221 protein-coding genes (2 of these 221 only partly in view) are annotated in these 226,339 nt (G+C 67.9%); 106 read left to right on the top strand and 115 right to left on the bottom strand.

Going from position 1 to position 226,339, the window contains the following annotated elements; translation table 11 throughout:
• On the top strand, window positions 1–653 hold the 3' portion of the coding sequence (locus tag ABD260_RS12250; RefSeq protein WP_344233559.1) for an SDR family oxidoreductase. The gene continues 94 nt to the left of window position 1, outside the view; 653 of the gene's 747 nt are visible here — the last part of the coding sequence; the start codon falls outside the window, past its left edge; the stop codon is at window positions 651–653.
• A gap of 22 nt (window positions 654–675) precedes the next feature.
• The gene (locus ABD260_RS12245; protein WP_344233558.1) at window positions 676–1,452 is read left to right on the top strand and encodes a TioE family transcriptional regulator; all 777 of its coding nucleotides are present in this window, start codon (window positions 676–678) and stop codon (window positions 1,450–1,452) included.
• Here the strand turns inward: ABD260_RS12245 and ABD260_RS12240 are convergent.
• Window positions 1,400–2,959, bottom strand: coding sequence for an adenylate/guanylate cyclase domain-containing protein (locus ABD260_RS12240; RefSeq protein WP_344233557.1), 1,560 nt, complete (start codon window positions 2,957–2,959; stop codon window positions 1,400–1,402). The two genes, ABD260_RS12245 and ABD260_RS12240, sit on opposite strands and share 53 nt — an antisense overlap.
• Before the next feature lie 83 nt (window positions 2,960–3,042).
• On the opposite strand from ABD260_RS12240, the gene ABD260_RS12235 reads away from it, so the two are divergent.
• The 3 genes from ABD260_RS12235 (at window position 3,043) to ABD260_RS12225 (ending at window position 6,710) form a co-directional block, all read left to right on the top strand.
• Window positions 3,043–4,053 (top strand): hypothetical protein, encoded by a 1,011-nt coding sequence (locus ABD260_RS12235; protein WP_344233556.1) that lies wholly within the window; start codon window positions 3,043–3,045, stop codon window positions 4,051–4,053.
• A gap of 119 nt (window positions 4,054–4,172) precedes the next feature.
• Window positions 4,173–5,939: a M1 family metallopeptidase gene (locus tag ABD260_RS12230; RefSeq protein ID WP_344233555.1), complete on the top strand. Its 1,767-nt coding sequence runs from the start codon at window positions 4,173–4,175 to the stop codon at window positions 5,937–5,939.
• A 33-nt stretch (window positions 5,940–5,972) separates the two neighbouring features.
• Window positions 5,973–6,710 carry a GntR family transcriptional regulator gene (locus ABD260_RS12225; RefSeq protein ID WP_344233554.1) on the top strand — a complete coding sequence of 246 codons (738 nt, stop codon included), beginning with the start codon at window positions 5,973–5,975 and terminating at the stop codon, window positions 6,708–6,710.
• Here the strand turns inward: ABD260_RS12225 and ABD260_RS12220 are convergent.
• The 10 genes from ABD260_RS12220 to ABD260_RS12175 all read right to left on the bottom strand — a co-directional run bounded on the left by ABD260_RS12220 (window position 6,692) and on the right by ABD260_RS12175 (window position 20,765).
• Window positions 6,692–8,449: a gamma-glutamyltransferase family protein gene (locus ABD260_RS12220; RefSeq protein ID WP_344233553.1), complete on the bottom strand. Its 1,758-nt coding sequence runs from the start codon at window positions 8,447–8,449 to the stop codon at window positions 6,692–6,694. The genes ABD260_RS12225 and ABD260_RS12220 overlap by 19 nt on opposite strands.
• On the bottom strand, window positions 8,446–9,429 hold the full coding sequence (locus ABD260_RS12215) for an ABC transporter ATP-binding protein (RefSeq protein ID WP_344233552.1): 984 nt from the start codon (window positions 9,427–9,429) through the stop codon (window positions 8,446–8,448). The genes ABD260_RS12220 and ABD260_RS12215 overlap by 4 nt, the downstream gene beginning before the upstream one ends.
• Entirely contained in the window at window positions 9,426–10,406 is a 981-nt protein-coding gene (locus tag ABD260_RS12210) for an ABC transporter ATP-binding protein (RefSeq protein WP_344233551.1), read from the bottom strand. The genes ABD260_RS12215 and ABD260_RS12210 overlap by 4 nt, the downstream gene beginning before the upstream one ends.
• Window positions 10,403–11,257, bottom strand: a complete 855-nt coding sequence (locus tag ABD260_RS12205) for an ABC transporter permease (protein ID WP_344233550.1) — start codon at window positions 11,255–11,257, stop codon at window positions 10,403–10,405. The genes ABD260_RS12210 and ABD260_RS12205 overlap by 4 nt, the downstream gene beginning before the upstream one ends.
• The gene (locus ABD260_RS12200; protein WP_344233549.1) at window positions 11,257–12,210 is read right to left on the bottom strand and encodes an ABC transporter permease; all 954 of its coding nucleotides are present in this window, start codon (window positions 12,208–12,210) and stop codon (window positions 11,257–11,259) included. The genes ABD260_RS12205 and ABD260_RS12200 overlap by 1 nt, the downstream gene beginning before the upstream one ends.
• Window positions 12,207–13,898: an ABC transporter substrate-binding protein gene (locus ABD260_RS12195; RefSeq protein ID WP_344233548.1), complete on the bottom strand. Its 1,692-nt coding sequence runs from the start codon at window positions 13,896–13,898 to the stop codon at window positions 12,207–12,209. Before ABD260_RS12195 ends, ABD260_RS12200 begins: the two co-directional genes overlap by 4 nt.
• A 156-nt stretch (window positions 13,899–14,054) precedes the next feature.
• On the bottom strand, window positions 14,055–14,558 hold the full coding sequence (locus ABD260_RS12190; RefSeq protein WP_344233547.1) for a GNAT family N-acetyltransferase: 504 nt from the start codon (window positions 14,556–14,558) through the stop codon (window positions 14,055–14,057).
• Window positions 14,559–14,762: 204 nt separating this feature from the next.
• The gene (locus ABD260_RS12185; protein WP_344233546.1) at window positions 14,763–15,989 is read right to left on the bottom strand and encodes an SWIM zinc finger family protein; all 1,227 of its coding nucleotides are present in this window, start codon (window positions 15,987–15,989) and stop codon (window positions 14,763–14,765) included.
• Window positions 15,986–18,823, bottom strand: a complete 2,838-nt coding sequence (locus ABD260_RS12180) for a DEAD/DEAH box helicase (protein ID WP_344233545.1) — start codon at window positions 18,821–18,823, stop codon at window positions 15,986–15,988. Before ABD260_RS12180 ends, ABD260_RS12185 begins: the two co-directional genes overlap by 4 nt.
• 64 nt (window positions 18,824–18,887) lie before the next feature.
• Window positions 18,888–20,765, bottom strand: a complete 1,878-nt coding sequence (locus ABD260_RS12175; RefSeq protein ID WP_344233576.1) for an ABC transporter ATP-binding protein — start codon at window positions 20,763–20,765, stop codon at window positions 18,888–18,890.
• 635 nt (window positions 20,766–21,400) lie between these two features.
• On the opposite strand from ABD260_RS12175, the gene ABD260_RS12170 reads away from it, so the two are divergent.
• Genes ABD260_RS12170 through ABD260_RS12160 form a run of 3 tightly spaced genes read left to right on the top strand, consistent with a single transcriptional unit; the run spans window position 21,401 to window position 25,826 of the window.
• Window positions 21,401–22,069: a TetR/AcrR family transcriptional regulator gene (locus ABD260_RS12170; RefSeq protein ID WP_344233544.1), complete on the top strand. Its 669-nt coding sequence runs from the start codon at window positions 21,401–21,403 to the stop codon at window positions 22,067–22,069.
• Window positions 22,069–23,802: an ABC transporter ATP-binding protein gene (locus ABD260_RS12165; RefSeq protein WP_344233543.1), complete on the top strand. Its 1,734-nt coding sequence runs from the start codon at window positions 22,069–22,071 to the stop codon at window positions 23,800–23,802. Before ABD260_RS12170 ends, ABD260_RS12165 begins: the two co-directional genes overlap by 1 nt.
• Window positions 23,799–25,826: an ABC transporter ATP-binding protein gene (locus ABD260_RS12160; RefSeq protein WP_344233542.1), complete on the top strand. Its 2,028-nt coding sequence runs from the start codon at window positions 23,799–23,801 to the stop codon at window positions 25,824–25,826. Before ABD260_RS12165 ends, ABD260_RS12160 begins: the two co-directional genes overlap by 4 nt.
• Before the next feature lie 50 nt (window positions 25,827–25,876).
• Here ABD260_RS12160 and ABD260_RS12155 read toward each other — a convergent pair whose 3' ends face one another.
• Window positions 25,877–26,461, bottom strand: coding sequence for a CGNR zinc finger domain-containing protein (locus tag ABD260_RS12155; RefSeq protein ID WP_344233541.1), 585 nt, complete (start codon window positions 26,459–26,461; stop codon window positions 25,877–25,879).
• A gap of 86 nt (window positions 26,462–26,547) precedes the next feature.
• Between ABD260_RS12155 and ABD260_RS12150 the strand changes: the two genes are divergently transcribed.
• A complete protein-coding gene (locus tag ABD260_RS12150) occupies window positions 26,548–27,714 on the top strand; it encodes an MFS transporter (protein WP_344233540.1) in 1,167 nt (388 codons plus the stop codon).
• Here ABD260_RS12150 and ABD260_RS12145 read toward each other — a convergent pair.
• Both ABD260_RS12145 and ABD260_RS12140 read right to left on the bottom strand, forming a co-directional pair.
• Window positions 27,644–28,834 (bottom strand): M20 metallopeptidase family protein, encoded by a 1,191-nt coding sequence (locus ABD260_RS12145; protein ID WP_344233539.1) that lies wholly within the window; start codon window positions 28,832–28,834, stop codon window positions 27,644–27,646. The genes ABD260_RS12150 and ABD260_RS12145 overlap by 71 nt on opposite strands.
• Window positions 28,831–29,751: a 5'-3' exonuclease gene (locus ABD260_RS12140; protein WP_344233575.1), complete on the bottom strand. Its 921-nt coding sequence runs from the start codon at window positions 29,749–29,751 to the stop codon at window positions 28,831–28,833. Before ABD260_RS12140 ends, ABD260_RS12145 begins: the two co-directional genes overlap by 4 nt.
• Window positions 29,752–29,899: 148 nt before the next feature.
• On the opposite strand from ABD260_RS12140, the gene ABD260_RS12135 reads away from it, so the two are divergent.
• A complete protein-coding gene (locus ABD260_RS12135) occupies window positions 29,900–30,340 on the top strand; it encodes an Lrp/AsnC family transcriptional regulator (RefSeq protein ID WP_344233538.1) in 441 nt (146 codons plus the stop codon).
• 3 nt (window positions 30,341–30,343) lie between these two features.
• Here the strand turns inward: ABD260_RS12135 and ABD260_RS12130 are convergent, their stop codons facing one another.
• Entirely contained in the window at window positions 30,344–31,810 is a 1,467-nt protein-coding gene (locus tag ABD260_RS12130) for a KamA family radical SAM protein (RefSeq protein ID WP_344233537.1), read from the bottom strand.
• Between the two features lie 157 nt (window positions 31,811–31,967).
• On the opposite strand from ABD260_RS12130, the gene kdd reads away from it, so the two are divergent.
• Genes kdd through kal form a run of 5 tightly spaced genes read left to right on the top strand, consistent with a single transcriptional unit; the run spans window position 31,968 to window position 37,321 of the window.
• Entirely contained in the window at window positions 31,968–33,011 is a 1,044-nt protein-coding gene (gene kdd / locus ABD260_RS12125; RefSeq protein ID WP_344233536.1) for an L-erythro-3,5-diaminohexanoate dehydrogenase, read from the top strand.
• A gap of 3 nt (window positions 33,012–33,014) precedes the next feature.
• A complete protein-coding gene (locus ABD260_RS12120) occupies window positions 33,015–34,598 on the top strand; it encodes an amidohydrolase (RefSeq protein ID WP_344233535.1) in 1,584 nt (527 codons plus the stop codon).
• A 15-nt stretch (window positions 34,599–34,613) separates the two neighbouring features.
• Window positions 34,614–36,179: a lysine 5,6-aminomutase subunit alpha gene (gene kamD, locus ABD260_RS12115; protein ID WP_344233534.1), complete on the top strand. Its 1,566-nt coding sequence runs from the start codon at window positions 34,614–34,616 to the stop codon at window positions 36,177–36,179.
• Window positions 36,179–36,931 (top strand): lysine 5,6-aminomutase subunit beta, encoded by a 753-nt coding sequence (gene kamE, locus ABD260_RS12110; protein ID WP_344233533.1) that lies wholly within the window; start codon window positions 36,179–36,181, stop codon window positions 36,929–36,931. The genes kamD and kamE overlap by 1 nt, the downstream gene beginning before the upstream one ends.
• A complete protein-coding gene (gene kal, locus ABD260_RS12105) occupies window positions 36,932–37,321 on the top strand; it encodes a 3-aminobutyryl-CoA ammonia lyase (RefSeq protein WP_344233532.1) in 390 nt (129 codons plus the stop codon).
• Window positions 37,322–37,758: 437 nt separating this feature from the next.
• On the opposite strand, the gene ABD260_RS12100 is transcribed toward kal, so the two are convergent.
• Entirely contained in the window at window positions 37,759–39,468 is a 1,710-nt protein-coding gene (locus tag ABD260_RS12100; RefSeq protein ID WP_344233531.1) for a bifunctional metallophosphatase/5'-nucleotidase, read from the bottom strand.
• A gap of 181 nt (window positions 39,469–39,649) precedes the next feature.
• On the opposite strand from ABD260_RS12100, the gene ABD260_RS12095 reads away from it, so the two are divergent.
• The 7 genes from ABD260_RS12095 (at window position 39,650) to ABD260_RS12065 (ending at window position 46,677) form a co-directional block, all read left to right on the top strand.
• Window positions 39,650–40,549 carry a MurR/RpiR family transcriptional regulator gene (locus tag ABD260_RS12095; protein ID WP_344233530.1) on the top strand — a complete coding sequence of 300 codons (900 nt, stop codon included), beginning with the start codon at window positions 39,650–39,652 and terminating at the stop codon, window positions 40,547–40,549.
• Between the two features lie 38 nt (window positions 40,550–40,587).
• Window positions 40,588–41,844 (top strand): extracellular solute-binding protein, encoded by a 1,257-nt coding sequence (locus tag ABD260_RS12090; RefSeq protein WP_344233529.1) that lies wholly within the window; start codon window positions 40,588–40,590, stop codon window positions 41,842–41,844.
• A complete protein-coding gene (locus ABD260_RS12085) occupies window positions 41,835–42,731 on the top strand; it encodes a carbohydrate ABC transporter permease (protein WP_344233528.1) in 897 nt (298 codons plus the stop codon). The genes ABD260_RS12090 and ABD260_RS12085 overlap by 10 nt, the downstream gene beginning before the upstream one ends.
• Entirely contained in the window at window positions 42,728–43,546 is an 819-nt protein-coding gene (locus tag ABD260_RS12080; RefSeq protein ID WP_344233527.1) for a carbohydrate ABC transporter permease, read from the top strand. The genes ABD260_RS12085 and ABD260_RS12080 overlap by 4 nt, the downstream gene beginning before the upstream one ends.
• An 8-nt stretch (window positions 43,547–43,554) precedes the next feature.
• Window positions 43,555–44,610 (top strand): hypothetical protein, encoded by a 1,056-nt coding sequence (locus ABD260_RS12075; RefSeq protein ID WP_344233526.1) that lies wholly within the window; start codon window positions 43,555–43,557, stop codon window positions 44,608–44,610.
• An 81-nt stretch (window positions 44,611–44,691) separates the two neighbouring features.
• Entirely contained in the window at window positions 44,692–46,206 is a 1,515-nt protein-coding gene (lnt, locus tag ABD260_RS12070) for an apolipoprotein N-acyltransferase (RefSeq protein WP_344233525.1), read from the top strand.
• A 3-nt stretch (window positions 46,207–46,209) separates the two neighbouring features.
• Window positions 46,210–46,677, top strand: coding sequence for an FxsA family protein (locus tag ABD260_RS12065; RefSeq protein WP_344233524.1), 468 nt, complete (start codon window positions 46,210–46,212; stop codon window positions 46,675–46,677).
• Here ABD260_RS12065 and ABD260_RS12060 read toward each other — a convergent pair.
• The 17 genes from ABD260_RS12060 to ABD260_RS11980 form a co-directional block, all read right to left on the bottom strand.
• On the bottom strand, window positions 46,661–47,044 hold the full coding sequence (locus ABD260_RS12060; protein ID WP_344233523.1) for an OsmC family protein: 384 nt from the start codon (window positions 47,042–47,044) through the stop codon (window positions 46,661–46,663). The genes ABD260_RS12065 and ABD260_RS12060 overlap by 17 nt on opposite strands.
• Window positions 47,045–47,101: 57 nt before the next feature.
• The gene (locus tag ABD260_RS12055; RefSeq protein ID WP_344233522.1) at window positions 47,102–47,605 is read right to left on the bottom strand and encodes an SRPBCC domain-containing protein; all 504 of its coding nucleotides are present in this window, start codon (window positions 47,603–47,605) and stop codon (window positions 47,102–47,104) included.
• 62 nt (window positions 47,606–47,667) lie between these two features.
• Entirely contained in the window at window positions 47,668–47,961 is a 294-nt protein-coding gene (locus ABD260_RS12050; protein WP_344233521.1) for a gas vesicle protein K, read from the bottom strand.
• A complete protein-coding gene (locus ABD260_RS12045) occupies window positions 47,958–48,137 on the bottom strand; it encodes a gas vesicle protein (RefSeq protein WP_344233520.1) in 180 nt (59 codons plus the stop codon). Before ABD260_RS12045 ends, ABD260_RS12050 begins: the two co-directional genes overlap by 4 nt.
• Window positions 48,134–48,892 (bottom strand): GvpL/GvpF family gas vesicle protein, encoded by a 759-nt coding sequence (locus tag ABD260_RS12040; protein WP_344233519.1) that lies wholly within the window; start codon window positions 48,890–48,892, stop codon window positions 48,134–48,136. The genes ABD260_RS12045 and ABD260_RS12040 overlap by 4 nt, the downstream gene beginning before the upstream one ends.
• Window positions 48,885–49,217: a gas vesicle protein gene (locus ABD260_RS12035; RefSeq protein ID WP_344233518.1), complete on the bottom strand. Its 333-nt coding sequence runs from the start codon at window positions 49,215–49,217 to the stop codon at window positions 48,885–48,887. Before ABD260_RS12035 ends, ABD260_RS12040 begins: the two co-directional genes overlap by 8 nt.
• Before the next feature lie 6 nt (window positions 49,218–49,223).
• Window positions 49,224–49,613, bottom strand: coding sequence for a gas vesicle protein GvpO (locus tag ABD260_RS12030; RefSeq protein WP_344233516.1), 390 nt, complete (start codon window positions 49,611–49,613; stop codon window positions 49,224–49,226).
• A 6-nt stretch (window positions 49,614–49,619) separates the two neighbouring features.
• Window positions 49,620–49,853, bottom strand: a complete 234-nt coding sequence (locus ABD260_RS12025) for a gas vesicle protein GvpG (protein WP_344233515.1) — start codon at window positions 49,851–49,853, stop codon at window positions 49,620–49,622.
• A 2-nt stretch (window positions 49,854–49,855) separates the two neighbouring features.
• Entirely contained in the window at window positions 49,856–50,614 is a 759-nt protein-coding gene (locus tag ABD260_RS12020) for a GvpL/GvpF family gas vesicle protein (RefSeq protein WP_344233514.1), read from the bottom strand.
• Window positions 50,611–51,105: a gas vesicle protein GvpJ gene (gvpJ, locus tag ABD260_RS12015; protein ID WP_344233513.1), complete on the bottom strand. Its 495-nt coding sequence runs from the start codon at window positions 51,103–51,105 to the stop codon at window positions 50,611–50,613. Before gvpJ ends, ABD260_RS12020 begins: the two co-directional genes overlap by 4 nt.
• Before the next feature lie 57 nt (window positions 51,106–51,162).
• A complete protein-coding gene (locus ABD260_RS12010; RefSeq protein ID WP_344233512.1) occupies window positions 51,163–52,740 on the bottom strand; it encodes an SRPBCC family protein in 1,578 nt (525 codons plus the stop codon).
• A gap of 6 nt (window positions 52,741–52,746) precedes the next feature.
• Window positions 52,747–53,955 carry a hypothetical protein gene (locus ABD260_RS12005; protein ID WP_344233511.1) on the bottom strand — a complete coding sequence of 403 codons (1,209 nt, stop codon included), beginning with the start codon at window positions 53,953–53,955 and terminating at the stop codon, window positions 52,747–52,749.
• Between the two features lie 224 nt (window positions 53,956–54,179).
• Window positions 54,180–54,965 (bottom strand): GAF and ANTAR domain-containing protein, encoded by a 786-nt coding sequence (locus ABD260_RS12000; protein WP_344233510.1) that lies wholly within the window; start codon window positions 54,963–54,965, stop codon window positions 54,180–54,182.
• Window positions 54,966–55,010: 45 nt separating this feature from the next.
• Window positions 55,011–55,805 carry a sigma-70 family RNA polymerase sigma factor gene (locus ABD260_RS11995; protein ID WP_344233509.1) on the bottom strand — a complete coding sequence of 265 codons (795 nt, stop codon included), beginning with the start codon at window positions 55,803–55,805 and terminating at the stop codon, window positions 55,011–55,013.
• Window positions 55,806–55,908: 103 nt separating this feature from the next.
• Window positions 55,909–56,400, bottom strand: a complete 492-nt coding sequence (locus ABD260_RS11990; RefSeq protein ID WP_344233508.1) for a DUF6328 family protein — start codon at window positions 56,398–56,400, stop codon at window positions 55,909–55,911.
• Between the two features lie 65 nt (window positions 56,401–56,465).
• The gene (locus ABD260_RS11985; RefSeq protein WP_344233507.1) at window positions 56,466–57,614 is read right to left on the bottom strand and encodes a GDSL-type esterase/lipase family protein; all 1,149 of its coding nucleotides are present in this window, start codon (window positions 57,612–57,614) and stop codon (window positions 56,466–56,468) included.
• Between the two features lie 85 nt (window positions 57,615–57,699).
• Window positions 57,700–58,071, bottom strand: coding sequence for an RNA polymerase-binding protein RbpA (locus ABD260_RS11980; RefSeq protein WP_130448290.1), 372 nt, complete (start codon window positions 58,069–58,071; stop codon window positions 57,700–57,702).
• A gap of 256 nt (window positions 58,072–58,327) precedes the next feature.
• Here ABD260_RS11980 and ABD260_RS11975 point away from each other — a divergent pair, with 256 nt between their 5' ends.
• The 4 genes from ABD260_RS11975 to ABD260_RS11960 are packed head-to-tail and all read left to right on the top strand — an operon-like array spanning window position 58,328 to window position 62,144.
• The gene (locus tag ABD260_RS11975; RefSeq protein ID WP_344233506.1) at window positions 58,328–59,692 is read left to right on the top strand and encodes an efflux RND transporter periplasmic adaptor subunit; all 1,365 of its coding nucleotides are present in this window, start codon (window positions 58,328–58,330) and stop codon (window positions 59,690–59,692) included.
• Window positions 59,682–60,374: an ABC transporter ATP-binding protein gene (locus ABD260_RS11970; RefSeq protein ID WP_344233505.1), complete on the top strand. Its 693-nt coding sequence runs from the start codon at window positions 59,682–59,684 to the stop codon at window positions 60,372–60,374. The genes ABD260_RS11975 and ABD260_RS11970 overlap by 11 nt, the downstream gene beginning before the upstream one ends.
• Window positions 60,374–61,603: an ABC transporter permease gene (locus tag ABD260_RS11965; RefSeq protein ID WP_344233504.1), complete on the top strand. Its 1,230-nt coding sequence runs from the start codon at window positions 60,374–60,376 to the stop codon at window positions 61,601–61,603. The genes ABD260_RS11970 and ABD260_RS11965 overlap by 1 nt, the downstream gene beginning before the upstream one ends.
• Window positions 61,604–61,613: 10 nt before the next feature.
• The gene (locus ABD260_RS11960) at window positions 61,614–62,144 is read left to right on the top strand and encodes a hypothetical protein (RefSeq protein WP_344233503.1); all 531 of its coding nucleotides are present in this window, start codon (window positions 61,614–61,616) and stop codon (window positions 62,142–62,144) included.
• A gap of 100 nt (window positions 62,145–62,244) precedes the next feature.
• Here the strand turns inward: ABD260_RS11960 and ABD260_RS11955 are convergent, their stop codons facing one another.
• The gene (locus tag ABD260_RS11955) at window positions 62,245–62,592 is read right to left on the bottom strand and encodes a hypothetical protein (RefSeq protein ID WP_344233502.1); all 348 of its coding nucleotides are present in this window, start codon (window positions 62,590–62,592) and stop codon (window positions 62,245–62,247) included.
• Between ABD260_RS11955 and ABD260_RS11950 the strand changes: the two genes are divergently transcribed.
• From ABD260_RS11950 to ABD260_RS11925, 6 genes are all read left to right on the top strand, one after another.
• Window positions 62,585–63,061 carry a TetR/AcrR family transcriptional regulator gene (locus ABD260_RS11950; protein WP_344233501.1) on the top strand — a complete coding sequence of 159 codons (477 nt, stop codon included), beginning with the start codon at window positions 62,585–62,587 and terminating at the stop codon, window positions 63,059–63,061. The genes ABD260_RS11955 and ABD260_RS11950 overlap by 8 nt on opposite strands.
• 221 nt (window positions 63,062–63,282) lie before the next feature.
• Window positions 63,283–64,617: an ABC transporter substrate-binding protein gene (locus tag ABD260_RS11945; RefSeq protein ID WP_344233500.1), complete on the top strand. Its 1,335-nt coding sequence runs from the start codon at window positions 63,283–63,285 to the stop codon at window positions 64,615–64,617.
• Window positions 64,614–65,552 (top strand): carbohydrate ABC transporter permease, encoded by a 939-nt coding sequence (locus ABD260_RS11940; protein WP_344233499.1) that lies wholly within the window; start codon window positions 64,614–64,616, stop codon window positions 65,550–65,552. Before ABD260_RS11945 ends, ABD260_RS11940 begins: the two co-directional genes overlap by 4 nt.
• Window positions 65,549–66,415 carry a carbohydrate ABC transporter permease gene (locus ABD260_RS11935; protein ID WP_344233498.1) on the top strand — a complete coding sequence of 289 codons (867 nt, stop codon included), beginning with the start codon at window positions 65,549–65,551 and terminating at the stop codon, window positions 66,413–66,415. The genes ABD260_RS11940 and ABD260_RS11935 overlap by 4 nt, the downstream gene beginning before the upstream one ends.
• 3 nt (window positions 66,416–66,418) lie before the next feature.
• Complete coding sequence (locus ABD260_RS11930) at window positions 66,419–67,852, top strand: chondroitinase-B domain-containing protein (protein ID WP_344233497.1); 1,434 nt, start codon at window positions 66,419–66,421, stop codon at window positions 67,850–67,852.
• The gene (locus ABD260_RS11925; RefSeq protein ID WP_344233496.1) at window positions 67,849–68,715 is read left to right on the top strand and encodes an AraC family transcriptional regulator; all 867 of its coding nucleotides are present in this window, start codon (window positions 67,849–67,851) and stop codon (window positions 68,713–68,715) included. The genes ABD260_RS11930 and ABD260_RS11925 overlap by 4 nt, the downstream gene beginning before the upstream one ends.
• Here the strand turns inward: ABD260_RS11925 and ABD260_RS11920 are convergent.
• On the bottom strand, window positions 68,712–70,085 hold the full coding sequence (locus ABD260_RS11920) for an MFS transporter (protein ID WP_344233495.1): 1,374 nt from the start codon (window positions 70,083–70,085) through the stop codon (window positions 68,712–68,714). The two genes, ABD260_RS11925 and ABD260_RS11920, sit on opposite strands and share 4 nt — an antisense overlap.
• A gap of 54 nt (window positions 70,086–70,139) precedes the next feature.
• Complete coding sequence (locus ABD260_RS11915) at window positions 70,140–70,892, bottom strand: glycerophosphodiester phosphodiesterase family protein (RefSeq protein WP_344233494.1); 753 nt, start codon at window positions 70,890–70,892, stop codon at window positions 70,140–70,142.
• 26 nt (window positions 70,893–70,918) lie between these two features.
• On the opposite strand from ABD260_RS11915, the gene ABD260_RS11910 reads away from it, so the two are divergent.
• Window positions 70,919–72,052, top strand: coding sequence for an aminotransferase class V-fold PLP-dependent enzyme (locus ABD260_RS11910; protein ID WP_344233493.1), 1,134 nt, complete (start codon window positions 70,919–70,921; stop codon window positions 72,050–72,052).
• Window positions 72,049–72,672, top strand: coding sequence for a class I SAM-dependent methyltransferase (locus tag ABD260_RS11905; RefSeq protein WP_344233492.1), 624 nt, complete (start codon window positions 72,049–72,051; stop codon window positions 72,670–72,672). The genes ABD260_RS11910 and ABD260_RS11905 overlap by 4 nt, the downstream gene beginning before the upstream one ends.
• A 14-nt stretch (window positions 72,673–72,686) precedes the next feature.
• Here the strand turns inward: ABD260_RS11905 and ABD260_RS11900 are convergent, their stop codons facing one another.
• The 5 genes from ABD260_RS11900 to ABD260_RS11880 are packed head-to-tail and all read right to left on the bottom strand — an operon-like array spanning window position 72,687 to window position 79,791.
• Window positions 72,687–73,787: a GDSL-type esterase/lipase family protein gene (locus ABD260_RS11900; RefSeq protein WP_344233491.1), complete on the bottom strand. Its 1,101-nt coding sequence runs from the start codon at window positions 73,785–73,787 to the stop codon at window positions 72,687–72,689.
• A 60-nt stretch (window positions 73,788–73,847) separates the two neighbouring features.
• Window positions 73,848–74,699, bottom strand: coding sequence for a carbohydrate ABC transporter permease (locus ABD260_RS11895; protein WP_344233490.1), 852 nt, complete (start codon window positions 74,697–74,699; stop codon window positions 73,848–73,850).
• Window positions 74,696–75,622 carry a carbohydrate ABC transporter permease gene (locus ABD260_RS11890; RefSeq protein WP_344233489.1) on the bottom strand — a complete coding sequence of 309 codons (927 nt, stop codon included), beginning with the start codon at window positions 75,620–75,622 and terminating at the stop codon, window positions 74,696–74,698. Before ABD260_RS11890 ends, ABD260_RS11895 begins: the two co-directional genes overlap by 4 nt.
• A 4-nt stretch (window positions 75,623–75,626) precedes the next feature.
• Window positions 75,627–76,955 (bottom strand): ABC transporter substrate-binding protein, encoded by a 1,329-nt coding sequence (locus ABD260_RS11885; RefSeq protein WP_344233488.1) that lies wholly within the window; start codon window positions 76,953–76,955, stop codon window positions 75,627–75,629.
• 58 nt (window positions 76,956–77,013) lie between these two features.
• Entirely contained in the window at window positions 77,014–79,791 is a 2,778-nt protein-coding gene (locus ABD260_RS11880; protein ID WP_344233487.1) for an alpha-L-rhamnosidase, read from the bottom strand.
• Window positions 79,792–80,024: 233 nt separating this feature from the next.
• Here ABD260_RS11880 and ABD260_RS11875 point away from each other — a divergent pair, with 233 nt between their 5' ends.
• A complete protein-coding gene (locus ABD260_RS11875) occupies window positions 80,025–80,921 on the top strand; it encodes a helix-turn-helix transcriptional regulator (protein WP_344233574.1) in 897 nt (298 codons plus the stop codon).
• A 16-nt stretch (window positions 80,922–80,937) separates the two neighbouring features.
• Here ABD260_RS11875 and ABD260_RS11870 read toward each other — a convergent pair whose 3' ends face one another.
• Window positions 80,938–81,633 carry a TetR/AcrR family transcriptional regulator gene (locus tag ABD260_RS11870; RefSeq protein WP_344233486.1) on the bottom strand — a complete coding sequence of 232 codons (696 nt, stop codon included), beginning with the start codon at window positions 81,631–81,633 and terminating at the stop codon, window positions 80,938–80,940.
• An 88-nt stretch (window positions 81,634–81,721) separates the two neighbouring features.
• On the opposite strand from ABD260_RS11870, the gene ABD260_RS11865 reads away from it, so the two are divergent.
• Window positions 81,722–82,909: an FAD-dependent monooxygenase gene (locus ABD260_RS11865; RefSeq protein ID WP_344233485.1), complete on the top strand. Its 1,188-nt coding sequence runs from the start codon at window positions 81,722–81,724 to the stop codon at window positions 82,907–82,909.
• On the opposite strand, the gene ABD260_RS11860 is transcribed toward ABD260_RS11865, so the two are convergent.
• Window positions 82,880–83,335, bottom strand: a complete 456-nt coding sequence (locus ABD260_RS11860; RefSeq protein ID WP_344233484.1) for a PGPGW domain-containing protein — start codon at window positions 83,333–83,335, stop codon at window positions 82,880–82,882. The two genes, ABD260_RS11865 and ABD260_RS11860, sit on opposite strands and share 30 nt — an antisense overlap.
• Before the next feature lie 40 nt (window positions 83,336–83,375).
• On the bottom strand, window positions 83,376–85,508 hold the full coding sequence (locus ABD260_RS11855) for a peptidoglycan DD-metalloendopeptidase family protein (protein WP_344233483.1): 2,133 nt from the start codon (window positions 85,506–85,508) through the stop codon (window positions 83,376–83,378).
• Between the two features lie 97 nt (window positions 85,509–85,605).
• Between ABD260_RS11855 and lpdA the strand changes: the two genes are divergently transcribed.
• Together lpdA and aac(3) are read left to right on the top strand one after the other, a co-directional pair.
• Window positions 85,606–87,003: a dihydrolipoyl dehydrogenase gene (lpdA, locus tag ABD260_RS11850; RefSeq protein ID WP_344233482.1), complete on the top strand. Its 1,398-nt coding sequence runs from the start codon at window positions 85,606–85,608 to the stop codon at window positions 87,001–87,003.
• A gap of 152 nt (window positions 87,004–87,155) precedes the next feature.
• Window positions 87,156–87,983 carry an aminoglycoside 3-N-acetyltransferase gene (gene aac(3) / locus ABD260_RS11845; RefSeq protein ID WP_425553329.1) on the top strand — a complete coding sequence of 276 codons (828 nt, stop codon included), beginning with the start codon at window positions 87,156–87,158 and terminating at the stop codon, window positions 87,981–87,983.
• A 66-nt stretch (window positions 87,984–88,049) separates the two neighbouring features.
• Here aac(3) and ABD260_RS11840 read toward each other — a convergent pair whose 3' ends face one another.
• The gene (locus ABD260_RS11840; RefSeq protein ID WP_344233480.1) at window positions 88,050–88,847 is read right to left on the bottom strand and encodes a hypothetical protein; all 798 of its coding nucleotides are present in this window, start codon (window positions 88,845–88,847) and stop codon (window positions 88,050–88,052) included.
• Window positions 88,848–89,065: 218 nt separating this feature from the next.
• Here ABD260_RS11840 and ABD260_RS11835 point away from each other — a divergent pair, with 218 nt between their 5' ends.
• The gene (locus ABD260_RS11835) at window positions 89,066–89,731 is read left to right on the top strand and encodes a class I SAM-dependent methyltransferase (RefSeq protein WP_344233479.1); all 666 of its coding nucleotides are present in this window, start codon (window positions 89,066–89,068) and stop codon (window positions 89,729–89,731) included.
• A gap of 6 nt (window positions 89,732–89,737) precedes the next feature.
• Here ABD260_RS11835 and ABD260_RS11830 read toward each other — a convergent pair whose 3' ends face one another.
• Complete coding sequence (locus ABD260_RS11830; protein WP_344233478.1) at window positions 89,738–90,490, bottom strand: metallophosphoesterase; 753 nt, start codon at window positions 90,488–90,490, stop codon at window positions 89,738–89,740.
• Window positions 90,491–90,666: 176 nt separating this feature from the next.
• Between ABD260_RS11830 and ABD260_RS11825 the strand changes: the two genes are divergently transcribed.
• The 6 genes from ABD260_RS11825 (at window position 90,667) to ABD260_RS11800 (ending at window position 96,540) form a co-directional block, all read left to right on the top strand.
• The gene (locus ABD260_RS11825; protein ID WP_344233477.1) at window positions 90,667–92,025 is read left to right on the top strand and encodes a dihydrolipoyl dehydrogenase family protein; all 1,359 of its coding nucleotides are present in this window, start codon (window positions 90,667–90,669) and stop codon (window positions 92,023–92,025) included.
• A gap of 45 nt (window positions 92,026–92,070) precedes the next feature.
• A complete protein-coding gene (locus ABD260_RS11820) occupies window positions 92,071–93,093 on the top strand; it encodes an energy-coupling factor ABC transporter permease (RefSeq protein WP_344233476.1) in 1,023 nt (340 codons plus the stop codon).
• Window positions 93,090–93,848, top strand: a complete 759-nt coding sequence (gene cbiQ / locus ABD260_RS11815) for a cobalt ECF transporter T component CbiQ (protein ID WP_344233475.1) — start codon at window positions 93,090–93,092, stop codon at window positions 93,846–93,848. The genes ABD260_RS11820 and cbiQ overlap by 4 nt, the downstream gene beginning before the upstream one ends.
• Window positions 93,845–94,615: an energy-coupling factor ABC transporter ATP-binding protein gene (locus ABD260_RS11810; RefSeq protein ID WP_344233474.1), complete on the top strand. Its 771-nt coding sequence runs from the start codon at window positions 93,845–93,847 to the stop codon at window positions 94,613–94,615. Before cbiQ ends, ABD260_RS11810 begins: the two co-directional genes overlap by 4 nt.
• A 126-nt stretch (window positions 94,616–94,741) precedes the next feature.
• Entirely contained in the window at window positions 94,742–95,527 is a 786-nt protein-coding gene (locus ABD260_RS11805; protein WP_344233473.1) for an SGNH/GDSL hydrolase family protein, read from the top strand.
• Between the two features lie 185 nt (window positions 95,528–95,712).
• Entirely contained in the window at window positions 95,713–96,540 is an 828-nt protein-coding gene (locus ABD260_RS11800) for an SRPBCC family protein (protein WP_344233472.1), read from the top strand.
• On the opposite strand, the gene ABD260_RS11795 is transcribed toward ABD260_RS11800, so the two are convergent.
• Window positions 96,487–98,790 carry an ATP-binding cassette domain-containing protein gene (locus ABD260_RS11795; RefSeq protein ID WP_344233471.1) on the bottom strand — a complete coding sequence of 768 codons (2,304 nt, stop codon included), beginning with the start codon at window positions 98,788–98,790 and terminating at the stop codon, window positions 96,487–96,489. The genes ABD260_RS11800 and ABD260_RS11795 overlap by 54 nt on opposite strands.
• A 73-nt stretch (window positions 98,791–98,863) precedes the next feature.
• Entirely contained in the window at window positions 98,864–99,409 is a 546-nt protein-coding gene (locus ABD260_RS11790) for a MarR family winged helix-turn-helix transcriptional regulator (RefSeq protein WP_344233470.1), read from the bottom strand.
• 49 nt (window positions 99,410–99,458) lie between these two features.
• Between ABD260_RS11790 and ABD260_RS11785 the strand changes: the two genes are divergently transcribed.
• The 5 genes from ABD260_RS11785 (at window position 99,459) to ABD260_RS11765 (ending at window position 104,567) form a co-directional block, all read left to right on the top strand.
• Window positions 99,459–100,196, top strand: a complete 738-nt coding sequence (locus ABD260_RS11785; protein WP_344233469.1) for an SDR family NAD(P)-dependent oxidoreductase — start codon at window positions 99,459–99,461, stop codon at window positions 100,194–100,196.
• 135 nt (window positions 100,197–100,331) lie between these two features.
• Complete coding sequence (locus tag ABD260_RS11780) at window positions 100,332–101,384, top strand: LacI family DNA-binding transcriptional regulator (RefSeq protein ID WP_344233468.1); 1,053 nt, start codon at window positions 100,332–100,334, stop codon at window positions 101,382–101,384.
• 89 nt (window positions 101,385–101,473) lie between these two features.
• Window positions 101,474–102,763 (top strand): extracellular solute-binding protein, encoded by a 1,290-nt coding sequence (locus ABD260_RS11775; RefSeq protein ID WP_344233467.1) that lies wholly within the window; start codon window positions 101,474–101,476, stop codon window positions 102,761–102,763.
• 14 nt (window positions 102,764–102,777) lie between these two features.
• On the top strand, window positions 102,778–103,674 hold the full coding sequence (locus tag ABD260_RS11770; RefSeq protein WP_344233466.1) for a carbohydrate ABC transporter permease: 897 nt from the start codon (window positions 102,778–102,780) through the stop codon (window positions 103,672–103,674).
• Window positions 103,671–104,567, top strand: coding sequence for a carbohydrate ABC transporter permease (locus ABD260_RS11765; protein ID WP_344233465.1), 897 nt, complete (start codon window positions 103,671–103,673; stop codon window positions 104,565–104,567). Before ABD260_RS11770 ends, ABD260_RS11765 begins: the two co-directional genes overlap by 4 nt.
• 179 nt (window positions 104,568–104,746) lie before the next feature.
• Here ABD260_RS11765 and ABD260_RS11760 read toward each other — a convergent pair whose 3' ends face one another.
• The 10 genes from ABD260_RS11760 to ABD260_RS11715 all read right to left on the bottom strand — a co-directional run bounded on the left by ABD260_RS11760 (window position 104,747) and on the right by ABD260_RS11715 (window position 113,518).
• Window positions 104,747–104,875: a hypothetical protein gene (locus ABD260_RS11760; protein WP_272956405.1), complete on the bottom strand. Its 129-nt coding sequence runs from the start codon at window positions 104,873–104,875 to the stop codon at window positions 104,747–104,749.
• 224 nt (window positions 104,876–105,099) lie between these two features.
• A complete protein-coding gene (locus ABD260_RS11755) occupies window positions 105,100–106,338 on the bottom strand; it encodes an amidohydrolase (protein ID WP_344233464.1) in 1,239 nt (412 codons plus the stop codon).
• A 70-nt stretch (window positions 106,339–106,408) separates the two neighbouring features.
• Window positions 106,409–106,762, bottom strand: coding sequence for a YciI family protein (locus ABD260_RS11750; protein ID WP_344233463.1), 354 nt, complete (start codon window positions 106,760–106,762; stop codon window positions 106,409–106,411).
• Window positions 106,763–106,836: 74 nt separating this feature from the next.
• Window positions 106,837–107,292 (bottom strand): carboxymuconolactone decarboxylase family protein, encoded by a 456-nt coding sequence (locus tag ABD260_RS11745; RefSeq protein ID WP_344233462.1) that lies wholly within the window; start codon window positions 107,290–107,292, stop codon window positions 106,837–106,839.
• 33 nt (window positions 107,293–107,325) lie between these two features.
• Window positions 107,326–108,108, bottom strand: a complete 783-nt coding sequence (locus ABD260_RS11740) for a sugar phosphate isomerase/epimerase family protein (RefSeq protein WP_344233461.1) — start codon at window positions 108,106–108,108, stop codon at window positions 107,326–107,328.
• Complete coding sequence (locus ABD260_RS11735; protein ID WP_344233460.1) at window positions 108,109–108,933, bottom strand: carbohydrate ABC transporter permease; 825 nt, start codon at window positions 108,931–108,933, stop codon at window positions 108,109–108,111.
• Window positions 108,923–109,855, bottom strand: a complete 933-nt coding sequence (locus ABD260_RS11730; protein ID WP_344233459.1) for a carbohydrate ABC transporter permease — start codon at window positions 109,853–109,855, stop codon at window positions 108,923–108,925. The genes ABD260_RS11735 and ABD260_RS11730 overlap by 11 nt, the downstream gene beginning before the upstream one ends.
• Before the next feature lie 4 nt (window positions 109,856–109,859).
• On the bottom strand, window positions 109,860–111,164 hold the full coding sequence (locus tag ABD260_RS11725) for an ABC transporter substrate-binding protein (protein ID WP_344233458.1): 1,305 nt from the start codon (window positions 111,162–111,164) through the stop codon (window positions 109,860–109,862).
• 9 nt (window positions 111,165–111,173) lie between these two features.
• Window positions 111,174–112,325 (bottom strand): mandelate racemase/muconate lactonizing enzyme family protein, encoded by a 1,152-nt coding sequence (locus tag ABD260_RS11720; protein ID WP_344233457.1) that lies wholly within the window; start codon window positions 112,323–112,325, stop codon window positions 111,174–111,176.
• Between the two features lie 11 nt (window positions 112,326–112,336).
• Window positions 112,337–113,518, bottom strand: coding sequence for a hydroxyacid dehydrogenase (locus ABD260_RS11715; protein WP_344233456.1), 1,182 nt, complete (start codon window positions 113,516–113,518; stop codon window positions 112,337–112,339).
• A 95-nt stretch (window positions 113,519–113,613) separates the two neighbouring features.
• On the opposite strand from ABD260_RS11715, the gene ABD260_RS11710 reads away from it, so the two are divergent.
• The 3 genes from ABD260_RS11710 (at window position 113,614) to ABD260_RS11700 (ending at window position 116,781) form a co-directional block, all read left to right on the top strand.
• Window positions 113,614–114,501, top strand: a complete 888-nt coding sequence (locus ABD260_RS11710) for a LysR substrate-binding domain-containing protein (protein ID WP_344233455.1) — start codon at window positions 113,614–113,616, stop codon at window positions 114,499–114,501.
• A 29-nt stretch (window positions 114,502–114,530) separates the two neighbouring features.
• Window positions 114,531–115,475 (top strand): SDR family NAD(P)-dependent oxidoreductase, encoded by a 945-nt coding sequence (locus ABD260_RS11705; RefSeq protein ID WP_344233454.1) that lies wholly within the window; start codon window positions 114,531–114,533, stop codon window positions 115,473–115,475.
• A gap of 469 nt (window positions 115,476–115,944) precedes the next feature.
• Window positions 115,945–116,781 (top strand): putative protein N(5)-glutamine methyltransferase, encoded by an 837-nt coding sequence (locus tag ABD260_RS11700; RefSeq protein WP_344233453.1) that lies wholly within the window; start codon window positions 115,945–115,947, stop codon window positions 116,779–116,781.
• Here ABD260_RS11700 and ABD260_RS11695 read toward each other — a convergent pair.
• Window positions 116,738–118,750, bottom strand: coding sequence for a GTP-binding protein (locus ABD260_RS11695; protein ID WP_344233452.1), 2,013 nt, complete (start codon window positions 118,748–118,750; stop codon window positions 116,738–116,740). The two genes, ABD260_RS11700 and ABD260_RS11695, sit on opposite strands and share 44 nt — an antisense overlap.
• A gap of 174 nt (window positions 118,751–118,924) precedes the next feature.
• Here ABD260_RS11695 and ABD260_RS11690 point away from each other — a divergent pair, with 174 nt between their 5' ends.
• Entirely contained in the window at window positions 118,925–119,809 is an 885-nt protein-coding gene (locus ABD260_RS11690; protein ID WP_344233451.1) for a phosphotransferase family protein, read from the top strand.
• 226 nt (window positions 119,810–120,035) lie between these two features.
• On the opposite strand, the gene pyrH is transcribed toward ABD260_RS11690, so the two are convergent.
• A complete protein-coding gene (pyrH, locus tag ABD260_RS11685; protein WP_344233450.1) occupies window positions 120,036–120,743 on the bottom strand; it encodes a UMP kinase in 708 nt (235 codons plus the stop codon).
• Between the two features lie 129 nt (window positions 120,744–120,872).
• On the opposite strand from pyrH, the gene ABD260_RS11680 reads away from it, so the two are divergent.
• A complete protein-coding gene (locus ABD260_RS11680; protein WP_344233449.1) occupies window positions 120,873–121,457 on the top strand; it encodes a VOC family protein in 585 nt (194 codons plus the stop codon).
• Between the two features lie 245 nt (window positions 121,458–121,702).
• The gene (locus tag ABD260_RS11675) at window positions 121,703–122,659 is read left to right on the top strand and encodes a small ribosomal subunit Rsm22 family protein (protein WP_344233448.1); all 957 of its coding nucleotides are present in this window, start codon (window positions 121,703–121,705) and stop codon (window positions 122,657–122,659) included.
• Here ABD260_RS11675 and ABD260_RS11670 read toward each other — a convergent pair.
• Complete coding sequence (locus ABD260_RS11670) at window positions 122,656–123,108, bottom strand: GNAT family N-acetyltransferase (protein WP_344233447.1); 453 nt, start codon at window positions 123,106–123,108, stop codon at window positions 122,656–122,658. The two genes, ABD260_RS11675 and ABD260_RS11670, sit on opposite strands and share 4 nt — an antisense overlap.
• 11 nt (window positions 123,109–123,119) lie before the next feature.
• Complete coding sequence (locus ABD260_RS11665) at window positions 123,120–124,055, bottom strand: helix-turn-helix domain-containing protein (protein WP_344233446.1); 936 nt, start codon at window positions 124,053–124,055, stop codon at window positions 123,120–123,122.
• 71 nt (window positions 124,056–124,126) lie between these two features.
• Between ABD260_RS11665 and ABD260_RS11660 the strand changes: the two genes are divergently transcribed.
• The 8 genes from ABD260_RS11660 (at window position 124,127) to ABD260_RS11625 (ending at window position 132,744) form a co-directional block, all read left to right on the top strand.
• Window positions 124,127–125,497, top strand: a complete 1,371-nt coding sequence (locus tag ABD260_RS11660) for a saccharopine dehydrogenase NADP-binding domain-containing protein (protein ID WP_344233445.1) — start codon at window positions 124,127–124,129, stop codon at window positions 125,495–125,497.
• Window positions 125,498–126,170: 673 nt separating this feature from the next.
• Entirely contained in the window at window positions 126,171–127,742 is a 1,572-nt protein-coding gene (locus ABD260_RS11655; protein ID WP_344233444.1) for a hypothetical protein, read from the top strand.
• Entirely contained in the window at window positions 127,739–128,272 is a 534-nt protein-coding gene (locus ABD260_RS11650; RefSeq protein ID WP_344233443.1) for a dihydrofolate reductase family protein, read from the top strand. Before ABD260_RS11655 ends, ABD260_RS11650 begins: the two co-directional genes overlap by 4 nt.
• A gap of 66 nt (window positions 128,273–128,338) precedes the next feature.
• A complete protein-coding gene (locus ABD260_RS11645) occupies window positions 128,339–128,782 on the top strand; it encodes a helix-turn-helix transcriptional regulator (protein ID WP_344233442.1) in 444 nt (147 codons plus the stop codon).
• Between the two features lie 10 nt (window positions 128,783–128,792).
• Window positions 128,793–129,203, top strand: a complete 411-nt coding sequence (locus tag ABD260_RS11640; RefSeq protein WP_184832447.1) for a VOC family protein — start codon at window positions 128,793–128,795, stop codon at window positions 129,201–129,203.
• A gap of 52 nt (window positions 129,204–129,255) precedes the next feature.
• A complete protein-coding gene (locus tag ABD260_RS11635) occupies window positions 129,256–131,616 on the top strand; it encodes an ATP-binding cassette domain-containing protein (RefSeq protein WP_344233441.1) in 2,361 nt (786 codons plus the stop codon).
• Between the two features lie 98 nt (window positions 131,617–131,714).
• Window positions 131,715–132,059, top strand: a complete 345-nt coding sequence (locus ABD260_RS11630; RefSeq protein WP_344233440.1) for a VOC family protein — start codon at window positions 131,715–131,717, stop codon at window positions 132,057–132,059.
• A 70-nt stretch (window positions 132,060–132,129) separates the two neighbouring features.
• Window positions 132,130–132,744 carry an HAD family hydrolase gene (locus ABD260_RS11625; protein ID WP_344233439.1) on the top strand — a complete coding sequence of 205 codons (615 nt, stop codon included), beginning with the start codon at window positions 132,130–132,132 and terminating at the stop codon, window positions 132,742–132,744.
• 27 nt (window positions 132,745–132,771) lie between these two features.
• On the opposite strand, the gene ABD260_RS11620 is transcribed toward ABD260_RS11625, so the two are convergent.
• Window positions 132,772–133,656, bottom strand: coding sequence for an NmrA/HSCARG family protein (locus ABD260_RS11620; protein WP_344233438.1), 885 nt, complete (start codon window positions 133,654–133,656; stop codon window positions 132,772–132,774).
• Between the two features lie 37 nt (window positions 133,657–133,693).
• Window positions 133,694–134,440 (bottom strand): enoyl-CoA hydratase/isomerase family protein, encoded by a 747-nt coding sequence (locus ABD260_RS11615; protein WP_344233437.1) that lies wholly within the window; start codon window positions 134,438–134,440, stop codon window positions 133,694–133,696.
• Between the two features lie 85 nt (window positions 134,441–134,525).
• On the opposite strand from ABD260_RS11615, the gene ABD260_RS11610 reads away from it, so the two are divergent.
• A complete protein-coding gene (locus ABD260_RS11610; protein WP_344233436.1) occupies window positions 134,526–135,086 on the top strand; it encodes a TetR/AcrR family transcriptional regulator in 561 nt (186 codons plus the stop codon).
• Here the strand turns inward: ABD260_RS11610 and ABD260_RS11605 are convergent.
• The 3 genes from ABD260_RS11605 to ABD260_RS11595 form a co-directional block, all read right to left on the bottom strand.
• Window positions 135,075–136,895 carry an ABC transporter ATP-binding protein gene (locus tag ABD260_RS11605; RefSeq protein WP_344233435.1) on the bottom strand — a complete coding sequence of 607 codons (1,821 nt, stop codon included), beginning with the start codon at window positions 136,893–136,895 and terminating at the stop codon, window positions 135,075–135,077. The genes ABD260_RS11610 and ABD260_RS11605 overlap by 12 nt on opposite strands.
• Window positions 136,892–138,682: an ABC transporter transmembrane domain-containing protein gene (locus tag ABD260_RS11600; RefSeq protein ID WP_344233434.1), complete on the bottom strand. Its 1,791-nt coding sequence runs from the start codon at window positions 138,680–138,682 to the stop codon at window positions 136,892–136,894. The genes ABD260_RS11605 and ABD260_RS11600 overlap by 4 nt, the downstream gene beginning before the upstream one ends.
• 67 nt (window positions 138,683–138,749) lie before the next feature.
• Window positions 138,750–139,394, bottom strand: a complete 645-nt coding sequence (locus tag ABD260_RS11595) for a GNAT family N-acetyltransferase (protein ID WP_344233433.1) — start codon at window positions 139,392–139,394, stop codon at window positions 138,750–138,752.
• Window positions 139,395–139,511: 117 nt separating this feature from the next.
• On the opposite strand from ABD260_RS11595, the gene ABD260_RS11590 reads away from it, so the two are divergent.
• On the top strand, window positions 139,512–140,018 hold the full coding sequence (locus ABD260_RS11590; RefSeq protein ID WP_344233432.1) for a GNAT family N-acetyltransferase: 507 nt from the start codon (window positions 139,512–139,514) through the stop codon (window positions 140,016–140,018).
• A gap of 15 nt (window positions 140,019–140,033) precedes the next feature.
• Here ABD260_RS11590 and ABD260_RS11585 read toward each other — a convergent pair whose 3' ends face one another.
• Both ABD260_RS11585 and ABD260_RS11580 read right to left on the bottom strand, forming a co-directional pair.
• The gene (locus ABD260_RS11585) at window positions 140,034–140,426 is read right to left on the bottom strand and encodes a RidA family protein (RefSeq protein WP_344233431.1); all 393 of its coding nucleotides are present in this window, start codon (window positions 140,424–140,426) and stop codon (window positions 140,034–140,036) included.
• Between the two features lie 36 nt (window positions 140,427–140,462).
• On the bottom strand, window positions 140,463–141,218 hold the full coding sequence (locus tag ABD260_RS11580) for a DinB family protein (protein ID WP_344233430.1): 756 nt from the start codon (window positions 141,216–141,218) through the stop codon (window positions 140,463–140,465).
• Window positions 141,219–141,292: 74 nt separating this feature from the next.
• On the opposite strand from ABD260_RS11580, the gene ABD260_RS11575 reads away from it, so the two are divergent.
• Genes ABD260_RS11575 through ABD260_RS11565 form a run of 3 tightly spaced genes read left to right on the top strand, consistent with a single transcriptional unit; the run spans window position 141,293 to window position 143,132 of the window.
• Window positions 141,293–141,919, top strand: a complete 627-nt coding sequence (locus tag ABD260_RS11575) for a LysE family translocator (RefSeq protein WP_344233429.1) — start codon at window positions 141,293–141,295, stop codon at window positions 141,917–141,919.
• Between the two features lie 27 nt (window positions 141,920–141,946).
• Window positions 141,947–142,567, top strand: coding sequence for an SAM-dependent methyltransferase (locus ABD260_RS11570; protein WP_344233428.1), 621 nt, complete (start codon window positions 141,947–141,949; stop codon window positions 142,565–142,567).
• 55 nt (window positions 142,568–142,622) lie between these two features.
• Complete coding sequence (locus ABD260_RS11565; protein ID WP_344233427.1) at window positions 142,623–143,132, top strand: GNAT family N-acetyltransferase; 510 nt, start codon at window positions 142,623–142,625, stop codon at window positions 143,130–143,132.
• Window positions 143,133–143,166: 34 nt separating this feature from the next.
• Here ABD260_RS11565 and ABD260_RS11560 read toward each other — a convergent pair whose 3' ends face one another.
• On the bottom strand, window positions 143,167–143,673 hold the full coding sequence (locus tag ABD260_RS11560) for an ATP-binding protein (RefSeq protein ID WP_344233426.1): 507 nt from the start codon (window positions 143,671–143,673) through the stop codon (window positions 143,167–143,169).
• A gap of 103 nt (window positions 143,674–143,776) precedes the next feature.
• Between ABD260_RS11560 and ABD260_RS11555 the strand changes: the two genes are divergently transcribed.
• A complete protein-coding gene (locus ABD260_RS11555; RefSeq protein ID WP_344233425.1) occupies window positions 143,777–144,478 on the top strand; it encodes a tyrosine-protein phosphatase in 702 nt (233 codons plus the stop codon).
• A gap of 332 nt (window positions 144,479–144,810) precedes the next feature.
• On the opposite strand, the gene ABD260_RS11550 is transcribed toward ABD260_RS11555, so the two are convergent.
• Complete coding sequence (locus ABD260_RS11550) at window positions 144,811–145,167, bottom strand: hypothetical protein (RefSeq protein WP_344233424.1); 357 nt, start codon at window positions 145,165–145,167, stop codon at window positions 144,811–144,813.
• Between the two features lie 187 nt (window positions 145,168–145,354).
• On the opposite strand from ABD260_RS11550, the gene ABD260_RS11545 reads away from it, so the two are divergent.
• The 4 genes from ABD260_RS11545 (at window position 145,355) to ABD260_RS11530 (ending at window position 147,917) form a co-directional block, all read left to right on the top strand.
• A complete protein-coding gene (locus tag ABD260_RS11545) occupies window positions 145,355–145,621 on the top strand; it encodes a hypothetical protein (protein WP_344233423.1) in 267 nt (88 codons plus the stop codon).
• 221 nt (window positions 145,622–145,842) lie between these two features.
• A complete protein-coding gene (locus ABD260_RS11540) occupies window positions 145,843–146,619 on the top strand; it encodes a 2-phosphosulfolactate phosphatase (protein WP_344233422.1) in 777 nt (258 codons plus the stop codon).
• 336 nt (window positions 146,620–146,955) lie between these two features.
• On the top strand, window positions 146,956–147,219 hold the full coding sequence (locus ABD260_RS11535) for an RNA polymerase sigma factor (protein WP_344233421.1): 264 nt from the start codon (window positions 146,956–146,958) through the stop codon (window positions 147,217–147,219).
• Window positions 147,216–147,917 carry a hypothetical protein gene (locus tag ABD260_RS11530; RefSeq protein ID WP_344233420.1) on the top strand — a complete coding sequence of 234 codons (702 nt, stop codon included), beginning with the start codon at window positions 147,216–147,218 and terminating at the stop codon, window positions 147,915–147,917. The genes ABD260_RS11535 and ABD260_RS11530 overlap by 4 nt, the downstream gene beginning before the upstream one ends.
• Window positions 147,918–148,617: 700 nt before the next feature.
• On the opposite strand, the gene ABD260_RS11525 is transcribed toward ABD260_RS11530, so the two are convergent.
• The gene (locus tag ABD260_RS11525) at window positions 148,618–149,352 is read right to left on the bottom strand and encodes a class I SAM-dependent methyltransferase (protein WP_344233419.1); all 735 of its coding nucleotides are present in this window, start codon (window positions 149,350–149,352) and stop codon (window positions 148,618–148,620) included.
• Window positions 149,353–149,467: 115 nt separating this feature from the next.
• On the opposite strand from ABD260_RS11525, the gene ABD260_RS11520 reads away from it, so the two are divergent.
• Complete coding sequence (locus ABD260_RS11520; RefSeq protein ID WP_344233418.1) at window positions 149,468–150,061, top strand: DinB family protein; 594 nt, start codon at window positions 149,468–149,470, stop codon at window positions 150,059–150,061.
• Window positions 150,062–150,093: 32 nt separating this feature from the next.
• Here the strand turns inward: ABD260_RS11520 and ABD260_RS11515 are convergent, their stop codons facing one another.
• From ABD260_RS11515 to pdxR, 3 genes are read right to left on the bottom strand one after another with little or no spacing between them, the layout of a single operon-like run.
• A complete protein-coding gene (locus ABD260_RS11515) occupies window positions 150,094–150,822 on the bottom strand; it encodes a class I SAM-dependent methyltransferase (protein WP_344233417.1) in 729 nt (242 codons plus the stop codon).
• Window positions 150,823–150,860: 38 nt separating this feature from the next.
• Entirely contained in the window at window positions 150,861–151,625 is a 765-nt protein-coding gene (locus ABD260_RS11510; protein ID WP_344233416.1) for a class I SAM-dependent methyltransferase, read from the bottom strand.
• 41 nt (window positions 151,626–151,666) lie between these two features.
• Window positions 151,667–153,166, bottom strand: coding sequence for a MocR-like pyridoxine biosynthesis transcription factor PdxR (gene pdxR, locus ABD260_RS11505; RefSeq protein ID WP_344233415.1), 1,500 nt, complete (start codon window positions 153,164–153,166; stop codon window positions 151,667–151,669).
• A gap of 46 nt (window positions 153,167–153,212) precedes the next feature.
• Between pdxR and ABD260_RS11500 the strand changes: the two genes are divergently transcribed.
• From ABD260_RS11500 to ABD260_RS11490, 3 genes are all read left to right on the top strand, one after another.
• A complete protein-coding gene (locus ABD260_RS11500; RefSeq protein WP_344233414.1) occupies window positions 153,213–154,004 on the top strand; it encodes an isocitrate lyase/PEP mutase family protein in 792 nt (263 codons plus the stop codon).
• A gap of 65 nt (window positions 154,005–154,069) precedes the next feature.
• Window positions 154,070–154,756 (top strand): hypothetical protein, encoded by a 687-nt coding sequence (locus ABD260_RS11495; RefSeq protein ID WP_344233413.1) that lies wholly within the window; start codon window positions 154,070–154,072, stop codon window positions 154,754–154,756.
• A 291-nt stretch (window positions 154,757–155,047) separates the two neighbouring features.
• Entirely contained in the window at window positions 155,048–158,551 is a 3,504-nt protein-coding gene (locus tag ABD260_RS11490; protein ID WP_344233412.1) for an ATP-binding cassette domain-containing protein, read from the top strand.
• A 1-nt stretch (window position 158,552) separates the two neighbouring features.
• On the opposite strand, the gene ABD260_RS11485 is transcribed toward ABD260_RS11490, so the two are convergent.
• From ABD260_RS11485 to ABD260_RS11475, 3 genes are all read right to left on the bottom strand, one after another.
• Window positions 158,553–159,002: a hypothetical protein gene (locus tag ABD260_RS11485; protein WP_344233411.1), complete on the bottom strand. Its 450-nt coding sequence runs from the start codon at window positions 159,000–159,002 to the stop codon at window positions 158,553–158,555.
• 305 nt (window positions 159,003–159,307) lie between these two features.
• On the bottom strand, window positions 159,308–159,991 hold the full coding sequence (locus ABD260_RS11480) for a hypothetical protein (RefSeq protein ID WP_344233410.1): 684 nt from the start codon (window positions 159,989–159,991) through the stop codon (window positions 159,308–159,310).
• An 81-nt stretch (window positions 159,992–160,072) separates the two neighbouring features.
• Window positions 160,073–160,834, bottom strand: coding sequence for a class I SAM-dependent methyltransferase (locus tag ABD260_RS11475; RefSeq protein WP_344233409.1), 762 nt, complete (start codon window positions 160,832–160,834; stop codon window positions 160,073–160,075).
• A 54-nt stretch (window positions 160,835–160,888) separates the two neighbouring features.
• Between ABD260_RS11475 and ABD260_RS11470 the strand changes: the two genes are divergently transcribed.
• Complete coding sequence (locus ABD260_RS11470; protein WP_344233408.1) at window positions 160,889–161,689, top strand: phosphotransferase; 801 nt, start codon at window positions 160,889–160,891, stop codon at window positions 161,687–161,689.
• Here ABD260_RS11470 and ABD260_RS11465 read toward each other — a convergent pair.
• The 4 genes from ABD260_RS11465 to ABD260_RS11450 are packed head-to-tail and all read right to left on the bottom strand — an operon-like array spanning window position 161,686 to window position 164,519.
• Window positions 161,686–162,864, bottom strand: coding sequence for a serine hydrolase domain-containing protein (locus ABD260_RS11465; RefSeq protein ID WP_344233407.1), 1,179 nt, complete (start codon window positions 162,862–162,864; stop codon window positions 161,686–161,688). The genes ABD260_RS11470 and ABD260_RS11465 overlap by 4 nt on opposite strands.
• Before the next feature lie 40 nt (window positions 162,865–162,904).
• The gene (locus tag ABD260_RS11460) at window positions 162,905–163,639 is read right to left on the bottom strand and encodes a DUF3626 domain-containing protein (protein ID WP_344233406.1); all 735 of its coding nucleotides are present in this window, start codon (window positions 163,637–163,639) and stop codon (window positions 162,905–162,907) included.
• Window positions 163,639–164,124, bottom strand: a complete 486-nt coding sequence (locus ABD260_RS11455) for an NUDIX domain-containing protein (RefSeq protein ID WP_344233405.1) — start codon at window positions 164,122–164,124, stop codon at window positions 163,639–163,641. The genes ABD260_RS11460 and ABD260_RS11455 overlap by 1 nt, the downstream gene beginning before the upstream one ends.
• Complete coding sequence (locus ABD260_RS11450) at window positions 164,124–164,519, bottom strand: tautomerase family protein (RefSeq protein WP_344233404.1); 396 nt, start codon at window positions 164,517–164,519, stop codon at window positions 164,124–164,126. The genes ABD260_RS11455 and ABD260_RS11450 overlap by 1 nt, the downstream gene beginning before the upstream one ends.
• A gap of 138 nt (window positions 164,520–164,657) precedes the next feature.
• Here ABD260_RS11450 and ABD260_RS11445 point away from each other — a divergent pair, with 138 nt between their 5' ends.
• Window positions 164,658–165,137 carry an NUDIX hydrolase gene (locus ABD260_RS11445; RefSeq protein WP_344233403.1) on the top strand — a complete coding sequence of 160 codons (480 nt, stop codon included), beginning with the start codon at window positions 164,658–164,660 and terminating at the stop codon, window positions 165,135–165,137.
• Window positions 165,138–165,159: 22 nt separating this feature from the next.
• On the opposite strand, the gene ABD260_RS11440 is transcribed toward ABD260_RS11445, so the two are convergent.
• Window positions 165,160–165,999: a phosphotransferase gene (locus ABD260_RS11440; RefSeq protein WP_344233402.1), complete on the bottom strand. Its 840-nt coding sequence runs from the start codon at window positions 165,997–165,999 to the stop codon at window positions 165,160–165,162.
• Window positions 166,000–166,072: 73 nt separating this feature from the next.
• On the opposite strand from ABD260_RS11440, the gene ABD260_RS11435 reads away from it, so the two are divergent.
• Window positions 166,073–166,999 (top strand): aldo/keto reductase, encoded by a 927-nt coding sequence (locus ABD260_RS11435; RefSeq protein WP_344233401.1) that lies wholly within the window; start codon window positions 166,073–166,075, stop codon window positions 166,997–166,999.
• Here the strand turns inward: ABD260_RS11435 and ABD260_RS11430 are convergent.
• The 4 genes from ABD260_RS11430 to ABD260_RS11415 all read right to left on the bottom strand — a co-directional run bounded on the left by ABD260_RS11430 (window position 166,996) and on the right by ABD260_RS11415 (window position 169,645).
• Window positions 166,996–167,544 carry an isochorismatase family protein gene (locus tag ABD260_RS11430; protein WP_344233400.1) on the bottom strand — a complete coding sequence of 183 codons (549 nt, stop codon included), beginning with the start codon at window positions 167,542–167,544 and terminating at the stop codon, window positions 166,996–166,998. The two genes, ABD260_RS11435 and ABD260_RS11430, sit on opposite strands and share 4 nt — an antisense overlap.
• Before the next feature lie 132 nt (window positions 167,545–167,676).
• The gene (locus ABD260_RS11425; RefSeq protein ID WP_344233399.1) at window positions 167,677–167,967 is read right to left on the bottom strand and encodes a DUF1905 domain-containing protein; all 291 of its coding nucleotides are present in this window, start codon (window positions 167,965–167,967) and stop codon (window positions 167,677–167,679) included.
• Window positions 167,964–168,698, bottom strand: a complete 735-nt coding sequence (locus tag ABD260_RS11420; RefSeq protein ID WP_344233398.1) for an alpha/beta fold hydrolase — start codon at window positions 168,696–168,698, stop codon at window positions 167,964–167,966. Before ABD260_RS11420 ends, ABD260_RS11425 begins: the two co-directional genes overlap by 4 nt.
• Window positions 168,698–169,645 (bottom strand): helix-turn-helix transcriptional regulator, encoded by a 948-nt coding sequence (locus ABD260_RS11415; protein ID WP_344233397.1) that lies wholly within the window; start codon window positions 169,643–169,645, stop codon window positions 168,698–168,700. The genes ABD260_RS11420 and ABD260_RS11415 overlap by 1 nt, the downstream gene beginning before the upstream one ends.
• A 52-nt stretch (window positions 169,646–169,697) precedes the next feature.
• Here ABD260_RS11415 and ABD260_RS11410 point away from each other — a divergent pair, with 52 nt between their 5' ends.
• From ABD260_RS11410 to ABD260_RS11390, 5 genes are all read left to right on the top strand, one after another.
• Window positions 169,698–170,243: a DinB family protein gene (locus ABD260_RS11410; RefSeq protein ID WP_344233396.1), complete on the top strand. Its 546-nt coding sequence runs from the start codon at window positions 169,698–169,700 to the stop codon at window positions 170,241–170,243.
• 51 nt (window positions 170,244–170,294) lie between these two features.
• The gene (locus ABD260_RS11405; RefSeq protein WP_344233395.1) at window positions 170,295–171,239 is read left to right on the top strand and encodes a helix-turn-helix transcriptional regulator; all 945 of its coding nucleotides are present in this window, start codon (window positions 170,295–170,297) and stop codon (window positions 171,237–171,239) included.
• A 107-nt stretch (window positions 171,240–171,346) separates the two neighbouring features.
• Entirely contained in the window at window positions 171,347–172,255 is a 909-nt protein-coding gene (locus ABD260_RS11400) for an LppU/SCO3897 family protein (RefSeq protein WP_344233394.1), read from the top strand.
• Window positions 172,256–172,358: 103 nt separating this feature from the next.
• Complete coding sequence (locus ABD260_RS11395; RefSeq protein WP_344233393.1) at window positions 172,359–173,198, top strand: hypothetical protein; 840 nt, start codon at window positions 172,359–172,361, stop codon at window positions 173,196–173,198.
• Window positions 173,195–174,022 (top strand): SDR family oxidoreductase, encoded by an 828-nt coding sequence (locus tag ABD260_RS11390; protein WP_344233392.1) that lies wholly within the window; start codon window positions 173,195–173,197, stop codon window positions 174,020–174,022. Before ABD260_RS11395 ends, ABD260_RS11390 begins: the two co-directional genes overlap by 4 nt.
• A gap of 109 nt (window positions 174,023–174,131) precedes the next feature.
• On the opposite strand, the gene ABD260_RS11385 is transcribed toward ABD260_RS11390, so the two are convergent.
• The 3 genes from ABD260_RS11385 to ABD260_RS11375 form a co-directional block, all read right to left on the bottom strand.
• Window positions 174,132–174,560, bottom strand: a complete 429-nt coding sequence (locus tag ABD260_RS11385) for an OsmC family protein (protein WP_344233391.1) — start codon at window positions 174,558–174,560, stop codon at window positions 174,132–174,134.
• A gap of 34 nt (window positions 174,561–174,594) precedes the next feature.
• Window positions 174,595–175,245, bottom strand: coding sequence for an SDR family oxidoreductase (locus tag ABD260_RS11380; protein WP_344233390.1), 651 nt, complete (start codon window positions 175,243–175,245; stop codon window positions 174,595–174,597).
• 89 nt (window positions 175,246–175,334) lie between these two features.
• Window positions 175,335–177,248, bottom strand: coding sequence for a propionyl-CoA synthetase (locus ABD260_RS11375; protein ID WP_344233389.1), 1,914 nt, complete (start codon window positions 177,246–177,248; stop codon window positions 175,335–175,337).
• Between the two features lie 17 nt (window positions 177,249–177,265).
• Here ABD260_RS11375 and ABD260_RS11370 point away from each other — a divergent pair, with 17 nt between their 5' ends.
• The gene (locus ABD260_RS11370) at window positions 177,266–178,186 is read left to right on the top strand and encodes a threonine/serine dehydratase (RefSeq protein WP_344233388.1); all 921 of its coding nucleotides are present in this window, start codon (window positions 177,266–177,268) and stop codon (window positions 178,184–178,186) included.
• A 47-nt stretch (window positions 178,187–178,233) separates the two neighbouring features.
• Here the strand turns inward: ABD260_RS11370 and ABD260_RS11365 are convergent, their stop codons facing one another.
• The gene (locus tag ABD260_RS11365; protein ID WP_344233387.1) at window positions 178,234–178,872 is read right to left on the bottom strand and encodes a rhomboid family intramembrane serine protease; all 639 of its coding nucleotides are present in this window, start codon (window positions 178,870–178,872) and stop codon (window positions 178,234–178,236) included.
• Window positions 178,873–178,981: 109 nt separating this feature from the next.
• Between ABD260_RS11365 and ABD260_RS11360 the strand changes: the two genes are divergently transcribed.
• Window positions 178,982–180,181 carry a Cmx/CmrA family chloramphenicol efflux MFS transporter gene (locus tag ABD260_RS11360; protein ID WP_344233386.1) on the top strand — a complete coding sequence of 400 codons (1,200 nt, stop codon included), beginning with the start codon at window positions 178,982–178,984 and terminating at the stop codon, window positions 180,179–180,181.
• Here the strand turns inward: ABD260_RS11360 and ABD260_RS11355 are convergent.
• Entirely contained in the window at window positions 180,123–181,529 is a 1,407-nt protein-coding gene (locus ABD260_RS11355) for an APC family permease (RefSeq protein ID WP_344233385.1), read from the bottom strand. The two genes, ABD260_RS11360 and ABD260_RS11355, sit on opposite strands and share 59 nt — an antisense overlap.
• Window positions 181,530–181,653: 124 nt before the next feature.
• On the opposite strand from ABD260_RS11355, the gene ABD260_RS11350 reads away from it, so the two are divergent.
• Window positions 181,654–182,613 carry a DUF389 domain-containing protein gene (locus ABD260_RS11350; protein WP_344233573.1) on the top strand — a complete coding sequence of 320 codons (960 nt, stop codon included), beginning with the start codon at window positions 181,654–181,656 and terminating at the stop codon, window positions 182,611–182,613.
• Window positions 182,614–182,778: 165 nt separating this feature from the next.
• Entirely contained in the window at window positions 182,779–183,729 is a 951-nt protein-coding gene (locus tag ABD260_RS11345) for a LuxR C-terminal-related transcriptional regulator (RefSeq protein ID WP_344233384.1), read from the top strand.
• A gap of 40 nt (window positions 183,730–183,769) precedes the next feature.
• On the opposite strand, the gene ABD260_RS11340 is transcribed toward ABD260_RS11345, so the two are convergent.
• The 3 genes from ABD260_RS11340 to ABD260_RS11330 form a co-directional block, all read right to left on the bottom strand.
• Window positions 183,770–184,447, bottom strand: a complete 678-nt coding sequence (locus tag ABD260_RS11340; RefSeq protein ID WP_344233383.1) for an HNH endonuclease family protein — start codon at window positions 184,445–184,447, stop codon at window positions 183,770–183,772.
• A 105-nt stretch (window positions 184,448–184,552) separates the two neighbouring features.
• Window positions 184,553–185,314, bottom strand: a complete 762-nt coding sequence (locus ABD260_RS11335) for a YaaA family protein (RefSeq protein WP_344233382.1) — start codon at window positions 185,312–185,314, stop codon at window positions 184,553–184,555.
• Complete coding sequence (locus ABD260_RS11330) at window positions 185,311–186,255, bottom strand: aldo/keto reductase (protein WP_344233381.1); 945 nt, start codon at window positions 186,253–186,255, stop codon at window positions 185,311–185,313. Before ABD260_RS11330 ends, ABD260_RS11335 begins: the two co-directional genes overlap by 4 nt.
• 34 nt (window positions 186,256–186,289) lie before the next feature.
• Between ABD260_RS11330 and pepN the strand changes: the two genes are divergently transcribed.
• The 3 genes from pepN (at window position 186,290) to ABD260_RS11315 (ending at window position 191,365) form a co-directional block, all read left to right on the top strand.
• Window positions 186,290–188,746, top strand: coding sequence for an aminopeptidase N (gene pepN / locus ABD260_RS11325; protein WP_344233380.1), 2,457 nt, complete (start codon window positions 186,290–186,292; stop codon window positions 188,744–188,746).
• Window positions 188,747–188,956: 210 nt separating this feature from the next.
• On the top strand, window positions 188,957–190,672 hold the full coding sequence (gene sepH / locus ABD260_RS11320; protein WP_344233379.1) for a septation protein SepH: 1,716 nt from the start codon (window positions 188,957–188,959) through the stop codon (window positions 190,670–190,672).
• A gap of 288 nt (window positions 190,673–190,960) precedes the next feature.
• Window positions 190,961–191,365 (top strand): hypothetical protein, encoded by a 405-nt coding sequence (locus ABD260_RS11315; protein WP_344233378.1) that lies wholly within the window; start codon window positions 190,961–190,963, stop codon window positions 191,363–191,365.
• An 848-nt stretch (window positions 191,366–192,213) separates the two neighbouring features.
• Here ABD260_RS11315 and ABD260_RS11310 read toward each other — a convergent pair.
• Window positions 192,214–192,687: a winged helix-turn-helix transcriptional regulator gene (locus tag ABD260_RS11310; protein ID WP_344233377.1), complete on the bottom strand. Its 474-nt coding sequence runs from the start codon at window positions 192,685–192,687 to the stop codon at window positions 192,214–192,216.
• A gap of 56 nt (window positions 192,688–192,743) precedes the next feature.
• Between ABD260_RS11310 and ABD260_RS11305 the strand changes: the two genes are divergently transcribed.
• Together ABD260_RS11305 and ABD260_RS11300 are read left to right on the top strand one after the other, a co-directional pair.
• Entirely contained in the window at window positions 192,744–193,544 is an 801-nt protein-coding gene (locus tag ABD260_RS11305) for an NAD(P)H-binding protein (RefSeq protein ID WP_344233376.1), read from the top strand.
• A 144-nt stretch (window positions 193,545–193,688) separates the two neighbouring features.
• A complete protein-coding gene (locus ABD260_RS11300; protein ID WP_344233375.1) occupies window positions 193,689–194,780 on the top strand; it encodes a Gfo/Idh/MocA family protein in 1,092 nt (363 codons plus the stop codon).
• Here the strand turns inward: ABD260_RS11300 and ABD260_RS11295 are convergent.
• From ABD260_RS11295 to ABD260_RS11265, 7 genes are read right to left on the bottom strand one after another with little or no spacing between them, the layout of a single operon-like run.
• Complete coding sequence (locus ABD260_RS11295) at window positions 194,755–195,312, bottom strand: GNAT family N-acetyltransferase (protein ID WP_344233374.1); 558 nt, start codon at window positions 195,310–195,312, stop codon at window positions 194,755–194,757. The genes ABD260_RS11300 and ABD260_RS11295 overlap by 26 nt on opposite strands.
• Window positions 195,309–196,577, bottom strand: coding sequence for an ROK family transcriptional regulator (locus tag ABD260_RS11290; RefSeq protein WP_344233373.1), 1,269 nt, complete (start codon window positions 196,575–196,577; stop codon window positions 195,309–195,311). The genes ABD260_RS11295 and ABD260_RS11290 overlap by 4 nt, the downstream gene beginning before the upstream one ends.
• 47 nt (window positions 196,578–196,624) lie before the next feature.
• On the bottom strand, window positions 196,625–197,878 hold the full coding sequence (locus tag ABD260_RS11285) for an enolase C-terminal domain-like protein (RefSeq protein WP_344233372.1): 1,254 nt from the start codon (window positions 197,876–197,878) through the stop codon (window positions 196,625–196,627).
• A gap of 1 nt (window position 197,879) precedes the next feature.
• On the bottom strand, window positions 197,880–198,755 hold the full coding sequence (locus ABD260_RS11280) for an NAD-dependent epimerase/dehydratase family protein (protein WP_344233371.1): 876 nt from the start codon (window positions 198,753–198,755) through the stop codon (window positions 197,880–197,882).
• Window positions 198,752–199,633 (bottom strand): carbohydrate ABC transporter permease, encoded by an 882-nt coding sequence (locus tag ABD260_RS11275; protein WP_344233370.1) that lies wholly within the window; start codon window positions 199,631–199,633, stop codon window positions 198,752–198,754. Before ABD260_RS11275 ends, ABD260_RS11280 begins: the two co-directional genes overlap by 4 nt.
• Entirely contained in the window at window positions 199,630–200,505 is an 876-nt protein-coding gene (locus ABD260_RS11270; protein WP_344233369.1) for a carbohydrate ABC transporter permease, read from the bottom strand. The genes ABD260_RS11275 and ABD260_RS11270 overlap by 4 nt, the downstream gene beginning before the upstream one ends.
• Window positions 200,506–200,561: 56 nt before the next feature.
• Complete coding sequence (locus tag ABD260_RS11265; protein WP_344233368.1) at window positions 200,562–201,959, bottom strand: ABC transporter substrate-binding protein; 1,398 nt, start codon at window positions 201,957–201,959, stop codon at window positions 200,562–200,564.
• 318 nt (window positions 201,960–202,277) lie between these two features.
• Here ABD260_RS11265 and ABD260_RS11260 point away from each other — a divergent pair, with 318 nt between their 5' ends.
• Together ABD260_RS11260 and ABD260_RS11255 are read left to right on the top strand one after the other, a co-directional pair.
• Window positions 202,278–202,649, top strand: a complete 372-nt coding sequence (locus ABD260_RS11260) for a VOC family protein (protein ID WP_344233367.1) — start codon at window positions 202,278–202,280, stop codon at window positions 202,647–202,649.
• A gap of 40 nt (window positions 202,650–202,689) precedes the next feature.
• Window positions 202,690–203,166, top strand: coding sequence for a GNAT family N-acetyltransferase (locus ABD260_RS11255; RefSeq protein WP_344233366.1), 477 nt, complete (start codon window positions 202,690–202,692; stop codon window positions 203,164–203,166).
• Here ABD260_RS11255 and ABD260_RS11250 read toward each other — a convergent pair.
• From ABD260_RS11250 to ABD260_RS11240, 3 genes are all read right to left on the bottom strand, one after another.
• Window positions 203,163–204,269 carry a glycoside hydrolase family 183 protein gene (locus ABD260_RS11250; protein ID WP_344233365.1) on the bottom strand — a complete coding sequence of 369 codons (1,107 nt, stop codon included), beginning with the start codon at window positions 204,267–204,269 and terminating at the stop codon, window positions 203,163–203,165. The two genes, ABD260_RS11255 and ABD260_RS11250, sit on opposite strands and share 4 nt — an antisense overlap.
• A 118-nt stretch (window positions 204,270–204,387) precedes the next feature.
• Complete coding sequence (locus ABD260_RS11245; protein ID WP_344233364.1) at window positions 204,388–205,206, bottom strand: sulfurtransferase; 819 nt, start codon at window positions 205,204–205,206, stop codon at window positions 204,388–204,390.
• Window positions 205,203–205,856, bottom strand: a complete 654-nt coding sequence (locus ABD260_RS11240) for a thymidine kinase (RefSeq protein ID WP_344233363.1) — start codon at window positions 205,854–205,856, stop codon at window positions 205,203–205,205. The genes ABD260_RS11245 and ABD260_RS11240 overlap by 4 nt, the downstream gene beginning before the upstream one ends.
• 100 nt (window positions 205,857–205,956) lie before the next feature.
• Here ABD260_RS11240 and ABD260_RS11235 point away from each other — a divergent pair, with 100 nt between their 5' ends.
• A complete protein-coding gene (locus ABD260_RS11235; protein ID WP_344233362.1) occupies window positions 205,957–207,600 on the top strand; it encodes a S8 family peptidase in 1,644 nt (547 codons plus the stop codon).
• A gap of 116 nt (window positions 207,601–207,716) precedes the next feature.
• On the opposite strand, the gene ABD260_RS11230 is transcribed toward ABD260_RS11235, so the two are convergent.
• The 5 genes from ABD260_RS11230 to ABD260_RS11210 form a co-directional block, all read right to left on the bottom strand.
• Window positions 207,717–208,841, bottom strand: a complete 1,125-nt coding sequence (locus ABD260_RS11230; protein ID WP_344233361.1) for an alkaline phosphatase family protein — start codon at window positions 208,839–208,841, stop codon at window positions 207,717–207,719.
• A gap of 4 nt (window positions 208,842–208,845) precedes the next feature.
• Window positions 208,846–209,457, bottom strand: coding sequence for a DUF5998 family protein (locus ABD260_RS11225; RefSeq protein ID WP_344233360.1), 612 nt, complete (start codon window positions 209,455–209,457; stop codon window positions 208,846–208,848).
• Window positions 209,458–209,524: 67 nt separating this feature from the next.
• Window positions 209,525–211,165 (bottom strand): FtsX-like permease family protein, encoded by a 1,641-nt coding sequence (locus ABD260_RS11220; protein ID WP_344233359.1) that lies wholly within the window; start codon window positions 211,163–211,165, stop codon window positions 209,525–209,527.
• Window positions 211,166–211,170: 5 nt separating this feature from the next.
• A complete protein-coding gene (locus ABD260_RS11215) occupies window positions 211,171–211,893 on the bottom strand; it encodes an ABC transporter ATP-binding protein (protein WP_344233357.1) in 723 nt (240 codons plus the stop codon).
• A gap of 108 nt (window positions 211,894–212,001) precedes the next feature.
• Window positions 212,002–213,063 (bottom strand): P1 family peptidase, encoded by a 1,062-nt coding sequence (locus tag ABD260_RS11210; protein ID WP_344233356.1) that lies wholly within the window; start codon window positions 213,061–213,063, stop codon window positions 212,002–212,004.
• A 65-nt stretch (window positions 213,064–213,128) separates the two neighbouring features.
• Between ABD260_RS11210 and ABD260_RS11205 the strand changes: the two genes are divergently transcribed.
• On the top strand, window positions 213,129–213,641 hold the full coding sequence (locus ABD260_RS11205; protein ID WP_344233355.1) for a DUF2087 domain-containing protein: 513 nt from the start codon (window positions 213,129–213,131) through the stop codon (window positions 213,639–213,641).
• Here the strand turns inward: ABD260_RS11205 and ABD260_RS11200 are convergent.
• The gene (locus ABD260_RS11200) at window positions 213,634–216,336 is read right to left on the bottom strand and encodes a bifunctional acetate--CoA ligase family protein/GNAT family N-acetyltransferase (RefSeq protein WP_344233354.1); all 2,703 of its coding nucleotides are present in this window, start codon (window positions 216,334–216,336) and stop codon (window positions 213,634–213,636) included. The two genes, ABD260_RS11205 and ABD260_RS11200, sit on opposite strands and share 8 nt — an antisense overlap.
• A 41-nt stretch (window positions 216,337–216,377) precedes the next feature.
• Here ABD260_RS11200 and ABD260_RS11195 point away from each other — a divergent pair, with 41 nt between their 5' ends.
• The 4 genes from ABD260_RS11195 to ABD260_RS11180 are packed head-to-tail and all read left to right on the top strand — an operon-like array spanning window position 216,378 to window position 220,165.
• Window positions 216,378–217,424 carry an ArsB/NhaD family transporter gene (locus ABD260_RS11195; RefSeq protein WP_344233353.1) on the top strand — a complete coding sequence of 349 codons (1,047 nt, stop codon included), beginning with the start codon at window positions 216,378–216,380 and terminating at the stop codon, window positions 217,422–217,424.
• Window positions 217,425–217,445: 21 nt separating this feature from the next.
• A complete protein-coding gene (locus ABD260_RS11190; protein ID WP_344233352.1) occupies window positions 217,446–219,146 on the top strand; it encodes an AMP-binding protein in 1,701 nt (566 codons plus the stop codon).
• A 6-nt stretch (window positions 219,147–219,152) separates the two neighbouring features.
• Entirely contained in the window at window positions 219,153–219,920 is a 768-nt protein-coding gene (locus ABD260_RS11185) for an ABC transporter permease (protein WP_344233351.1), read from the top strand.
• A complete protein-coding gene (locus ABD260_RS11180) occupies window positions 219,917–220,165 on the top strand; it encodes a DUF2630 family protein (RefSeq protein ID WP_344233349.1) in 249 nt (82 codons plus the stop codon). Before ABD260_RS11185 ends, ABD260_RS11180 begins: the two co-directional genes overlap by 4 nt.
• Window positions 220,166–220,236: 71 nt before the next feature.
• Here ABD260_RS11180 and ABD260_RS11175 read toward each other — a convergent pair whose 3' ends face one another.
• From ABD260_RS11175 to ABD260_RS11165, 3 genes are read right to left on the bottom strand one after another with little or no spacing between them, the layout of a single operon-like run.
• Window positions 220,237–220,467 (bottom strand): nitroreductase/quinone reductase family protein, encoded by a 231-nt coding sequence (locus ABD260_RS11175; protein WP_344233348.1) that lies wholly within the window; start codon window positions 220,465–220,467, stop codon window positions 220,237–220,239.
• Window positions 220,468–220,471: 4 nt separating this feature from the next.
• Window positions 220,472–221,125, bottom strand: coding sequence for a response regulator transcription factor (locus ABD260_RS11170; RefSeq protein ID WP_344233347.1), 654 nt, complete (start codon window positions 221,123–221,125; stop codon window positions 220,472–220,474).
• The gene (locus ABD260_RS11165; protein WP_344233346.1) at window positions 221,107–222,378 is read right to left on the bottom strand and encodes a sensor histidine kinase; all 1,272 of its coding nucleotides are present in this window, start codon (window positions 222,376–222,378) and stop codon (window positions 221,107–221,109) included. The genes ABD260_RS11170 and ABD260_RS11165 overlap by 19 nt, the downstream gene beginning before the upstream one ends.
• Before the next feature lie 109 nt (window positions 222,379–222,487).
• Here ABD260_RS11165 and ABD260_RS11160 point away from each other — a divergent pair, with 109 nt between their 5' ends.
• The 3 genes from ABD260_RS11160 to ABD260_RS11150 form a co-directional block, all read left to right on the top strand.
• On the top strand, window positions 222,488–223,255 hold the full coding sequence (locus ABD260_RS11160) for an ABC transporter ATP-binding protein (protein ID WP_344233345.1): 768 nt from the start codon (window positions 222,488–222,490) through the stop codon (window positions 223,253–223,255).
• On the top strand, window positions 223,255–225,189 hold the full coding sequence (locus ABD260_RS11155; protein WP_344233344.1) for an FtsX-like permease family protein: 1,935 nt from the start codon (window positions 223,255–223,257) through the stop codon (window positions 225,187–225,189). Before ABD260_RS11160 ends, ABD260_RS11155 begins: the two co-directional genes overlap by 1 nt.
• A 142-nt stretch (window positions 225,190–225,331) precedes the next feature.
• Window positions 225,332–226,339 carry the 5' portion of a DNA gyrase/topoisomerase IV subunit A gene (locus ABD260_RS11150; protein ID WP_344233343.1) on the top strand. The gene runs 1,440 nt beyond the window's last position, so 1,008 of the gene's 2,448 nt are visible here — the first part of the coding sequence; the start codon lies at window positions 225,332–225,334; its stop codon lies beyond the right edge, outside the window.

Genomic DNA, 226,339 nt, shown 5'->3' with positions numbered 1-226,339 from the left:
ACGTCGGAGTGAACTACCGGACCCGCGCTGATGACGCGGCGCAGGTCGTGAAGGCGTGCGAGCAGCTCGGCCGGCGCGCGATCGCGGTCCAGGCCGACGTGGTCGAGGCGGACCAGATCGAGCGCCTCTTCGACACCGTGACCGCCGAGCTCGGGCCGATCGGTGCCGTGATCAACAATGCCGGCATCGTTACGCCCTCCGCCAAGGTCGCCGAGTACGACGCGGCGCGCCTCGAGCAGGTGTTCCGGATCAACTCGGTCAGCGCGTTCCTGGTCGCGGGCGCGGCGGTGCGCCGGATGTCGACCGCGTCCGGCGGTGCCGGTGGCGTGATCGTGAACATCTCGTCCCGCGCCGCGGTGCTCGGCTCTGCGGGGGAGTACGTCGACTATGCCGCGAGCAAGGCAGCCGTCGACGCGCTCACGGTCGGCCTGGCGAACGAGGTCGCCAAGGAGGGCATCCGCGTGCTCGGCGTACGCCCCGGACTGATCGAAACCGAGATCCACGCGCCCGGACGCCTGGACCGCATCGGCACGACGCCGCCGCTGGGCCGGCCGGGCCGCGCGGAGGAGGTCGCCGAGGTGATCGCGTTCCTGGCCTCGGACCGCTCGTCGTACATGACGGGCTCCAGCGTCGACGTGGCCGGCGGACGCTAGTGCCCCGAAAGCGCTGACTGCGATGGGACTGCGGCCGGTCGACCTGGCCCGGCGGGCCGGGGTGTCGACCCAGCTGGTCCGGAACTACGAGGCCGCCGGGATCCTGCCCCCGGCGCCGCGGTCGGACACGGGCTATCGGCAGTACGGCCCGGAGCACTTGTCGGCGTTGCTGACCTACCGTGCGCTCGCGCCTGGTTTTGGCGCGGAGATCTCGACCGACATCATGCGCGCTGTCCACAACGGCGATGAAGCGCTCGCGTACCGGTTGGTGGACGCCGCGCACGCTGCACTGCACGAACAGCGATTGGCGACCGATGCGGCGAATGACGCGCTCGCAGCGTTGGCGGCCGAGTACGTGGATGATCAGCCGATCACCGGACCGTCCTTGCTGGTGGGGGAGTTGGCGCACCGGCTCGGCGTGCGTACGTCGGCGCTGCGGGTCTGGGAGGCGGCCGGCCTGCTCGCACCGTCACGCGAGCCGGGTACGAAGTACCGCCGCTACGGTCCCGAAGCGGTGCGTGACGCGCGGATCATCTACATGCTCCGGCAGGGCCACTACTACTTCGAGCAGATCAAACCAGTCCTGGACGGGCTGCGCCGCGCGGGCAGCACCGATGCTCTGCGTACGGCGATCGCCGAACGCCGCGCGGCCCACGACCGCCAGACCAAGGCGATGCTGTACGGCGCCGCGCTCCTGCACCAACTGATCAACGAGACAGCACCGCAAACCAACGAGCCCGCGCAACTCAAAGAGCAGGCACCGCCAGGCGCGTCGGTACCGAGCGCCCCCGTACCGTGACCAGCTCGCTCTCCCGCCACTGACCAGCCTCCGCCGACCCAGCCTCCGAGACCGCAGCCATCGAGGCAATCAACCGCCCCGGCGCCGTCTTCGCCAGCTCACTCAACCGCGCCGCCTCGTTCACCGGGTCCCCGATCACGGTGTACTCATGCCGCCGCACATCCCCAACCGTCCCAGCCACCACGATCCCGGCCGTCACCCCAAGCCCAGCCGTTGCCTCGGGCAACTCCGCACCCAGCCGCCGCGCCAGCTCCCGCCCCGCGCTCAACGCGCTCCCCGCCGGATCCGCCAGCTCAGCCGGCGCACCGAAGATCGCCAGCGCCGCATCCCCAGCGAACTTGTTCACAAACCCGCCGTTCCGATCCACCTCGTCGACCACGATCGCGAAGAACCGATTGAGCAGCTTCACCACCTCGGTCGGCGGCCGGTTCGACGCCAGCTCGGTCGACCCGACCAGATCGACGAACAGTACCGCGACGTACCGCTCCTCGCCCCCGAGCCGGTCGCTGCTCAAAGCCTCCTTGACCACCCCCGGGCCCACGTACCGGCCGAACACGTCCCGAATCCGCTCCCGTTCGCGCAGCCCGGCCGCCATCCGGTTGAACCCGGCCTGCAACGACCCGAGCTCGGTCCCGTCGAAGACCGGAATGCTCACGTCCAGCCGCCCGTCGCCGATCAGCGTCAGCGCGTCCCGCACCGACCGCACCGGCGCGACCACCGACTTCGCCGACAACCAGGTGAGCAGGCAACCGTTGCCGAGGGCCACGAGGCCGAGCGCAAGGATCACGATCGACAACCGGGTCGTACTGACGTCGCCCTCGATCAGCGACAGCACCGCCGCCAGCATCAACCCAGCCACCGGTACGCCGGAACCGACCGCCCAGAAGAACACCGTGCGCGCTTTCAGCCCGGCCGCCAGCAGCCGGCGCGGCGGTGGTGAGTCGACCAGCGCCCGCGCCGCCACCGGCCGCAGCGCGAACTCGGTCAGCAGGTACGACACCGCGCAGGTGATGATCATGCCGTCGAACACCGTCAGCGCGACCCGCAGCGCGTTCTCCGGCTGCAGCATCACGGTCATCACGGTGAAAAGCGCGGTGGCGACGAACCACAGCAGTACCTCGATCAGCGTCAGCCGGAGCGGGAGTTGCAGCGTGGCGATCTGCTCCTGGCGCGTCGCGGGGCGATCCAGGTCGATCCAGCGGGTGACGCGGCGGGTCAGCCGGGTACTCCATACGCAGCCGATCGCCATCGCGACCAGGAAGTACAGCGGGACGGTGATCGCGTCGACGAGCTGGAGCTGGTCGATCAGCGACGGCCCGGGCAGGACGAAGACCGCGAGCACGAACACGACCAGCGCGCCGATCAGGTTGGTCCCGATCGAGAAGGTGGTCATCAGCAACTGCAGCCGCACCCGGAGCCGCCGCGGGCTCTGGTCGGCGGGGCCGAGCAGCCACGAACCGAACGGCCGCCGCTTCAGTACCAGCTCCGGGCCACGCATACCGGTCATGGTCACAGTCTGCCAAAACGCCGCCCTGACCCGAACGGGTGATATTCGTTGGGCGAACCTCTCCGGACAAGACAGGAACGACGATGACCGAGGCGTCTTTCGAAAGCTCTGGGCCGTACTACGAGAGTCGCACCTCATGGCCGAGCATGTACGGGAGCTGGACGTACGCCGCCTTGTGGCGCGACGAGTCCGGTGCGTACAACCTGACGCCGGTCGGACCGTCCGTGCGCTCACACGACAACGTGCCACGCTTCGACGGCGACCTGCGGTCGATCGGGCAGAGCAGGCCCGACCCGGCGACCATCTTCGACCCGGACACGCGACCGGACCCCGACGTACGGCCGTCCGACCGGCTGCCGGAGGGCACTTGGGTTCTGGCGGTGATGTCACAGAACCCCGGCGAGGTTCCGTTCCACCGGTTCACCGCGTGCGGGCCGGTGCGTTCGGGCGACCCGCTACCGCTCGTCCAGCGGCTGCACGCCGAACGCGCCGAAGGCCCCCTGCGCGCGATGGACAACGGGCTCGGCCGGGCCTACCTCCAGGACGAGGTGGCAGCCGATGGCACGACGTTCACTCCGCGGAGCGCGTGGGAGCGAACGGCCGGGCAGGACTCGTTGACGAAGTGGCGCTACGCGGCGGTCTGGACCGACTCGTCCGAACAGGCAGGCGGTGAGGTGCTCCGGTACACGCCACTTGGTGAGCCGCAGCAGACCCGCGACGTACGGCCGGTGTGGGACGGCGAGGTGCACCCGGTGGTGCCGGCACCCGCCGGGATGGACCACCTTGCCCAGCAGGCGTGGTCGTCCGACCGGCTGCCGCCGGACGAGTGGGTGCTGGGCGTCGTGTCCCAGACGCCGGGACAGACACCTGGCGTCACCTTCGCCGTGGCGGGCGGAACCCGGGAGGGCGACCCACGCCCGGTGGTGCGCGCGCTGCTCCACGAGGCAACCACCGCCAGATCAGACGCGGATGCCGGCAGAGGGCTGACCGGCCTCGCCTCCCCGGCCGCCATCGGCCGCCCCGGGACGACGCCGGCGGCAGCACAGGACCGGACGGCCGGACAGAGCAAGGAGCCCCGGACGCCCGGTCTCTAGTGTTCTACGCCTGAAATAACCGGGGTTTTGGCACGGTGGTGCGGGTGGCCCAGAATGGCCGTCCGATCGGGCCTGGACGTGGGTACTGTTCCCCGGACGCCTCACTCGGGGAGCATCCCTTGACGCACGATCGCCACTCCTACGCCGAGCCCGCCCTGGTTCGGACCACTCACCTCGAACTCGACCTCGGGCTCGACTTCGAGGCGAAGGTACTGTCCGGCAGTGCCACCCATACCCTGGCCTGGACCGGTGCGGGTGACCGCCTGATCCTGGACACCCGCGACCTGACCGTGCTGGGGGTGGAAGGGCAGACGCCCGGCGGTTGGGAGCCGCTCGAGTACAGCCTCGGCGTGCCGGACAAGGAGCTCGGTTCCGCGCTCACGATCCGGACCGCGAGCCATCCGCGGGTGAAGGTCAGCTATCGGACCGCGCCGACCGCGACCGGCCTGCAGTGGCTGGAGCCGTCGATGACGGCCGGTGGCGTGCTGCCGTTCATGTTCAGCCAGTCGCAGGCGATCCACGCGCGCAGCTGGGTGCCCACGCAGGACACCCCGAGCGTACGGTTCAGCTACGCCGCGCATGTCACCGCGCCGGCCGAGCTGATGGTCCTGATGAGCGCCGACAACGGCACGACTTCCCGGCGTACGGGTTCGTACGACGTGGTGATGCCCGAGCCGATCCCGTCGTACTTGCTGGCCATCGCCGCGGGTGACCTGGTGTTCGAGCCGCTCGGTGACCGGTCCGGCGTGTGGGCCGAGCCGGCGACCGTACGAAAGGCTGCGACCGAGTTCGCTGACACCGAAGAGATGATGCGGGTCACCGAGGAACTGTTCGGCCCGTACCGCTGGGGCCGCTACGACCTGCTTGTGCTGCCGCCGTCCTTCCCGTACGGCGGGATGGAGAATCCGCGGATGACCTTCGCGACGCCGACCGTGGTGATCGGCGACAAGTCGCTGGTCAGCGTGATCGCGCACGAACTCGCGCACAGCTGGTCCGGCAACCTGGTCACCCAGGACAGCTGGGACGACATCTGGCTGAACGAGGGCTTCACGTCGTACGTCGAGAACCGGATCGTCGAGGCGGTGTACGGGACCGAGTTCGCCGCGATGGAAACGGCGATCAAGCAGCACGCGACCGTGGTGAAGCTCGACCCGCTGACTCCGGCCGAGCTGGCGACCGAGCTGCCCGGCCTGCACCACCGGTCCGAGTACCACGGCAGCTCGGGCACCGGTCCGCTGAAGGGCTCGTGGTTCCTGTCCTGGCTGGAGGAGCGGTTCACGCGCGCGGTGTTCGACCCGTTCCTGCGCGGGTACTTCGACCAGTTCGCCTTCCGCAGCATCAACACCGACAACTTCGTCGAGCACTTCCGGGAGCACCTGCTGGCGGCGCACCCGGGTGTCGTGACCGAGGCGGAAGTGGCCGCGTGGCTGTACGAGCCGGGCATTCCGGCGTTCGCGGAGCGCGCGGTGTCGGCCCGCTTCCAGGACGTGGACGAGGCGCGTACGCGCTGGCTGACCACAGGTGAGTTGCCGCTCGGCGCGGAGCAGTGGACTACGCAGGAATGGCTGCGGATGCTGGACGCCGCGCCTGACGTACTCAGTCCGGTGCTGTTGCGTCAGCTCGACCGTGCGTTCGGGCTCACTGGTACGGCGAACGGGGAGATCGCTCGTCGTTGGTACCAGATCGTCGCGGCGAGCAGTTACGAGGCGTCGTACGCGGAAATGGCCGAATTCCTCACCAAGGTCGGCCGGATGAAGCTGATCCTGCCGGTGTACCAGGCGTTGGCCGGTACGGATCGCGCGTTCGCCGCCGAGGTGTTCGAAAAGGCGCGCCCGGGCTACCACCCGATCACCACGGCCGCGGTGCAGAAGATCCTCGGCCAGTAACCTGGGGCCTCCGACCGGGGAGAGGAGCCAGGGGTGGAGGCCAACGGCATGGTGGACGGCACGGTGGACGGTTTGGTGGCAGGCGCGGCGGGCGATGTGGTCGATGGCGGCCTGAGCGTGCGCACGATCGGGGCCGATCACGTGGCGCTCCGGGAGCAGGTGCTCGCGGAGCTGCGGCGGCGGATCGTCGACGGTGAGTACGAGCAGGGTGAGCGGCTGACCGAAACCCGGCTGGCGGACGACTTCGGAGTGTCACGGAACCCCGTCCGCGAAGCGCTGCGGGTGGTCGAGGCCGAGGGCTTCGTGCAGATCCTGCCGCGCCGTGGTGCGGTCGTCGCGACCCTCGACGAGACCGCGGTGCGCGACCTGTTCGCCGTCCGGCAGCAGCTCGAAACGCTCGCCGCCGGGCTGGCGGCGGAGCGGGCCACGGCCGAGGGGATCGCCCAGCTGCGGCGCCTGATCGAGGAAGCGAACGTCGCGACCGAGGCCGCCGACTTCGACCGGGTCGCCGAGCTGAACAGCGCGTTCCACCGGGCCGTGATCGAGATCAGCGGGAACCGCTGGCTGCACTCGATCTCGGCCGCGATGTACCACCACGTGCACTGGGTCTTCCGGGTCGGCGCCGCGCAGCGCGCACCGCACTCGTCCGGCGAACACGTCCGCCTGGTCGACGCGATCGAGGCCGGCGACGCCACCGCCGCGAGCACCGCCGCCCGCCTGCACGTCGAAGCCGCCGCGCAGGCGGCCCTCGGTCAGCGACCGACCGCGTAGCCCTGCATACCGCGCGGGTTCGCGGCCGCGGCCAGGACGCCGTCCGCTTCCTTGCGTACGGCGCACAACCGGCCAAGGCTCCACGGATCGGACTCGGTGACGACATGCCCGCGGCGTACGAGCTCGTCGCGGATGTGCTTCGCGACGCGGCTCTCGATCACCAAGCCACCCGGTTCGCTTGCCCGCGGATAGAACGACGACGGGAACCCGGTGGTGTGCCAGGCCGGTGCGTCGATCGCCTCCTGGAGGTCCATCCCGGCGCCGAGGTGGCGAAGCAGGAAAAGCAGTTGCCATTGATCCTGCTGGTCCCCGCCGGGTGATCCGCACGCCATCACGGGCTCGCCGTCACGCAGTACGAGCGTCGGGGTGAGCGTGGTGCGCGGTCGTTTGCCGGGAACAAGCGAGGCCGGCAGTCCGTCCTCCAGCCAGAACATCTGCGCCCGGCTGCCGAGACAGAACCCCAGCTCGGGGATCGTCGGCGACGACTGCAGCCACCCACCGCTCGGCGTCGCCGAGATCAGGTTGCCCCACTGGTCGATCACATCGACATGGCAGGTGTCGCCACGAGTGACTCCGGTCGCGGACACGGTCGGCTCGCCGGTCGTCGCGTCGCCGGATTCGTTGCTGGTGGCAATTGACGGCAAGCGCGGTTCACGACCGTCGGGGCGGCCGGGGCGAAGGTCGAAAGCGGCCTCAGATCCGATCAGCTTCGCGCGTTCGGCGGCGTACGCGGGGGAGAGGAGCGTGTCCAGCGGTACGTCGGCGCCGTCGCCGTACCAGGCCTCGCGGTCGGCGTACGACAGCTTCATCGCCTCGACGGTGGCGTGTACACCGTCCGCGCTGTCCAGATCGACGTCGCCAAGTGCCGCGAGTACGGCCAGCGACTGCAGCAGCGCAGGACCTTGACCCCATGGACCGGTCTTGGCGACCGTGTAGCCGTTCCAGTCGTACGTTGCCGCGTCCTCCCAAGTCGCCTCGAACGCGGCCAGATCTGCGCCGGTCACCAGCCCGGCATGATCGGCCCCACTCGAATCCCGATGCGGCAACCGGGAGAACTTGTCGATCGCCTCCGCGACAAACCCCTCCCGCCAAGCCTTCCGCGCCCCTTCGAGCTGGGCCACCCGATCGGTCCCGGCGGCTTCGCCTTCGGTCACCAGCCGTTCGAGCGTCGCGGCGTACGCCTCGTTGCGGAACCGTCCGGTCGCCGGTCGCCCGTCCCGCAACCAGAGCGCCGCGGAAGTCGGCCAGTGCTCCTCGAACAGCTGCTGCACGGTCGCGATCGTCTCCGCGACGCGCGGTACGAGCGGGTGGCCGTTGCGCGCGTACTCAATGGCCGGCTCCAGTACGACGCGCAGCGGCAGCGTCCCGCGATCACGCAGCAGCAGCAACCACGCATCGACCGCACCAGGCACCGTCGCGGCGAGCGGACCGGAACCGGGAACCAGCGTCAGCCCAAGCGACCGGTAGTGCTCGATCGTGGCACCCGCCGGAGCGACGCCCTGGCCGCACAACACCCGCGGCGTGGGATCGTCCGCGGTCGCAATGATCGCTGGAACCTCGCCACCAGGCCCGTTGAGGTGCGGCTCGACCACATGCAGCACGAACCCGGCGGCCGCGCCCGCGTCGAACGCGTTCCCGCCGAGCTCCAGGATGCGCATCGCCGACTGCGACGCCAGCCAATGCGTGGACGAGACCATCCCGAACGTGCCCCGCAGCGTGGGCCGGGTGGTGAACGTCATCGGGCGACTCCTTCGGTTGGTCGTACGTCTGGTCCGCTGCCGTCGGCCTCGACGAGATGACAGGCGACTTGATGTCCACCTTCGCCGATCGTGCGAGGTTCCGGCACGACTGTCCGGCAGGTGTCGATCGCGACCGGGCAACGGGTGTGGAAACGGCAGCCGGGCGGCGGATCGATCGCCGACGGCAGATCGTCGCCGAGCAGGACCGGCCGGCGGGCGCGCTGCTCGGCCGGATCGGGTACGGGCGCCGCGGACAGCAGCGCCTGCGTGTACGGGTGGGCCGGCCGCGCGAAGATCTGTTCCCGCGGTCCTTGCTCGACCAGTTGCCCGAGGTACATCACCGCGACCACATCCGCCAGGTACTCCACCGCGGACAAGTCGTGCGTGATGAACAAACACGCGAACCCGAGGTCCCGCTGCAGGTCAGCGAGCAGATTGAGTACGGCAGCCTGCACCGACACGTCCAACGCACTCGTCGGCTCGTCGGCCACCAAAAGCCGCGGTTCGGAGATCAGCGCGCGGGCAATACTGACCCGCTGACGCTGCCCGCCGGACAACTCATGCGGCGCGCGCTGCGCAACCTCAGGACGCAGCCCGACCCGCCGCAGCGCCTCGGCGACCTTGGTGCCAGTGTCCTTCTGCCGCGTCAGCCGGAGCGGTTCGCCGACGATGTCCCCGACCGAGAACCGCGGGTCCAGCGAGCCCGCCGGGTCCTGGAACACGATGGAGACGTTGCGCCGATGCGCCCGGAGCTGGCGCCGGTTGAGATGGGTGATCTCCGCCCCGGCTACCCGGACCGTTCCGCCGGTCGGCTCGAGCAACCGGACGATGCACCGACCGACCGTCGACTTTCCGGACCCGCTCTCGCCAACCAGTGCAACCACTGAACCCGGGCGAATCCGCAGCGTCACCCCATCCACCGCGCGGACCGGTCCGAAGTGCATCACCAGGTCCTCTACTTCGAGCGCGAGGTCGGTCATAGCGCCTCCACCTCTTCTCGTACCGGATTCCAGCACGCGACCCGGTGCGTACCAGAAGTCAGTTGCGGCTGGGACGACCCACACGTGTCGATCGCCCGGTCGCAGCGGTCGGCGAACGTACACGCGTCGGGCTGCTCGGTCAGCACCGGGACGAGGCCGGGGATCTCGTTCAGCCGGTGCGATCCCGCGTGCCGCCCGGCCGCGGGCGATGCGCCGAGCAGACCGGTCGTGTACGGGTGCCTGGGCCGCGCGAACAGGTCATGCACTTCGGCAGTCTCGACCACGCGGCCCGCGTACATCACCGCGACCCGGTCGGCGAGATCAGCGACGACGCCGAGGTCGTGAGTGATCAGCACAATGCTCGTCCCGAGGCGCTCGCGCAGACCGCGGAGTACGTCCAGAATCCCGGCCTGGATGGTCACGTCGAGGGCGGTCGTCGGTTCGTCGGCGATCAGCACTTTCGGGTCGCACGCGACGGCCATCGCGATCATCACCCGCTGCCGCATCCCGCCCGAAAGCTGGTGCGGGTAGTCGCTGACGCGGCGCTCGGCGGAGGGGATGCCGACGAGCTTGAGCAGCTCGATCGCGCGGGCCCGCGCGGCCTGACGACCGAGGCCGATATGCGTACGAAGGACCTCGGTGATCTGGTGGCCGACGGTGAACACCGGATTCAGCGAGGTCATCGGCTCCTGGAAGATGTACGCCACTTCGCGCCCGCGCACCGAGCGGAGCGTCCGTTTGCCGGCGCCGATCAGCTCGGTGTCACCGAGGCGTACTGAACCACCGACGGTCGCGGTGCGGGGGAGGAGACCGGCGATGCTCATCGCGGTGACGCTCTTCCCGCAGCCGGACTCGCCGACGACCGCAAGCACCTCGCCGTCACCGACCTCGAGACTGACCCGGTCGACCGCCGACAGCGGTCCGTCCTCGGTGCGGAAGGTGACGGACAAGTCGGACACGGTGAGGACGGCGTTCATCGGCGGCTCGCCTTCGGGTCGAGGGCGTCACGGAGGCTGTCGCCGACGATGTTGAACGCCAGCGTGAGCAGCATGATCGCGACGCCGGGCATCACCGCCGCCCACGGGGCGCGGGCCGCGAACTGCTGCGCGTCGGCGAGCATGGTGCCGAGGCTCGGCGCCGGCGGCTGGATGCCGAGCCCGAGGAAGGACAGCACCGCCTCGCCGAGGATCGCGGCCGGGATGCCGACGGTCGCCTGGACGATGATCGCCGAGCCGGCGTTCGGCAGGATGTGCCGGGCCAGCACCCAGGCGTCGCTCGCGCCCTCGACCACCGCGGCCGCGACGAAGTCCAGCGACTTCAGCCGGAGCGTCTCCGAGCGGACGATCCGGATCATGCCGGGGATCTGTGCGATCCCGATCGCGATTGCCGCGTTGCCCAGACTCGCGCCGCGGATCGCGGCCAGCCCGACCGCGAGGATCAGGAACGGGAACGCCAGCACGAGATCGGTCAGCCGGGAGATCAGCGCGTCGATCGGCCGGAAGTACCCGGCGATGAGTCCGAGCGGCACGCCGATCACCAGCGAGAACGCGACCGCGAGCAGACCGACGTGCAGCGAAGCGCGGAGGCCGAACATGATCCTGGACAGCACATCGCGGCCGAGGTCATCCGTACCGAGGAGGTAGCCGGCGGTGCCTGGCGGCTGGAAGGCGCGGTTGAGCTGGGTCTGGGTGGGTTCGTGTGGTGCCAGCCAGTTCGCGAACAGCGCGAGCACGATTGCGAGGACCAGGACCGCGAGACCGGTGAGCGCCAGTGGGTTGCGCCGGATTCGGCGGACGACGCGGCGTCGGTTGCTGACGGCAATAGTCATCACGCTTCACCTCGTACGCGGATTCTTGGGTCGATGACCGAGTACAGGAGATCGACCAGGAGGTTGATGACGATGTACGCGGTCGCGGTGACCAGGACGACGGCCTGGATGACCGGATAGTCGCGCTGGAAGACGGCGTCGACGGTGAGCTTGCCGAAGCCGGGCAGCGCGAAGATCCGTTCGGTCACGACCGCACCGGAGATCAGTGCGCCGAGCTGCAAACCGACGACGGTGACCACGACGATCAGGCTGTTCCGCAGTGCATGCTTGCCGATCACCGCGGCCGGCCGGAGGCCCTTGGCTTCCGCGGTCCGGATGTAGTCGGCCGACAGTGCGTCCAGCATCGATGACCGGGTCTGCCGCATGATGACGGCGGCCAGCCCGGTGCCGAGGATCAGCGAAGGCAGGATCAGGTGGTGCAGGTTCGCGATCGGGTTGGTGAAGAACGGGACGAAGCCGGAAGCCGGAAAGAGACCGAGGGCGACGGACAGGTACAGGATCGCCATCAGGCCGAGCCAGAAGTGCGGCACCGACAGGCCGAGCAGCGCGAGCGCGTTGGCGGCCCACTCCGCCGGGCGGCCGCGCCGTACCGCGGCGACCACGCCGGCGCCGACCCCGACGATGCCCGCGATCAGGATCGCGAGGACGGACAGCTCGATCGTCACCGGTAGCGCGCTGACGATCATCGAGCGTACCGGCGCCCCGGTGCGAATCGACTGCCCGAGATCGCCCCGCGCCGCATGGCTGACGAACTGCCAGAACTGCACGAGCCACGACTGATCGAGCCCGTACTGCTCCCGGATCGCGCGCAACGACTCCGGATCCCGATCCTCCCCGGCAAGCGCCAGCGCGGGATCGCCCGGCAGCGCGCGCACCCCGGCGAAGACGACGATCGTCGCGAGGACGAGCGTCACCGCCGACTGCCACAACCGGTTGAGGAGGTAGCGCCTCACTTGGCGAACCCGGCGAAGGCGGTGCGGATGACGCCGTCGGGGTACACCTGGATGCCGAGGAGCTTCTTGGAGACGCCGGTCAGATTGCGCTGCCGGTACAGGTAGATGATCGGGTCGTCCTGCTGCAGCTTGGTGACCACGTCGCCGTACAGCTTCACGCGTTGCGCCTGGTCAGTGGCCTGCCGGGCGTCGGTGAGCAGTTTGTCGAGATCGGGGTTGCTGTACCCGGAGACGTTCTGGCTGCCGGTCGTACCGACGAAGTTGTAGATGTTGGCGTCGGGGTCGACCCGGCCGGACCAGCCGAGTTGGAGCAGTTGGAAGTCACCGCGGTCTTGCTGATCGAGCAGCGCGGCGTACTCGACCGGCTTGATGACGAGGTCGAAACCACCTTCCTTCACCATGCCCTGCAGGGCTTGCGCGAGCCGCAGGCTGTCCGGGTTGTTCGACGTGATCATCTCGATCTTGTACGGCGTGCTCGCGCCCGCGTCCGCCAGCAACTGCTTCGCCTTGGCCGGATCGTGCGCCGGGCAGACCTGCGCCGCCTCGGAGCTGAACTCGCTCTTCGGTGACACCGGCGAACAGGCGACCGTGTTCAGGCCGTTGAAGATCGACTTCACCAGCGCCTCGCGGTCGATCGACAACGCCAGCGCCTGCCGTACTCGAGGGTCCTTGGCGATCGGGGTGTCGAGCTGGTTCAGCGGGTTGCCGACGCCGTTGGCGTTCCCGATGTTGACGGTCAGGCCTTGGTAGCCGAGCGACTGGGACTGCAGCACGCTGAGGCCGTCGTCCTTCTGCAGCTCCGGCGCGTCCTGCGTCGACAGTGAGTCCGCGACCTGGGCGTCGCCGGACTTGAGGTTGGCCGAGCGGATACTGGAGTCGGTGATGATCCGGTACTCGATCCCGTCGAGATGGACCTTCGCCGCGTCGTAGTACTGCGGGTCCTTGACGACCTTGATCGAGTTCTGCGCGACCCGGCTGGCGAACTTGAACGGGCCGACGCAGACCGGCGCGGCGGCGAAGTTGGCGCCGAGCTTGGTGACCGCGTCCGGGCTGAGCACCATGCCGGCCCGGTCGGCGAGCGCGGCGGTCAGCGGCGCGAACGGCTTGGACAGCTTGATCAGGACGGTCTGCTGATCTGGGGTGTCGATCGAGGTGATCGGGCCGAGCTCACTCTTCCGCGCCGAACCGGCCAGTGTCAGGTGGCGGTTCAGCGAGGTCTTCACCGCATTGGCGTCGAAGGCCGTACCGTCGGCGAACTTCACGCCTTGTTTGAGCGGGATGGTGAGCGTACGGCCGTCCGCGGCGATCGTCGGCAGCGCGGTCGCGAGTTGCGGTACGACCTTCGCGTCCGGACCGAGGTCGTAGAGCTTCTCGCACATGGTGTGGAAGACGTACCGCGAGTACAGACTGCGCGACAGCGTCGGGTCGAGCTTGTCCGGATCGGCCGACAGCGCGACGGTGAGCGTACCGCCGGACTTGACCTGGGCCGCGTCGGCGGCGTCGCCGAAAACGTCCTGACCAGCGGCCGACTGGCCGCCGGCCGACGGGTTGTCTCCGGCCGGCTGCACCGGCGAGCAGGCGGTGCCGGCCAGGACCAGCGCGACGATCGCCGCACTGGCCCCGGCCAGTCGGTGACGCCTGGTACTCGGGATGAATCGGTTCAGGGTGGGCGGCAGTCGACGAGTCATCGCGTGCTCCTGAGTAGGCGGTTCTGCCGACTGTTTCATGTATACAAGGAGCGTGCGCAAGTGATTCGGCGAGTTCGAAGGAACCTTTTACTACCTGCCGCTTGGCCGCCGCGAGGACCCGGCGGGGGCCGGGTCCTCGGGCTGGATGGGCGTCGGTCAGGTGGTGACGGGGTACGTCAGCAGTCCGGCCGGCACCTTGTGGTCACCGAGCGCGAGCGCCATCAAGTGCGGTCCGTCGTACTCCGGATGGTGGATACCGAACTCGGTAGCCTGCCGGAAGCCGAACCGCGGGTAGTACTCCTTGTGACCGAGCACCATCATCGCGGGCTCGGTGCGGGTGTGCGCGACCGCCAGCGCGGCCCGGATCGCCGCGCCACCGGCGCCGCCACCCTGATGCTCGGGAAGGACCGCGACCGGGCCGAGTGACAGCACCGGCACGTCACCGACGTGACAGCGGGTCAGCAGCGCGTACGCGATCGGCTGGTCGTCCGGGGTGGTCGCCACGAACGACAGGCCCGGAATCCACGCGATCGGGTGGTCGCGGTGCGCGTCCAGATAGTCGACCTCGAGCTCGCGGCCGAAGGCGGCGCGGGTGATGTCGCGGAGCGGCTCGACGTCAGCCGGGGTCTCGACGCGGGTGTGCCAAGAAAGGTTGGACAACGGAGGTCCCTTTCGGAGTTCAGAAGGTGAGTTGCATGACCGTGTACGCCACCGGACGTGCGGCGGCGCGAAATCGCGCGGTCATCAACTCCACCTCCTTCTTCCTCCGAAGCTGACAGCTACCTTAGCGGGTCCGCTCGCACCCGCGCAGCCGATTTACCACCCGACGAAGACCTCGAAGCACTCCGCATCACCACTCGGGCGTTACCACTCGGCGGCGAACGCCGAGAGCGGATCGGCGGACGCCGGCGCCGCGGGCGTCCACACCTCGCCGATCAGCCGGTACGCATGCCACCGCCCGAGGCGATCCAGCCGCAGCTGAAGGTCAGGGGTAATGGTGAGGTGGTTGGCGGTTGTAGTGATGGTCAGCTGGTCGTCGGTGGCTTGGAGTTCGGTGCGGGCGCGGTTGAGGTCGGCGGGGTCGGGGGTCCAGGTGTGTTCGAGGACGTCGAGCCCGGGTGCGCCGCCGTACCGCCAGGCTTGGATGCCGAGGGCAAGCTCCCGCCCGGTCGCCGCAGTCAATGGCGCGGCGAGCTCCGGGAAGTCAGCGGCGAGGCGGATCGTGTCCTGCCATTCGTCGAGCGGTGCCGGCTCCGCGGTGTTGTGCAGGAGCGCATTGAGGACGGCGCGAGCGCGCCGGGCAGCGTCGAGTACGAGGAGCTGGAGCACCGCCGGCCCGACCCCATCGGGCGGCTCAATCGCTACGACCGGCAGCTGATCGAGCCCGATCTTGCCGGGCAACTCAGGCACGTCCGGCAACTCGCCTGGCGTCGCCGCAAGCACCTCAGCCACCAAAACCCCAGCACCGTCGCTGCCCCCAGCACGCTCACCACTCGCCACGTCGCCCGGCGTGTGTTCACCACCAGCCGCGGGGCGCTGCAGCTCGGCCAGGATGTCCTCCCGCGTGCGCCCGCGCAGCAACAGGAGCACGAACGGATCCGCGTCCAGCAACCACGCAACCTGGTAACAAAGCGCAGCCGCATGCTGGCACGGCAGCTCCCACGCGTCACACGTACAACTCGGATCGAGATCCCCGATCCCAGGCAGCAACGCCACCCCAGCGTCCGCCGCCGCCTCGACCAGGTCATGCGGCATTTCGCCATCAAGCAAGGCCGCGATGTGTCCCGCCCGCGCCGCGACCTGCTCCAGAAACCGCCGCCAGTCCTCCGCATCCAACTCGTCAACCTGGACGACCGACTCGTACGTGTCCTCCGGCGCGTACACGGTCGCGGCGATCCGCCCGGCGCTGACCGTGATGGTGCCGACCTGTCCCGAGTTCGCGTACCGGCGGCCTTTCTTCAACTGGCCGTTGTCGAGCGAGGTGTCCTCCATCGCCTGCACCCAGGCCCGCGCCCACCACGACCGCCCGCGCGTACTCCGCGCCTGCGCACTCGACGCGGCGAACGCCGGGAACCCACGCACCGCACTCATCGCGCACCTCCCCGCACACGTCCGCCCTGTGTCGATCCGGCCAGCGTCGATCCCAGCGTCGATCCGGCCAGTGCCGAACGGTCGGCGCGGAGCTCGACCAAGTCGGCCAGCTCGGCGTCCGACAGCTCGGTCAGCGCCGCCTCGCCACCAGTCAGCACGGCCTCGGCCAGCTCCCGTTTGGTCGCGAGCATCGCCGCGATCCGGTCCTCGATGGTGCCTTCGGCAATCAGCCGGTGCACCTGCACCGGCCGCGTCTGCCCGATCCGGTACGCCCGGTCGGTCGCCTGATCTTCGACGGCCGGATTCCACCACCGGTCGTAGTGCACGACATGGTCGGCGCGCGTCAGGTTCAGCCCGGTGCCGGCCGCCTTCAAGGACAGCAGGAACACCCGTACCTCACCGGCCTGGAAGCGGTCGACCATCTCCTCGCGCCGCGCCACCGGCGTACCCCCGTGGAGCAGCTGGCTGGGAATGCCGCGGTCGGCGAGATGCCGTTCGAGCAGTCGCGCCATCGCCACGTACTGTGTGAACACGAGCACCGCGCCGTCCTCGGCGACGATCGTCTCCAGCAACTCGTCGAGCAGCTCGAGCTTCCCGGACCGCCCGCTCAACCGGGCCTCGTCCGGCTCCTTCAGGTACTGCGCCGGGTGGTTGCAGATCTGCTTCAGCCCGGTGAGCAGCTTGACGATCTTTCCGCGGCGCGCCATCTGATCGCTGGCCTCGATGTCGGCCATCAGCTCGCGGACGGTTGCCTCGTACAACACCACTTGCTCGCGGGTGAGCGACACCGGCTGATCGGTCTCGGTCTTCGGCGGCAGCTCCGGCGCGATCCCCGGGTCCGACTTGCGGCGCCGCAGCAGGAACGGGCGTACGAGAGTCGCCAGCCGCGCCGCGACCTCCTCGTCCTTGTCCGCTTCGATCGGGGTCGCCCAGTGGTTCCGGAACGTGCTGAGCCGCCCGAGCAGGCCCGGCGTGGTCCAGTCGAGGATCGCCCACAACTCGGACAGGTTGTTCTCAACCGGCGTCCCCGTCAACGCCACCCGCGACAAGGCCGGCACCGTACGAAGCGCCTTCGCCGTACCGGAGGAGGGATTCTTCACGTGCTGCGCTTCGTCCGCGACGACCAGCCCCCACCGATGATCGGCGAGGCGTACGGCGTCGCGCCGGAGCGTCCCGTACGTCGTCAGCACGAAGCCGTCTTGGGCATCGTCCAGCGAACGAGCAGTGCCATGGAAGCGCCGTACTGGTGTGCCGGGTGCGAAGCGCTGAACCTCGCGCTCCCAGTTGCCCAGCAGTGACGCCGGACAGACGACGAGCGTCGGCCCGGCCGTATCAGCGGACTGCTGACGATGAAGGTGCAAGGAGATCAGCGTGATCGTCTTGCCGAGACCCATGTCGTCGGCGAGGCAGCCGCCGAGGCCGAGCGAGGTCATCCGGGACAGCCACCGCACGCCGCGGAGCTGGTAGTCCCGCAATGTCGCCTGCAGCCCGGCCGGCGCTTCGATCGGCTCGTCGGCGCGCTCCGGATCCGCGATCCGGGCGCGCAGGTCCTCCAGCCAGCGGGTCGGGGTGACGGTGACCTGCCGGCCGTCGACCTCGGTGGTACCGGTCAGCGCGGCCCCCAGCGCGTCGATCGCGGTGACCGGTTTGAGGATGCGTTCGCGGGCCTTGCGGGCGAGCTCGGGGTCGATCAGCATCCACTGATCCCGCAGCCGTACGACCGGCCGCGTCGCCTCGGCCAGCTGGTCGAGCTCGGCCTCGGACAACGGGTCGTCGCCGAGCGCCACCTGCCAGCTGAAGTCGAGCGTGGTCTGACCGCCGAAGAAGCTCGGCAGATTGCTCGGCGGTCCGTCGGCCGAGGTGATCGCAGCCCGTGCGGTCAGCTTGCGACCGAGGCTGCGCGGCCAGTGCAGGTCGACGCCCGCCGCAGTGAGCCGTTGTCCCGAACCGGCCAGCAGGTCGGCCACGTCCTCGTCGGCCAGCTCCATCTGGTCCGGCACGGGGGAGTCGAGCAGCCGGGTCAGTGGTTGCCACACCCGCGCGGCGCGCCGGATCGCGAGCGTTGCGTCGATCCGTGCCCGTGGGCCGAAGCCCGGTACGTCGTCCGACCACACGTCATCCGCGTCGCGGACGAGGGTCGGGTCCTTCAAACTGTGCAGCTGGACGATGGCCGCGAAGTTCAGTGACTCGGTCATCTCGATCCGCAGCGAGATCCGTACGCCGCTGTCGAGCCCGGCCGACACCTCGTCGGCCCACCCGCGCAACCGGTCGGCGCGCTGCGGCGCCTTCGCGGTGAACAGGTCGGTCTGATGTGCCTTCGCGGCGGCGGGCGACCGTGGCATCCCGTCGGCGACCGCGTCGAGGAACTCCCGCAGCAGCTCCTCCGCCACCGGCACCCGCGCACCCGTCTCAGCGGCGGGGAGTGCGCGGGCTGATGGCGGCATGGCTTCGGCCAGGGTGAGTACGCGGGTGATGTCGTCGGGATCGAGCGGGCCGACCCGCCAGGCGTCATGACCGGCGGGGGAGACGCCCGGGAGGAGCTTGCCCCGGGCAACCAGCTGCAGCGCGACCAGCGCGGCACCGCCCCAGAACGCCGCTGATGGATGGGCACCGGCCGCCCGGCGCATCCGTCCGAGGACGCCGACCGCCTCACTCACCGGAAGCTCGACCGCCCGGACGACGGTCTGCTCGGTGGTCAGATCCACGTGGTCGCCGAGCCCGGTGGGCAGCGGGCCGCCGTCGGGGTCCCAGAAGGCGATCCGGCCTTCCCGGGGTGGATCGGATGGACGGAAAACCGCCGCGTAGCCTGCCAGTTCCTGCCCCGTGACCGCCAAGCCGGCGACCTCCTCGTCCTGGTGCGAATCCGCGTAGTTCGAATGGTCAGTGATGCGGTGCTGCTCAGACCGGAAGCGGCGCGCCTTCCGCCCCCGGCTGGTCGAACTGGGTCCGGTACAGCTCTTCGTAACGTCCGCGAGCGGTGAGGAGTTCCGTGTGCCGGCCGCGTTCGACGATCCGGCCGTCCTCGATCACCAGGATCTGGTCGGCCGCGCGGATCGTCGACAACCGGTGCGCGATCACCACCGCCGTACGCCCCGCGAGCGCCTCGGTCAGCGCTGCCTGCACGGCCGCCTCGTTGGTCGAGTCGAGCGCCGCGGTCGCCTCGTCGAGGATCACCACCCGGGGCTGCGCGAGCAGCAACCGGGCAATGGTCAGCCGCTGCCGCTCACCACCGGACAACCGGTACCCGCGCTCGCCGACGACGGTGTCCAGCTGATCCGGCAGCGAACGGATGAGCTCGCCCAGCCGCGCCCGCTCCAACGCGTCCCACACCTCGTCTTCGGAGGCTTCGGGACGGGCGAGCAACAGGTTCTCCCGGATGCTGTCGTGGAAGAGGTGGCCGTCCTGCGTGACCATCCCGAGCGTCTCGCGCAACGATTCCGCGGACACGTCGCGTACGTCGGTGCCGGCCAGTCGCACCACACCCGAGTCCACGTCGTACAGCCGCGGGAGGAGCTGGGCGATCGTCGACTTGCCGGCGCCGGACGACCCGACCAGCGCGATCATCTGCCCTGGCTCGGCCCGGAACGACACCTCGTGCAGCACCTCGACGCCGCCCCGAGTGTCGAGCTTCGCGACCTCTTCGAGCGACGCCAGCGACACCTTGTCCGCCGACGGGTACGCGAAGCTGACCGCGTCGAACTCGACCGAGACCGGTCCTTCCGGCACGCGCCCGGCGTCCGGCTTGTCCTTGATCAGCGGCTCCAGATCCAGCACCTCGAAGACCCGCTCGAAGCTGACCAGCGCGGTCATCACCTCGAGCCGCGCGCTCGCGAGCGCGGTCAGCGGCGAGTACAACCGGGTCAGCAGCAGCGCCATCGAGACGACCGCACCCGCGTCGAGCTGATGCCGCAAGGCGAGGAAGCCACCAAGCCCGTACACGACCGCCAGCGCCAGCGCCGACACCAAGGTCAGCGCGGTGACGAAGATCCATTGCACCATCGCCGTCCGGACGCCGATGTCCCGCACCCGCCGGGCCCGGATCGCGAACTCGGACGACTCCCGGGCCGGCCGGCCGAACAGCTTGACCAGCGTCGCGCCCGGCGCGGAGAACCGCTCGGTCATCTGCGTGCTCATGGTGGCGTTGTAGTTGGCGGCCTCCCGCTGCAGGCCGGCCAGCCGCGACCCGAACCGGCGGGCCGGGATGACGAAGATCGGCAGGATGACCAGCGCGAGCAGCGTGATCTGCCAGGACACCCGCAGCATCACGATCAGCGTCAGCACGAGCACGACCAGGTTGCTGACCACGCCGGACAACGTGTCGCTGAACGCGCGCTGGGCGCCGATCACGTCGTTGTTCAGCCGGGAGACCAGCGCGCCGGTGCGGGTCCGGGTGAAGAACGCGATCGGCATCCGCTGGATGTGGTCGAAGACCGCGGTCCGCAGATCCAGGATCAGGCCTTCGCCGATACTCGCCGACAGCCAGCGGGTGAACAGCCCGAGCGCGGCCTCGGCGACCGCGATCAGCGCGATCAGCAGGGACAGCTGCAGCACGACGCTGAAGGCCTTGCCGTCGACGATCGCGTTGACCACGTTGCCGGCCAGGATCGGCGTCGCGACGGCCAGCACGGCGCCGCCGGTGCTCAGCACCAGGAACCAGATCAGGTGTTTGCGGTGTGGCCGCGCGAACGCGAGGATCCGGCGCAGCGTCGCGCGGGAGAACGGCCGTTTCTCGTCCTGCGCGTGCATCGCGTGGTACATCGAGTTCCACGCGGTCATTTCCATACTCACAGCTGGGCTCCGCTGAATCGATCGGTCGGGACTGTCGATGATTCCGGACACCACCGACAAAACCCGACGCTAGAACCTCGAGCAATGTAGAGGTCAACCCCCGGGCAATCTCCGTACATTGTACGGTACGAGGACGAGCGAAACCCCCGGCTCTCGTGACTGATGTGTGGGTCACCTGGAACGGGGGCCCGAAGGTCGTCGGGATGCTAGTGGAGCCTTTTGCTGGAATAGCGCCAGAAAAGCTCCTGCCCGGCCCGGAAAGGCTCTCGCGACGATGCAGTGTCGTGTTGTGGGCGGGTGGACAGGACGTGTGGGTTGGGTGGGTAGTGCACTTGAGCGTGAAGGGGTCGGGGTGTACGGCGTCTCGGGGGTGCACTACCTGTCGAGCTGCCGATTGTCCGCTGCGAGCACGGCCGGGCGCGATCGCGGTTGCAGGGTCGGTGCGTCAGCCTGCCGGAGCGCGGGCAACTGCCGGGGCGTGAACACTCGGCGGGGGCCGTGGACGGCGGAGCAGGCGCCAAGCGCGAGAGTCAAAATCTACTTGTGAGTGAGTACTCACTCATGCTCGCGGCGGAGCCTGTGCGTAGTTGTGAGTGAGTACTCACTCAGTTATCGTGGAGCGCGTGAGTCCACGAGCAACCCCACTGCCACCCGAGGAGCGGCGCGCCGCGATCGTCGAGGCGACACTGCCGTTGCTGGAGGAGTTCGGCCCGGAGGTCAGCACCAAGCGGATCGCCGAAGCGGCCGGCGTCGCCGAAGGCACGATCTTCCGCGCCTTCGGCAGCAAGGACGCGTTGCTGCAGGCGGTGATGGCGACCGCGATGGACACCAGTGACGTGATCACCGCGCTGGAGCGGGTCGACCGGTCGCTGCCGCTGCGGGAGCGGACCATCGCCGCGGTCGAGGCGAGCCAGACGCTGCTGCGCCGGATCTTCCGCCTGATGGTCGCGATGCGGCTGCGCCGGCCGCCGGACCTGAAACAGACCCCGATGGATGAGGCGCGCCGCAAGCGCCAGTCCGACCTGACCAACGCCGCGTTCGCCGATCTGCTCCGCCCGGACGCGGACCAGCTCCGGCTGCCACCGGAGGAGGTGGTCCGGATGATCGGGCTGCTCACCTTCTCCGCCACCCATCCGATGATTTCCGGCGGCCACGCGCTGACCGCCGAGGAGATCGTCGACCTCGCGTTCGACGGTCTCCGCAAGCGCCACACCGGTCAGCCACCGGCTTCCGAGGACGTCGTCGAGTTCGCGCTCGAAGGCGCCCGTCATCACGACTCTGGGGAAGATTGATGTTACTTCGAGTCTTGCGTACGCACCTGCGTCCGTACGCGGGAAACCTGTCCCTGGTGGTCGTCCTGCAGTTGATCGGGACGATCGCCTCCCTCTACCTGCCGACGCTCAACGCCGACATCATCGACAACGGTGTGGCCAAGGGCGACACCAGCTACATCATGCAGACCGGCGGCTGGATGCTCGGCGTCAGCCTGCTGCAGATCGCCTGCACGATCACCGCCGTGTACTTCGGCGCGAAGACAGCCGCGCTGTTCGGGCGCGATGTCCGGGCGGCGGTCTTCCACCGGGTCGGTGAGTTCTCCGCCCGCGAGGTGAACCAGTTCGGGGCGCCGACGCTGATCTCGCGCAGCACGAACGACGTACAGCAGATCCAGATGCTGGTCGTGATGACCACGACGATGCTGGTCGCGGCTCCGATCACGATGGTCGGCGGCATCATCATGGCGGTTCGCCAGGACGTCGGCCTGTCCTGGCTGGTCGCGGTCGCCGTACCGCTGCTGGCCATCAGCGTCGGGTTCATCGCGAGCCGGATGGTCCCGCAGTTCCGGAAGATGCAGAAGAACATCGACGGGGTGAACCGGGTGCTGCGCGAGCAGATCACCGGTATCCGGGTGGTCCGCGCGTTCGTCCGCGAGCCGCACGAGGTCAAGCGGTTCGGCGAAGCGAACGAGAACCTGACCGACACCGCGATCCGGGCCGGCCGGCTGATGGCGCTGGTCTTCCCGACCGTGATGCTGATCCTGAACGTCTCGAGCGTCGCGGTGCTGTGGTTCGGTGCCTCCCGGATCGAGGACGGGAAGATGCAGGTCGGCGCGCTGACCGCGTTCCTGAGCTACCTGATCCAGATCCTGTTCTCGGTGATGATGGGTGTGTTCGTGATGATCATGGTGCCGCGCGCCTCGGTCTGCGCGGACCGGATCGCCGAGGTGCTCGACACCGACTCGTCGGTACGCCCGCCGGTCACGCCGATCACGAGCTTCACCGGTCGCGGCGAGCTGGTCTTCGAGAACGCATCCTTCAAGTACCCAGGTGCTGCTGAGCCGGTGCTGCGTGACATCAGTTTCGCCGCCTCGCCGGGGCAGACGACCGCGATCATCGGAAGTACCGGCGCCGGCAAGACCACGTTGCTGTCGCTCGTACCCCGATTGTTCGACGCGACCGAGGGGCGGGTGCTCGTGGACGGCATCGACGTACGCGACATCGAGCCGGAGGCGCTCTGGGAGCGGATCGGCCTGGTGCCGCAGCGCCCGTACCTGTTCTCCGGAACGGTCGCGAGCAACCTGCGGTACGGGAACCCGGACGCGACCGACGACGAACTGTGGGAAGCGCTGGAGATCGCCCAAGGACGCGACTTCGTCGAGGCGATGCCGGAAGGACTGGAATCGCCGATCGCGCAAGGCGGCACGAACGTCTCCGGCGGTCAGCGGCAGCGGCTCGCGATCGCGCGGGCGCTGGTCCGCAAACCCGAGATCTACCTGTTCGACGACTCGTTCTCGGCCCTCGACCTGGCCACCGACGCGCGGCTCCGGTCGGCGCTGCGGCCGGTCACCCGGGACGCCTGCATGGTCATCGTGGCGCAGCGCGTCTCGACCATCATCGACGCCGACCAGATCGTGGTGATCGAGGACGGCGCGATCGTCGGCACGGGCAGGCATGAGGAACTGCTCGACACGTGTCCGACGTACCTCGAGATCGTCGAGTCCCAGCGGTCCGCGGAGGAGGCGGCATGAGTGAGGAAACAGAGGCCGCTCCGGAGGGCAAGGAGACGGTAAAGGCCACCGAGCGGCCGAACACGGGTCGGGCGTTCGGGCCTCCGGGTGGTATCCCGGGCGACAAGTCCATGAACTTCCTGCCGTCGGCGAAGCGGCTGCTCGGCCGGCTGCGGCCGCACCGGTTGCAGGTGTCCGGTGTGATCCTGCTGGCGATCTTCAGCGTCGGGCTCTCGGTGCTCGGCCCGAAGATCCTCGGCCGGGCCACCGACATCATCTTCGCCGGCGCCATCGGCAAGCACCTGCCGAGCGGAGTCAGCAAGGCACAGGTGATCGAGCAGACCCGGGCCTCGGGCAACGGACGGCTCGCGGACCTGCTGCAGGGAATCGACCTGATCCCGGGGGTCGGCATCGATTTCGATGCCCTGCGCAACGTTCTGCTGCTGGTGCTCGGGCTGTACGCCGGGGCGTTCTTCCTGTCCTGGGCACAGGGTTACATCCTGAACGGCGTGGTCCAGCGGACCATCCTCAGCCTGCGCTCGGACGTCGAGGACAAGCTGAACCGGCTGCCGCTGAGCTACTTCGACGGTGCGCCGCGCGGCGAACTGCTCAGCCGGGTGACGAACGACATCGACAACATCTCGACCAGCCTGCAGCAGACCCTCAGCCAGCTGCTGACCTCGCTGCTGACCGTGATCGGCGTCTTGACGATGATGTTTGTCGTCTCGCCGACGCTGGCGCTGATTGCCTTGATCTCGATCCCGATCTCGATGGTGCTGACCGCGGTGATCGCGAAGCGGTCGCAGGCCCGGTTCGTCGCGCAGTGGCGGCACACCGGTGCGCTGAACGGTCAGATCGAGGAGGCGTTCACCGGGCACGAGCTGGTGAAGGTGTTCGGCCGGCAGAAGGAGATCGAGGCGAACTTCGCGAAGAAGAACGACGAGCTGTACCAGGCCGCGTTCGGTGCGCAGTTCATCTCCGGCCTGATCATGCCGGTGATGATGTTCGTCGGGAACCTGAACTACGTGGTGATCGCGGTCATCGGTGGTCTGCGGGTCGCGTCCGGCACAATGTCACTGGGTGATGTGCAGGCGTTCATCCAGTACTCGCGCCAGTTCACCCAGCCGCTGACCCAGGTCGCGTCGATGGCGAACTTGCTGCAGTCGGGGGTGGCCTCGGCCGAGCGGGTGTTCGAGGTGCTGGATGCCGAGGAGCAGGTGCCGGAGGACGAGACGCCGGAGAAGGTCACCGACGCGCGGGGACGGGTCGAGTTCGAGCACGTCTCGTTCTCGTACGACCCGGCGAAGCCGCTGATCAGCGATCTGAGCCTGGTCGCCGAGCCCGGCCAGACGGTCGCGATCGTCGGCCCGACCGGCGCCGGCAAGACCACGCTGGTGAACCTGATCATGCGCTTCTACGAGCTGAACGGCGGCAAGATCACGCTCGACGGCGTGGACATCACCGAGCTGACCCGGCACGACCTGCGATCGCGGATCGGCATGGTGCTGCAGGACACCTGGCTGTTCGGCGGCACGATCCGCGACAACCTCCTGTACGGGAACCTGGACGCCACCGAGGAGGACATGCTCGCGGCAGCCAAGGCGACGTACGTGGACCGCTTCGTCCACAGCCTGCCGGACGGCTACGACACGGTCATCGACGAGGAAGGCAGCAACGTCAGCGCCGGTGAGAAGCAGCTGCTCACCATCGCCCGCGCGTTCCTGGCCGACCCGCAGTTGCTGATCCTGGACGAAGCCACCAGCTCGGTCGACACCCGCACGGAGGTCCTGGTCCAACGCGCCATGGCCGCCCTGAGGTCCGACCGCACCAGCTTCGTCATCGCCCATCGCCTGTCGACGATCCGCGACGCCGACCTGATCCTGGTCATGGAAGACGGCGCCATCGTCGAGCAAGGCAACCACCAGCAACTACTGACCCTCGACGGCGCCTACGCCCGCCTCTACAACGCCCAATTCACCGGCGCCGTAACCGACATAGACGAGGAAGCTGCTGCTCTGCCCACCGGCAGCCCAATCTCCAGCTAACTCAAACCCAACCAACTGAGAACGGGGACGCCGCAACCGGCGTCCCCGTTCTACTGCGCTGACGGGGAAGTGCGGCGGGCGTAGGAGCGGGCGGCTCGGGCTCGGTTGCCGCAGCGGGTGGAGCACCAGTGGGTTCGGCCGTGGCGGAGTAGGTAGCGGTTGCAGGGGGTGGCGGTGCAGGTGGTGAGGAGATCGGCTTCGGGCGCGGTGAGCAGGTCGGCAGCGTTGGCGGCGAGGGTCGCCAGCGCGTGGTCGAGGATCTCGTTGGTGGGGCAGGGGGCCTGGCGGTAGGGGCCGGTTTTGTCGTCCCACCGCAGCAGCGCGGTGGTCGGGACGAGGGTGAGCGCGCTGTTGACAGCATCGACCGCGGCGGGCAGCGCGGGTACGTCGGTGGCGCGCGCGGCGAACAGCGAGCGGATGTGTTCGCGGAGCGCACGGAGCTGGGTTGCGCACAGTTCCTGGACGTCGGCGTCCTCGGGAGCGAGCGTGTGCGCGCTGAGCCACGCGTTCACGGAGGCGGGACTGCCGAGCAGATCGACGTACTGGCCACCCGGCAGCGCGATCACGGAGTTCGCGAAGTCGAGCGCGACGTACGAGTCCGCGCCCGGCGCGGGCGGCAACGGTGCAGCGAGCATGCTTCTCATGGTACAGCTTGCGTCCATCCGTTAGAGGGATCTAGTCTCACGGTTATCAACCAATCTATCCGTGAGGTACATCCACTATGAAGCTGACCGCCTTGCTGGTCTGCGTGTTCGGAGTGACGACCGGCGAGTTCGTGGTCGCCGGCATCCTGCCCGCGGTGGCCGGTGAGCTCGGCGTGTCGATCCCGGCCGCGGGCCTGCTGGTGACCGCGTACGCGCTCGGCATGATCGTCGGGGGACCGTTGCTGACCGCAATCACCGCCGGCCGCCGCCGCAAACCGCTCGTACTGGCACTGCTGGCCGTAGCGGTCACCGGCAACCTCCTGTCGGCGGCCGCACCGAACTACGGCGTACTGTTCGCGGCCCGGATCGCCACCTCGTTCGTCACCGCAACCTTCTTCGCCAACGCGATAGTGATCGCCACCACCTCCGCACCGCCGGAGAAGCAGGCGTCCACCGTCGCGAAAGTTGCCTTCGGCATGAATCTCGCGATGATCCTCGGCGCTCCGCTCGGTACCTGGATCGGGACCGCGTTCGGCTGGCGTACGACCTTCGCCGCCATCACTGCCTGCTGCGCGATCGGCCTCGTCCTGGTAGCGCGCTACATCCCCAGCGATCAGCCCGGCGTGCGCACCAGCGCTCTCGGTGAGTTCACCGTCTTCCGCGACCGCCAACTGCTCCGCGCGATCACCATCACCGCAGTAGCGAACGTCGGCCTGCTGATGGTCTTCACGTACCTGGCCCCACTCCTGACGGGCCCCGGCAAGTTCTCCGCCACGGCCGTCGCCCCGATGCTGCTCGTCTACGGTGTCGGCGCAACCATAGGCAACCTCGTCGGTGGCCGCCTGGCCGATCGGGCACTGCGGGCATCCCAGCTCGCCGCATTGACGTTCCTCGCCGTACTCCTAGTCGCCCTATGGCTCAGCCCGAGCCCGATACTCACCGCCCTACTCGTCTTCGCCATCGGCGCGGTCGGCTTCTCGGTGATCCCGGGCATGCAGGCCCGGGTCCTCACCACCGCGGCCGCCGCGCCCACCTTGGCGATCGCCGTCAACGCCTCGGCGTACCAGCTCGCGGCCGCGTTCGCGGGCTGGATCGGCGGCCGGGTCGCCGCCGGACCCGGCCTGCCCGCGATCTACCTGGTCGCCGCGGCCACCACGATCGCGGGCGCCGTCCTCACCGCCGCAGGCGACGGACCGCGAGCTCGGCCAGCAGCGCCGACGCGTCCGGCAGCACCGAGTCGTTGAAGTTGGCCAAGGGGGAGTGGTTGTCCGGCGCGGTCTCCGGATCGTCCGAGGCGCAGGCGCTCAGGTTGAGATAGACGCCGGGGACCTCGTTCAGTACGTACGACATGTCCTCGGCGCCACACCGTGGATTGGCGCGCTCCTGGAACCGGTCGGCGCCGAACAGCTCGACGATCGTGTCCCGGGCGAACGCGTACTCGTCCGGGTTGTTGACCGTGACCGGATAACCGATCTGGTACTCGACCTCGGCCGTCAGGCCATGCGCCGCCGCCATCGACTCGACCAGCTGGACGGAGGTTTGCGCCACCTTCGCGCGGGTCGCTTCGGAGAACGTCCGCACGGTCGCGTCGAAGAACGCGTCGTCCGGGATGATGTTCTCCTTGGTCCCGCCCGCGATCCGCCCGACCGTCAGCACCACCGGGTCGAACACGTCGAACTGCCGGGTGATCATCGTCTGCAACGCGGTCACCATCTCGCACGCGACCGGGATCGGGTCCTTGCCGCGGAACGGTGTCGATCCGTGCGTGCCTTCGCCGACGACGCGTACGTGCAACTGGTCCGCCGCGGCCATGAACGACCCGGGACGGCTGCTCCACATCCCGAGCGGCTGGGAGGACGATCCGACATGCAGCCCGTACGCCGCGTCCGCCCGGCGGCCGGCCGCGTCCAGTACGCCCTCGCGGATCATGATCGGCGCGCCGCCGCTGGTCTCTTCGCCCGGCTGGAACATGAACACCACGTCGCCCGGCAGGTCGTTCCGCATCGCGCACAGCACCTTCGCCGCGCCGACCAGGCCGGCAACGTGCAGGTCGTGGCCGCAGGCATGCATCATCCCGGGGTGCTGGGACGCGAACGGTACGTCGGTCCGCTCGGTCACCGGCAGCGCGTCCATGTCACCGCGCAACAGCACGACCGGACCAGGTCCGCCACCGCCGCGCAGCACGGCAGTCACCGAAGACAGCTCCTTGCCGAGCGTGATCTCCAACGGCAACCCGGCCAGCGCGTCGAGGATCAGCTGCTGTGACTTGGGCAGATCGAGGTCGTACTCCGGTACCTGATGCAGCGCCCGGCGAAGCGTCACGATCTCCGCGCGGAAGCGCTCCGCCAGCTCGCGGGTGCTCATGCCTTCGGTCCCAGGTCGAGCGCCGACATCACTCGTTGCGCGCTGCTGCCGAGCTCGAGCAGCTCGACCAGCTCCAGCCATTTCTCCGGATCCTTCACGGCGGACGGGAGCTTCGCGTCGTACGTACCCACCGGGGCGTCCTTCGCGACCGCGACCACCTTCGGCGCGACGTCGAGATAGTCGCTCGCGGCCAGGATCTTCTTCTTCACCCCAGGCGCCATCGGAGTACTCGGGTCGGCCGCCGCGGCGCGGATCGCGTCCAGATCGCCGTACGCGGTGACGAGCGATGCGGCCGTCTTCTCGCCGACGCCCTTCACCCCGGGCAGCCCGTCGGACGCGTCACCGCGGAGGGTGGCGAAGTCGGCATACCGCTGCGCTGGGATCTCGTACTTCGCGAGCAGCGCCTGCTCGTCGTACACCTCCGCGCGGCCGACGCCACGCGCGGCCGTGTACACGATCCGGATGCCGCGGCTGTCGTCGATCAGCTGGAACAGGTCGCGGTCGCCGGTGACGACATCGACCGGCATCGTCGCCTGGTGCGACAGCGTGCCGATCACGTCGTCCGCCTCGTGGTCCGGGGCGCCGACGATGGTGATCCCGAGCGCGTCCAGGCAGGCGCGGATGTACGGCACCTGGACCTCGAGACGGTCCGGTACGTCCTCCACCTGCTCGCCCTTGGCCGTCACGAACTCGACCCGCTGCGCCTTGTACGACGGGATCAGCGCGACCCGCCAGGACGGCCGCCAGTTGTCGTCCCAGCAGGCGACCAGGTGGGTCGGGTGGTGGTTCTCGGCCAGCCGCGCGATGAAGTCGAGCAGCCCGCGGATCGCGTTCGTCGGCGTACCGTCGGCGGCCTTCATCGTGTCCGGGACGCCGAAGAAGGCGCGGAAGTACAGCGATGCCGTGTCGAGCAGCATCAGCCGTTCGGGCCTGTCGGCCATTCTGTCAGCCATGGCCAGATGCTTTCACAGCTCCGTGACATTACCCAGCCAGTACGCAGGCAGGACCCGGCCGGTCCGCGAGATCACGCTGCGGTGGGGTGGTTGCTCAAGTAATGTCTTGGGGATGGAGGACCTGGACCGAAAGATCGTCGGGCTGCTCACGTCCGACGGCAGGATGAGCTTCACCGATCTGGGCAAGGCGACCGGCCTGTCCACCTCGGCCGTACACCAGCGGGTGAAGCGCCTGGAGCAGCGCGGCATCATCCAGGGGTACGCCGCGACCGTCGACCACACCGCGCTGGATCTGCCGCTGACCGCGCTGATCTCGATCCGCCCGATCGACCCGTCGCAGCCCGACGACTCACCCGAACGCCTCCGCGAGGTCCCCGAAATCGAGTCCTGCTACTCGGTCGCCGGCGACTCCAGCTACGTCCTGATCGTCCGGGTGGCGACGCCGGCCGCGCTGGAAAACCTGCTGGCCGTGATCCGCGCGCGGGCCAACGTCTCCACCACCACAACGATCGTCCTCAGCACCCCTTACGAACGCCGCCCCCCGGCGCTGTAAGGGTCAGTTGAGGTCGAGCAGCTTCTGGGACTCGGCGGCTGCCCGGGAGGCGGCGGCGCGCTGCTCGGCTTCGGCGAGGCTGGTGCCGGCGTGCCGGCGCCACCAGTCCTGGCCCTCGGTGGGGAGGGTGTCGATCGGGTCGTAGTACTCGTAGGTGCGGTTCAGCGCGTCGGGGTCCTGCTGCTCGATGCCGGTGCGGTAGTTCTTCTTCCAGTACGAGATACCGCGCACCTCGTCGTACTCGGACAGCTGGTGCACCCACCGCTTCCCGACGTACGGCACGTCGCACACGATCCGCGGCGTGGCGAAACCGGGGAGGTACCCGAGGATGCCGTGCTGCAGGTGCTGCGCGTCGCGTACGGACACCCGCCAGTGCTCCGAGAACGGGATCATGTCGCACATGTAGAAGTAGTACGGCGTGATGTTCGCACCGTCGAGCAGCGCGAAGCACAGGTCGAGCAGCTGCGGGATCGAGTCGTTCACCCCGCGCATCAGCACGCCCTGGTTGCGTACGTCCCGGAGCCCCGCCTCGAGCATCGCCTTCGAGGCCTCGGCGACCAACGGCGTCACCGACTGCGCCGCGTTCACGTGGGTGTGCATCGCGAGCATCACGCCACGATCCCGCGCGACCGAAGCCACCCGTTCCACGCCGCCGCGGACGTCGTCGGACAGCCAGTGCTGCGGCATCCCCATCAGCGCCTTGGTGGCGAGCCGGATGTCGCGGATGTTCTCGATCTCGAGCAGGCTGTTCAGGAACGCCTCGAGCCGCGGCCACGGCATGTTCGCGACGTCGCCACCGGACACGACGACATCGCGCACCCCCGGCGTACGCCGCAGGTAGTCGAGCATGTCGTCCAGCCGGGTCTGCGGCTTCGCGACGAACTTCAGCTTGTCGATCACCGGCGTCGAGTTCCCGACCAGGTCCATCCGGGTGCAGTGCCCGCAGTACTGCGGGCACGTCGGCAGGATCTCGGCCAGAACCTTGGTCGGGTAGCGGTGGGTCAACCCCTCCGTGGCCCACATTTCGTGCTCGTGCAGCGAGTCCCGGGTCGCGTGCGGGTGCGACGGCCAGTCCGTACGCCGGTCGGTGAACACCGGCAGCATGTACCGCCGGACCGGGTCGGCGTAGAAGGCCTCGGTGTAGTCGGCCGCGCCGTTCGGGACGATCGTGTTCAGCATCTGCGGCGGCAGCAGCATCGACATGGTGGCGCGTTCGGCCTGGTCACGGGCCAGGTCCTCGTACACCCGCTCCTCGAGCAGGTCGCCCATCACCTCGCGGAGCTGCTTCACATTCTTCACGCAGTGCGACCGCTGCCACTGCACCGAGCGCCACTCCTCGGCCGTCACGTCCTTCCAGCCGGGGAGCCGGGTCCAGTCGGGTTCCACCAGTTCGGCCCGCCGGTACAAGTACGGCTGGCCGTCGCCTGGCTGCTCCGAATGAGCCAGCTCCGGGGTGATCAGGTCGGTCACGGGTCCTCCGCGGGCCAAGTAGGGATGCAGTGGGATGATGCGGTCTCATGTGAGGATAGCGATAGAACTTCCCTCAGATCCAACAGTACGCCGCAAGAATTCTCGCCACCGCACTGTTTGAGTAGTATTTTGCCTGACCGCTACGAGGAGGAACCCTGTGTCGTCGAGCCCGGTAGGACTGCATCGCGTACTGGCGCCAGCGGGCGTGCTCCCGCAGGCGGCGGAGCGCCTCGACGCCCGGCCGGAGATCTGGCCGGACGAGGTACGGATCGCGGTCGAGCGGCTGAACCTGGACGCCGCGTCGTACCGTCAGCTCGCGGACACGCACAGTGGAGACGGCATGGCGATCCGGCGCGCCGTCCTCGACATCGTCGCGACCCGCGGCAAGATGCAGAACCCGGTCACCGGCTCCGGCGGCATGCTCGTCGGCGTGGTCGACGAGGTCGGCCCCGACTCGCCGCTCGGCGTCCGGCCCGGTGATCGCGTCGCGACGCTGGTCTCGCTGACGCTGACCCCGTTGCGGATCACCGACGAGCTGAAGGACTGGGACGGCAAGAGCGAGCAGGTGCCGGCCCAGGGCCACGCGATCCTGTTCGCCCGGTCGATTGTCGCGAAGCTGCCCGATGACCTGAAGCCGGAGCTGTCACTCGCGGTGATGGATGTCTGTGGTGCGCCCGCGCTGACCGCGCGAGTGGTGCGTTCGTACGTCGACAAAGGCACCAAGCCTGTCGTGTCAGTCATCGGTGGCGCGGGCAAGTCCGGCTCGCTGTCGCTGGCCGCCGCACGCGCCGCCGGCGCGGCTCGGACGATCGGCATCGTGCCGGTCGAGGCCGAGCGGGAGCGACTGACCGCGGCCGGTCTCGCCGACGTGGTCGCCCTGGCGGACGCGCGTGATCCGGTAGCGCTGTCGGAAGCGGTGGAGGCAGCCGGTGGGCCCGCGGACATCACCGTCGTCTGCGTCGACGTCCCCGGCTGCGAGCATGGCGCCGTCCTGTCGACGGCGGCCGGCGGCACGGTGATCTTCTTCTCGATGGCGACGTCGTTCTCGGCGGCCGCGCTCGGTGCGGAGGGTCTGGCCGCGGACGTGACGATGCTGGTCGGCAACGGGTACGTGCCGGGTCATGCCGAGTACGCGATGGAGCTGTTGCGGGCCGAGCCGGGTGTCCGTGGGCTGTTCGAGGGCAGGCTGGCGGAGGATTAGGCCGTGCGCACACTTCTGACGAACGGTTCCGTCTACTCACCCGCCGACCCCCACGCGACCGCGATCGCCTTCGACGACGGGGTGGTGACCTGGCTCGGTGACGACACCGGCGCGAGTTCGTACGCCGACGGCGCGGACGAGGTGATCGATCTCGACGGCAAGCTGGTCACGCCGGCCTTCGTCGACGCCCACGTCCACACCGCCGGTACCGGCGCGGTGCTGACCGGTCTCGACCTGACCGGTACGAAGTCGCTGACCGAGGCGCTGGACAAGCTCGCGGCGTACGCGGCGACACTGCCCGCGGACGCGATCATCGACAGCGCCGGCTGGGACGAGACGATCTGGCCCGAGGGGCGTCCGCCGACGTCCGCGGAGCTGGACCGGGCCGGCGGCGGCCGGCGCGTGTACCTGTCTCGCATCGACGGCCACTCCGGCGTGATCTCCTCCGCCCTGATCCCGGTGGCCGAAGGCGATGGGTACGACCCGAGCGGTCGCGTCGAACGCGGCGCCAACCATCGCGTACGGGACGCGCTGAGCGATCTGATCGGACCGGAGCAGCGCCGCCAGGAGATCGAGGCAGCACTGCGGGCGATGGCCGCGAAGGGCATCGGCGCGTTCCACGAAATGGCCGCGCCGCACATCGGCCCGATCTGGGAGCTGCCGATCGTCCGCGAGCTGGCCGAAGAGATCGGTCTGTCGGCGACGCTGTACTGGGGTGAGCCGGGCGCCTTCGAGCACCTCGGCACGTACGGACTGGCGGGTCTCGCGGGCGATCTGAACGCGGACGGTGCCCTCGGGTCGCGGACGGCCGCGCTGCGGGAGCCGTACGCGGATCGTGCCGATCACCGCGGGCATGCGTACCTGACGGCGGAGCAGATCGCCGAGCACGTGATCGCGTGTACCGAGCGGAACGTGCAGGCCGGCTTCCACTGCATCGGCGATCAGGCGCTGGACAACATCGCGCGCGGCTTCGAGCTGGCGGCGGAGAAGGTCGGCCTCCAGGAGCTGGTCGCGGCGCGGCACCGGCTGGAGCACGTCGAAATGGTCGACGAGGCAACGATCGCGACGCTCGCGCGCTGCGGGGTGGTGGCGAGTGTGCAGCCGATGTTCGACGGCCTGTGGGGCGGCCCGGACGGGATGTACGCCGAGCGTGTCGGCGACCGTTGGCAGGGCATGAACCCGTTCGGCTCGCTGGCCCGCGCGGGTGTCGTACTCACCTTCGGGTCCGATGCGCCGGTGACGGAGCTCGGTGGCTGGGAGGCGGTGAGGGCAGCCGCGTTCCACCACGAGCCGTCCGAGCGGATCACCGTACGGGCCGCGTTCCAGGCGCACACGCGCGGCGGCTGGCGGGCAGCGGGCATCGACGACGCGGGCGTACTCGCTCCGAGCACCGCCGCCACGTACGCGATCTGGCAGACCGACGCCGACCTGGTGGTGCAGACGCCGGACGAGCGGGTCGCCGCGTGGTCGACCGACCCGCGCGCGGGCGTACCGGTGCTGCCGGATCTGAGCCAAGGAACTCCGGCGTGTGTACGGACCGCGGTCGGTGGTCGCGTCGTCTTCGAGGCAGAAGGATGGGCAGACTGAAATGGACCTGGTGACATGGCAGCAGTGAAGAAGCTCGACCTCGATCCGGTCACCGTCCGGAAGGCGCGCAGTCTGGCCCGGAAGGCCGGCAAGCCGATCGTCAACCTGGCCCGGCAGCACACCACGGTGTCGGTCGAGCGCGCGGTGCTGCGGCTCGCCGGCCTGACCGGCGCCGACACGGAAGGCATCCCGTGGGTCAACCGGCTCGCGGACACCGTTCGCGCCGACGTCGGCCTCGAGCACGGTCTGGCGCTGCCCGTCTGGGACGCGCTGATCCGCGGCGAGGCCGAGGACCTGGCTGTGCTGGCGCAGAAGGCCGCGTCCGGGTCGGTGACGTTCCGGATGCCCGAAGGCCGGGACGCGACCCGTGCGCGGTCCGCGGCGCGGAAGGCCGCGACCGCCGGGATGAAGCGGATCGATGGCAGGCGGCGGGAGCGCGATCGACTGGTCAAGCGGCACGGCGACCCGAAGCAGCGGCCGTGGATCTACCTGATCGTCGCCACCGGTGACATCTACGAGGACATCCCGCAGGCGCAGGCGGCGGCCCGCGAGGGCGCTGACATCATCGCCGTGATCCGCTCCACCGGGCAGTCGCTGCTCGACTACGTCCCGGAGGGCGCGACCCGGGAAGGGTTTGCCGGTACGTACGCGACGCAAGAGAACTTCCGGCTGATGCGTGCCGCGCTCGACGACTCCTCCCGCGAGCTCGGCCGGTACGTCCGGCTGACGAACTACGCGTCCGGGCTGTGCATGCCGGAGATCGCCACCCTGGCCGGGCTGGAACGGCTGGACATGATGCTGAACGACTCGATGTACGGCATCCTGTTCCGCGACATCAACCCGATCCGTACCTTCGTGGACCAGCGGTTCAGCCGGCAGATCCACGCCCGGGCCGGGATCATCATCAACACCGGTGAGGACAACTACCTGACCACCGCCGACGCGGTCGAGGCCGCGCACACGGTGACGGTGTCGCAGCTCCTGAACGAGTATTTCGCGAAGGAGGCCGGGCTCGAGGACTGGCAGCTCGGGCTCGGGCACGCGTTCGAGATCAACCCGGACCTCCCGGACTCGTTCCGGCTGGAGCTCGCGCACGCGATGCTGGCCCGGCAGTTGTTCCCGAACGCGCCGCTGAAGTGGATGCCGCCGACCCGGCACATGACCGGTGACGTGTTCCGCGGTTACCTGCTGGACGGCTTCTTCAACCTGGCCGGCGCGATGACCGGTCAGGGCATCCTGCTGGTCGGCATGATGACCGAGGCGGTCGTCACGCCGTGGATCTCGGACCGCGACCTGGCGCTGCAGAACGTCCGCTACGTACTAGGTGCCGCCGGCAACCTTCACGAGGATTTCCGCCCGGAGCCGAACGGCTTCATCGCGCAGCGCGCCCGGCAGGTGCTGGGGGAGTCGGTCGACCTGCTGGACCGCATCGTCGACGACGGCCTGCTGAACGCGATCGGCGACGGCACCTTCGGTTTGATGAAGCGCCCGCAGGACGCCGGCCGCGGTTTGGACGGTGTGGCCCGCAAGTCGGCGGCGTACTACAACCCGGCGATCGAGCTGTTGGAGGAGGGCATCTGATGACCATCATCAGGCCGTATGGCGACACCACCGGGGACGGGATGGTGCAGTTGTCGTTCACGTTGCCGGTGCCGCATGACAAGCGGGCCGAGGGTGCGGCGGTGCAGCTGGCGAACAAGATGGGGATGGACCCGGCGCTGGTCGTGCACTCGAAGCCGATCGGGCCGGACTTCACCTTCTTTGTCGTGTACGGGCCGGTGAACCACCTGGTCGACACGTCGAAGGTCGAGGTGATCGAGCGGGACTACCCGTTGCTGTCGCCGAAGGAAGTGAACCTGGCGATCCGCAAGGGCCTGCGCCGGCGGCTGACCGTGGTCGGTGCTTGCATCGGTACGGACGCGCACACCGTAGGTATCGACGCGATCCTGAACATCAAGGGATTCGCGGGGGAGAAGGGCCTGGAGTACTACCGCGAGGTGAAGGTGGTGAACCTCGGGGCGCAGGTCGCCGTACCGGAACTGGTGCGCAGAGCGCGGGCCGAGAAGGCCGACGCGATCCTCGTCTCGCAGGTGGTGACGCAGCGGGAGGCGCACGTGCTGAACACCAAGGAGATGTCCGCGGCGTTCCGGGAGGCGTACGCCGAGGACGCCCGGCCGGTACTCGTTGCCGGTGGCCCCCGTTTCACCGAGCAGATGGCCGGTGAGCTCGGCGTGGACCGGGTGTTCGGCCGTGGTACGACACCGGGTGAGGTGGCCAGCTATCTGGTCGACACCCTGGTGACCAAGCGAGTCCCGCTGAAGAGGAGTGCATAGGTGTCGAAGGCAACCATCGGCCTGTCCGCCGTCCACCGCCGGTACGTCCCGTACAGCCACGCGCACTACGCCGGGAACCTGGTCGACGGCGCGTACGTGCTGGCGCTTTTCGGTGACGTGGCAACAGAAGTGTGTATCCAATCCGATGGCGACGAAGGACTCTTCGCCTCGTACTCGGACGTGCAGTTCCTGCACCCGCTCCGGGCCGGCGATGTGGTCGAGGTGATGGCGACCATCACCCGGGTCGGGAACCGCAGCCGCGACCTGGAATTCAGCGCGTACGTGGTCTGCCGCGGCCGGCCGGACCAATCCGAGTCCGCGGCCGAGGTGCTTGCTGAACCGCTTGAGATCACCCGGGCCAAGGGAACCGTCGTCGTACCGGTTCAGTGACGATTGGTTGCCCTGGGTAACGATCACGTGGCGTGCCGATACTGCTCTGTAACGTGACGTGGCTGAGGGTTTCTCGTTTTCCCTTACAGGCCAGGCGATAGTGTTACAACGGGCTCAAAGAGGCTACGGACGGGTTGACACCGTCGCTCTCAGCGAGCATCGTTTTGGGAGTCGTCAAAACCCGTTTGTTCAACGGTCACACGAAGTTCGGCCACCGGATGATCCCGCGACGCTGACCAGGTCACAGCCAGGCTTGAGTCGACGGGGGCTGAGATCCCCGGTGGTTAGCCCCCCGCGGGGCAGAGGTGGAAGAGGCTCAGCGGCCAGTAGACAACAGCCGGACGGTGTGCAGCCAGCCACATCGACGGTTGGTCCGAAGGCACGCTGAGCCTCTTTCCTCTATGTCCGGTGAAACCAGGTGAGTTTCACCGGTGTCATCAGTTCAGCCGGGTTACGCGGTTCAGTGCCGGCGGCCGTACCGGAGTGAACTCCCGCAGGTACGACTCGAAGGCTTCGAGGTCCCGGACCTTCTCCACCCGGTCGGTGCCCTCGGTCAGGACGCTGAAGCCGTCACCGCCGGTGGCGATGAACGAGTTCGCGGTCAGCCGGTAGTTGGCGGACAGGTCGATCGGTGTCCCGTTCAGCTTGATCGTGGCCGGGTCGATCCGGTCGCAGGCAGGCTTGGCGGCGTCGTAGGTGTAGGTCAGTCCCTGCGAGATGCCGAGCACCCGCGCCGTGGTCTGGCCGCACCATTGCTGCTCCAGCAGCCGCTCCACCTGGGTCCCGGTCAGCGTCATAGTCACCAGCATGTTGCTGAACGGCTGAACCCGCAGCGCCTCACCGTGGGTGACCACATTCGGCAGGTCGTTCCCGGTCGGGCTGACGATCAGGTCACCGCCGATGCCACCGCCGTACGGGGGCTGGATGGCGATCTGCGCACCACCCTTGTCCGCTGCCTTGGTGGCGTTCAGCCGGGCGTCGGCCAGGACGCTCGCCATCGTCGACTCGCCGGCGGTGTTCCGGATCGCCGTCAGGTCGCCGGCGATCATGCCGACCGGCTTGTCGACCAGCGGCTGCGACCGCAGGTTGCTGGCCTGGACGAGCTGGGTCAGGGTCCGGTCCGGCCTGATGTCGTGGGTGACGGTGACGTTCTCCGCCTTGTGCCCGACGACCTGGTCGGTCGCCCGGTCGACGGTCAGCGTGATCCGGGCGATCTCCCGGCCGTACCCGGAGGTCTGGATGACCGGGATGCCGTTGATCTCGCAGTTGTACGCGTTGTGGGTGTGCGCCGAGAAGACGGCGTTCACGGACGGGTCGAACTTCTTCACGATGTCGACCACGGCGCCGCTCAGGTTGTTGCACTGGTTCGGCAGGCCGCCGCCGGTCTGGCCGCCGCCCTGGTGCAGCAGGACGACGATCGTGTGCACGCCCTTGGCGTTGAGCTCGGCCGCGTACTTGTTGACCGTGGTCGCCTCGTCCAGCCCGTCGTACGGCGCGGTCGGGCCGGGCGCTTCCTTGAGCGAGTTCTTGTGGGTGAGGCCGATGATGCCGACCTGGACGCCGTTGACCTTCTTCACGAGGTACGGCGGGAAGAACGGCTGTCCGGTCTTGGGGTCGACGATGTTCGCCGCCAGGAACGGGAAGTTGGCGCCGCGGAAGCCGGGCACCGAGCAGCCGTCGATCGGGTGGCAGCCGCCGTTCTGCATCCGGCGCAGCTCGGTCAGGCCCTCGTCGAACTCGTGGTTGCCGACGCTCGACACGTCGAGGCGCAGCTTGTTCAGCGCGTCGATGGTCGGCTCGTCGTGCTGCAGCGTCGCGTTCACGGACGTGGACGAGATGTTGTCGCCGGCCGACACCCGGAGCGTACCGGTGGGGTTGGTGCGCTGCAGCCGGTCCAGCTGTGCCGCGAGGTAGTCCACACCGCCGGCCGGAACCGGTCCGTTCGGGGTCATCCCGAAGCTGGACGTGAGACCGGAGTGGAAGTCGTTCAGGCCGAGCAACTGGACGTCGACGGTCTTGCTCGGTGGCTTGCCCGCGGCCGCGTCGGTGCGGGCCGCCTGATCGGCGCCGAGGCCGATGGCACCGGCTTGGGTGGGGAGAAGCACTGAGCCCGCAAGCAGCATCAGCGCCACGATCGGTTTACGCATCTGGAGCGTCCCTCCCGGGAAGGTCTGGTCGGCCGAGACTGTAGACAGGGCCAGCCGATGAGTAAAGACTCCCGCCGAATCCGGCCAAAGATGTTAATCATTCACATCCATTCCAACGATGAACGTCCAAAAACGGAGAGAACTATTGACATCCAAACTGTGAATGGAGGAAATTCCTCCCATGGCAGAGCAGTACGAGAGGTATTCACCGACAGCCGGCGGCATCCTCACCCGGATCCGGGGCGTCGAGCCGACGCTGTCGGCCGCACATCACCGGATCGCCGAGGTGATCCTCGCTGAACCCGACGTGGTGGCCGCGTGCACGATCACCGAGCTCGCGGAGCGCTGTGGTACCTCGCTGACCACGATCACCCGGTTCTGCCGCGGCCTCGGTCTCGGCGGATACCCCGAGCTGCGGCTCGCCCTGGCCACCGAGCTCGGGCGCAGCAAGGCGAACGGCCCGATCCGCCGGGCCGTCACCTTCGCCCCGGACGACCCGACCAGCCAGGTGCTGCGCAGCCTGACCATGAGCGACACCGCCGCGATGGACGAGACCGCCGCCCAGCTGGACCTGGCGGCCCTGGACCGGGCCGCCTCCGCGCTGGTCAGGGCCAGGTTCATCGACTTCTTCGCGGTCTCCGGCAGCGCCGGGATCACCCTCGACCTCCAGCTCCGGCTGCACGCGGCGGGCCGCCCCTGCGCGCTGTGGACGGACGTGCACAACGCCCTCGCGAGCGCCAACGCCCGTGACCACCGCGACGTCGCCGTCGCCGTCTCGCACTCCGGGACCACCGCCGAGGTGGTCGAACCACTCGCCCTGGCCCGTGACCGCGGCGCCACCACGATCGCGATCACCAACTACCCGCGCAGCCCGCTCGCCGACGTCGCCGAGATCGTGCTCACCACCGCGGCCGGCGAAAGCAGCCCGTTCCGGGCCGGCGCGATGGCCGCGCGGCACCCGCAGATGCTGGTCCTCGACTGCCTGTACGTCGGCGTCGTCCAGCGTACCCACGAAACCACCGACTTGTTGCTGACCTCGGCCACCGAGGTCATCGACCGGCACCGTCTACCGCAACGCTGAGGCCGATCCGGCCGAAGCCGATCCAGGAGATTACCGCCATGCGCCGTTTAGCCGGCCTGGCAGCCGCAGCCCTGCTCTGCGTCACTGCCGCCTGCGCTCCGAGCAACTCCAACGATTCCTCGTCCTCGTCGTCCGGCAGCAAGGTCACGCTGTCGGTCTGGGGCTGGGGCCCGGCGGAGAACTACCAGAAGATGTTCGACCAGTACGAGAAGGAGAACCCGAACGTCCACATCGAGGCCCGGTCCTTCACCGCGGCCACGGAGTACGACACGATCCTGTCCACCGGTCTGGCCGGCGACAGCGGTCCGGACCTGGCCTGGCTGCGCCCCGGTGCGCAGTTGCAGCCGCTGGTCGAGGCGGGCCGGCTGACGCCGCTGACGACCGAGCAGGTCCCGGGCCTCAAGGATTTCGACAAGAACGTGCTGCGGGCCGCGACCGGCGACAAGGACGGCAAGGTGTACGGCGTCCCGTTCGCCGTCCAGACGCTGCAAGTCGTGTACAACAAGAAGATCTTCGCCGACAACGGCATCCAGCCGCCGAAGACCTGGGCGGACATGACGGCCGCGGCTGACAAGCTGAAGGCGAACAAGATCATCCCGTTCGCGTTCGGTGGCAAGGACGACTGGGTGCTGCCGATCGCGGCGAGCATCTTCGGTACGTCGCAGTGGGGAGGCGACGCGTTCCTGGCCGACGTGAAGGCGAAGAAGAAGAAGTTCACCGACCCGGCGTTCGTGGCCGGTATCGACGAGCTGAACAAGCTCAAGCCGTACTTCCCGGACAACGTGGCCGGCGTTTCGTACACCGACGCGCAGATCCTGTTCTCGTCCGGCAAAGCAGCGATGTACCCGGGTGGCCTGTGGGAGCTCGGCTTCTTCGGCAAGAACGCGCCGAACGTCGAACTCGGCGTCTTCACCCCGCCCGCGCCGGCCGGTGGAGAGGGCCTGCTGCCGGGCTTCACCGACGGTTCGTACGGTGTCAGCGCGAAGAGCAAGCACCAGGCCGAGGCGCTCAAGTTCGAGTCCTGGCTGGCGACCAAGCAGTACGGTCAGCTGTACACCGACACGCTCGAGCAGCTGTCCGCCGTACCGGGTGTGGAGCCGAAGGACCCGCTGCTCAAGCAGGTCTCGACGACCTTCGGTGAGCACGGCGCCGCGTACTTCATGAACGAGTTCGCGTACGGCAACCCGTCCTCGCAGACCGTGTTCTCGAAGGCGTTGCAGGAGATGCTGCTCGGCCGGATCACCGCGCAGGAGGCTGCGGCACGGCTCGACAAGAGTGTGGCCACATGGCTCTGAGTGGCACCAGGCGGAGGGCGGCGTACCTGTTCGTCGTCCCCGCCTTCCTTCTCTACTCCGTCTTCGTCGTCTATCCGCTGTTCACCGGCCTGACCTACAGCATGTTCGAGTGGAAGGGCACGCTGCGGTCCACGTTCATTGGGCTGTCCAACTATTCGCACCTGTTCACCGAGGCGTTCCGGAACGAGCTGCTGTCCGCGCTCGGGCACAACTTCCTGCTGCTGGCCGGGACGATCCTGGTCCAGAACACCCTCGGCCTGGCGTTCGCGGTCGCGTTGTTCGCCGTACGCCGTGGCAAACGCGCTTTGCAGACCATGTTCGCGCTGCCGTACCTGGTCAACCCACTGGTCATCGGTTATCTGTGGACGTTGTTGCTCAGCCCGACGTTCGGTCCGGTGAACTCGCTGCTGCGCAGTGCTGGTCTCGAGTCGCTCGCGATGCCGTGGCTGGGTGACCCGAAGTCCGCGCTGCTGACCGTGATCCTGATCAACACCTGGCAGTGGGTCGGTTTCCCGATGCTGCTGTTCAGTGCCGCGCTCGGCGGCATCCCGCCGGAGTTCAACGAGGCCGCGCGCACCGACGGCGCCAGCTCGTGGAAGGTGTTCTGGCACATCACGCTGCCGTTGCTGCGGCCGGCGATGGCGACCGTCACCATCCTGAGCTTCATCGGCTCGATGAACGCGTTCGCGCTGATCTACGCCCTCGGCGGTTCGAACGGCGCACCGGCCGGTTCGACCGACGTCCTCGGTCTGCTGTTCTACCGGACCGCGTTCGCCTCGGGTGACGTGAACGCGATCGGGACGTCGTCGGCGCTGGCGGTGTTCATGTTCGCGTTCATCTTCGGCTCGACGCTGGTGCTGCAGCGCGTACTGAGGAGCCGCTCGTGACCCAGTCGAAGGCGATCTGGGTCAAGGTCCTGCTCTGGGGGTACGCCGCCTTCTCGATGTCACCGCTGGTGGTGATGCTGATCAGCTCGCTCCGTCCGACCGCCGAGATCTTCGACAAGCCGCTCGGGCTGCCGACGCGGCCGAGTCTGGCGAACTACTCGAAGGCGTGGACGGAGGCATCGTTCTCGACGTACGTGGTGAACTCGGTGGTCGTCGTGGTCGCCGCTGTTCTCCTCGGTGCGGCGGTGTCGTTGCTGGCGGCATACCCGCTCGGCCGGTACGTGTTTCGCGGGCGGTCGCTCTTCACGGCGTACTTCATCGGTGGCATGACGCTGCCGGCCCACCTCGGCGTACTGCCGCTGTTCTACCTGTTGCAGAGCATGGGTCTGGTGGACTCACGGCTCGGACTCGTGCTCGTGTACGCGGCCGGGTCGATTCCGTTCAACGTGTTCGTCCTGACCGCGTTCTTCCATCAACTGTCGGACGAACTGGACGAGGCGGCGTCGCTGGACGGAGCCGGTATGTTCTCGACCTTCTGGCACATCATGATGCCGCTGGTCCGGCCGGCGATCGCGACCATCGTGGTGTTCCAGTTCGTGCCGATCTGGAACGACTTCTTCTATCCGCTGGTGCTGATGCGGGACGAGAGCAAGCTGACCTTGCCGGTCGGCCTGACGCACTTCTTCGGCGAGTTCCAGAACGACTGGGGCACGCTGTTCGCCGGGCTGGTGATGACCACGATCCCGCTGGTGGTGTTGTTCGTCCTGGCCACGCGCCAGATCGTCGCCGGCCTGACCGCCGGCATGAACCGATGAGGGCCTGAGTGTCTTTTACAATCGCTGCCTTTTGGCCGCCTCCACCGCACGAGACCACGACCGAGCGGTACCAGGAGATCGCCGACGCCGGGATCGACCTGGTCATCACCGGCAACTACCTGAGCGACCGGACCATCCTGAAGCACGCACTGACCTGCGCGCACCGGACCGGGCTCGGGATGCTGGTCGCCTCGGACCCGCGGGTCGACGTGGTGATGAAGGACCTGGACCTGCCCGCGGAGCAGACCCGTGAGCTGATCGGCAAGGTGATCGACGACTACGCGGGTCATCCGTCGTTCCGGGGCATCAGCCTGATGGACGAGCCGTACCCGGAACGGTACGAGCGCCTCGCGGTCGGCGTCGCCGCGGTCCGGGATCGCGGACAGCTCCCGTACGTCAATCTCTTCCCGAGTCACGCGACGGGGGAGTACGACGAGTACGTCGGTGGTTTCGTGGACACGGTCAAACCCGCGCTGGTGTCCTTCGACCGCTACCCGTTCCTGGCGGACGGGGCGTACGACGAGGGGTACTTCGGCGATCTGGCCGTGATCCGCGAGCACGCGACACGGGCCGGCGTACCGGCGTGGCTGTACATCCAGACGCTCGCGTACGAAGGGCACCGCACGCCGAACGCGGCGGAGATCGCCTGGCAGGTGAACACTGCCCTGGCGTACGGGTACACGGGCATCCAGTACTTCACGTACTGGACCCCGGATCCGTCCCGTGGTGAGAGCTTCGAACCCGCCTTGCTGCACGACGGCTTCCGGACCGATCGCTACGAGGTGGTCAAGCAGCTCAACAACGGCTGGCTCCGGCCGGTCGGCAACGAGCTTTCCGGTTTGGCCTGGCGCTCGGTCCGGCACACCGACGCGGCGGTGGTGGGGGAGTACGGCGACCGCCACCTGCTCGTGTGCAACGCCAGCTTCGAGACGGCGAGTGAAGTCACGGTGAACGGTCCGGTGACCGCGTTCGATCCCGCGACGGGCTCGTACCAGGAGTCCGCGCCGACTTTCACGCTCGAACCGGGAGCCGCCCGGCTGCTGCTGACCGGGGATGGTCGCTGACTGGATACATTGGCGCCGCCACGACGTTGTACGGTCGTGCGACCGGCGTCCGCCGGTTCGTGAGGACAAAGGGGTTACCGCGTGGACCGGTTGAAGGCTCTGGGGCGGCTGCTGCCGAGGATCGCGGTGGCTGCGCTGGGCGGGGCGGCGCTGGCGTTCGCGTTCGCGCCGCACAACTACCCCTGGCTGACGATCGTCGCCGTCCCGCTGCTGCTGGCGGCGCTGACCGGGATCTCGATGAAAGCCGGCTTCCTGGTCGGCGCCGGCTTCGGGATCACGTACTACGCGGTGATGGTGCCGTGGCTGAGCGTGATCGGCGGCGACGCGGCGATCGCGCTGGCGATCCTGGAAGGGCTGTTCTACGCGGTCTTCGGGCTGTTCGCGACGCGGGTGCTGAAGCTGCGGCTGTGGATGCTGTGGATTCCGTGTCTGTGGGTCGCGACCGAGTTCGCGACCGCGTCGGTGCCGTTCGGCGGGTTCCCGTGGGGGCGGCTGGCGTGGGCGTTCGCGGACCAGCCGCTCGGCCGGCTCGCGGCGTACGTCGGCGTCGCCGGACTGAGCTTCGTGGTCGCGCTGCTCGGCGTCTTCGTGTACGCGGTGCTGCGCCGTACGAGCGGTGTGCCCATTCGGGCGATGGCGCTGGTCGCGGGCCTGGTGATCGTCTTCGGGAGCTCGCTGATCCACCTGTCGAACGCGAGTGACGGGAAGACCGTCAAGGCGGCGATCGTGCAAGGGAACGTGCCGGGCAAGGGCCTGGAGTTCCTCGGCCGGGCGCGGACGGTGACGAAGAACCATCTGAACGCGACCCTCGAGCTGGAGAAGGCGGTCCAGGCCGGCAAGGAGCCGAAGCCGGATCTGGTCATCTGGCCGGAGAACTCGACGGACATCGATCCGTACAAGGACGACGAGACGCGGGCGGACATCGAGCAGGCGGTCAAGGCGGTCGGCGTACCGATCCTGGTCGGTGCCGTCACCGAAGGACCTGGGCCGAACGAGCGGCAGACCACGGGCATCGTCTGGGACCCGGACACCGGCCCCGGGCAGCGGTACGCGAAGCGGCATCCGGTGCCGTTCGGGGAGTACATCCCGTTCCGGAAGCAGTTGCTGCCGTACATCAAGCGGCTGGAAATGATCGGTGCGCAGACCATCCCGGGGAAGGGTCCAGGGGTGATGCCGATCCGGGGCGTCACGTACGGCGATGTGATCTGCTTCGAGCTCGCGTACGACAACGTGATCCGGGATGTGGTGAAGGGCGGCGCCCAGGTGCTGATCGTGCAGACGAACAACGCCACGTACACCGGGACCGGTCAGCCGGAGCAGCAGTTCGCGATCACCCGGATGCGGGCGATCGAGACCGGCCGCGAGGTGCTGATCGCCTCCACCAGCGGGATCTCCGGCGTGATCCGGCCGGACGGCACAGTCGAGCACAAGTCGGCCGAAGGTACCCGGGACGTGTACGTCGCGGACGTGCCGCTGAAGACCGGCCAGACGCTCGCCACCAAGCTCGGCGGCTGGCCGGAATGGGTGCTGAGCGGTCTTGGACTGATCGGGCTCGTGCTGGCCTGTAACACTGGTAGGAGTCGCCGGAAGGGGTAGGACATGCCGTGGTTGCTCGGATTGGCTCTGCTGAGTGTGCCGGTCGTGGAGATTCTCGTCATCATCCAGGTCGGTCACCTGATCGGTGGCTGGCCGACGATCGGTCTGCTCGTCCTGGAAAGCCTGGTCGGCGCCTGGCTGGTCAAGCGCGAGGGTCGGCGGGCCTGGAACGCGCTGCAGGGCTCGCTGCAGTCGGGGAAGCTGCCCGGGCGTGAGCTCACCAACAGTGCGCTGGTGCTGATCGGTGGCACGCTGCTGATCCTGCCCGGATTCGTCACCGACGTACTCGGGCTGTTCTTCCTGCTGCCGTTTACGCGGCCGCTGGCCCGGCGCGTCGCCGATCGCTACATCAGCCGCCGGACCGCGAACCTGGCGCCGGCCGGTTTCACCCCACCGTTCATGCCAGGCGCGACTCAGCCGCGGCCGTCCAGTGGCGATGTGATCCAGGGCGAGGTCATCGACCCGAAGTAACCGCTTCGAACACGAGGGTCTTGGTCAAGGTCCTCCGCACCGGCGAGGCCTCGAGCCGAGCCAGCACGGCTTCGCGATGTGGCTCGGCCGCCGGTCCCAGCTCGACCTGATAGCGGAAGCGGGTGACGGTTTCCTCGCGACCGAGGTCGACGCTGACTTTGAGGTGCTCGTCGTCGACGCCGAGCTCGGTCAGGAACATCCGCCCGGAGATCGTCAGGCAGGTGGCCAGCGCTGCTTCGAGGAGCTCGTGCGGGCGCAGTCCTGCCGTACCGCCGATGCCGTTCTTCTGGGTGTCGGCGACGCCCTCGTTGCCCGCGGCCCGGAACCGTACCTGCCAAGGCTGTGTCAGTGCCACTGCTTCGACCATGGCTCCGAGCCTAAGGCAGGTTTCATATTGCGAGACTGTTTGTCTCGCTGGATGGGCCTAGGCGCCGCCGGCCGTGGGTGGGATCTGCCAGCGGGCGGGGTGCGCCGGGAGGCGGCCGCCGATGAACTGGTGGAGCCGGTTCAGGGCTGTCGTCCAGAACATGTCATAGCTCTCGACCAGGTCCTGGGGGAGTCCACCGTGGGTGAGGATGAGGTGGGCGTCGTGCGCACCGGGCACCACGTCGACGAGCACAGTGCTCGGCTGGTGCGGCGGTGCGTCCCAGGTGGCCTGGAAGTAGTGCGGCGGCACGCAGGTCGTGACCATCCCCGTCTGCTGGTCGGTGTGCTGCCCAGGTTCGAGTGCGTTGACACCGGTCGACACGGTGAATCCACCGTACTGGGCGTCGCTCATGATCGTTGCCCCGAGCCATTGACTGAGCAACCCGGGCCTTGTCACCACGCTCCACAGGCGGTCCGCGTCACAGTCCAGCGTCCTGACATACCTCAACTGCGGGACCCGGCCCGGGCCGGCCACCCGCATCCGCTGTTCTCTGGTCGCCATACACCCCTGGTGCCCATCCCACGGCCGGCTCAAGCACCTGTTTCCGGCCGGCGGAAAGCGGTTCACGGGTCGAGGAGCGTGCCGAGCGGCCCCAGGTCGAGGTTCAGGTCCTGGGGAGTGAGGTCGTAGCGGTCGCGGAGGGTGGTGACGGCCTCGTCGAGGTGCATCAGGCCGAGGCCGAGTTGCTCGATCTGCTCCGGGGCGAGGCCGCCGTCGTCGATCCGGCGGACGGCCTGGCGTTCCATCAGCTGGCGGATCAGCTCGATGATCGTCAGGACCAGGCGGAACAGTTCGCGTTCGACCGTCTCCGGATCGGTTTCGATGCGTTGCGGCAGGCTGCGTACGTGGTCGGTCATCGTCCCTCCGATCGGGCCAGCGAGTCGTCGGTGATGGTGCGGATGAGGGCGGCCAGCCGGATCTCGACCAGGTCGATGCCGGACAGGGAGATGATCACATCGCCCTCCAGGACGACACCCGTGCCGAGCAGCCGGTCCAGGAGGTCGACCAGCGCGATCGGCTGCGTCGTGGTCACGCCGACTCCAAGGACGTGAACGAGTACGGCGGCCAGGGCCCGTCCAGCGTCAGCCGGACTGCCGGACGCCGGGCGGCGAGCTCCGCAACCGCGGCCCGGAACCGCCCGGCCGAGCGATCGTCCACCAGGTAAGCGCCGTTCAGGATCATCGCCTCGGTGTACCCGGTCAGCCGCCGGTCCTGCGGCGGTAGTCGCCGGACGGCATCGGCCGCCTGAGCGAGTTCGCGGTGTACGTCGTCGGCAACTGCTTGCGCGTCGACGGCTGCCCGGCGTTGACCGTCCAGTTCTGCCCGGCGGCGCATCAGGTACGCCGTACCGGATTGCGTTGCTGGTTCCGGTTCCTCGGCTTCTTCAGCTTCGGTGCGGAGGAAGGCTTTCACGGTCCATTCGCTGCGGCCGATGACTCGATCCAGGGCCTGGGTGAGTTCGTCGTACAGGGAGACCAGCCGGGCCTGGACCGCCTCGTCGGTGCGGCAGATGGTGGCGAGGCGGAACGGCGCCACCGCGCCTGTCGCGGACCAGGCCGCGCGGACGACGCGGTCGTGGTCGCGGGCGACCTGTTCCAGCCAGCCGAGGTCCTCGAGATGTTCGCGCAGCGGCGCCTCGCCGAACTCGTCCAGGTCGACCGTGCTCACGATCGCGCCCAGTTCCTGCCAGCGGACTATTCGCAGCGGCGCGTCGCGGAGGCCGTGGACGTCGCCGAGGTCGCCGGTGATGCGGCCGGCCGCGTAGATGTACGAGCCGAGGTCACTCACCGGTGGCCTCGCCCTCGCTCTTGCCCTCCAGTTCCTCGACGCGGCGGCGGAGGCGTTCGAGCTCTTCCTGGTTGTCGCCGGCGGACGCGGACAGCATCGGGTCGCGGGTCCACCAGTCGATGCCCATCTCGGTGGCCTTGTCGACCGACACCAGCAGTAGCCGGATCCGGATCGTCAGCAGCTCGATCTCCAGCAGGTCGACCCGGATGTCACCGGCGATCACCACGCCCTTGTCCAGCACCCGTTCCAGCAGGTCGGCAAGACTCTCCGGCTCCGGGCGGGTCATGCCGTACCCGCCGGCGGGCCGGCGGTCCAGTGTGGTCATCGTCAGTCACTCCTCGAAACGTCCGCGCACGTACCGGTTGAGCCGGCGGTAGGAGATAAGCTGTCCTTTGCCGTCGGCAACCAGTTCGTAGATCGCGAGGATGTCGGTGGTTTCCGGGATCCGGTGCGACTCGACGACTTCCACCTGGATCTTCCAGTCGTCGTGCTCGCGATCGACCGCGACGACACCCTCCGGCGGTTGCCCGATCAACTCACCAAGCTCGCCCGCCGCTCGCAACACGACCTGCTTCAGCGGCAACCGACCATCCTTCGCGGCGGCCGTCTGACGGGGCGCACCGTCGGTTGCGGAGGCCGTCTTCCGGGTCGTACCACCGTGCTGTTCTTCGGCGGGGGCCTTCTTCCGGGGTGGTTGGGTGGTTTTGCGGGGCGCGGGCATCGTGGATCACTCTCCGGTTCGTCCTTCGATCAGCCGTCCGATCAGGTCCTCCTCGAGCGCATCCGCTTCGGCGTCGGCGAGTACGCCACTGCGCCGCAGCCGGTCGATGTCGTCCAGCTGGGTACGGATCCGGTCCGGGTCGTAGTACTCGCGGAGTGCCTGGTCCCGCAGCTTCTCCGCGATCGCGACAGTCATCCGGAGCGGTGCCAAGGGCAACGTCAGTACGCCGAGAAGTCCCATGATCAGATCTCCGTCACGAAGTCGTACGGCGCCGTCGGGCCGACGAGCTTCAGCCGTACCCGCCCCGCCAGCGCCCGCGCCACGCCCTCCGCCGCGCGATCGAACTCGCCCCGCCGCTCGTCGTCGACCAGGAACGCCGCGTCCGCCAGCCGGTCCGGGCTGTTCGCACCGGTACGGATGCTGTGCGCTACCGCGTGCTCCGCGATCGGCCCGAGCACCACCGGTACGTCGGCTTCACGTTTCCGTTCGAACGCGGCCGCGACGAGTTCGCCCAACCGGAGCCGTGCGTTGAGCGTCGTGTCGTCCGGCGCATCGCGCGTCTGCCGGCTCAGCTCGGCGATTTGGGGGTCGTCGGCAACGATCTCCCGTAGCACCTGGTCCTCTTCGTACCTGGCATGCAGGGTGAACTGGGAGCGGCCGCGGACGCTCTCCAGCAGACCGATCAGGTGGTCCTGGGCCGCGTCCAAGATCTGCGCCGCGGCTTCGGAGCGGCCCGTCACCATTGTGCCGAACCGCAACGGCACCACCGGCGCCACTTCGGCGACCGCGTCGAGCACCTGGCTGTGCGCCAACAGCTGCTCGCGGCGGCCGATCCGTTCCTCGGCGCCGAGCCCGGTGACGATCGCGCCGAGCCGACCGTCACGGACCAGCTCCACCGGCCGGCCGCCGATCCCGGGCAGTCCGTCCGGCAACTTCGTGTCCTCGAAGGTGACGCCGTACACGTAGCAGACCTCACTATCCGATGCGTTCAGTCCGGTCATTCCGAGGACCTCCGGCTTCGGCGCGCGGAGTCCGCGGGCCTGCGCCGCGGCCGGCGCTCGGGCTGCTCTTCACGCTCGTCTTCATCCTCGTCCCGGCTGCCGCGGCGTGAACGCTGCTGGGAATCGTCGTCGTCGCTGCCGAGCAGTGCTTCCTTGGCCGAGTCCTTCACGCCGCTGAGAATGCCCCGGGTACGTCCACGCGCGCCCCCTTGCTGCATGTCCTGAACCGCCTCGGGGAGCGACTCGCCACCCTGCTGGTACAGATCCAGCCGGTTGGTCGCCTCAGCGAAGCGCAGGTACGTGTCCACGCTCGCGATCACGATCCGGGCGTCGATCGTGATCAGCTCGATCCCGACTAGCGACACCCGAACGTACGCATCGATCACCAGCCCTTTGTCCAGGATGGTGTCGATCACGTCGGCCAGACTGCTCGGCGCCGGCCGTTCGAGATACCCACCAGACCGCCGCTGCCCCGCCGCCGAAACCGTCATCAGTCATCTCCGTCCTGTCCGTCGTTCCACCAGCCGTGATCCCGCACCGGGTGCCGGTCATCGCCGGCTCCGCGCCACGTTGTCGTCCTCGTACTCGTCCTCGTCGTACTCCTCGTCCCACTCGTCATCCGGCTCCGCCTCACCGGCTTCGTCCTCGGGTTCGTCGGCTTCGTCCTCGGGTTCGTCGGCTTCGTCTTCCGGTTCGAGCTCGTCGTCCTCGTACTCGTCCTGATCAGCGTCGTCGTACTCGTCCGCGTCCTCTGCGTCCTCCGCGTCGTCGCCGTCGTCGCCGTCGTCGGCGTACTCGCCGTCCTCCTCCGCGTCGTCGTACTCGTCCTGCTCGGAGTCCGCCTCGTCGCCCTCATCCGACTCGTCTTCGTAGTCGTCCTCGGGTTCGTCGCCCTCGTCCTCGTCTTCGTCGCGCTCGGCGTCGGCGTCCTCGTCCTGATCCGCGTCCGCCTCGTCGTACTCGTCCGAGTCCTCCGAGTCCTCGGCGTCGTCGGCGTCGTCGGTGTCCTCCGGGTTCTCTTCCTCGTCCTCGGGTTCATCCGGACCGCGGACGACTTCCGAGTCGTGGATCTCGCCGCGCCAGCCGTCGACCTCATCGGGGTCGAGGATCGTCCGGGTCATCACGTGCCGGCGGAAGTGCTTGAGCTCCGCCCGGGCCCGCCGGCCCTGTGCCCGCCACAGGTTTCCGGTCCGCTCGAACAGCCCCTGCGGGTAGTACTCGAGCACCAGCAAGATCCGCGTCAGGTTCGGCGCGAGCTCGTGGAAGGTCACGCACCCGTCCACATGACCCTTCTGACCGGACGACCGCCACACGATTCGCTCATCCGGTACCTGGTCGACGATCGTGGCGTCCCAGCGGCGGTGCGACCAGACGATCTTCGCCCGCCAGACCAGCTTCTCCTCGGACTCCTGCTCGACGCTCTCGACCTTCTTCATGAACCCGGGAAAGTCCTGGAACTGCGTCCACTGGTTGTACGCGACATCAACCGGCACACCGACGTCGATCTGCTCGACGATGTTGGTCGCCTTGGTCGCACGTCCGCCACCCGAACCACCGGAGTCACCGGAATCCCCACCGGTGAGCTTCTCGGTTACGTCGGACACTTTGTCCTTGATCCCGGATACGCCGCCCTTGATCGCCCCGCCGATCATCGACCCCTTGACTCCACCACCGCCAAGAAGCCCGCCGCCGCTCCCGAGCCCTTCTTCGGCGACGCCGGTCAGCCGATCAGTCAGCCCGCCGACCTTGTCACCGACCACATCAATAGCCCGCTCCGCCACCGCGATCAGCGCGTCCCCCAACTCCTCCCGCAACCGATCCACCGGCAACTCTTCCAGCAACGACACCCCCTGCCCGCTGTCACCGCCCCGCTCACGACCACCGTCGCCCCGCTCACGACCACCGTCGCCGCGCTCACGATCACCGTTGCCGCGACCCCGACTGCCATCGCCCCGCTGACGATCACCGTCGCCACGGCCCCGGCCGCTGTTGCCGCGTCCCCGGGCGCCATCGCCCTGCCGACCTCCGTCGCCACCGCGCTCCCGGTGCTGCCGGTCGCGGCCGCGCTCGTCGTCCCGGCGCTCGTCTCGCTCCCGGTCCCGCTCTCTCGCACGTTGGGCTGCCATCGCCGATCACCCACGCTTCCGGGCAGAACCGCTAGCGGTCTTCTTCGCCGTACTCTTGCTCGCGCTCTTCTTGGCAGCCGGCCTCCGCGACGTACTCGTCTTCCGCGCCCCCGCGGAGCTCGAACCAGCCCGCTTGGAGGCAGCGCTCTTCGAGGCAGCCCGCTTAGAGGTAGAACCACCAGAACCGGAACTCGCAGCACTGGTCCGCTTAGCACCCGACCGCGCCGCCCCGGCCCCCGACCGCCCCGAGCCAGAACTGGAGCCCGACCGCCCCGAGCCGGAGCCGGAGCCCGAGCTGGAGCTGGAGCTCGCCCGCTTGGAACCGGAACTGGAACCCGAGCGGCTGGAGCTCGAGCCGCCAGAGCTCGCCCGCTTGGAGGTAGCGCGCTTCGAAGCCGCCCGCTTGGAAGCGGAGCCACTCGCCCCGCCGGACCGTCCAGAGCCACCCGACTCACCGGAGCCACCGGAGCGGGACCTGCCAGAGCCGCTGGAGCCACCGGAGTCGCCGGAGTCGCCCGAGCCGGACCTGCCAGAGCCGCTGGACCTGCCGGAGCCACTGGAGCCACTGGAGCTGGTGGACCTGCCGGAGCTGCTGGAGCTTGAGCGGGTGGAGCTGGAGGTCGGGCCTCGACTGGCTGACTTCTTTGCGGTCTTGCGGGCGGGGCGTTTTTCGGTTCTCGGCGCGGCAGCACCCCTCCGGCTCTCGCGCCGTCCGGAACTCCTCGCCTCGTCCGCACCCGTCTCGTCCTCATCGGACCGGCCCGCGTCTTCATCTTCCGAGCCCACGTCCTCCGGGCCCTCTTCGTACTCGTCGTCCTCGGGCGCCGACTCGTCCTCGTCGTACGAGTCCTCGTACTCCTCATCCGAGTCGTCGTACTCGTCCTCGTCCGCGTCATCCGCCTGCTTCCCGTACCGAATCCGGTCGGTGCGGTCGTGGATGGAGTTGGTGACCCGATCCAATTGATGAGCGGCAGCCGCGACAGCTGCTTCGCGGCCCGCGTGCACGAGCTTGGATTTGAGCTGGTCGGAGAGCCGGGACAGTTCGGGGTTCTGGTCGATCAGGTCGCCGAGCTGCCGGCCGAGGTCGCGTGGATTGGTGGCGATGCGTTTTCCGGCCAGGGCGCCGCCGACCAGTACAGCCATGCGGAGCTTCTTGGTCCGGCCGAGGAGATAGCCGCTCGCGATCGCCGCCGCGACTTTCGCGGTCGTATTCATCGAAATTCCCTGCCCCTCACGCGATGGCCCGGAAAGTGTTCTTCCCGTGCTGTGCCGGGCCTCGCGGTACCCGGGGGGTCAGGCCCGAAACGCGCCGCGCGTAAAACCGGAACGCAGAAGTCCGGTACGCATTCGTAGCCTCACAGAATGCATTCGGAATGCGCTGGTTTCATTCATGCGCTCGATTTAGCAAGAATGCACGGCGAGGGATTTCGGCGGTGAAATCAGCTGTTTGGCAGGCGCCTGGTGTCGATCAGGCGCTGGGCGACTTCGCGGAGCTTTGTGTTGGTGTCCTGCGAGTACCGGCGGAGCACTTCGAAGGCGAGGTCGCCGGTCAGGTCGTACCGCTCCATCAGGATGCCCATCGCCTGGCCGACCAGTTTCCGGGCGTCGACCGCGACCTTGAGGTGCTCTTCGCGCCGGGCGGTCGCGACGGCGACGGCGGCGTGCCGGGCGAGGATGTGCGCGATCGCCACCTCGTCCGGCCCGAACGCGTCCGGCACCTTGCTGTACAGCCCGAGCACCCCGACTGCCGCGTTCCCGGTCCACAGCGGTACGTCGAGAATGCTGCGTACGCCGAGCTCGAGCACCTTCTTGGTCCACTCGGGCCATTGCTGCAGCCGGACGGTGTCCGGGATCTCGACCGTCGTCCGCTCTCGCATGCACTGCAGCAGCGGCCCGTCGCCGCCACCCATCTGAAAGTGGTAGATCGCGGCGACGGCCGGGTCAGTTGCCGCGGGCACCTCGCCGTGACCGCCCTTGCTGCTGAGGGCGACGCCGGCGTAGTCGCAGCTCAGCGCCTGCAGCGCGTACTCGACCACGGTCTCGACGGTCTCCTCGACCCCGATCGCCTCGTGCATCTCGAGCGCCAGCCGGGCGAAACTCTCCGCGGTCTGGTCAGGGTCGACCCCTGCCGGATGCACGGCCGCCGGCACCACGGCGAGGTCCGCCGTCAGCTCCGCTGTCTCTGGGTCACGTCCGCCGATCTCCGTCACCCTTTCATCATGCATCGCGCCTGCTCGCAGGCCCAGGTACAACCGCTGGACGAAGACCCATCAGGCCGACAGCGCCAGCTGCAGCCGGCCGAGGATCGCGCGCAGCAGCCGCGACACCTGCATCTGGCTGACGCCGATCTCGTTTCCGATCTCCGCCTGGGTCCGGTGATCGACGAACCGCCGGCGCAGGATCAGCTGATCACGATCCGGCAGGTCCTGGACCACCGGCTGCAGCGCATGGATCTGGTCCACGAGCGCGTACGTGTCCATCGGATCGGCCAGCTGAGTCACCACGCTGCGCGTACTGCCGTCCGCCGCGGGCTGGGCGTCCAGCGAGTTGGGCTGGAAGCAGCCGCGGGCTTCCTCGGCCTCGATGATCTCGCGGATGTCGACGTTCAGCGCTTCGGCCAGTTCGCGGTTGCTCGGCCAGTGCCCGAGGTCGACCGCGAGTGTGGTCTGGACCGCATTTACCCGGGACTGGATCTCCTGCAGCCGGCGCGGCAGCTTGATCGCCCAGGCGTTGTCCCGGAAGTGGTGCCGGATGCCGCCCCGGATCGTCGGCACGGCATACGAGCGGAAGTCGGAGTCATCGCTCGGCTGATAGTTGCGTACGGCCCGGACCAGGTGCTCGAAGGCGATCTGCTCCAGGTCCTCGGTGTCGACGCCGCGTCCCCGGTACCGGCGGGCCAGCGTCCGGGCGAGCGGTACGCCCGCGACAATCGCCTCGTCGAGAAGTGCTTCGCGCCGCCGTCCGCGGGCGGCGTGGGCCCGGCGGAGCAGAGTCTCCAGCTGGGCGGACTGTGCGGCATGGGTTGCTCGCGTACGGGAAACGCGGACCGGACTACTCGTGGTCATTGCGGGTTGTCCTGCCTGTCGCAGCCCGGTCAAGCGCGGCACGTGGTTGTACCACTACCGGGACACCACTTGGGTACCCGGCCGTAATCGTCCGAATCGTCGCTCAGTCCGCTTGTTTCCGGTTCCGCCGCACCCAGGCTGGGATCAGTACCCAGAAGACGACGAACCAGAGCAGTACGCCGGCCACGATCACGACCGAAACGGTCCGTGGCAACGCGACGTCCAGCGCGATCAGTACGCCACCGCAGATCGCGACGACCAGGAACGCCATCCCGGCGCGCGCGAGCCGGTCGGTGATCACGACGAGCCGGTCACGCAGTCCTTGCCGGTAGAGCACCCGGTGGAACGCGACCGGTGCGAGGAAGAGCGCGACGGCCAGCGCGGCGGCGACCAGCGTGCACGCGTACACGACGTGGGTGAAGTCGTCGGTGGTGTCGAAGCGGTTCTGGAACGCGATCCCGAGCAGGAACGCGAACAGGATCTGCGTACCGGTCTGAACGAGCCGTAGTTCCTGGAGCAGCTCGTTCCAATGCCGGTCGAGTCGCTCGCCGGAGTCCTCGTCCTTGCGTTGATACCCGAGCATGCCGCCGCGCATCCGCTCAGCCTTCCTTCGGTGTCCTCTCTCGCGGTACCCGGCGGAAGGCCCTGGGACACACCGGCCTATCCCGGGAACGGCCCGGCGAAGGCGTGCTGGACGAAGCGATCGGCCATCAGCTGATGGGTGAGGGAGTCGGGGTGCAGGTCGTCGGGGAGCGGGTTGGCGGCGTTGTCGGCGGTGCCGTACAGGGTGCGGCCGTCCAGGTAATGCAGCCGCGGATCGGTCTTGGCGCGTTGTGCGACCACCCGAGCCAGCTCGTCGCGGATCACCGTCAGCGTGAGCTTGCCGGCCGGTACTTCCTCGGGGTTGCCGGTGGCGGTGAAGCGGAGCTGCCCGGCGGCGAGGGCGGACAGATCCCAGCCGGTCGGGCCGGGCGTGTCCTCGTGGATCGGGCAGAGGATGGGGGAGACGACCAGCAGCGGCGTGTCCGGATGGCCGTCGCGGATCGTGTCCAGGAAGCCGTGCAGCGCCGGCGTGAACGAGCGCAGCCGGAGGCTGTCGGTATTGACGATGTTGATGCCGAGTTTGACGCTGATCAGATCGGCGGGCGTGTCGCGGATCGTCCGGGCGATGAACGGCTGCAGGAACGCGCTGCCGCCGAGGCCGAGGTTGATCAGCTCGACACCGGCGCGCGCGGCGACGAGAGCAGGCCACGTACCGGTCGGGTGCTGTGCGTTCGAACCGTGACTGATCGAGCTGCCGTGATGCAGCCAGGTACGCCGCGAGGTCGGAACCGGCTCGGCCGGCGCGTCGGCACGAAGCGCGACCAGCTCGGCGGTCTCGTCATGCGGTAGCCAGATCTCGACGGTCTTCGGCGCGTCGGCCAGGCCCTCGAAGCGCAACGTCGACGGTTCGCCTGGGCGGGTCTCGGTGGTGCCGGTGACCAGGTCGATCGTGATCACGTCACCGCCCGGCGCGCTCGCCTGCGCGGTCAGCTGCCCGTCGACAAGGAGGTCGTACACACCGTCCGTACGCGCCGGGGCGCCGATGTAGTCACGTTTCGTCGGCAGGGTGTCCAGCTCGATCACGGTCGCCTGAGTCCTGAACACGAGCCGCACTCCGGACGGCTGTGACTCGACCAACGACATCTGCCCGTCGTCGTACTGCGCCCGCGCCCAGGCTGGGAGGCGATGGGGGAGGACGCCGCGCGCGGTCGGCTCGAGATCGAGGGCGCCGCGGAGCAGATCGGTGCTGATGGGGATGGTGATCACTGCGCTGAACCTCTCAGGCCGCTCGGGGTTTCGGGACAACAAGAAGCCCTCACCGCGCCATTGCGGTGAGGGCTTCGAGTACGGATCAGGCCGTGCGCTTGGTCCGGTGCAGGTGTGCGGGGCCGATCTCGCCCTTGCGGAGCAACTCGACCCGCTCGGCCAGCAGCTCCTCCAGCTCCGAGATGCTCCGGCGCTCGCGCAGCATGTCCCAGTGCGTACGGGCCGGCTTCTCCTGCTTCGGCTCCGGCTTCTCGCCGGTGGACCGGGCGGCTTCGCTGCCGCAGTGCGGGCACTCCCAGACCGCGGGCACCTCGGCGTCGTGCGCCATCGTCACCTCGACCACGTGCCCCCGGGGGCAGTCGTACGTGATCATCTGGCGCGGGGCGAACTCGACACCGCGGTCATCCTCGAAGCTGACCCCACCCAGCCCCGAACCACGCAGTACGCGATTAGACATGTCAAACCTCCGAGATCGTCATCCGTGCCAACGGTCGGCCGGCCCGGATCATTCCCATTTTGGCATGTCCGAGCCATATGTACGCACCTGACAACACCGTCGTCACCGGCTGTCATCACTTGTTCACAAATTACGGTGTGTCGCGAGGCGCCCTCGTGCGCCCGTCGTACGACGTCCCGAAGCGGCATCCGGTTCACAGACAGTTGCCAGGAAGCGCGGATCTCTTCCTCAGCAAACGTGCTTAACGTCACCGACCATGGTGCTACCCCGCCACAAGCTCCGTGGCCTCAGCTTCGTGAACGTGGCCCTGGTGGCCATGGTCGCGGTCATCGCTCTCACCGCGTACTTCCTGTTCTTCAAGAAGGACCCGCCGGCCGCCGGCGCGACCCGGCCGTCGGTCGCGGTGGCTCGCGGCGAGGTCATCGCGAGCGTCAGCTCCAGCGGCACGCTGCAGAGCTCGCAGACCGCGTCGCCGCAGTTCGAGACGTCGGGCACGGTCACGCAGGTGCTGGTCAAGGTCGGGCAGGTGGTGGCCAAGGGCGCTGCGATCGCGAAGATCGACCCGTCGGCGGCGGAGCGGCAACTCCGGATCGCGCAGCAGAACCAGATCGCGGCGGTGAACTCGGTCACCGCGGCCGAGGAGACGCTGGGCGACGCCCAGGACGCGCTCGACGCGGCCGAGGAAGCCTCGGCCTCACCTTCACCGACACCTACCTCCGGGGGTAGTCAGCAGAGCCAGTCTCAAGGTCAAGGGCAGAGTCAGAGCCCGCAAGTTGCCGTCAGCAACGCGGAGGCGAGTCTGGCCAAGGCGAAGGCGGACAAGGAGCAGGCCGACCAGAACGTCGAGGCCGCGCAGGCGGCGGTGGACGCGACCACGCTGAAGGCGCCGATCGCCGGGACCATCACGGCGATCAACGGGTCGGTCGGCTCGGTCTCCGGCGGGTCGAGCTCTGGTGCGTCCAGCTCGGGCAGTGGGTCCAGTTCAAGTACTGGGAGCAGCGGGCAAGGCTCGACCTCAAGTCAAGGTTCAGCCTCCACGAGTACCGGCTTTGCCGACATCGCCGACCTGAAGACGTTGCAGGTGGTCGCCGCCTTCGCGGAGGCGGACGCGATCAAGATCAAGGCCGGCCAGTCCGCGACCGTGAGCTTGAACGCCGAGCCGGGTACGACGTTCACCGCCTCGCTGGCATCGGTCTCGCCGACTCCGACCACGACGAACGGAGTCGTCTCGTACTCGGCCACGTTCAGCCTCGCGAAGCTGCCGGCAAACGCGCGGATGGGGCAGACGGCCAATGTCACGGTGCAGACAGCGAAGGCGGCGAACGCGTTGTACGTCCCGAGTACGGCGATCAGCACCAGCGGGTCGACGTACACGGTGACCATGGCGAACGGCGGCGGCACGCGCGAGATCAAGGTCGGGGTCCGCGGCGACAGCTTCACCCAGGTCATGTCCGGGCTGAACGAAGGCGACCAGATCGAGCTGCTGCAGGGCGCGATAGGCGGCTCGCAGGCAGGACAGTCAGGTCAGGGGCGGACGGGTCAGCAGGGCGGCGGTCAGTTCCCGGCCGGTGGTCTCGGGGGCGCTGGGAATGGTGGCGCGGGTGGTTTCCGTGGCCGCTGATGCCCTGATCGACATCCGGGAGGTCACCAAGACGTACGGCAGCGGCGAGACGGCCGTGCATGCGCTTCGGGGCGTGTCGCTGCAGGTCCAGGCCGGTGAGTACGTGGCGGTGATGGGATCGTCCGGGTCCGGCAAATCCACTTTGATGAACATCCTCGGCTGCCTGGACGTGCCGTCGCGCGGGGAGTACTGGCTGGATCGCAGCAACGTCGCGCGGCTGAGCGAGGACCAGCAGGCACTCGTGCGCGGCCGGAAGATCGGCTTCATCTTCCAGTCGTTCAACCTGATCCCGCGGACCACCGCGCTCGCCAACGTCGAGTTGCCACTCACGTACGCGCACCTGCGCCGGGCCGAGCGACGCCGGCGCGCGGGGCGGGCACTGGAGCTGGTCGGCCTCGCGGACCGTACCGGGCACCGGCCGAACGAACTGTCCGGCGGCCAGCAGCAGCGCGTCGCGATCGCCCGCGCGCTGGCGACTGGCCCGCGGATCCTGCTCGCCGACGAACCGACCGGCAACCTGGACGCGCACTCGACCGAAGAAGTACTCGCCATGTTCGACGACCTGCACGCGGACGGCCGGACGATCGTGGTGATCACGCACGAGCATGAGGTGGCGGCGCGGGCGCGGCGGCTCGTACAGGTGTCCGACGGCCGGATCGTGGCCGACGAGGTGACCCGCTGATGTCGCCACGCGACCTGATGGGCGCCGCGCTGCGCGGGCTGACCGCGAACAAGCTGCGCTCCTTGCTGACCGTCCTCGGCGTCTCGATCGGTGTCGGCGCGGTCATCGTGCTGGTTGCGGTCGGCAACGGTTCGGGCAAGGCGGTGCAGTCGCGGCTGGAGGCGATGGGTACGAACTTGCTGACCGTCTCCACGACCGGCGGCGGTGGTGGATTCGTCCGTGGACAAGCCGGGCCGGCCAACCAGCAGTACAGCCTGACGCTCGACGACGCGGCCGCCCTCGCGGACAAACGGCTCGCACCGGACGTGGCGTCGGTCGCGCCGGTGATGACCAGTTCCGGTACGGCCACCAACGGTGACACCAGCTACACCGTGAACCAGGTGATCGGTACGACCCCGGAGTACCTTCCGGCGACGAACACGCCCGTACAGATCGGGCAATCGTTCACCCAGGCGGACGTCGACGCGTCGCGGCGGGTGATCCTCCTGGGCCAGACCGCTGCGACCGAACTGTTCACCCGGCCGGCGTCCGCGGTCGGCCGGACGATCAAGCTCGGCGCAGTCGACTTCACGGTCCTCGGCGTACTTGCGAGCAAGGACAGCACCGGCTTCAACGATCCGAATGCGACCGCGATTGTTCCGATCACCACGCTCCGCGCGACGCAGGCCGGGTACGGGGCGTTGAGCCAGATCGTCGTACAGGCCGCGGCCACGGACCGGGTCGACACTGCGCAGGCTGAGGTCACTCAGCTGCTGACGGCGCGGCATCAGGTGCCGGCGACGGAGACCTCGCCGTTCCGGATCACCAACTCGGCGCAGATCCTGCAAACCAGCCAGGACACCGCCGCGACCTTCACCGCGCTGCTGGCCACCGTCGCCGCGATCAGCCTGGTCGTCGGCGGGATCGGCGTCACCAACATCATGCTGGTCACGGTCACCGAACGGACCCGCGAGATCGGTATCCGCAAAGCGCTCGGCGCGCGGCGGCGGACGATCCTCGGCCAGTTCCTGATCGAGGCGACGCTGCTCAGCCTGATCGGCGGGGGAGTCGGGGTCGGAGTGGCGCTGATCGTCACCCGCTTCCAGTTGGCCGGCGTGCAGCCGGTGCTGGTGCCGTCGTCGATCGGACTCGCGCTCGGCGTGTCCGCGGCCGTCGGCCTGTTCTTCGGCAGCATGCCGGCCCACCGAGCCGCCGGCCTCCGTCCCATCGACGCACTACGACACGAGTAGGGGTCCTTTGATGAGTAACCAGACGCCGGACGAGTTCGCCCAGATCGGCTCCGACGAGGAGGTCGAGGCTGCGCTGAAGCCGAAGAAGACCCTGAATTTGCCGCTGGCGACGGCAATCCTGGCCGGGATCGTGGTGCTGGCCGTCGGTTTGGCGGGCGGCGCCGGTCTGCACTCGGCTTTCGCCTCGGACAGCACCTCCAACCAGCCTCAGGCCGGTACGCGTGGTGGGGCCGGCGGGTACGGCTTCCGCGGGTACAACGGTGCTCCGAATGCTCAAGGTGAGCGGCAGTTCCCCGGCGGTCAGGGCACCGTCGGCACAGTTGTCTCCGCAAGCGCCTCCGAGTTGGTTGTGAAGACGCAGTCCGGGAACGTCACCGTCAAGCTGACCGGCGCCACCACGTACGAGATCACCACCAAGGGCACCGCCGCCGACCTCAAGTCCGGCGAACAGGTCGTCGTCACCGGCCAATCCGCCAACGGCACCCTGACCGCCACCACCATCCGCCAAGGCACCTTCCGCGGCACCCCATCCCCGCGATAGCGGTCCGCCTGGCGGGTTGTTTCGCGGCTGGCGCACTACAACACGCCAGCGGTGAAACAACCCGCCAGTCCGTCGTGCGTCAGCAGTCAATAGTCAGCGGTCAGCGACGGGTGGCGGTGAGGGCGACGGCGGTCGAGTTCAGCGTGAAGGTGCCGCCGGCGGCGTCGATCGCGGTGGCGGTGCGGGTGAGGATGGTGTCGAGTTTGCCGGCGTCGGCGAGGGGTTTGGCGAGGCCGCTGGTGCGTAGCTGGTCGAGCCATTCGTCGCGGGTGTAGGTACGCGACCACGGGAAAGCTGGTCGATCGAGGTCGGTGAATGCGCCGGTGGCGGTCAGGCCTTCGGCGGCTCGGTCGAGGAAAGTCTCGTACGCGCCCAGGGGAGAGGCGGCCGCTGAGCGGGTGCTGTTGCGGGAGGGGCCGGGCGGGCTGACCAGCCGGGCGGTGACCACCGAAGCCGGGTGCGCGAAGGGCGTGCTGCACAAGTACTTCACTGACTTCGACGGATTCCTCACCGAGCTCGTACTGGATCGCATCCGCCGGCTCGACGACCAGGCCGAAGTGCTGCTCAAATCCGCCGGCCAGGGGACAATCGCCGACAATCTGACCGCGATGCTCACAGATCTGTTCGGCTCGGTCGCGGTGGCGATCGTCAGTCTGACCATCTCGCGCGACAGCCTCCGGGCGAGGTTGCGCGCGGAGGTGCCCACCGGCGTACCGATCCTCACCGAAGCCGGCCAAGCAGTGCTCGACTACCTGACCGCCGAACAGGAGTACGGCCGCATCCCACCCGGCGCCGACCTGAACACCCTAGGCCTGACCCTGATCGGCTCCGCCCACCTCCTCTACGCCGACCGAACCGGCCCCCGCCCAACCCCCGCCGAGGTCCACGCCTTCATCACCTCAGTCCTCCCACACTGACCACCCGCACGCGGGTGGATATCCACCCGCCTTTTGGGTTCTCCACTCGTATACCGGTGGAGAACCCACAAGAGCAGTGGATATCCATCGGTGTGCGGGGGGCGCGCGGGTGGGGGAGAGATCGGATGACTCATTGACGGGTTGGCTTGGAAAGCGCTATCTTCCGACGAAATGACGCCCAAAAAGTACAAATTGGGCTATTCGTAGACGGGAAGTTCGGGATGAGTCGGTCTGGGAGTCGGGCGCTGCGGGTGGTTGCGGTGGGGCTGGGGGTGGCGCTGGTGGTGGCCGGGTGTGGTGGCGGCGGGGGTAAGGCCGCGCAGGATCCGTCGGCTCCGCTCGAGTTGTGGGCGCGGACCACGCCGGGTGGGGACGGGGAGAAGGGGATGAAGAAGCTGGCGGCGGCGTTCGAGGCGGCGTCGGGGCAGAAGGTCGAGGTGACGGCGATCTTCGACGACTTCGAGACCAAGCTGTCGCAGCGGGCGGCGCAGAAGGATCTGCCGGATATCGTCATGAACGACTCGTCCCAGCTGGGCACGATGGTCGGGCAGGGCATCGTCCGTGAGGTCGACCTGGGTTCGATCAAGGGCAGTGACCAGCTGCTGGCCCCGGCCATCGAGGCCGCTCGTGCCGCGGACGGCAAGACATACGGCGTGCCGTACTCCGCCCAAGCCTCGGCACTGCTGATCCGCAAGGATTGGCGCGCCAAGACCGGCCTGCCCGTGCCGGCGAGCTGGGACCAGCTGGTCGCCCTAGCCAAGGCGTTCACCACCCAGGACCCGGACGGCAACGGCAAGGCGGACACGTACGGGCTCGCGGTCCCCGGCTCCACCAAGCGCGGCTACGCCTCCTGGTACTTCTCCAACTTCCTCTGGGCCGGCGGCGGTGACTTCATCGCCAAGCAGCCGGACGGGAAGTACAAGCCCGCGATGAGCACGCCCGAGTCGATCGCCGCCACCACGTGGTTCCGCGACCTCGCGTGTACGTCGAAGGTGATCCAGCCGGGCGCGGCGACGATGGACACGCCACCCACCAACGAGACGTTCGAGGCGGGCAAGACCGGGATGTACGTGGTCGGCCCGTACTTGATGCCCCGCTTCGACAGCTCGCTCGGCAAGGACAAGTACGAGGTCGTGCCGATGCCGAAGGGCCCGAAGGATTCGACCGTGCTTGCCGAGGGCGGCAGCGTGTACCTGATGGCCGGCTCGAAGAACGAGGCCGCGCAGAACGCCTTCGCCGCGTACGCGATCTCCGCCGAAGGCCAGAAGCTCGGGATGGAGGGCGAGAAGGCCTTCATCGTGCAGTTGCCGGTGAACAAGACCGTCGACATCTCCGCGGTACGCCCCGACCCGCGCTGGAAGCTGTACGCCGACGCGTACCGCGAGCACGGCCGGTACGCGCCCTCGATCCCGAACTGGACGGTCGTCCGGCAAAGCACCGCGGACACCGTGAACGCGCTCATCGCGGACTGTGGTCTGGACACCGGCGCCGAGCTGAAGAAGCTCGACCAGAAGCTCGGTGAGGCGCTCGGTCAGCAGGGCATCGGCGCGTCGTGAGTGTACGTGAAGCGGCTCCACTGTCGGCCCGGGCACCGGTCGCGCAGACCTCCGCCCGGGACCGGCGGCGCCGGGGCGGCCAGTGGTGGGTGCCGTGGCTGTTCCTCGCGCCGGCGCTGGTGCTGTTCCTCTACTTCAAGTTCATCCCGATGGCCCGGGCCGTGTCGATGTCGGTGCAGGAGGTCCGCCCGTACCTGGGCAACACCTGGGTCGGCGGCGCCAACTACGCCGAGATCCTGTCGTCGGACGGCTTCCGCTCGGCCGCTTGGAACACCGTCGTACTCGCTGTCGGGCAGACGTTCGGCTCGATGGTGCTCGGCTTCGGGCTGGCGCTGCTGGTCGAAGGGCAGACCCGCAAGCTGACGTTCATCCGGTCGGCCGCGTTCCTGCCGGTCGTCGTGCCGCTGGCGGTGACGGCGGAGCTCTGGCGGATCATGTACCACCCGACGAGCGACGGCCTGATGAACCAGGTGATCGGATTGATCGGCCTCGGCCCGTCCGGGTTCATCAACGACCCGCACACGTCGCTGGCGTCGATCGCCGTGACCGGGATCTGGCGCGGCGCCCCGTACGACATGATGATCTTCCTCGCCGGACTGGCCGGGATCGACCGCGGGCTGTACGAGGCCGCGACCGTCGACGGTGCATCCACGTGGCGCCGGATCGTCCATGTCACGCTGCCCGGGCTGCGGCCGGTGTTCGCGATCTTGTTCGTCCTCGCGGCGGTGCGTGGTTTCCGTACCTTCACCGAGGTGTTCCTGCTGACCAACGGCGGGCCGAACGGCTCGACCGAGGTCGTGATGACGCTCATCTACAAGCTCGGCCTGGAACAGAGCCGCCTCGGCGTCGGCTCGGCCGGAGCGGTCCTGCTGTTCGCCGCGACGCTCGTGCTGACCGTGTGCGTCCAGTTGTTGCGACGAAGGAGATCCGCATGAGTGCCGCGACCGAGACCGCGCTCGGCCTGACCGAGAGCAAGGGGGTCGGCGCTCGGGTGGCGAAGTTCGTCATCTACGCCGGCCTGTTCATCGTCTTCGCCGGCCCGCTGCTCGCGCTGCTGGTCGGTTCGTTCAGCCATGTGTCGGACCCGACCCAGCTGAGCGTGGTGCCGAACCGGCCGACGCTCGGCAACTTCAAGATCGCCTTCGACCACGGCGTACTCCGGTACTTGCTGAACTCGTTCTTCGTAGTCGGCTTCGGTCTGCTGCTGCAGGTGGCAGTGTCGGTACTGGCCGGGTACGCCCTGGCGCGCAAGGTCTTCCCGATGATGACGCTGGTGATGGTCGCGATCCTGGCCACGATGATGTTGCCGGAGGAGATCCTCGCGCTGCCGCTGACCCTCGTACTGGCCGATCTGCCGGTGCTGCATCTGAACCTGATGGGCACGCTGGCCGGGATGATCGTGCCGCTCGGCGCCTGGGCGTTCTCGATCCTGGTGATGACCGAGTTCATGAAGGACGTACCGCGTGAGCTCGAGGAGGCGGCCCGGATCGACGGCGCCGGCGAGCTGCGGATCTTCGCCCAGATCATCCTGCCGCTGTGCAAGCCCGCGCTCGGCGTGATCGGGGTGTTCGGCTTCACCATGATCTGGGACCAGTACCTGCTGCCGCTGCTGGTGGCGCAGAACTCGTCCTCGTACACGCTGCCGCTCGCGCTGCGGACGCTCCGGATCGACCAGGCGGTCACTCCGGGCGTCGTGCTTGCCGCGTCGCTGCTCGCGTTGCTTCCGTCGGTTCTCGTGTTCCTGTTCTTCCAGCGTTCGTTCGCCCGGGGCCTGACCTCCGGCGCACTCAAGGGGTGAGACATGGATCGTCGTACGTTCCTCGCAACCACCGGCCTGGCCGGAGCCACCGCGGCAGTGGGACTGACCGCAACACTGCCCGCCGCCGCCAAAACCGGGGCTGGAACGGTCAGAACGCTGGCCGAGCTCCGGGACGCAATCAGCCGCGCCGTCCCCGGCAGTGTCATCACCGTTGCCAACGGCACCTATGAGGTACCGGCCGGGGCGCCGCTCGCGATCACCGGCAAGCGCGGCAAACCGGACCGCCCGATCGTGATCCAGGCCGAGTCGATCGGCGGAGTCGTACTGACCGGTGAGCAGAGCTTCGTCCTCACCGGCTCGTCCGACATCACGCTCAGCGGCTTCGCGTTCCGGCAGCGTACGACGTTGGACATCCCGCCCGACTGCCGCCGCATCCGGCTCACCCGCAACGACTTCCAGCTGGCCGATCTCGAGGGCCTGCACTGGGTGATGATGCGCGCGGACGAGTCGACCATCGATCACAATGAGTTCCACGACAAGTCCAAATTGGGCATCTACCTCGGCATCGAGGGCGCGGGCAGCGACAAGATGGCGCGCGGCGTACACATCACCCGCAACTACTTCCGGGACCACACGTTCCCGGGAGACAACGGTGGTGAGCCGATCCGGCTCGGGGTCAGCCCGCGGGCGCTGTCGACGGCCGCGGCGGTGGTCGAGCTGAACCTGTTCGAGCGCTGCAACGGCGACCCCGAGGCGATCTCGGTGAAGTCGTCCGGGAACACGCTGCGGCACAACACCATCCGCGACAGCCTCGGCGGCATCGTGCTCCGGCACGGCAACGGCACCCGGGTGGAAGGCAACTTCCTGCTGTCCGGGCAGAACGGGATCCGGATCTACGGCAACGACCATCTGCTCGTGAACAACTACCTCGAGCGGCTCAGTGGCGCCGGGGTCGTTCTGGGCAGCGGCAACGTACGGGACCACTACCCGGGCGAGCCGCCGAAGTCGCGGACCGGGAACGACGCGCCGGACCGGGTACGGATCGCGCTGAACACCGTGCTGGACTGCGAATCCGGGATCATCGGCGAAAGTCACCGCACGCTGCCGCCGCTGGACTGCGCGGTGACGGACAATCTGTTGATGGCGGACAGCGGGCAGTTGGTGAACATGCCGTTCCAGGACGGCATCACCTGGTCGGGCAACCTCCACTGGGGTGAGGGCACGGACGGCAACGCTCCCGGCGGTTCGTTCACTCGCGTCGACCCGCAGCTCGCGGCGGGGCCGGATGGCGTACGGCGCCTCAGCCCGGGTAGTCCGGCGATCGACGCGGCGTCCCGTACGTACCCGGAGGTCGATGTTGACCTGGACGGGCAGCCCCGGACGCGGCGAGCGGACGTCGGTGCGGATGAGTACTCGCGCAGCGCGGTGAAGTTCCGCCCGCTGACGGCGGCAGACGTCGGGCCACACGCACGATGACGACGCGGGCGCGTACAGAACTGGCGCGTACGGAACAGCAGACCGCCGCCGATCAGGAGACGATCCGCTCGTACCTGGATCGGCTGCGGCTGGACCTGGTCGTCGCCGCCAGGATCACCAAGGTGCACCGGGAATGGTCCCGGCCGCTGCAACCGGACCCGTTCACGAGGCTGTACCTGATCCTTGAGGGCGAAGGCCGGCTGGTGGTGCGGGACCAGGAGCTCTACCCGAAGCCCGGTGAGCTCGTGTACCTGCCGGCCGACGTGCCGGTGTCGTACGAGACGATCAGCGACAACGTGTTCCGCAAGCACTGGCTGCACTTTTCCGCACTGATCGGTGACCGGGACATCGGCGAACTCCTGACGTTGCCGTACATCGTTCCGAGCAAGGCCCCGGAAGAGGCGGCCGCGCTGTTCGAGCAGGTCGGTGCGGCTGACCGCGACCCGCCCGGCCTGGCGACGCCGCTGCGGCTGCGGTCCGCGTTGACCGCCCTGTTCGCGCACTTCCTGGACAGCGTGCCGCCGGGAGAGGTGCGGTTGTCGCCGCAGCAGACGAGTGAGTCGGAGATCGTCCAGTACATCCAGGAGAACCTCGCCACGCTGCCGAGCGTCGAGGAGCTGGCTGCGCGGCTGGGCTACGACCTGCCGACGTTCCTGCGGCACTTCCGGACCGAGTTCGGGTTGTCGCCGAAGCAGTACATCAAGCGGGCCAAGATCGAGTGGGCGCAGCGCGAGCTGGCGTCGACCGCACGGCCGATGGAGGAGATCGCGGCCGCGGTCGGCATGGACCAGTCGTACTTCTCGAAGGTGTTCCGCCAGGTCAGTTCGGTGACGCCCAGCGCGTACCGAAAGCTCTACCGCTAGACGACGGTCGGTTGCCTGTTGCCCGCGTCGGTGATGCCCCGGCGCATGTCGACGCGGGTCAGCAACGCAAGCCCGATCACGAAGAAGATGCCCAAGGCGACGATGGCGGGCCGGTACGAGCCGGTGATCTGGTGTACGAGGCCGAAAACGAGTGTCCCGAGCCAGGATGTACCGCGCTCACCGGCCTGGTACAGCGAGAAGTACTCCGCCTCCCGCCCTTTCGGAATCAACTGACTGAACGCCGACCGGGACAAGGCCTGCGTACCACCGAGCACGATGCCGATCGCGAATCCCATCGCCAGAAACGGCCCTATCTTCCCGGCCGGCAGCAGGAACCCGGCAATCACGATCAGCATCCAGATCACCAGGCCGCCGGTAATGGTCCGATGCGCACCGTACCGCTGGGCGACCCGCCCGAACACGATCGCGCCGAAGAACGCGACGAACTGCACCATCAGAATCGTCGCGATCAGGACCTGGGTCTGGAATCCGAGCTGCTTCTCGCCGTACGTCGACGAAACCGAGATCACGGTCTGAATACCGTCGTTGAAGAACAGATACGCAACCAAGAACAGCAGCGTCATCGGGTACGTACGAATGTGCTTCAGCGTCGCCGCCAATTGCCCGAAACTCTGCCGTACGAGTCCCCGGCTCCGCACCGGCTCGACGCTGACCGGTGGCCGGTCCCGCAGCCGCACGAACGGGATGATCGTGAAGAGCCCCCACCAAATGCCGGCGCTGAGCAGACTGAGCCGCACGGCCGTGCCCTGGCTCATCCCGAGCGCGTCGTGCGCGGTCACCACGGCGAGGTTGATCGCCAGCAGGATGAACCCGCCCGCGTACCCGAAGGCCCAGGCCCGCGACGAGACCGCGTCGCGCTGATCCGGGGGAGCGATGTCGATCAGGATCGAGTCGTACACCACGAGCGCCGCGCCGAGACACAGGTTGCCGATGAAGAGCAGTAACGCGCCGAGCGCCCACCGCCCGCCGCCGACGAACACCATGCAGCACGCGGCCAGCGCCCCGACCCAGGCGAGGCCGCACATCAGCAGCTTCTTGCGGGCCATCCGGTCCGCGATCGCTCCGACCACCGGCAGGAACAGCGCCGAGAAGAGCGTCGCGACCGTGACCACGTAGAACGCCAGCGAGCCGGGCGAGATCGCCAGCCCGAGAACGTGCAGGTTGGTGGTGCACGGCCGGTCGGTGGTGCCCGCGTACCCACAGGCGGCGGTCTCGGCGACCGAGGTCAGGTACGGAGCGAACAGCACCGTGCCGACCGTGGTGACATAGCCCGAGTTCGCCCAGTCGAAGAGGCTGAACCCCCAGTACTCGCGCTTGTCCACACCGTCCGGGGCGGAGAGAAGTCCCATGCGCGGAAGTGTGTCAGGTTCGGGGGACGATGCGTCGTACCCCGGGATAACACTTCAGTGCCACTCACCACGCTGGATCAGCACGTCACGGAGGATGTCGGTCCGGTCGGTGATGATCCCGTCGACCCCGGCGTCGAGCATCCGGCCGATCTCGTCCGGATCGTCGACCGTCCAGACGTGGATCTGCTTGCCGCGGGCATGCGCCCGCTCGATCAGTCCCGGAGTCAGTACCTTCAGCGATCCGTACCGCTCCGGGATCTGCAGGCACGCACCGGCGGCCGGCACCCCGAAGGGCAGGAAGCGGATCAGCGCGATCTCGTACTCCCCGTACCCGGTGCACAACTTCGGCCCGAGCAGCTTCCGCATCCGGTTCACCCGGGCCTGCGAGAACGAGGAGACGCACACCCGGTCGATCGCGTTCGTGCTCCGCAGCACCCGCGCGGACGGCTCCAGCCCGCCGGCTGCCTTCACGTCGAGGTTGAACCGGACGTCCGGGAAGTGCTCGAGGAGTTCGTCCAGCCGGGGGATCGGCTCGTGGCCGTTGATCCGCGCCTTGGAGACCTCCGACCAGGGCAGTTCGGCGACCACGCCGGTCCGGTCGGTGACCCGGTCCAGCTTGTGGTCGTGGAACGCGATCACCACCCCGTCGCAGGTCGCGTGCAGGTCGGTTTCCAGGTACCGGTACCCCAGGTCGACGGCGTGCTGGAACGCGCGCAGCGAGTTCTCGTAGCCGAGCAGTTCCGGGTGGTCCGCGCCGCCTCGGTGCGCCATGGCGATCGGGCCGTCGTGGTCGAGGTAGGGGTACACGAGTGGAAGTATGTACCGTTTGGGTGGTGACGGTACTCAGCCCCCGCCCCGACCTGTGGACCCTCGACCCCGGCGTCCTGCACCTGAACCATGGTTCGTACGGTGCCGTGCCGCGCCGGACCCAGGAGGTGATGGCCGGCCTCCGGAGGGAGATGGACGCGAACCCGATGGTGTGGTTCCGGACCGTCGCCGACCGGCTGGCCGCCAGCCGCCACGCGCTCGCATCGTACCTGCGGGCCGACCCGGCCGGCTTCGCCCTGGTCCCGAACGCGAGCGCCGGCGTGACGGTCGCGCTCGCCACCCTGCCGATCCCGCCCGGCAGCAAGATCGTCCTGACCGACCACGCGTACGGCGCGGTGCGCTACGCGGCCGAGCGCTACGCGAAGGCGCATGGCGCCGAGGTGGACATCGTCGGCGTACCGCTGGAGGCCGACGACGAGACGGTCGTGTCGCTGATCGCCGACCGGCTGGACGGCGCGGCGATGCTGATCGTCGACCAGATCACCTCAGGCACGGCGAAGATCTTCCCGATCGAGGCGCTGGTCGCGGCGGCGCACGCGCGGGATGTACCGGTTGTGGTCGACGGCGCGCATGCCCCGGCGCTGATCGACGCCCCGGCGGCCGCGGGCGCCGACTTCTGGACCGGCAACTTCCACAAGTGGCCGGCCGCGCCAAGAGCGACCGCCGGCCTCGTGGTGGCGGAGCGGTGGCGTACGGCGTCGATGCCGCTGATCGTGTCCTGGTCGGAGTACGACGAGCGGCTGCCGGAGCGCTTCGACATGCAGGGGACGTACGACTACGTGCCGTGGATCGCCGCGCCCGAGTCGCTCCGCGTACTGTCCGACCTGGACTGGCCGACCCGCCGTCCGCAGCTGACCGCACTGGTCGAAGAGGGGTCACGCCTCCTGGCCAAGGCGCTCGGCACCGGGATCGCCGACGTCGGGCAGGCGCCCGCGACGATGCGCCTGGTCGAGCTGCCGTCCTCGGTCGATCTGTCCGGTGGCGAGGCGCTGAAGGTCCGGGTGTCGCGTGAACTGAAGGCCGAGATCACGCTGACCGGCTTCGAGGACCGTGGTTTCGTGCGGCTGTCGGCGCATGCGTACAACTCGCCGGCGGACTTCGAGAAACTGTCGGCGGGGCTGCCTAGAGTCCTGGCGTGAACGACATCCAAGGTTCGTACAACACCGCTGCCGACGGCTACCACGCGTTTCTCAAGGACTATCACCGGCAGGATCCGTTCGAGCAGGGCGCGCTCGACTACTTTGCCGCGCTCGTTGAGGACGGTCCGGTGGGTGATCTTGGTTGTGGGACCGGCCGGATCACGTCGTACCTGGCCGGGCGTGGGCTGGACGTGTTCGGGATCGACCTGACGCCGGGCATGATCGAGGTGGCCCGGCGGGAGTACCCGGAGCTGCGGTTCGAGGTCGGGTCCTTGTTCGAGCTCGACCTGAAGGACTGCGAGCTTGCCGGGGCGCTCGCTTGGTACTCGCTCGTTCACACTCCGGGCGAGGAGTTGCCGGCGGTGTTCGCCGAGTTGTTCCGGGTGGTCCGGCCGGGCGGTCTGCTGGTGCACGGCTTCAAGGTCGGTGGCGGCAGCCGGCATCTCAGTCAGGGGTACGGGCATGACCTTGACCTTGAGGTTTACAGTTTCGCGGTCGGCGACGTCGCCGGGTTGCTGGCCGATGCGGGGTTCGTCGAGGTCGCGACACTGACCCGCGCCGCACTGCCCGCCGAGAAGGACGCCGGGCAGGCGGCGCTGATCGTCCGCAAACCAGAGTGACAAGCCGGGTGTGATCAGGCGGGCCAGCTCGTTCCCGGGACGGTGAGGTCGAGGGAGTCGATTTCGGCGAAGCACGTCCGGTACGTGAACTTGAACGTGTTGGCGCCCGCGTTCAGCGCAACGTCGATCGCCTGCTGCGTCCACGCTTCCCAGCCGTAGGACGGGTACTCGATCACGCGCGCGGCGCCGCCGTTGATGTTCAAGGTGTGCGAGCACGTCGTACCGGAGCCGTTGCCGCTGCGGATGAACACGCGGAAGGTGCCCGCGTACGGCGCGTTCACCGTGATTGTCGCGGAGCTGGACAGGTCGTCGAGCCACCCGGCCTTCCCGTTGCTGGAGGCTAGCTGGGACGTCGCGCTGTGCGCCTTGCCGGTGAACACCGCGGTCTCGGCCTCGGTCCGCGCGATCGGCGACCCTTCCAGTGCCGCGTACCACTGGGCGGCCAGCTTCGTGTTGCCGCTGTGCGTCAGGTGAATGCCGTCGGCCGCGATGTCGCTCGCCGGGAGCGCACTGCGCGTGTCGACGAACCGTACCTTCGCACCCTCGGCCGCGAGCTTCGCGACCACGAACGGGATCTGGTTGTTGAATGTCGCGGCGCGGGCATTGGTCGCGGCGTCACCCATCGGCCCGACGGTCGCCACGTACACGGCCAGGCCCGGGCGGGCGGTGAGCATGGTCCGGATCAGGGTCTCCAGCCGGGCCGGCGCGGTCGCCAGGTTGACGTTTCCGAGGACGTCGTTCGCGCCGGCGTGCAGCAGCACGATGTCAGGCTGGTACGTCTGCATGCGGTCCGCGGCGATCGCGGTCATCTGGTCGATTACCCAGCCGCCGTGGCCTTCGTGGTCCCGGTCCGGCAGGTTGGCGGGCGTGCTGTCGGTGACCGAGCCGACGAAGTCGACGGGGTGTCCTTCGGAGTTGAGCATCCAGTACAGGTCGGTGCGGTACCCGCCGGGGATGCTGCCGGCGGTGGTGGACGAGCCCAGCGGCATGATCTTCGTCGCGGCCGTCGCGGCAGTTGTCGTCCGAGCGGCAGTCGTCTGGGCGGAGGAGGGAGACGGGGACAGGGACAGGAAGAGTGCGGGCAATACGAGCAGCCCGGCCAGGAAGCGTCGCATTCGAGCACTGTCCCAGCCGTACCCCCGGCCCCGGTACGCCTTCGATTCAGGCCGAATGGTTCAGCCCTTGATCGCGCCCGACGTCATCCCGGCCACGATCTGCCGGTTGAAGAACAGGAACATGATCAGCGGCGGAATCGTGATCAGCAGGATGTTCATGAACAGCAGGTTGTACTGCGTCGAGAACTGACTGTTGAAGTTGTACAAGGTCAGCTGCACGGTCGCGTTCTGATCGCCGGGCAGGAAGTACAGCGGATTGGTGAAGTCGTTGAAGACGGCGACCGACTGCACCACGATGACCGTCACGATCACCGATCTGAGCAGTGGGAAGATCACCCGGAAGAACAGCCCGAGCGACCCGGCGCCGTCGATGATCGCCGCCTCGTCGAGTTCCCGTGGAATGGTCGCCACGAATGCCCGGAAGAGCAGGATGCAAAAGGACAATCCGAAGGCGATTTCGATCAGCATCAGGCCGGGCAGGGTTTTGAACAGGCCGAGTTTCTGCAGGACCCAGATGGTCGGTACGACGGCCGGCGGGATGATCAGCCCGGACAGCACCAGGAAGTTGATCAGCCCGTTCCACCGGCTCTTGCGGCGTTGCAGGACGAAGCCGGCCATCGCGGCCAGGATCACCATGCCGGCCACGCTGACCACGGTCAGGACGGTGCTGTTGATGAACGCGATCACCAGCATGTAGTCGCGGGCCTTCACCACTTCGACGAAGTTCTGCACCAGCCGGAACTGGTGCGGCCAGGCGAAGTTCAGGTCCGCGGACTGCTGCCGGTCCTTCACCGCGGTCAGCACGATGAACGCGAACGGGATGATGAACACCACGACCGAGGCCAGGATCGCGACCGCGCTGAGCGCCCACTTCCGGGCCGGGCGGTGGTTGACGAGTTCGGCGGTACTCACAGGTCCACCTCCTTCCGGTTCAGGAACCACGACAGCGGCAGGATGATCACGGTGACGGTGATGAACAGCACCACGTTGCCGGCCGTCGACAGTCCGTAGAAGCCGGCCTGGTACTGCTTGTAGATCACCGAGGCGATCACGTCGGAGGTGAATCCCGGACCGCCCTGCGTCATCGCCCAGATCAGGTCGAAGGACCGGAGCCCGCCGATCAGCGACAGGATGATGACCGTGACGGTGGCCGGGCGGGACAGCGGCAGGACGATCCGGCGGAACGTCTCCCACGATCCCGCGCCGTCCACCCGGGCCGCCTCCAGGTACTCGCGTGGGATCGACACGATGCCGGCGATGTAGATCAGGGTGGCCAGGCCGACGCCCTTCCAGACGTCGACCGCGGCCACCGAGAGCAGCGCCCACTTCGGATCGGTCAGCCAGCCGGGCCCGTTGATCCCGATCACGCTGAGCGCGCCGTTGATCAGGCCGCGTTCGGGGTTCATCAGCACGGTGAAGGTGAGCCCGACGCCGATCGTGGAGACCAGCACCGGGAAGAACACCACCGACCGAAGGTAGCCGCGGGCAACGATCTGCGAGGTGAGCAGGACCGCGAGCAGCAACCCGAGGACGACCTTGGACCCGGACGTGACGACCGCGTAGATCAGGGTGTTGGTGAAGCCCTTGATCAGCGCGGGTTCCTGGAAGAACAGCTTGAAGTTGTCCAGTCCGACGAACTTCGAGTCGAACAGGCTCCACCGGGTCAGGCTGAAGTACAGCGAGGCGAACGTCGGGATCAGGAACAGGACGCCGTAGATGATCGCCGACGGCAGGAAGAACCAGGTCGAGTACGGGCGGTAGACCTTGCTCCCGGCGCTGGAAGTGACCGGGGCGGCCTTGCTTCGCTGCTGGGGTTTCACCGAGGTGATGGCCACCGGATCACCAGCCCGCCAGCCCGAGCTGCTGTGCCTGCTTCTTCACGTCCTCGTCGTACCGGGCGGCGCCGTCCTTCGCCTTCCGGATGCCGGAGCCGACCTCGACCGTGATCTGCGACAGCGACGGGCCCTTGACCGGGGACACGAACTCCAGCGCCAGACTCGATCCGTCCGGCTTGTCCAGGTACGGCTGCATGTCCTTGATCGCCTGCGGCACATCGGCCGGCAAAGTGCAGCCCTTGACCGCGTACGGACCGGTCGGCGCCCCGGCTGTGTTCTGCGACTTGCAACCGTCCGGGCTGGCGATGAACGCGAGGAACTTCTTGGCCGCGTCCAGCTTCGCGCCGGTCGCTGTCTTCGGGATGTAGTTCGCGCCCGGCGTCCACACCGTCAGGCCGTTCTTGTTCGCGTCGTCACCAGGCAACGCGAACAACCCGACGTTCTTGGCCGCATCCGGGTAGGTGGCGATCATGTTCGCGACCACACCGGACAGGATCGGGTACTGCGCGCCGGTACCGGTGGCGAGCATCTTCAGGCCGTCCGGCAACTTGGCCGAGGCGAAGTCCTTGTTCTGCAGGCCGGCGTCGTGCACGGCCTCGGTGTGCTCGAAGCCCTTCAGTGCGGCCGGCGAGGTCGCGTACTTGGCTTGGTTCTTGGTGTACTTGTCGGCGAAGTCCGGCTCGGCCGCCGCGACGTTGTGGAAGTCGCCGAGGACGAACAACTGCGCGGTCCAGGTCTCGCCGTACGTCTGGATCACCGGCGCGACCCCGCCGCCGGCCGCCTTGATCTTGGCACTGTTCGCCATGAACTCGGCCCACGTCTTCGGCGGGGTCAGCCCGAGCTTCTTGTAGACCGGGATGTTGTAGAGCACCGCGCCGCCCATGAACCCGCCGACCGGCACGCCGTACACCTGGCCGTCGGCGGTGACGGTGTTCTTGAAGTTGTCGTCCAGATCACCGACGTACGGCTGGTCGCTCAGCGAGACCAGGTTCTTCTGCGGCGCGATCGCCTGGAACAGCGACCCGGTGTTGTAGTTGAACACCTCCGGCATGTCGCCGGTGGACAGCCGGGTCTTGACGATGTTGTCGCCCTCGGTACCGGCCGGCCGGGTCTCGATCTTGATCGAGATCCCGGCGTTCTTCGCGGTGAAGTCCTTGACCAGTTGCTGGGCTTCCTTCATGTCCTGATCCTGGTTGCCGATCAGGTAGGTGATCTCCACCGAGCCATTGCCCGAGTCGGAGCTGGAACCGAGACTGCCCGCGCTGCACGCGGCGAGGGTGAGAGAACAGACGGCCAGCAGGGATAGTCCGCTGGCTCGTGGGCGGAACCGCATCGTGACCTCCAAGGGGATGTTCGGCAACGGCAGCGGGGCGGGGTCGGGGTGAGTGGGATCAGTGGTTGAGCAGGGCGCCGAGTGCGGTCTGCACGGTCTCCGGGTTGGTGGTGGCGGCCGCCTCGATCAGACCGGTGGCCGGCTGGTCCAGGTAGCGCTCGAGCCGGCCGGCGAGGTCCGCGTCGTCGGTGACGAACCCGCTCTCGGCGGCTGCCGCGGCCAGTGCGGTCCAGGTCGATTCGTGGTCCATGAGCTGGCGGACAGTGGCGTCGGCCGGTAGTGCGGTCGGCTGGGCGTACGGGTCGGCGCCGGTCCAGGTGTGCGTACCGTGACCAACCTCCACCGGCTCATCCGCGCCCGGTACCTCGACCTGTGCGCGCGCACCCACTGGCACGGTGACGATCAGCTCGATCTGCCCCGCGGAGCGCTCCCACTCCACGGATGCTTCGCCGTAGGGCGTGAGGTGCTTCGCGGACGCCGAGGTCAGTTGCTCGGTGTACAACGGCCGCACGTCGATCGTCCGGTACCCCGGCTCCGCCGCCGCGAGGCCCGCGACCCGGCGGTGCATCCAGTCCGCGACCGCGCCGAGGGCGTAGTGGTTGAACGAGGTCATCTGACCGGGGTTGATGCTGCCGTCGGGCAACATGCTGTCCCAGCGCTCCCAGACCGTCGTGGCTCCCATCGTCACTGCGTACAGCCAAGAGGGGCAGCCTGTCTGTAGCAGAAGCCGGTACGCGAGGTCAGGATGTCCGGTATCGGCCAGTGCGTCGGTCACCAACGGCGTACCGACGAATCCGGTACTGATCCGGAACCCCGACGTGCGCACCAGGTCCGCGAGCCGGTCGCCGGCGCGCTTGCGCTGCGACTCGTTCGGCAGCAACGCCCACTGCAGCGCGAGCGCGTAGATCGTTGCCGCGTCGCTCAGTACCCGGCCGCCGTCGGTCGTGTACTCGGCCGCGAACGCCTGCCGCACGCGCGCCGCCAGCTCGGTGTACTCGCGGGCCAGATCGGACTGCCCGACCAGCTCGGCAGCCTTGCCGACGACCTCGGCCGAGCGGGCCAGATGCGCGGTCGCGAGCACGTCCGGGTCGGCCTTGGCGCGGAACGGGTTGTCCGGCGGCGCGGTCGGGTCGAGCCAGTCGCCGAACTGGAATCCGCCGGACCACAACAGGTCACCGCCGGCCAGGTCGGCCATTTTGTCGACCCACGCCCGCATGCTCGGCAGCTGCCTGGCAAGTAGTCCGAGGTCACCGCTGCGCTCGTACACGACCCACGGCACGATCGTTGCCGCGTCACCCCAAGCTGCCGTGGCCGGTGCCTCGTTGCGGAGCACATCCGGTACGACGAACGGCACCGAGCCGTCCTTTTGCTGCTCGGCTGACAGGTCCGCCAGCCAGTTCGTGAGGAAACCGGCGGTGTCGTACAGGAAGCTCGCGCTGGGGGCGAAGACCTGGATGTCACCGGTCCAGCCGAGTCGCTCGTCGCGTTGCGGGCAGTCGGTCGGTACGTCGAGGAAGTTGCCGCGCATGCCCCACACGACGTTCTGGTGGAACTGGTTGAGCAGCTCGTTCGACGACTCGAACCAGCCGGTGCGGTGCAGGTCGCTGCCGAGTACGAGCGCCTCGAGGTCCTCCTTTTGCAGGTCGTCGACGCCAGCCACCTCGGCGTACCGGAAACCATGGAAGGTCAGCGGCGAGTCGAGGGTGACCTCGTCCGGACCGGCCAGGATGTAGGAGTCGATGGCTTTGGCGGTCCGCAGCGGGCGTACGCCGAGCTCGCCGTCCTCCAGGACCTCGGCGTGCCGCAAGACGATCTCGTCACCCGGGGCGTGACCGCGGACCTTGAGCCGGACGCGGCCGACCAGGTTCTGGCCGAAGTCGACGAGGGTTTTGCCGGCCGGCGAGGTGGTGATCGCCACCGCGGGCAGGACATCGGTGATCCGCACCGGCGGGCCGTCCGGTGCGACCAGCAAGGTGAGGTCGGCGTCGAGCACGTCGACCGGTGCCGGTTCGCCGGGTTGCTTGCGGAGGTCGGTGGCCTGGCCGTCGTACAGGTCGTCGGCGATGACGTTGCTCTCGCGGGACGTCCACGAGTCGTCGCTGCCGAAGGTATGGACCTGGCCGTCTTCGGTGGTGACCTCGAGCTGGGCGAGGACCGCGAGCCGGGTGCCGTACAGCTGGCTCTGGTCCTTGAAGCCGATCCGGCCGCGGTACCAGGCGTTGCCGAGCAGGAACTCGAGCGTGTTCTCACCAGAATGAACAAGCTCGGTCACGTCGTATGTCTGGTAGCGCAGGCGGTACTGATAGGAGGTCCAGCCGGGCGCGAGCTCTTCGGTGCCGACGCGTTGCCCGTTGAGCTCGGGTACGTAGACGCCGTGCGACGTTGCGTACAAACGTGCCTTGACGATGCCGTCCGGCAGGTTCGCGGCGCCGGCGACCAGGGGAGCGGGGGAGCCGTGGGGATTGTCGCGCGGGCTGACGAAGCGGGCGGTCCAGTCGTCCGCGGTCAGCAGTCCGGCTTCGACGGTCGCGGGTTCGCTCCAGTCACTCCAGTCGTCACCGCGGACCCGGACGCGTACCTGCGCGGATTCGCGGGATCGCAGCGGTTCACCCGGCCAGGGGACCAGGACCTGGTCGGGGGACTGCACGGTGAAGACTTGGGTGCCGTCGCTGCTGATCTCGACTTCGTATGCCGTCTGGGTGTATCCGTCGGCCGCGGCCGGGACCTGCCAGGAGATCCGCGGGGCCGCGGTGCCGGTGCCGAGCACGGGAGCGGGCAGATGTTCGAAGCCCAGATGTTCGAATCGCAGAGCGGTGGGTGCGGCGGGTTGCGACATGTGACTCCAACCAAGGCGCTGATCAGGGACAGAGAGTGAAACAACAGATCGAGCTCGGGGTGAAACGATTCAGTGAGTATCCCGGCGAAACGCCTCGAACTGGGAGCGGATGGGTGCGGCGGACGTTTCGCCTGTGCACCGATCTTGCGGCGGGCAGTCGCCGCCGACTAGCCCAATGTGCACTTGGTCTAGCACGATCTGCACCTTGGACCTATCGTGAAGCGGTGTCGGAGATGGCCGAGGAGCCGGTGCAGACCCGCGGCACGGTGCTGCACTTCGTCGAGGGAACCGTCGTGCACGCCGGCCCGCATGTGCACGTCCGGTCGCATCCGCTGCACACGCACAGCTTCTTCGAGCTGTTGCTGGTGACCGGCGGTAACGGCATTCATCACAGCCTGGCCGGGCGGCAGCGGCTCCGGCCCGGCGACGCGATCCTGCTCCGGCCGGGGGTCTGGCACGAGTACGTGGAGTGCGACTCGCTCGAGGTGTACAACTGCTGCTTCTCGGCCGATCTGGTCCGGCGGGAGCTGGCCTGGGCGCGCGAAGATCCCTTACTGGGTTACCTTTTGTGGACCGGGCCGTTCTCGGCGCAACGTCGCGGAATGCTCGCGACGCACCTCGATCCGGACACTCTGACCGAGGCGATCGGTCACCTGGACGGCCTGCGGCAACTGCGCAATCAGCCGATCGGCCGGCATCGCGGCGAGTTGATCGGCTGGCTGTCGCTGTACCTGAGCTGCGTCGCGCGAACCGTCGCCGGCCGCGACGAGCGCCGTGAGCTGATCCATCCCGCGGTCGTCGACGCGATGCGGATGATGGAGGCCGAACCGGCCCGGCGCTGGACGCTGACCGACCTGGCCGCCGAGCTGCACCTGGCACCCGGCTATCTGGTCCGCGTCTTCAAGTCGGTCACCGGGGTGCCACCGATGGCGTACCTGTCCCGGCATCGGGTCGAGCTCGCCGCCGACCGGTTGCTGCACACCGACCTGCCGATCAACCGGATCGGAGAATCCGTCGGCTGGCCGGATCAGAACTACTTCGCCCGCCGATTCAAATCCCACTACGGGCTGTCCGCCTCCGCCTATCGACAACGTTTCAATGTCAGGAAGTCGAGCGTTCCGCACCCCTGATTCAGCTGTCCTACAGCTAAGTCCGCCCGCCCTGGCGCTGGATCAACAGGTCCAGGCCGTCGAGGATGCGGTCCAGCCCGAACTCGAGCCCCTGGTTCTCGCTGCCGGGCGACGTACGCATAGCCGCGGTGAGGTGCGGGAAGCGGTCGGACTCGGTGCTGAGGATCGTGCCGAGCGCCTGCTGCATGTCTTCTTCGGTCAGCCCGGTGCTGTGTCCGGGGAAGGTCGTGGACTGCTGCGCGATGTTCCGGACGTGGCTGGTGATGACCAGGATCGAGTCGAGTTGCTCGCCGCCGCTCAGCCCGGTGCTGGTGAGTGCGGCGACGCCGCGTTCCATCCAGGCCAGCTCGTTCGGCCCGAGCAGGCGGCGGCCGATGGTGGACTGGAGCAGCCAAGGGTGCTTCGTGAAGCCCTCGTACAAGTCCATGGCCCAGGTCCTGAGCGCCTCGCGCCACGGTAGCTCCGGGCGGTCGGGCGGTCCGCCCATCGCCAGGTCACTCATCACCGCGACAAGTTCGGTCTTGCCCGGCACGTACCGGTAGAGCGCCATCTTGGTCACCGGCAGCTCGCCGGCGATCCGCTGCATCGAGACGGCGTCGAGGCCTTCGGTGTCGGCGATCCGGATCGCCACCTCGGCGATCGCGGCCAGCGTCACGGCCGGTTTCGGGCCGCGGCTCGGCGCCGGCTGGTTGCCCCAGAGAAGTTCGGTCATGCGCGGGTTCCCTTCCGGAAAGGACTTGAACTGTGTCTACCATACACATTATTGTGTCCATCGGACACAATTACTTTGATGGAGGCTGATGATGAGGGTTCTGGTTTCTGGTGCGAGCGTCGCGGGCCCGTCGGTGGCGCTGTGGCTGGGGCGCGCGGGGCACGACGTGACGGTGGTCGAGATCGCTCCCGAGCTGCGGCAGGGCGGGTATGCGGTGGACTTCCGCGGCGAGGTCTTCACCACCGTGCTCGATCGGATGGGTGTGCTGGCGGATCTGCGCGCGCTGCAGACCGGTGGCAGCGCGATGCGGTTCGTCGACGAGTCCGGGCGGAAGCTGATGCGGCTGCCGGCCGAGTTCGCGGGCGGTGAGCTGGAGGTACTGCGCGCGGATCTGTCGCGGGTCTTGTACGAGCACAGCCGCGACCAGGCGACGTACCGGTTCGGGGACACGATCGCGAGCCTGAACGAGCACGCGGACGGTGTCGACGTCCGGTTCGAAAGCGGCATCGAGGAGACGTACGACCTGGTGATCGGCGCGGACGGGATGCACTCCGTCGTACGCCGCCTGGCGTTTGCGCCGGAGCAGGTGCTGGAGCGTCACCATGGGTACTACGTGGCCGGCTGGGAAGTGCCGAACACGTGGGGGATCAGCGGCGACTCACTGCTGTACAACGTGCCTGGGAAGCTGGCCAGTGTCGGCGCGGACCAGCGGGACAGCAGGGTGGCGCAGACGCTGTTCGTGTTCAAGTCGCCGGAGCTGAAGTACAACCGGCGGGACCTGGATCAGCAGAAGGCGATCCTGCGGGAACAGTTCGCCGGCCTGGGCTGGTACGTGCCGGAGCTGCTCGCTGCGTTGCCCGCGGCAACCGAGTTGTACTTCGACTCGATCAGCCGGGTACGGGTGGATCGCTGGTCGACCGACCGGATCGTGCTGCTCGGTGACGCCGGGTACGGCGCGACGTTCGGTGCGCTCGGGACCGGTACAGCGGTGGTCGGGGCGTACGTACTGGCGGGGGAGTTGGCGCAGGGAGATCTCCGGACCGCGTTCGACCGCTACGAGGCGCGGCTGCGGAAGGCGGTGTCGACGACGCAGGACGGTAGCCGGGCGGGTTCGTTCATGGCGCCGGCGACCCGGTTCGGGCTGGCGGCGCGGAACAAGATCCTGGACATCCCGTTCTTCATGAACAAGATGATCAAGCTGGCGGCGAACATGAGCGAACTGATCGAGCTGCCGTCGTACCCGGCCCTAGAGCAGGGGAAGGTCGGTCAGGAATGACTCCCAGCTGTCCGGCAGCCAGCCCGGTACGCCGAGGACAGCCAGGTAGCCCCAGACACCGACCACCACACACCCGAAGAGTGCCGTCGTCCCGAGTGCCTTCAGCCAGGCGGGCTGCTTGCCGGTCCAGGTGGTGAGGGTTTTCACCCAGCCCTTGACCCGGTACAGCAGCCGCTGCGCCCACTCGAACTCACTCGACAGCACCGCCAGCCCGGCGATGAACAAGGGAATGCCGCCCGGGCCGGGCAGCCAGCCGGTCAGCGGCGCGGCGATGAGCAGCAAGCCACCGACAACGCCCACGCCAATCCGGTAGAGCGCCAACTTCCGCGGGTTCTCCCGGATCCGCCGCCGCCACTCCCACTTGTCGTCGGCAGCGTCCAGCGTGATGTTGTCATCCGTGCGGTCGGGACTCTCTTGCTCGGCCACGCTTACAGCGTACGTGGTCGATCTAGGCGCACTGAATGCTCTAGGCGCTTGGGGGTTTGCCGAACTCCCAGTGCCACGGCTCCTCGCGGTTGCCGCCCTGCTCGGCCCACCCCGGGTGCAGCCAGCCGTAGGTGCCCGCGTGCGCCTTCATCCACAGGTACTGCGGGGTGCTGAACTTGTCGATCCCACCGCACAGGTCGACCGCCACACCCCAGCCGTGGTTGGAGGTGCCAGGTAGCGCGGCCAGCGACGGCTTGCGCTGGTACAGGTCGACCTGGGCCGTGTACGAGCGGTACGAGTCGGTGATGCACAACGACTTGCCGAACTGGGCCCGGTACGCGGCCGCCAACTGCAGGTACGCGGCCGCGGCGTCGCAGCGGAGCATGTGGCCGCCGCCGATCGCACAGAGCTTGCTGGCCGGGATCATGCCGTTGCTGTAGCCACCCCAGCCGGTGCTCGCGGAACCGGTCGCCAGGAACGGCATCGGGTTGACCGGGTCGCCGCCGAGCCGTACCTCGAAGTGGAGGTGCGGGCCGGTCGAGTTGCCCTCGCTGCCGACCGCGCCGATCTGCTGACCGGCGGTCACTTGCTGGCCGTCTGTGACGTCGACTCGGCTCAGGTGCGCGTACAGGGTTTCCAGGCCGTTTCCGTGGTCGATCCGGACCAGATTGCCTGCCCAAGCCGGGTGCTCGACGCGTACGACGCCCGAGGTCACCGCGCGGACCGGTGTACCGATGGCGGCGGGGAAGTCCTGGCCGGTGTGGAAGCCGGTCGACCACATGGAGCCGGACTGGCCGAAGGGCGTGCCGATCTCGTACGTGCCGTCCGGCAACGGCCAGGTCCAGGCGCCGGTGCCGACGTCGTACGAGGTGGCGGTGTTGCCGCAGCGGAACTGGTACGCGTCGGAGGTCGCGGCCGGCGGTACCTGCGGCTTGGCCGGGGCGCCGAGGGTCGGGCGCAGGGCCGCGTACAGGTTGTCCGGGACCGTGGTGACGACAACAGCGCCCTTGGCTTCGTCCGCGGCGATCATCTCGTCGTTGTCGAGCGCGACGCCGATGTGGACGAGGCCGACCGACTTGCTGCCCATCACGAGCAGATCGCCCGGCTGGATCTGGACAGTCGGCACGGCCTGGTAGTCCGGGTACACCTTGGAGACCAGGTTGGGCAGCGTTGTGTACGGCTCCCAGGCGACTCGCGCGGCGCCGAGACAGCCGTACTTGTCCGGCCCGGTGGCGGCGACCCCGTACGGCTTGCCGACCAGGCTGAAGGCTTGGTTGACCGCGCGGATCGCTTCGGCGGACATCACCCGTACGGTCCGGCCCGCGACTGCAACGGAAGCGACGCCGGGGACGGCCGCACCCCGGCGGGTCAGCGGGGCCAGGCCGGCGGGCAGCTTGTTCGGGTCCTTCAGGACTGCGGCGGCCGGGGGAGTGACCTTTGTCGCGGTCAGCTCAGTCAGGTACGCCTGCCAGCGGGTAAGGGCTTGCTGGTTGCGTGCCTTCTGCAGTTGCTGGGACAGCGCGGACGCGACGTCGAGATCGGCGGTCTGGTCAGCCATCGACGCCGTCGCATCGGCCGCCTGCTGCTGGACCTGGTTGCTCAGCTCCTGCGCCTTCGCGGCCGCTTCGTTCGCTGCGGTGCGCTTGGTGGTGGCCTCGGCCTTGAGCCGGTTCGACTCGGACTCGGCCGACATCGCGGTCCGGTACTGCGCGACCTGCGTACTGCCCAGCTGGGTGATCGCGGTCTGCCGGTCGGCGATCTCCTGGAGGTTCTCCGCGACCGGGGCGAGCGACCAGAGCATCGACTCAGTACCCATCACGGTCGGGATGCCCAGCTGGTACGCCTGCGCGGTCAGTACGCCGAGCCGGCGCCGCTCCTCGTCCGCCTTGCCGCGGGAGGTCGTCGCGGTGCTCTCCGCCTTCTTCGCGGCGGCCTCCGCGGCCTGGGCGTCCTTGAGCGCCTTCGTATACGCGATGGTCGCCTTGGCGAAGTCGGCCTGGACGGCCGCTGCCTCCGCCTGGAGCTGCTCGAGAGATCGGTTGACGTCGGTCACCGACGCGGGCGGTGGCGACGTGCTGGGCGAGGGGTCGTCGGCGTACGCGGGCAGCGCGATCACCGCCAGCAACGTGCCGAGCGCCGCGAACCGCAGGCCCCGGCGTCTCCCCAGCTCCATCCGTCCCCCTGGACGCCTCATTTCGTGTCACGCCTCACGCGCGAGCCCAGCGTAGGCGCCGTACGGTCCTTACGGAACCCCGGTTAGCATTCACCCCATGGCCTCGCACTTTGACGTTGTTGTCCTCGGCGCGGGTCCGGGTGGGTACGTCGCGGCGATCCGCGCAGCCCAGCTCGGCCTCAAGACCGCCATCATCGAGAAGAAGTACTGGGGCGGTGTCTGCCTGAACGTGGGCTGTATCCCGTCCAAGGCGCTGCTCCGGAACGCCGAGCTGTCGCACATCTTCCGGACGGAGGCGAAGACCTTCGGGATCAGCGGTGAGGTCAGCTTCGACTTCCCGGCCGCGGTGCAGCGCAGCCGCAAGGTCGCCGACGGCCGGGTCAAGGGCGTCCACTTCCTGATGAAGAAGAACGGCATCACCGAGTTCGACGGCTGGGGCTCGTTCACCGACGCCAACACGCTGGACGTGACGCTGAACGACGGCTCGTCGGAGACCGTCACCTTCGGTTCCTGCATCGTCGCCACCGGCGCGACCACCAAGCTGCTGCCGGGCACCCAGCTGAGCGAGCGCGTGGTGACGTACGAGGAGCAGATCCTGACCGAGGAGCTGCCCGGCTCGATCGTGATCGCCGGCGCCGGCGCGATCGGTGTCGAGTTCGCGTACGTGCTGGCGAACTACGGCGTGAAGGTGACGATCGTCGAGTTCCTGGACCGGATGGTGCCGCTGGAGGACCCGGAGGTCTCCAAGGAGCTCGCCAAGGCGTACAAGAAGCTCGGTGTCGACGTACTGACCTCGACCCGGGTGGACTCGATCGACGACTCCGGCGCGTCCGTCAAGGTGACCGTGACCGGCAAGGACGGCGTCCAGAAGACGATCGAGGCCGACAAGGTCATGCAGGCGATCGGCTTCCAGCCGCGCGTCGACGGGTACGGGCTGGACAAGATCGGCGTCGCGCTGACCGAGCGCGGTGCGATCAACGTGGACGGGCTCTGCCGGACCAACGTGCCCAACATCTTCGCGATCGGCGACGTGACCGCGAAGCTGATGCTCGCGCACGCGGCCGAGGCGATGGGCGTGATCGCCGCCGAGACCATCGCCGGGCACGAGACGATGGAGCTCGACTACGCGATGATCCCGCGCGCGACCTTCTGCCAGCCGCAGATCGCCAGCTTCGGGTACACCGAGGAGGAGGCGCGCAAGCTCGGCCACGAGGTGAAGGTGGCCAAGTTCCCGTTCACCGCGAACGGCAAGGCACACGGCCTCGGCGACCCGACCGGCTTCGTGAAGGTGATCAGCTCGGCCCAGTACGGGGAACTGCTCGGCGCCCACCTGATCGGCCCCGAGGTGACCGAACTGCTGCCGGAACTGACGCTGGCCCAGAAGTGGGACCTGACCACCAAGGAACTGGCCCGCAACGTCCACGCCCACCCAACCCTCAGCGAAGCCCTCCAAGAAGCCTTCCACGGCCTCGAAGGCCACATGATCAACTTCTGAACGAGCGTCATCCGGGTCACGCTCAGCGGCCCCAGAACGGCGGCAAACAAAGGATCTCGCCTCTAGAAGGTTCTCATCGTTTGCCGCCGTTTCCGGTGGTCCGTGTACAGGATGTGCACCAGGATGGTGGTGTGGACTTTCCTTCCGAGTCGATGCTGAACGATTCTGACTTCGCACCTCTGACCCGGTCACAGATCACCCAGGCGCTGATCGGCCTCGGTGTAGGTGAAGGCGAAACCTTGATAGTCCACGTCCGGCTCTCGGCCTTGGGTTGGGTTGTCGGTGGCATCGACACCGTGGTGCGGTCCCTCCGAGACGCCGTTGGCTCTGGCGGCACGTTGCTCGCGTTCTGTGGTTGGGACGACAGCCCCTATCACGTCTCGTTCTGGCCGCCGCACTGGCAGACGGCCTACGAGGAGATTCCGGCATTCGATCCGAAGGTGTCATCTGCTCGCCGGGACTTCGGACGCTTCCCTGAACGGCTCCGGACCTGGCCAGGAGCATTGCGCAGCACACACCCGGAAGTCAGCTTCACCGCTGTCGGCCGCCATGCCGCGAACCTGGTGGTGGGAACCGACGATGACAACCCCTGGGGCGTGGGCGGACCGCTGGGCCGTCTCGTTGACCTGGGCGGCCGCGTATTGCTACTTGGCGCACCCCTCAACACCTTGACCCTCTGTCATCACGCTGAGGCTGTCGCCGACGTTGCAGGGAAGCGGTACCACAGCTATCGCATGCCGGTGAGCACAAACGCCGGGACCGTCTGGCGGGACTACCGGACGCTGGACACCTTCTACGGCGCATTGCCGTACTGGGAACGCCCGGAGCTCACGATCGATAGCGCTGTCGGAAACCTCGCACTACAGGCAGTTCAAGCAGGTGCCGGACGAGAGGGGAACCTCGGAGCGGCGACAACCTGGCTGTTCGACGCACGCGCGTCGGTTCAGGCCGTTGTCGCGTGGATCGAACGACATTTCTAGAACCTGACAGCCGGCGCCCGCCGATGTGCCAAATCGACCGAGCCGGGTGTTTTCCTGGCGCCGGTTTCATTTTAATGCTTGATGCATTTCTTCGTAGCCCGGTGCCAGTTCTTTGAGGAGTTCTGCGGCGTGGGTGTATTGGCGTTGGGCGATCGGGAATTGTAGTCGGCCGAGGATTGTGGCCTGTTTTCGTGCGACCGCGGCCGCTTGTGGTTGCTGGATGACCGCGAGCCAGGTGGCTGCGTCGTCCAGTCGGCGGGCGCCCAGTCGTACCGCGAATCCGGCCAGGTGCTCGCGCAGGCTGTCGTCGATGCCGGCCGCGAGCATTTGGCTCATCCGGTGAACGGCCGCGGCCGAGTCCTTCGACAGCCATTCCAGCGTGTAGGGCAGCGAGTCCCGTAGTGCATCCTCGACTCGTACGTCCCGGATCTTCCGGAAGGCGCTCCGCATCACGTACGGTCCCGCGAACGTCATCTTCTCCGCCTGCCACGCTTTCATGAACTGGCTGATCGGCAAGGTGACGTACGGAAAACCTTCCGGATCATGCATGACGACGACCTCGTCGGTCACCTCCAGCACGACCACCCAGTGATCGGTCCCGTCCGCCACACCCAGCGACCACGGCTGATGCGTAAACAGCCCCATCTCGATCGGCCCCACCACCACAGGCCCTTCTTCGCACCCGCGCCGCAACCGCTCCAGCGCGTCGTCGCTCGATCCGCCCTTCGTACGCTCGCACTCCCACCCGAGCAATTCGGCCGCGACGTCCAGCCCGCGATCCGGATCCCACCCCGGCGGATCAAAATACGGCACCCCGGACTCTTCCACCTGAGCCCCGAACGGCGCCCCCGTCAGCACCTCCACCACACCAGGCGAATTCCGCCCCGTCACCATGGCCAACGAATTCGAATAACAATAAGTCCCGCCACCAATATACCCAGTCACCCCGTCATGCTGACATTTCAATCCCAATTGTCACCCGCCGCTGGCGGGTTGTTTCGGCACTGGCGCGCTACAACACGCCAGCGGCGAAAGATCCCGTCAGTTGTCGGCCACAGGTGAGGCGTCGGTACTGTCGCGCTATGTCTCGTGTTGTTCAAGCAGGGCTGGCCGCGTTGGGTCGGTTCAATGACGCTCATCCGTGGTCCCACAACGACGCGTACGCGGCGCTCGTTCTCCACCATGCACGCCGGGTCCGCGCGGCCGGTGGAACCGGTGCTCTGGATGTGGGATGCGGAACCGGCAACCTCGTCCGCCGACTGGCCGGCGTGTTTACCGAAGTGACCGGCATTGAGCCGGACGCCGCGACCGCGGAGCAGGCCCGACGCGCAACCGCAGACCTCGCCAATGTACGCATCCTGGCCGAACCGTTCGATGGAAGCCATCAGGATCGCTACGACCTGATCACCTTCGTGGCAGTGCTGCATCATCTGCCACTGCACGCCACGCTCGAGCAAGTGCGCGAGTTGCTGCGCCCGGGCGGCCGACTCATTGTGGTCGGCATCAGCCGAGAAGCACGAGCAGACCTTCCCTGGTCGATCGCCTCCACGATCCTGAATCCACTCGTCGGCGTCATCAAGCACCCTGGTCGATCAAGCAGTACCCCAACGCACATGACCGCCCCGATAGCAGCGGCCACGGAGTCCTTCGAGGAGATCGCCCGCACGGCTGAACGGGTCCTGCCCGGCGCGCGTCTCAGTCGTGGCTTGTTCTGGCGCTACACGATGTCGTGGACCCGCCCCGGGTGAGGGCTGTCAGTGGGGGAATCGGAAGGCGGTTTGGAGCGGTTCGCCGGGGGTGTGGACGTGGATGGCCAGGCCGGGGTACGCGGTGGGGTCCACGAAGGAGTCGGTGGGCGTGGGTTCGAAGTCGAAGGGGACGGTCGAGCGGATGCCGGGGGCGCCGAGGACCGGGTGGCCGGCGAAGGTGGTGGTGATGGGGGTGTGGACGTGGCCGGTGAGGATGGCGGTGATCGGCTTCCCGGTGAGGACTTCGGCAAGAGGAGCTTGCTGCTCCAGTTTCCACTGGTCCATGACGGGGTGATGGAGGTCCAGGGGCGGGTGGTGCATGGCTACGAAAAGCGGGCCGTCGAAGGACGACGGTAGTACGCCGTCCAGCCAAGCCAACGAGTCAGCAGAGATCAGCCCGTGGTCGGCGCCAGGGACAGTGCTGTCGACCAATACGAACCGCGCCTCGCCGACGTCGCGCACCTGATGAACCGGGTGTCCTTCACCAGGCGAGCTGACAAAGGACGCCAATCCCGTACGCAACGGAGAGCTGACGTCATGATTGCCCGGCAGCACGAGCACCGGCACCTCCAGCGACAACTCGCTCGCGACCTCGGCGTACTCGTCCGGCGCCCCGTGATCCGCCAGATCACCCGTCACCAGCACCACGTCAACCGGCCGCTTGAAGCCGGCAACGTACGACGTGATCCGCCGCAGCCGCGACCGTGCCTCCTCGGAGCCGTCGAGATGAGGGTCACTGAGATGCGCGATCACGTACATGCGAGAAACCCTAACCGCACCCTAACCGCAATGGTCCCCGTGGTTGATCGCGAGCCTGGCGCGGGTGGACGCCGATCTGCAGCGCGGTAGTGGCCGGTGGTGAGCGCCTGCTTACGGCGCGGTGACGCGCCGGGTCGGAGCTTGGCCGCTCACCGCCGGTCTGAGAGATTGACGGCATGGCTGAACAGGTGGACGTGGTCGTGGTGGGACTCGGGGTCGGCGGCGAGGAGGTGGCCGGGCGGCTGGCGCAAGCGGGGCTGCGGGTGGTCGGGATCGAGTCGCGGCTGGTCGGCGGCGAGTGCCCGTACTACGGCTGCATCCCGAGCAAGATGATGATCCGCGCCGCGAACCTGATCGCCGAGACCCGGCGCGTCGATGGCATCGCCGGTACGGCCTCGGTGCAGCCGGACTGGGCTCCGGTGGCGAAGCGGATTCGCGAGGAGGCGACCGACACCTGGAACGACCAGGTCGCGGTGGACCGGCTGGTGAACAAGGGCGCGACCGTGATCAAGGACCGCGCCACGATCACCGGGCCGGGTACGGTCCGCGCCGGCGACCGTGAGTTCGAGGCGACTCGCGGGATCGTGATCGCGACCGGGACGGTTCCGTCGGTGCCGCCGATCGACGGCCTGGAGGGCACGCCGTACTGGACGAACCGGGAGGCGATCGAGGTCGAGACCCTGCCCGCGTCGCTGGTTGTCCTGGGCGGCGGCGCGATCGGGATGGAGCTGGCGCAGGTCTTCGCGCGGTTCGGCGTCCAGGTGACCGTCGTTGAGGGCGCGCCCGAGGTGTTGTCGATGGAGGAGCCCGAGTCCGGGACGCTGGCCCGGGAGGCGCTGCAGCGGGACGGCGTCACCTTCCACTGCGGCGCGCACGCCCAGCGAGTCGCGTACGCCGATGGTTCTTTCACGGTCACGCTCGCGGATGGCACGCAAGCGTCCGGCGAGAAGTTGCTGGTGGCAACAGGTCGGCGGGTCGCCACTGCTGAGCTCGGGCTGGACAAGCTGGGGCTGGACCCGGATGCGCGACGGGTCGAGGTTGACGAGCATGTACGGGCGGGTGACAGCGTGTGGGCGGTCGGTGACGTGACCGGCGTCGGCGCGTTCACCCACAACGCGATGTACCAGGCCGACATCGTCGTCCGCGACATCCTGCGCGAACCGGACGCGCCGACGGCGAGTTACCACGCGATGCCGCGGGTGACCTTCACCGATCCGGAGATCGGCGCGGTCGGGATGACCGAGAAGCAGGCTCGCGAGGCGGGGCTGAACGTCCGGACCGGGTCGACCCCGATCCCGTCGTCGTCGCGGGGCTGGATTCACAAGGCCGGCAACGAGGGCTTCATCAAGGTGGTCGCGGACGCCGATCGGGGCGTACTCGTCGGTGCGACGAGTGCCGGGCCGACCGGTGGTGAGGTACTGAGCGCGCTGGCGGTCGCGGTGCATGCGGCCGTACCGATCGAATCGCTGCGCCAGATGATCTACGCATACCCGACGTTCCACCGCGCGATCCAGGAAGCTCTCAAACCGTTGTAGATGTATTTGTTGCGAATCAGTCGCAACTGGATCACCATGGTCGGCGTGCATGTTCCTGACGGCTTCTTCAATGCGCCCACGTCCGTCGCCACCGGCCTGATCGCGGCCGGAGCGGTCGGGTTCAGTCTGCAACGGGCGAACCGTGAGCTCCGCGAGAGCGGCCCGGCGCTGGCCGGGCTGACCGCGGCGTTCGTGTTCGCCGTCCAGATGGTGAACTTCCCGGTCGGCGCGGGGACGAGCGGTCACCTGCTGGGCGGCGCGCTGGCCGCGGCGCTGGTCGGGCCATGGACCGCGGTACTGGTGATGTCGACCGTGCTACTCGTCCAGGGGCTGCTCTTCGCGGACGGCGGCCTGACCGCACTCGGCACGAACATCACGTTGATGGGCCTGATCACGGTACTGGTCGGGTACTTCCTGACCCGCGCGATCTTGAAGGTGCTGCCGCGCCGCGTCGGCAGTGTGGTCCCGGCCGCGACCGTCGGCGCGCTGATCTCGGTGCCGGTCGCGGCGCTGGCGTTCACTGGCCTGTACGCGATCGGCGGCGCGGTCGACATCCCGCTCGGCAAGCTCGCGACCGCGATGGTCGGCTGGCACGTACTGGTCGGAATCGGCGAGGCGGTGATCACCGCGGCCGTGCTCAGCGCGGTCGTCGCGACCCGGCCGGACCTCGTGTACGCCGCGCGGCACCTGCAGCAGGATCTGATCCTCGTGGATGCCGACGGGAACACCTCGACGGTGTCGCCGGACAAGCCGATCGCCGCGAAGCCGGCCGGTCGTACGCTCGGCATCGGCATCGCGGTCACCCTGGTCGTCGCGGGCGGGTTGAGCTTGTTCGCCAGCGCGCATCCGGACGGGCTCGAGTTCGTCGGCGCCAAACTCGGTTTCGAGAGTGCCGCTAAGAAGTCCGCGGTCGCCGGCAGTCCGCTGGCCGATTACGGCGTCCACGGGATCGGCAACGCGGAGGTGTCCGGCGCGCTCGCGGGCATCATCGGCGTACTGGTCACGATCGTGGTCGGTCTGGCGATCGCCAAGCTCGCGTCGCTCCGGGCGGGCAAGGCGTCGTCGTGAGTGGCGACGGCCTGCTGGTCGCGGTGGACAGCCCGGTCCACCGCATCCCGGCGCAGGTCAAGCTGGTCGCGCTGTTCGTGTTCGTGCTCGCGGTCGTGTCCACCCCGGCCGCGGTTTTCTGGGCCTTCGGCGGGTACGCGGCGATGCTGGTGACCGCGGTCGTGGTCGCGAAACTGCCCGCGCCGGTGGTGTCGCGGCGGCTCGCGGTGGAGACGCCGTTCATCGTGTTCGCGCTGCTGCTGCCCTTCGTCGCGACCGGTCCGCGCATCGACGTACTCGGCCTGCACCTGTCCCAGTCCGGTGTACTCGGCGCCTGGAACGTACTGGCCAAAGGAACCCTCGGCGTGATCGCCGCAATCGTCCTCTCAGCCACGACCTCGCCGCGGGAACTGCTCGCCGGCCTCGAACGGTTGCGCCTGCCCGCGACGCTGGTCGCGATCCTGTCGTTCATGGTCCGGTATCTGAGCGTGGTCTCGGACGACCTGCACCGGATGCGGATCGCCCGCGAGTCCCGCGGGTACACCGGTGGCCGGGCCGGTCATTTGAAGGCGGTCGCCGGGGGAGTGGGCGCGCTGTTCGTCCGTAGCTTCGAGCGCGGTGAGCGGGTGCATCTCGCGATGCGGTCGCGCGGTTACACCGGCCGGATGCCGCAGCTCAGCGTGCAGGGCGCGTCGAGCTCGCAGTGGACCCAGGGACTCGCGATCTCCCTGGTCGCGGTGACGATCGCGGTCGCGGCTAGGCTGCTGGGCTTGTGAACGCTCCCGCGATTGAGGTCGAACGCCTGGTCTTCGCGTACCCGGACGGCCGGCAGGCACTGTTCGGCGTCGACTTCACCGTCGCACGCGGCGAACGGGTCGCCCTGCTCGGACCGAACGGCGCCGGCAAGACCACGCTCGTCCTGCACCTGAACGGCATCCTCGGCGCGGTCGCGGGCGGTACGGGCAGCGGGCGGATCCAGATCGGCGGCACGGGACTGCACCGCGAACATCTGACCGAGGTACGGCGGAAGGTCGGGCTGGTCTTCCAGGATCCCGATGACCAGCTGTTCATGCCGACGGTACGAGACGATGTCGCGTTCGGTCCGGCCAATCTCGGTTTGCGGGGCACTGAGCTTGACGATCGGGTGCACGAGGCGCTGGTTCAGGTAGGGATGCAGGACCACGCCGACCTCGCGCCGCATCATCTGTCGTTCGGTCAGCGGCGGCGGGTGGCGGTCGCGACCGTGCTCGCGATGCGGCCGGAGGTGCTGGTGCTGGATGAGCCGTCGAGCAATCTTGATCCGGCCGCACGGCGCGAGTTGAGCGACATCCTGTCCGGTCTCGACGTGACGCTGCTGATGATCACGCACGATCTCCCGTACGCCCTGCAGCTGTGTGAGCGGAGTTTGCTGATGGACGGCGGCCGGATCGTCGCCGATGGGAAGACGCGCGATCTGCTGGGCGACGCGGAGTTGATGCGGGCGCACCGGCTCGAGCTGCCGTACGGGTTCGACCCGCTGTCGGTAGCGGGTCCTGAGCGCTGACCCACGTCCACCGGGAATCCACGGTGAATTTCTTACCAAGCCCTTGTGTGTTACTCGCCAGTCGGGTGACAGTGACGTTGAGTACTTCATACGCCACCCACTGCACATGCAAAGGCGGTCCGCCCCATGAAGTCCATCGTCAGCCTGCTCTCCGCCGCGGCCCTCGGCGCCGCGATGCTGCTCAGCCCCGGTGTCGCGCACGCCGCCGCACCGAACTACGTCGCCCTCGGTGACTCGTACGCCTCCGGTGTCGGAACCCGCACGTACATCTCCAGCAGCGGATCGTGCCAGCGGTCCACCAAGGCGTACGCGTATCTCGACGCCGCCCGGATCGGTGCCAGCCTCACTTTCGTCGCCTGCTCCGGCGCCAAGGTCGCCGACGTCACCGCGAACCAGCTGCCGTCCGTGACCAGCTCGGCCAACATCGTCTCGGTCCAGGTCGGCGGCAACGACGCCGGCTTCTCGTCGGTGATCACCGAATGCGCGAAGCCGTCCTGGCTCGGCGACTGCTCCACCGCCGTCGCGAACGCCCAGGCAATCATCAACAACACGCTGCCCGGCCGCCTGAACACGCTGTATTCGTCGATCAAGAGCCGTGCGTCCGCGGCCAAGGTCGTCGTGGTCGGCTACCCGCGGCTGTTCAACGGCACCGACTGCAACGCCGGCACGTTCTTCAGCCCGGACGAGATGACCAAGCTGAACGCGACCGCCGACCTGCTCAACTCCAAGATCTCGGCTTCCGCGAGCGCGGCCGGCTTCGCGTTCGTGAACCCGACCTCGGCGTTCATCGGGCACGCGGTGTGCGGCAGCCCGGAGTGGATCAACGGCCTGTCGAACCCGGTCAGCGAGTCCTACCACCCGAACGTCACCGGCCAGGCGGCGTACGCCAACCTGGTCGAGCCGGCCCTCTGATCAGGCTTCCGAGATGCGGACCCGCCCACTTCGTGGTGTCATGCTGAGGTGGTGGTGCGTCCGGTGAACGAGGCCGGCCCCGGAGGGGTGGCCGACGTCGTACGCCGGGCGGGGGGACCCGCCCGGCGTACGTGCCTGAACAGGAATACTTGATCGTATATGCCTGAGACGGTATATATAGGTTCATGAGCACCGAGACGCTGAGTTCCGAGAGTGGCCGGACCGTGCTGAGGATGCGGCGGGAGTTGCCGCACCCGATGGAGAAGGTCTGGCGGGCGATCACCGATCCGAAGCAGCTGTCCGGGTGGTTCCCGGCCGCGGTCGAAGTGGACCTGCGGCTGGACGGCCCGATGGTGTTCTCGTTCCCCAGTGATCCCGATGACCCCGGCGCGCCGGTGGCGCTGCAAACCGCCGGCGTGATCCGCGCGTACGAGCCGCCGACGCTGCTCGAGTACACGTGGGGCGAGGAGCTGCTGCGTTGGGAGCTGACGCCGACCGACGCCGGTTGCACCTTGCACCTGACCGCGACGTACGACGACCGGCCGGGTTCGGGCAGCTTCGCCGGCGGGTGGACGCTGTGCTTCGACGCCCTCCAGCGGGTCCTGGGCGACACCGTTCCGGAGCAGGACTACCGCGTACTCCATGAGCACTTCGCGAAGGTGTTCGGCCTGGACGAAGGCGCGCTGACCGACGACGGCGACGTACGGTTCGAGCGCCAACTGGTCAAGCCGAAGGAAACGGTCTGGCAGGTGCTGTGCGGTGCACAGCCGGCCACCGCGGGCAGTCAACCGCCGAGCGGCTTTGTTGCCAAGGGCATCGAGCCGGGCGTGGTGAGTACGGTGCAGGAGCCGCTCAAGCTGGTCTACGGCAGCAACGGTGGCGAGGTCAGCTGGACCCTTCGTGACGGCAACGGCGGAGCCCGCCTGGTGCTCACCCAGACGGGCCCCGCCGCCGATCACCTAGCGGCCTGGCACGACCTGATCGAGGCCCTCGCCGCCGAGTTGGCCGGCTGACACGTACTCGCGCAGGTGCTCGGCAGTGACCGTCGGGCTGCTCTCCACCAGATCGGCGGGCGTGCCCTCGAAGACGATCCGCCCGCCGTCATGACCCGCTCCCGGCCCGACGTCGATCAGCCAGTCGGCGTGCGCCATCACCGCCTGGTGGTGCTCGATCACGATCACCGTGTTGCCGTCGTCGACCAGGGTGTCCAGCATCCCGAGCAACTGGTCGACGTCGGCCAGGTGCAGCCCGGTGGTCGGCTCGTCGAGGATGTAGATCGAGCCGGTCCGGCCCATGTTGATCGCCAGTTTCAGCCGCTGCCGTTCACCGCCGGACAAGGTCGTCAACGGCTGGCCGAGGCCGACGTACCCGAGCCCGACCGTCGCCAGCCGATCCAGAATCGTCCGGGACGTACCGCGCTGGAAGAACTCCCGCGCCTCGGCGACGGTCATCCGCAGGACCTCGCTGATGTTCTTCCCACGCAGCCGGTATTCGAGTACTTCCGGAGTGAACCGGGCGCCGTTGCAGTCCTCGCAGACCGACGCCACTTCCGCCATCATGGCGAGATCGGTGTACACCAGCCCGATGCCCTTGCACGTCGGGCAGGCGCCGACCGAGTTGGCGCTGAACAGACCGGGCTTCACCTTGTTCGCCTTCGCGAACTCGGCCCGGATCGGGTCGAGCAGTCCCGTGTACGTGGCGGGGTTGCTGCGCTTCGACCCGCGGATCGGTTCCTGGCCAGCGATGATCACCCCGTCCCGCCCGGCCAGTGACCCGTGGATCAGTGAGCTCTTCCCGGATCCGGCGACCCCGGTCACCACGGTCAGTACGCCGAGCGGCACGTCCACGCTGACGTTCTGCAGGTTGTGCAGGGTGGCGTTGTCGATGGACAGCTTCCCGGTCGGGCGGCGTACTTCGTCCCGCACGCTCACCCGATGATCCAGGTACTTGCCGGTCAGCGTGCCGGAGACCTTCAGCCCGGCCAGATCGCCGGAGTAGCAGAGCCGGCCGCCGTTCATCCCCGCGCCCGGCCCGAGGTCGACGATGTGGTCGGCGATCCGGATCGTCTCCGGTTTGTGCTCGACCACCAGCACGGTGTTGCCCTTGTCGCGCAGTTGCAGCAGGAGATCGTTCATCTGCTGGATGTCATGCGGATGCAGCCCGACGGTCGGCTCGTCGAAGACGTACGTGACGTCGCTCAAGCTGGATCCGAGATGGCGTACGAGCTTCACCCGCTGCGCCTCGCCGCCGGACAGCGTCGAGGATTCGCGATCGAGGCTGAGGTACCCGAGACCGATCGTCACGAACGACTCCAGCAGCTGCCGGAGCCCGTCGAGCATCGGCCCGACGCCGGGATGGTTGACCCCGGCAACGAACTCGGCGAGGTCACTGATCTGCATCGCGGAGCATTCGCCGATGGTCCGGCCGTCGACCGTCACACTCCGGGCCGCCTCGTTCAGCCTGGCCCCGCCACAGGCCGAGCACGTCTGCTGCCGGATCGCCCGCTCGGCGAACGCCCGGGCGTGGCTCTGCATCGACTGGATGTCCTTGCTCAAGTACTGCCGCTTGAGCTTGCTGATCAGGCCCTCGAAGGTCAGATTGCTCTTCCCGACCTTCACCTTCATCGGCTCCTGGTACAGGAACTGCCGCCAGGCCTCGGCCGGGTAGTCCTTCAGCGGCAGCTCGGCGTCGAACAGGCCGGAGGTCGCCGTCAGCTGCCAGTACCAGCTGTCGACTGCGTAGCCGGGGGCCTTGATCGCGCCTTGGTTGAGACTTTTCTCGACGTCCACCAGCTCGTCGAGGTCGAACTCGGTGGTCCGGCCGAGCCCTTCGCAGGCCGGGCACATGCCTTCGACCCGGTTGAAGCTGAACGCTCCCGGCGGACCCGCGTACGGAGTGCCGGCCCGGCTGAACAGCACCCGGAGCATGGTGTGCGCGTCGGTCGCGGTGCCGACCGTCGAGCGGGCGTTGGCGCCGATCCGCTCCTGGTCGACGATGATGGCGGCGGACAGGTTCCGCAGCGCGTCCACGTCCGGCCGGCCGAGACTGGGCATGAAATTCTGGACGAAGGCGGTGTACGTCTCGTTGATCAGCCGCTGCGACTCGGCGGCGATGGTGTCGAAGACGAGGGTGGACTTGCCGGAGCCGGAGACCCCGGTGAAGACGGTGAGCCGGCGTTTCGGGATGTCGAGCGAGACGCCGCTGAGGTTGTTCTCGCGGGCGCCGCGCACCTGGATGACGTCATGGCTGTCAGCAGGAAGCATCCTTCAATGGTCTCATTGAACCGTTCATAGGCAGTTTGACTCATCTAGCCAGCGGGGACGGCGGCCAAAAGCTTCAAGAGTCGGAGGAAGGTTGGCGGGCCACGCGCGCGACCTGGTCGAGCAGTTCCTGGAGCTGTCCGGCGAGCTGGGTGCGGGCGTCGGGGGAGAGTGACGCGACGAGTTCGGACTCACGGGTGAGGACCTGGTCGACGGTGCGTTCGATCAGGTCGTGGCCGTCCGGGGTGAGCGTGACGAGGACCGCGCGGGTGCCGTCGTCGGCGCCCCGGCGAGTGACCAGACCGGCGTCCTCGGCCCGTGCGACCCGCTGCGAGATCGCTCCAGCGGTGACGAGCGTACGACGGGCGAGCTCGCGCGTGCTGACCTCGTACGGAGCGCCGGCGCGACGCAGCACGCTGAGCAGATCCAGGGTCGCCGGGTCGATGCCCGCGTCGGCCAGTACGCGGCGGCGGTCGTCGGCGAACAGTTTCGCCAGCCGCCACAGTGGCGTGACGATCTCGATCGAGTCGGTCGGCGTACCGGGGCGCTCGCGCTGCCAGGCGTGGGCGATCTCCGCCGCCGGGTACGTGTTCGGGGAATCGAGGGGGTAGTTGTCCGTCACGTTCTCCATGCTACGTTTAGGGCTAAACATTTAGAGCTAAACGTTGGAGATGACTATGCGTACGATCGTGGTGACCGGGGGAGCGACCGGTATCGGGCGGGCGACCGCGGAGCAGTTTCGGGCCGATGGTGACGAGGTGGTGATCACCGGGCGGCGCGCCGACGTCCTGGCGAAGGCGGCGGCCGAGCTGGGGGCCAGGGGAGTGGTGTGCGATGCGACCGACCCCGAGCAGGTGCAGCAACTGCTCACCGAACTGCCGGAAAAGGTGGATGTGCTCGTCAACAACGCCGGCGGCAACACCGACTTCAGCCGCACGGGCGGCGACCTTTCCGAACCTGCGGGCGGCGAGCTGGCTCAGCTGAAGTCGAGCTGGCTGGCCAACCTGGAAGCCAACCTGATCAGTGCTGTGCTGACCACAGCGGCCCTCGCGCCACGCTTGACCACCGCAGTCGTCCATCTCGGGTCGATCGCCGGCGCGCGCGGCCCCGGCTCGTACGGCGCCTCCAAGGCCGGCTTGGCCCTGTGGAATGCCGAGGTAGCCGCCGAGCTCGGCCCCCGCGGCATCACGTCCAACGTGGTCGCGCCCGGCTTCACCGCCGGCACCGAGTTCTTCCAGGGTCAGCTGAGCGACGAGCGACGCGAGACGTTGCTCCAGGCAACGCTCACCAAGCGCGAGGGCGAGGTCGCCGACATCGCCGCCACCATCCACTTCCTCGCCTCCCCGGCCGCCCGCCACCTCACCGGCCAGGTCCTGCACGTCAACGGCGGCGCCCTGACCACCCGCTAACCGGCAGCTCGACAGTACGTATACGTCCACTTCGCCCGAACGCGGGCGGGGGTGAGCGGGCGGGTGCACCGCCGGCGGCGACACCTCCTGTCGAGCTGCTGATCCACTCGGTGGCCAGGTGTGACAATGGCCGGTATGCGTCCGACTGTCAAAGATGTGGCCAAGCTGGCCGGGGTGTCACCGAAGACGGTGTCGAACGTGATCAACGGCGTCGTCTTCGTCCGGCCGGACACCCGCGCCCGGGTGGAGAGCGCGCTGGCCGAGCTCGACTACGTGCCGAACATGAGCGCCCGCGGCCTGCGCAACGGCCGGACCGGGATGATCGCGCTCGCACTGCCGGACCTGCTCCGCCCGTACTCGGCCGAGATCGTCCACCTGGTCGTCGAGCTCGCGCACGAACGCGGCTGGGGGGTGCAGATCGAGCAGACCGCCGCCGAGCCGAAGCGTGAGTTCGAGCTGCTCTCCAAAGCGCGGGCGTACCTGGTCGACGGCCTGATCCTGAACCCGGTGAACCTCGACGACAGCGCGGTTCTGTCCGCGGGGCCGCTGCCGCCGCTCGTCCTGATCGGCGATGTCGACCAGGACCTGGTCAGCCAGGTCGCGATCGACAACGTGGCGGCCGCGCGCGACATGACCAAACATTTGCTCGACCGCGGCTGCCGCCGGATCGCCGTTGTCGGTACGCCCGAGATCCCCCGTGGATCGAGCGGCGCGGGCGTACTGGCCGGATCTTCCGAGGGCGAACCAGGCACGGCGGCGTCGCGGCTGCGGACCGCCGGGTACCGCGAGGCGCTCGCGGCGGCCGGCGTACCGGTCGATCCGGTGCTGGAGATCAGCCTGGACCGCTGGCGGCCAGAGGGTGCGGCGACCGTGGTCGGGAAGTACCTGGCCGACCACGAGTTGCCGGACGCGTTCTTCTGCTTCACCGACTCGATGGCCTCCGGGGCGCTGGCGGCGCTGTGGAGCGCGGGCATCCGGGTGCCGGAGCAGACGCTGGTGGCCGGGTTCGACAACATTCTCGAGAGTCAGTTCATGATTCCGCCGCTGACCACGATCGACTTCGACCGGCGTGAGTTCGTCGCGGCCGCGCTCGATCTGCTCGGCGAACGGATGGCGGACAAGACGGCCCCGCCGCGCCGCGTGATGGTTCCACACCGGGTGATCGAGCGGGCCAGTACCGCACGCTAACGGATACGTTTCCACAAAATCCCACATCGCAGTCTTGTCTGGGGCATTCTAACGATGTAATTTTCGGTTCGCCTCTCGAAGGAGACCGAATGAGTGACCTCTCCCGGCGCAGCCTGCTGAAAACAGCGGCCGCGCTCGCCGGTGGCGGGTTGCTCGTCGGCTGCGCGCCTGGTGCGTCGCGGTCGGCGACCGACCTCAGCTATTGGCACCTGATGACCGGTAGTGACGGCGCGGTGATGGCCGGCCTGGTGGACGCCGTCAACGCCGCGAACCTCGGATTCCGCGCGACCCAGACAGTGCTCGCGTGGGGCCCGCCGTACTACACCAAGCTGGCGATGGCCTCGGCCGGCGGCCGGGCACCGGACGTGGCGATCATGCACGCGTCCCGGATCGCCGGGTACGCGCCCGGCGGGCTGCTGGAACCGTGGGACCTCGACCTGCTGGCCGAAGTGGGCCTGCACGAAAGCGACTTCCCGGCGCGGGTCTGGGAGAAGTGCCAGTACGACGGCAAGCCGTACGCGATCGCGCTCGACACCCACCCGTTCGTGCTCTACTACAACACCGAGCACGCGCAGAAGGCCGGCGTCACCGACGCGCTCCGGACGATGAAGAGCCCGGAGGAGTTCACCGAGATCGCGACCAAGCTGCAACGGGTGACCGGCAAGCACGGTCTGTCGTACGGGTACCTGGGCGACGGTTCGCAGATGTGGCGATTGTTCTACACGTTGTACCGGCAGACCGGCGCGGACATGAAGCTGGTGCCCGGCCGGAAGGCCGAGGTGGACGAAGACGCGGCCGTGAAGACGCTGAAGTTCATCCGGTCGCTGCTGAACGACAAGATCGCCTCCCGCAGCGGCGACGGCGGTACGGCGACGGCCGAGTTCCTGCACGGCGAGAGCGGCATGTTCTTCGGCGGCGTCTGGGAACTGCCCGCGCTGAAGGACGCGAAGCTGCCGTTGGACGCGATGCCGATCCCGACCTTGTTCGGTACCCAGGCGGCGTACGCGGACTCGCACACGTTCGTACTGCCCCGGCAGTCGAAGGTCGATCCGGAGCGGCGCAAGCACGTGTACCGGATGGTCGCGGAGATCCTGAAGCGTTCGGTGAAGTGGGCCGACGGCGGTCACATCCCGGCGTACCAGCCGGTGACGAAGAGCGCCGAGTACCAGGCGCTGAAACCGCAGTCGAACTACGCGGGCATCCCGGAGTACGTGAACTACGACCCGGATGTCTGGTTCAGCGGCGCCGGCAGTGACTTCCAGAACTACTTCTCCGAGAACGTGCAGAACGTGTTCCTCGGCAGTGGTGACCCAGCGGCCGGGTTCGACGGGTTCGTGGCGCGGCTGAACAAGCTGCTCGACCGTCCGCAACCGGTGTGAGAGGAGAGACCCAGATGTCGACTGCTGGTGGCTGGCTGAAAGCCAAGCGCGGGGAAACCCTCACCGGATGGGCGTTCGCGGCGCCGTTCGCCCTGCTTTTCGGGCTGTTCCTCGTCGTGCCGGCTGTGTACGGCCTGTACCTGAGCTTCACCGGTGAGACGCTGACCGGCGCGGGCAGTGGCTTGGTCGGGTTGTCGAACTACGGCGAGGCCCTGCGCGACCCGGACATGTGGAAATCGCTCGGCAACACGCTGTGGTTCACGCTGCTGAGCACTGTCCCGCTGGTGGTGCTGTCGCTCGCGCTGGCGCTGCTGGTGAACCTCGGCCTGCCGGGGCGCTGGCTCTGGCGGCTGTCGTTCTTCCTGCCGTACCTGCTCGCGTCCACTGTCGTGGTGATGTTCTGGAGCTGGATGTACAACCCCACGCTCGGGTTGATCAACGGCGTGCTGGCGAAGTTCGGCGGCGCGCCGGTGGCCTGGCTGCAGGACCCGAAGGTGGCGATGCTCTCGGTCGTGATCACCACGCTGTGGTGGACGATCGGCTTCAACTTCCTGCTCTATCTGGCGGCGTTGCAGAACATCCCGGAGCAGCAGTTCGAGGCGGCCGCGATCGACGGCGCCGGCAAGTGGCGGCAGCTGTTCTCGATCGTGATCCCGCAGCTGACGCCGACCACCGTGCTGATCCTGATGCTGCAGATCCTGGCGTCGCTGAAGGTGTTCGACCAGATCTACATGCTCACCAACGGCGGGCCGGCCGGCAAGACCCGGTCGATCGTGCAGTACATCTACGAGTCCGGCTTCACCGGCTACCGGTTCGGTTACTCGTCGGCCATCTCGTACCTGTTCTTCGCGCTCATCGTCCTGGTGTCGCTGGCGCAGTACAAGCTGATCAACCGCAGGAGCGCCGCATGAGCACGTACACACTGAGCCGGGGGATCCAGGGCCGGACCCTCAAACAAACGCACAAGCCGGGCGAAAACCCGTGGAGTGTGTCCAGAATGGTCGCGCTGCTGGTGCTCGCGGTGCTGGCCGCGACCTGGCTCGTCCCGTTCGCCTGGGCCGTACTCACCTCGCTGAAGAGCGAAGCCGACGCAGGCGCGTCGACGATCACCTTGAACCCGCCCGATGGCTTCAGCTTCGACGCGTACCGGAAGGTGCTGTCCGCGGGCGACATCCCGTCCTGGGCGTGGAACAGCCTGATCACCTCGGTCGCGATCACGCTGATCACGGTCGCCACGTCGGCGCTCGCGGGGTACGCGTTCTCGCGGGTGAACTTCAAGGGCAAGCGCTGGCTGTACGCGGCGATCATCGCGGCCATCATCATTCCGCCGCAGTTGCTGATCGTCCCGCTGTTCCGGCAGATGCTGGCGTTCAACCTGGTCGACACGTACTGGGGGATCATCCTGCCGCAGGCGTTCGCGCCGGCGATGGTGCTGATCCTGAAGCGCTTCTTCGATCAGATCCCGGTCGAGCTGGAAGAGGCCGCGCGGGTGGACGGCGCGAGCCGGCTGCGGGTGTTCTGGTCGATTGTGCTGCCGTTGTCGCGGCCGATCCTGGCGGCGGTCGGGATCTTCGTGTTCATCGGCGCCTGGAACAACTTCCTCTGGCCGTTCATCGTCACCACCGACGCGCACCTGATGACGCTGCCGGTGGGTCTGCAGACGGTGAAGAGCGCGTACGGCCTGCAGTACGCGCAGAACATGGCCTCCGCGATCCTGGCCGCGCTTCCGCTGGTCGTGGTGTTCCTGTTCTTCCAGCGGCAGATCATCAAGGGAATTGCTACCACTGGCTTCGGTGGTCAGTAGACCAGCCGGCAGGAATCGCCGGACCGGAGTTCCGCCGCACGGGATTCCGGTCACGATCCCTTGAAAACGTCGTCACTCTCAGCGAGGGTTACTTGATCACTCGGGGATAGCTCTCGATGAGAAGGGGGAAGTGTGTCAGCGATGACAAGGCTCGCCGAGCAGTGCCGTGATGTGAGGAGTCACGGCAACGCAGGGCTCGGACGAGCTTCGATCCAACCGGCGGTGTGTACCGGCATCCACGAGGTGAGCTCGTCGATTCCGTCGGTGCGGCCGCGACGCGTGGCGGTGCTCAGGCTGAGCAACGGCATGACGACCACGCTGCGATTGGGCGACGGCGCACCGGCGCCGTCGCCAGGTGCCACCGTTTATGTCCAGGGTGGCCGGGGCATGGGTGATCAGCCCGTCTCAGGTGGGGTCATCCTCGCGTCGAGGAAGCCCGGCCGGAGGTAAACGGTCTGACCAGTGGCTCGCCGGTCTCAGGTGTCCAACGCCCAGCTGAGGCCGGCAAGTCCCTGAGGACAGACATCTGCCCTCATGACGGCTGGGGCAGCCAGGTCCGGGCCGCCCGGACCAGCGCCTGGACGCCGACCGCGAGCGTCGGGTCGGGTACGGGCGCGAACAGCGGTGAATGGTTCGACGGCAGGTCCTGGATGATGCTCTGCAGCGCGGCGATGTCCGTAGCACCGGCGAAGGGCGCCGGGTCCGCGCCACCGAGCAGCCAGTAGACGCACGGCGCGCCGGCCGCCGAGGCCAGGATGCCGACGTCTTCGCTTCCGGTCACCGGCCCCGGATCCACGATCCGCCCGGCGCCGAACTCTTCCGTGAACGCCGACCTGGTCCGCGCAACTCCCTCGGTGTCGTTCACGACCGCGGGGAACGTCATGACGTGCCGGATCTCCGGCGGCTTCGGTGCACCGGCGGTGGCGGCCTCACCGTTGACGATGCGTTCGACGGCTGCCATCACGGTTTCCCGGACGCGCGGTTCGAAGGAGCGGATGCTCAGCTGAAGCTCAGCGTCGTCGGGAATGATGTTGTCCTTGGTGCCCGCTTGCAACGAGCCGATGGTGAGTACGGCCGTGTCCGCCGCGGCTACTTCGCGGGACACGACTGTCTGCAGGCGCATCACCGTGGCGGCCGCCATCACGACCGGATCGACGGAGACCTCGGGCCGGGAACCGTGCGCGCCGCGACCGTACATGGTCACGTGCAGCGTGTCGGCGCCGGCGAAGGACGGCCCGGCGCGGAGCCCGATGATCCCGGCCGGCAGCGGCGCGACATGCTGCCCGAGGACGACGGCCGGCGTACCGAACCGGGCGTACAAACCGTCGTCGATCATGTTCTGGGCGCCGCGGCCGAGCTCTTCGGCCGGCTGGAAGACCAGGAGCAGGGTGCCCCGCCAGCCGGTGCGATCCGCGGCTAGCGCTTGGGCCGCTCCCAGCAGGCAGGTGACGTGCACATCGTGCCCGCAGGCGTGCATCACCGGCACGTCGTTGCCTGCCGGGTCGGTTCCGCGTACGCGGCTCGCGTACGGCAGGCCGGTCTTCTCCTCGACTGGCAGCGCATCCATGTCCGCACGCAGTAGCGCGATCGGGCCGTCGCCGTTGTGCAGTACGCCCACCACGCCGGTACCGCCGACGCCGGCTGTCACGTCGTACCCGAACGACTCCAACTGAGCCGCGACGATCCCTGCGGTCCGAACCTCGTGCAGGGAAAGCTCGGGGTGGGCGTGCAGATCCCGGTAGATCCCGGCAAGGTCGAATGACTGATTCACGCGCTGATCCCCGTTCCGTGCTGGACGGCCCGAACGTTTCACGGTAGCACCGGGACCCCGCTGAACCAGGTCAGGTGTCGAGGGGAGTGGGGGTGAACTCGCGGATCTCGATCGGTGAGTACGGTGCCTCGGGCAGCCGGGCGGCGATCTCGGTCGCGCGGTCGAGGTCGCAGTCGACGACGTAGTACCCGGCCAGCACTTCCTTGGCCTCGGTGAACGGCCCGTCGGTGACCGCGGTGACGCCGTCGGTGACCCGCACCACCCGCGCGTTCGTGACGGTCAGGCCGATGCCGTCGATGAGCTCGCCGTTCGCCTTCAGCTCCGCGCCGAGCTCGCGGTGCTGGTCCATCACCTTGTCCAGGCCGATGGCCTCCATCGTGCTCCAGGTCTGTTCGTTGCCATAGATCAGCAGCATGTATTTCATCCCGTGCCTCCATTCACCCGGATACGTCGGAGCCCCGGATGCCGTTTCGACATCCGGGGCTCTCACGCTAGCGACTACCAGGTGGCACCCGCGGGCTGCCGCACCGTGGTGTTGATGCGGTTGAACATGTTGGTGAGCGCGATCATCAGCACGATCGCGGACAGTTCCTTCTCGCCGAAGTGCGCCTGCGCGGCGGCCCAGATCTCGTCGCTGACCGCCGTCGGGTTGTCGGCCAGCCGGGTCGCCGCCTCGGCCATCTCCAGCGCGGCGCGCTCGGCGTCGGTGAACAGGTCGGAGTCGCGCCACGCGGCGACCTGGTGCAGCCGCTCGTCGGTCTCACCGTTCTTGAGCGCCGACTTGATCCCGCCGAACACACAAGGCGAGCAGCCGTTGATCTGGCTGGCCCGCAGGTGCACCAGCTCCAGTACCTTGCCGTCGGTACCGGACTGGCCGATGGCCTTGTAGATGTTCTGGATGCCCTTGGTGGCGTCCGGCAGGATCTCGGCGGGGTTGGTCATCCGTGCTTGCATCTGAGGTTCTCCATCAGGTTCCGTTGGTCTATTTCACTCCCTTGACGGATGCTGCGCGGCGGATGTGACAGCGAAGTGCAGATCTTTTCGGAGCCGTTCCTCGACGGGTACGGCGGGATCGGAGTACTGCCCGGTCAGGCAGATCGGCCCGGTGTAGTTGACCTGGCGCAGTGCGGCGAAGACAGCCGGCCAGTCCGCCAGTCCTTCCTCCGCCTCGACGAAGTGCGTTTTCCAGTTGCCGTTCGTACGGGTGTAGTGGACGTTCTTCAGATTCACCAGGCCCAGCCGGTCGGCGCCAAGTTGCAGCGTCACCGCCGGGTGATCACCGGCCAGTGCGTCATGTGCTGCGTCCCAGACCAGCTTGAAGTGGTTGGGCAGTCCGTCGAGCAGCTGCATTACGCCGAGCGTCGACGATACGTACCGTCCGTGGTGTGGCTGCACGCCGACGTGTACGTCGTACCGCTCGGTGAGTTCGACGGCTTGCTCCAGCCGCTCGCGGTTCCGGCGGACCGACGCCGCGTACCCGTCCGGGCCGAGCTCGGCCATGATCCGGATCATCGGCACCCCCGACTCCGCGCAGGCCGCGAACACCGGTTCGGACAGGTCACTCGCGACGCTGATCGGTTCGATGCCCTCGGCACGTAGTTGAGCGGTGAACTTCGGCAGCTCACTCTCAGCGGTCGCGGGCGTCACGTACGCGGTTTCCCGGACCGGGAGCTCGGCGCCCGCGAAGCCGATCCCGGCGATCAGTTTGCCGAGTTCGTCGCCCGGCAACCCCGACCACGGTTTGGTGAAAACGGACCACAGATACGACATTCAGCGGCCTCCCAGCCCACTCATGGTGATACCTCGGACAAACCAGCGCTGGGTCAGGAAGAACAGGACGATCAGCGGGACCGTGGTGACGGTCGCGGCCATCAGCAACAGGTTCCATTGGGTGCCGTTGGTGTCCTGGAACACCTGCAGCCCGACCGATGCGGTCCGCGTCGCGTCGCTGTTCGAGATGACCAACGGCCAGAGCAGGTTGTTCCACTGGCCGATGAACTTGAACACCGCCAGCGTCGCGATCGCGGGGACCGCGAGCGGCACGATCACCCGGACGAACGCCTGCCACCGGTTCGCACCGTCCAGTCGCGCGGCCTCCTCGTAGTCGCGGGGGATGCCGAGGAAGAACTGCCGGAGCAGGAACACGCCGATCGCGGTGAACGCGTGTGGCAGGATCATCCCCGGCCAGGTGTCGATCCCGTGCAGCTTCGCCACCAGCACGAACTGGGGAATCAGCGTCACCTGCGACGGGATCATCAAGGTCGCGAGATAGATGCCGAACAACCAGCTCCGGCCCGGGAAGTTCAGTCGCGCGAACGCGTACGCGGCGAGGGCGGCTGTGACGGTCTCGAGGATCGTGGTTCCGGCCGCGAAGTAGACGGTGTTCAGCAGGTACTTGCCGAGTGGGACCAGGTCGAACGCGCGGGTCAGGTTCTCCGGATGCCAACTGCTTGGCCAAAAGGATGGTTTCGCGGCCATCGACTCGGCATCGGACTGGAACGCGACCAGCACCATCATCACGACCGGTACGAGTGTGACGGCGGTGACCAGGAAGCAGGTGAAGACGACAAGCCGTCGGCGTACGTCAGTTGTCATAGTGCACCAGCCTCCGCTGGAACAGGAACTGGCCCGCGGTGATCATCACGATGAACGCGAACAGCACCAGCGATTGCGCCGCCGCGTACCCCTGGTCGTAGTTCTCGAAGCCGGTTCGGTAGATGTACATGACGAGCGTCGTGGTGCGGCTGCCCGGACCGCCGTTGGTCATGATCAGCGCCTGGTCGAACACCTGGAACGACCCGATCACCGAGGTCACCACGACGAAGAACAGCGCGGGGGAGAGCATCGGGAGGGTGATGTGCCGGAAGCTGTTCCACGGTGACGTGCCGTCGACCCGGCCGGCCTCGTACAACTGCTGCGGGATCGCCTGCAGTCCGGCGAGGAAGACCACCATGCCGAAGCCGAAGCTCTTCCAGACGCTCATCAGGATCAGCGCGGGCATCGCCCAGGTGTCAGAGATCAGCCAGGCCGGACCGCTGAGGCCGAACCAGCCGAGCACGGCGTTCGCCAGACCGTCGTGCGGGATGTACAGCCAGATCCAGACGAACGCGACCGCGACCGTGATGGTTGCGTACGGCAACAGCAGGAGCGAGCGGAAGATCGTGATCCGCTTCAGTCCCTGATTGAGCAACAGGGCGAGCGCGAGGCTGACCAGGATCGTCAACGGGACGCTGACCAGGGTGAAGTACGCGGTGTTGCCGAGCGCGGACCAGAAGGTCGGATCCGGTCCGAGGCGGGCGAAGTTGTGCAGACCGGCCCAGGTGGGGGCGCTGAACAGGTTCCAGTCGAGCAGCGAGATGACGCCCGCGGCGACGACCGGTCCGGCGGTGAAGATCAGGAAGCCGATCAGGCTGGGGAGGATGAACAGCCAGGCGGTGAGCGATTCACGATTGCGCCAGCGCGGCGTCGGCCTGGCGGCAGGTGCCACGGTGATTGCGGGTGCGGTGTCGACGGCCATTGGGTCACCTCTTCCTGGCGGTGGCTTGGCGGACGGTGTCGAGATGCTGCCGCATCAGGATGTCCAGGCGCGGCGTCAGCCCGCTGATCGCGTCGGCGACGGAGACCTGACCGAGGAACGTCCGGGGCAGATCCTGACCCAGCAACTGCTTGACCTGGTTCCAGTTGGTCGTGACATCGAACGCGTGCCCGCCGGCCAGCTTCCCGGCGAGGATCTGCTGCACGATGCCGAGGTTGTCCGGCGGCGGCTGGAACGCGGAGCCCGCGCTCAACCGCGCCGGGTTGTTCCGGCCGGCCTTGGCGTAGATGTCGAGTGCGCCGGTGCTGGTCAGCGTTTTCAGCAGTCGCCAGGCAAGATCGAGTTGCGCACCGTCGCGTACGCCCGATGGGATCGCGAAGCTGGACCCGGAGACCCGGGGCGTACTGCCCGCGGCACCGGCCGGGAACGGGATGATGTCCCAGTCGAACTTCGCCTTCCGTACGTTGACCACCTGCCACGGACCGTTCTGCATGAACGCGACGTTGCCTTGCAGGAAGTTGGACAGTGAGCTTTCGGTGACCAGGTTCTTGATCGGCGGCGTGACCTGGTCCGTGACGAACAGGCCGATGACGTACTGGAGCGCCTCCATCGCCTCCGGATCGCGGAGCGTGCTGCGGCTGGCGTCGGCGCTCATCACGTTGCCGCCGACGCAGTAGATCCACGACACGAGATCGTCGATCGCGGGCGCGCAGGTGAACCCGTACTGCTTGCCGGGCTTTGTCAGTTGTTTGGCCAGGTCGCGGAACGTTGCCCAGGACATCGGTTCGGTCTTCGACGGGAGCGCGATGCCTTGCTGCTTGAGCAGGTCCTTGTTGTAGTACATGACCGTCGGCGCGACGTCGAAGCCGATCGCGTACGTCTTGTTGTTGAAGCTCGAGATCCGGCGGCTGGTCGGGTAGAAGTCGTCCAGATCGAAGTCAGGGTCGGCGGCGATCAGGTCGTCGAGCGGACGGTGCGCGCCGCGGGCCGCGTAGGTCGGGATCAGGGTGCCGTTCAGCGCGGTCACCAGGCCGGCGGTGCCGCTGACGAGTTGCAGGTCGAGCTTGGTCGGGTAGCCGTTCGACGGGGTCAGGGTCGCGACGGACCGGACCTTGAGTTGCTGCTCGACGTACGTGCCGAAGTCGGCCCAGACCTTCTTCTCGGCGGCGCTGCTGGACCACATCGACCAGGTGGCGGTGCCGGCCGGCGGACCCGACGAGCAACCCGCCAGGGTGCCTGCCGCGGCGGCGGCCCCGAGGCCGAGGAAGCCGCGGCGGGACAGTTCGGACATGTCTTCTCCTCACCGGTAGCGCAGGTCGATCGACTCGGCGCGGATTCGCTCCTCGTCGACCTCGACGCCCAATCCAGGGGCGGTGGGGACCGTCGCGACGGCCATGGGCGAACGCGTGATGGTCAGCCCGTCGACATACAGATCGGTCAGCAGCTCCGGCCCGTTGAGCTCGGCGGGCAGTGCGAGCTCGAGCTGACTGAACACGTGCAGGGCGGCGGCGAAGGCGATTCCGCAGTCGGTGAGACCGCTGGCGAGGATCTCCAGCCCGCCGGCGAGCGCGGTCTGCGCGGTCTTCAGTGCATTCCGGAGTCCGCCAGACTTGCAGATCTTCACCACGACCAGATCGGCCGCGTCCAGGCGGATCGCGCGGGCCAGGTCCTGCGCGGAAAAGCTGCCTTCGTCGATCGCGATCGGCAGGTCGATCAGCCCGCGCACTCGCTGCATCGCGAGCGTGTCCGTACTCGGGACCGGCTGTTCGACGCAGTGGATGGTGCGTACGTGGGCCGTACGATCCCTGAGCTGTTTGAGGGCGGCCGGACGGTACGACTGGTTGGCGTCGAGCCAGAGCGGTTTGGGGCCGGCGACCTCCGCGACGGTCTCGATCGCGGCTGTGTCGGCGTCCAGGTCGCCGCCGATCTTGACCTTGTAGGCCGGATAGTCCGACGACTGCTTCGCGTGTTCGTGGACCGTTGCGGTGTCGCCGACGCCGATGGCCGAGCACAGCGGGATCTCGTCGTGCAGCTTGCCGCCGAGCAGTGCGTGTACGGGTACGCCGGCCAGCTTTCCGGCGGCATCGTGCATGGCGATGTCGACCGCGGCGCGGGCGAACGGGAAGCCGTTCGACACCGCGGGACTCAGGCGCTTCGCGGCGCGCTGGTGGAACAGTTCGACGTCGTACGGCGTGAGTTCGAGCAGGATCGGGGCGAGGTGGCGGCGGATGACGACCGCCATCGTCTCGGCGGTCTCGTAGCTCCAGCTGGGCAGCGCGCGCTGCTCACCCCAGCCGACGACGCCGTCCGCGGTGGTCAGCTTCACGAAGATCACCGCGGCGGCCTGGTCCGGCGCCGCGCCGGGCGCGCCGACCGCGCCGCTGCCGAGCACGAACCGGCGGGCGAACGGGACCGCGACCGGGAAGACCTCGACCTTGGTGATGCGGGACATCGGCGGTCCTTTCAGGCGGCGATCGACCAGGTGGACGGGTCGACGAAACTCGGTCCGCGGGTGCCGTCGTTCAGCCAGCGGAGGACGTCTTTCAGTACGTAGCCGGCGAGGGCTCGATGACCTTCTTCGGTGTCGCCGGCCACGTGGGGAGTTAGGAGGAGGTTCGGTGCGGCGAGGGTGGTCGGGTCGAACGTGGGCGGCTCGGGGTCGTACACGTCGAGGGCGGCATAGATGCGGCCGTTGAGCGCGTGGTCCAGGAGGGCTTGCTGGTCGATGGCTGGTCCGCGGGACGAGTTGACGACCACTGCGCCGTCGGGGAGGTTCTCGATCAGGTCGCGGGTGATCATGCCTTTGGTTTCCGGCACGTTGGGGACGTGGATGGTGAGGAACGGGCTGGTGGCCGCTTCCTCGAGGGTTGCTTTGCGTACGCCGAGGTCGGCTGCTCGTTCTGTTGTGAGGTACGGGTCGTAGACGGCCAGGTCGCAGTTGAAGGGTTTGAGGAGGGTGATGAGGGCGCGGGCGGTGCTGCTGGCGCCGATGATGCCGACTTTGGCGCCGGTCAGTTCGTGGCCGCGGAAGGTTGATTGCTTCCAGCCGCCGGCGCGGAGGGCGCCGTCGAAGCGGGGGAGGCGGCGGGCGAGGGTGAGCATCGCGGCCAAGCAGTATTCGCCGACCGACCAGGCGATCCGCGGGCCGGCCGAGAAGACCGCGACGCCTTGGTCGAGGAGGCCCGGGTCGATCAGATTCTTCACGGTGCCTGCCGCATGCGCGACCGCCTTCGGCCCACCACCCACCCACAACTCCCCACCAAGCCGCGGCGTCCCCCAACTGGTCAGCAGAACGTCAGCCCCCTTTGCCAACTCTGGAACAGCAGCCGCATCAAGGGCGGCCGGCTTCGCGACGGGTCGGTCGGCTCGGCCAGTCGCGGGGGCTCTCCCGGCCGACCAAGCTGCTGCGTCCCCCGCCGCCGCTGCAGCTGGTTCTGCCGCCGCCGCTGCAGCTGGTTTTGCCGCCGTCGACGGCGCCGTCGTGTCCGGTTCCGCCGCCGGTGAGTTCCCGGCCGGCGACGGGGCTGCGACGTGGTCCTCGGTTGCCCACACCACCTCGAAGTGCTCTTCCAGTAGGCGGCGGGTTTCGGGATCTACTACGTCGGCGGCGCGTTCCGGGGTGATGAGTGCGGCGAGTTTCGGCACGGGAGGCTCCTTGGCGGTCGGGCGTGCTCCGACGGTAGGCGCTTTCCGTTATGCAGGTCCAAGCCCGATTTCGTATTGACCGATACCGTGCCTGCATGGACTTCTCGCTGCAGCAGCTCCGCGGTTTCGTCGCGGTCGCCGAAGAACTCCACTACGGCCGCGCCGCCCAGCGCTTGAACCTGACCCAGCCACCGCTCACCCGCCAGATCCAGGGCCTCGAACGCGCCCTGGACGTCCGCCTGTTCGACCGCACCGGCCGGGGCGTACGCCTCACCGCCGCAGGCGCCGTCTTCCTCGAACACTCCCGCCGCGTACTCGCCCTCCTGGAGGTAGCACCAGAAGCCACCCGCCGAGCCGCCGACGGCACCACCGGTACGCTCCGCCTCGCCTTCACCGCGATCGGCGCGTACGCGGTACTGGCCGACTTCCTCACCATGGTCGCCAAGCGAACCCCCGGCGTAACCGCCGAGTTGACCGAACTCGTCAGCCCCGACCAATTCGAAGCACTCGCGAAGATGGAGATCGACCTGGGCCTGGTCCGCCCACCAATCCCAGAGCATTTCGAGTCATTGCTGGTCCACTCCGAGGACCTCGTACTCGCCGTACCCGCCGCACACCCACTGGCCAACGGCACCGGACCGGTCGCGCTGGCGGACGCGACCGCCGACTACATCGGCTACAGCCCCGAGGGTTCGCAGTACTTGCACGACATCTGCGCCGCCATGATCGGAATGGACCGGTACGCGGTCAGCCAGCTCGCCTCGCAAGTACCGACCATGCTCGCGTTGGTACGCGCCGGCCTCGGCTGCGCGTTGATCCCGCGATCGATCAAGGCCATGGGCGTGGAAGGCGTCCGGTACCGCGAACTCGACGCGGCCGACGCGCACTCGGTCACCCTGCACGCCTGCTGGAACCCGGACAACCCCAACCCGGCGCTCCAACGCCTGACCGAGTCGCTCCGCGAGAATCCGCACTTGACTTAGAGCGAACTCTAATTCGTACGCTCAAGAGCATGAACGCACAACACAAGCTCGGCTCGGGTTGCGGGCATGACAGCACCGCCGACGACGTACTGGCCGGAATCGACCTGACCGGCAAGCTGGCGATCGTCACCGGTGGATATTCCGGTCTCGGTCTGGAGACCACGAAGGCGCTGGCGAAGGCCGGTGCGCACGTCGTCGTACCGGCGCGGCGGCCGGAGGTGGCGCGGGAGGCCGTCGGGGAGTTCGCCGAGGTGGACGAGCTGGACCTCGGGGACCTGGCGAGCGTGCAGGCGTTCGCGGACCGGTTCCTCGCGTCCGGGCGGTCGATCGACATCCTGATCGACAACGCGGCGATCATGGCCTGCCCGGAGACCCGCGTCGGGCCGGGCTGGGAAGCGCAGTTCGCGACCAACCACCTCGGGCACTTCGCGCTGGCGAACCGGCTCTGGCCGGCGCTGACGGCGAACGGCGGCGGCCGGGTCGTCTCGGTCTCGTCGACCGGGCACCGGCGCTCCGACATCCGGTGGGACGACCTGGAGTTCCGGCTCGGGTACGAGAAGTGGCAGGCGTACGGTCAGGCGAAGACCGCCAACGTACTGTTCGCCGTCCAGCTCGATGCCCTGGGCAAGGACTCCGGCGTGCGGGCGTACGCGCTGCACCCGGGAGGCATCCTGACGCCGTTGCAGCGGCATCTGCCGAAGCAGGAAATGGTCGACCTCGGCTGGATCGACGCGGACGGCAACTTGTTGAGCCCGCATTTCAAGACCCCTGAGCAGGGCGCCGCGACCCAGGTCTGGGCGGCGACCTCGGCGCAGCTCGACGAGGTCGGCGGCGTGTTCCTCGAGGACTGCGACGTAGCCGAGGTGTCGACGGACGACACACCGGGCGTCCGGCCATACGCAATCGATCCGGCCGCGGCCGAGCGACTGTGGACGGTGTCCGCACAACTCACCGGAGTGAACGCCTTGAGCTAACGGCTCTCGTGCCATGCGAGACCCCGCAACGGTCCCGATCTCGCGTGTGAACCGCCCGCCCCCAGCCCAAGCCCGTCGTGGCGACGTGTGGTGCGGTGGTGATCCGCCCCAAACCGGTTTGGGGCGGATCACCACCAGGACCGGGGAGTGCAACTGTCCGATTCGGGCGGTGCGAGGCCCCAAACCGGTTTGGGGCCGACGCGAGCAGGGGATGGGGGGTGGCGTGTCGTGGGGCGGTGCGAGGCTGTTCGTACGGGGTGGGTGGCTGGGGGTCGTGGGGTTGGGTGGTGTGCGGGTGGACAGGACGTGCGGGTTGGGTGGGTAGTGCACTTGAGCGTGAACGGGTCGGGGTGTACGGCGTCTCGGGGGTGCACTACCTGTCGAACTGCCGACTGGCCGATCACGTTCGTGGTTGCGGGTCGGTGCCTCAAACTGCCGGACCGTGGACAACTGCCGGATAAGGTGCGTTGTGCTTTCTGTTGAGCTTGGGCCGGTGGTTGAGCGGTTGCGGGCGTCGGGGTGTGTGTTTGCCGAGGACGAGGCCGCGATCATCGCCTCGACCGCGCGGGATGTTGCTGAGTTGACCGCGATGGTGGATCAGCGGGTTGCGGGGCAGCCGCTGGAGTACGTGGTCGGCTGGGCGTCGTTTTGTGGGTTGCGGATCTTGGTGGATCCGGGCGTGTTCATTCCGCGGCGGCGGACCGAGTTCCTGGTCTCCGAGGCGTTGCGCGTGACGTCGCCGGGGGCGGTTGTGGTTGATCTTGGCTGCGGGTCGGGCGCGCTGGGCGCCGCGGTGGCGGCTGAGCGGGACGTGTCGCTGGTGGCTGCGGATGTTGAGCCGGCGGCGGTGCGGTGTGCTCGGCGGAACCTTCCCGGTCGGGACGTGTACCAGGGTGATCTGTTCGACGCGTTGCCCTTGGATTTGCGCGGGCGGATCGACGTGCTGTTGTCGAACGTTCCGTACGTGCCGACCGACGAGATCCGGCTGCTGCCGCCGGAGGCCCGGTTGTACGAACCGCCGGTCACGTTGGACGGTGGGCCGGACGGTTTGGCGACGTTGCGGCGCGTGGTTGCTGGTACGCCGGAATGGCTCGCGCCGGGCGGGCATCTGTTCGTCGAGATGAGTGATCAGCAGGCGCCGATCGCGCGGGCGGTGATGGCCGAGTACGGGTTGGTCGCCGAGATCGTCACGGATGAGGATCTCGGCGCCAACGTCGTCCACGGTGTCAAACCTGGCGTCAAACCGGGCATCAAACCTGGTGTCAAACCCGGCGCTGGACGCGGAGCAGGTACTCCCGGCGGTTGAGCGGGTCGTGATCGGTGCGGGCGCGTTCCGGTACGGCGCCGGTGACCGGTTGATAGCGCTCGAAGGCGGATTCCAGTACGCCTTCGCCGCGGGTCAGCGCTGGTAGGGCCTGCTCCAGCTCGTACACGGCTGCCGCTGGGATTTCGCCTTCCAGCGTTGAGGTTTCGGCGGCCAGAGCGGGCACTTGGGGGATCGCTCGGAGTCGCGCGAGGGTGGCGAGTACGGCGCGGGTGGTGTCGGTGGGGATCTCCAATTGGAAGCTGTGCATTGGTTCGTGGACCGTCGTACCGGCCTGCTGGAGTGCTGTCATCAGGACCAGCGGGGTGAGGTTTCGGAAGTCGCCGGCGGTGCTCGACATGCTCTTGTCGAAGACCGCGTGGGCGTGACTCTGGCGGGCCGAGTAACCGGAGTGGGTCATCACCACGTGGGCGTCCGGGATCTGCCAGCCGTGCAGACCCTGATGGAGGGTTTCGCGGACGGTTTCCTCGACGGCCTTAATGAACGCGTACGGCATGGAGCCGAGCTCGACGTCCAGGTCGAAGCTGACGCCGGCGTCGCGCGCGGCAGGTTCGACGCGGAGGCCGATGGTGGCCAGGAAGGGGTTGTCGTCCTTCTTCTTGAACTCGACCGCGGCGCCGGTGCCGGTGATGCGCTCGATGCAGATCGTGGTGGTTTCGCGGAAGTCGACCTCGATGCCGAAGTCGGTGGCGAGGGTGGACTCGATCACCTCCTTTTGGACCTCGCCGTAGAGGGATACGTACGTTTCCTGGCGGAGGTCGTCTTGGCGGAGGTTGATGAGCGGGTCCTGCTCGGCCAGCTGGGTCAGCGCGGCGCGGAGGTTGCCCTTTTGGGAGGGGGTGCGGGCCGAGATGACGGTTTCCAGGGTGGGTGGGGAGAAGAACGTCGCCTTTGCGGAAACAATGTGGCGATTATTGGCAGTTTTGTTCCGGAGATCGGTGAGGCGGTCGCCGATGCGTACGTCGGTGAGGCCCCAGAGCTTGACGATCCGGCCGGGCGGGGCGGTGTGCGCGTGGGTGCTGCCGTCGCTGCCGTACAACTCGATCGCGGTGATCTTCGCTTCACCAGGCTCGGCCTTGCCGCGGTTGGCTCGGTCGAAGTGGATTCGTTGGCGGAGGTGGGCGGTGCCGCTGAAGATGCGCGCGTACGCGATCTTCTCCCCGGCCGGACCGCGTTCGACCTTGAAGACGGTCGCGTCGAGCGGACCGTCGTCGGTGCGAGCGCGGGGGAGGAGGTCGCGGATGCCGTCGGTCAGCGCGTCGGTGCCGGCTCCGGTGATCGCGGACCCGAAGTACACCGGGTGGACCTGCGCGTCGTACGTCTGCCGGGCGAGGGCGCGGTGCAGTGCGTCGGGCGCGAGTTGGGCGCCGTCGACGTACGCGCGCAGGAGGTCGTCGTCGTGTTCAGTCAGCAACTCCAGCAGCGCGTCCTCCTGCACGATCGGCTTGAACGCGGCCTCCGGCGTACCGAGGTGCGTCGCCTCACCCATCGGCACAATCGCCGGCGTGAGTTTGCGGGCGATCTGATCCAGCACGGTCGCGTACTGCGCCCCGCGCCGGTCGAGTTTGTTGACGAAGATCAGCGTCGGGATGCGCAGTCGTTGCAGCGTACGCATCAGGACTCGCGTTTGCGCTTGCACGCCTTCGACCGCGGAGATCACCAGCACGGCGCCGTCGAGTACGCTCAGCGCCCGCTCGACCTCGGCGATGAAGTCCGGGTGCCCCGGGGTGTCGATCAGGTTGACCGTGAGGTCCCCGATCGCGAACGACACCACCGCCGACTTGATCGTGATCCCGCGCTGCCGCTCCAGCGCGAGCGAGTCGGTCTGGGTACTCCCACGATCGACACTTCCGACCTCACCGATCACCCCGGCCGCGTACAGCAGCCGCTCGGTCAGGCTGGTTTTACCGGCGTCGACATGCGCCAGGATCCCAAGATTGAGTACTTCCACGCAGCTTCATGCCCTTCGAACAGACGTCACCGGATTCCGCGACAGACATGAAGTGAGGTCGCATGACGGACTCCTTAGAACTGACACCTGCTCGAACACCCCGAGTACACCAACCCGCCCCGGAGCACCACAAACCATTTAGCCCACCCCTACACCCATCCGTAAGCTGCCCCAATGCTCGACCCCATCACGCTGGCAACTCAGCACCTCGGCCCAATCACCCACGCAGAACCAGTCGACGGTTTCGCCGGCAACCAGACGCACCGCCTGCACACTCCCACCGGCACCTACTACCTGAAACACACGACAACCGCCCCCGCCGAGGCCCACGCCTGCAACCTCGCCCACTCGGTCAACGTCCCCGCACCGCAGGTGGTAGCCGTCACCTCGACCTACCTGATCACCGAGGCGCTCGCCGGAGAACCCCTACCACCGGCACACCTGTCCCCACTGCGTGAGGTTTCGGTACCGGGTCGCTCGCGGGCGTCGGGCGAGCGTCCCGTCGGCTTCGCCTCGAGCTCTCCTCTCCACAGCGCACCGGTGTTTCGGGAAGCCGGGGCGTGTATGCGGCGGGTGCACCAGCTGGTCGAACCGTCAGCTGACTGGCAAGCCACCCTCAGCACCGCCGTGGACAACCTGACTGTCCTCCACGAACCGGAGATCCGCGTTCACCTCAGCCTGCCGCCGGACGAACTGATCGTGCGGGCCCGCGAGCATCTCTTGCCGTTCATCGACTCGGTCGCAGACGTGACCCCGGTGCTGCTCCACGGCGATCTCCATCCGAGGCACCTGTATGCGACGGACGGTCACCTCACCGGCATCCTCGACTGGGGAGACACCACGTACGGCGACCCGCTCTTCGACCTGGCGCGGTTCTCCATGGCCGGTCCGCGCGCGACCGCCGACTTCCTCGCCGGGTACGGCCCAACCGACGTTCCGCCACACACCCTGTCCTGTTACCGCATGCTCTGGTCGCTGATGGCGCTGCAGGCCGAACACGCGGCCGGCGGCGACTGGTTCCACCCACACGTCGCCACCATCACCTATGAGCTCAGTTGATCCGTCCCTCGTGACTGATGTGTGGGTGCGCGGGCGGACAGGAGGTATGGGTTGGGTGGGTAGTGCACTTGAGCGTGAAGGGGTCGGGGTGTACGGCGTCCCGGGGGTGCACTACCTGTCGAGCTGCCGTTTGTCCGCTGCGAGCGCGGCCGAGGTTGATCCCCTGCATGCTCGGTCAGTCGGTCAGTGAGCCAGCCGGCAGTCCTCGCGCCCATCCAGCGGCGTGTTAGTTGATGAGGGTGCCTGCTGGGGTGCCTTTGAGGATGGTGGTGGCGGTGCCGGGGTGGTCTATGTCGAAGACGTGGAGGGGGAGGGCGTGGTCGCGGGCGAGGATGAAGGCTGACTGGTCCATCACGCCGAGGCCCCGGTCGATGACCTCTTTGTACGTGAGGTGGTCGAAGCGCTTTGCGTCCGGATGCTTGTTGGGGTCGGCGTCGTACACCCCGTCGGTGCCGTTCTTAGCGACGAGGAGTGCATCGGCGCCCAGCTCGACCGCACGCTGCACCGACGGGTAATCGGTGGTCGTGAACGGCTGTCCGTTGCCGCAGGCAAGGAGAACGATCGCACCCTTTTCGAGGTGCCGCAGCGCGCGCAGCCGGATGTACGGTTCGGCGAGCGTGTCGATCGGTAGCGCGGTCATCAACCGGACCCCGTGCGCCCCAAGCGCGGCGAGCCGGCCGCGGAGCAGTACGGCGTTCATCACCGTACCCAGCATCCCGATGTTGTCCGCCTCGACCCGGTCGATGCCCCACTCCTCGGCCCGGTTGCCGCGGAACACGTTCCCGCCACCAACCACCACCGCGACCTGCACACCGGTCGCCCGCAACGCGATCACCTCGGTGGCGAGATGCGTCAACCGGTCGCTGCTGAAACCGAAGTCGTTCGGCCCGGCGATCGCTTGGCCGGAGAGCTTGAGGACGATCCTGCGGTACATGCCGCTCCGTTCGGTCAGCTGGCGGTGACGCGACAGATGTATCACGCGACGGGTCACCCACGCCGCGTGGGAAAGAACTGTCGGTGGGTGGATCTAGTGTGTTCGGCAACCGGTTGAGTGGAGGTCGAGATGGCATCGGGTGATTGGCGGAAGCTGGCGCAGGCTCTGCAGACGCGGTTCGTGACGCCGTCGTTCGCGGCTGGTGCACGGTTCGCTCAGGTGGTGGGGGAGGCGTGCGCGACAGTCGACCGTACGCCGGAGCTGCGAATCGGAGCTGCGTACGTCGACGTGTCCTGCCGTGACGAAGCAACCGCCGACCGGATCAGTGCACTCGCGGCAGAGCACGGCCTGACCGCGGAACCAACAGCGGTCGCCCAAGTCGAGATCGGTCTGGACACGGCGGACCTCGCCGAGATCGGCCCGTTCTGGGCGGCTGTGCTGACGGGCTCGACCGACTCGTTCACCGGCAGCGACATCATCGACCCGACCGGCCGCGTGCCGAACCTGTGGTTCCAGGGCACCACCCCGCACGAACCACCACGACAACGGTTCCACCTGGATCTGTGGCTGGCGCCCGAGGTGGTTCCGGCCCGCATCGAGGCGGCGATCGCGGCGGGCGGGAAGGTCGTGTACGACGAGGAGGCGCCGATGTTCATCGTGCTTGCGGATCCCCAGGGCAACAAGGTCTGCCTGTGCACGTCGGAGGGACGTTAATTGGGGCGCGCGATGCCGACCGTTCTGTTACGGTCATGCTGACCCGAGGAGGTGGCCTGATGGCGTGCATGGTTATCCGGTTCCGCGCCGATCCCTCCTCTGCTGCTGTCTGCTGACCTGACAGCTTTCTCCGGACCGATTGGTGCGTCGCGGCTTTACGCCGCAGATCACGTACGCGCCGCCTGTGTACCCACCTGGGTGTGTACCGGGCGCGTACTCCGTGCCGATCGAACCGGAGTTTTCGCATGTCCGCCAAGGACACCCAACTTCATGCTGCCCTGACCCGCGCCGTCGCCGGCGTACCGCACCATGAGCTGCGCAAACGCGTGGCCGCCCTGTCACATCGCTACCGCACCGAACAGGTCGACGACGCCGCCCCCGCGTTGAACGATGCGCTCGACTGCCTCGCGTACGCGGTGATCCGCATGCCGGCCACCTATCGCGCGATGCATGCCGCGCTGACGGCGGCCGAGCACCACGTACACGCGCCGATCGCCACCCACCTGGATCTGGGCGGCGGAACCGGCGCTGCCGCGTGGGCGGCCGCGGCCGTCTGGCCCACGATCACCACCGAATTACTGGAGCGCCAACGCCCCGCGATCCAGCTCGGCCGGCAACTGGCGGCCGAGCAGCTTCCCGCACTTCGGTGGACCGCCGCCGATCTCCGCTCGGGCGAACTCGACCGGGATGTTGACCTGATCACGATCGGCTATGTGCTCAACGAGCTCACCGCGGACGACCGCACAGCTGTCGTGAAAGCGGCCGCCCGCGCCGCCAACACCATCGTGATCGTCGAGCCCGGCACACCCCGCGGGCATCAGCGTACGGTCGACGCGCGGGACGAGCTGATCAACCACGGCTACACGATCGCGGCGCCCTGCCCACACCAGTACGCGTGCCCGATCGCGTCACCGGACTGGTGCCACTTCGCGGTCCGGCTCCCACGCACCGAACTGCACCGGATGCTCAAGGACGGCGCCCGCAACTTCGAAGACGAGAAGTTCAGCTATCTCGTCGCAACCCGAGCCCCGATCCGGCCGTCCGCAAGCCGCGTGCTCACCCGCCCAACCCGACCGAAGAACCGCGTAATCCTGGACCTCTGCACCACATCCGGCACCAAGACCCAGCTCACCATCCCAAAGTCAGCCGATACCTACCGCGCGGCCCGCCAAACCACCTGGGGCGACCCCTGGCCAAACTAACCCCGCGCCGGGCGCATCACGTACGCCGTCTTCTCATCCGCAGAAAACCCGCACCGCCGGTAAAACGCATGCGTCGCCGGCGTACGTGACCCCGTACTCAACATCACCTTGTAACACCCGGCATCCCACGCGGCTTGCAAGGTGCCGGCCATGATCCGCTGCCCGAATCCACGCCCGCGCAATCCGGCCTCCACCACAACGTTCTCGATCACGGCGTACGGCGCGCCGCCGCGGGTCAAGTTCGGTACGAGGTTCAGGTACGTGGTCGCGACGACTGCACCTTCGTGTTCAAGCACCATCAGCCGCATACCGGGCGTACGCAGAATCGTCGCGTACACCTCGGCGGCCTGCTCCTCCGGGAGTTCGGGATCGGCCGGGTGCAGTTGCCGGTAGAGGCGGAGGATCGCTGCGAGGTCAGCCGTGCTTGCGTCGCGGAAGTGCGGGGTCATGTCACGGCAGCCTAGGTGTTGTGGAAGGAGCGGCGATAGGCGTTCGGTGGCACGCCGACGACGCGTTTGAACTGCCGGCGCAGGGTAGTGGCGGTTCCCATGCCGGTGGCGATCGCGACGGCTTCGATGCCGTCGTCGGTGGTTTCGAGCAACTGTTGCGCGCGGCGGACCCGCTGCGTCAGCAACCACTGCAGCGGCGTCTGCCCGGTCACCGAGCGGAACTGACGGCCGAGGTGCCGTGGGCTGGTGTTCGCCCGCCGGGCCAGTTCGGTGACGGTCAGCGGCTGGTCCAACCGAGCCTGCGCCCACGCGAGTAGTTCCGCCAGCGCGTGATCACCGCTGACTGGCACCGGCGTCGCCACGAATTGCGCCTGACCACCGGCCCGATGCGGCGGTACGACCAGCCGCCGCGCGACCGTATTCGCGACAGCGGCCCCGTGGTCGACGTGCACGAGGTGCAGACACAGGTCGACCGCGGCGGCCTTGCCGGCGGAGGTCAGTACGTTCTCGTTGTCCGTGTAGAGCACATCCGGATCCACGATCGCCTGTGGATAACGTGCGCTTAGTACGTCTGTGTGGGCCCAATGCGTCGTCGCCCGGCGACCGTCCAGCAACCCGGCCGCACCGAGCACGAACGCCCCGGTGCACAAGGACGCGATCCGGGCACCGGCGTCGTACGCGGCCCGGACTGCCTCAACCAGTGCGGCGGGCGGTGCCTGATCCACGTCGGCGATCGCCGGGACGATCACCGTGTCCGCGCTCGCCAGCCGGTCGAGTCCGTCGTCCGGCTCGACCATGAATGGCCCGACCTGGACGGTCCCGGGTCCGCAGAGGCGTACGTCGTACCAGTCCTCGGCCCCGACCGGTGGGTTGCCGAAGATCTCGTACGCGACCCCGAGCTCGAAGTGCAACAGCTGTCCCGCGGTCGCGACCGCCACGGTGTGCATGTCCGAAAGTGTACGGATGCTGTCGTTCCGGACTCTCACACCGCCGCACTCGCGTCCCGGAGACTCGCCGCATGAACCCCGTCAACACAGTCGTCGTGTACGGCGCAACCGGCCACACCGGCCGCTTCGTCGTCGAAGAACTCCTACGCCGAGCCATCCCCACCACCATCGCCGGCCGCAACCCATCCACCCTCACCGCCCTCACACGCCAGGTCGCACTCCCGCGCCGGACCGCGCTGCCGGACCAGCTCGCGTTGCCGGACCAGGCCGCCATGGACGGTACACAAGCCTGGGACCGAGCCGCGATCACGCCGGCCGCTGTTGACGATCCGCGAACGTTGGACCGGGTCGCGATCGCGCCGGCCGCTGTTGACGATCCGGGGGCGTTGGACCGGGCGTTCGCTCGCGAATGGGACCGAGCCGCGATCACGCCGGCCGCGGTCGACGACCCGAGGGCGTTGGACCGGGCCGCGATCGCGCCGGCCGCAGTTGATGATCCGCGGGCGTTGGACCAGGTCGCGATCGTCCCGGCCGCAGTTGATGATCGGCGGGCGTTGGACGGAGCGTTCGCTCGCCAATGGGACCGGGTCGCGATTGCGTCGGCCGCGGTTGATGATCCGGGGGCGTTGGACCGGGCGTTCGCTGGCCAGGCGGCTGTGATCAACTGCGCCGGTCCGTTCGCCCTGACTGCGATTCCGGTGCTCGAAGCGGCCGCCCGCAACGGTGTTCCGTACGTTGATGTCGCCGCCGAGCTCGAGGCGAACGTGACCACCCTCGGCCACCCGTCCGCGAGCCGAGCCGTCCCGGCGTGCGCGTTCTTCGGGGGACTCGCGGACCTGCTTGCCGCCGCCGCGCTCGACGGCGACACCAAGGCGGACCGGATCGAGGTCGCGTACGGGCTCCCGAGCTGGCACCCGACCCCCGGCACGCGTGTCGCGGGCGAGGTCTCGCACGAACGCCGCGGGGGCCGCCGGGTCCGGTTCACCGACGGTCAGCTGCGCTACCACCAGGACGCGCCGGTGCACCTCGACTGGACGTTCCCCGAGCCGCTCGGGCGCCGTCGGGTGATTGCGGAGTTCAGCATGGCCGACATCGTCACGATTCCGAGCCACATCGACGTATCCGAGGTCCGCTCGCTGATGACCGTCGACGCCGCCGCGGACCTTGCCGATCCGAACACCCCGGCGCCGGTCGCCGTCGACGCACTCGGCCGCTCCGAGCAAACCTTCGTGGTCGACGTCCGCGTGCACACCGGCGGAGTCGAGCGCCGCGCGATCGCCCGCGGCCAAGACATCTACGCGATCAGCGCACCCCTCGCCGTCGAGGCAGTACAGCGACTCCTCGACGGCCGCACCCGATCCACAGGTGTCGCGTCCGCGGGCGCGATGTTCGACGCAGCCGACTTCCTCAACGCCCTCCCACTCGAGGTCGAGGTTCACTAACGGCCTCGTCGCCCTTCCATTCGAGCTCGAGCTGCCCCGGCCAGCCCAACGCGCTCTCGCAGGGGAGTGAGCTGCCACGGCCAGCTCGACGCGCTCTCACACGGGAGTGAGCTCCATGGTCGGCTCGACGCGCTCCCACTCGAGGTCGAGCTGCCCAAGAGAGCTCGCCGTGCTTCCGTTCGAGTCGAGCTGCCACGGCCAGCCCAACGCGCTCCCACACGGGAGTGAGCTGCCACGGCCGGTCCAACGCGCTCCCACTGGAGGTTGAGCTGCCCTAGAGAGCTCGCCGCGCTTCCGTTCGAGTCGAGCTGCCCCAGAGAGCCCGGCGCCATCGAGGTTGAGCTGCCCCGGCCGGCCCAATGCGCTCGAGGCCGAGCTGTCACGGTCGGTCCGGCGCGCTCTCGCTCGGGAGTGAGCTGCCCCGGTCGGCTCGACGCGCTCGAGGTCCAGCTGTCACGGCCAGCTCAACGCGCTGTCCCTCGCGAGTGAGCCCCATGGCGCTCGCTCGAGAGTGAGCTGCCATGGTTGGCTCGAGGTGTTTTCGATCGGGGTTGAGCTGCCGTAATTGGGCGGCGCGCTCGTGGGTTGGCGTCGGGCTGCCGGCGGCGGTGGGCTCCGGGACACTGGCATAGACCGCGTTTCGTCCGCTCGCGACAGCCGGAGGCAGCCCGCCATGCCTGATCTACGCCCGTCCCGCCGTTTCGTGCTCCGCACCGGCGCCCTGACCGCCGCCGGCAGTCTGCTCCTACCCGGCACCGCCTACGCAGACACGATCGACTACACCGCCCGGAGCACCTTCGACGCCTGGGATCGCCTCTTCCAGCAAGGCGGCCCAGGCCAGCCCGATCAGCCGAACGACAACACCAATCGCGACGGCCGCTCCGGCATGCTCGCCTGGAGTCAGTCGTACGTCCTGCTCGGCCTCATCCGCATGTACGAGACGTACCGCGACACCCACTACCTGGACCGCCTGATCGACAACATCGACCAGGTCCTCTCCGTACGAGACAGCGAACGCGGCGTCACCGACTACCGCGGTCTCTCCCAACCGGCATGGCGCGCCGACCACCCGTATACGACCGGCGTCGCAACCCTTGCCGACAGCAACGGTCGACCGCTGCTCGACCTCCGCGAAGCACTCACCTACGCCGAAGACACCACAGTCACGGTCTCCGCCGGCACCCGCCCCGACACCTTCACGGTCCACCTCGTCAACACCTTCGTGAACCGCACAGTCACCCTTCCAGACCTCTCCCTGGACCCGGCGAGCCCCGACTACGCCGTCACCCGGATCTACGCCGCCGCCCCCGGCCCCCTCCAACTCACAGCCGTCGACAGGCGCCCAACACCAGGCCCCGGCGACTTACCTCGCCCCGGCGCGTACGAGATGCGCTGCCGGCCGGTCATCTTTGCCGTCCACACCGGCATGATCACGTACCCGATCGCCAGCTTCGTCCGCATCGTGCTCAGCTCGCCCGTACTGCGCCGCCGCTACCAGCGAAAGGCGGCCGAGTACCTGCAAGCGTGCCGTGAAGCTGTGGCGGTCCACGACTGGGAGTACCGCGACGCCGGTCATCTGATCTGGCCGAAAGGACAACCCCTCGCGTACGACGGATGTGAGCAGCCGATCAACCAGTCGGTCGGGCTCGGCCAGACCATGGTCGAGCTGGCGCTGATCACCGGCGAGCGCGAGTACCGGCAGAAGGTGGCCGCGATGGGCCGGATGATGTCGGCGCAGCTCACGGCCGACGCCGGCGACGCCTACCTGTGGCACTACTGGCCGACCGGCGGACGGATCTACGACGGGTTCACCAAGACCGGTGATCCGGCGACCGATGTCTCGATCTTCACCCCGTCGGGTGGTCCGGCGCGGCAGTTCGAGGACATCAGTCACGGCGCGATCGACGTCGAGTTCGCGGTCCGGGCGTTCCGCGCCAAGCTGGCCTTCACCGGGCGTGACCTGGCCAGAATCGCGCGGACCTTCACCCAAAATGTCGCCACCAAGGACGCCGACGGTCTCCCCGCCGTACACACGACGGTTGCGGGTGGCGCTGTCGGCGCCGCGTCAGTCGCGCATCAGGCACCCCGCTGGATGCAAATCGCCCCGTGGGACCGCAACGTCCACGCCCACTGCCTGGCCCTCTACAACCGCTACCAGCCCACTCCGGAACGCGACGGCCAGCAGGCGATCGGCTTCGGCTGGCTCCTGGCCAACGTCGCGTACCTGAACTGGGGTGCCAGATGACAACCACCTACCTGATGACGTCCACCCTGAACGGCTTCGTCGCCGGCCCGGACAACGAACTCGACTGGCTGTACGACCTGCCCGCGGCGGACCGTGACTTCAGCCAGTTCCTGAACGGTGTCGGAGCGTTGGCGATGGGCGCATCCACGTACGAGGCGGTGCTCCGCGACTCCGACCTGCTTGCCCTCCCGGACCGTTGGCGCGAGGCACACGGCGACCGCGCCGTCTGGGTCTTCACCCACCGCCAACTACCGCGCGTACCAGGGGCGAACCTGCACTTCGCGACCGATGTCGCAGCTGAGCATCCAGCCATGCTTGCGGCCGCTGGCGAGCGGGACGTCTTCGTCGCCGGCGGTGGCGCGCTGGCGGCGGCGTTCGCGGCTGCCGGAGTGCTTGATCGGGTGATCATCGGGATCACGCCGGTGCTGCTCGCGGCCGGCAAGCCGCTCTTCCCCGGTGCCGCGCGGCTGCGGCTGACGGGGGTGGAACGCCAGGGGCAGGTCGCCTTCCTCAGCTACGACGTGCTCTGAGCGTTTCGGCAGGTTGCCGTCACGTCAGCCTTTCGTTGGCGTGGGCGAGATGGCAGGATTGCGACGATGAGTAACGGGGCCACGGATGAGCAGCGCCTGGACGATCTGGCGCGGCTGCGGCGTGTGAAGGACCGGATCGACCGGGAGTACGCCCAGCCGCTGGATGTGGACGAGCTGGCGCGGGGTGCGCACATGTCGTCCGGGCATCTGAGCCGCGCGTTCAAGCGTGCGTACGGAGAGTCACCGTACGGGTACTTGATGACGCGCCGGATCGAGCGCGCGATGATGCTGCTGCGGCGCGGCGACCAGAGCGTCACCGACGTGTGTTTCGCGGTCGGCTGCCAGTCGCTGGGTACCTTCAGTACGCGCTTCACCGAGCTGGTCGGGATCCCGCCGAGCGTCTATAAGGAGCGCGCCGGCGATGCGACGCTGGGGATTCCGTCGTGTGTCGCCAAACAGGTGACCAGACCGATCAGGAATCGAGAAGCAACTCCCTCGACCAGCACGTAGCGTGACAGCCATGACGATCAAGATTCACACCAGCTTCCTGCCGCACACCGACCCGGAGGCCTCGCTGGCCTTCTTCCGTGACCTGCTCGGCTTCGAGGTCCGGATGGACGTCGGGTACGAGGGGATGCGCTGGATCACCGTCGGCCCGCCTGAGCAGCCCGACACGAACATCGTGCTCACCCCGCCGGCGGTCGACCCGGGGCTGACCGACGACGAGCGCCGGACCATCCACGAAATGATGGCCAAGGGCACGTACGCCACTCTCGTGCTCGCCACCGACGACCTGGACGGGCTGTTCGAGCGGCTGCAGGCCACCGACGCCGAGGTGATCCAGGAACCGACCGACCAGCCGTACGGGGTGCGCGACTGCGCTTTCCGCGACCCGGCCGGGAACCACATCCGGATCAACCAGGCCTCCTGACCCGGTCAGCACCTTGGTCAGCCACCGACGTACACACGATGGAGAAGCACGCATGAGTTCCGCTGAACATGTTGCCGACAGCCACGACCTGATCCGGGTCACCGGCGCCCGGGTGAACAACCTGAAGGACGTCAGCGTCGAGATCCCGAAGCGCCGGCTGACGGCGTTCACCGGGGTCTCCGGGTCCGGCAAGAGCTCGCTGGTGTTCGGCACCATCGCGTCGGAGTCGCAACGGCTGATCAACGAGACGTACAGCGCGTTCGTCCAGGGCTTCATGCCGAACCTGGCCCGGCCGGAGGTCGATGTCCTCGACGGGCTGACCACCGCGATCATCGTCGACCAGGAGCGGATGGGCGCGAACCCCCGCTCCACCGTCGGGACGGCCACCGACGCGAACGCGATGCTCCGGATCCTGTTCAGCCGGATCGCCACGCCGCACGCCGGGCCGCCGACCGCGTACTCGTTCAACGTCCCGAAACGGACCGCGACCGGCTCGATGACAGCCGACAAGGGTGCGGGGGAGAAGAAGGTCGTCCGCGAGCAGGTGTACGCCGGCGGCATGTGCCCGCGCTGCGAGGGGATGGGCTCGGTCACCGACTTCGACCTGACCGCGCTGTACGACGAGAACAAGTCGCTGAACGAGGGCGCGCTGACCATCCCCGGTTACTCGATGGACGGCTGGTACGGGCGGATCTTCCGCGGCTCGGGGTTCTTCAACCCGGACAAGCCGATCAAGAAGTACACCAAGAAGGAACTGCACGACCTGCTGCACCGCGAAGCCACCAAGATCAAGGTCGAGGGCATCAACCTCACGTACAACGGCCTGATCCCGGCGATCCAGCGGTCCTTCCTGTCCAAGGACGTGGACGCGATGCAGCCGCACATCCGGGCGTTCGTCGAGCGCGCGGTGACGTTCACGACCTGCCCGGATTGCGGCGGCACGCGGCTCAGCCAGGAAGCGCTGGGGTCGAAGATCAAGGGCAAGAACATCGCCGACCTGTGCGCGATGCAGATCACCGACCTGGCCGCCTGGATTCGCGGGCTGAAGGAGCCGTCGGTCGCGCCGCTGCTGAAGGCGCTCGGCGAGGCGCTCGACTCGTTCGTCGACATCGGCCTCGGGTACCTGTCGCTGGAACGGCCGGCCGGGACCCTGTCCGGCGGCGAGGCGCAGCGCACCAAGATGATCCGCCACTTGGGATCGTCGCTGACGGACGTCACGTACGTGTTCGACGAGCCGACCATCGGTCTGCACCCGCACGACATTCAGCGGATGAACGAACTGCTGCTGCAACTGCGCAACAAGGGCAACACCGTGCTGGTCGTGGAGCACAAGCCGGAGACGATCGCGATCGCCGACCACGTGATCGACCTCGGGCCGGGCGCCGGTTCGGGCGGTGGTGAGGTCGTGTTCGAAGGCACGGTCGAGAAGCTGCGCGCGAGCGGGACGCTGACCGGTCGGCATCTCGACGACCGGGCCTCGCTGAAGGAGTCGGTACGGACGGGGTCCGGCGCGCTCGAGGTGCGCGGCGCATCGACGAACAACCTGCAGAACGTGGACGTCGACGTGCCGCTCGGCGTACTGGTCGTGGTGACCGGGGTCGCGGGATCGGGCAAGAGTTCGCTGATCCACGGGTCGATCGCGGGCCGCGACGGCGTGGTGTCGATCGACCAGGGCGCGATCCGCGGTTCGCGGCGCAGCAACCCGGCCACGTACACGGGTCTGCTCGAACCGATCCGGAAGGCGTTCGCGAAGGCGAACGGGGTGAAGCCGGCGCTGTTCAGCGCGAACTCCGAAGGCGCGTGCCCGGCGTGCAAGGGCGCGGGTGTGATCTACACCGAGCTCGGCGTGATGGCGACCGTGGAGGCGCCGTGCGAGGAGTGCGAGGGCAAGCGGTTCCAGGCGGCGGTGCTGGAGTACACGTTCGGTGGGAAGAACATTGCCGAGGTACTCGCGATGCCGGTGTCCGAGGCGCTGGAGTACTTCGCCGAGGGCGAGGCACGGACGCCGGCCGCGGAGAAGATCCTGGAGCGGCTCGCCGATGTCGGGCTTGGATACCTGTCGCTCGGTCAGCCGTTGACGACCCTGTCCGGCGGTGAGCGGCAGCGGTTGAAGCTGGCGACGCACATGGGGGAGAAGGGCGGCATCCTCGTACTCGACGAGCCCACGACCGGGCTGCACCTGGCTGACGTCGAGCAGCTGCTGGGTTTGCTGGACCGGTTGGTGGACGCCGGGAAGTCGGTGATCGTGATCGAGCATCACCAGGCCGTGATGGCGCATGCGGACTGGATCATCGACCTTGGTCCGGGCGCGGGGCATGACGGCGGCAAGGTGGTGTTCGAAGGTACGCCTGCGGCGCTGATCAAGAAGCCGAAGACGCTGACCGGGAAGCACCTGGCCGAGTACGTGTCATAACTGCTGCCTGCTCAACTGATCAGGAATCGAGAAGCCCGGCCGGCCGGGGCAGGAATAGCGTGAAGTTGTTCGGAAATCACCTCACTCAGGAGTGCGAAATGACTTCCACGCAAGGCGCCAAGACGATCCTGCACCCGGTCACCGACCTCGCGAAGGCCAAGCCCGTGTACGCGGCACTGCTCGGTGTCGAACCGATGGCCGACTCGCCGTACTACGTCGGCTTCGACGCCGAAGGCCAGCAGATCGGCCTGGTACCGAACAGCGACATGACCGCACCGATCGCGTACTGGCACGTCGGTGACATCGAAGCGAAGATCCAGGAGATCACCGCGGCCGGCGGCACCCTGAAGGACGCCCCGAAGGACGTCGGCGGCGGCCGCCTGGTCGCAACGTTGACCGACCCGGACGGCAACATCCTCGGCATCCTCCAAGACCCGTCCTGACCGCATGTGCCTGATGCCGGGCGCCTACGCCACCGCCATTTTCGGGCCGGCGTCCGGGACGATGGATCGCATGGGTATTCGGCATGTACTTTTCGACGCGGACGGTGTGTTGCAGGACCTGCCAGGTGGTTGGTACGCGGCGATGGAGCCGTACCTGGGGGACCGGGCCAGGGAGTTCCTGCACGAGACATGGGTGGAGGAACTGCCGAGTCTTGCCGGGCAGGAGGACTATCTGCCGATCCTGACCGCTGGTTTGCGCAGGCACGGTGCGACTGCTTCGGTCACCGAGATCTACGACGCGGTGTGGAAGAAGATCTCGGTGATCGAGGAGTCGCTGGAGGTCGTGCGCGCGTTGAAGCGCAATGGGTACGGCGTGCATCTCGGTACGAATCAGGAGTGCTATCGCGGTGCGCACATGCGTACCGCGCTCGGGTACGACGAGTTGTTCGACGTGAGCTGCTACTCGTACGACCTGGGCGTCGCGAAACCCGACCCGGACTTCTTCACCCGCGCCGCAAACCGCATCGGCGCCGACCCCGAGACCATCCTCTTCATCGACGACAATCCCGACAATGTCACGGCCGCCCACACCGCCGGCCTTCCCGCCGAACGATGGGACTTCACCCAGGGCCACGCCACCCTCCACACCTTGCTCACCACCCATGGCGTGGCCATCCAACCCTGACCACGCTCCAGACGAGGCGCGCGGCCGTTAGGAGCGGGACGAGGTGAACGCAGCGGCGCCCTCGCGGTCGAGCCAGGTGGCGAAGTCCATCAGGCCTGGGTGTTCCTTGCGCAGCGTTTCGATGTCGGCGTGCCAGCCGCCCCCGTGGTTGGCGAAGTCGTAGCCGGCCACGGCGTCCGGGTCGCGGCCGACCAGCGCCTCGCGCGGGATGGGCCGGTAGGTGATGGGCTGCCCGAGCGCCCGCTCCATGGCTTGGACGATCTGCGGCATGGTCAACTCGTCGCCGGCCAGTTCGATCGTCCGGCCGGCGTATTCGTCCGGACGGGTGAAGGCCAGGGTGGCGAATGCGCCGATGTCGGTCGCCGCGATGAGCTGCACCGGTACGTCCGGCAGGATGACGTCGGCCAGGACTCCGTCGCGTACGCCCAGCTGTGGGTGGACCTGGTTGTCCATGAAACGGACCGGCCGGAGCGCGGTCATGGGCAGGCCCAGGTCACGGGCGTACCGCTCCAGGGTGTCCTTGGTCTGCCAGCGCACGATGCCGTGCGAAGCATCAGCGGCGCCGACGGAGGCGTACACGAAACTGCTGACGCCCGCCGCCGCAGCGGCATCGGCAACGTTGCGGCCGTAGCGGAGCTCGTCGTCGATGGTGAAGCCGGGCGGCGTACCGGGGTAGCCGATCGTGGGCTGAATGCTGAAGACGCCGTCGACGCCACGCATTGCCGCGTCGAGCGAGGCGCGGTCGCCCATGTCGCCCCGAACCAACTCGGCGCCGGCGGCGGCGAGCGCCCGCGCGGCTGGGGTGCTGGGGTCGCGGACCAGAGCGCGGACGCGTTGCCCGGCGGCCAGCAAGCCGCGGGCCGTTGCGCCGCCTTGGGCGCCAGTGGCACCGGTCACGAGAACGGTGATCATGTTTCCTCCATGGCTGTGTTTGAGGACATTGCGGGGGTCAGGTGTTGAGCAGGTGGTGGGTACGGCCGAAGGCCAGGTCGTCGACCAGGCGGCGTTGCCACGGACGCTGGACGATCGCGTGGGTTAGACGGCGCGTGGAGCGCGGCGCGGCCATGATCTCGGTGGCCAGCTCCAAGGCGCGTGGCAGCAGTTGCTCGTCCGGAACGACTTCGTTGACCAAGCCCAGCTCCAGCGCCTCGGCGGCGCCGACGCCGGCGCCGGTGTACAGCACCTGAGCGGCCCGCTTGAGGCCGAGTAATTCCTGATAGACCAGGTGCTGGCCGTCGCCGGGCACGGCGCCGGAGCGGAAGTGCGTGTCGTCGAAGATCGTGCTGGGGGTGCACAGCGTCAGGTCGCAGGCAAGCGCCAGCTCCTGGTGGTATCCAGGCCCGTTGAGCGCGCCGATGGTCGGCACGTCCACGGAGAAGACGAGGCTGCGTAGCAGCGCGATGCCGTCGCGGTAGAGGTCGTAGCGGTCCTCGCCTCGCTGCGCCGGCGGCCGGTCGGACAGCGTGGGGTCGAGCCCGCCGGTCCACGCGTCGCCGCTGCCGGTGAGGATCAGCACCTCGTTGTCCAGGTCTGCGCCTGCTTCCCGCAGTACCTCACCCCAGGCGTGGTGCAGCCCGAGTGACATGACGGCCGGGCCGCCGCCGGTGTGCATGCGCAGGACGAGCACTCCGTCGCGGCGCTCCATCGCGAAGTGCTCTGCGTACCGGGCAGCGTATTCCGGTGGCTGGGAGTTCATCGCACCTCCTAAACGGGGAGTCTCCCCGGTTCTGTCAGGTACGATATGGGGAGAGTCCCCGTTTACGCAATCCCTGGAGGCGACGATGCGGGCCGACGCCCAGCGCAACTACGACCGGCTGGTGGCCTCTGCTCGGACCGCCTTCGCGGAGCAAGGGGCCGATGCGCCGCTGGATGACATCGCACAGCAGGCGGGAGTCGGCAACGCCACGCTCTACCGGCACTTTCCCACCCGGCAGGCGCTGCTGGAGGCCGTTTTCCGCGACCACATCGACGCCCTGTGCCGCCAGGCCGAAGACCTGATGTCCGCGCCGTCGCCTGGCGCGGCACTGAAAGAGTGGCTGGGCGCAGTCATCGCGCAGGGCAGCACCGAACGTGGGCTGGCCGCGTCGCTGCTGACAGCGCTCGGCACTGACGGCTCGTCGTGCCGTGCGGCGGTGTTCGGCGCGGCGCAGGCGCTGCTGGCGCGGGCACAGAAAGCGGGAGACGTCCGGACGGGCGTACCGGTCGGGCAGTTGTTCAAGCTCGTGAACGCAGTCGCGCTGGTCACCGAGACGGAGCCGGACGCGGCCGAGCAGGCGGCCGCTCTGCTCGACCTCATCTTCGACGGCCTGACTCCGGCGCGGACGGACAGGTTAGCGGGTTGAGGTCTTTGTCAGGGGTGTGGTGTCGTCAGGGTCGTCGCCGTGCCAGGTTCGCCAGAGTTTGCCGTAGACGCCGTCCGCGCTGACCAGCTCGTCGTGGGTGCCGAGTTCTACCAGTTCGCCGGCTTCCATCACGGCGATGCGGTCGGCGTCGTGGGCGGTTTGCAGGCGGTGGGCGATCGCGATCACAGTGCGACCCTCGAGTACGGCGGCCAGCGACTGCTCGGTTTGGCGCGCGGTCTTCGGGTCAAGCAGCGCGGTCGCCTCATCCAGGATCAGCGTATGCGGATCGGCCAGCACAACCCGAGCCAACGACAGCTGCTGAGCCTCGGCGTCACCGAGGATCGTGTCCCGCCCGAGCACGACGTCCAGCCCGGACCCCCACCCGGCACTCAGCTCATGTTCTTGGGCGGCTGGTGGACCTTCGGTCGGCCAGGTTGCGCCGACGGCTTGCAGGGCGGCGTGTAGTTCGGCGTCGGTTGCGGTTGGTTTGGCGATCAGCAGGTTGTCGCGGAGCGAGTCGTGGAAGACGTGGTGGTCCTGCGTGATCAGTACGACGTGTTCGCGCAACTGATCAGGTGGAAGGTCGGCCACCGGCGTACCACCGATCGTCACCGAACCGGTGTGCGGCCGATCCAGCCCGGCGAGCAACCGCGCGAGTGTCGACTTCCCGGCCCCGGACGTGCCGACAATCGCCAGCCGTTCGCCCGGCTGCACCGACAGATCGATCCCGCGAAGTACGTCGCGTACGCCGGTGTAGCTGTAGCGAACGTCCTGCACCCGGATGCGGTCCCCGTCAACGTCCCGCGCCCGCGGCGGATCGGCCTGCGGGATATCGGCCAGCCCCTCGACCCGAGCGTACGAGGCGGCCGCCCCTTGCAACTGCTCGATCCACAACATGAGTGTGTCGAGCGGGCCGACCAGTTGACGCAGGTACACCGCCGCAGTCACCACCACCCCAAGGCTGACCAGGTCATTGGTGTACAGCGCGCCCCCGATCAGCAGCACGCCCGCGACCGGCAAAGTGAGCGCGATCTCGGACCACGGAAAGAGAATCGTCCGCAGCCACAGCGCCCCGAGCCGTGCGGTCCGCGCTTGGCCGATCGCGGTCTCGGTCGCCTCGGTGCGACGATCCTCGAGGCCGAGCAGCTCAACCGTACGAGCGCCCTTCGCCGTACTCGTGACGACCTCAGCCAAGCCGGCTTCGGCGCCGGCCGCGGCCAGGTACACCGGTCTGGCGCGGCGAAGGTACCAGCGCACCGCCGCGCCGACTCCGATCAGCGACGCGAGACCGCACAGCCCGAGCCGCGGATCGAGCACAAGCACCGCGACGATCAAGAACAGTGCATGCACGATCGCCACCAGGACCTCAGGCACCGCCGACCGCAGTGTCATCGCGACCCGGCTGGCGTCGGTGCTGCCACGCGCGATCAGGTCACCTGACGGAAGGTGATCGGCCACGCGGGGCGGCAGCGCCAACGTACGCCGCAGGAACCGTTCGCGTACGCGGGCCGCCGTCCGCTCACCGAATCGGTAGCCGATCTTGAGCGCCCACCACGACAGCACTGTCTGCACAACCGTGAACAGCACAGCGCCGAACGCGAGCCGGTCGACGGTGCTGAGTACGTTGCCGGAGCCGGCCTGGATCGTGTCGATGATGCGGCCGAGCAGCCACGGACCCACCAAACCGGCCGCGGCGGCCAGCCCGTTCACCAGGGCGAGACCGATCACGGCGGTACGGTCGGCGCGCAGGTCGCGTGCGGCGGCCGAGCGCACTTCCGCCGGGGGAGCGACGAGCAGTTGGCTACTCATCGGTCGTCCTGGGCGCGGGAGACGAGCTCTCGGTAGTACGCGTCGCTGTGCAGGAGCTCCGCGTGCGTGCCGACCGACGATCTCTGGCCGTCGAGAAGGACGATGACCTCGTCGGCGCGGTCCAGTACGAGCGGGGAGGTCGTGGTGATCAGGGTGGTCGTGCCGCGTCTCGCCGCGCGAACTCGGTCGATGATGGCGGCTTCGGTGTTCGCGTCGACGGCGGAGGTCGGGTCGATGGCGAGTAGAACATCGGGGGAGGCGTACACGGCGCGGGCGAGCCGGATTCGTTGCCGTTGGCCACCAGACAGGTCACTCCCGCCGGCGGCGAGCTCGGCGTCGAGACCGTCCGGTAGCGCCTCGACGATGTCCTCGGCGACCGCGCTGTGCAGGGCGGCGTGAATCCGGTCGTCGTCGGGCTCGAGCGGTCCGGACACAATGTCGCGTACGGTGCCGGCGAACAGTTCACCATCGTTGTCGGCAACAACCATCCGGCGCCTGAGCTCACCGCGATCCGTCGTCGCAAGCGGTACACCCGCCCAGCTCGGACGTCCCGCGGCCTCGGTCAGCGCGGGGTGTAGCTGGCCGAGCCGCTCTATCACCGTGATCGCCTCGGCCGGGCGGGCCGCGACCAGGGCAGTCAGCAGGCCTGGGCGTACGGTCACGCCGAACACCGGATCGATCAACGGACCACAACCGGCCGGGATCGGGAGCGGCTCCTCCGGCTGATGTGCGACCGGCAAGTTCAGCAGGTCGATGATCCGCTGCCCGGCAACCCGCGCCCGCGCGAGGTCCCCGCCCGCCTCAATGAAGAACGCGACCGGCACAACAAGCACAGCCACATACCCGTACACAGCGACCACGTCACCGATCGTGATGGCACCACTGGCCGCCATCCGCGCGGACAGCCACACCACCGCGGCCAGAAACAACGCCGGCAGACCGGTCGACAACGCACCGACCCAACTAGCCGGGCCTGCAACGCGATATCCATGCCCGATCAGATCCTGCGATTGCTGTTCATACTTCTCGGCAACGAACCTCTTCCCACCAAGACCATTGAGTACGCGCAACCCAGCGAGCACATCAACCAGTCGCGTAGTCAGCGCTCCTTGGTGTACGCGATAAGTACCGCCCGTCCGCTCGATGCGCCGCAGGAACGGACCGACCGCGATCGCCAGCAAAGGCACACCGGCCAGCACCATCACCGCGAGCAACGGTGAGATCGTGAAGAGCACGACCGCGATCACGACGTACGCAACGACCGCGCCAACGCCCGGCCCGGTGACCGTGAGCGCCTGCGCAACAGTCTGCACGTCCGTGATGCCAACCGTCACGACCTCGCCGGCACTGACCCGTCGCGCCAGCGACGCGCCCAGCCGAGACGTATGCCAAACAGTTGCCCGGACGGAACGGAACGACGCGTCCATCCGGATCTTCGTCATCGTGCGGTGACGACTGATGCCAAGGAGCGCGTTCAGCACGCCGATCGCAAGTAAAAGGAGCACCCAACCGATGAGAGCGGAGGTGTCGCGGGGGACCAGACCACGGTCGACGGCACGCGAGAGCACCCATGGCGGGACGGCGAGGCCGACCATCCACGACGTACCCAGGAAGGCGCCGAGACCGACGCGGCGGGCTTGCGACTTGGTCAACCAGAAGAGATAGCGGAGCGGGGTGGTCAGATCGCGGGCGGTCGGTGGGGTCCAGGTTTCGGTAGTTCGGTCCAGCCAGGCGCGCAGGGACCACTTGCGGAGGGACCGCTTGCGGAGGGCTGCGTCGCTGACCATGCCCAGATCTTGTCAGGTCGCGCCGACAGTCTCTTTTGTCAGGTCCCTGGGGGAGGGGAGTCGTGCGTCAGGTAAGCGGCAGGAACGCGTGACAGGCGTCGACGTTGTGGAGCTCGATGTCATCTCGGCGCTGCTTCTCCCAGGCGGATCTCGTCAGCCGCCAGCGGTTCAGCAACGCCGGTTCGCCTTCGCGGGTGGCCCAGTCGGCGCCGTCGGGTTCGTACCCGAGGTTGCGTGAGATCGCGTTCGAACCTTGGTTGTCGACGAACGCGTCACTCGTCGCTTCCTTCGCGCCGAGCCCTTCGAACGCGAGGTGCAGCATCGCCGTACGCATCTCCTGCCCGTACCCGCGAGCGCGATGATCGGACGACAGCCACGAGAAGGACGTGACCGTACCGAAGGTGGAGAAATGGACGCCACACAGGTCCTGCATTCCGATCGGTTCGTCGTCGACCATCACGGCGAAGTACAGCCGCCATTTCTCGGCGTCGACCGTACCGCGGCCGCGCCACATCGACCGGAGCCACTTGGCGACTCGAAGATCGGGATCGGGCTCATAGAACGAGATCGGGTCGTCGTACGGGGACGGGTCCGCGTGCATCTTGCCCGCCCGCACCAGGCCGGACAGCCGATCCAGCACATCGTCCGTGGCCGCCCGCAATTCGAGCACCGGCGTACTGACGCGCACACCGAACAGTGGATAGCTGTTCATCCCACCGACTTTCTGCCGTACGTTCCGGCGGCCGACGATACTCGGTCAGCTATTCGGCGTGCGAGTGATTTCCAATTGGGTCGCCTTGTCGCCGGTTGGTCTGTCAAGCTGCGACGTATGCCTGAGATCGTGGTCCCGCTGACGATCCGCCCGCTGACCCACGACGACCTGCCGGCGATGGCCTGGTACGGGCGTCCGACTGCCCTCGCTTCGGTGACCGAGGCGATCAACCGCGCCGGCCGCGGCGAGGTCGACTACCTGGCCGTCTGCACACCCTCCGGCCGCCCGGTCGCCGTCGGAGGCGCCGACTACACGAAGCCACCCGACGCCGCGACCATCTGGCAACTGTCAGTCCTCGAACCGCTCCAGTCCTGCGGGATCGGCACACTGCTGATCCACGCCCTGGAAGACCGAATCCGCGCCCGCGGCCTCACCTGCGCCGAAATCGGCGTCGACATCAACGCCTCCCGCCCCCAAGCCCTCTACGAACGCCTCGGCTACTCGGTCACCGGCTCAGAACCCGCCTCCTGGAACCAGGAATCCCCCGACGGCACCGTCACCTTGTACGAAACCCAAATCACGCTCTTGCGTAAGGAACTGCATTCCGCACCCAAAGCTCCGTAGGTTGGTGCTCCGTTCTCAGATGACTGCGGTGGCCTCGACCTCGATCAGCTGCTCTGGCCGGGCAAGCGCCGCGACACCGATCATCACGTCGACGGGTTTGTGGTCGCCGAACAGTTCTTGGCGGGCTTCCTGGATGATCGGCTGATGCTCCCGGAGGTATCCGACCAGGTAGATCCCAAGGCGCGTGACCTGGTCGGGCCGAGCGCCCGCCGCGGCCAGGGCACGGCCGAGGTTCGCGAACGTCAGCCGCGCTTGGACGGCGAGATCGCCCGGTCCGACCAGATTGCCTTGCAGGTCCTCTGGCTCCTGACCGGCGATGAAAACCAGCTTGGTACCGGTAGCGATCGCTACGTGGCTGTACGTCTGGGGCGTTGGCAGATCACTCGGATTCAGCAACTCAACGGTCATGCCAAAACACCCTACGTCTCAGGCAGGGTAGAACTGTCAGCTGTTCGCCTCGAGTGTGGCGAGGTCGCGAACTGCGTAGCGGTGGTGCTCCGCCTCTTCTTTGAGGACGACCTTGAGGCAGCGGCGCACAACGTATTCCTGGTCCGGGTAGGGCTCGGCTGGCTTGCGACCGCACACCCGGTCGAGCTCGGCGTCGGTTAGACCGTCGACTACCCGCCGCATCGTCGCCATCCGCGCAAGCCGTGGCACCAGCACCTCATCCAGCGTCGGCGTGGCCTCGAGCGTGAGCCCGAGCTTGTCCGAATCGGCACGCGGCATCCCGCTGTACGGAAAACCCAGCGGGTGGTACGGAGCTTCTTCCTCAAGCACCGCATTACCAAGCCACGCATCACTTGCGAGCAGCAAATGCCGTTGCGTCTCGACAAAGGACCATTCGCCGTCGACCTGCTCGTACACCTCGCCTGCAGGCAACTTCCGGGCGCGATCAAACGTCGCCTGCCACATCACCTCGATGGCATCCCAGGCAGCCCAGTAGTCGTCCGGCGTTTCGGCATCGCGCGCCAGCACCCGCGCGGGACATTGCCGATCAAGCTCACTCTCGACGTACGCGGTCACGTCAATGTCATTGACAACAACCCGCCCGAACGCACCACCCAAATAGACGTCGCTCCCATAACAGTCGACGACCTTCAGCCCACTGACCTCGCAATCCCGAACCTCAAGCCCCCCGAGGTCACTCAGCCGAACTCGCCCACCCCGAAGCTCATCACTCTCAGCAATTTCAGTAGCCACCGCAGAAGTCTCGCGCACAAACCGCCGCCAGTACACCTTTACGACGCAGACCCTCCGGGTGTGACAATCGGGCCATGCCTGTGGATGAGCAGTTGTTCTTGGCGTTCCTGGTCACAACTCTGGTCGCGATGGTTGTACCTGGACCGGACATGCTGTTCGTACTCGGCTGTGGTGTTCGCGGTGGGCCGCGGGCAGGTTTGCTGGCTACCGCGGGCGTGGCGACGAGCGAGATCGTTCACGTCGTGCTGGCGGCGGCCGGATTGGTGGCGTTGTTCGCGGCGGTGCCGGCCGCGTTCACGGTCACGCGGGTCGTGGGTGGCGCGTATTTGGTGTACCTCGGCGTGCAGATGATCCGGAAGCGCGGCCAAGGTACGAACCTGGACGACGGCGCCGGTGTTTCGGGGCGGCGGGCGTACTCGATGGGTCTGCTGACGAATCTGGTGAATCCGAAGATGGTCACCTTCACGCTGGCGTTCCTGCCACAGTTCGTCGATCCGGCGCGGGGGCGGCTGTGGCTGCAGTTCGCGGTCCTGGGAGCTGTGCTGGTGGTGATCGAGTTCCTGGTGGACGGCTCGGTGGGAGTGGCTGCCGGGCGGATCGGAGGCTGGTTGCGTACCCGCGAGCGGGCGCGCCGTCGGCTGGATGTGACCACCGGCGGACTCTTCATCGGCCTCGGCGCACGACTCGCCCTGCAGCGCTGATCCCTCTTTATGGCAGCATCTCGTGAGATGGACTGGCAGGCGTGGCATCGGCAGTACGACGATCCTGAATCCGCACTTTCGCGGCGGCTGGTTGCGGTGCAGGCTCACGTACGCGCCGCCCTGGACCGCGCGCCCGCCGGACCGGTGCCGGTGATCGCGCTGTGTGCGGGGCAGGGGAGGGACCTCCTCGGCGTACTGGCGGATCACCTGCGGCGCGCCGACGTACGCGCCCGGCTCGTCGAACGGGATCCCGACCTCGCAGCCGCCGCGCGGGCTCAGGCCCCGGAGCAGGTCGAGGTGATCACGGGCGACGCGTCGCAGATCGACCAGTACGACGGGATGGTTCCGGCCGAACTCGTACTGCTGTGCGGCATCTTCGGCAACATCACGAACGCCGACATCGAACGGACGATCGCGGCGTGTCCACAGCTCTGCCGGACCGGTGCAACGGTGATCTGGACCCGTCAACGCAACGATCCGGACCTGGCGCCGACGATCTGCGACTGGTTCGAGCAACGATCCTTCGACCGAGTCTGGCTGTCGGACAAGAACGCCGGCTTCGGAGTGGGCGTGCACCGCTTCACCGGCGTACCTAAACCTCTGCTGAAGGGTCAGACCCTGTTCACCTTCGTACCAGGCGGACCGTGACCACTCGCGTACAACCCGATGGACGCACCTATCCGTCCGGCATACCGTCTGCCACGTGACGATCGAACTCAGACCCCTGACGGCAGCGGACGCGGAAGCGCACTGCGCGGGGGAGGACGCCCTGACCGTCCGCTGGCTGACCGGCGGCTACGGCGACGTCGAAGGAACCATCAAGTTCTTCGAACAACTCACCCAAAACGCCACCACCGGAACCGGCAAACGCGGCTTCGGCATCTGGAACTCCGACCGCCTCTGCGGCTACATCGACTACACCCCAGACCTCGACGACGGCCTCGACCCCGAGGACGTGGCCCTGGCCTACGCAGTCCACCCATGGGCCCGCGGCCAAGGCATCGCCGTCCAGGCCGTCCACCTCATCTGCAACACCCTCCGAACCACCAAAACCGGAACCCGCGCCGCGATCCGAGTAGAACCCCAGAACACGGCCTCAGTCCGCGTAGCCCAGAAGTCCGGCTTCACGTACATCCGAGACTTCCCCTCCAACCGAGACACCCACCCAGACGGAACCCCAACAACCTTCAGCCTCTACCTACTGGACCTGTAAGGCACAGCGTGGGATTCGCTTGGGCGGTGCCTAGTCATACGCGCAGCCAAGCGGCTCGGACAGCATCGATCTGCGCATCCAGCGCCAACGCCGACACCTCGATATCGACATCGGTCTCGAGTGGAGGGAGCTGCTGGCGGTGCAACGTCTCGAACTCCTGGTCCGTGAGATAGACCCGGCGTGTCTGCGCCCGAGCGCGAGCCATCGCATGACTGATCGAAAGCCGAATGACCATGATGTCTGGGACCAACTCTCGGTATAGCCGCAGCAACTCGGCGTCGATCACGTCGCTCATCGTGACGTTGAAGCCGTCGGCACTGAAGTTCGCCGCCAATGCAGCCGCGTTGCGGACGCCGAGTACGTGTTGTGCGCGCCCTTCCTCGCCCTCCCATGGCGCGGCGCCGCCGGACTTCACAAGTTGACGTACGTCGTCGACGTCGATGTACGCGCATCGCTCTGTTGACTGCGCCAGGCCCCGGCCGGTCACGGTCTTGCCAACAGCAGGACCACCGGTAAGAAGCAGAGGCCGATACGCGGGCATGTGATCGAGGCTAGCTGGGGACGGGCTGTCGTACGCACATCTGTATGAGCGCGCACCGAGCTCGATTATGATCCGGCATTGATTCTGTGCTGGAGGGGGATCCGTGACGGAGCCAGCGATGCTGGACTGGCCATTGTGCCGGAATGCGCGGGACCTCGGCGGGATCCCCTTGGCTGACGGCGGCGCGATCCGGATCGGTGCGCTAGTCCGCAGCGACAACCTTGACCAACTCGACGACAGAGGCATCGCAGCAGTCCGCGCTGCAGGGGTGAGCCGGATCGTTGACCTGCGGAGCGAATGGGAGTGCGAGACATTTCCTTCTCCGTTCGCCCACGATGCGCTCTGGCTCAACGCACCGCTCACCGATCCCGCCGACCCGGACGTCTCCACGCTGGCCTTGGTCCAGCAGTACCGCATGCTCCTCGATGAGCACGCACATCGATTCGCGACTGCCATCGCCGGCATCGCGGAAGCTCCACCGGGATGTGTCGTGGTCACCTGTCACGCCGGCAAGGATCGAACAGGACTGGTCACAGCGCTCGCTCTCGACCTGGTCGGTGCATCCAGCGACGCGATCGCCGCCGACTATGCGCAGTTCGGCGACTCACACATCCACAGAACAACCACGATTGGCGACCGCCCGAACGTACCCCTCCCGGAGCTGTCCCTTCCCCGAGCCGAAACGATGATTCACATTCTTGAACACCTCCGCCATCAATACGGCGGAGCGGCGGCCTATCTGGTTCACGGCGGCGCGACGGCCGACCACCTGACGTCGCTGAAGACCCGCCTCAGCGCAGCTTGACTGGACCCAAGGATCTCGCCCCGGACCCTTCCTCCACTGGCTTTGGCCAGCGCTGGAGCACCAATGTTGGTAGGCAGGCCGGATAGCCTCCGTTGCGTGATGCGGGATCAGGCGCTCGGCATGGTGGCGGCGCTGGCTAGTGGGCGGGCTCGGTGGTTGGCGGAGACGGTGCCGACGCTACGGGCTGAGGGAGTCTGGTTGGTTGGTTCACTCGGGGCCGGAAGGGGCGACGAGTGGAGTGATGTCGACATCATCGTTGTCGGCGGAGAGTGCGTACTTGGCGAGACGCTGCTGACCCTGGAGATGCCGGGCAACGGACCAGTCGACGGTGGTTATGTCGGCGCGATGTACGACGTGGGGCCGCTGCCCTTGTGGGTCGACTGGTATTGGTCGACGTACCCCCATCGCTCCACGCCGCCGATCATCGGGAACAGATCTTTCTCGGTCCAGCCAGTCCACTCGAGCAGCTCGGCGACTGTCGTTCCCGGGTGGTCGACGTGGCGTAGCAGCGGCCAGAACACGACAGGCAGCTTGAACCCGGGGAACCCTGACTGCGCGAGCAGTCTTTCGAACTCGTTGTCCAGCTCGATCCGGTACGCAATCAACGCCTGCGCCAGCAAGGTCGACAAAGCAGGCTCCAACTCATGCCGCGGGCCACCCATGTCGTCGCCGAAGGCCTGCTTGGTCATGCCCGTGATGCTAGAAGCAAGCACCGACAGCCGAATGCCACGCCCGCGCTCGACTGGTACCACCGGACGTTGCCATGACGGGAGTTCCGTACGATGCGCACCTTCGGCGACCGGCTCGCCTCGACGCGAACGTACGCGAACGCGGGGCCCTAGTGCACCGCGCAGCGCTGCAGGATCTGCTAACAAGATGCGTCACGCCCTGCCCATCCTCGACGACGACATCGTGTACGGGCGCGTCGCCGCGGATCTGGCGGAGACCGACCCGTTCGAGCCACCCGACCGTACGGATCGGGTCACCGTCTACGACGGGTATCTCCAGAAGGTGCCTCCCGACGTTGTGGATCTCGATGCGTTGTGGGTTTCGATGCCGCCGGGGGAGCGACACTGCATCAGGTCGAGGTCGCTGACTGACTGCAGCAAGAGCTCTGGCGGCCGAGTGCGGTCACCACCGTGAAGACACCGGTCTGACAACGGTAGGCAAGCTCACCGACCGCCACGGTGTTCCGCAAGTCCTGCATGGAACTGGACCGCACATGCGTTCGATCTAGGCATGCGCCTCCGACAATACCTGCGAAGTGCGACAGCGGATCGCGGCCGTTGGCTGGCTACATCGTGAGCCGGCAGACTCCGATTGCGTCACGCATGGAAGCGTGCAAGGGGCTAAGTTGCTGGATTGTGGCTGATCTGTTCGGGCAGGGCGATTTTGGTGTACGGCTTGATTGGGGGCCGATCGGTGCAAGGGCCACAGGGGCCGACGTCTCCGTAGTTGTCGACGTGCTCAGCTTCTCAACCTCGGTGACCCTCGCCGTCGAGCGCGGCATCCGAGTGTTCCCGTATCGCTGGCGAGGCGCACAAGCAGAAGAGTTCGCCGCCCAGCACGATGCTGTGCTCGCAGTCGGTCGGCTCGAGGCGACCAAGGACGGCGCCGTGGTTGCGCCTTCTCTTTCGCCGGCAGCCCTTCTAGTCTGTGAGCCGATCCCACGGCTCGTACTTCCATCGCCGAACGGATCCACGATCGCGGCTGCCCTACAGCAGAGTCACTCGAACCTTGCCGTCGGCTGCCTTCGGAACGCCAGGGCGGTCGCCAACTGGCTCACACCGGCGCTTGAAGCCGGACGCTCGATCGCTGTCATCGCGGCCGGCGAACGCTGGAGTCACGACGACTCGCTGCGCCCTGCCCTGGAGGACCATCTGGGCGCCGGCGCCATACTCTCCGGGCTCGTCGCCCTCGGCTATGGCGATGAGTTGAGCCCGGAAGCTCTGGCAGCTGCCGAAATCTTCGACGCTGGTCTCAGCAGCCTCGGCGACCGAATACGTAACTGTGTCGGCGGCCGCGAACTCATCAGTAAGGGATTCGGGCCTGACGTAGCCGTCGCCGCAGACCTCAACGTCTCGTCGACCGTCCCGGTACTCGTCAATGGCGCCTTCGAGTCAGCCGCGTCAGACAGATGAGCTTGCTCCAGCCGTCAGATACCACCCCACCGCAGTGCGCCGATAAGGGACATTATGTCAACTACTAGTCTGCGTATTGCATCAGATGAATCAGGTAAGTGACCGCGGAACCGCTACCCCGCACAACGGCACCGACAGGGCTCCGACCTGCACAAACGGCGGCCGCTGCCGGGCTGCCGTGGTGCCGACGCCGGCCCCGCGGCACCGAAGCGCTGCTAGCGCCGGCCGGTCGCGACAAGCCGATGACCTGCAGCAATACCGCCGGCACTCGTTGCCGACGCACTCGGCTACAGCACAAAGGTCGCATTTCTGCACGCCGACAAGCAGGACTGGGACATGGTCGATCAGCGGCTGGACGCCGTGGCGGCGGGTCCACTGCTGAAAGCAGCCTTGGCGACGTTGCCGGAAATTGATCGGGAAGTGCTGCTACTGGTCGCTTGGGAACAGCTCACTCCCGGCGAAATCGCCGATGCTCTCGGGATCCCGGCGACTACCGCGAGGACTCGGCTACACCGCGCAAGGAGGCACATGCACGAACGGCTTGGCGCCGGAGGGCAAGTACTAAATGAGATGAGTCGTGCGGACGGAGACCGGTCGTGACGAACAAGATGCCCGATGGCCCACAACCAACGCCGAGGTGGGACGACGACCTCGTGGCAGCTGGACGGGTGGCGCCGGTGGCGCCCGAGGTGCTCGCGCGTGCGCGCCAAGCGGTCAGGCAGGCCGCCGCCGATGTCAGTTCAGACCGCGGCCCGGTCGCTAACAGGCCCCGGAGGAGGTTGCGGGCCCGACTCGCAGGTGCGGGGCTGGTCGCGGCCGCAGCAGCCTTGGTCCTCACTCAGACACCAACCACCGACGATCCAGCCGTGGGCGCCGCTGAGGAAACGCCGGCAAGCACAACGCGCGGTGCCTCGGCGCAATGCGTCGAGAGTTACAGCCTCTCCAACTTGACGCACCGACACTTTGCCCTCGATGGGACAGTTGCGGCGATCGGCGGCAAAGTGAGTGGATCCGGCCCTGGGCAGCCCGGTGTGAGCCCGGACGTCGTCGCAGTCACGTTTGATGTTCACAGCTGGTACCGCGGTGGATCTGGAAGCCGGGTAACTATCTCAATGGGACTGAGCGGCCGCACACCCGACTCAAGCCTGCGCTACGACATTGGAACGCGACTGCTCGTCTCGGGCAATATCGACGCTCGCGAACCGAAGAGCAAGATGATTGCCTGGATGGCATGCGGCTTCACCCGGCCGTACGACACCGCAACAGCAACTGCTTGGCGATCCGCGCTCAAGAAGTAAACGTGATGGTCTAGTACGCGCGGTGAATGCGACCGCCACCCAGACCTGCTGCTACGACCGGCTGCTACAGGGCCGCGAGCCTGTGCGGAGGACGCCGGTGGCGCTTCGTCGGCAACGACGAGCCCGGCGGCTGGGCCATAGCACTATCAGCGACTCAACTCGGCCCTCCGCTACCGAGGTCTCTCGCCGGCCCTGTGCCGACAGGGCCGGCGCCCCCGGGCCGAACTCGAGGAGCGGAGCCTGAATCTGCTTTCCGGGCATGACATGGCGGACTTCGCAACTGTAAACGCAGCCGGATTACCTGCCGCCAGACCGGTGTCTACGTCAGCCTCGGACTCGAGATCTTCTACACGAGCTAGAACGGCTCCGTGAAGTCGCGGACTCTGCGCCGTGATCCGCGCGTGTCAGCCGGCGCCACTTGACGAGCTGACGCGCTGCGCCAACAGGGGCATCGCCCACCGGCCAACTGTTGGACCCACGGAGTGTCCGCAGCACTCTCCCGGCTCCCCCGCCGGTCGACGGGCGACCATACGCCGGAATACGCACGACCGTGAGACGCAGACTGTCCGATAGTGGCCGCGGGGAAGGATACATAGCCGCAGAACCGCTACCCCGTGTGGCAGCACCTACGGAGCTCTGACCTGCGCAAACGGAGCCTCGCAGTTTGTTGGCTGGTGCCGATTGGGCCGCGCCGGACACGTCAGCTGTCGCGTTCGGCGCTGATGATCAGGAAGTTCGGTAGTGCGACGTAGGACTCGATTGCGTCGATTCCGCTGTCTCGTGCTACCTGTGGATCAAGTCTCGGTTCGCACAGTTCGGTCACGCGGCAGCCGAGGCCGATGACCTCGTTGAGATAGGCAGACAGTGGGCGATGAAAGTCGGGTGCGTGACCGTCTGGCATTTCGTACTCGTCCAGGTATCGATCAACTTGGTAATGACCGTGATTCCGCCAAGTTGGGTAGAGATTCTCGAACGCCGGATGAGTGATCGAGAATACGAACCGGCCGCCCGGCTTCAGTGCGCTGACACACGCCGCCATTGCCGACTGCCAGGCGGGTATGGCGAGCAGTACCATGCTGCAAATCACCGCATCGAATGGCTGACCAACCTCCGGCAACGTCGAGAGATCGGCCTGCACGAACCTGATCCCCTGGCGCCGCTCCTGCTCGATCTTCTGAGCGCGCGCCAATAGTGCGGATGCCGGCTCCACGCCAACCACCTCTGCCCCGCGTTCGGCCAGCAGCCGGCTCAAATAGCCGTCGCCGCTGCCTGCATCGAGGACTTTCCGGCCGTCGATTGGCCCCAGCATCCGGAGCAGATTCCCATTCAGCAGGTGGCGCTTGGGAAAGTCGCCCTGCTCGTCGTACGCCTCAATCGCGTCAGCCGGCATCGCCGACCACGCCGCGATCGCCTCTGAATTACTGATCGTGGACATGCGGTCACACCTCTCCGACGACAGATAGGCAAGAACAGCCATGTAACCTACCGCCTCCCCCAGCCTGCTCTCGCAGTCGCACTGAACGCTCCCGCCTCATGACAATGTGGAACTTGTGATCGATGACTTTGCCAAGGAATACCTGCACGACGAGCTCAGATGGATCCGCGAGGCACTCCTCTCGAAGCTCGAAGGGCTCTCTGAGTACGACGTCCGCCGACCGCTCACCACGACCGGCACGAACCTTCTCGGCCTGGTGAAGCACCTGTCGGTCACTGAGGCGCGCTACTTCAGCGAGGTGTTCGACAGGCCCTCACCGTGGCCACTTCCCCACTGGAAGAGCGATGACGCGTGGAGCGGGAACGACATGTGGGCCGCCGAGCACGAGACCCGGACCGACATCGTCGACCGCTACCGGCTGGCGCGGGACGTCGCGGACGCGACCATCGCCGCGCTTCCGATCGATGCCCCTGGGCACGTGCCGTGGTGGCCGAGGCCAGACGTGAAGTTGTTCAACATCATGGTCCACCTGCTCGCCGAGACCAGCCGTCACGCCGGGCACGCTGACATCCTGCGCGAGGAACTGGACGGGCGCGTGGGTGCGGGTCTCGTCGGCACGATGCTGCACGGTCGGGACAGGCAGTACTGGGTAGCGCATCGCGCGAAGATCGAACGCGCCGCCCAGGCTCACAATGAGCCTGACGCCTGACGTCGAGGCTGCGGCGCCGAATGAGTGCGACGTCAGGAGGCGGTTTCAAGGGTGAAGAAGATGAAGCCGAGGAAGCGGGTGGGGTCGGTTTTGCTGGGTGGGAGCAGGTCGGGCGGTGTGCCGGGAGCTACCGGTGGCTCGCTGATTGCCGCGATCCGGAAACCGGCGGCGGTGAATGACTCGGACATGGCGCTGAGCGAGCGGTACCAGATTGTGAGGGTCGCGGAGACGCCGTCGAAGTCGTACTCCTCCGCGTTCGGCACGGTCGCGAAGTAGTCGACCTCGGGGTACATCACCGGCGAGATGACCGGGTGGTTGACCACGACGATCAGCCGGCCGCCGGGCTTCAGTACTCGGCGCAGCTCGGTCAGCGGCCGTGACCAGTCCTCGAAGTAGTGCAGTACGAGCATGGCCAACGCGTCGTCGAAGGACTCGTCGTCGTACGGAAGCGGACGAGTCAGGTCGGCCACTTTCAGGTCGGCCTCGTCTCCGAGCCGCTCCCGGACGAGCCGGATCATCGCAGGACTCGCGTCGAAACCGGCGACGCTCGCACCCCGAGCCTTCAGGTCGGCGACAAGCGGCCCGGAACCGCAGCCGGCGTCCAAGATCCGGCGCCCAGCGACGTCACCGAGCAGGTCCAGCACCGCCGGCCGGGCGTACCACCGGTTGAAGAGGCCGTTCTCGTTCTCCCGTGCGTACGCCTCGGCGAACGCGTCGTAGTGGTCCGGTTGCTGCTCGGCGGTCTGCGGCTCGGAAGTCATGCCACGCCATTCTGCCAGCTTGGAAACATCATGCGCAGTCAACGACTTGGCAGGACGACGGGCCGGAGTTTGAAGATCAGGATGCCGAGATACTTGTTCAGCACGGCCTGCTTGTGGGGATAGCGTTCGGCGGCGTCGGCAGGCATCCGCGGCTCGACGGTCTCCTCGATCCACAGCCCGGCGGCGCTGAACGTGTTGAGCAAGTCCGACATCGTGTACGGCCGCTTGGCGAGGGTCACCTGATCGTTCCAGTTCCGGTGCCGATACGCGAACGACTCGGTCGCGAAGTACTCCTCCCCCAGCGACGTCCCGTTCTGCTCCGCTCGCTCGATCGCATACCGGATCGGCTGCGTACGAGTGAGCAGAATGTACCCGTCCGCAGTCAACATCTCGCGGGCAACCTGTAACGCCCTGACCCCGTCCGCGGCGTACCCGAACGACTGCAGAAACAAGATCTGATCGAACCGCCGCCCCGCGAGCCCAGGCACCGCCGCCAGATCGGAGAGATCACCCTGGATGAGCTCGACACCCGGAGGCGGCGTGATGAAGTTCTCGCTGAGGTCCACCCCGCCCGACGCGGCGGCCCCGTCGCGGGCCAGCTGCGCAATCTTGGTCCCGTTGCCGCAACCGGCGTCCAGGATGGCGAGTCCGGTGACGTCGCCGAGGAGCGCTCGCTGCGCAGGCCACTCGACAAGGCGATCCAGCGAGTCCTCGTGGGCACGTGCCTGCTCGAAGCCCGCCGAGAGCGTCTGCCATGGACGGCTCGAGTCACCGCCGCCCGCGCCATCAGTTGCCGAGACCATGAGCGAATGATGCCGCACAGGGCGCGGCGAATGGTGACCGCCTACTGGATCGTGAGGACGGTTCGCAGTACCTCGGTCAAGGTGTCCAGGGCACCTGACCAGGCATGGTCGGCCGGGCTGGCGTAGCCGACTGCGATGCAACATCGCTTGTCCTGTGGGTCGCCGTGCCAAGCCGAGCTGAGGGTTGAGATCTGTAGGCCGTGCATGGCGGCGATGCTGGTGACGACGTCATCACTCGGTCCGTCGGCAGGCAATTCCAGCACGAGCTGAACACCAGCGGCAGCCCCGCGGACGCCTACCGTTGGGACGTCCTGGGCGAGGCGGCGCAGGAGTTCGTCGCGGCGCCGCCGGTACTTGAGCCGCTGTGCTCGTACGTGCCGGTCGTAGTCGTGATTGCGGATGAGTTCGGCGAGTACGAGCTGGCCGATGGTCTCGGTCTGGGAGTCGGCGTAGTACTTGGCCTCCGTAACTGCCTCGAGAAGATGCTGCGGTACGACCAGCCAGCCCAATCGGACGGCCGGGCCGAGCGTCTTCGAGGCAGTCCCCGCGTACACGGTGTGCTGCGGGGCCATGCCGTGAAGAGCGCCGACCGGCTGTCGGTCGTACCTGAACTCGCCGTCGTAGTCGTCCTCGATCAGGATCCCGCCGGTGGAGGTTGCCCAGTCGACCAGAGTCCGGCGCCGTTCGGGGCCGAGGACCACGCCGAGCGCGGACTGATGGGTGGGTGTCAGGACGACCGCGCCGACGTCGGGCGGCACCGCGGAGCTGGCGCCGAGTTCATCGACGGCGAGCGGTACCACTCGCAGGCCGGCGCGGCGCACCACTTCCCGGTGGAACGGAGCACACGGATCCTCCATCGCAACCGCGGCGCATCCCTTGTCGTGCAGCACTTTCGCGATCAAACCGAGGGCCTGCATGAAGCCGGACGTGATGATGATCGCCTCCGGATCGACGACGACGCCCCGGGCGCGACCCAGGTAATCCGCGAGCACCGAGCGCAACTCCGGGCGACCTCTCGGGTCACCGAGCGCGAACGCTTCTCGTTCCACCTGCGGGAGGACGGTACGTGCCGCCCGGAGCCACGCGTCGACCGGGAACGCCGATACGTCTGGCCGCCCTGGCCTCAGATCGTGCCGTGCGCCCGTCGGCGGCTTGGGCAGGTTCTGGAACGTTCGAGGACGGGTCTCGAGTACGGGCGAGCGGGTGGGTACGTCGGCGACCACCGTGCCGGCGCCGCGCCGGGCGGACAGGTAGCCCTCCGCGATCAATTGGTCGTACGCCGCGGAAACCGTGCCGCGGGCCACGCCGAGCTCCCGGGCGAGGTTCCTGGTGGCTGGCAGCCGGGTGCCGGGCGCCAGCCGTCCGTCCTGGATTGCCTGGCGAATCGAGCGCTCCAGGCCCGCCCTGAGGCCGCCCGCTTGGACCGGGTCGAAGTCGAGGTGGACATCGAGCCCGTCGCGATCGGGCGCCGGGGAGACACGGGAGTCCGCCGGGCTTCCGGACTGCGCGAGCACAGCCGGATTGGCCCAATTGGAAGCCATGATCTTGGACCATAGCAGTTGAGCCAACGCGCACTACGGTCGAAGCATGACGACCAACACGACATCGATGATGACAGCGGCTTCGGAGCGGGCCGACCGGCTCCGTACGCTGCATGTGCCAGGGAACCCACTGATCCTCCCGAACGCATGGGATGCCGACAGCGCCCACGCGGTGGTGGCAGCCGGCTTCCCCGCTGTCGCCACTGCCAGCGCGGCGGTCGCGCCGTCCCTCGGCTACCAGGACGGCGAAGGCACACCACCGGACGAGATGTTCGCCAGCATTGGGCGGATCGCAGATGCGGTGCCTGTCCCGGTGACCGCCGACATCGAGCGCGGTTACGGCCTCTCCCCCAGTGAGATCGCCGGCCGGTTGATCAGCAGCGGCGCGGTCGGCTGCAACCTGGAGGATTCCGATCCCCAGACCGGTGCGCTGGTGCCGGTCGACGAGCAGGTTCGGCTGCTTGCTGGAGTCCGGGCGGCGTCGCCGGAGTTGGTGATCAATGCCCGTGTGGATGTGTTCCTCCACGGCTCGGGTTCCCACGAAGAACGGCTCCAGGAAGCAGTACGCCGCGGGCGCGCGTACGCTGCGGCCGGCGCGGATTGTGTGTACCCGCTGATTGCCGATCGACTGGATCTTTCCGACGTGCGGGCGCTCGTCGATGGAATCGGCGCGCCGGTCAACGTCGCCTTCCTGCCGGCCGGACCGTCGCTGGCCGAACTCGCCGCGGCCGGAGTCGCCCGGATCAGCTTCGGGCCGGGCCTGTTCCGCCTGCTACGGGGCCAGCTGGAATCCGCGCTCCGCACGATCGCGACCGGCGGAAGTCCTTACCAGCGGTAGGGCACGGGCGTACCTCGTCGTCATCCGCCATGTGTACGACCACTCACCGCGAAGGACCGCTCACCATGACATTCTCCCGGATCGGCGGCTGGGCCGCCATCGGCTTCGCCGTTCTGCTGGCGGGCACCAATCTCATCCTGGCGCCATCCGGCCTGCCACTGATCGGCGACCCGGCGAACGAGGCCGCGGACTACTTCGGAGCCCACGCCGGCCTCATCGGAATCAGCGGAACTCTCGCTGTCGCAGCCTGGCTTCTGGCCGTCCTGTTCGGCGCTGCCGTCGTCGCCGTGGTGCGGTCATCGGAACGGACACGCGGAGAGGCGTGGGCCGTCGTCGGACTGGCCGGGCTGGTGCTGCAGAACGCGACCTTCACAGTGTTCACGGCGACGCGGCTCGCCCTGACCGCCACGGACGGGACGGCGACTGAAGCGCTTTGGGCGCTGAACGAGGCGCTGTTCGCCTTCAACGGCACCTACCTCGCCACCGCGATGCTGGGGCTCTCGCTTGCAGGGCTCCGTTCCGGTCTCATTCGTCCGATACACACGACGTTGGGGTTGGTCGCCGGAGCTCTGCAACTGCTCGGGGCGCTCCTGCTGCCGCTGGTCTTCAACGACCCGGGTGCCGTCGATCTGATCGGTCTCGCCGGATGGATGCTCTGGGTGGTCTGGATCTTCTGGTACGGCATCGTCTTGATCCGCACGCGTGCCCCCTCGACCGAGCATCTGCTGGCGCCCAACCCGGCGGCGGCATGAAATCTGTCCAGTGTTCAGCAACGCTAGTTTGCTTTGTGGAGCCAGTCGAGTGCTAGTGGGGCGACCTCCGTGGCGGGCAGGTCTTGGGTGTTGAGGCGAAGGTGCCGATGGTTGGCGAGGAATACGTCGGCCGGCGTCGGGGTGCATCCCGTCGGATCTGTATTCAAATGATCAGAAGCAGCCTCACGGTGGGCGACCGTCGCAGATAGCCGGGCTTGCGGGCAACTGCGAGCCCGGGCAGCCGGAAAATCGGCTGATTCTGGGCGTGGCGCGGCCTAGGGTTTCGGGTTGATGACTGATGTACGCGGGGCGGCGCCTGCTGATCCGGGACGGCGGGTTGGTTGGCGGCGGCTGCGTGGGCCGGGTGCTGTGCTGGCGCTCACGGCGGCCGCGGTTGCTGCACTAAGTTCGACGCTGGGCAGCGTCGTGGCCGGGCTCCTCGCGGCCGAACCCGGCTGGCGGTTGGTCGGATTGCTGATGCTGTGTGTTGTCGGCGGCGCCCTGATCAACAGCTTCGGCAAGGTCATTTGGGTCGGCGTCTGCGATCGGGTCGAAGGACGGCTTCGCGAGGACGTACTCCAGGCCGCCCTCCGGCAACCCCTGGCCGTACTGAACGAGCAAGCCGTCGGCGAGATCCTGGACCGGGTCGACGACGACTCCCACGAGGTCGGCGCCCTACTGCGTACGCAGCTGTGGATGCTGGCGGGAATCATCTTCGGAACAATCCCGATGTGGATCGTCGCCGGGCTGACCTGGTGGCCGGCCGCCGTGCTGTTCCCGGTGCTGGCCGTGATCACCTGGTTCGCGATCCGCAAGCTCCTGGCCGAGGTCGCGAGCCGGAAGGTCATCGAGGAGATGGCCTGGACGGAACACACCGCTGTCCTCGAGGAGGGCATCGCCGGCCGCGACGATCTGCGTACGAGCCTCGGCCAGGCGCACGTTCTGGACCGGGTGGCGAGGCTCTCGGCCACGGTGCACGAGAAGTTCAACCTGAGGATCACCGTCGACAGCCGGATCGCCCGTCGGGCCGGCGTACTGCTGCATGGTTTGCTGGCTGCGATCGGTCTCGCCGGGGTCGCGCTCGCCGTCGACAACCAGCTCACCGTGGCGCGGTTCGTGACCCTGTTCCTGGTCACGTCGACCTTCGTCGGACAGATCGCGATGCTCGCCAACAACCTGTCCGCTCTCCAGGCAGGACTCGGCGCGATCACCCGGCTCCGGCAGCTGCTGGCCGCCGAACCCGAGCCGGAAGGCGGGTACGAGCTGCCGTCGGACGGCCCGATGGACGTGGAGATCCGCGACCTGAACTTCGCGTACGCCGAAGGCACCTTCGCCCTCCGCGACATCAACCTGCGCGTATTGGACGGTCAGACCATCGCCTTGGTCGGACGCACCGGTTCCGGCAAGTCGACCCTGGCGGCGCTGATCTCGCGAGCCGTCGACCCGCCGCCGGGCAGCGTGTTCCTGGCCGGGCACGACGTGTGCGATCTTGATCTGCACAAGCTGCGCGCGGCTGTCGGGATCGTCACGCAGAGGACGGAGATCCTGCCCGGCAGCCTGGCCGAGAACATCGCGCTGTTCGACGACGATCTGCCGAGGCCTGCTATCGAGGCAGCCGTGGTGGAGCTCGGGCTCGGCGAATGGGTGGCGGGCCTGCCGGACGGCCTGGACACGCTGCTCGGCCCGGGTGGCACGTTGTTGTCCGCGGGCGAGGAGCAGCTGGTCGCGTTCGCCCGGCTGCTGGTCCGCGACGTGAGGGTGGTGATCCTGGACGAGGCGACCGCGCGGATGGATCCGCTCACCGAGCGGCTGGTGATCGCTGCATCGGATCGGTTGCTGTCCGGCCGTACCGGCGTCCTGATTGCCCACCGGCTCTCGACGGTTGCCCGAGCAGCGCTGGTCGCAGTCCTCGATCATGGCCGGGTAGTGCAGTACGGGCTTCGTACCGAACTGGCCGTCTCCCCCGGCCCCTTCCGCGAACTGCTGCAGGCCGGTGGATCCGCGTACGACGAGCCGGACCCGGATCGTACGATCAACGCCTCGGACCGTACGGGCGATGTCGTCGGTGGGCGCCGCCGGATCGGCGAACCGCCCGCGAAAGCCGAGGTCGGTACTGGACCGAGTCTCGCCCGCGGCGTCGCGCATGCACTGCTGATCCGTCCGGGATGGAGCATGATCGGCGCGCTGCTGTTCCTCCTCGCGGCCCTGACCGGCGCGCAGGGAGCGGTCACCGGGCTGGTGTGGGGACAGGTCGTCGAAGCCCTGCAACACGGACGGGCACCGTGGTGGCTCGCAGTGGCTCTGGTGGCGACCCTGCTTGCTGCTCCGCTGCTGTTCGCCGGTGGACTCAGGCGCTATCCGCGCCGGGCGGCCGAGGTGATGCTGCGTACGCGAATGGCGGTGCTCTTCGGTCAGACCGGACAGCGCCGACTGCCCCGTACGCCGCCGGGCGAGGTGGTGGCGCGTTCCATGGATGCCGATCGGATCATCGCGTACGGCGACCGCTGGATCGACTTCATCAACGCCATGGTGATCGTTGGCGTCACCGCTCTTCTCGGTGGCACCTGGCTGGCGGGCGCCGTACTGCTTGCCGTGATGGCCTCATCGGCGCTCGCCTCGGCCGTTGGCCGCCCGGTCGCCGGCCGGTCCGCGGCTGCGGCTTCGGCGGCACGAGCCCGGTTCGGCCGTGCGCTGGTGTCTGCGTTGGATGCGGCCCGGACAATCAAGCTGGCCGCCGCGACGCCGCAGGTACACGCCCATCTGCGGCATGTGGATAGTGGCCGGGTGGCCGCCGCGGTGCGGGAACATCGGGTGCAAGCCTGGCTGAGCGGCATCCCCGTCGTGATGGTGCAGGTCGGCGTGGTGGCGGCCTGGGCGGCGTACGTGGGGAACGTCTGGACCTTGGCGACTGCGCTGCTGGTTGCCAATGCGGTCAACGGGTTCGACTACTACGGGCGCGTCGCCAGTTCGGTGGTCACGGACGCGCCGGGTACCCGGGCGTGGCAGGCCGAAACCAGCCGTTTGGCCGGCGGTACTGACCTGATGGACCTCCCGCCCGGAGTCGACCTGGCCGCCGGCGTCGCGCCCGGACCCGAGCCTGTCGCCCGGACGTCGCTGCGTCGGTTGGAGCTGGTCGGCCTCAGTGCGATCCATGACGACGGCACGATCGGCGTCTCCAACATCAACCTGACCATCGGGGCCGGGCAGTTGGTGCTGTTGCTCGGGCAGGTCGGTTCCGGTAAGTCCAGCCTGCTCGCTGCCCTGGCCGGACTGATCGATCATCGCGGCGAGATCCGCTGGAACGGCGAGCTCGTCGACGATCCGCAACTGTTCCTGCGTCCGGGGCAGGTTGCGCATGTCGCCCAGGTTCCCCGAGTGTTGTCGGGTACGTTCGCCGACAACGTACGGCTCGGGCATGTCCGCGCTTTCGAGGAACCAGTCGCGGGGGCCCGCCTTGCCGCTGACATCGCCGACGCCGGCGGGAAGGACGCGCTGGTCGGCCACCGCGGCGTACGACTCTCCGGCGGCCAGGTCCAACGCCTCGCACTCGCCCGCGCCCTGGCGACCGATGCCGAACTACTCCTCGCCGACGACGTCTCCAGCGCCCTGGATGCCACCACCGAGCTCGAACTGTGGAAAACCCTTCGGGATCGCCGCACCACGGTCATCGGCGCAACCTCAAAACGCGCCGCGCTAGCCCAGGCAGATCAGGTGCTCGTACTGATCGATGGCCGACTCGCCGCGGCCGGTCCCTGGTCCGAGCTCACCCGCAACTGGTCCCACCTGGCCAGCTGACCTAGAGCCGACCTGCAACGGCGAGCTCTAGTACCAGCTGCCGGGCCTGCCGGTTCTGCGGAACTTCGGCGATGACTTCTTGGTAGTACTCCCGCAGGTCGTCGTCGGACGCGAGGATTGTGTCGATGAGGGTCTCAGCGGGGATCGTGCCTGAGGTGGCGTGGCGAACGAGGTGCACGGTGGCTGTGTCGATCCCCGGCATGAGCTGCACCACGTCGACTCCGAGCGAAATCCAGCTGTCCGGGTTGTACGCGGCCAACGCCAAGGCCCACGTCCTTGCTTCATGAGTTCCTTCAAGTGCCCAGGCGGTGAGGTCGGGCAACAGGGCTTCAACGGCTCGGGCGCAGCTGCGCACGACCGCCCACGGCGTGTACCCCTGCCAGGTCGTGTCCTCGCCCAGACCGATGTGCACCACGAGGGCCAGCAGCTGGTTGCGTTCCGCACTCGGCATGCCCGGCGCCTTGGCTGCCTCATACAAGAACGGCACCGCGGTCGCGGAGGCCTCGTAGACGGTCCCCTGGTGACACAAACACCCCCAGAGCTCAGAGATCGCCCCAGCCCGCACGACCGGCTCCGGACTTGCCAACTGTCCAATCAACTCTGGCACCGCAGTCGCAGGCCCATAGCACCCATCGACCGCCGCCCAGTCAATCTCCTCGCACCGCACGGCCACATTGTTCCTCAACACTCCCGTCGCACCTGCGCGGCGAGGTGCGTGAGTGCTTCTGTCTCAGGCGCGGTGCGAAGATCGGTCGCTCAGACCTTCTTGAGGAGCACAGGAGCAGTCCGGATCGCCTCGGTGGGATCGTCGAGAACCAGGCCGCCGATCGCGGCTGCCGTCTCATGCCAGTTCGGCGATCCGGGACGGCCGAGGAGCAGCATGCTGAGCGCGCCAAAGTTGTCGTAACTGTCATTACTGGTTTCCGTGAGCAGCAAGTCAAATGCCTTTGCAGGTTCCCGCAGACGGTCCATGAAGGGAATGCCCTGGCTCGCGAGGCACACCGCTGCATCCTCAACCGCCTCCTCGAGGTTCAGGCCGTCGTCGGTCACGTACCAGACGTCAGAGCGATCCTGTAGTTGTCCGGAGCCGTACGGATTGAAGATCGGTTGGCGAAGAGTCTTACCCAGCGTTGCGCGAAACGTCAGCTCGTACTCTCGCGGACGCACTTTCACGGGATCAAAGCAGCGGTAGAAGACCCCGAGCTCACCAGTGAACGAGAAGGTCGTGCATCCGATCCCGTCTGCGATATAGGCGGAGAAGGATCGGAAGACCACGTGCTCGATGGTGTACTCCGACCGTCGCCAGGCACAACGACCAGCGAACTGATCGAAGCCTGCTGCCTTCAACAGCGGGCGTACCCGGCTGTTGATCGCTCGACCGACGACCTTTCCGTCCATGGAGCCGCGAGCTGGGCCGTCAGCTCCAACCTCTCCCGCCATTGGAAGATCCTATGGCGGCCGGGGTCACAGCTCCCGATCGTCACGCCCGACGGATGCGCGCGGTCTGTGCGAAGGAGCCCCTCACTTGGTGGCGGTGAGGAGGTAGGTGGCGGGGAGGTTGTGCGCTTGGTCGCCTAGGGCTGGGTACATTTCTGGGGCTGGGGATTCTTGGAGCGAGCGGATGGTCAAGCCGGCGTCGAGGGCGGCGGTGACCACGCTGGCGATGCTCCAGACGAAGCTTTGGTGTGGGACGTCCGGGTTGCCGATTGTTCGGGTGATCTCGGGAGCTTTCAGCGGATCGGTGGATTCGTTGCTGTTGGCGCCGAAGTAGTCGTCGCTTACTGTCAGGGTGCCTTCTTCGCGTACTGACAGGATCTCCCAGAGCGGGTGATGTTCGCTGATCACGAGGATTCCGCCGGGGTTGAGTCGGCCGGCGACGAGGTGGGCCCATGCGGTGAGGTTCGGCACCCAGCACAGGCCTCCCCAGGAAATGTAGATCACGTCGAACCCGGCAATCTGCGGGTCAAGCGTCATCATGTCCTGGAGGATGAAGTCGACGTCCACTCCCAGTGCTTCGGCTTTGGCTCGGCCCGTTGCCAGGTGTGGTGTGGCGATGTCTACGGCGGTTACGACCGCGCCGCGTTGGGCGAAGGTCAATGCTTCGTCGCCGACCGAGCACGCCAACTGCAGTACGCGACGGCCGCGCACCTCCCCCACGGCCGCGAGCTCGTCATCGGTGAGTGCGCTGCTGCCGGTTTGGAAGAATTCGAGTGGCTCGCCGTGGCGGTGTGGGGCGAGCAGTTCCCAGTAGGCGCGGTTCTGATTCACGACGTCGTCGGACATGGTCAGGAAAGATACTCGGTTGCGGGTGGTGGGGCGACAGGTAATGGTGTTCGGGTGAGTGATGCGTTGGAGGCGGGTGGGCGGGCTGCGGCGGTTAATGCCGCGGCTCGGCCGGTGCGTATCGGTGGTGGGGTTGTGGTGCGGCCGGCGGGGCGGGCTTCGGGGACGGTGCAGGCGTATTTGCGGTTTCTTCGGAGACAGGGGCTGGAATGTGTACCTGAGCCGCTCGAGCTCGGGGATGACGTTGAGTCGTTGCGGTTCATTCCGGGGGCCAGCGGTGGTGAGGGCTGGTATCACCAGCATGGTGATGATGGGCTGGCTTCGGCAGCGCGGTTGTTGCGGAAGGTTCATGATGTGGGGCGGGAATGGGAGCCGCCGGGTGATGCGGTTTGGGGTGCTGAGCCTGAGGTTGTGGCCGACGATGTTGTCTATTGTCACGGCGATCCGGGGCCTTGGAACTTTGTCTTGGAGGACAATCGGGCGGTCGGGTTGATCGATTGGGACTATTTGCATCCGGGGTCGCGGATCGGTGATATCGCGTACGCGTTGCGGTGGTTCGTACCGCTCAGGTCGGATGAAATGGCGCTTGAGTGGCACCATTTTCCGGAGGTGCCTGATCGGCGGCATCGGGTCGAGGTGTTTCTGGAGGCGTACGGCGAGGTTCCGCAGTTCGATGTCGCGGAGGCCGTTGTTGCGCGGATGCAGGCGACCTCTGATCTGATGGAGGAGCTCGCGCGGGGCGGGCAGGAGCCGCAGCGTACGTGGGTGCTTGACGGGGCGCTCGAGCGAGAGCGGGAGGAAATCGAGTGGGTGCGCCGGAATCGCGACCTCTTCGCCGCTCCGTCCGGAAGCTAGATCGGCCCTAGGACTGTCGCGCGTTCCTGGGCGATGATTGCCGGAATGTCCAGGTCGTAGTTGCAGAGGATTACGCCGAGCCAGTCGGTGTCTCGGTAGATTGTCCAGTTGGTGTTTCCGCCGGCAATGCCGCCGCCATGGCTGGTCAGGCGTTGATTTGCGGTGATCCCGGATATCGGTCCGTACGCAGCGAATTGATGTCCTTTGGGTGGCGGGCCGCCGTTCAGGGGTGATTGCGGGTATTTTGCGCTGAGGTAGACCTCGGTGTAGGCGGAATTGAGGAGAGTTCCGGGACGGGCGAGTGCCTGGGCGAATTTGAGTAGGTCGGGGGCGCTGGAGAATCCCCCGCCGCCGCCCGACCCCAGGAATGCGCGGGCCGCGTTGGTGCCTTGACCGCCGTTTAGTACGGCGCCGGCGTCGAGATTGCGTACGCCGTCGATGCGCGTGCCGTCGGACTGGTAGATGTACGGGTGCGCGATCCGCCGATTGGTCAGCCAGTCCGGCCGGGTGTAGTACGCGGAACTCGTCATGCCGGCCGGCCGGAAGATGTTCAGCCGTACGTACTCGTGGAATGCCTGTCCGCTGATCTTCTCGACGATTTCGCCGAGGATCGAGAAGCCGGTACTGCTGTACGAATTCCGACTGCCGGGCGTGAATTGTGGAGTCGCGAGCCGATGGCGCGCGTTGTGGTACGCCGTCTCCTCCGCGACGCTGTTGGTGACGTGCTTGACATCGCCGGAGCCGGGGAAGTTTGCCAAGCCGGACGTGTGCGTGAGCAATTGATGAATTGTCACCCGGGCAGTGGCTTCTGGGTATCCGCTCAGATGTTTGCCGATGGTGTCATCGAAGCGGACGCGGTTCTGTGCGGCTAATTGGACAATGGCGAGACCCGTGAAGGGTTTCGCGGCGGAGGCGAGGTTGTAGATGGTGTCGATGCGGTTCGGAATCCGGCGTTCTTTGTCGGCCATTCCGTAGGCTCGCACGAGTACGGGGCGGCCGTGGTGCGTGAGCAATACGGTGCCGGAGAACTTGTCCTGTGCGGCGAGATCCTTGAGGTAGCGGTCGTAGTTGCCGACCGTGGTTGATGGTTTGGCGTTTGCGGGCAACAGGTTGGAGGTGGCGAGTGGGATGGCGCCGAGTAGTCCGAGCGCCGTACGTCGGGTTGTCGAGGTCATGCGGACGATGCAAGCGGATGCGGTGTTTCCTTGCTGTTTCTCAGGTGGTACGCCCGAAGCGCGCGAGGTAGTGCCAGACGTACTTGATGGACTGGGTCGCGCCTGAGCGTGCGGTGCGGCCGAGGATCTCTGGGGTGAGTTCGTCGGCGAGTGAGCGCGCCAGGTCGACGATGTCGGGGCCGCGGTACGCCGGGTCGAAGGTGTCCGGTCTCGCGCGGAAGCCGGGGTGGAACTCGACTGGGCAGCGCAATCTCCGTGCGGCTGCTTCGACGGGGGTGCCGGCGAATGATGGGTCCAGGACGATGGCGGCCACGTCGGTGTCGAGGCGGACTAGGCCGTGGATGTGCGCCTCGATGTAGTCGTCCAGGTCGTCAACGGTCGCTTCATCCGCTGCGCGACATAAGCGCGGAAGGTTGAGCTGATCGCTCACGTCGGTTGCTTCCCGCGCGGAGTCCGGGAAGCAGAAGGTTGCTCGATCGATGGTTTCAGGCTTCAGGCGAAGGTACGAGGAGCCGAAGCGGATGCCCGCGCTGTACGGATCCGCGCGCCGATTCCAGACCCCGTAAACCGGCCGGGACAGGACCGGCTGATCGTCGTACTTTCCGGCAAACAACCGGCTCTCCCATTTCCAGCGGTCGCCGCCCGGAAATGCGGTCAGTCCCCCGTTGGAGATACCGGTGCTGAATTGCGAGCGATAATATCCGTCCGCGGCCATCGAATCGATCACCATTCCACCTCGATGCGGCCAGTTCGGGTGGAAGTGCAGCGTGATCATCAGAACGGGCCGGTGGAGATGTCGTCTGGGGTGATGGTCAGGAAGCGGAGGTTGTCGTCGTGGCGGCCTGCTTTTAGCCAGTGGGGTAAAACGTAGCGGGCGCTGGGGGGCATTTCCAGGGTTGTCGGGTCAATTGTCAGGTCGAACCAGCGCAGTTCTCCCTCGACGCATTCGGCCGGGATGGGCGCGTCCGGGTGGAGGTCGGCGGTGAAGTAGTACGTGGTGCGGAGTTCGGTGCCGGTGTCGCGGAGGGCAACGTAGCGCATGGAGAGGTTGGTCAGCTGGTCGGCGGTGACGCCGATCTCCTCGTGGAGTTCGCGGAGGGCCGCGGCTGTGGGGTCGGTGTGCTCGTGCGGTTCGAGGTGGCCGCCGATGCCGACCCACGAGTCGGCGATCACGCGGGAGCCGCGGCGGAACAGCAGCAGCACTCCCCCGTCGCGTACGAGGAACACCGACGTCATGTGCCGCGTCGAACGGAGCCCCATCAGACGGTGATGGTGAAGCCGAGGTCGAGATCGCAGGCCGCGTGACCGCCGCGGAGGCCCCAGTTCTCGGTGGGATGGTCGCGGACGACGATCGTGACGTGGTCGGCCGGGATGTTCAGCGGTTGCAGATTGTTGACAATCGCCGCGTACAGGGCGCGCTTGGCGTCGACCGAACGGCCGGCGAAGCAGTCGATGGTGACGAGCGTGAAGTACTCCGGCGTACTCAGCCGCGGCGAACACGCGAACCGGTGCGGTGCGTGGACGACCAGCCGTACGTCCTTGTCCTGCACCGGGATCTTGAACGCAGTGACCAGCGCGTCATGAACCGCGTCGATCAGCGCGACCTCCTCCGCCTCCGCATACTCACGACGAACCTCGATGAGCGAACTCGGCATGACACATCCTTCCTTGAACTGATACGCGGAGGGCCCGAGGTAGTTGAAGGCCCGCCCGGCGCCGCGACCCCGACCTCACCACGAACCACCTCCCAGAGCGACCGATTTTGTCGGTGCGGCGAGGAAGACTCCGTCAGCATGGTGAAGATTCCACGTGCAGCCGCGGTGGTTGTCCAGGCAGGAAAAGTTCTCGTCATCAAGCGGTATCTGCGCAAGGCGGACTCGTCTGACTGCGTGATGTGTGAGTACGCGAGCGTCTCGGGTCCTCGGTGCGGTGGGCATGCGTATGCGGTGTTGCCGGGTGGTCATGTCGAGGCGGGTGAGAGTGCCTCGGTCGCGGCGTTGAGGGAGCTTTGGGAGGAGACGACGCTGACTGCCAATGTGGATGAGTTGTTGTGGACCGGGACGCACAACGGCCGGCCGGCTTACTACTTCCGGGTGCGTGACGTGGAGGGCACGCCTCGGTTGTCCGGCGCCGAGGCCGAGGAGCATTGTCCGACGAATTCGTTCGAGCTGCGGTGGGCTGAGGCCTCGGAGCTGGTCGAGTTCGGGTTCTATCCAGCGGAACTCGTCGGGCGGCTGCGGGAGCTGCTCGAGGTGAGCGACCAGGTGGGTTAGGCCGAAGGAGGCGCGCCGCGGCTCACAGTGCGGGTTCGGCGAGGGCTTCCGCGATCATCCGGTGGCCTTGTTGTTCGAAGGCTTCCTCGCCGACTTGGTACGCCCAGACAGCGGTGGCGACGGCCTCGCGGAGGCGGGTTCGTGCCCAGGCGGCGGGTTCGCGTGGGTCCTTGCCGTATCCCTCGATGAACGCCGGGTCGAGCGTCGGCTCGGTACGGAACTGTTGCGCGGCGAGCCGGGCCAGGTCCGTGTACGCGGGGCGCAGGTCGGCGCGGCCGAGGTCGATGACGCGTACGGTGCCGTGGTCGATCAGCCAGTTGCGCGGCTGCCAATCGCCATGCGTCGGTACGAGCGTCGCGGGCGGCGTCGGCCAGGCGGTGATGATCGCGTGCAGCCGCTCGGTGAGCTCCGGGTCGATGCGATGCGCGCCGGCAAGGTCGCTCAGCGTCTTGCCGTTCTCGATTGCCTCGTACTCGGCGTCGGGCACGGCTGATTGCTGGTGGAACGCGGCGAGGAGCTCGCCGGCTTGGTGGTACGTGTCGGCTGTCCACTCGTACGGCGAACCTTGCACCAGCTGCCCCGGGAGATAGCGCGTGAGCAGCAGCTTGGCGTCCGGGTCAGCATGTACGAGCTGCGGCGCCCTTCCGCGCGAGGTCCACGGGTGCAGCCACTCGCGATGCGCGCGGAGTTCCCGGGCAAGGTGATGATCGGCTTCGTCGCCGGCTTTCGCGATGTACCGGTCGCCGTCCTGCACCAGCTCGAGGACGAGGGTGCCGATGACGCCCCAGCTGTGGTCCTGGACGATCTCGGCGGAGGGCAGCCAGCTGGTAAGCAGCTCGCGCTGCCGATCGGTGAGTCCCACGGGCAGCAGAATAGCCGCAGAAAATCCCCGGGAAAAGCTGGACGAAGGTCCGTTGCGGCTTTATCCTGGCCGAATGCAGAATTCACAGGAATATGCGCCGTTACCAATAAACCTATCATCGGGAATTGCGGAAATCAAGTCCGGGGAATTCTGGCGGCTCGGGGACGTCGAGGTCCGGCGGATCGGCTTCGGCACGAAGCGGCTGGCCGGCGGCGACGGAGGTGACCTGCAGGGCCGGGCGGTCGCGTTACTGCGGCGGGCGATCGAGCTGGGCGTGAACCATCTCGACACGGCCGCGTTCTACCCAAGTCACGGACGGCACGGTGAGACGAGCTTCGAGAGCCTCGACTGGGCGAACGACGTGATCCGCCGGGCGCTCGCCCCGTACCCGGACGGCCTCGTGATCGCGACAAAGGTCGGGCCGACGGCGCACGGAATGGCGCGGCCGGACGAATTGCCGGCGCTTGTCGAGGACGAGTTGCGCGTACTCGGTGTGGACGCACTTGATCTCGTGTACTTGCGGCAAATGGGATTGCCGTCGATCGCCGAACATTTCGGCGTACTCGCGGAACTGCGTACGCAGGGAAAGATCCGGGAGCTCGGGATCTCGAACGTACGCGTCGAGCAGCTGGCGGAGGCGCGGGCGATCGCGCCGGTGGTCGCGGTGCAGAACCGGTACGGCGTGGGGTTCGGGCGGACGAATGACGAGATGCTGCGGGTGTGTGGCGCGGCTGGGATCGCGTTCGTGCCGTTCTTCGCGCTGGCTGCTGAGGCGCGGGAGGCTGGTGGCGTGAGTGAGTCGGCGGCGATCCAGGAGATCGCGGAACGGCATGGGGCGACCGCGGCTCAGATCCGGTTGGCGTGGACGTTGAGCCGAGGCGATCACGTACTCGCGATTCCGGGCACCTCCAGTCAGCAACACCTCGAGGAGAACCTGAGGGCAGGCGAAATCAACCTCTCCCCCGCCGACCTCGCAACGCTGGACAACATCACCGACTAGAAAGTCACCTCGTCAGTTGTTTGGACGGCGGCCTTGCGGTCGGGGGCTCGGTGGTATTGCCAGTACAGGTTGGTGTGGGCGATGACCTTGTCGGGTGTCGGGGCGCCGTACTCGCTCAGGTCCTCCGTGGTGTGCGCGTCGCCGACGAGGGTCACGTCGTAGCCGCGGGCGATGGCGCCGTGGATGGTTGAGCGGATGCACTCGTCGGTCTGGGCGCCGCTGACGACCAGATGACTGACTCCGGCCAAGGAGAGGAGTTCCTCGAGGTCAGTGGCTTCGAAGGAGTCGGGGTACTTCTTGTGGACGAGCTGCTCCGTTGAATCGCGGGTGAGCTCCGGGACGAACTGCCATTCATCCGTGTCCTTGGCCAGGTCTTCGCTGGAGTGCTGCACCCAGAAGACGGGGACGTTGCCGGCGCGCGCCTTGCCGACCAAGGTCGCGATGTTCGCGACCACGCGGTCGCGCTCGTGTGCGCCGGCGACGACACCGTTCTGGACGTCGACCACCAGCAAGGCCGTGTTCGGCCGATCAGGCAACGTGGACATGAACCGCTCCTCCAGGCTCCGAAATGTTGGCCCGGACACTATCCCCACCCACCGACAGTTTCCGCCAAGCCGGCTCGGCGCCGACCCCACCGATTGTTTCCGCTAAGCGCTGAGCTGCTGAAGCCTCCCGGTTCAGACCCGCAACCGCAACCGAACAGTCGGTACGTCACCGTCGTCGAGATCCTCCGCCCGGCGAACCGCCGCCTTCACCGGCAGCAGATACCGCCCGTCCTTCGGAAACATCGACGTCTCCCACACACTCCCGCCGATCTCCGCGACCACCGGGATCATCCCCCACCCGTAACTGACAAAGTTCCCCTCCATCTCGAAGTACGCACACTCTTCCTCCGGCACCGTGATGAAATACCAAGGCGCCGGCCCCCGCCAGTACCAAATCTCCCCCGAAAACACGACCTCGTTCATCCCAGCCACGCATCCAAGATTCCCACGAACTCACCCAGCTGCCCGTACCAGACGCTGTGTCCCGCGCCCGGGACCGACCGCACGGTGAAGCCCAGCTCGGCGAGCTCCCGCGCACGCTCCGGCGAGACGTACCGACTCGGATCGGCAGCGATCACCAGGGACGGGATGGTCGCGGACCCGGTCGTGTGGCCGGTGTACGAGCGCTGCAGCGCGACTGCGGTTTCGATGTCGAATCGACGTGCGGCCTCCGCCTCCACGCGGCAGTCTTCCAGCGACCAGGACGGGTGTGACGCGCGAAGGTGCTGTTCGGTGCGACTTGAGCGCGCGGCCAGGAAATGTTCGCGCAGGTCAACAACCGGTGGGGCCGCGGACGGGGTGTCGAGCGGCGTGTCGACGTAGACGGCCCGGTGTGGGCGGAGGCGCGGCAGGGCGTACGACAGCAGGACTGCCCCGAGCGAATGCCCCACGGCGAGGGCAGGCCGCGGAGACCCGGAGCGCGAGGCGTCTAGACGGCTGACGGTTTCGACCAGGGCGTCCGCGAAGAGGGAAAGGGTCGCCCCGGGAGCCGGCGGGGAGGTGCCGTGGCCGGGCAGGTCGACAGCGATGGCGTGGTACCCGCGGTCAGCGAGGGCTGGGCCGAGTTGGTGGTACTGGGTGGCGGCGCCGAGCATGCCGTGGATCAGCAGCGCGACGCGGTCGCCGGAGCCCCAGCTGAGAGTCGAGAGGTGCATCAGGTGAGGGTGCTGGCGGTTATTAGGCGTTGGCCTAGGTTGTGGGCGGCGGTTTGGAGTTCGGGGCCGGCGAGGATTCGGTAGGGGGCGTTGAGGGCGGTCAGTTGGGCGGCGTACCAGTGGGGTTCGTCGGTGCTGGCCAGGAGGCGGGTGTGGGTGGGGTCGATCGCCTCGAGGCGGCCCATGCTGCGGCGGATGCACTGCGCGACCTCGGCCAAAGGGGCGTCGATTTCTACCTCGATGGGGTATTTCCAGCCCATCGCCAGGTGTTCTTCGACGACTGCCAGTGCGTCCAGGTCGGGTGGAGCGGTGAATTCGAAGGCCAGGGGTTCGACCTTGGTGATCTTGTCGACCCGGAGCACGCGCTGGGCGTCCTTCGTGTGCGACCAGCACAACAGATACCAGCGGCCGCGGCGTACGACGACCGCCCACGGGTCGACGTCCATCGGCCACTCGTCGTGGTGCCGGCGGTAGTGGATCGTGATCCGGTGGCCGGCCGTACTTTGCGCGACGAGGGCGGCGGTGATTTCCGGGTCGGGCGTACGCGCACCGGGATCCGGGCCGCGCGCGCTGACCCGGCGGATCGCGTCCGTGGACCGCGCGATCGGCTCCGGCAGGACGCGGATGATCTTGCCGAGCGCGTTCTCGACCGGATCGGCGGCACCGCGCGGTCCTTCGAGGACGGCCATCACCAGGCCGAGCGCTTCGGTCGTACTGAACATCAGCGGCGGCAGGCGCAGCCCGCGGCCGACGCGATAACCACCGTACGGGCCGCGCACCGACTCGATCGGGATGTCGGCCTCGCGGAGGATGGCGACATACCGGCGGGCGGCGCGTTCGGAGACGCCGAGCTTGTCGCCGAGCTGGACGGCCGTGATCCCGGGACTGTTCTGGATCAGCTCCAGCACCATCAGCGTGCGCGCGGTCGGGCTCTCGTCGTACTTCATCGCTCACCATTCCGGAAGGTAACCGTCCGGAACCCAGGCTAGCGTGCCGATCATGGACAAGAACAGCATCGTGGAGCTGCCGGCCGCCGGCGACGAGGTGCAGAACCTGCTCGGCATTCTCGACCGCAACCGGCGCACGTTCGCGTGGAAATGCTCGGGCCTGACCGCCGCCGAGCTGCGAACCCGGCTGGCGCCGTCGACGATGACGCTGGCGGGGCTGATGAAGCATCTCGCGCTGGTCGAGGATCACACGTTCACGTACCGGTTGTTCGGCCGCGAGCTGGGCGCGCCGTGGGGCGCGGTCGACTGGGATTCGGATCCGGACTGGGAGTGGCGTACGGCGACCACCGACTCCCCCGACGAACTCCTCCAGCTCTGGGAGGACTCGGTACGCCGCTCCCGCGCGTCCGTCGAGGAGGCAATGAAGGACGGCGGAATGGATCGAGTCGCGGACCTGGTCTGGCCGGACGGCCGCTCCCCCAACCTGCGCCGCCTGGTCGCGGACCTGATCGAGGAGTACGCGCGGCACACCGGCCACGCCGACCTGATCCGCGAATCCATCGACGGCGTGACCGGCGAAGGCGCACCACAGGACTAGCCAACCTATAAGTGCTCACCCGATGAGCGGTTTGTCTGCGACGATCGGTCCATGCGTGCGGATCGCCTGGTGGCAACCCTCTTGCTGATGCAGGCCCGCGGCCGGGTCACCGCTGCCGAGCTCGCCGACGAGCTGGACATCTCCATCGCGACCGCACGCCGCGATCTCGAAGCGCTCTCCACTGCCGGCATCCCGGTTTATCCACAGCCCGGCCGCAACGGCGGCTGGCAGTTGGTGGGCGGTGCGCGTACGGATCTGAGCGGACTGTCCGCGACCGAAGCCCAAGCGCTCTTCCTGCTCGTCGGCCCGGCCGCATCGATCGCCCCGGAGGCAAAGGCGGCTCTTCGCAAGCTCGTCCGCGCGCTACCGCAAACGTTCCGTGAACACGCGGAAGCCGCCGCCGAGGCAGTCGTGATCGACCCGGCGCGGTGGGGCGAGCACGTGAAAGAACGTCCGGAGCTCGTACGCCGATTGCAGGACGCGGTCGTACGCCGTCATCGGGTCCGACTGGTCTACGGCCGAGCGACAACAGAGCGGCTGGTCGATCCGCTCGGGCTCGTCGACAAGGACGAGATCTGGTACCTGATCGCCTGGACCGACCAGGGCCAGCGTACGTTCCGCGTCGATCGGATCGTGTCGGCCGAGGAAACCGCCGACGAGTTCACCCGGCCGGACGGATTCGACCTTTCGGAAGCATGGAGCGAGATCGTCGAGCGGATGGAAGAGCGCCGTTCCGGACTGACCGCGACCGTGCTGATGGAGGAACGGCACGTCTGGGTGATGCAGGACCGGCTCGGCCGGAACTGTCAGGTGGACGGCATGCAGGGCGACCGGGCGCGGCTGCTGATCACCGCGCCGACGCCGCTGATGATCGCGCAGCAGCTGGCGGGCTGGGGCGGGTCCATCGAAGTGGTCGGGCCGCCGTCCGTACAGGCTGAGCTGGCGCGGCTCGGGCAGGAGCTCGTGGATCGGTACAGCGTGACTGTCGGTACGTAGCCGGAACCCGAAGGTGAACATGCCCGGGCGTACCGCCGAATGGACCACGTCGATGAGTAAGGTGCCATGGTTCAGCGTGTCCCGACCAAGAGCAACAGGATCCATCCGTGACCACATCCCCTCCCCAGCCGCCGCAGGACCCGTACGCAGGTCAGCCGAGCGGCTACGGTCCGCCGCCGGAGCAGCAGTTCCCGCAGTACAGCCAGCAACCGCAGTACACGGAGCAGCCGCAGCAGCCGTACCCCGGTGCGCAGCAGCAGCCGTACCAGCAGACCTCGTTCCCCCAGCAAGGCCAGTACCCGGGCCAGCAGGGCCAGTACCAGCAGTCGTTCCCGCAGCCCGGAATGCAGCAGGGCCAGCAGCAGGGTCAGCAGCCGCACGAGCAGCACGGGTACGCGCCGCCGATGCAGATGGTCTGCCGGTTCTGCGGTGGGTACCCGGCGGCCGACGCGACGGTTCGCGGTCACCAGGGCCTGATCATCGTCATGCGGTTCCTGAAGCTGCAGGGCCCGTTCTGCCGTACCTGTGGGATGGCGTCCGTCCGTGACATGACCACCAAGAGCCTCTGGCAGGGCTGGTGGGGTATCGGTTCGTCGATCATCAACCCGATCACGATGCTGATGAACATCGGCCCGATGCAGAAGTTCAAGAGCCTGCCGGAGCCGCAGCCGGGTCCGGGCCGGCCGATGGACCCGGGCAAACCGCTGGTCCAGCGGCCGGCGATGCTGATGTTGCTGCTGCCGATCGTCTTCATCGGGCTGATCGTGTTCGCGAACCTGAACTCGACCGAGTCGAAGGCGAACGTCGGCGCCTGCGTGGTGAACCAGGGCACCACCAGGAACCCGGACGTCAAGGTCGTCGACTGCAGTTCGTCCGAGGCCGCGTTCCGGATCGTCGGCCGGATCGACGACTCGACCGACGACAGCCAGTGCGACCAGTACGCCGACGCGCAGGCGTCGTACTACTACTCGAAGGGCTCCACCAAGTACACGCTCTGCCTCGCACCAGTGAAGTGATCCACAGGAAGGTGCCGGTCTACGGGTAGTACCCGGCGACCGGCACCGCCGCAGCCGCGAAAGTCTGTGGCCGGGTCGGATCGAGGATGAGAGCGTTGGGCGCGTGCTGACCGTGCTGGGTATCGACGTCTCCCCCGAACTGCTGGAGCGCTGGGTGGACTGGCTCGCACCCGATGAGCAGCCGTTCTTCGTCACCAGGAAGCAAGCCACGCAGTGGAAGCTCGCGGTGGACGATCGAGAGCCGGACCGGCAGAACCGGGACACCTTCCGCTTCTACGCGATCGATCCCCGGGCCGCGCGGACGGTCTGGTTGAGCGAGTCCGCGTACGGCCAACTGCCCGCGGCAACACGAGCCGCCCTGGTGCGAGCACAGGTGAACTACGGGCGCGGAGCCGTGCCGACTGTTCGGCGCTGGGCGGGTGTGGTCGGGCCGGACGTGCGCGCGCAGGCTGACGGGCATCGATTCGTGTGGTGGAAGTCGTTGCTCCGAGAACCCGAGCGGGTGTTGCCGGCGATCGTGAGTGAGGATCTCGGTCCGAGCCGGCACGCGGAAGTACGTCGGTGGCCGGCGGCGTTTCCGCGCGTACGCGAGTTGGCCGGAACGTTCCCGCACGGAAGCGGACCGAACTGCTTCGGGACCGTGATGGCGGCCAGTGGTGTCGAGGGAGCGGACACGGTGTGGATGGTGCGCGAGCCGTTCGAGGAATGGCTGGCGAATCACACCGAACGGGGCGGGCGCGACGACGTACCCGGGACTGTGTTCGTCTGGCGGGACCTTGGCGGGCTGGTGCAGCACGCGGCGTTGACGATCGGCGACGGGTGGATGCTGCACAAGCCGTCGCAGTCGTGGATGACGCCGCGGAAGGTGCGGACGGTCGCCGAGGTGAAGCGCGCCACGCGGACCGCCGGGTGGCGGCTGGAACGGCATAGGGTTCTCGGGTGAGGTTGCTCGTCACTGGTGCCGCCGGACTGCTGGGGCGGGAGTTGCTGCGGTCGGCCGCGCTGCGCGGGCATGAGGTCGTGCCGGCGTACCACTCGGCGGGGGTCGATGGTGGTGTACGGCTCGATGTACGGCGCCGGGATGCGGTACGGGAAGTGATTCGTACGGTACGGCCGGACGGGATCATCCATGCCGCGTACCGTCAGGACGACTGGGCTACGACAGCTGACGGTGCGGTGAATGTCGCGCTTGCGGCTGGTGCCGCGCGGTTGGTGTTCGTGTCGAGTGATGCAGTGTTCTCGTCGCGCAAGTCCGCGTGGACGGAGGATGAGCCGCCGCATCCGGAGACTGCTTACGGAGCGGCGAAGGCGGCAGCCGAAACCACAATCCGGGCCCTCACCCCAGCCGCAGTCATCGCACGAACGTCAATCATCGTCGGCTCGGACGGCACCTCGGGCGAAGAACTCCGAGTACGCCGCCTCGCCACCTCGGCGCAGTGTCCCAGCTCCGTCGCGGCTGAAGGAGCATCCGCCCGGCAGGAGTCGTTCTTTACCGGCAACATCCGGTGTCCGATTCACGTGGAGGATCTTGCGGCGGCGCTTCTGGAGCTCTTACCGTCCGACGCCGCCGGAGTTGTCCACCTTGCCGGACCCGAAGCTCTCAGCCGGCACCAGCTCGGCCGGCTGATCGCGATCCGCGATGGCCTCGACCCGGACGCTCTGCCCTCCACCCCGGGCGTCCCGTCGAACATCCTCCTCGACGCCCAACGCACCCAGGCAGCCATCAGCACCCGCCTGCGCCCGCCGTGGGAGTTCCTCGCCCGCTGAAGCGGTACCGAAGAACAGGTAGTGCTACCGGCTGACCTAGTGCACCTGAGCGCAATCACCGCCACGCGTACACCGTCTCGCCAGTGCACTACCCGTCCTTAGGTACCAGTCAGTCGTTGGTGGTCGTCGTGACCGGGGTGCCCAGCTCGACCGTCCGGCTGACTGTGCAGAGGCGGTCGTGGGACATCTTCACCGCGCGCGGCAGTGCCTCGCGTGCCTTGTCGCCGTCCTCGCCGTCGGGGAACCGGATCGTGAACTCGACCGCCAGGTTCTCCATCCGGTTGCCTTCGTCGGCGTCCCGGACCTTGTCGCCGCGGACCACCGCGGTGAACTCGTCCGGCTCGGCGCGCCGGCTGACCACGACGTCGACGTCGATCGCCGAGCAGGTACCGATCGCGGCCAGCAGCAACTCCACCGGTGTGAAGTCGGTGGCGGCGCCACCAGAGCCGACCCGGATGCTTCCGCCGCGGGCGTTCCGCACCTCGTAGCTGCTGTTCGCCAGGCGCTCGAAACTGACCTGCCGCAGTGTGTCTGCCATATCTGCCTGAACCATTCTGTTGCTTGTGGCAACTTCAGAGGGACTCGAGCGCCGCCTGGACCGGAGTGTCGCCGGCGATCAGCTCGAGCGTCCGGCCGATCGCGGCCGGAGTGTCACAGAGGCCGGCCAGGACCAGGGCGACGTCGTCGCGGCTGATCCGGCCGTTCCCGGTCTTGTCCGCCAGGTGCACCGATCCGGTGCCTGGGTCGTCGGTGAGGCTGCCGGGCCGGAGAATGGTCCAGTCCAGGTCGCGGGCGCGGAGGTCTTCCTCGGCCGCCCATTTGGCCTTCAGATACACGGTGAACGTCGCGTCGTCGGTGAGCGAGTCGGCCCGGTCGGCGCCCATCGAGCCGACCTGAAGGTGCCGGCGTACGCCTGCCTGCTCGGCCGCGTCCGCGAACAACGCGGCCGCACCGCGGTCGACCGTGTCCTTGCGCGCGTTCCCACTGCCCGGTCCGGCACCGGCCGCGAAGACAGCGACATCAGCGCCCGCCAATACCTTGGCGACCTCGTCCGCGTCGGTCTGCTCGAGATCGAGCACGGCGGCGCGTCCACCGGCCGCGGAAACGTCGGCGTCATGCGCGGGATTGCGGACCAGCCCGATCACTTCGTGTCCCGCTCCGCTCAGCAGCTTCGTCAGCCGCAGCGCGATCTGCCCGTGTCCACCCGCAATCACGACTCGCATACCCCGAGCTTAACCGCCGGGCCCAGTCAGCGGGTTAACCCCTCAGCTTGCCCCTTCACCGCCCGCACCCGCGGGGTGAAGGGGCGATTTCAGAGGTTGACCCTCAAGATCGGGCGGAGGGCGTCGAGTACGGCGGGGTCCTCGATGGTGGACGGTACGGGTTCGTCGCGGCCGTCCGCGATGCCGCGCATCGTCTTCCGGAGGATCTTCCCGGACCGTGTCTTCGGCAGCGCATCCACCACCGACACTCCCCGGAAGGCCGCCACCGGTCCGATCTCCTGACGTACCGCGGTCACCAGCTCGTCCCGCAGCACCTCGGGATCCACAGTCGCCCCGGCCTTCAGTACGACGAATGCCCGCGGCAACTGTCCCTTCAACGCGTCCTGCACCCCGATCACCGCGCACTCCGCAACCGCCGGATGCGCCGCCACCACCGCTTCGATCGACCCGGTCGACAACCGATGCCCGGCCACGTTGATCACATCGTCGGTACGCCCCATCACGAAGATGTACCCGTCGTCATCGAAGTAGCCGCCGTCGCCGGTCAGGTAGTACCCGTCGTACGACTTCAGGTAGCTGTCGATGTACCGCTGGTCGTCGCTCCACAGCGTCGGCAGTGCGCCCGGCGGCAACGGGAGCTTGATCGCGATCGCACCCTCCTCGTGGGGCTGCAGTTCCTTGCCGGAAGCATCCAAGATCCGCACGTCCCAGCCCGGCATCGGCACAGTCGCCGACCCCGGCTTGGTCGGCAGCGGTTCCAGTCCGCGCGGGTTGGCGGCGATCGGCCAGCCGGTTTCGGTCTGCCACCAGTGGTCCACGACCGGTACGCCGAGCTGGTCGTGCGCCCAGTGGTAGGACTCCGGATCGAGCCGCTCGCCCGCGAGGAACAGTGTCCGGAAGCTGTCCAGCGCGTACCGCGCGAGCTCACCCGCCGATGGATCGACCTTCTTGATCGCCCGGATCGCCGTCGGCGCGGTGAACAACGCCTTCGCGCCATGCTCCGAAATGACGCGCCAGAACGCGCCCGCGTCCGGCGTACCGACCGGCTTGCCTTCGTACAACACAGTCGTCGCTCCGACGAGCAGTGGCGCGTACACGATGTACGAGTGCCCGACGACCCACCCGACATCCGAAGCGGTCCACCACACGTCACCCGGCCCGATGTCGTACACGTTGCGCATCGTCCAAGCGAGCGCGACCGCGTGCCCGCCGTTGTCGCGGACCACGCCCTTCGGCCGTCCCGTCGTGCCGGACGTGTAGAGGATGTACAGAGGATCGGTCGCCGCCACCGGCACTGGTTCGACCGGGGCCGCGTCGGCGATCAGCGTGCTCCAGTCGAGGTCCCGCGCGCCGAGCTCAGCCGGGGCCGCCGGGCGCTGCAGGATCACGGTGTGTACGGGCCGGTGCTGCGCGAGCTCCAACGCCTGGTCGATGATCGGCTTGTACTCGACCACCCGCGCCGGCTCGATCCCGCACGACGCGGCGACAATGACCTTCGGCGTCGCATCGTCGATCCGGGCAGCCAACTCGCGCGGCGCGAATCCACCGAACACGACTGAATGGATCGCGCCCAGCCGCGCACAGGCCAGCATCGCCACGACCGCTTCCGGGACCATCGGCATGTACACGATCACCCGATCGCCCTTGCCGACTCCAAGTGACGCCAGCGCCCCGGCAAAGGTCGCCACCTGCGAGCGCAGTTGTGCGTACGTGAACGAGGCCCCGCCACCGGTGACTGGTGAGTCGTAGATCAGCGCGGTCCGATCACCGTTGCCGGCCTCGATGTGCCGGTCCAAGGCGTTGTAGGACGTATTCAGCTCGCCGTCGGGAAACCAGCGGTAGATCGGTGCGTTCGTCGCGTCGATCGCGCGGGCCGGGCGTCGCGTCCAGCTGATCGCATCGGCCGCGTCGAGCCAGAAGCCGTCCGGGTCGTCCAGGCTCCGCCGGTAGCTGTCCTCGTACGCGCCCATCAGGTGGCCTCCAGTCCGTTGCCTGTTCACCATCGTGGCAGGGTTGAGGCATGACGTTAAGTGTCGATGATGTCCGGGCGGCCGCGGAACGGATCGAGGGGCGGGTCCGCCGGACCCCGGTCATCGAGGTGGCGCCGCGCCTCACCTTCAAGCTGGAACTGCTGCAGCACACCGGCTCGTTCAAGGCGCGGGGCGCGTTCAACCGGTTGCTGGCGGCGAAGGATCGCGGCGAGTTGACCGGTCAGGGCATCGTTGCGGCGTCCGGCGGCAATCACGGGCTGGCGGCGGCGTACGCGGCGCGGGAGCTCGGCGTACCGGCGCGGATCTTCGTTCCGGAGACGACGCCCGCGGCGAAGCTCGGCAAGTTGCGGACGCTCGGGGCGGAGATCGTGCAGGTCGGCAGCGAGTACGCGGAGGCGTACCAGGCCGCGGAAACTGCTCGGGAAGAGTCGGGCGCCGTGTTGGTGCACGCCTATGACCAGCCCGAGATCGTCGCGGGTCAGGGCACGGTTGGGCTTGAGCTGCTGGAGCAGGTCGGCGCGTTCGACACGGTGCTGGTTGCTGTCGGTGGTGGCGGGTTGATTGCTGGGATCGCGACGGCGATCGGCAAGAACGCACAGGTCATCGGTGTGGAGCCGGTGCTCGCGTCGGCCATGCATCGCGCGCTGGAGGCCGGTTTGCCGACCGATGGCCCGGTGGGTGGGGTGGCCGCGGACTCGCTCGGTGCGCGGCGGCTCGGTGAGCTGGCCTTCGCGGCGGCGCGGGAGCACGGCGTACGGTCGGTCCTGGTCGACGACGACGCGATCGTTGCCGCTCGCAAGGAGTTGTGGCGGGACCACCACCTGGCGGCCGAGCACGGCGGCGCGACCGCATACGCGGCCCTGACTTCCGGCGCCTACCGCCCGGCCGCCGACGAGCGGGTCGTCGTGGTGGTGTGCGGTGCGAACACCGACCCCGGCACACTCACGTAAACACCTCAGCCGACGCTAACGCCCCCGCCCGACGCTGAACGCGTCGGCTAGATGCTGCGGCGGGGGTAGATGCTTCGGCCGGCGGTGCGTTCCTGTTTGTCCTCGGACAGGACCCAGGCTGCGAGGACTCCGGCGATGCCGCCGAAGAGGTGGCCTTGCCAGGAGATCCCGTCCTGCGGGAGCAGTCCGCCGAGTAGGGCGCTCCCCCACACGACCACGACCAGTACGCCGACGAGCACCTGGCTGATCCGCCGGTTGAACAGCCCGCGCAAGATCAGATACGACGCGTACCCGAACACCAGACCGCTCGCGCCGATCGTGATCGTGTTCGAAGGTGAGACCAGCCAGGTCCCGAAGCCGCCGATCACGGTGACGATCGCGGTCACCGCGAACAGCCGGGCCGCGCCGCTGATCGCGATCAGTGCGCCGAGCGTGACCAGCGGCAGCGTGTTCGAGATCAGATGACCGAAGCCGAGGTGCAGGAACGGCGCGGTCAGGATGCCGATCAGGCCGCGCGGTTCGCGGGCGATGATCCCGTACTGATCGAGCGCGCCGTGCGTCGCGGTGTCGATGATTTCGCTGAGCCACATCAGCCCGACCAGGACGCCGAGCAGCTTCAGGCCACCGCCTACCGTGGCAGTGTCCACAGCCCGCCCGCTCCGCTTGGCCGGAGTCTGAAAGCTCATGCAATAACAATGCCGTACCGCGCCAAGTCTCACCCAGTGACAAGCGCGGCGACGACGGAAAGTGATCTCTGCGATACTGCGAGTGGCTGTCGTCGAGTGAGGGGGAACGATGCCGATCGCCGTCTATGTCCTTGGCCTGAGCATCTTCGCGCAGGGCACGTCCGAGCTGATGCTCGCCGGGCTGCTGCCGGAGCTGGCTGCCGACCTGCACGTCACGATCCCGCAGGCCGGCCTGCTGATCTCCGCGTTCGCGGCCGGGATGCTCGTCGGCGCCCCGGTGCTGGCGGTGGTCACGCTCACCTGGTCGCGGCGGACGGCGCTGCTGGTCTTCCTGACCATCTTCGCGCTCACCCATGTCGCCGGCGCGCTGACGCCGAACTACACGGTGCTGCTGCTGACCCGGATCGTCGGCGCGTTCGTGTACGCCGGGTTCTGGTCGGTCGCCGCCGTCACGGTGGTCGCGCTCGTACGCTCCGGCAGCCGTGCGCGGGCGATGAGTATCGTCACCGGCGGCCTGACGATCGCGACCATCGTCGGTCTCCCCCTCGGCACCGTTCTAGGACAGCACCTCGGCTGGCGCTCCGCGTTCTGGACCGTCGCCGGGCTCTGTGTACTCGCGATGGCCGGCGTGGTGACCACAGTTCCGGCCGGCCGTCCCGATCCGGCGACCGCGCCGCGGCTCGGTGACGAGCTGCGGGCGCTGGTGAACGCGCGGTTGTGGCTCGCGTTCGCGACCACTGCGCTGGTGACGGCGACGATCCTCGTCCTGTTCAGCTACCTCGCGCCCTTGCTCACCGGCACGACACATCTGCCGGCCGGAGCGGTCCCGGGCGTACTCGCGCTGTACGGCCTCGGCTCCTTCATCGGGATCACGCTCGGCGGCCGGTTCGCCGACGCGATGCCCTTCCACACGCTGTTCATCAGCATCGCCGGCCTGATCGCGCTGTCCGCCGTCCTCGCGCTGACCGCGAGCTCGCCGCTGATCGCGATCCCGGTGATCGTGCTGCTCGGTGGGTTCGGGTTCGCGGCGAACCCGGCGCTGAACGCGCGCGTGTTCAGCCTGGCCGGTGACCGGTCCACGCTCGCGACCGCGACGAACTTCTCCGCGTTCAACGTCGGCATCACCGCCGGTCCCTGGCTCGGTGCGATCGCGATCGACGCCGGCGCCGGGTACCCGGCCCTCGGCTGGATCGCGGTCGCCACCGGAACCGCTGCCCTCGCGACCGTGCTGGTCGCGGTCTTCCTGCCGGTCAGTTCACCGGGCCTTGCGGGTCGAGGTGCGACGGATCGAAGTCGGCCCGCCGCTTGAACACGTACTTGTTCAGCACCCAGGTCAGCGCCCACAGCAGCACGCCGACCAGCATCAACCAGCCGGCCACCTTGTAGTCCGCCGAGTCCCGGCCGGACAGCGGGCTGGCCAGGTACACGCACAGCACGATGCCGAGCACCGGCAGCGCGGTCGGCGCGTGGAAGTGCTTGTGCTCGACCTTGTCCTTGCGCAGCACCAGCACCGCGAAGTTCACGATCGCGAACACACACAAGAGCAGGAACGCGGTCGTCCCACCGAGCGCCGCCAGGTCCGCGTACCCGATCAGGAAGAACGCGAGCAGCGTGGTAAAGAGGATCGCGATGTACGGCGTACGCCGCTTGTGCAGCACCCGCCCGAGCGGACCGGGCAGTACCTTCTCGTGCGACATCCCGTACAGCAACCGGCTTGCCATCAGCATGTTGATCAGCGCCGAGTTGGCGACCGCGAACATCGTGATCCAGGCGAACACCTCGAGCGGGAAGCCGGGCGCACCGGCCTGGACGACCTTCAGCAGCGGGGTCGCGCCCTTGTTCAGCTCGTCCGGCGAGACCAGTGCGACGGCGGAGATCGCGACCAGTACGTAGATGACGCCGGTGATGCTCAACCCGATCAGCATCATCCGCGGGAAGATCCGGACCGGGTCCTTGGTCTCCTCGGCCATGTTCACCGAGTCCTCGAAGCCGACCATCGCGAAGAACGCCAGCGCGGTCGCGGCGGTGACCGCGCCGAACGGCGACTCACCGTCCGGCACCTTGAACTCGGTCAGCCGCGAGGTGTCGCCGTCACCACCGAGCAGCGCCCAGGCGCCGATCCCGATCACGATCAGCAGCCCGCTCAGCTCGACCAGGGTGAGTACGACGTTCGCCTTCACGCTTTCGCCGACGCCGCGCAGGTTGACCAGCGCGATCAGGGTCATGAAGCCGAGCGCGGTGATCATCAGCAGTGCGCCGCGGTCCGGGTCGAGGTGCGCGGCGGAGAAGAAGTTCGCCGCGAACGCCTTCGACGCGCTGGACGCCGAGGTGAGGCCGGAGCACATCACCGCGAAGGTCAGCAGGAAGGTGAGGAAGTGGATGCCGAACGCCTTGTGCGTGTACACCGCGGCGCCGCCGGCCTTGGGGTACTTGGTGACGAGTTCCAGGTAGCTGGTCGCGGTCAGCATCGCGACGATGAACGCGCACAGGAACGGCAGCCAGACCGCGCCGCCGACCTCGCCCGCGACCTTGCCGGTCAGCGCGTAGACGCCGGTGCCGAGGATGTCGCCGACGACGAACAGGAGCAGCAGCCCGGGCCCCATCACCCGCTTCAGTTCGGGGCGCTCACCGGTCTGCGGAACGGCAATGTCACTCATCGTGCCTCCCTGGATTCGGTGCGTCAGTGGACCATATCCTCATCCCCGCCGCCAGCGGTACGGCGTGTGAGCCGGTGTGCCGTGGCCGGATGGTGACCTCCGGGCTGGGAACATGGCGCCCGTGATGCACCTTCGTCTGATCGTTCCGCCGGACCGCAGCGAGCGGGTACTGGACGGGCTTGTCGCCGACCCCGGCGTGTCCAGCGTGATTCGCGTACCCGGGGCGGCGCACCGTCCGGCCGGTGACCTGATCGAGTGCGATGTCACTCGTGAGGCGACCTCGGATCTCCTGGTCCGGCTGAAGGCCGAAGGCCTCTACGAGGACGGCTCGGTGGCGCTGACCTCGACGGATTCCATGCCGTCGCGGAACGCCCAGGCCGCGGAGAAGGCAGCGCCCGGCGCACCGGACGACGCGGTGATCTGGGATGTCGTGGTCGACCAGGCGTACAACGAGGCCGGCGGCTCCTGGGTGTACTACGTGTTCCTCACGCTGGCGACGATGATCGCCTCGGTCGCGGTGGTCACCGACTCGTCGATCCTGGTCGTCGGGGCGATGGTGGTCGGACCCGAGTTCGGGGTGGTGGCGGCGCTTGCCGTGGGCCTGTTCCTGCGGAAAGGTGGGCTGACCAAGCGGTCCCTGATGCTGCTCGTGAAGGGGTTCGTGCTGGCGATCGTACTGACCGCACTTGCCGCCCTGCTGGCCCGCGCGGTCGGATGGGTGGACGCGTCGGATGTGACCGCGGCCCGGCCGCTGACCGGTTTCATCTGGCGGCCGGATCGCTGGTCGGCGGTGGTTGCCGTACTGGCGGGATGCGCCGGTGTGCTGTCGCAGACGGCCGGGCGGGGCAATGCGCTGGTCGGGGTGTTCATCTCGGTGACCACTGTCCCGGCCGCGGGTGATCTGGCCTTGTCGGTCGCGCTGTGGGCGCCGCATCAGATCGGTGGCTCGGCCGCGCAGCTCGGGATCAACCTGGCCGGGATGACGGCGGCCGGTGTGGTGACGCTGTTGCTGCAGCGCGTGATCTGGCGCAGCTACCTGCGGGTGAAGCAGGTGCGAAGGGCGGGCGCGCGCGTTGAGGCTTGACCGGACGTCCCCTGTCCGATCCGCGCGCGCCCGGCACAGTCAGACATACCCCATCCGGAGGTAGGCGCACCTCGCCCTGTGCTGGTTTGTCTTGGCTTGTCCCGGACATGGCGCGAAGTCGCCAAACCGGTCGAGCCTGTCCAACGGACGAGATAGCCTGATCGGATGCTGGAGATGGTGGGGGTGGAGCCGCCCGATGAAGAGGCCTACCGGGCGCTGCTGGCCGCGCCCGGCTGTGACATCCGTGAGCTCGCGGGGCATCTTGGCCGAGACGAGCAGGACCTGGTCGCGACGGTCGAGCGGCTGGAGAAGCTCGGTCTGCTGACCGTCACCTCCGACGAGCCGGTGCGGTTGCTGCCGACCCGGCCCGATGTGGCGGTCGACGCGCTGGTCGCCGTCCGCCGGGCCGAGCTGGACCGGGTCCGCGCCGAGGCGCGGGTGCTGCTGTCGGAGGTCCGGGCCCAGGAGCAGCACCGCCCGGAGAACCTGGTCGAGGTGATCGTGGGTCAGGACGCGATCGCCGCCCGGTTCGCCCAGTTGCTGAACGGGACGAAGAACCAGCTGATGGTGCTCGACCGGCCGCCGTACGCGGCGCAGGCCGAGAAGTCCGACACCACGGTCCGCGGGCTACTCGGTGACGGGGTGGTGGTGCATGGCATCTACTCCCCCGATTCGCTGGATATCCCCGGCGGCGTCGACGAGGCGTACAGCGCGGCTGATGCCGGCGAGACGTCGCGTGTACATCCGCAGCTGCCGATGAAGCTGGCCGTGTTCGACGCGAAGGCGGCGCTGCTGCCGCTGTCGGTGGATCAGTTGACCGACAGCGCACTCGTCGTACACCCCTGTGCGCTGCTGGATGCGCTGATGGAGATGTTCTGGCTGCTCTGGGACCAGGCGGTGCCGGTCGTGCCGACCGCGAAGGCGGACCCGACCGATGCGCGGTTGATGACGCTGCTCGCGGCCGGGTTCAAGGACGACGCGATCGCCCGGCAGCTCGCGTTGAGCAGCCGGACGGTCGGGCGGCGCGTCGCCGAGCTGATGGAGACACTGGGCGCGCGGACCCGGTTCCAGGCCGGGATTCACGCCCAGCGCCGCCACCTGCTCGAGGACGACTAGAGGACGACTAGCGGACGCCTAGAGGTCGACTGGCGTACGCCTAGCAGGTCGCCAGCATCTGCTGCAGCGCGGTCTTCTCCGCCGACTGCAGCGACAGCTTGTACGTGTACTTCACCCAGATCCACTCGCGTGCGTACACGCAATGCACCGAGGTGTTGGTCGGCTTCCACTCGGACGGGTCGCGGTCGCCCTTCGAGCGGTTGCTCGACGCCGACACCGCGATCAGCTGCGAGATGGTCAGGTTGTTCGCGAACTCCTGGCGCTTGGCCTGGGTCCACCCGCTCGCACCGGACTTCCACGCCTCGGCGAGCGGCACGATGTGGTCGATGTCGACACCGGACGAGTCGTTGATGTACGTGGCGTCATACACGCTGTACCAGCGGCCGGCCGTCGGCTGGCAGCTGCTGTCGACGGTCACGCCGGTGCCGTCGCGCTTCAGTACTTCCTCGCGGGTGTCACAGGTGCCGGACTGGTTGATCCAGTGCGGGAACTTGTCCCGGCTGTAGCCGGTCGTCGACCCTTCCGTCTTCACGGTCAGGCTGGCCAGCTGGGTCGCCGCGGTGGTCGCCGACGGCGGGGTCGGTGGGGACGCGAGCGCCGGCGCGGCGCTCAGCGTCCAGGTGGTCGCGATGGCTGCCAGGGCGGTGGCAAGGGCGGTCATGCGCGTCGTGATGCGCACGGTGACATGCGTGGTGATGCGCGTGGTGATGCGGGGCATCGGTCAGGCCTCCGAAGGGTTGGGCGGTCCCCCTGACGTACGCCCCTGAGCCTTCCCTGGTCACGCAGGGTAGGAAACCACTCACCAGTTACAGTCGGGTGAACGTCAGTCGTGTTCGACGACGGTGAGCGTCCAGCCGGTCGCCGCGCGATCCAGCTCGGCGTTCCAGCGTTCACCGATCAGCTTGTGCAGCGACTTCGGAGTGCCCGGGTCCTTGCCGGATTCGAGCAGGTGCCGGGCGACCAGGCCGCGGGTGTGTTTCGCGTTGTGCGACACGACCGTGCGGACGCCGTCGCGTTCGCGGACCACGTTCACAGCCACCCATTTCTCGGCTTGTGCGCCGGTGGGGCGCCACGCGGCCACGTACGTCGACGAGCGGCAGTCCACGATCACGCCGTCGACCTCGGCGAGGGCGTTGCCGAGCGGATCGCGCCAGACCGAGGCGAGTGGTCCGTGGCCGGGCAGGGTCGTACCCATCGACAGCCGGTACGGCGGGACGCGATCCGCCGGGCGAAGTGCGCCCCACGCCGCGGAGATGACGAGCAACCGGTTCGCGGCGCGGCGCTTCGTACCGGCGGAGAGGGTGGCGTAGCCGAGCGCGTCGTACAGCACCCCGGAGTACAGCTCGGAGACGGGCACCGACGGCTCCGTACGCCAGCGGGTGTTGCGCTCGACCTCGGCCTGCAGCGAGGCGCCGACATCGAGTACGTCGAACGCGTCGGCCGAGGCGGAGACCTTCGCGAGCGTCTCCAGGACTTGCTCGCGGACCGGGTTCAGCTCCGGGAACGACAGCGTGGAGAAATCGACGGCCCGGCCGCGCGACCGTCCGCTCTTTCCCTCGGACGGCGGCAGCAGAATGAGGGTCACGTCAGGTCGTCCAGGACGGCGAGGTCGGCGGGGGTCGGGTCCCAGGCGCCGGCGGCGACGTTCTGGGCGATCTGCTCCGGGCTGGTGGCGCCGGCGATCACGGACGCGACCGCGGGCTGGGCGGCCAGGCCGCCGATCGCGATGTCGATCATGGTCAGTTCACGCTCGGCCGCGAACGTCTCGAGAGCCTCGAGCTTGTCGAAGTCGGCCCGCGCCAGCCGCTCCGGCTGACCTGCCAGCCGGGTCCCGTCCGGCGCGCCGGCGCCGCGCTTGTACTTGCCGGTGAGCAGGCCGGAGGCGAGCGGGAAGAACGGCAGGATCCCGAGCCCGAGCTGCTCACAGGCCGGTACGAGCTCGTCCTCGACGTCGCGTTCGAGCAGGGAGTACTGGTTCTGGGCGCTGATGAAGTGCTCCAGCCCGTTCGAGCGGGCGGTCCAGTCCGCGTCCACCACCTGCCAGGCGGCGAACTGCGAGCTGCCGATGTACCGGACCTTGCCCTCGGCAACAAGCTCGGACAGCGCGGCCAGGGTCTCCTCGATCGGGGTGACCGGGTCCGGGAAGTGCAGCTGGTAGAGGTCGATCCAGTCCGTACCGAGGCGTTGGAGACTCGCTTCGACCGCTTTCCGGATGTACCGGCGGGAGCCACGTACGCCCCAATCGGGGCCGTTCGCGCCCTGCATGTCGCCGCCGAACTTGGTGGCGATCACCACCTCGTCGCGGCGCGCGCCGAGCGCCTTGCCGAGCAGCTCCTCGCTGAACCCGTGCTCGCCGCGGTAGATGTCGGCGGTGTCGAACAGGGTGATTCCAGCGTCAACCGCGGCATTCACCACCGCGTCCGTACGCGCCGCGTCCAGCCGCCGCCCGAAGTTGTTACAGCCCAGCCCGACCACACTCACGGTCAGACCCGAGTCACCCAATTGCCGGTACTCCATATCGCCCATGTGCTCAGCCTAATCACCGCATAAGGTGGCGTTCATGCCGAGTCTTACCGTCGACGGCGCCCGCACCCGGGCCGCCGCGCTCTCCGTCCACTCGTACGACGTCGACCTCGACCTGACCCAGGGCGAGCGGACGTTCGGCTCCAGCACCACGATCAAGTTCGCGGCGACCGCGCCGTCGAGCTGGGTGGACGTGAAGCCGGACGAGCTGAGCTCGGTCACCCTGAACGGCGCGGCGGTCGACGTCGCGGGCCTGAACGACGGCCGGCTCGAGCTGACCGGGCTGCAGCCGGAGAACGAGCTCGTCGTGGTCGCCACCATGCTGTACTCGCACGACGGCGAGGGACTGCACCGGGCAGTCGATGCCGCGGACGGTCTCGCGTACACGTACGCGATGTCCTTCCTCGACGCCGCGCCGCGGATCTTCGCGTGCTTCGACCAGCCGGACCTGAAGGCGCCGTACCGGTTCAAGATCACCGCGCCCGAGGAGTGGCTGGTGCTCGGCAACGGCGCCGCCACCCAGGTGTCCCCCGGCCGCTGGGAGCTGGCCGAGACCAAGCCGCTGTCGACGTACTTCGTCACCATCGTCGCCGGTCCGTACCACCAGCTCACCGACACCCACGACGGGATCGCGCTGAGCGTGGTCTCGCGGCAGTCGCTGAAGGAGGCGCTGGACCGCGAGGCCGCGGACATCTTCGAGGTCACCAAGCAGTCGTTCGACGAGTACCACCGGATGTTCAGCCATCGGTACCCGTTCGGTGAGTACCACCAGGCGTTCGTCCCGGAGTTCAACGCCGGCGCGATGGAGAACCCGGGCTGCGTGACCTTCCGCGACGCCATGGTGTTCCGCTCGGCGGTGACCGACAACGAGCGCAGCCAGCGGGCGCGGACGATCGTGCACGAGATGGCGCACCAGTGGTTCGGCGACACCGTGACGATGCAGTGGTGGAACGACCTCTGGCTGAACGAGTCCTTCGCCGAGTACATGGCGCATCGCGTGGCGACGAGCGCGACCCAGTACACCGACAACTGGATCGACTTCGCGTACATGCGCAAATGGTGGGGTCTGCAGGCCGATCAGCGGTCGTCGACGCACCCGGTCGCGGCCGATGCGGTCAAGGACGCGCTCGCTTCGCTGGACGATTTCGACGGCATCTCGTACGCCAAGGGCGCGGCTGTGCTGAAGCAGCTGGCGGCGTACCTGGGCGATGACGTGTTCCTGGCCGGGGTGAACGCGCACATCGCGGCGAACGAGTTCGGCAACGCGACCTTCGCGGACCTGCTGGCGAAGTGGACCGAGGCCGGCGCGGTCGGGCTGGACGACTGGGCGCAGGCGTGGCTGCGTACGCCCGGGCTGGACACGATCAGCGCGACGCGGACCGCGACCGGGATCAAGCTGCAGCGGGAGGCGCCGGCCGCGTACCCGGCGGCGCGACCGCACAAGCTGACGGTCGCCGGGTACGACATGGACGGACGCGCCACGACGGTCGACGTACTGGTCGACGCGGACGAGGTGGACGTGGCGCTCGACCCGTCGGTCGCCGTGGTGATCCCGGACGCGGGTGATGACAGCTGGGCCAAGATCCGTCTCGACGCGGACAGCCTGGCGAACCTCGCGGCGGTGCTGCCGAAGATCGAGGACGGGGTGACGCGGGCCGTCGTCCTGAACAGTGTCCGGGACGCGGTCGCGGACGCCGAGCTCGATCCGAAGGTCGGGTTCGACGTGGTGCTCGGGATGCTGCCGAGTGAGCAGAGCGACATCGGTGTTTCCACGTTGCTGACCTGGGCGAGTACGCATCTGCTGGGCGTGTACCTGCCGTACGAGCCGTACCGGGGTCAGCTGGCTGACCTGATCGCCGCACGGCTGGAGACGGTGGAGCCGGAGAGCAGTGTGCAGTTGTCGGTGGCGCGTGGGTTTGTGCGGTTCAGCGATGACGTGGAGCGGCTCAAGGGGTGGCTCGCGGGTTCCGGCGTACCCACTGGGGTGACGATGGATGCTGACCTGCGGTGGCTGGTGACGTTGCAGCTCGCTCGGCTCGGTGCGGTTGGTGACGCTGAGATCGACGCTGAGCTGACTCGGGACTCGTCGTCGGAGGGCGTCGTGCACGCCACCCGGTGCCGGGCCGCGCTGCCGACCGCCGCGGCGAAAGAGCGGGCTTGGGCGCAGATCATGACGGACGCGGAGCTGCCGAACTACGAGTTGTACGCGGCCTGTGAAGGGTTCTGGCATCCGGCGCAGGAGTCGCTGACGGCGGCGTACGTGGACCGGTACTTCGCGGAGATCGCCGGTACCGAGAAGCTGCGCTCCGGTTGGGTGGTCGCGACCTGCGCGAAGCTCGCCTTTCCGCGGTATTCGATTGAGCAGCGGGTGGTTGATCTCGCCGGTGGGTTGCTCGCGGACGAGTCGGTCGCGGCCGGGATCCGGCGGTCGATCGGGGACGGTTCGGACGATGTGGCGCGGGCGCTGGCGGTGCGTTCGGCGTACGCGAGTTGAGTCCCTGCTGAGTACCCGCTGAGTCGTTGTCAGTGGTCACACGGTGTTGTGGCTAATGTGACTGGTGTGACCAGGAGGACCCTGGTGACCAGGCAAGATGTGATTTCGTGACGTAACCTCCACAATGACCGGACGGCACGGCGCGCCGGTCTTGGTCAGGCAGCACGTCCCGGGAGAGACTGTCGAGAACCGCACAGGAGAACAAGGTCAATGCGCGAGGCGAGGCTCGTCGGTCTGAGCCAGGACGGTCAACAGCTCGTCCTGGCGATGGCGGAGACGGGTGAAGAGTTCGCCGTACCGGTCGACGACCGGTTGCGTGCGGCCCTCCGCGGCGACCGTGCCCGACTCGGCCAGCTGGAGATTCAAATGGAGAGCGCGCTGCGCCCACGAGACATCCAGGCCCGGATCCGGGCCGGCGAAAGTCCCGAGGCGGTGGCCGCCGTCGCGCAGATGCCGATGGAGCGCGTGATGGCGTTCGCGGGCCCGGTCCTGGCCGAGCGGGACCACATCGCGAACCTCGCCCAGCGCGCCTCCGTCCGACGGCGCGGCGGCGGTGACGCACCCACCCGGAACCTCGGCGCTTGGGTCACCGACCGGCTGCGTACTCGTCAGGTCGACCCCGCATCCGCTGAATGGGACGCCTGGCGGCGCGAGGACGGCCGGTGGGCGGTGCGGGTTTCGTACTTCGTCGAGTCCGAGGTCGAGGCGGAACAGAAGGACGAGAAGATCGCCATGTTCGCGTACGACGCTCCTGGGCGGTACGCGGTGCCTGATGACGACGAAGCACGGTGGCTGGTGGGTGAGCAGCCGCAGGTCGTACCCGCTCCCGTCCAGCCGCACCCGGGCGAACGCCGCCTCGCCGCGGTCGCCGACATCGACCCCTCCCTCGCCCCCGACCACGGCGCCGACAGCTACGAAGCCGGCTTCGAAGACACCATCGGCCTCCGCCGCCGAAACCACCCGGTTTCCCGCGAGTCCCGCACCTTCGGCCGCGACGACGAGAGCGGCGCAGACCGCTCGGACTTCGGACGGGACGGGCGCGGATTTACCGCTGACACGGGGCGCGATGACGGCGGGCGCGACTTCGGTGTCGAAGGTGGGCGTGAGAGCGGCGACGGCCGGGATGCCGGTCGGGACTTCGGGCGCGAAACTGCACGTGACGCCGGTCGTGAAAGCGCGCGTGATGCCGGTCGCGGTCCGCGGCGCGTGCACTCCGTGCCGAACCCCGACGAAGAGCCAACCCTCATCGACGTACCCCTCGACCAGCCGCCCGCGCCCCGCCCGTCGGTCCGCGCGGTAGAACGCCCCACCGATCCCCCCGCCTACGCCTCCCCCGCGGAGAACTACGCCGGCGACCGCCCCCGCCCCGACCACCCAACCCGCAGCCCTGAGCCCACCGAGCCACCCCGCTCCACGGACCAACGCCCCGCGGAAACCCGCACCTCCGACCCCACCCCGAGCGAGACCCGCCCGGCGGAAGCACGTAGGTCGGAAGCACGCACGTCGGAACCCGCTCAGAGCGGTACCCGCCCGGCTGATCTCCGCCCCGCGGATCCCCGCACGGCAGAGCCCACCCAACCCGGGTCCCACCCAACCGACCGACGCACCACCCAACCGCCCACGCCGGAGTCCCCCCAGAGCCGCACCCACCAGCCGGACCGGCGCCCTGCGGATGCCCGCTCGTCCGAGCCGGCCAACACCAGTCCGCGCCCAGCCGATCCGCGGTCCCCCGAGTCCACGCGGCCGGCGTCGGATGCCCCGGCGGCCAGTGCTCAGCCGACGCTTCCGGATGGCGCCGACGCTGCCCAAACGGCTGAGTCGGCTGACGACACCCCAGCGGAGCCGAAGAAGAAGCCGGCCCGGCGGAACAAGCGCGCCAGCGTACCGAGCTGGGACGAAATCATGTTCGGCAAGAAAGCCGACTGACCCCCGCCCCCAGCTCAAACCGAACAGTCAGCTCGGCATCCGTCCCGTACGGTTGCCGAGCTTCAACTGCTCCCGACGGCGCGCTTGCTGACACATCACGGACAGTCGTCCCAGATTGCGGACGGTGTTTGGTGAACGGGTTCGGGTGCTGTCATGATCGTCCGCATGCGGATGCTGTGTTGTTGCTGTTGTCAGTGTTGTAGCTGACGCGCGCCGACGACTCCGGCGCTCGAGGCCCTGACCCTTTCCGTGGCCCGCCCGCCGACACAGCATTCACAGGAATCCCGCATGAATCTCCCGGCTCTCGCCGACCTGTTCGCTTCTCGTGGTCTCCGCCTGCTCCCCGGTTCGCACGCCGTCCCGGTCGAGCTGCTGGTTCAGTTGCCTGATGCAACGATCGCGCATTTCACCGCCCGCGGCACCACGCTCCGGCTGCGCACGTACGCCCCCGACGCCCTCACCACCATCACCATCCCCGCCGAATGCGGCTGCGGCGACCACCACCCCCAAACCGGCCCCACCCGCACCGTCCTCAGCCGGTACGCCACCCCACTCGCCGAACGCACCATCCACGGCGCCCACACCTACAACTGGCACCACCACGAAGCCGGCCTCCTCCCCCTCCCCGCCGCCACTCAGCACTTCCTCGCCCTCCTAGCCACCCTCCCCACCCGAGACCTAATCCCAGCCTGACCCACCGCCCCCCACACGAGTGGATATCCACCCGCTCGGCGGGTTCTCCACCCGCGTGCTGCGTTCTCCACCCGCGTGGTGGGTTCTCCACCGCCATACGAGTGGAGAACCCACCACATGCGCGGATAACCACCCTTGTGACGGCGCACGCCGGGCACGGCCCGCACCCCCCGGACCTCCGCGGCACCGCGTGTACGGGCCGCACCCCGATGGAGCTTCGACCCGTCAACCCCTCCAAGGTCTCTCAGGTCACCGATCAGTCAGAACGCCGCTTGGCCCCTGAGATGAAGGGTTGCCCCCTGGAATTCTCGGGGGTCAACCCACCGCTTCAGGGGTCGACCCCTGAAGCGCCTCAGGCCCGTGGTGGACGCACTGGTAGGTGTACGTGGCGAACGTGGTGACGGGTGCGCCTCGCCGGCGCGGAGGTCGGTGCTCGTGGCGGGCGTGGCACTGGACGTACCCGGCGGTGGGGTAGGTGGCGGTGGGGGTGCGTGGCGAACGTGATGACGGGTGCGCCTCGCCGGCGCGGAGGTCGGTGCTCGTGGCGGGCGTTGCGGTGGGCGTTGCGAAGGGTGTGCGTGGTGATTGCTGCTGCTGTGGAGGGTCCGGCGAGTCGCGGGGCTGTGGTGGGATGCGGCCGGGTTGCCTGTGCTTGAAGCCACCCCAGCGGCGGACCGGTACCGAGGAACGGGTGGTGGTGCGGTCAGGAGCTGACGCACGTGGGTGCTGGAGGCTCAGGGCGTGGCGGAGGTGGCCATGACTACCCGTTCTTCGGTACGGCGATGGTACGGGTGGTTGGGTTGCTCGGGCGGCGCGAGGCTGCTGTGGTGGATGGGGTTGGTTGGGTGTTATGGGCGGCGGTGGGGTGGTTGGGTGGTGTCGTAGTGGTGGCGGGCGGCTTCTACCTTGGCCAGGTTGGGGGACCAGGTGGCCAGGGAGTGGAAGAGGGGGGCGAGGGTGCGGCCGAGTGGGCTGATCTCGTATTCGACGCGGGGTGGGACTTCGGCGTAGTAGGTGCGGGTGATCAGGCCGTCGCGTTCCAGTTGGCGGAGGCGCTGGGTGAGGACCTTGGGGGTGATCGAGCCGATCCGGGACTGGAGTTCCACGAAGCGCTGGCGGCCGTATTCGTTCAGGGTCCAGAGGATCGGGGTGGTCCAGCGGCTGAAGACCAGGTCGACCACCGGCGCGATCGGGCAGGCCTGTACTGGATCGACAGCGGCGGGGCCGGCCGCATCAGCAGCTCCGACGGCAGCATGGGCGGGGTCGGCAGCTCCGACGGCGGCGTCGGCGGAGTCAGCGGCGGCAACAGTGGGCTCGGTCACAAACGCAATACTATCCTCTAGGTACCTACTATGCCTGGGCAACTAGCGTCGTACCTATGATTGTTATTACCGGAGCAACAGGCAACGTAGGTCGTCCGCTTGTCAGCACGCTTCAGGCCGCTGGGGAGGAAGTTCGCGCAGTGTCGCGGCACGCCGCCGACGGGTACCGGGTGGATCTGACCCAACCGCACACTTTGGCGCCTGCGCTTGAGGGTGCCAAGGCTGTGTTTCTGCTGACCGCCGCGGACTTCCTTGCTCGTGGCAACCTTCAGGACGTGGTCGAGGTGGTACGCACGGCGGGTGTACGGCGGGTGGTGCTGTTGTCGTCGCAAGGGGTTGGTACCAAGCGGCATCCGTCGATTCATGAGGATGCGGTCACCGGATCGGGGCTGGAGTGGACGATTCTCCGGCCGGGAAACTTCGCCAGCAACGCGTACGCGTGGGCCGAATCGATCCGCAGCCATCACGTGATCCAAGCACCTTTCGTGGATGTCGCACTGCCCGCGGTCGATCCGGCGGACATCGCGGACGTGGCGGCTGCTGCCCTGATCGAGGACGGGCACGCCAATGCGACGTACACGCTGACCGGTCCGGCCGCAGTCTCACCCCGGCAGCAGGCCGCGGCTATCCAGGAGGTGCTCGGTACGCCGATTCAGGTCACCGAGCTGACCCGCGAGCAAGCGCGTCAGGGCATGCTGGCCTTCATGCCGGCGCCGGTCGTCGAGTCGACGCTCGACATACTCGGCTCCCCCACGCCAGGCGAGCAGGAGGTCAGTCCCGATGTCCAACACATCCTGGGTCGCGCACCGCGGAGCTTCGCCGACTGGGTCACCCGCAACGCCGACGCCTTCCGCTGAGCTGCCGCGCTCTGCGCGCGGATGAGGAGGCGGAGCGGGCGGAGTGTGAGTAACACGCTTGGTTGAAGTAAGCGCGCGGCCGCGGTCGCGGCGGGCGAGGTTCTCGGATAGCGTTTGCCGAGAAGCCTCGGACCTAGGAGCGGGATGACCGACCCACAGCACTACGTCGCGATTGTCGGGTGCGGGATTATCGGACGCACCCACGCCCAGACGATCGCGGCCCGACCCGACGCTGTCGTCACCGCCCTGGTCGACAGCGACCCGGCCGCCCGCGCCGCGCTCAAAGCCGAACTCGCCGCCCTAGGCCAAGAACCGAACACGTACGACAACCTAACCACCGCCCTGGCCGAGGCAGATGTGTCGCTCGTCGCCATCTGCACCCCAAGCGGTACGCATGCCGCCCTAGCCGAGGAAGCTCTCGAGCAGAAGAAGCACGTCATCATCGAGAAACCGCTCGATGTCGACCTAGTACGCGCCCGTCGGCTCGGCGCGGCGGTCACCCGCGCGGCGAACCACGGCGTACTCGCATCCGTGATCAGCCAGCATCGCTTCGACGCCGGCAGTGCGACCGTGAAGCAGGCGATCGACGCAGGCCGGTTCGGCCAGCTCACGTCGGCGGTCGCGACAGTCGCGTGGTGGCGCAGTGACGAGTACTACGCGTCCGCCGGCTGGCGCGGTACCTGGGCGCAGGACGGCGGCGGCGCGCTGATGAACCAGGGCGTACACACCGTCGACCTGATGCTCTGGTTCATGGGCCGCCCGGTCACGATCCAGGCGCAGGCGATCCGCGCCGCCCACCACGCGATCGAAGTCGAAGACACCGTCGTCGCGACGTTGACCTTCGAAAACGGCGCAGTCGGTACGCTCCACGCAACCACCGCCGCGTTCCCGGGCAGCCGTACGCGGGTCTCGGTGCACGGCACCAAGGGCGGCGCCGAAGTCGAGAACGACCGCCTCCGCCGCCTGCACCTCGACGGCGTCAAACAAGAAGCAGTCATCGAACCAGGCGAACCAGGCCGTCACACCGCCCAGTACGACGACATCCTGCAGGCGATCACCAACAGCACCCCACCCGCGATCACCGTCCACGACGCGATCGACGCGCTGGCCACGGTCCGCGCGGTGTACGTGGCGTCCACCCTGCAACGCCCGGTCGAGTTCATCGACGTACTCGAAGGCAGGTACGACGACGTGGACGTCTCGCGAGGTATCAGGCGCCAGGCGCCCGCGAGTTGAGGATGCGCTGATACAGGTTGCAGTCCTGCCAAGACCCGTCGATGTGCAGGTACGTAGGCGCCATCCCGATCTGGTGGAAACCAGTGCGCTCCAGCACCCGCTGCGACGCCACGTTCCCGGTGAGCGTACTGGCCTCGATCCGATGCAGTTTCAATTCCTGATCGGAGATTGAGGCCACCGCCTCGACCGCCAACGTCGCCAACCCACGCCCAAGCACCTCCGGCGCCAGCCAATAACCCAAGCTCGCACTACGAAACGGACCGGGCACCAGATCGCTCAACGTGATCGCACCAACGATCCGAGAGCCTTCCGCCAGCACCCACGGCACCGCGTGCCCGGTCTTGTACCGATCCAGCTGATAAACCAGCCGCTCCAACTGCCCGGCGGTGGTGAACCAATGCTCGGTCCGGGCCGGCTCCCACGGCCGCAGATGTTCACGGCTGCGGACCTGTGCGTCGGCGATGGCGGCGGCATCGTCCAGGGCGGAAATCCGGAGCTCAACCGAGGCGGTCAGTTGGCGAGGTGCGATCACTTCGGCAGCCTACGTGCCTGACTCGAGCCGGAAACCCGCGGGGTGAACGCGTCGTGGAAGATCGTCGATGCCGCCCCGATCGCGGCGGCATCGGTCTGCAGGATCGACTCCTCGACCTCGACCGGCCGGGTCTCGCGGGCGAGCGGATGCGCGTTCACCGCGCGCCCGATCTCGGCCAGGAAGATCGCCGAGATCTCCGGCATGAACGCCGGCCCACCGAGCACCACCAGGTCGATGTCGAGCAGGTCGACCAGACCGACCGCGCCCTGACCGATCACCCGCGCGATCTGCGTGACCGCCCGCACCGCCGCCTCGTCACCGTCGGCGACCGCCTTGCACACCGCCTTGTACCGCTTCGCCTCGTCGGTCGCGTTCGCGTCCTTCTCCACGTACCCGAACTCGGCCGCGATCACCGGCAACGACGCGGTCGGATTGCATTCGCGTACGAGCCGCGGACCGTTCTCCGCGTCCCACTCCCCCACCCGCAGCGCGGCAACTTGGCCGAACTCACCCGCGTTCGCCGTACCGCCCCGGTAGATCGAGCCGTTCAGGATCAGCCCGGTGCCGACGCCCGTACCCAGATAGAGGTACGCGAAGTCCCGCGCCCGTGCCGACCGGCCGATCCATCGTTCACCCGTCGCGGCCGCCGTACCGTCCTTCTCCACCAGCACCGGATGATTCAGCCGCTCCTGCAGCAGCTTCCGGATCGGCAACCCGCGCCAGGCCGGCTGCAGCGGCAGCGCGAGCAGCGACCCGTCGGCGTCGATCGGACCTGGTACGGCGACGCCGACGCCCAGCATCGAGGCCGGATCGACCCGGCTGCTGTTCAACGCCGCGGTTACCGTCGCCGCGGTCAGGTCGACGAGCTTCCCGGCCTCCAGGTCCTTCGGCAGGTCGACCGTCTCGCGCCGCACGATCGCGCCGTCCAGATCGACCACCGCAACGGTCAGCAGCTCGGGGTCGATGTGGATCCCGACCGCATGCGCCGCCTTCGACCGCAGCCGGACCGGCGTCCGCGGCTTGCCGAGGCGCTCGGCACGCTCCTGCGCTTCCTCCACCAGCAGGCCTTGCTGGAGCAGGATGCGCAGAATCCGCGACACCGACTGCTGGGTGAGACCGGTCCGCTGGGAGATCTCGGTCCGGCTGATGATGCCCGCCAGCCGGATCGTCTCGATGATCACTGCCTCGTTGAACGACCCCAGGTCGTACTGGTTCGCGCCCGCCCGCTGAAGCGCATCAACGACCGGTCCGCCTGACTCGCTCATCTCCATCTCCCCCTCTCAGCCGCGATCGTACTGCCGCCGGGTACCGATCACGGTGCTTCGAGCGCTCCGTCGGGCCGTCGCACCCCGGCGGCCCACTCGTCGTGCCCGGACAGCTCCGCCGGGTACCGCGCTGCCGCCTCCAGGTCGAGGTCGATTCCCCAGCCCGGCGTCTCGTTCGGCCGCAGCCAGCCGTCCTCGATCCGCAACGTGCCCGGGAAGACCTCGTACGTCGCGTCGTTGTAGAGGTGCCCCTCTTGGATGCCGAAGGCAACCGACGTGACGTCCAGCGCAACGTTCGCCGCGGCACCGATCGGTGACGTGTCACCCGGTCCGTGCCAGGCGGTGCGTACGCCGCAAAGCTCCGCGAGATCGGCCAGCTTCCGCGCCGCGGTGAGCCCACCGATATCCGAAACGTGCGACCGGATGAAGTCCACGCCGTGATCCCGGATCAACCGCACCGCGTCGGTCATCGACGTGGTCAACTCACCGACAGCCAACGGCACCGGCGACGCGGCCCGTACCTCGGGCAGCCGATCCCAGTACTCCGGCGCCAGCACGTCCTCCAGGAAGAACAGCCGGTACGGCTCGAGCGACCGCGCCAGCAGCACAGCCTCCTTCGGCGTCAGCCGGGAGTGCACGTCGTGGAGCAACTCGATGTTGTCCGGCAGCACCTGCCGCGCCTCGGCGAACAGCTCCGGCGTGGTGCGCAGATAGTCGCGCGCCGACCAGCCGTTGCGGTACGGCGCGTCCGGGTAGAGCGTCGGCACCTGCGGCGCCCCGTACCCGCCGCCGCCCGGCGTCGAGACCTGCAGCCGGATGTGCCGCAGGCCCTGGTCGATCAGGGTCTTGGCGTGGTCGAGCGTGTCCTCGATCGTCTTGCCGCTGGCGTGGAGGTACGTGTCGGCGGCGGCGCGGACCTTGCCGCCGAGCAGTTCGTACACGGGCATGCCGGCGCGCTTGCCGGCGATGTCCCACAGCGCCTGGTCGATCCCGGAGATCGCGTTGTTCGTCACCGGGCCGCCGCGCCAGTACCCGGAGAAGCCGATCAGGCGGGTCAGGTCGCCGATGTCACCCGGATAGCGGCCGACGAGCAGCCGGGACACGTGCTCGTCGATGAACGTCCGGACCGCCTTCCAGCGCTGAGTGAATGTCGCGCACCCGAGCCCGTACAGGCCGGGTTCGGTGGTTTCGATCTTCACGATCACCAGCGGGATGCCTTGCGGGGCGGTCACGATCGCCTGCACCGAGCGAATTCGGAGATCGTCCCGGGCCGGCCACGGCTGGTCGAAGTTCGAGGGCATGTCAGGGCTCCAGTGAAAGGGTTGGCAGGTCGAGTTCGTGCCGGGCCTCGAAGCCGAGCACGGTCCGTACGGCGGTCAGGTCGATCGGTACCTCACGCCCGACGAACCGCCGCAGTCGCAGCACGTCCGGTGCGTACGCGTCCAGCAGATCCTCGGTCGGGTACGGGGCGTTGGTGGTGCTCGCGGCAACAAAGAACGGGTGTGCACCGGTCAGCGGCGCAGTCAGCCCGAGCTCGACCGCGTACGCCGCGTCCCGGGTGTCCAAGTAGCTCCAGGCCTCCCGCAGTCCGGTGTGCGGCTTCAACCGGACGGCGTCGGACATCCGTTGCAGCTCTTCGGCCGAGTTGACATGCGGGAACCGGAAGGCGACCACGTCGATCCCCCACCGGCGCCACGCCATCCGCGCGGTGTTCTCGTCGTTCTGCTTGGACAGCGAGTACCAGTCGCCGATGTCGCTCGGCGCCTTCTCGTCCCACGGGAAGTACGCCGGCCGGATCTCGTGCGGGTTGAACGGTACGCCGGTCGCGTTGATACTGCTCGCGATCACCGCCCGGTCGATGCCCAGGGCACCGGCCTGCGCGAGCACGTTGAAGGTCGAGACCACATTGGTCGAGTACACCTCGTACGGCGTGCCGGCGGAGGGATGCGGCAGCGCGGCCAGATGCACTACACAGTCGGCGCCCTCCAGCGCCAGGGCCACGTCGGCCTCGGAGCGCGTGTCGCCGATCAGCACCCGGTCCGCCTTCAGCTCCGGGTCGTCGACGTTGGACAGGGCGGTCACCTTGGCACCGAGCGCGCTCAAATGCTCGACCGTGACCAGCCCGATGCGGCCGGCGGCGCCTGTTACCAGCACCCGCCGGCCGTTCAATGCACTCACTCCTTGATCCCTCCGGACATTCCGACCCCACGCAGGAACTGCTTCTGGAACAGCAAGAACAGCACCACAGGTATCAGTACCGCGAGGAACAACCCGCTCATCTGCAGCGAGATCTCTGTGGTCTTGGCCACCCGGGGCAGGGCGACCGAGATCGGCTGCAGGCTCGGGTCGGGCAGCACCAGCAGCGGCCAGAGGTAATCCTTCCACGAACCGATCACGGTCAGCAGCGCGACGACCCCGACGATCGGCTTCGACAGCGGCAGGATCAGCGCGGTGAACATCCGGACGTTGCTCGCGCCGTCGATCCGGGCCGCCTCGATCAGCTCCCGCGGGATCGAGTCGAAGTACCGCTTCATGATCAGTACGTTGAACGCGCCGGCCGCCTGCGGCAGCCAGACCGCCCAGAACGTGTTCTGCAGGCTGATCCCGAGCAACGGCATCTTCAGGATCGTCATGTACAGCGGGACCAGCGAGATCACCCCGGGCAGGAACAAGGTGGCCAGCACCGCGCCGGTGACGACCGGACCCCATTTCGGCCGCAAGATGCTCAGCACGAAAGCGCCCGTCGTACACACGAACAACGTGGCCAGCATCGAGCCGATCGCGATGAAGGCGGTGTTGCCCAGGTACGCGCCGATCTGCACGCGGTTCCAGGCATCGGGGATGTTCTTCAGCTGGATGCCGGACGGCCACAACTGCATCGGGCCGCTGAGGATGTCCTGGCTGGTGGAGACACCGGACTTGAGCAGCCAGAGCAGCGGACCGACACCGGCGACCAGGACGCCGATGAAGATCAGTACCTGGATCGCGGGCAGCCCGATCCGGACGATGCCGCGCTGCCGGTCGGCCGTGGAGATGATTCCGCGCTCATGACTCATGACGTACTCCAGCGGCGGGTGACGAAGTGGTAGACAATCGACAGCGCGCACAGCACCCCGGCGAGCAGTACGCTCAGCGCGGTCGCGGCGCCGAAGTCGCCGTTGATGAACGCGTACCGGTAGATCAGCAGCAGGATCGTCGTGGTGGCGTCGTTCGGGCCGCCGCCGGTGAACAGGAACGGTTCGGTGAAGACCTGGAACGTCCCGATCAGCTGCAGCAGCATCATGATCAGGATGATGCCGCGGATCTGCGGCAACGTGACGTGCCAGATCCGGCTCCAGATCCCGGACCCGTCCAGCTCGGCCGCTTCGTACAGCTCGGTGCGGACACCGGTGAGCGCGGCCAGGTAGATGATCGACGTGGCACCGGCACCGGCCCAGGTCGCTTCCAGCACGATCGCCGGCATCGCCAGGCTCTGCGAGTTCAGCCAGGCGAACGGACCGATCCCGAACCAGCCGAGGATCGCGTTGAACACGCCCGCGCCGCTCGGATCGTAGAAGAACTTCCACAACAGGATCGCGGCGACCGGCGGTACGACGGCCGGTAGATAGGACAGCACGTTGTAGAGCCACCCAGTACGCCGCAGCTCACTGACGAACACGGCCAGGAACAGCGGCACCGGGAAGCCGAAGAGCAGGGCCAGGAAGGCGAAGTACAACGTGTTGAGTGCCGCCTGCGGGAGTTGCGGGTCGGTCAGCACGTAGCTGAAGTTCGCCCAGCCGACCCACTCGGCCGGCGCGACCAGATTGTTCTTCTGGAAGCTGAGCACCAGGCCGCGGACGATCGGACCCCAGGAGAAGTACAGGAAGATCAGCAGCAGCGGCAGCACGAAGAAGACGCTGCTGAGTCCGCCGGAGCGGTACCAGGTCACGATCGACCTGGTACCGCCGCGGCTCTGCCTCGACGTACGGAGCTGGAACATGGCGCCTACCGGGCCAGACGGGCGTCGACCTTCGAGGCGGCATCGCTGACCAGCTTGTCGACGTCCGCGTCCTTCTTCGTCAGCACCTGCTGGACCAGCGGGTCGAGCAGCGAGTAGACCTCCTGGCCCTTGTTCGACGGTTCCGGCAGCAGCTTCAGCGAGGTGGTCGAGTCGATGTACCCCTGGAACTGCTTGACCGGCACGTTCACGTACGGCTCACGCCACTTGTTGTACTGGTCGTACGTCTGCTGACTCAGCGGCGTGATGCCCGGCCGGCCGACGAAGCCCTTGTCCGCGATCGTGGTCTTCGCGTCCGCGACCGCCGACGCCTCGGTCGTGTACTTGTCGAACTGCTCGAACTTGATCCACTTCAGCGCCGCGACGATCTCGTTCTTGGTCGCCTTCGGGCTGATCATCTTCAGCGCGCCACCGGTCAGCGTGCCGTGCGGTCCGCCGTCCTGCGGCAGCGCGCCCTCGCCGAAGTCAGCCGGCTTCATGCCGAAGTTCTTCACGCTCATGTCGTACGCGTCCGGTGCCTGCATCAGCATGCCGATCTTGCCGGCCGCGAAGTCCTGCCGGATCTCTTCCTGGTTGTACAGGAACTTGCTGCCCATCGAGTTGTCGGTCCAGCGCATGTCCTTCAGCAGCTGCAGCGCCTTCTTGGTCGGCGCGTCGTTGAACGTGGACTTCTTCCCGTCCGCGCTCTCGATCGTGCCGCCCATGCTGTACGTCATCGTGGTCAGCATCCAGCCACCGGTGTTGTTGGTGGTCAGCTGCGCGTACCCGGCCTTGCCGGTCTTGTCCGCGATCTGCTTCGCGTACTGCCGGACCTCGTCCCAGGTCGTCGGCGGCTTGTCCGGGTCCAGACCGGCCTGCTTGAACAGCGCCCGGTTGTACGCCAGGCCGACCGAGAACACGTCGATCGGTACGCCGTAGATCCGGCCCTTGTCGTCCTGGACGATCTTCAGCACGTTCGGGTTCAGGTCCTTGGTCAGGTCGACCAGCTTGAGCTCGTCGGTGATGTCCGGAAGCTGTTTGTTCGGGATCATGTTCGCCGGTTCGGTGAAGCTGATGCTCATCACCGTCGGCAGCGTGCCACCGGCCACCTGGGCCTGGAACGTCTGCGCCTGCCAGTTGGTCTCGGTCGACTTCACCGTGATGTTCGGGTACTTCGCGGTGAAGTCCTTGATCTTCTGGTCCAGCGCCTTGATGTCGTTCGGCTTGTCCGGCGTCGGCCGGTCGCCGACCGTGATCGTCACCGCCTCGTTCTGGTCGACGTCCCCGCCGCCGCTGCCGCCGCCGGCCGCGTCCGGGGTGGTCCCCTTCGCGCAACCCGCCACCAGCACCAGCCCAGCCACACCGAGAGCAGCCCCGTACCGGGTCCACCTGCTCACACTCGTCATCGGAACTCCTCAGGTTTCCGGATGCCGCCGATGTGCTCTGAGCCACACACCGGCCAGGTCCCGAGTAAGTTAAACCAAGCGTGTTACTAACTCAAGACCCAGCCACCCGCTTCTGCGGTAACGCTTTCGCATCGCCCTCACCCCCACTGTGAGAAGCCACCACGCACTTCCGGTCCCAGAAAACGCGTGGTGGCTTCTCAAAGCCGGGTCGCCGCGGTGTGGAGACGATTGCGCAGGGAAAGTTCGGCTGGGATTTCGTAGATGTTGTCGGAGGGCCTCCGACGTACCCGGTGAGAACCCTCTAGCGAAGGAGAGAACGTGCCGAATCCAGTCGTGCACTTCGAGATCATCGGGACTGCACCGAAGCGGCTCCACGAGTACTACGGGAAGCTCTTCGGGTGGACGTACGAGCTCGGCGACTCGTCGTCCGCGGCGGTGTCCGAGCCCGGCCAGTACGGATTCGTGCCGGACACCGTTGCTGGGATTAACGGCGGTGTCGCCGGTGGATCCTCGATGCGCCCGAACGTGCTGTTCTACGTCGGCGTCGACGATGTCGAGACCGCGCTTGCGCAGGCGGAGGCGCTTGGTGGGCGGCGGGTGTTGGGGCCGGAGGGCGTCGCGGGGATGCTCGTTGTCGGGCAGTTCACGGACCCCGAAGGCAACCTGATCGGCGTTGCCGGTTCGCGGTAATCCGGTGGAGGTGGCGGGCGCCGGGCGGGAGGATGGCGGTATGCATCTGCGCCCGGCGGCCGCGGCCGATCTTCCGTTCCTGACCGAGATGTTGCTTGAGGCATGTAACTGGGACGGGACGCCCTGGTACGACGACGCCAAGGTGCGGTCGGACGATCACGCCTGGCGGTACCTCGCGGACTGGCCGCGGGACGGCGACTTCGGGGTGATCGCCGAGCTGGACGGCTCGCCCGCCGGCGCAACCTGGGGCCGGCTGCTCACGAAGGACCGTCCGGGGTACGGGTACATCGCGGACGACGTACCCGAACTCACCCTCGGCGTCTCCCCCACGTTCCGCCGCCGTGGCGTAGCACGGGCAGTGCTGACCGAGCTGATCGCTCAGGCGCGCACGGCCTCGTACACCCGGCTCTCTCTCAGCGTCGACCCGGACAACCCGGCGCGTGGGTTGTACGAGTCACTCGGCTTCCGCAAGGTCGGATTCGTGGGTACGTCCGACACGATGCTGCTCGAGCTCTAGCCGAACCCGCGGACGCGGAACTGCATGACCCGGTACGGCCAGCCGTTGTTCGTGTTCCACTGGCTGACCGAAAGGTGCAGGTCGGACAGCGTAGAGCCCGGGATGACGTACCCGCCGTACAACTGGGCCACGTGGTTGTCGTCCTCGGAGCCCCACGCGCCGCCGTAGATCAGCGTCTGCCGGTACGCGGTGTACAGGTTCGACGTCGGCGTATCCATGATGATGCCGTCGATCCGGTAGTCGCCGGCGTTGAACCAGGTCAGGATCCACTTCCCGCCGAGCGGCCGCAGGCTCATCTCGCCGAAGCTGCCGGTCAGGATCGGCGTGGCCGGGTTGCCCCAGGCCCACCTTCCGTCCCGGTACCCCCAGGGCTCGTACGCGCCCGGGTTGGCGATCTGCTCCTGGCGTACGCGTTTGAGGATGATCGGCTTGTTCCGCTGGAAACCGGTCGAGTAGACGTACACGTACCCGTCGTTGCCGAGGCCCCAGGTGAGCAACTGGAACAGCCCGCCGTCGATGTTCGGGTCGAACTTCGCGCCCGTGTGGTACCAGCTCGCGCCCGAGTTGTCGGAGCGCCAGATCTCGGTCCAGACCACGTTGCCGAGGCCCTTGTTCACCATCGCGTGCAGGTACATCGACCCGCCGATGGTGATCACGTCGGACGGCAGCACGGTGGAGAACGTGGGGTTGTCGTGCGGGTAGTCCCACAGCTGCTGCGCGGCGTCGCCACCGACCGCACCGGACCACTTCACGCCGCCGGCCAGGTTGGTCGTGGTGGACCACAGTGCGACCGGCGACCGCCACCAGCCGCCGCCGACGGCCGGCTGCTCGAAGGTGTCGCCGAACATGAAGAGCAACCGCCCGTCCGGCGTACGCGCCGGGATCCCGAGGTCGGTCGCCGCCATCCGGAACCGGTCGGTCAGCCCGGGTCCGGTCAGGTCGGCCACTTTGTTCGTCACGATGGCTTGGGCGCGGCGGCACTTCCTGGCCTGAGCGGCGGCTTGGCCAGAGGTGGGCTGCGGGGCGGCGAAGGCGCTTCCGGGTGTCGCGGCGAGAACGCCGGCTCCGACCGCGGCACGCAGGAACGTGGATCGCTTCATCATCTGCTGACTCCCGGCATCACGAGGGGGCGGACTGATGGGAAATCGATTTCTGCCACACCATCCCGCAGCCACCCAGCAAAGTCAAGGGTGGTCTAGTCGCCCCGCACCAGGGAGGTGATCAGCCGCGGCCGCTGGCTACCGGGCGGGTCGGGTCGGTGATCCATTCGGACCAGCTGCCGATGTACACCGTCGCGGGCAGACCCGCGGTTTCCAGCGCGAGTGCTTCGTGAGCCGCGGTCACTCCCGAGCCGCAGTACACGCCGACCTCGCTGCTGGGCTCGATGCCGAGCGTCTCGAACCGCGCCCGCAGATCCGCAGCCGGCAGAAACCGCCCGGACTCGTCCACGTTCGCGGCCGTCGGCGCGTTCACCGCACCCGGGATGTGCCCCGCCACCGGATCCATCGGCTCGACCTCCCCCGCGTACCGCTCCGGTGCCCGCGCATCCAGCAAGATCCCGCTCGAAGCAATCACCGCCGCCCCCGCGGCATCCAGCAACGGCAAGTGCCCCGCGGTGGCGACAAACGCATCAGTCGTACCCGCCGGCGGGACCTCGGTAGTCGTCTGGCCCTCGGCCGCCTTCCAAGCAGCCAGCCCACCGTCGAGTACGCGGACGTCCGTCAACCCGAAGTACCGAAACACCCACCAAGCCCGCGCAGCAGCCATCGAATTGGCGGCGTCGTAAACGACAACCGGTGTATCGGCCGACGTGATCCCGAGCCGCTGGAACAACGCCGTCACGGTAGTTGCATCAGGCAACGGGTGCCGCCCCGGACCAGGCGCCGACGCCAGCTCGGTGTCGAGATCCACAAAGTGCGCCCCCGGCAAGTGCCCAGCCTCGTACGCCTCCCGCCCCGGCGGACCGGCCAGGTTCCAGGTGACATCGGCGAGCACCGGGCTCAGCCCCCGCAACGACTCGACACTGATCAACGGGCTCATGAAGCGGCTCCTCCGAACGGTAGGACCTCGGGTGACAGGGTGGCCCGGGCGCGGGCCTGGGTGAGGCGGCGACGGTAGTGCCGACGGCAGAGGACCTCGTACGCGGGCTCGTGGTCCCGTGTCTCCATGTCACCCACCATCAGCTGCTCGCCCTCGGTCACCATCTCCCCACCGATCGTACGGGCGTTGTGCGTGGCCCTTTCACCGCACCAGCACAATGCCTCGACCTGGAGCAGCTCCATCCGGTCCGCGAGCTCCACCAAACGCGCCGACCCGGGAAACAATGTGGCCCGGAAGTCGGTCAGAATCCCGAAGCAGAACACGTCGATCTGCAGCTCGTCGACCAGCCGCGCCAACTGCTCGATCTGCAGCGGACTGTAGAACTGCGCCTCGTCACACACCACGTAGTCGATCCGCCCACCATGGGTCAGCTCGCCCACCACGTAGTCCCAGAAGTCGAACTCCTCACGTACCTCAACCGCCTCCGCCGACAGCCCGAGCCGCGACGACAACACCGACTCCCCCGCCCGGTCATGACTGGTGAAGATCCGCCCTCGCCGCCCCCGCGCCTTGTGGTTGTGATCCATCTGCAGAGCCAACGTCGACTTGCCACAATCCATCGTCCCGGTGAAGTAAAGGAGCTCAGCCACGGGCGCACATCCTGCCAAGTCGGTGGGCCGGATGGTGCGGCGGGGTGTGTAGGGAGGGGGTGGGGTTGGGTTCTGAGCCTTGGGGCGGTTTGAATGGGGCGTGCGCAAAGCTCTGCTGCTGGTCCTCGCGGCCTGTCTGACCCTCGTTGTTTCCGTTCTGCCGGCTGGTGCCGGGCCGGTTCGGGCTGACGCGGGGTTGCGTGCGTACTTCGTGATCACCGATGCGAACCAGACCGGCAAGGTGACCGGTGCGATCACCCAGAACAGCGGCACTGTGTACGCGACGTACGACGCGATCGGTGTGATCGTGGTGCACTCGGCGAACGCGGACTTCGCGGCCTCGATGCGTGGCGTGGACGGGGTCCGGAAGGCGGGTGCGACGCGTACGTCGGACCTGCCCGCGGATGCGGCTGCCCCGGCGATCCCGGCCGCGGTTCCGGAGACGGCGACGACTGCGCCGGAGACCGATCGCGCCGACATGACCCAGATCGGCGCGGATCAGGCGTGGCAGAAGAACCTGGGCTCGAAGAACATCACCGTCGGCGTACTCGACACCGGTGTCGACGATCAGCACCCGGATCTGAAGGCGAACTTCGATGCGGCCAGGTCGGCCTCCTGCGCGTACGGGAAGGCCGACACCCGGGCCGGTGCGTGGCGGCCGGTGGGTGAGCACGGTACGCATGTGGCCGGGACGATCGCGGCGGCGAAGAACGGGATCGGCATGATCGGTGTCGCGCCGGGCGTAAAGGTGTCGTCGATCCGGGTCGCGGAGCCGGACAGCCAGCTGTTCTTTCCGGAGAACACGGTGTGCGCGTTCATGTTCGCGGCCGACAAGGGCGTTTCGGTGACGAACAACAGCTACTACGTCGACCCGTGGCTGTTCCTGTGCCCGAACAATCCGGACCAGGACGCGATCGCCGAGGCGGTACGTCGCGCGGTCGCGTACTCGGACAGCAAGGGTGTCGTGAACGTCGCGGCGGCCGGCAATGAGGACTACAACCTGGCCGACAAGTCCAGCGACGGCTCCAGCCCGAACGACTCGACTGCCGTGCCGCGGACGATCACCAACGACTGCCTCAGCCTGCCCACCGAGCTGCCGAACGTGGTGGTCGTCGCGTCCGTGGACCCGACCGGCCTGAAGTCCCAGTTCTCGAACTACGGCCAGAACAAGATCAGCCTGGCCGCGCCGGGCGAGGCGGTCTACTCGACAGTCCCGGGCGGCGGCTACAAGATCCTCGAGGGTACGTCGATGGCGTCGCCGCACGTTGCCGGTGTGGCCGCTCTGCTACGGAGCATCAACCCGAAGCTGACCCCGGCGCAGGTACGCGCCCGGCTCGCTCAGGAAGCCGACGACATCGCCTGTCCGCCGGCCGCTTCCGGCCAGTGCGTCGGCTCGGCCGGGAACAACTCGTACTACGGCGAAGGCATGGTCGACGCCGCCGAGGCCGTCGGTGCAGCGGGTGCGCAACCAAAGGGCTCGATCGCAATCACCGAGCCGACCGAGCAGTTGGGCTTCGGCGGCATCCCGGCGATCCCGCTGCTACTGAAGGGCACTGGCGGTACGGGCAGCATCAGCTACTCCGCCACGGGTCTTCCGCCCGGACTCACCATCGACCCGGAACGCGGCTGGATCACCGGCGTACTCACGCCAGGCGCCGGCCGCTACAAGGTGACCGTGATCGCCCGCGACGGTGACGCGAAGACGGCGCGAACCACCTTCTTCTGGGACGTCTGGAGCTTCTAGGCAGCGGCATTTGGACTGTACGTATACGGCTGCTGGGTGCGGTTGCAGGCGGGGCGGGTGGCCAGCTGGCGGCGCAGTGGGCGTATACGTACTGTCGAGCTGCAGAGATGGAGCTTCTAGCGGCCGGCGTCGATCAGCAGCGGGATCAGCATCTCGTCCGGCGTCAGCGAACCGTGCAGGCCGATCAGGCCGGCCTCCTGGGCGTGGCGGCGGCTGGCGACGAGTGCGACCGGCCCGAGCGCGGCGATGATCACGTCACCGAGCCGCGGCGCGACCCGCTCCTCGACCGCGCCGAACCAGCCTTGCGCGATGGCATCCGGCCGCGACAGCACCAGCGCCTTCTCGCCGAGACGCTCCTGGTACGTGGCGAGCACGTCGGCTTCGGCGCCGGGAACGCAGTACAGGTGCCGGAAGCGCGATTCGCCGCCGACGATGCGGACGCCGTCGGTCAGCGACGGCTCCGAGTCGATGTCGACCCGATGCTCCGGCTGGATGTCGATCATCCCGTGGTCCGCGACAACGAGCAGCACGGCGTCACGCGGCAGCGCGGCCCGTACGCGCTGGGCGAACTCGTCGGCAGCCGCGAGCTCCTTGCGCCACTGCGACGAGTCGCTGCCCTGCTGGTGGCCGATGTAGTCGAGCTGCGAGTCGTACACGTACACGACCGACGACTGGCCTTCGCGGCTGGCGAACCGGGTGGCGTCCAGCCGGTCCTCGACCGTGTCGGCGCCCCGATGACGCGTCCCGCGAAACGCTGCCGCGGTCAGCCCGGACGTCTCGAAGCGCGCCTTGCTCACGTTGCGGGTGGCAACCCCGACCGCGGCCATCCGGTCGAAGACGGTGTCGTGCGGTTGCCAGCGGCGCGGGTCCACCGGTACGTCCCAGGCCAGCGCGTTCAGCAGGGTGTCATGCTCCGGGACGAGCGTGGTGTAACCGACGATGCCGTGCGCGCCCGGCGGCAGGCCGGTGCCGAGGCTGGTGAGACTCGTCGCGGTTGTCGACGGCACCCCGGCGGTCAGGCTGCGGCTCGCGGGCATCAGCGACGTCAGGTACGGCGCGGACTCGGCGTACCGCTGCAGCAGATTCCAGCCGAGGCCGTCGAACAACAGCACGGCGTACCGCGCGGCCGGTGGCAGGTCGAGGCGGTTGGTGTCGCCCGGCACCGACAGGGCCCCGGCGATCGAGGGCAGGACGTCGGCGAGCGATCCGCCACCGTACTGCGGGGCGACCGGCACGATCACGGCACTACCTGCTGGTGGCGAACGAGAGCGCCTTGGCGAACTCGAGCACCTGCTGGATGCCGGCCGGGCCGTCCGCGGCGGAACTGATCCGCAGCGAGATGTCGTCGGCGGCGACCGAGCCGGTGTAGCCGTGGTCGGCCTCGCAGTTCGGGTCGGCGCAGACGGCCGGCTCCAGGTCGATCCGGTTCACCATGCCCCACCCGATGGTCAGCACCACCTCACCGCCGCCGGCGATCGCCGGGTCCGCCTTGCCGGCGCCGTAGCCGGCCGGGTTCGGTACCACCCGGTTGACGACCACCGCGTTCACCCGCTGCAGCGGGATCGCCTCGGTGGACGTCGACGCGTACGGCGTCCGGATCACTTCGTCGGCGGCGTGCTCGTCGGTGTGCCCGACGATCAGCCGGCTCGGGGTCAGCGCCAGGATGGTGATGTGCCGCCGGACCTCGTCCCGGTCGAAGGTGGGCTCGTGCTGCAGCATGTAGGCCCGGATCGGTTCACCGGCGATCGCCACCTCGAGCGAGTCCGTCACCACGTCGGGGTAGTAGCCGCACCGGTCGATCGCGTCGCGCAGGTCTTCCGACGCGTCCACGAGCTCCGGTGTATTCAGGTCACGCATGCCCTCATCCTCGCACGACCACGGCCCCGGCCGTCCCACCCTGCGGCTCTCCTGTGGACAATCGCGATCAGTTCGCGCTTGCCTTCCGCAGCACCGGCGCACCGGCGGCACCCGCGACCGCGACCAGTACGAGGCCCACGACGACCTGTCCGAGCAGGAGAATGACTCCGGAACTCCCCTGCGTGATCACCTTGCCGCCACTCAGTGCCAGCCCGCACAGCGCACCGAACCCGACGACAGGCAGGCCGACGCCGATGACTGGCACTACAGCCGCCAACCGGGATGCGCGCTCGATCACTCGCAGTGGTACGCCGGAACGCCGCAAGGCACGGGCAGGTGCCGCCTGATCGAGTGCCGTACCGACTGCACCCGCTGCAGTGGATGCAGCAACAGTCAGGAACACCAGCGACATCAGTAGTGCTACGCCGATCCGCATGTCGGTGAAGCTCGGGTCGTCGTCACCGGGTGGCATGAAGACCGAGATGAAGCCGGTGACGAACCCGGACAGCACCAGCGCGGCTACCGGGCGGAAAGCGCCCTTCGGGTCGTCGACCAGCCGGCGGCCGGCCAGCAGGGTCACCGGTCCGTTCGCCAGGTTCGCCATCGTCCTACCGACCAGCTGCACCGCCCACGGTCCGATGATGCGTACGGCAAGCGCCGCGAACCCCACTCCGATCAGCAAGGGCAGTAGCGCCGCCTGCATCCCGTAGTACGCCAGCACCAGCGGGCCGATCAGTAGCAGTCCCAGGCGGAGCACGCTGACGCCCTTGCGCGTTTGGCCGCGTACGACACCCAGTGGGGTGATGCTGACGCGTCCGAGTCCGATCAGTGCGCTGACGACCGACAACACCGGTACGGCAACCAGTACGACGAGAACGGTCCACCAGGTCACGGTGATGTCGCCGACGTACCAGCGTCCGCCGCCGAGCGGGATCTGTGCGATCAGCGGGCTCAGAGCCGTGTAGCCGACCAGTCCGATCACTGCACCGACTGCACCAAGTACTGCTTGTTCGACCGCACTTAGCCACAGCACCTGCATCCGCGTGGCACCTGCCAAGCGCAGTGCGGCCAGCCGGTGTTCACGCCGCTTGGCCGCTACTCCAGCTGCCTGTCCGACCAGGCTGAGGATCGGGAACAGTACGAGCGTGATGCCGAAGGCCACGGCGATCAGCAGCGCGACCATGCGGCTGTCCCACATCTTGTCGTTCCAGGTGCTGACGTGCTGCGGATTGCCGTCGGTGGAGACCTTCTCGACGCCGCGGATGATGATGAACTCTTCCGGCGACGACAGGCCCTTGCTGGTGATCACACCGGTCGGTTGCGCGAGACCGTACTGCTTGCTGAGGCTGGACCAGTGCTTGGCGACCTCCGGCGATACGAAGACCTCACCCGGCTTCGGCGTGTGGCTCAGGCCTGGTGGCGGCGCTTCCTCGTTCGGGCGGAGCGTGGCCAGCTCCAGTACGGACAAACGGTGGCCGTCGACGTGCTGCCGGTCGTCCAGGTTCAGCATGCCGATCGCCGTTGCCGGGTCGGCCTTGTCCGAACTGCGCCAGCCGATCCGGTCCGAGCGGTGCGCCAGGCCGAGCGAGCCGGCGATCAGGAAGGTGACCAGCAGCGCGACGACCGCGGTTGCACCCAGTGCGGCCAGGTTGGCCGCGCGCCCACCTGGCCCCGGCCGCCGGACGAACCGCAGGCCGAGGTCAGTCATCGGGTTCACTGCTGGACTCCCGTCCAGGCTGGTCCGGCTGCGGCGGGGGTGCTGACTCGACCGTCGACGATGTGGAGGGTGCGGTGGCAGCGTGCGGCTACTGCGTTGTCATGGGTGACGACCACTACTGCTGCGCCGCGGTGGGTTGCCGCGCCGACGAGCAGGTCGATGACCTGGGAGCCAGTGGCGGCGTCCAATGCGCCCGTGGGCTCGTCGGCGAACACCACCTGTGGTTCGCCGACCAGTGCACGCGCGATCGCGACCCGCTGCGCCTGGCCACCGGACAGCTCCCCCGGCCGCCGCCCGGCCTCAGCGGCCAGACCTACCTGCGCCAACGTCGTGCGCGCCCGACCGACTGCCTCCCGGCGGCTCATCCCGTCCACCATCAGCGGCAGCGCGACGTTTTCGTCCGCGGGCAGCTCCGCGAGCAGTTGGTTGTCCTGGAAGACGAAGCCGAGGCGGCGACGGCGCAGTACGGTCCGGCCGGCGTCGTTCAGCTGGTCGACCCGCTCGCCACCGAGCCACACCTCGCCCTGGTCTGGTGTGAGGATGCCGGCCAGCACATGCAGCAGCGTGGTCTTGCCGTTACCGCTCGGGCCCATCACAGCAAGCGCCTCGCCGGACCGGACAGCAACGTCCACACCGGCCAGACCGACGACGGGACCGTAGTGCTTCACCAGGCCGTGCCCACTGAGCACAACCTGCGACTGGGGACTCTGGAAGTTCATGGTCCAGAGCCTTTCGCGTCCGCGGCCTGGAATCGTCGGACCGCGGACCGGTGTTCAGGTCGTCTTCCGGCGCCCTTCAGCCATTCGGCGTACGACCTGAGTCGTACGTCAGTCGGTCCGGAAGGCCGACGGGAAGGCGTCGCGGTAGCTCGGGATGGTGCCGGTTGGTGTGTCGACGGACTCGGCGTTGAGCATGGCGTGGACGATCGCACGGGACAGGGTGCGGGCACCTGCGGCGTACACGGTCTCGAGCTGAGCCAGGGCAGCTGGATCTGTAACGCTCAGCCGCGGCAGGCCCGTCGCTGCCGGTTGGGGCGCAGTGGACAGGGCGAAGATGCTGTCGCCGTCGACCAGGGTATGGATGGGGTCGAGGGCGCGGGCCAGGCCGTCGTGCGCGACCATTGCCATCCGGGTGGTGGCTGCCTTGTCGAGCGGTACGTCGGTGGCGACGACGGCGATCACGGTATTCATCGGCGGGCCGGGAATCAGATTGCGTCCGGGCGCCGCGGCCGGCGGCGGTTCGGTCGGCGTACGCAACTGGGCGAACTCGTCACCGAGGCCGAGCCGGGCGCCGTACAGGTTGCCGTCGGCGTCGACCGTCGAACCGGCCGCGTTCACGATCACCAGCGCGCCCACAGTCGTCCCATCGTCCAGCCGCACGCTCGCCGAGCCGACGCCACCCTTGAGCGAGCGCGCCCGGGCACCGGCGCCTGCGCCGTGGTTGCCCAGAGCAACCGGTCCGTCGGTCGCGGCGGCGATCGCGTCCGCGCCCCAGGACGCTTCGGGACGAGCCGTGAAGTCGCCGCCGCGGGCCAGGTCGAAGATCACCGCGGTCGGCACAATCGGTACGACGTCGTGGTCGCCCTGGCCGACGCGGACGCCCTCGCCGCGCTGCTCCAGCCAGCGCATCACGCTGCCGGCCGTGTCCAGACCGAACCCACTGCCGCCGGTCAGTACGATCGCGTTCACGCCGCCGTTCGAGTTCACCGGCGAGAGCAGATCCGTCTCCCGCGTACCGGGCGCGCCGCCGCGGACATCCACGCCCGCGACCGCGGTCGCCGGTGCGTACACGACAGTCGTACCGGTCAGGTACGGCGGATCCAGGCGCTCGACCTGGCCGACCAGGATTCCAGGGACATCGGTGATCGCGTTCTGCGGTCCAGGCTGCATGCGCAAATCTTGTCATGCTCTTGTGATGGCAAAATCCGGTTGCCACCGGCGTTAGCGTGAAACGTATGAACGCCGATCAGCTGTGTGGTCTGCTGGCCGAACCGTCGAGGTTGCGCACGTACTCCGCGATCGTCCTCGGCGCCACCACTCCCGAGCAGATTGCCGGCCGCGCCGGGCTGCCCGCGCCGGTGGTGACGAAGGCACTGCAGCGGCTGACCAAGGGCGGGCTGATCGCGGCGAGCCGGGACGGCTTCAGCGCGGACGAGGACGCCTTCAAGGACGCGGTTCGCGAAGGGCGGCCGGAACGCGTACCGCTGGATCCCGATCCGGCGCGGGACAATGTCCTCAAGTCGTTCATCCGGGACGGCCGGCTGACGCACTTCCCGACCTTCCCGGAGAAGCTGCGGGTCGTGCTCGAGTACCTGGTGCTGAGCTTCGAGACCGGTCGTGCGTACCCGGAGACCGAGGTCAACGAGATCCTCAACCGCTGGCATCCCGACCACGCGGCGCTTCGGCGCGAGCTGGTCGACGCGCGCCTGCTCAACCGCGAGAACAGCGTCTACACGCGGCCTAGGTGAGCCTGCGGGCGGGTGTGTCCTGCCGTGGCTTCTCGTTCGGGGCGATGCGTACGCGGGTGTCGAGCACGGTCGTGCCCTGCGCGGAGACCAGTACGGAGCGCAGGTCCAGGCGGACGACCTCTTCCAGGTCGAGCGTCAGCCGCGAGACCCGGTGCAGCAGGTCCTCGATCGCGGAGATGTCGACCGGATCGGAGCCTCGGTAGCCGTACAACAGCGGCGCGGCCTTCACCTCGCGCACCATCTCGGCCGCGTCCCGCGTCGTCAGCGGCGGCATCCGGTACGACCGATCGCCCAGCAGGTCGGTCGCCACACCGGACAGACCGAACGTCACCACCGGCCCGAACGACACGTCCTCGATGGTCGAGATCACCACCGGTACGCCTGGCGGCGCCATCTTCTGGACCACGAACTGCGCCCGGGCAGGGTCCGACGCGACGCCGAAGGTGTGCGTCATCTCGGCCCAGGCGGCCCGCATGTCGTCCTCGTCGTGGATGTGCCGCCAGATGTCGGCAAGGTCCGGCCGCATCCGCCACTGCTCCGCCGTCGCCTTGAGGATCACCTCGAAGCCGAGGTCCGCCGCCCGGTCGACCGCCTCGTCCGCGCTCAGCACCGGGAACGCCGGCAGCACCGGAATCCCGTAGAAGCTCAGCAGCCGCTGCCGGTCCGCCTCGTCCAGCTCGCTGCCGGCCGGGTGCCGCTGCAGGAACTCCGCGACGAAGTCCTCTCCCCCGGCGGTGTCCACGTCCGGTAGATCCGGAATCCGGCTGTCGGAGCGCCGCCGCCACTCGGCGTACTGGGTGGCCTTCGCGAGCGCACCGACCGCGTACTGCGGGTTCAGGAACGACGGGATCGATCCGCGGGCCGCGCCGCCGTCCTCGTCCGGTACCCGCAGCTCCTCGGGGACGCTACGGGAGGCGAGGAAGGTCGACACGACCGGCTTCTCCGAGTCGGCGGCGGCCGCGGCCAGTACCTGGGCGACCTCGCCGCCGTTCGACTGCACCGGCGGTGTGTAGATCACCACCACCGAGTGCACCTTTTCGTCGGCGAACACCTCCGAAAGCGCGAGCCCGAAGTCGGAGGCGGTCGCGTCGGCGCGCAGGTTCCGCGGTTCGCCGGCCGCCTCCAGCCCGCAGCCGGCCATCGTGTCGAGCGCGAGCAAGGTCAGGGCGTCGGAGTTCGAGACGATCGCGACCCGGCGGCCCTTCGGCAGCGGCTGGTGCGCGAGCAGCTGGGCGACGTCGAACAGCTCACCGGTGGTGTCCACACCGATCAGGCCGCTCTGCCGGAACATCGACTCAATGGTTGCTGGCGGCAACTGGCTGCGGCGGACCATCTGCCCGACCGGTACGCCCTGCGTGGCCCGCCCGGACTTCAGCGCGATCACCGGTTTGCGTCCGGCCAGCCGGCGCGAGACGCGGCTGAACTTGCGCGGGTTGCCGAGCGACTCCAAGTACAGCAGCACCACTTCGGTCGCTTCGTCGGAGTACCAGTACTGCATCAGGTCGTTGCCGGACACGTCCGCGCGGTTGCCGGCCGAGACGAAGCTGGACAGGCCGAGGCCACGACCGGCCATGTCGGCCAGGATCGGTACGCCGAGCGCGCCGGACTGGCAGAAGAACGCGACCCGGCCCTTGCTCGGCATCAGCGGTGACAGCGTGGCGTTCAGCGAGACACCGGTGGCGGTGTTGATCAGGCCGAGCGCGTTCGGTCCGATCACGCGCATGCCGTACGAGCGGGCCAGACCGACCAGGTACCGCTGCCGCTGCCGCCCTTCGTCACCGATCTCGGCGAAGCCGCTGGACACCACGACCAGCCCGCGGACGCCCTTGGCGGCGCAGTCCAGCACGACGTCGGCGACCATCTCCGCCTTCACCGCGACCACGGCCAGGTCGACGGTGTCCGGGACTTCACGGATCGTCGGGTACGCGGGTACGCCCTCGATCTCGTCGACCAGGGTGTCGGTGTTGACCGCGTACAACCGGCCCGGGAACCCGCCGTCGCGGAGGTTCCGCAGCAGGGCGTTGCCGATCGTGCCTTCGCGCCGGCTGGCGCCGATCACCGCGACGCTGCCCGGGGTCAGCAGCCGCGCGATGGAGAGCGCTTCGGAGCGCTGCTCGCGGGCCTGCATCACGCCGAACGAGGTGTCCGTCGGCGCGATGTCGAACTCGACCATGATCACGCCGTCCTCGAACTCACGCGCGACCTTGTACCCGGCCTCGGTGAAGACGGTGATCATCTTCCGGTTGTCCGGCAGCACCTCGGCGACGAACCGGGCCATCCCGTTCTCGCGGGCGGCCTGGGCGAGGTGTTCGAGCAGCAGCTGGCCGAGGCCGCGGCCCTGGTGCGCGTCCTCGATCAGGAACGCGACTTCGGCGGTCCGCCGGCCGGTGCGCTCGTACCGCCCGACGCCGATCATTTCGTCACCGACCGTGACGATCAACGCGAGCCGGTCGTGATAGTCGACCTGAGTGAACCGCGCCACGTCCCGGTCGGACAGCTGCGGGTACGGCGCGAAGAACCGATAGTACTTGGACTGCTCGGACACCCGCGCATAGAACGCCACCAGCAACGCGGCGTCATCCGGCGTGATCGGCCGCAAGTGCGCGGTCGCACCGTCCCGCAGCACGACATCAGCCTCGTACTCCACCGGATAGCCGTCCGGGGGCGCGTGGTCATACTGGTCCGGCGCCGTCACTCGGCCAGCGTACTCAAACAGTTGTCTCGGAGGTTGTGAATTTGGCCGATCGGATCGCGCCGGTGCTGGTGTTCCTGGTCGCGGTGACCGTGATCGCCGAGCTCGCCGACCGCGCGAAGGTGTTCGACGTCGCGGCGCGGGAGGCGGCTCACCTGGCGCGCGGACGGGTCTGGCGGCTGTGGCTGCTGGTTGTCGTCCTGGCTACGGGTCTGACGATCGTGCTTTCCCTGGACACGTGTGCAGTACTGCTGACGCCGGTCGTACTGTCGATGGCGCGTCAGCTGAACATCCCGCCGAAGCTGTTCGCGTTCACCACGGTCTGGCTGGCCGGTACGGCCTCGCTGCTGCTGCCGGTGTCGAACCTCACCAACCTGCTCGCCCTGCACCCGTTCCGCCAGCTGAACGTCAACTACCTGTCAGTGAGCTGGCGACCGGCAATCGCAGCCATCGTCATCACAGTCGGCGTACTCGCCCTCCTCTTCCATCGCGACCTCACCCGCACGTACGAGGTGCCGCCCACTCCACCGGTCGATGACAAGGTGCTGTTCTGGGGCTCCACTGCAGTCTGTGTACTCCTCGGGCCTGCTTTCGTATCCGGTGTCCAAGTTGCCTGGCCGGCCAGCGCCGGTGCGATCATCCTGGTGATCCTGTTCGCGGTCCGGCGGCGCGGTGAGCTGCGGTGGTCCCTGATCCCCTACAAGCTCGTACTCGGCGTGGTCGTGCTGTTCACAGTGGTGAACTTCCTCAGCAACCACGGTCTGGAAGACGTACTGCGCCAGGTGGCCGGTACTACCTCCGAACTGCGGTTGAGCGCGACCGCCGCCCTGGGCGCGAACCTGTTCGACAACCTCCCGGCGTACCTCGCGATGGAGCCAGTGGCGTCCAGCGACCCGCACCGGATGATGGCGCTGCTCATCGGCGTCAACTGCGGGTGCCTGCTCACCCTGTGGGGTTCTCTGGCCACTCTGCTCTGGCGGTCGCGCTGCCGCGCCGCCGGCGTACGCATCTCCTGGTGGTCGTTCCTGTGGCGCGGGCTGATCCTGACGCCACTGGTCGTGGCCGGTTGTGTTCTCGCGCTGAACAGCTGATGAATGGGTAATGTGCGGACCATGGCGACGGAGCAGAGCACTTCGGACGTGACCCGGGAGTTCCGGGCGGCGCGCGACTTCCTGGTCGCTCATCGCGACGACTACGAGACCGCGTACCGGGACTTCAGCTGGCCGCGGTTCGAGCGGTTCAACTGGGCCCGGGACTGGTTCGACGCGCTGGCGGTCGAGCAGCCGGAGGTCGCGGCGCTGACGATCGTCGAAGAGGACGGTCAGGTCAGCACGCGCACGTACGCCGAGATGGCCGAGCGGTCCCGTCAGGTCGCCGGGTGGCTCACCCAGGCCGGGCTGAAGCCGGGTGACCGGGTGCTGATCGTGCTGGGGAACCAGGTCGAGCTGTGGGAGACCATGCTCGCCTGCATCCGGGCCGGTGCGGTGATGATCCCCGCGACCACGCTGCTCACCGACGCCGACCTGGCCGACCGCATCGCGCGGGGCAACGTGCGGGTCGTGGTGACGAGTGGCGCCGACGCCGGGCGGTACGCCGGGATCGCGGACGAGTGCATCCGCGTCGCCGTGGGCGCACCTGCCGACGGGTGGCTGCACTACCCGGACAGTGCCGCGTACGACGGACCGATCCCCGTGGTCGACACTGCCGCCGACGACGCGCTGCTGCTCTACTTCACCTCCGGTACGACCAGCCAGCCGAAGCTGGTCGAGCACACGCAGGTCAGTTACCCGCTCGGGCATCTGTCCACCATGTACTGGATCGGCCTCCAACCGGGCGACGTACACCTCAACGTGTCATCCCCTGGCTGGGCGAAGCACTCCTGGAGCAATGTCTTCGCGCCGTGGAACGCCGGGGCGACTGTCTTCCTGTACAACTACCCGCGCTTCAACGCCGACCGGATGCTGGGCGTCCTGCAGGCGTACGGGGTGACCACCTTCTGCGCACCGCCGACGGTCTGGCGGATGCTCATCCAGGCGGACCTGACGGCTGTGGATGTGAAAATCCGGGAGTGCATCTCGGCCGGTGAGCCGCTCAACCCCGAGGTGATCGAGCAGGTCCGGAACGCCTGGGACATCACTATCCGGGACGGGTACGGGCAGACCGAGACGACCGCACAGATCGGGAATCCGCCGGGCCAGCCGGTGAAGCTCGGCTCGATGGGCCGGCCGCTGCCCGGGTACAGCATCGCGCTGATCGACCCGGCCAGCGACGAGATCGGCGACGACGGCGAGATCTGCATCGAGCTCGCGCCCGCGCCGGTACCGCTGATGCGCGGTTACCGGGACGCGCAGGAGTTGACCGACGAGGTGATGCGGAACGGGTACTACCACACCGGTGATGTCGCGAGCCGGGACACCGACGGGTACATCACGTACGTCGGGCGCTCGGACGACGTGTTCAAGGCGAGTGACTACCGGATCTCGCCGTTCGAGCTGGAGTCGGTGCTGATCGAGCATCCGGCGGTCGCGGAGGCCGCTGTGGTGCCGTCGCCGGATCCGGTCCGGCTGGCGGTGCCGAAGGCGTACGTGGTGCTGGCGGCCGGGCATGAGCCGTCGCGGGAGTTGGCCGGGGAGATCCTGGCGTTCTGCCGCGAGCACCTGGCGCCGTACAAACGGATCCGCCGGCTCGAGTTCGCCGAGCTGCCGAAGACGATCTCCGGGAAGATCCGTCGCGTCGAGCTGCGCGCGGACGAGGCGGCCAAGGTGGAAAGCGGTACGAGCGGCCAGACGTATGACGAGGCCGACTTCAAGTAGACCTGGATGTCCTTTCACACCGGCCTCGGCTGGGCAGCTGTTGTCGTCCTGCCCTTGCTGATCGCGATCGGCGTCGCTGCGTCCCGGTACGCGGGCCTGCGCCACGACAAGGGGATCGTCACCGCGGCGCTGCGTGCGGTTGTGCAGTTGGCTGCTGTCGGTGCGGTCGTCGGCGTCGCGCTGCAGTACACGGTGGGCGCGATCGCGTTTGTCGGGTTGATGTTCGTCGTCGCCACTGTGACGAGTACGCGGCGGCTTCAGCACACCGCGAAGATCCCGGGGCAGTGGGCGTACTGTGCGGCGGCGATCGGGGGTGGGGCGTTCGCCGTGCTGTTGCTGTTGATCCTGCCTGGTGTCGTACCGCGGAACCCGGCGAGCATCCTGCCGATGGGCGGCATCATCGTCGGTGGCGCGATGACCGCGACCACGCTGGCCGGGCGGCGGGTGCTGGGCGAGTACGGGAACCGGTTCGGGGAGTTCGAAGCCGGACTGTCCATCGGGCTGCTGCAGCCGGATGCGTTCAAGCTGGTCGTCGGCCCGGTCGCCGGCGACGCGCTGCTGCCCGCGCTGGACCAGACCCGAACGGTCGGCCTGGTGACGCTCCCCGGTGCCTTCGTCGGGATGGTGCTGGGTGGCGCCTCCCCCGTTCAGGCCGCGGCGCTTCAGCTGGTCGTTCTGATCGGCCTGGTCGCCGCCGAGGCGATCGCGATCCTGGTCCTCACCGAGCTGTTGTCCCGCTCACGGCTGCCGGACGGGCGTACGGTTTCCCCATGAGCGACGACAAGAGCATCTTCAGCCGGATCGACGAGCTTGTGGCGGAAGAGCACGAGCTCCGGACCAAGCACGCGGCCGGGCAGGGCGGCGACACCGACGAGCAGACGCGGCTGCGTGCGCTCGAAGTGGAGCTGGACCAGTGCTGGGACCTGCTCCGGCAGCGGCGCGCGAAGCGTGAGTTCGGCGAGAACCCGGACGACGCCACCGCCCGCTCGTCGGACACGGTCGAGGGCTACCTGAACTGATCAGAAACCGCGCAGTTTCTCCGGAGTGATCCGGATCAGCACCGAGTACGACGCATGAAACTCCTCCGGCGTCATCCCGAGCCGTTCACCGCCACCTGCGGCCGCGCGGCCACGTTCCGGAGCTTCGCCTTCCCCGGCTGACTACAGATCAAAATCTCGCCGTCATGCCACAAGAACCACACCGGATTGGGCGCCGGCGTCCCCGACTTGCCAACGGTCGTCAGCCAAACCACCGTCTCATCCGCTAGCTGCCGCTCAATCCGCTTCCCAAACCCAGTCGAACTGTCAATCGTGAACGTCATCCGGTCAGCCTCTCAGGTAGGTGAGGACGGCGGAGACTCGGCGGTCGCGGCCGTCGTCGAGGTCCAGTTTGGCGAAGATGTTGCCGACGTGTTTGCGGACGGCGGCCTCGCTGACCACCAGTTGCTCGGCGATGGACGCGTTCACGCGGCCTTCGGCCATCAGGGCGAGTACCTCCAGTTCGCGTGGGGTGAGTGCCGCCAGCGGACCGTCGTTGCGGCGGCGTGCCAGCAGCTGCCGGACCACCTCCGGATCCACCACGGTACCGCCGCTCGCAACCCGGTCCAGTGACTCCAGGAACTCGGTGACATGACCGACGCGGTCCTTCAGCAGGTACCCGATTCCGCCGGTGGTTGTCTCCAGCAACGATGACAGGTACGCGTCGGCGACGTACTGCGAGAGCACCAGGATGCCGATCGCCGGCAGCTCGTCGCGGATCGCGGCCGCGGCCCGCAGGCCCTCGTCGCTGTGCCCGGGCGGCATCCGCACGTCGGTGATCACCAGGTCCGGCGGCTCCTTCCGCACCACCGCCAGCAGCGTGTCCGCGTCCCCCACGGTGTCGCGGACGTCATGACCGGCGCGGTCCAGGATGCTCGCCAAACCCTCGCGCAGCAGCAGCGAGTCTTCGGCCAGCACGATGCTCAGTCGCCGAGTCGGCACGGGCACTCCATCCTCAGTCGGGTCGGCCCACCGGGTGGGCTGTCGACGTCGAGTGTGCCGCCCAGCGCGTCCAGCCTGGTCACCAGCCCCGTCAGTCCGGTCCCACCACCCAGCGTCGCCCCGCCGATCCCGTCGTCGCGTACGTTCACGACCAGCTGGTCGCGATCCACCCAGCCGGTCACCTCGCACTTGGTCGCCTGGGCGTGCTTCGCCACGTTCGACAGCGCCTCACTGACGACGAAGTACGCCGCCGCCTCGATCGGCGTCGGCAACCGCGGCACCGACATGGTCAGTACGACCGGCAGCGGCATCCGGTCCGCGACCTCACGGACGGCCGCCTCAAGGCCATGATCGACCAGTACGCGCGGGTGGATGCCCCGTACCGCGGCCCGCAGGTCCGCGAGCGCGGCCTCCGCCTCGGAGTGCGCCTTGACGACCAGCCGGCGCCCCTCCCCCTCCGGCAGATCCAGCTCGGCCAGGCCGAGGGTCATGGTCAGGCCGACCAGCCGCTGCTGCACGCCGTCGTGCAGGTGCCGCTCGATCCGCACCCGCTCGGTCTCGAACGCGTCCACCAGGTCCAGGCGGGATCGCCGGATCTCCGCCAGGTTCCGCTGCAGCTCCTCCTGCCGCGGACCGAGCATCGCCTTCGCCAGCTCGACCTCGGCGCCCGCGATCGCCCCCAGCAGGTACGAGCTGATCGCGAAGAAAGGCGGCCCGAACAGGACCGTGAACAGCAACCCTTCCGCGATCGAGTTGATCTTCCACGACCACATCTGCACATCGCCGGTCTCCGAGAGCAGCGGTGTCGCGAGGGTGATGAGCAGCACGGTGGCGCTCAGTCCCCCGAACAAGGCGCTGAACGGCCAGACGAACACCGAGTACACGACCGAGTACCCGAGCGCCCGCATCGACGACTGCTCACGGCGGCGGAACTTGTACCGCTCCCGGAGCGACAGCCCGAGCGGGAGCTTGGCGTGCGGACTCTTGATCCCGTCGACGAGCAGCAGCCCGGCCCGCCACCGTTCGAACCAGCCGATGCCCGCGCCGATCAGCGGGAACGCCATCATCATCATGATCCCGATGAAGATCGGACTGAGTACGGCACCGAGGCCGGCAGCTCCGACCAGTACGCACAGCGCCAGCGCACCGGCCGGGATGGAGGTCAGCAGGTAGGCGTACACCCGCCACGGCCAGGACGAGACGAGGTAGCGCGGCGACGCCATCGCTGCCCACACCGTCTTCGGGTCATCCACGTGCCAACCCTAGGCGGCGGTACGCCTCTCCAGCGGTAGCGTGCGCGCTACTGCGGCTCTCACCCACAGGCCAGGGTCAGCGGCGTGGCATTCCGGTTGGCTTGGAACCATGACCGCTACCGCGCCCATGTACCCCTCCGTCGCCCCCGGCGAGCCGCCGGCGCTCCTGCTGGACGGCATCACCAAGACGTACCGCTCCAAGGCCGGAGCGGTCGACGCGCTGCGCGGTGTCACGTACCACTTCGCGCGCGGCTCGTTCACCGCGGTGATGGGCCCGTCCGGCTCCGGCAAGTCGACGCTGCTGCAGTGCGCGGCCGGACTCGACCAGCCGACCAGCGGCGCCGTCGTCCTCAACGGGATCAACCTGAACGGCCTGAGCGAAGTGGAGCTCACCAAACTGCGCCGCGCGGAGATGGGCTTCGTCTTCCAGGCGTACAACCTGCTGCCGTCCCTGACCGTGTACGACAACGTGGCGCTACCGCTCCGCCTGACCGGAAAGCGGCCGGCCCGCAATGACGTACACGGCGTGCTGAACCAGGTAGGGCTGGACGGCAAGGCCAAGCGCCGCCCGGCGGAACTGTCCGGTGGCCAGCAGCAACGAGTGGCGATCGCACGGGCCCTGATCACCCGCCCGTCGGTCTTCTTCGCCGACGAGCCGACCGGGGCGCTGGACAGCGGTACCAGCCGCCAGGTACTCGCACTGCTCCGCGACGCGACCGACCGCGCGGGTCAGACCGTTGTCATGGTCACCCACGACCCGGTCGCGGCCGCGTACGCCGAGCGGGTGCTGTTCCTGTCGGACGGACTGCTCGCCGGGCACCTGGACCGGGCCAACCCGGCGCAGATCGCCGCTGCGATGAGTGACCTGGAGAAGTGATGTTCTACCTCAGCCGGCAGACCGTCGGCCGGCACAGATCGCTGTACGCGGGTGCGTTCGTCGCACTGGCTGTCGGAGTGTTCCTACTCGGTCTGGCTGCCACAGCAACCGCCGCCACCATCGCGTACAGCGGCCCGAAGGCCGCAAGCATCACTGTCACCACCCTGGGCGGTCGGGACACCCCACCGCACACTGAGCGCGTCGCACTGACTCACGACGACGTGTCCGGGCTGCAGACCGTACTGAGCATGGTCGGCACGATCAGTGGCTTCATCACCGTCTTCGTCATCGCCAGTACGTTCGCCTTCGTGGTCGCGTCGCGGCGCCGGGAGATCGGACTGCTCCGGCTGATCGGCGCCACGCCCCGGCAGATCCGCCGGATGATCCTCGGCGAGGCATTGGTGGTCGCCCTGGGCGCCGCGCTGACCGGAGCGCTCGCTGCACACCTCGCTACGCCACTGCTGCTCAGCAAGGCGTCGTACACCGAGCTGGCGCCGGTGAAGTTGGAGCCGGCCTCGCCCTGGGCGCCGCTGGCGATCGCGGTCGGCGCTGGCTTGGTGGTCGCGATGCTCGGGGCGCGGTCGGCCGCCAAGCGGGCCGGAAAGGTCGGGCCGATCGACGCACTCCGCGAGGCCGCCCTGGAGCCACCACGGATCGGTCCGGTACGGATCGTGTTCGGCGCACTGTTCTTCGCCGGGGCGATCGCGATGCTGACGTTGATCCGGCCGTCCACAGGCGAGGGCGCCGTACCGCTGGCGATGTTCACGCCGATGATCCTGGTGATCGCGCTGACGCTGCTCGCACCGCTCGTCGTACCGCTGGTCGGGCGGTTGTGGGCTGCGCCGCTGGTCGCGTGGACCAATGTGTCCGGGCGGCTGGCCCGCAGCAACGTCATCGCGGCACCGCGCCGGAGTGCGTCGCTGGCGGCGCCGATCCTGTCCATCTCGGCGATCGCCGGATCGATGGTCCTCAGCCTGAGCTTCGCCGCCGACAGCGAGGCGGCGAGCATCCGGGACGCAGTCCGCGCGCCGATCGTCGTCAACGGTCCGGCGGCGGTGACCGGTTCAGACGTCGATGTGGTGGATGCTCCGTTGCCGATCCAGGTGGTGCGGATCTCGGACGAGTACGCGCAGCTCGAGGACGCGGAGGGCATCGATCCCGCGATCGCGAGCCGTACACGGGACATGACGCCGCGCTCCGGCGATCTGCGCGACCTGACCGGGAACACCGTGGCGGTCAGCAAGTCGGCGGCCAGCGTCGAGCACTACAAGGTCGGTGACGAGATCCCGATGGTGTTCGCCGACAAAACCCGCGTGCGGCTGCGGGTGGTGGCGATCGTGAAAGACACGTTCAGCGTGAGCGCTTCGTACCTGATCCCGATGGACCTGGCCCGGAAGCACGCCCCGACCGTCCAGCCGGACCGGAGCTTCGTGCTGCCGGTCGCCGGCGTGGATCCGGGCGATCTGGTCAAGAAGCTGCCGAATGCCCAGCTCGCGGTGGACTGGGAGGCTGACCAGGCCGCCGGGCTGCGGAAGGGCAACCAGTTCGGGCTGATCCTGCTGCTCGGACCGGCCGCGCTCTACAGCGCGATCGCGATCGCCAACACCCTGCTGATGGGCAGTCTGCAGCGGCGGCACGAGTTCATCACCTCGCGGCTGCTCGGCGCGACACCCGCGCAGATCCGGCGGATGGTGCTCTGGGAGTCCTCCCTGGTCGGCGCGGTCGCGCTCAGCCTCGGCACCGCGATCACCCTCACGGTCGGCATCCTGATCCGGCACGCGATGACGGCGGGCGTCGCCGACGTACCGGTGACCGTTCCCTGGGGTGTGCTGCTGGGCATCGGCGGACTTTGTCTGACCCTGGCGGTAGGGTCCGCACTGGCCCCGACCACGTACCTGCTGCGCCGGTCCCAGCCGGCCGCCGCAGTGGACTAGACCACCCGGGCGGCCAGTGCGGACCGGGACAGTGCCGACCGGGCGGGTCGCGGCCGGGAAACAGCCGTTGACCAGGGACAATGTGGACAGCGCCGGACCGTCGCGGCGCCGTACCGTTTGAACGAGGAGTGCGTAGACCCGCATGGCACGCCGTACCAGCACCGCCGAACCCGAGGACTTCGAGGAGCGCATCCTCGACATCGACGTCTCCGACGAGATGCGTACCAGCTACCTGGAGTACGCGTACTCGGTGATCTACGCGCGGGCGCTGCCGGACGCGCGGGACGGGCTGAAACCGGTCCAGCGGCGGATCCTGTTCTCGATGGCGGAGAACAACATCCGCCCGGACCGCGCGCACGTGAAGTGCGCCCGCGTCGTCGGTGAAGTGATGGGTAAGTACCACCCGCACGGCGACGGCGCGATCTACGACGCCCTGGTCCGGACCGGCCAGACCTGGTCGATGCGCGTGCCGCTGATCGACCCGCACGGCAACTTCGGCTCGCTCGACGACGGCCCGGCCGCGATGCGGTACACCGAGTGCCGGATGGCGCCGTCCGCGCTCGCGATGACCAACGGCCTGGACGAGAACGTCGTCGACTTCCGGCCGAACTACGACGGCCAGGAAGAGGAGCCGTCGGTGCTGCCGGCCGCCTTCCCGAACCTGCTGGTCAACGGCGCCGCCGGGATCGCGGTCGGGATGGCCACCAGCATGGCCCCGCACAACCTGGTCGAGGTGATCCAGGCGCTCCGGCACCTGATCAAGTCCCCGACCGCCGACCTGGACGACCTGATGCGGTTCGTTCCCGGGCCGGACCTGCCGACCGGCGGCAAGATCGTCGGCCTGGACGGCATCAAGGACGCGTACGCGACCGGGCGCGGCAGCTTCAAGATGCGCGCCACCGCCCGGATCGAGAACGTCACCCCGCGCCGCAAGGGCATCGTGGTCACCGAACTGCCGTACTCGGTCGGCCCGGAGAAGGTGATCGAGAAGATCAAGACGCTGGTCCAGAGCAAGAAGCTGCAGGGCATCGCCGACGTCAAGGACCTGACCGACCGGACCCACGGCACCCAGCTGGTGATCGAGGTCAAGAACGGCTTCGTCCCGGAAGCGCTGCTCGAGCAGCTGTACAAGCTGACCCCGCTCGAGGAC

This window comes from Kribbella hippodromi (assembly GCF_039531045.1).
GTDB classification, from domain to species: Bacteria; Actinomycetota; Actinomycetes; order Propionibacteriales; family Kribbellaceae; genus Kribbella; species Kribbella hippodromi.
Note: the sequence above shows the minus strand (reverse complement) of the source record. Positions and strands in the feature narration are given on the sequence as shown.

Bases quoted from the DNA above. Each gene is read 5' to 3' on its own strand.
- ABD260_RS11155 (WP_344233344.1), top strand. From the start codon at position 223,255: ATGTTCTACCTCAGCCGGCAGACCGTCGGCCGGCACAGATCGCTGTAC.
- ABD260_RS12140 (WP_344233575.1), bottom strand. From the start codon at position 29,751: ATGCTGCTCGACACGGCATCGCTGTACTTCCGCGCCTTCTTCGGCGTC.
- ABD260_RS12145 (WP_344233539.1), bottom strand. From the start codon at position 28,834: ATGAGCACCCGCGAGCTGGCGGAGCGCTTCCGCGCGGAGATCGTGACG.
- ABD260_RS11225 (WP_344233360.1), bottom strand. From the start codon at position 209,457: ATGCGTGACCTGAATACACCGGAGCTCGTGGACGCGTCGGAAGACCTG.
- ABD260_RS11745 (WP_344233462.1), bottom strand. From the start codon at position 107,292: ATGCAAGCACGGATGACCAACCCCGCCGAGATCCTGCCGGACGCCACC.
- ABD260_RS11610 (WP_344233436.1), top strand. From the start codon at position 134,526: ATGCGGGCCGACGCCCAGCGCAACTACGACCGGCTGGTGGCCTCTGCT.
- ABD260_RS11930 (WP_344233497.1), top strand. From the start codon at position 66,419: ATGGATCGTCGTACGTTCCTCGCAACCACCGGCCTGGCCGGAGCCACC.
- ABD260_RS11735 (WP_344233460.1), bottom strand. From the start codon at position 108,933: ATGACAACTGACGTACGCCGACGGCTTGTCGTCTTCACCTGCTTCCTG.
- ABD260_RS11925 (WP_344233496.1), top strand. From the start codon at position 67,849: ATGACGACGCGGGCGCGTACAGAACTGGCGCGTACGGAACAGCAGACC.
- ABD260_RS11375 (WP_344233389.1), bottom strand. From the start codon at position 177,248: ATGGTGAACAGGCAACGGACTGGAGGCCACCTGATGGGCGCGTACGAG.
- ABD260_RS11720 (WP_344233457.1), bottom strand. From the start codon at position 112,325: ATGTCCCGCATCACCAAGGTCGAGGTCTTCCCGGTCGCGGTCCCGTTC.
- ABD260_RS11370 (WP_344233388.1), top strand. From the start codon at position 177,266: ATGACGTTAAGTGTCGATGATGTCCGGGCGGCCGCGGAACGGATCGAG.
- kamD (WP_344233534.1), top strand. From the start codon at position 34,614: ATGGCAGCAGTGAAGAAGCTCGACCTCGATCCGGTCACCGTCCGGAAG.
- ABD260_RS11495 (WP_344233413.1), top strand. From the start codon at position 154,070: ATGACATTCTCCCGGATCGGCGGCTGGGCCGCCATCGGCTTCGCCGTT.
- ABD260_RS11765 (WP_344233465.1), top strand. From the start codon at position 103,671: ATGAGCACGTACACACTGAGCCGGGGGATCCAGGGCCGGACCCTCAAA.
- ABD260_RS11465 (WP_344233407.1), bottom strand. From the start codon at position 162,864: ATGACCTCGACAACCCGACGTACGGCGCTCGGACTACTCGGCGCCATC.
- ABD260_RS11560 (WP_344233426.1), bottom strand. From the start codon at position 143,673: ATGCCCGCGTATCGGCCTCTGCTTCTTACCGGTGGTCCTGCTGTTGGC.
- ABD260_RS12220 (WP_344233553.1), bottom strand. From the start codon at position 8,449: ATGACGTTCACCACCCGGCCCACGCTGCGGGGCACGTTCGGGATGGTC.
- ABD260_RS12205 (WP_344233550.1), bottom strand. From the start codon at position 11,257: ATGACTATTGCCGTCAGCAACCGACGCCGCGTCGTCCGCCGAATCCGG.
- ABD260_RS11710 (WP_344233455.1), top strand. From the start codon at position 113,614: ATGGACTTCTCGCTGCAGCAGCTCCGCGGTTTCGTCGCGGTCGCCGAA.
- ABD260_RS12055 (WP_344233522.1), bottom strand. From the start codon at position 47,605: ATGGCGACCAGAGAACAGCGGATGCGGGTGGCCGGCCCGGGCCGGGTC.
- ABD260_RS11650 (WP_344233443.1), top strand. From the start codon at position 127,739: ATGACAACCACCTACCTGATGACGTCCACCCTGAACGGCTTCGTCGCC.
- ABD260_RS12085 (WP_344233528.1), top strand. From the start codon at position 41,835: ATGGCTCTGAGTGGCACCAGGCGGAGGGCGGCGTACCTGTTCGTCGTC.
- ABD260_RS11875 (WP_344233574.1), top strand. From the start codon at position 80,025: ATGGCCGAGGAGCCGGTGCAGACCCGCGGCACGGTGCTGCACTTCGTC.
- ABD260_RS11670 (WP_344233447.1), bottom strand. From the start codon at position 123,108: ATGACCCCGCACTTCCGCGACGCAAGCACGGCTGACCTCGCAGCGATC.
- ABD260_RS12155 (WP_344233541.1), bottom strand. From the start codon at position 26,461: ATGCTCGCTGCACCGTTGCCGCCCGCGCCGGGCGCGGACTCGTACGTC.
- ABD260_RS11990 (WP_344233508.1), bottom strand. From the start codon at position 56,400: ATGCGCGGCGGCATGCTCGGGTATCAACGCAAGGACGAGGACTCCGGC.
- ABD260_RS11595 (WP_344233433.1), bottom strand. From the start codon at position 139,394: ATGAACAGCTATCCACTGTTCGGTGTGCGCGTCAGTACGCCGGTGCTC.
- ABD260_RS11215 (WP_344233357.1), bottom strand. From the start codon at position 211,893: ATGAACTTCCAGAGTCCCCAGTCGCAGGTTGTGCTCAGTGGGCACGGC.
- ABD260_RS11210 (WP_344233356.1), bottom strand. From the start codon at position 213,063: ATGCAGCCTGGACCGCAGAACGCGATCACCGATGTCCCTGGAATCCTG.
- ABD260_RS11655 (WP_344233444.1), top strand. From the start codon at position 126,171: ATGCCTGATCTACGCCCGTCCCGCCGTTTCGTGCTCCGCACCGGCGCC.
- ABD260_RS11615 (WP_344233437.1), bottom strand. From the start codon at position 134,440: ATGAACTCCCAGCCACCGGAATACGCTGCCCGGTACGCAGAGCACTTC.
- ABD260_RS11785 (WP_344233469.1), top strand. From the start codon at position 99,459: ATGACTATGCGTACGATCGTGGTGACCGGGGGAGCGACCGGTATCGGG.
- ABD260_RS11920 (WP_344233495.1), bottom strand. From the start codon at position 70,085: ATGGGACTTCTCTCCGCCCCGGACGGTGTGGACAAGCGCGAGTACTGG.
- ABD260_RS12175 (WP_344233576.1), bottom strand. From the start codon at position 20,765: ATGACCGCGTGGAACTCGATGTACCACGCGATGCACGCGCAGGACGAG.
- ABD260_RS12185 (WP_344233546.1), bottom strand. From the start codon at position 15,989: ATGAGTGCGGTGCGTGGGTTCCCGGCGTTCGCCGCGTCGAGTGCGCAG.
- ABD260_RS11435 (WP_344233401.1), top strand. From the start codon at position 166,073: ATGCAGAATTCACAGGAATATGCGCCGTTACCAATAAACCTATCATCG.
- ABD260_RS11680 (WP_344233449.1), top strand. From the start codon at position 120,873: ATGGCATCGGGTGATTGGCGGAAGCTGGCGCAGGCTCTGCAGACGCGG.
- ABD260_RS11255 (WP_344233366.1), top strand. From the start codon at position 202,690: ATGCATCTGCGCCCGGCGGCCGCGGCCGATCTTCCGTTCCTGACCGAG.
- pepN (WP_344233380.1), top strand. From the start codon at position 186,290: ATGCCGAGTCTTACCGTCGACGGCGCCCGCACCCGGGCCGCCGCGCTC.
- ABD260_RS11285 (WP_344233372.1), bottom strand. From the start codon at position 197,878: ATGCCCTCGAACTTCGACCAGCCGTGGCCGGCCCGGGACGATCTCCGA.
- ABD260_RS11305 (WP_344233376.1), top strand. From the start codon at position 192,744: ATGATTGTTATTACCGGAGCAACAGGCAACGTAGGTCGTCCGCTTGTC.
- ABD260_RS11385 (WP_344233391.1), bottom strand. From the start codon at position 174,560: ATGGCAGACACACTGCGGCAGGTCAGTTTCGAGCGCCTGGCGAACAGC.
- ABD260_RS12060 (WP_344233523.1), bottom strand. From the start codon at position 47,044: ATGGTCGAAGCAGTGGCACTGACACAGCCTTGGCAGGTACGGTTCCGG.
- ABD260_RS11740 (WP_344233461.1), bottom strand. From the start codon at position 108,108: ATGTCGTATCTGTGGTCCGTTTTCACCAAACCGTGGTCGGGGTTGCCG.
- ABD260_RS11935 (WP_344233498.1), top strand. From the start codon at position 65,549: ATGAGTGCCGCGACCGAGACCGCGCTCGGCCTGACCGAGAGCAAGGGG.
- ABD260_RS12235 (WP_344233556.1), top strand. From the start codon at position 3,043: ATGACCGAGGCGTCTTTCGAAAGCTCTGGGCCGTACTACGAGAGTCGC.
- ABD260_RS11245 (WP_344233364.1), bottom strand. From the start codon at position 205,206: ATGAGCCCGTTGATCAGTGTCGAGTCGTTGCGGGGGCTGAGCCCGGTG.
- ABD260_RS11420 (WP_344233398.1), bottom strand. From the start codon at position 168,698: ATGCACCTCTCGACTCTCAGCTGGGGCTCCGGCGACCGCGTCGCGCTG.
- ABD260_RS12100 (WP_344233531.1), bottom strand. From the start codon at position 39,468: ATGCGTAAACCGATCGTGGCGCTGATGCTGCTTGCGGGCTCAGTGCTT.
- ABD260_RS11760 (WP_272956405.1), bottom strand. From the start codon at position 104,875: ATGCCGTTGCTCAGCCTGAGCACCGCCACGCGTCGCGGCCGCACCGAC.
- ABD260_RS12240 (WP_344233557.1), bottom strand. From the start codon at position 2,959: ATGACCGGTATGCGTGGCCCGGAGCTGGTACTGAAGCGGCGGCCGTTC.
- ABD260_RS11550 (WP_344233424.1), bottom strand. From the start codon at position 145,167: ATGACCAAGCAGGCCTTCGGCGACGACATGGGTGGCCCGCGGCATGAG.
- ABD260_RS11450 (WP_344233404.1), bottom strand. From the start codon at position 164,519: ATGCCGAGTTCGCTCATCGAGGTTCGTCGTGAGTATGCGGAGGCGGAG.
- pyrH (WP_344233450.1), bottom strand. From the start codon at position 120,743: ATGTACCGCAGGATCGTCCTCAAGCTCTCCGGCCAAGCGATCGCCGGG.
- ABD260_RS11485 (WP_344233411.1), bottom strand. From the start codon at position 159,002: ATGCCGAGTGCGGAACGCAACCAGCTGCTGGCCCTCGTGGTGCACATC.
- ABD260_RS11730 (WP_344233459.1), bottom strand. From the start codon at position 109,855: ATGGCCGTCGACACCGCACCCGCAATCACCGTGGCACCTGCCGCCAGG.
- ABD260_RS11355 (WP_344233385.1), bottom strand. From the start codon at position 181,529: ATGAGTGACATTGCCGTTCCGCAGACCGGTGAGCGCCCCGAACTGAAG.
- ABD260_RS11205 (WP_344233355.1), top strand. From the start codon at position 213,129: ATGAACGCCGATCAGCTGTGTGGTCTGCTGGCCGAACCGTCGAGGTTG.
- ABD260_RS11350 (WP_344233573.1), top strand. From the start codon at position 181,654: ATGCACCTTCGTCTGATCGTTCCGCCGGACCGCAGCGAGCGGGTACTG.
- ABD260_RS11645 (WP_344233442.1), top strand. From the start codon at position 128,339: ATGAGTAACGGGGCCACGGATGAGCAGCGCCTGGACGATCTGGCGCGG.
- ABD260_RS11585 (WP_344233431.1), bottom strand. From the start codon at position 140,426: ATGACCGTTGAGTTGCTGAATCCGAGTGATCTGCCAACGCCCCAGACG.
- ABD260_RS11500 (WP_344233414.1), top strand. From the start codon at position 153,213: ATGACGACCAACACGACATCGATGATGACAGCGGCTTCGGAGCGGGCC.
- ABD260_RS11460 (WP_344233406.1), bottom strand. From the start codon at position 163,639: ATGATCACGCTGCACTTCCACCCGAACTGGCCGCATCGAGGTGGAATG.
- ABD260_RS11825 (WP_344233477.1), top strand. From the start codon at position 90,667: ATGGCTGAACAGGTGGACGTGGTCGTGGTGGGACTCGGGGTCGGCGGC.
- ABD260_RS11630 (WP_344233440.1), top strand. From the start codon at position 131,715: ATGACTTCCACGCAAGGCGCCAAGACGATCCTGCACCCGGTCACCGAC.
- ABD260_RS11725 (WP_344233458.1), bottom strand. From the start codon at position 111,164: ATGTCCGAACTGTCCCGCCGCGGCTTCCTCGGCCTCGGGGCCGCCGCC.
- ABD260_RS12210 (WP_344233551.1), bottom strand. From the start codon at position 10,406: ATGAACGCCGTCCTCACCGTGTCCGACTTGTCCGTCACCTTCCGCACC.
- ABD260_RS11960 (WP_344233503.1), top strand. From the start codon at position 61,614: ATGAGTAACCAGACGCCGGACGAGTTCGCCCAGATCGGCTCCGACGAG.
- ABD260_RS11620 (WP_344233438.1), bottom strand. From the start codon at position 133,656: ATGATCACCGTTCTCGTGACCGGTGCCACTGGCGCCCAAGGCGGCGCA.
- ABD260_RS11855 (WP_344233483.1), bottom strand. From the start codon at position 85,508: ATGGAGCTGGGGAGACGCCGGGGCCTGCGGTTCGCGGCGCTCGGCACG.
- ABD260_RS11770 (WP_344233466.1), top strand. From the start codon at position 102,778: ATGTCGACTGCTGGTGGCTGGCTGAAAGCCAAGCGCGGGGAAACCCTC.
- ABD260_RS11640 (WP_184832447.1), top strand. From the start codon at position 128,793: ATGACGATCAAGATTCACACCAGCTTCCTGCCGCACACCGACCCGGAG.
- ABD260_RS11405 (WP_344233395.1), top strand. From the start codon at position 170,295: ATGCGTGCGGATCGCCTGGTGGCAACCCTCTTGCTGATGCAGGCCCGC.
- ABD260_RS11455 (WP_344233405.1), bottom strand. From the start codon at position 164,124: ATGGGGCTCCGTTCGACGCGGCACATGACGTCGGTGTTCCTCGTACGC.
- ABD260_RS12245 (WP_344233558.1), top strand. From the start codon at position 676: ATGGGACTGCGGCCGGTCGACCTGGCCCGGCGGGCCGGGGTGTCGACC.
- ABD260_RS11900 (WP_344233491.1), bottom strand. From the start codon at position 73,787: ATGCGACGCTTCCTGGCCGGGCTGCTCGTATTGCCCGCACTCTTCCTG.
- ABD260_RS11525 (WP_344233419.1), bottom strand. From the start codon at position 149,352: ATGTCCACGATCAGTAATTCAGAGGCGATCGCGGCGTGGTCGGCGATG.
- ABD260_RS11635 (WP_344233441.1), top strand. From the start codon at position 129,256: ATGAGTTCCGCTGAACATGTTGCCGACAGCCACGACCTGATCCGGGTC.
- ABD260_RS12010 (WP_344233512.1), bottom strand. From the start codon at position 52,740: ATGGCAGCCCAACGTGCGAGAGAGCGGGACCGGGAGCGAGACGAGCGC.
- ABD260_RS12030 (WP_344233516.1), bottom strand. From the start codon at position 49,613: ATGCCCGCGCCCCGCAAAACCACCCAACCACCCCGGAAGAAGGCCCCC.
- ABD260_RS12150 (WP_344233540.1), top strand. From the start codon at position 26,548: ATGAAGCTGACCGCCTTGCTGGTCTGCGTGTTCGGAGTGACGACCGGC.
- ABD260_RS11275 (WP_344233370.1), bottom strand. From the start codon at position 199,633: ATGAGTCATGAGCGCGGAATCATCTCCACGGCCGACCGGCAGCGCGGC.
- ABD260_RS11975 (WP_344233506.1), top strand. From the start codon at position 58,328: ATGGTGCTACCCCGCCACAAGCTCCGTGGCCTCAGCTTCGTGAACGTG.
- ABD260_RS12195 (WP_344233548.1), bottom strand. From the start codon at position 13,898: ATGACTCGTCGACTGCCGCCCACCCTGAACCGATTCATCCCGAGTACC.
- ABD260_RS11570 (WP_344233428.1), top strand. From the start codon at position 141,947: ATGGACTGGCAGGCGTGGCATCGGCAGTACGACGATCCTGAATCCGCA.
- ABD260_RS11480 (WP_344233410.1), bottom strand. From the start codon at position 159,991: ATGGCGGGAGAGGTTGGAGCTGACGGCCCAGCTCGCGGCTCCATGGAC.
- ABD260_RS11665 (WP_344233446.1), bottom strand. From the start codon at position 124,055: ATGCACACCGTGGCGGTCGCGACCGCGGGACAGCTGTTGCACTTCGAG.
- ABD260_RS11220 (WP_344233359.1), bottom strand. From the start codon at position 211,165: ATGACTGACCTCGGCCTGCGGTTCGTCCGGCGGCCGGGGCCAGGTGGG.
- ABD260_RS11795 (WP_344233471.1), bottom strand. From the start codon at position 98,790: ATGCTTCCTGCTGACAGCCATGACGTCATCCAGGTGCGCGGCGCCCGC.
- ABD260_RS11160 (WP_344233345.1), top strand. From the start codon at position 222,488: ATGACCGCTACCGCGCCCATGTACCCCTCCGTCGCCCCCGGCGAGCCG.
- ABD260_RS12050 (WP_344233521.1), bottom strand. From the start codon at position 47,961: ATGACCGACCACGTACGCAGCCTGCCGCAACGCATCGAAACCGATCCG.
- ABD260_RS11345 (WP_344233384.1), top strand. From the start codon at position 182,779: ATGCTGGAGATGGTGGGGGTGGAGCCGCCCGATGAAGAGGCCTACCGG.
- ABD260_RS11965 (WP_344233504.1), top strand. From the start codon at position 60,374: ATGTCGCCACGCGACCTGATGGGCGCCGCGCTGCGCGGGCTGACCGCG.
- ABD260_RS11380 (WP_344233390.1), bottom strand. From the start codon at position 175,245: ATGCGAGTCGTGATTGCGGGTGGACACGGGCAGATCGCGCTGCGGCTG.
- ABD260_RS11250 (WP_344233365.1), bottom strand. From the start codon at position 204,269: ATGATGAAGCGATCCACGTTCCTGCGTGCCGCGGTCGGAGCCGGCGTT.
- ABD260_RS11625 (WP_344233439.1), top strand. From the start codon at position 132,130: ATGGGTATTCGGCATGTACTTTTCGACGCGGACGGTGTGTTGCAGGAC.
- ABD260_RS11805 (WP_344233473.1), top strand. From the start codon at position 94,742: ATGAAGTCCATCGTCAGCCTGCTCTCCGCCGCGGCCCTCGGCGCCGCG.
- ABD260_RS12215 (WP_344233552.1), bottom strand. From the start codon at position 9,429: ATGACCGACCTCGCGCTCGAAGTAGAGGACCTGGTGATGCACTTCGGA.
- ABD260_RS11980 (WP_130448290.1), bottom strand. From the start codon at position 58,071: ATGTCTAATCGCGTACTGCGTGGTTCGGGGCTGGGTGGGGTCAGCTTC.
- ABD260_RS11340 (WP_344233383.1), bottom strand. From the start codon at position 184,447: ATGCCCCGCATCACCACGCGCATCACCACGCATGTCACCGTGCGCATC.
- ABD260_RS11885 (WP_344233488.1), bottom strand. From the start codon at position 76,955: ATGCGGTTCCGCCCACGAGCCAGCGGACTATCCCTGCTGGCCGTCTGT.
- ABD260_RS11410 (WP_344233396.1), top strand. From the start codon at position 169,698: ATGGACAAGAACAGCATCGTGGAGCTGCCGGCCGCCGGCGACGAGGTG.
- ABD260_RS11590 (WP_344233432.1), top strand. From the start codon at position 139,512: ATGCCTGAGATCGTGGTCCCGCTGACGATCCGCCCGCTGACCCACGAC.
- ABD260_RS11800 (WP_344233472.1), top strand. From the start codon at position 95,713: ATGAGCACCGAGACGCTGAGTTCCGAGAGTGGCCGGACCGTGCTGAGG.
- ABD260_RS11535 (WP_344233421.1), top strand. From the start codon at position 146,956: ATGGTCGATCAGCGGCTGGACGCCGTGGCGGCGGGTCCACTGCTGAAA.
- ABD260_RS11315 (WP_344233378.1), top strand. From the start codon at position 190,961: ATGAATCTCCCGGCTCTCGCCGACCTGTTCGCTTCTCGTGGTCTCCGC.
- ABD260_RS11575 (WP_344233429.1), top strand. From the start codon at position 141,293: ATGCCTGTGGATGAGCAGTTGTTCTTGGCGTTCCTGGTCACAACTCTG.
- ABD260_RS11830 (WP_344233478.1), bottom strand. From the start codon at position 90,490: ATGTACGTGATCGCGCATCTCAGTGACCCTCATCTCGACGGCTCCGAG.
- ABD260_RS11780 (WP_344233468.1), top strand. From the start codon at position 100,332: ATGCGTCCGACTGTCAAAGATGTGGCCAAGCTGGCCGGGGTGTCACCG.
- ABD260_RS12025 (WP_344233515.1), bottom strand. From the start codon at position 49,853: ATGGGACTTCTCGGCGTACTGACGTTGCCCTTGGCACCGCTCCGGATG.
- ABD260_RS11300 (WP_344233375.1), top strand. From the start codon at position 193,689: ATGACCGACCCACAGCACTACGTCGCGATTGTCGGGTGCGGGATTATC.
- ABD260_RS11690 (WP_344233451.1), top strand. From the start codon at position 118,925: ATGCTCGACCCCATCACGCTGGCAACTCAGCACCTCGGCCCAATCACC.
- ABD260_RS11490 (WP_344233412.1), top strand. From the start codon at position 155,048: ATGACTGATGTACGCGGGGCGGCGCCTGCTGATCCGGGACGGCGGGTT.
- ABD260_RS11605 (WP_344233435.1), bottom strand. From the start codon at position 136,895: ATGAGTAGCCAACTGCTCGTCGCTCCCCCGGCGGAAGTGCGCTCGGCC.
- ABD260_RS11365 (WP_344233387.1), bottom strand. From the start codon at position 178,872: ATGAGCTTTCAGACTCCGGCCAAGCGGAGCGGGCGGGCTGTGGACACT.
- ABD260_RS11995 (WP_344233509.1), bottom strand. From the start codon at position 55,805: ATGACCACGAGTAGTCCGGTCCGCGTTTCCCGTACGCGAGCAACCCAT.
- ABD260_RS12165 (WP_344233543.1), top strand. From the start codon at position 22,069: ATGTTACTTCGAGTCTTGCGTACGCACCTGCGTCCGTACGCGGGAAAC.
- pdxR (WP_344233415.1), bottom strand. From the start codon at position 153,166: ATGGCTTCCAATTGGGCCAATCCGGCTGTGCTCGCGCAGTCCGGAAGC.
- ABD260_RS12065 (WP_344233524.1), top strand. From the start codon at position 46,210: ATGCCGTGGTTGCTCGGATTGGCTCTGCTGAGTGTGCCGGTCGTGGAG.
- ABD260_RS11180 (WP_344233349.1), top strand. From the start codon at position 219,917: ATGAGCGACGACAAGAGCATCTTCAGCCGGATCGACGAGCTTGTGGCG.
- ABD260_RS11175 (WP_344233348.1), bottom strand. From the start codon at position 220,467: ATGACGTTCACGATTGACAGTTCGACTGGGTTTGGGAAGCGGATTGAG.
- ABD260_RS11750 (WP_344233463.1), bottom strand. From the start codon at position 106,762: ATGAAATACATGCTGCTGATCTATGGCAACGAACAGACCTGGAGCACG.
- ABD260_RS11865 (WP_344233485.1), top strand. From the start codon at position 81,722: ATGATGAGGGTTCTGGTTTCTGGTGCGAGCGTCGCGGGCCCGTCGGTG.
- ABD260_RS11430 (WP_344233400.1), bottom strand. From the start codon at position 167,544: ATGTCCACGTTGCCTGATCGGCCGAACACGGCCTTGCTGGTGGTCGAC.
- ABD260_RS12035 (WP_344233518.1), bottom strand. From the start codon at position 49,217: ATGACCACACTGGACCGCCGGCCCGCCGGCGGGTACGGCATGACCCGC.
- ABD260_RS12135 (WP_344233538.1), top strand. From the start codon at position 29,900: ATGGAGGACCTGGACCGAAAGATCGTCGGGCTGCTCACGTCCGACGGC.
- ABD260_RS12095 (WP_344233530.1), top strand. From the start codon at position 39,650: ATGGCAGAGCAGTACGAGAGGTATTCACCGACAGCCGGCGGCATCCTC.
- sepH (WP_344233379.1), top strand. From the start codon at position 188,957: ATGCGCGAGGCGAGGCTCGTCGGTCTGAGCCAGGACGGTCAACAGCTC.
- ABD260_RS11475 (WP_344233409.1), bottom strand. From the start codon at position 160,834: ATGTCCGACGACGTCGTGAATCAGAACCGCGCCTACTGGGAACTGCTC.
- ABD260_RS11190 (WP_344233352.1), top strand. From the start codon at position 217,446: ATGGCGACGGAGCAGAGCACTTCGGACGTGACCCGGGAGTTCCGGGCG.
- kamE (WP_344233533.1), top strand. From the start codon at position 36,179: ATGACCATCATCAGGCCGTATGGCGACACCACCGGGGACGGGATGGTG.
- ABD260_RS11600 (WP_344233434.1), bottom strand. From the start codon at position 138,682: ATGGTCAGCGACGCAGCCCTCCGCAAGCGGTCCCTCCGCAAGTGGTCC.
- gvpJ (WP_344233513.1), bottom strand. From the start codon at position 51,105: ATGACGGTTTCGGCGGCGGGGCAGCGGCGGTCTGGTGGGTATCTCGAA.
- ABD260_RS11945 (WP_344233500.1), top strand. From the start codon at position 63,283: ATGAGTCGGTCTGGGAGTCGGGCGCTGCGGGTGGTTGCGGTGGGGCTG.
- ABD260_RS11330 (WP_344233381.1), bottom strand. From the start codon at position 186,255: ATGGGCGATATGGAGTACCGGCAATTGGGTGACTCGGGTCTGACCGTG.
- ABD260_RS11870 (WP_344233486.1), bottom strand. From the start codon at position 81,633: ATGACCGAACTTCTCTGGGGCAACCAGCCGGCGCCGAGCCGCGGCCCG.
- ABD260_RS11510 (WP_344233416.1), bottom strand. From the start codon at position 151,625: ATGGTCTCGGCAACTGATGGCGCGGGCGGCGGTGACTCGAGCCGTCCA.
- ABD260_RS11360 (WP_344233386.1), top strand. From the start codon at position 178,982: ATGCCGATCGCCGTCTATGTCCTTGGCCTGAGCATCTTCGCGCAGGGC.
- ABD260_RS11290 (WP_344233373.1), bottom strand. From the start codon at position 196,577: ATGAGCGAGTCAGGCGGACCGGTCGTTGATGCGCTTCAGCGGGCGGGC.
- ABD260_RS11425 (WP_344233399.1), bottom strand. From the start codon at position 167,967: ATGAACGAGGTCGTGTTTTCGGGGGAGATTTGGTACTGGCGGGGGCCG.
- ABD260_RS11835 (WP_344233479.1), top strand. From the start codon at position 89,066: ATGTCTCGTGTTGTTCAAGCAGGGCTGGCCGCGTTGGGTCGGTTCAAT.
- ABD260_RS11265 (WP_344233368.1), bottom strand. From the start codon at position 201,959: ATGACGAGTGTGAGCAGGTGGACCCGGTACGGGGCTGCTCTCGGTGTG.
- ABD260_RS12000 (WP_344233510.1), bottom strand. From the start codon at position 54,965: ATGCATGATGAAAGGGTGACGGAGATCGGCGGACGTGACCCAGAGACA.
- ABD260_RS12020 (WP_344233514.1), bottom strand. From the start codon at position 50,614: ATGACCGGACTGAACGCATCGGATAGTGAGGTCTGCTACGTGTACGGC.
- ABD260_RS11415 (WP_344233397.1), bottom strand. From the start codon at position 169,645: ATGAAGTACGACGAGAGCCCGACCGCGCGCACGCTGATGGTGCTGGAG.
- ABD260_RS11185 (WP_344233351.1), top strand. From the start codon at position 219,153: ATGTCCTTTCACACCGGCCTCGGCTGGGCAGCTGTTGTCGTCCTGCCC.
- ABD260_RS11545 (WP_344233423.1), top strand. From the start codon at position 145,355: ATGCGTCACGCCCTGCCCATCCTCGACGACGACATCGTGTACGGGCGC.
- ABD260_RS11660 (WP_344233445.1), top strand. From the start codon at position 124,127: ATGAACCCCGTCAACACAGTCGTCGTGTACGGCGCAACCGGCCACACC.
- ABD260_RS11880 (WP_344233487.1), bottom strand. From the start codon at position 79,791: ATGTCGCAACCCGCCGCACCCACCGCTCTGCGATTCGAACATCTGGGC.
- ABD260_RS11445 (WP_344233403.1), top strand. From the start codon at position 164,658: ATGGTGAAGATTCCACGTGCAGCCGCGGTGGTTGTCCAGGCAGGAAAA.
- lpdA (WP_344233482.1), top strand. From the start codon at position 85,606: ATGGCCTCGCACTTTGACGTTGTTGTCCTCGGCGCGGGTCCGGGTGGG.
- ABD260_RS11775 (WP_344233467.1), top strand. From the start codon at position 101,474: ATGAGTGACCTCTCCCGGCGCAGCCTGCTGAAAACAGCGGCCGCGCTC.
- ABD260_RS11705 (WP_344233454.1), top strand. From the start codon at position 114,531: ATGAACGCACAACACAAGCTCGGCTCGGGTTGCGGGCATGACAGCACC.
- ABD260_RS12160 (WP_344233542.1), top strand. From the start codon at position 23,799: ATGAGTGAGGAAACAGAGGCCGCTCCGGAGGGCAAGGAGACGGTAAAG.
- ABD260_RS12005 (WP_344233511.1), bottom strand. From the start codon at position 53,955: ATGAATACGACCGCGAAAGTCGCGGCGGCGATCGCGAGCGGCTATCTC.
- ABD260_RS11675 (WP_344233448.1), top strand. From the start codon at position 121,703: ATGTCCGCCAAGGACACCCAACTTCATGCTGCCCTGACCCGCGCCGTC.
- ABD260_RS12090 (WP_344233529.1), top strand. From the start codon at position 40,588: ATGCGCCGTTTAGCCGGCCTGGCAGCCGCAGCCCTGCTCTGCGTCACT.
- ABD260_RS11515 (WP_344233417.1), bottom strand. From the start codon at position 150,822: ATGACTTCCGAGCCGCAGACCGCCGAGCAGCAACCGGACCACTACGAC.